This is a genomic window from Pseudomonas sp. GW-45 (genome assembly GCF_056896675.1).
This window is the reverse complement of sequence record NZ_CM167674.1, coordinates 1,894,923-2,125,608: the sequence shown is the minus strand read 5'-3', so window position 1 is coordinate 2,125,608 and position 230,686 is coordinate 1,894,923. Positions and strand designations below refer to the sequence as shown.

Genomic DNA, 230,686 nt, shown 5'->3' with positions numbered 1-230,686 from the left:
GCTCGACCTCATCTTCCCCCAGCGGCCGCTGGCGTTTGACGCTTAGGCTGTTGCGCCACTCTTGACGGAAATCGGGGTTCAACCAGAGGTTGAATAACAGCACTAGCAGTAGGGTGACCAGTGCGCCGAGACTGGCCAAAGCCATGTCTTTGTGTGCATCCCAGATGTCACCTTGGGTGCCCAGGTAGGCTACACCCAGGTCGCCGCCAAAGGTTGTGGCGGCGCCCCACTCAAACAGTTCATAAAGCATGGAAGCGGCCATCGCCAGTTCTAACGGGAAGAAATAACCCCAAAATCCTTTGGCGTTGGCTACCCGGCAGTAGAGTTCGCGGATGGGGTACACCAAAAAGGCGCCAAACAGAAAATGCACCACGCGATCAAAGTTGTTGCGTTCCCAGCCCAGTAACTCATTCAGGCTGACGCCAAACGCTTGTGTCATCCACGCGTCGTAAGGGACTTCAGAATAGGTGTAGTGCGCGCCCACTTCGTGCAGGCAGAGAAACAGAAAGATCAAGGTGTAGGACAGCCGCGACAGCGGGAACGCACGGTAACTCAGCCCTAGCGTTACCGCAAAGGCCAGTACCAGCAAGTTTTCTAACGCCCAATCGCTGCGGTCGTGTGGGTTGATTGCCAAGCCAGCAAACAACAGACAGAACAGCAGCGTCAGAATCAGTAGATAACGTAGATGTAGGTATTTGATGGTCGTGCTCTCAGGGTGTTTTCTTGTTGTTCAGTACCACCAATGCAATACCGCACAGGATGGTGACAGAGGCTACGACCAAGGCTGTGGTCAAAGGCTCATTGATCAGCACAATACCACCAATGGCGGTAATCACAGGAACCGTCAATTGCACACTAGCTGCTGCGCTGGTTGCCAGTAGCGGCAATGCGGCATACCAAAGCGCGTAGCCGACTCCTGACGCCAGCGCACCTGAGGCTAGCGCATAGATGATACCCATGCTGTCCAGTGTGGCACTCTGCCAACTGAACAGGCTGAGCAGCAGCGCAAAGGGCAGGGCGCGAATAAAATTGCCAGCGGTCACACGTGTCGCGTCACCAGTGCCGCGACCACGCAAGGAATACACCCCCCAAGCAACGCCGGCACCCAACATGGCTAGGGCAGCATCCAAGGGTGGCGCAGACAAGCCTGGCAGTAACAGAATAATCAGCCCACCTATAGCCAGTGCGAGCCCGAGCCATTGCATCGTGCTGAGCCGTTCGCCGCGTGCCACGCTGTAACCAATCATGCTGGTCTGTACTGCGCCGAATAACAGCAGAGCACCCGTGGCGGCGGACAGCTGCACATAGGCCAAAGAAAAGGCAGCGGCGTATGCAAAAAGTGCGAACGCCGAGATCCAGTTGCCTTTGCCCACGCTATCGCCTTTGGCTAATCGCACGATAAACCACAAGGTCAGTGCGCCCGATAGCAATCGCAAGCCAGTAAAGCTGGCGGGGTCGATAGCAGTCTCTTTCAAAGCCAGGCGACACAAAATGGAATTGCCGGCAAACGCCAACATGGCGAGCAAGGTGAGGACGGTAGCGCGCAGCGACAAAGGGGAGAGTCCTTATTGATTGGCGATAGTTTGTCTATCGGAGCGCACTTTTAGGTGGTTTGGCAATAACACTTTGTGACTGGCCTTATCGAGTGGCCAATTAAAGTGGCAGGGCGTAAGTGCCGGTGACATGGGCTACCAGCTCATCCTCGTTGCCGGCGCTGTAAAGCGCGACCTCGCACACAGCTTGTCTGCGGGTCATTCTTAGTAGCTTGGCTTTTGCCATTAAATCAACGGGTTGGGGCTTGGATAGAAAGTTGATGTTGAGGTTAGAAGTGACAGCCATTTCGGTCGGGCCGCGATCGGTCGGGCCTAGCTTGCCGAGAACCAGCGCATACATGGCGGCGTCGCCCAAAGCCATCAGTGTTGGTCCGGACAAGGTGCCGCCTGGGCGAATTAAGCGACTGTGGAAGGGGATCCGTGCAAGGCTGTGCTGATCACTGACCTCTTCGATGCGCAGATCGAGGTCTTCAGCCTGCGGCACGCCCTGACGGATAATCTCTTGGACCTGTTGCGCGCTGAGCATGGCTGGCTACCTTTGATGATGGTTAAGCCACCATCATCAGGGGCAGGCCGGTAGCGGACAAGCGGCATTCTGGTCATTCTCGGCGCTGATGTCGCTGCGCTGGTCGGAGCAATGCTGCGCAACCTCGGCGGCTTGCTGGCAACCCATTTCGGTGAGGCCGGTGATCAGGTTATTCCAGCCGGCGTCCAGTCCCGGGAACTGCCTCGTCAGCTCGCTGAAATGCGCGACAGCGATGCTTCTATCGCCTTGCTGCCACGCTACGTTCCCTAAACCCAGGCGTGCAGCCGCTTGCTCTGGCCAGCGGATCAGGGCCGTTTGGTATGCGTTTTTTGCACTGTCCAGCTGACCGGTCTGCTCAAGGTCACTGGCAGCGCGCAGGTAGGGTAGTGGCTCGGCGGTGGCAGGCAGCTGGTCGGCGGGCAAGATGACTCTGGCCCAGTTGTCGGTGCGCTGCCAAGTGCGCAAAAAGAGTTTAAATGGCTCGCGTTGCTCCTGCTGCAAGCCGCTGTGCAGAATCAGCTCCTGCTCGGCTAAGTCGTAGCCGATAGCCACTGCGTAGTGCCATTGTGGGTACCAATTAAATGCAAGATTCTGCATGACCAACACGGGGTTACCTGCGTCTATTTCGCGCAGAACGGCTTGTAGTTCAGGCTCTAGCGGGTACACGAGCATGCCCTTATCGCGGGCGGCGGCGACCATCTCAACCTGCAGGCTGCCTTTGCGCTCGGGAATGTAAACGCGCTCTTTCAGCGCTTCGGGCGTAGCTTCTATGCCGCGTTGGTTGAGCATCATGGCCAACGCCGCGGGCCCGCACTGATATTCGTCCTGAGCATAAAAGGGCACGTCAGCCAACAGGTGACGGGTGCTCAGGTCTTCTGGAAGTTGTGCTCGAGTAGGAGCGGTGGGCGTGCCAGCGCAGGCGGACAGCAATGCTGCCAGCCCGAGCGTGGCCAGGAGGCGAAAAGAAATCCGCATCCGTTTAGCGATTAATACAGTGAATGAAGCTGAAGATATCAGTAGCGCAAAGCATGTCAGTCACGATGAAAATGACCAGAAACAGCACAATGATGCCAACAACGCCGCCAGCACCAGCGGGAGCTTCGTCCAATTGCGTGTTGAAGTAGGCCAGCTCGTCTGCAGTCAGACTGTCGATGCGCTGATCTACCTGATCAGGAGAAACGCCCATGCTGGCAAGTTTGTCCTGTACGGCTTGGTCTTCCAGCATGCCTTTCAGTTCGGCCCGGTCGACGCTCAACTGCTGCTGCGCGATCACTTCATCGGTGCCGACCATGGCGGCTTGCGCCTGGATGCTGACCAATGAGGTGAGCATAAACAGAGCGGCGAATACGATGGATAGATAACGTCTGCTCGATTGCATGAAAGTCATTGGGGTTACTCCTCATTATTTTGATCTTGGCTTCCTTGCTTGGAAGCCTTCGGTTACAGGTAGCAAGCCTGTTGGTGCGCCTTGACGCGGCATGGGCACTGCGAAATCTGACTTGATAAATGCGGCCCAGTTCCGAAATGCCATTACGCTTGTGATCTGGTTCACTTTAATGAGTGCAGGTTCAGCGTTCTCGGCACGAGAGCGCTGAACCTGCCTATGGGATCAGAACCCCAGCTTGTCGCGCATCTGGTAGTACCACGCACCCATTGCCGTGAAGGGGACTTTGAACAGGCGTCCGCCGGGGAAGGGGTAGTGTGGCAGGCTGGCGAAGGCATCAAAACGCTCGGCTTGACCGCGTATGGCCTCGGCCAGGATCTTGCCGGCTAGATGCGTATAGGTCACGCCGTGGCCGCTGCAACCTTGCGAATAGTAGATGTTGTCGCCAATGCGCCCAACCTGCGGCAGGCGAGACAGGGTAAGCAGAAAGTTGCCAGTCCAGGCGTAATCGATCTTCACGTCCTTAAGCTGCGGAAAGGTTTTGATCAGATTCGGGCGTACCAATGCTTCCACGTCGGCAGGGTCGCGTGCGCCGTAGACCACGCCGCCGCCAAAAATCATCCGCTTGTCACCGGAAAGACGGTAATAGTCGAGCAGGTAGGCGCAGTCTTCAACGCAGTAATCCTGGGGTAACAGCGACTGTGCCAATTCATCGCTCAGCGGTTCAGTGGTAATCACCTGTGTGCCACAGGGCATCGATTTGGCGGCTAGCTGTGGCACCAGGTTACCAAGATAGGCATTGCCAGCCACCACCACAAAATTGGCTACGACCTGGCCTTGCTCGGTGTGCACCACGGGTTTGGAACCTTGCTCAATTCGGGTCACGGTGGAGTGCTCGTGAATCACACCACCAAGGGATTCAACCGCCGCCGCCTCACCTAGTACCAGGTTGAGCGGATGAATATGCCCGCCGCTCATGTCGAGCATGCCGCCAACATAACGATCGGTATTAACCACCTCGTTGATACGAGTTTGATCCAGCATCTCCAGCTGAGTGTGACCGTAACGCTCCCAGAGCTTTTTTTGCGTCTCCAGGTGGCCCATCTGCTTGTCGTTGAACGCGGCAAATACGCCGCCGTCTTTAAGGTCACATTGAATGTTGTACTTGGTCACACGTTCGCGAATGATACGGGCGCCTTCAAAGGCCATTTCGCCCATCAAACGGGCCTGCTGAGCACCGGCGCTGCGCTCGATCACATCTATGTCACGGCTGTAGCTATTGACGATTTGGCCGCCGTTGCGACCCGAGGCGCCAAAGCCCACTTTGACCGCTTCCAGTACCGTGACCTTGAAACCTTGTTCAAGCAGAAACAGGGCGGTGGAAATGCCGGTATACCCTGCGCCGATAACACATACATCGGTTTCATGGCGGCCCTGCAAAGGTGGCCGGGAAGGCGTTGGATTTGCCGAGGCGGCGTAATAGGAAGAGGTGTGCTGGGTTTCGGCCATGATGAACCTGCTGAAAGTCGGTTGTTGAAAATATTTTACACTTTCAGGCGATGCTACCCCCTGGCTAAGCGTGGCGCCAGAGGGTGATCAAAAAAAATGACAGCTAGGGGTGCGTAGGCTCAGCGCTGGTTTCGTCTGGGGCAGCAGGTTTGGCCGCCACGGGTTTTGGGATGGCTTTGGTCAACAATACAAAGACCATGGAGAAGCCCAGCATGATGGCAATCAGATGGAATGCGTCGTTGAAGGCCATGATACTGGCCTGTTGGTGTACCTGATTGCTGAGCATCTGGAAGGCGCTTTGCTCGTTGCCCAGTTGGGCCGTGAGAAGATCCATGCGTTCAGTAAACGCGGCGTTACCGGGTGTGATGTTCTCGCGCAGAATCTCGTAATAATGTTTGGCTCTGCTGTCGAGGATGGTCGCCAGCGCGGCGATACCGATAGCGCCGCCTAGATTGCGCAGGATGTTGTACAAGCTGGAGGCCGAACCCGCCTGGGAAGGCGGGATCATCGCGGTAGCAAGGATCGACATGGGCACCAGGACCATGGGCTGACCGAAAGCGCGGAAAATCTGGATGGCGATGAACTGGTCACCTGCAAAATCCAGATTCAGGCTGCCACTGAAGAAACTGGCGAAAGCGAACAAAAAAAAGCCGGTAGCGCAGATCAGGCGCGCATCGACGAACTTCATCAGGATCGGGACCATCGGGATGATCAGCAGCTGCGGAAAGCCCATCCACATGATCACCTGGCCAATCTGCAGGGCGTTGTAATCCTGTATTTGCGCCAGATAAACGGGTAGTACGAAAACCGTGCCGTACAAGCCCACGCCCAGGCCAATGTTGGCCAGACTGCCGAACAAGAAATTACGCTCTTTGAGCAGTCGCAAATTCACCAGCGGGTCGGGTTTTGACAGCTGCAAGATGACGAAACAGACCAGGCTGATAAATGAAATGACCGCTAAGGTCAGCATCGAACTGGATTCAAACCAATCTTCGCGGTGACCTTCCTCCAGGAATACCTGTAGGCAACCCAGACCGGCAGCCATGGTGGCGATGCCCCAATAGTCGCCCTTGCGTAAGAGGTCCCAGCGCGGGGGTGCCTTATCCAGACCATACATCAAGCCGCTGGCCATCAGGATGCCGGGCACAATGTTGATGTAGAAAATGTATTCCCAGCCATAATTCTCGGTTAGCCAGCCACCAATGGTCGGGCCAATAGAGGGCGCGAAGGTCGCGGTGATGGCAAACATCGCCATGCCCTTGGGCCGCGAGGCTGGCGGCAGTTTGGTGAGAATCAACGTAAAGGCGAAGGGGATCAATGCGCCGCCAGCCAAGCCTTGCATGGCACGGAAGATAATCATGCTTTGCAGGTTCCACGCCATGGAGCACAGCAATGACGCAATCACGAACAGGACCGATATGGTGACGGCAAATCGGCGTGGCGACATGATGGTGGTCAGCCAGGCCGCCAGCGGAATGATGATGATCTCGGCGACCAGATAGGAGGTCGAAATCCATGAACCTTCTTCAATGGTTGCCGACAGCGCGCCCTGAATATCCTTCAAAGAGGAGTTGATTATCTGGATATCCAGGATCGCCATAAAGGCGCCGAGAATGGCGCTCAGCAGCGCGATCCAATCGCGCCTGCTGGGTGGCGGTATTTCCTGCTCGGGTATGGCTGCCTCAGCCACGCAGGTCTACCTTTACATGTACTGACATGCCAGGGCGAATGCTATCCATCAGTGGTTGGTCGCTGTCGATCACCAGCTTGACCGGGAAGCGCTGGACCACTTTGGTGAAGTTGCCGGTGGCATTGTCTGGCGGCAGCAAACTGAATTGCGCACCAGAGGCCGGGAACAGGCTCTGGATCCGTGCCGTCACGATGTGATCAGGGAAGGCATCAAACACCAACTCAGCGCTCTGACCTTCGTGCATGGCCTGAATTTGGGTTTCTTTGAAGTTGGCTTTGATCCACAGCTCGCTAGCGGGGACGACCGCCAGTAAGTGGCTGCCTGGTTGCACGTTCTGGCCGACGCGCGCGGTGCGCTGGCCGATGCGCCCAGCGACGGGGGCACGGATTTCAGCGCGGCCCAGAGCGAGTTCAGCTTGACTGATATCCGCTTCGGCGGCCTGGATTTGCGCGGCAAGACGTTCGATATCGGCGTACTGAGTATCTTTGGTCAGTTTTTGCGTCTGCACGTCCGCATCGGCTTTTTTCACCTGCGCCTTGGCGACTTCCAGTTGGGTGCGAAAGTTGCTCAGCTGTTCTTCCGAGGCGTAACCGGATTGCTGCAGGGGAGTGATACGTTTGATATCCAGCTCAATGCGACGCTGCTCTGCTTGGGTGGCGAGCATGCCGGCTTGGGCGGCGAGAATCAGACTGTCCTGTTGAATCAACATGGAGCGCGCTTGTTGTTGCTCCGCGCGGCGGGTAGCGAGATTGGCGCGTGCATGGGCAAGGGCGACGTCGAAGTCTCGCGAGTCAAGTCGCACCAGCGGATCGCCGGCTTCAACCAATTGATTGTCATCGACCAGTACTTCGGTCACTTGCGCGGCCAGTTGGCTGGAAATCAGAGTGATGTCTCCCTGCACATAGGCGTTGTCGGTCTCTTCATAATAACGACCGACAAACCACCATTGGGCAAAGGCAGCGGTGCCGACCAAAGCGCAAATCAATAGAAAGCCGAACAGGCGGACGCGAACGCGGGCAGACATGAAATTCCCCAATTTTTATTATCTACCGCACTCTACACTGTTCCGCATGACGCCAGAGGCGCTAGAATCTGGAAACTTTGTTGCAATACGGGAACAGTAACCGATGGGATTGGACGATGCGCTGATTTTTACCCGCGTGGTGGAGTGCCATAGCTTCACCAGCGCGGCAGCAACCTTGAATATGCAAAAATCCACAGTGAGCCGGCGCATCGCTCAATTGGAGGAGCGTCTCGGCGTGCGCCTGCTCAACCGTACCACGCGAAAGTTGCGTTTGACTGAGGTCGGGCAGGCGTACTACGAGCGCTGCCGGCAGATCATGCAGGAGTTTGCGGAAGCCGAGCAGGCCATTATGCAGCTGCAAACAGAGCCCACAGGTCTATTGCGAGTTAGCTCGCCAATTGAATTTGGTCAGTTGTTTTTGGGAGGCGTGGTAGGCGAGTTCATGCGTCGTTACCCGGCAATCCAAGTGGAAGTGGAATTGACTACCCGGGTTGTTGATCCGGTAGAGGAGGGCATGGACGTTGTTGTGCACCTGGGCCGCCCGCAAGATTCCAGTCTGGTTGCCCGGCCACTTATGTCGAGCCCAAGGCAGCTGTATGCCAGCCCCGGTTATATCGCCAAGTACGGCATGCCGAAACTGGCGGAAGAGTTGAGTCAACACCGCTGCATTCATGCATTGGTAGATGGCGCCCGCAAGTGGCACTTTCTGCAGCCGCACATGAGTGTGCCGATCAATCCGGTACTGGTGGTCAACAACATCACTTTCGCTCGCGAAGCGGCGTTATCCAGCGCAGGCATCATCAACGTACCGGCGTTTATCGCTGAACCTCACGTAGCCGAAGGTACATTGGTGCGGGTACTTGAAGACGTTACGCTGCCATCCAGCGAGCTGTATGCGCTGTATCCTTCGCGACGTTTTCAAGCGATGAAGGTAAAAGCTTTCATCGATTTTGTTATCGAGAATCTGGAAAAACGTGAAGATGTACAAGTAGAGATGGAGGCCTGATAAAATCACCCCCTTTTCAACGATTACCACGCCGAACTTCAGTTCGGCAGCCTGACTGAGAGATTTCATGACTGTTCGTACTCGTATCGCGCCATCGCCGACCGGTGATCCGCATGTCGGCACCGCCTACATTGCTCTGTTTAACCAGTGCTTTGCTCGCCAGCATGGTGGTCAGTTTATCCTGCGAATTGAAGACACGGATCAGGTGCGCTCTAGCGCGGAATCAGAGCAACAGATACTCGACTCGCTGCGCTGGCTCGGACTGAACTGGGATGAGGGTCCAGATGTTGGCGGCCCACATGGCCCTTACCGCCAGAGTGAGCGCAGTGCCATCTACCATGCACACAGCGAACAACTGATTGGTAGCGGCCACGCTTTTCGCTGTTTTTGTAGTAGCGAGCGCCTGGACGTGTTGCGTGCCGAGCAGATGGCCAATAAACAGACGCCTGGTTACGATGGTCACTGTCTGCACCTTGCCGCTGATGAGGTAGCCAAGCGAGTCGCTGACGGTGAGTCCCATGTGGTGCGCATGAAGGTGCCTGAGCAGGGCATTTGTCAGGTGCAAGACATGTTGCGCGGTGAGATCGATATTCCCTGGGAACAGGTGGATATGCAGGTGCTTATGAAGGCCGATGGCCTGCCGACTTACCATCTCGCCAATGTGGTAGACGATCACCTGATGGGTATTACTCACGTGTTGCGCGGTGAAGAGTGGATCAACTCAGCGCCTAAGCACATTTTGCTTTACCAATATTTCGGTTGGGATATACCGCAGTTGTGCCATATGCCGCTGCTGCGTAACCCGGACAAGAGCAAGCTATCTAAGCGTAAGAATCCGACCAGCATTACTTTCTACGAACGCATGGGTTACTTACCAGAAGCGCTGATGAATTACCTTGGCCGCATGGGTTGGTCTATGCCGGATGAGCGTGAGAAATTCACCCTTGCGGAAATGGTCGAGCATTTTGATATTCAGCGCGTGTCATTGGGCGGCCCGATCTTTGATGTGGAGAAACTCTCTTGGTTGAACGGTCAATGGATTCGCGACCTGTCAGAGGATGATTTCGCAGCATCAGTACAAACTTGGGCGCTGAACTCAGATTACCTCAAGCCGATGATAGGTTTGGCGCAAAGCCGAGTTGAAACCTTCAGTGATCTGCCCAATCTGCTCGGCTTCTTTATGGCCGGCAAGGTTAATCCCGCGCCTGAGTTGTTTGAGCATAAAAAGCTCTCCGCTGATGAAGTGCGTAAAGCCATGCAATTGCTGCTGTGGAAGCTCGAGTCGCTGCGCGAGTGGAGCAAAGACAACATCACCGCAACGATCAATGCAGTAGCCGCAAGCCTTGAGCTCAAGATGCGTGACCTGATGCCGTTGTTGTTTCCGGCGATTACCGGACAGGCCAGTTCGGTTTCCGTATTGGACGCCATGGCGCACCTTGGCCCGGACCTAACACGCTTCCGCTTGCGTCAGGCACTGGAGCTGCTGGGTGGCACCTCCAAGAAAGAGAATAAAGCGTGGCAGAAGCTATTGGAGGACATCTAGCGCTTAGCTGCCAGCGGCTAGTTCTAGTTAGACGACAGCAAGGCTCCGCAACGGCTGGGCCTTGCTTGATGCTTGGAGCAGCTCTTAAGTCTCTGTTTTATGTAAAATTCTGTTGACAGGGCGGGGCGGCAATCATAATATGCGCCCCGTCATAGCGACGGGGCTATAGCTCAGCTGGGAGAGCACCTGCATGGCATGCAGGGGGTCAGCGGTTCGATCCCGCTTAGCTCCACCAAGTTTTTTGGTCGACGTTCGCGTCGGCCTGTTTTATCACTGCTAAACAAGTTCCAGCTTGTTTGGAGAAGGGTTTGCGTCCCCTTCGTCTAGTGGCCTAGGACACCGCCCTTTCACGGCGGTAACAGGGGTTCGAGTCCCCTAGGGGACGCCATCTTTACCGACACGGTCTTCCGTGTCAGGGTCGCAAGACCTGGGGCTATAGCTCAGCTGGGAGAGCGCCTGCATGGCATGCAGGAGGTCAGCGGTTCGATCCCGCTTAGCTCCACCATTTCACAAAAAAGCCGGCATTTATGCCGGCTTTTTTGTGTCTCCTATTCCCGCATGAACTGTCGTATGCCAGTCATGTGGTATCTGCTCTGCGTGCCGAGTGCGCATCGGTCTATTTGCCTCGCTAAAAATCAGCTCATGTCAGGCTTTGTCTCTCCTGGGATGACGCGCACGTCTGAGTATTGGGCCGAATTTTGATCAAAAAAAAGCGCGCAGTGGGTGATCCCGGCTGCGCGCTTTTGGGTTTTTTGCAATCAGACGCGGAAGCGTTTTAACAGCTCGTCTATCTGCCTGCCCAGACTTGCCAGATGCTGCCCAGCTTGTGCTGTCTCACGTGCGCCATCGGTGGTTTCACGCGCTAGCTCGGCCGCTTCGGTTACGTTGCGGTTGACGTCTTCCACCACCGTGGACTGCTGCGTTGTAGCGCTGGCAATCGAGGCGTTCAAGGCGACGAGTTGCTCCATTGAATGAGCGATCAGTTCCAGCGCTTTACCGGCCTCGTTGACCTGTTCGACGCTTTGCTGTGAGTGCCTGCTGCTGTCGTTGATCACGCCCACTACGACCTGCGTATTGGTCTGTAGCTTGCTGATCATGTTATGAATTTCTTCGGTGGATTTCTGCGTGCGCTGCGCCAGATTACGCACTTCATCCGCTACCACGGCGAAACCACGCCCCATCTCACCTGCGCGTGCCGCCTCAATCGCGGCGTTCAGTGCCAACAGGTTGGTTTGTTCGGCGATATTGCGGATCACATCGAGTACTGAGGTGATTTCCTGCGCATCGCTGGACAGGGTCTGCATGTGCTCTACAGCAGTCTGCACGCTGGCCGAAAGCAGATTGATTTCCTGAATGGTCTTGTCGACCTGATGGCGGCCGTTATTGGCGCCCTCGTTGGCGTTTTCTACTTCTTGCGCGGCCGCGTTGGCGTTCTGAGCAACGTCCTGCACGCCGTAGGTTATTTCGTTGATGGCAGTCGCCATCAGCTCCATGCGTTCGGATTGGGTGTTCATGTCACGCAGGCTGTTACCACTGATCTGGTCCAGCTGATGGCTGGAGCTGATCAGCTGCTGTGCACTGTCACCCAGCTGTTGAATGATGTCGGCCAGATTGCGGTTGAACTGATTGAAATAATGCGCAATCTGCGACACCTCATCGTGGGCGTTGTCGTCCAGGCGGCGGGTGAGGTCAGCTTCGCCACTGGCGACGTCGCGCATGGCAGCTACGACATTATTGAGCGGTTGGGTGATGCTGCGGCCGATCACGTAAAGCAGCACAATCATGATCAGGGTAACCAGGGTCATGATCACCACGGAGCTGGCCACGGCGCTATGGAACTTGGCCTGCATGTCATCTACGTATATGCCGGTACCGACCATGTAATCCCAAGGTGCAAAATGCTTGAAGGCAGCAATTTTGGGGGTGCCGTCCTCTTCGCCTGGCTTAGGCCAGCTGTACTCAAAGCTGGCGGTGCCTTCCTTGCGAGCAAGAGCGACCATCTCGCTGATGACGTTGATGCCTTCTGCGTTTTGCATGCTGGTTAGGTCGACGCCTACAGTCTGCGGCGCTAGTGGGTGCATGACCATGATGTTGTTCATGTCATTGACCCAGTAATACTCGTTGCCGTCATAACGCAGGCTACCCAATGCGCTCATGGCTTCTTTGCGGGCCTGCTCGCCAGTGAGTTCGCCGTTCAGCTCTTTCTGATGGTAGAAACTCATCAGATCATGAGCCACTTCCACCAGGTGAGTCGCTTTGGTGATCTCGCCTTCGCGGATTTCCTTATGTAGATGGGAGAGGGATACGCCCTCCATGATCAAAGTACTGGCCAGTGCAATTATCAGGATCAACCAAATTCGCTGACTGATTCGAATACGGCGCAACAGCTTCATCTACAACCTCCACGCACTGAATGGCATACAGCTTCGTTTTATTTTTGTCATCGGCATTAGTCTTGGCTCGCCAAGTGCTAGTACCGAGCATATCGGCAGAAATATGCATAACCTGAGCGATATTTTCTTGGCATGCATGATGTCAATTTGACGTCATGTTGCACACGCTTTCAAGTGCCAATCGGTTTCTGTGATTGGGGCATATAAGATTGGAAGGTGTTTTCTGTTCTTAACTGGTATAAAGGCGCCAAACTCGTTCGTCTTGCCGCTTTGCAGTTGGGCACTTTCCAGGCGCAGGCCAGTCTATCTTGGTAGTTTGCAATAAGGATTTCTCATGCAGTCAGTTTTTAAGGTTATGTCGTTATCTGCTTGTGTGTTGTTGGCGTCGGTCAGTGGCTATGCCCTGGCCGGTAGTGATGATTCGGTTGATGAGGCGGGAGAGCACCACGAAAAGCAGGTGGTGGGCTGGATTGAAAAGGGTTTGATCATGCCCGAGCACACGGCTGTCAAAATTAAGGTTGATTCAGGTGCGCTGACGTCGTCGATGCACGCGGTCAACCTCGAGACGTTCACCCACAAGGGTAAGCCTTGGGTGCGCTATGAAGTTCCGGTCAAGGACGCAGACACCGATGAACTGGTGAAAATGCAATTTGAACGCCCGGTTTTCCGCCGAATTCTGGTTCGCGGTGCGGGCGGCTCCGACCGTCGACCGGTAGTGAAAATGTCGATCTGTATGGGTGATCAGGTCTATGAAGAGCAGTTTTCCCTGCGTGATCGAGGCGATATGACGTATCCGGTGCTGATTGGGCGTCGCACCATTGAGCACATTGGGCTGATCGATGTGTCCGAAACCTTTCTGCTCAAACCAAGCTGCTCGCAGCAGGAGCATGAAGATGAACGTGATAAGCAGCAGCGCATGAAGGACGACGAGAATCTGGTTGATGACAGCAAAGTTGATCAGCCGGAAGAAACGGAAGAAGAGCTTGAGGCAGAAGAGTAATACGAGCGGCTGACGCCGCCCGGTAGCCTAGTGGTGGCTACCGGGCAGTCAGGCTTACCACATCAGGTCGTCAGGCACCTGGAAGGCAGCATAAGGGTCATCCTCAACCACCGCTTCAGCCTTGTTTTCAGCAACATAGACTGGCCAGTGGGGTGCTCGTTCGCGCACTTTCTCCGCGATTTCCACAGGGATCAATACAAAGTTACCGGATAGACGGGTAATCCCTAATCGGCCACGGCTGAGCAGGTCGAACTGCTCCTTGTTGACGTGGATTTTCTTGATCTTGTTCTTGCTGACAAACTGATAGGGCGTTTCACCACCGCTGCGGTCCAGTTTGCTGTTTTCCACCATCTGTTTGACCTGCGCCTCACGTTCCTTGCGCGCAGACTCTTCCTGACGTTGCTGGTTCAGCTGGCGATCACGCTCAGTCTTTTCCAGGCGTGCTTGCGCTATGGCTTTGCCAGTGTCTTGTGCGGGTTCGGTTTTGGCGGCTTTTTTCTTCGCGCGCTGGGCTTGTTTGAGTTTTTTCTCGTCGACCAGGCCGGTCTTGAGGAGTTGCGCTTGTAATGAGTTGACCATGATCTGTAACTATCTTGTCGGCGGCAGGCGCATTGGGCACCTGCACGCAAATGAATCCATGCCGAAGAGGCTGCGTTTGCGCCGCTAGTCTACCGCTTTTCTTCGCGGGCTTCCTCTGCTGCGAACTCAGCTTCACGTGCTTTCACGTGGTCAATGGTTTCCTTGCTGACCTTATTGCTGCCAGCGTTATCGCGCAGCATCAGCAAACTACCAACAATGCTGCCGAGCGCCAACACCATGAACAACCATCCATACCAAGGCATGGCTTTTTTCCTTATGTGGATTTTTATTCATCATGGTCGTTATGTGGGCGCATGGCAAACGAGAAGATTCTGGTTTATTTTGAATAAATCGTTATTTGTGACGAATAAACTAATTTAAGCGCTATAAATCGACAAAAAAGCGAATATGGAATTAGGCGAAAAGCTAACTGATGAACGCGTTCTATCTGAGCTAGAACAACGCGTGGCTCGGCAACGACTCGATGCGGGTTTGACTCAAGCCATGCTTGCGGAGCAGGAGGGTATCGCCAAGCGCACCTTGGAGCGTCTGGAGGCGGATTGAATGACGGGGTACGGCAAGTACGATTAATAAGGTCAAAAATTCGCTCAGTCGGTTGTTTTTTGATCAGGTACTAACCTCGGACTGAGAGCGTTGCAGTCAGCTGCCTATGTTTTAATAAATCTCTCGCAAGTGCTTGACTCCCTTGGCAGAATGTTTACAATGCGCGCCAGTTCAGACGCACTGCAAACTCCGGTTTGAGGCGCTTTTGGGCTGATGCGCAGCGGTAGTTCAGTTGGTTAGAATACCGGCCTGTCACGCCGGGGGTCGCGGGTTCGAGTCCCGTCCGCTGCGCCATTACAAATAAAACCCCAGTTGCTTACGCGACTGGGGTTTTTTGTTGCCTGCCAATACCTGTTTGAACAAGTAATTTACTTAAATTGATCAAGATCTATGGCTTCGCCGTGCCAGGCATTTAGCTGACTGCGGATGTCATCAAACATAGCGTCGTATTCATGGTGCGTGGAGAGCGACATAAACTCCGGTGAAAGCACACCGTAGCGCCGCAACAGGTGATCTATATCGCTGGCGAAATTGAACGCGGTTTCACGTGGCAGCTCGAAGCTCTCTTCGATTGGCTGATCATTTGCCTCTCCCTGTATGTCGAACGCCACTTTGCTGCCCTGTTCGGCGATGCGGTAAGTGATATCAATGCTGAAGCCAGTGTCGCCGGGTATTAAGCGCATACGCGCTAGATGAAGATGGCCGGGTTCAAACATGCTAAGCGTCTCCTATCCTTTGTGAGTGGCTGTGCGGGAATCTCGAAGCAGGGATGATTTCGGTAAAAAGGAAACGTACGGCGCAGGCTCATTGAGATAACAAACGAGCGGTATCTTTGATTGCAATCGCGGAATCAGGCCTTGCCTTGATGTATTGCTATGGACCTGGCCCCTTGCTACACCTTAAGCAAAGCGTAGCAGGTCCTGGCCTATTCAAAACAACACCTGATTTCCGTTATTGCTAGTCGCGTTTACTGAGTGGGCGTTACCCGCCATACGGTATTGGAAAGGTCATCCGCGATAATCAGTGCGCCGCGTGGATCGACCGTTACGCCGACAGGGCGACCACGGGTTTTTCCGTCTTCACCCCGAAAGCCAGAAACAAAGTCCACTGGCTCGCCGCTGGGGCGACCATTGCTGAAGGGTACGAAAACCACTTTGTAGCCAACGGGGTCCTTGCGGTTCCAACTGCCGTGCTCGCCGACGAATACGCCGTCAGCAAAATCTACGCCCATACTCTCGCTAGAAAAATCGACCCCGAGCGCGGCAACGTGAGCCCCCAGTGCATAGTCAGGAGCTATAGCTTCGGCCACCTTTGCAGGGTTTTGCGGCCGCACACGCGGGTCAACATTCTGGCCCCAGTAACTGTAGGGCCAGCCGTAGAAGCCGCCTTCGCGTACTGAGGTCAAGTAATCCGGAACCAGGTCCTGGCCGAGTTCATCGCGTTCGTTGGCGACAGCCCATAAGCGATTTGTGCCCGGCTGAATGGTCAATGCAGTTGGGTTGCGCACGCCGGTGGCGTAAGGCTTGTGTGCTCCTGTTTCGGCATCTATCTGCCAAATCATGGCGCGATCGACTTCGGCTTCCATACCGCGTTCGGTGATATTGCTGTTGGAGCCGATACCGACGTATAGATAACGGCCGTCCGTACTGGCAGCGAGCGGTTTGGTCCAGTGGTGGTTAATCTCTGAAGGTAGGTCAGTGACCTTGACCGGTGGACCGCTGGCTTGAGTTTGGCCTTCTTGATAATCAAATCGCACCAAAGCATCTTGGTTGGCTACGTACAGTTTATTACCCACCAGTGCGAGCCCATACGGCGCATTCAGGTCTTCGGCGAAAACGACTTGTTCTTCATAGGTGCCGTCATTGTCACTGTCACGCAGCAGTGTCAGCCGGTTACCTCCTTTGACGGACGTATTACCCTGAGCCTTTATGTAACCAGCAATCACATCTTTGGGTTTCAGCTTCGACGCGTTGCCGCCACGGCCCTCGGCAACCAAGATGTCGCCATTGGGCAGCAGCAGTGTCTGGCGCGGGATTTTCAAGTCGGTGGCAATAGCAGAGATGCGGTAGTTCTGCGGTACTGTTGGTAATTGATCGCCCCAGAGTGAGGGTTCGGCGATGGTCATGTTGGGCAGCAAGCCGCGTTGTTGCTCCGGGAGAGTAGGCTCAGGGCCATATTTCACGGAAGCTTGATCATTATCACCACACGCGCTCAGCATGACTGATACGGCAAGAATGGACACCAGGCTTGGACTATTCATTGTGCACCTCCCACGCGACGGCCGGAAAAACGAACGCCTGTTGCTGCGCAGGCAATCACAGTAACGATGACAGAAAGAATAAGCCCCATGGGCATCATGGCCCATGCATCCTTGGCGTGAACCAATGCATTGATGAAGCCCAGAACCCAGGTTGCCAGCAATAGGGCTAGATAAATGCCGCCACGTCGGCCACGGCCTTCAGCGTGCGTGAGGCCAAGGAGCGCGGCCACTATTGCCAGCCCAGCAAAGACCAATCCACCGGCGATCAACCAGGAAGAAAAATTGCTCCACTGTATTTGGTAACTGTATGCATAGGCGATATCGCTTAGTGCGGCGCCCAGAAACAGAGGGATGGTTCCAGCGAGAAAAACGGCGTGTATTGGATGCAGTGTTAATTGATATGGCCGGTCGACGGTGGCTGTCACGGCAATCTCCTTATTGTTGGTTTAGCGAGTTTTGTGTCGCCGCAGCGTGCGCGGCAGTCGAGCCTTTGCTGCAGCTTCTGCAGCTCAGAGCAAGCATCGTCGAATATGGCTTAGGTGCTTTCCCTGGTTACGCTCGATCCAAATGCCGTTGGCTCGTCGTCAGCAACGTCAACTTTGTCGAGCTTCTTCACGGAATTAGAATGGCTAGGGACCATTTAGTTCGTTTGATTTCACCGCGGGCAGATGTTTGATGCGCAAACGCAGTCTGTATTGTAGGCCGGAGTTTGGGTGCATTGGCGCGCATGCAGTGGCTGGCACAAGTATTGCTGTTACTACCCTGAGCCGGCGATCGAGATCGGTGAGGGGGGAACTATGTCGACAGCATTGGATTTCATGTTGGCGGCCCGGCGCAGTGAAATGCAGGGGCTGCAAGCGTTGGCGCTTACCTGTCAGCTAGTCGGTAAAATCAGTCGCTTGGTGCATGCGCTACAACGTGAGCGCGGTTTCTCAAATATGTATCTGGGTGGGCAGTCCGAGCGTTATTTGCAATCGTTGGACGAGCTCTCCGAGACAGCGATTCGCCATGAGAACGCGGTACGCAGCGCTTTTGATGGTATGGATCTGGAACGCAGTTGCGGCGCCGACAAGGCGCGCCTGCTTACCCGGGTTGCTTTTGTGTTGCACAGCTTTGACGGCTTGACGGCATTGCGCAGCCGCGTGCGTGCGCAGCAAGTAGGTGCTCAGGAGGCTACGCGCAGTTTTACTCGTTTGGTTGCGGGCCTGCTGGCAGTGGTATTCGAGGCTGCGGATACGGCAGTCGACCCGCATATCACCCGCACATTGGTCGCTATGTTTAATTTCATGCAAGGCAAGGAGTTGGCCGGTCAGGAGCGGGCCATTGGTGTGTCCGGCTTCGTAGCCGGTTACTTCGATCAGGAGCAGTGCGGCAAGCTGAGCTTTCTTGAAGACGCGCAACGGCGTTGTTTTGAGACCTTTCTGGAGTTTGCTGATCACGACAGCAAAAGCGCCTGGCTGACGCTGTGCAGCGAGGACTTAGTGGGCGAGATTGCACGTTTGCGGCTGGTGGCCGCGCGCACTACTGAGCGCAGTAGGGTGCATGCCGCCATGGGTGAGCTGTGGTTTGAACTAACTTCGCAGCACATCGACAGCATGAAGCGCGTTGAAGATGATTTGGCCGACAAGCTACAGGCGATGTGTGAGCACAAGACGCAGCAGGCCAAAGCCGATTTGGACAGTCAGCGCCGTTTGCTCAAACGGTTGAACAGTCTTGATGACGAGATCAATACGCCGTCAACCCGCTTGTATAACGTGCAGGCCACTGAGCTAGAACCCCTGCCGGGTGAGCGCCTTGGCAGCCACATGCAACGCTCGGTTTTGGAGGTGCTGCACGAGCAGACCGTGCGCTTGCAGCAACTACATGATGAATTGGAAAGCGCCCGCCGCAGCCTCAGCGAGCGCAAGGTGATTGAGCGCGCAAAAGGTGTGCTAATGACCCAGCAAGGTCTGAGTGAAGAAGAGGCCTTTCGCGCCTTGCAAAGCGCCGCGATGGAGCGCAGCCAAAAGATCGGCGATATTGCCCAGACAATCCTCAATTACAACGAATTGCTGCAGACCCCGCTACGTAAACCGCAGCGCTAATCTTCTGCACAGTGCTGGCGCGCACGCCCTAAAATTGCCCGTTTGTGGGCGCTAAAGCCTTCTGGTTGACGCTCTGCAGCAAAGTCTCTACTCTTCACGGCTGCTTCAGGTTCCCTCTATTTAAAGAGGGTGAAACTGGGAAGCCGGTGCGTCTGCTGTGCAGACAATTCCGGCGCTGCCCCCGCAACGGTAAGCGACGTTCGCCACACGGCGATGCGCCTGACATAACCACTGTGCTCAGCATGGGAAGGTTCAGGACGCAGGATCAAATGATCCAGTCGCAAGCCCGGAGACCGGCCTGTTGCGAATCACAACGGTGCGGTGGGCGCTGTAGGTGCGCGGCCCTCCTATGCTTGTTGCCGTTCTCCTGCCTCCGTCACTGTTATTCTCAGTCAGTGTCGTGCGGGTGGGTACGACGGAGCAATTAAGCAGTATGAAAACCTTTTTCCGTGCCCCTGTAGCATTCGGCCTTGTTGGCCTGTCTTCTCTTTCTTTTGCGCATACCCTTAACCTGGAAGATCAGGTTGTCACTGCTACTCGTACCGCGCAGAGCGGTGCTCAGAGCATTGCTGCGACCAGCGTATTTGATCGCAACGACATCGAACGTCTGCAGGTCACCAGCGTGGATCAACTGCTACGTCGGGTGCCAGGCGTTAATGTGGTCAATACCGGCGGGCCCGGTAAGAACACCACCATCAGCATTCGCGGGGCTAGCACCAATCAGGTATTGGTACTGATTGATGGCGTCCGTATTGGTTCGGCAACCACCGGTGACGCGGCGTTGCAGAATTTGCCGGTAGAGCAGATCGAACGTATTGAAGTGGTGCGTGGAGCGCGTTCCAGCCTTTATGGGTCCGAGGCGATTGGCGGGGTGATCCAGATTTTCACTCGCCGTGGCGGTGACGGCGGGGCGCAACCCTATTTCTCTACTACGGTTGGCAGTGCTCAGCACCTGGCTGGCAGTGCCGGCGTGTCGGGTGGTGACGACAAAGCCTGGTACAACCTGGGCGTTAGCAGTCTGAAAGACGAGGGCATTGATGCGCGGCCCTCGCGTGAAGTAGATCACGATGGCTATCGTGAAATGTCAGCCAACCTGAGTGGTGGCTATCGCTTTGCTAACGGCCTGACGCTCGACGGTAATCTGCTGCAGGTCGACTCCCACAACGATTATGACTCCGGTCTTGATGCCAATGCCGACAACGTGACCAAAGTTTACGGCGCGCGTGCCCGCTTTGCGCCATTGACCGCCTGGGATGTGACTCTGCAGGCTGGTCGCAGTGAAGATAAGACCGATACCTTCAACGGCAACGTCTTCAATACCCGCATCGATACCCGCCGCGATAGCTTCGGTTGGCAGAATGACCTGCATATCGCTGAAGGACAGTTGCTGACGCTGGGCTACGACTGGTTGTACGACGAGGTGAACGGCACTGGCAGCTTTGCCGAAGACAGCCGTGAGAATCAAGGCGTTTACGGACAGTACCTCGGGCAGTTCGGACGTCATGAGGTGCAGTTAAGTGTGCGCCATGACGATAACGAGCAGTTCGGTGCACATAACACCGGTAGCCTTGGTTACGGCCTACAGTTAAATGACCAGCTGCGCTTTACCACCAGTTATGGCACCGCCTTCAAAGCGCCTACTTTCAACCAGCTGTATTACCCCGGCTTTGGTAACGAGAACCTGGAGCCTGAAAGCTCCAAGAGTCTTGAAGCAGGCCTGCAGGGCTCGCATGAATGGGGCAACTGGTCAGCAACGGTGTTCAAGAACGAGATTGAAGACCTGATCGCGTACTTCAACAGTGGTGCGGGCCTACAGGCGCAGAATATTGATGAGGCTTCGATCAAAGGCCTTGAGCTCGAGGCTGCGACTCAGCTGTTGGGTTGGAGCTGGCAGGGCAACCTAACCCTACAAGACCCGCAGAACAAATCCAGCCGATCCGGTCAGGGTGATCTATTACCGCGTCGCGCGGAGCAGATATTCAATTTGGATGTTGATCGCCGCTTTGGGCGCATCGGGCTGGGCGCCAGCCTGCACGCCGAGGGCCGTCGCTGGGACAACGCATCAAATACCACCGACTTGCACGGTTACAGCACCCTCGACCTGCGCGCGACTTACTGGCTGAGCCATGCTTGGCGCGTGCAGGCGCAGGTAACCAATCTGTTTGATACTGAATATGAAACCGCAGCAACTTACCAGCAGCCGGGTCGTGCGGGGTATCTGACCCTGCGTTATCAGGCTATGTAGGTTCTGCTGGACTATCACGCGTGCCGGTTCAGGGGAGTCGGCAGCCTGAGGCGTCTGTAGTCAATTTGATTACAGGCGTTTCGCTGTTTCAATGAGGAGAATGAATGTGCTGAACCTGTCCAGAACGACCCAGCTTTACATCGGTATTGCGCTGATAGCCTTGATGGCCATGACGCGCGGCAGCCACTTCCCGCTGCAAAACCTACCCAGCGCCTCGTGGGCGGTATTCTTTCTTGCAGGTGTGCTGCTGCGACCCAAGTGGGTTTTTCCGTTGTTGTTTGCTGAAGCAACGCTGATCGACGTGGCTACCGTTGGCTGGATTAATGCGGGGCACCATTGCATGACTGTTGCTTACTGGATGCTGGTGCCGGCGTATGGCGCTCTTTGGTTTGGCGGGCGTTTGTATGCAGGTTGGCATCGTGAACAGGCAGGTTCACTTGCGATTCTTGTGCCGGTTATGGCCATCAGTGCGCTGGTTTGTCAGCTGTTTTCCAGCGGCGGCTTCTACTTTTTCTCCGGCCGTTACGAGTCACCTACGCTGCTAGGCATGTTTGAGCGGATTGGCCATTACTACCCCCAGTACCTAAGCACGCTGGCGCTTTATGTGGGCATTGCGGTAGTGCTCTATATCGGCGCCCGCAGCGCCCAGGTGCTGCTCAATAAGCAGAGCCGTCAGGCATGAGTGAGCAGGACCACACACGCGATGAGCGTCACCGTCTGCGCATGCAGCGTAAGAAAGCGGTGGTCGATGACAAGATTGCCGTGGCACAGCAAGAGCGCGGCGTGCTGCTGGTACTGACCGGTAACGGTAAGGGCAAGAGCAGCTCTGGTTTTGGCATGGCTGCGCGGGCGCTGGGCCACGGTATGCGCATTGGCATCGTGCAATTCATCAAGGGCGCGAAGAGCACCGGCGAGGAAAACTTCTTTCGGCGTTTTCCTGAAGAGGTGCGTTATCACGTGATGGGCGCGGGCTTTACCTGGGAAACCCAGGATCGTCAGGACGACATAGCCAAAGCCGCAGCCGCCTGGGCAGTAGCGGTTGAGCTGATGCGCGACCCCGATGTGACGCTGGTTTTGCTCGATGAGCTGAATATCGCGCTCAAGTACGGTTACCTGCAACTGGATCAGGTGATTGCCGATATCCAGGCGCGGCCAGCTCATCAACATGTGGTGGTCACCGGGCGCGGTGCACCGCCGGCACTGGTGGACGCCGCCGATACCGTGACCGAAATGGGTGTGGTTAAACATGCCTTCAAAGCAGGTATCAAGGCACAAAAGGGAGTTGAGTTTTGAGTATGCGACAGTGTCCGGCGGTATTAATAGCAGCGCCTGCCTCAGGTCAGGGCAAGACCACAGTGACGGCCGCATTGGCGCGCATGCATCGTCAGCTAGGCCGCAAGGTACGGGTGTTCAAGTGTGGTCCGGATTTTCTTGATCCCATGGTGCTTGAAGTCGCCAGCGGCGCGCCGGTACACCAGCTGGATTTGTGGATGGTCGGACTGGAGCAGTCGCAGCGCTTGCTCTGGGAAGCAGCAGGTGAGGCTGATCTGATCCTGATTGAAGGGGTCATGGGGTTGTTTGATGGCACGCCTTCAGCGGCTGACTTAGCGCGCCAGTTCGGTGTCCCGGTATTGGGCGTGATCGATGGTTCAGGCATGGCGCAAACCTTTGCCGCCATGGCATTTGGCTTGGCCAAGTTTCAGCCTGACCTGGCCTTTGCTGGCGTGTTAGCGAACAAATTGGGCAGCGCTCGCCACGGCGAGATTTTGCGTGACAGTCTGCCGGCAGATATTCGTTGGTTTGGCGCGTTGCCGCGTTCAGCCGATATCGCCTTACCAAGCCGGCATCTGGGACTGGTGCAGGCCGCCGAGTTGGCGGATCTCGATGCCAGGCTGGATGCTGCCGCAGCAGCGCTGGCGCAAAGTGTTGAGAACGCGCTACCTGAGCCGGTGAGTTTTGCGGCACCGCAGCCGCGACAAATTGAGCCCTTGCTGGCGGGCGTTAGTATTGGTGTGGCGCGCGATGGCGCCTTTGCTTTTGTCTATCAGGCCAACCTGCAGTTGCTGCAGGCAATGGGTGCGGAACTGGTGTATTTCTCGCCGTTGAATGACAGCAAGTTGCCAGAAGTAGACAGCTTATATCTCCCCGGCGGCTACCCGGAATTACATGCCGCGCAGCTCTCTGGCAATAAGGCGATGCAGGCAGAGATCGCCGAGCACCATCTGATGGGCAGACCCATGGTGGCTGAGTGCGGTGGCATGCTGTATTTGCTAGACAGCCTGACTGATCTGCATGGCGAGCGCTTTGAGATGGCGGGGCTGCTCAGTGGCGACGCGGTCATGCAGAAGCGTCTGAGCGCGTTGGCCTTACAGTCGGTCGAGCTGCCTGAAGGGACACTGCATGGGCACACCTTTCATCACTCGCAGTTGACGAGTGACATGCAGCCATTAGTGCGCGGTGATTGCCCCAATTATCACCGCACGGCTGAGGCGGTCTATCGCGTCGAACGTTTAACCGCGTCCTATGTGCATTTTTATCTGCCGGGTAATCCACAGGCTGCGGCGGCGTTGTTTCGCCCATGACCGCCAGCCACGCCTATTCAATCGCCGAGCGTGATGCTGTGTATCGCGTTATTCGCGAGCGGCGGGATATGCGTCACTTCGTTGCGGGTGAGGTGCCGGAAGAGTTGTTGCAGCGCTTGCTGCACGCCGCGCACGACGGTCCCAGTGTCGGCTTGATGCAGCCTTGGCGGTTTATCCAGATACGCAAACCGCAATTGCGCGAGCAGATTCATCAATTGGTAGAAGAAGAGCGCCAGGTCACGGCAGCGGCATTGGGTGAGCGGGCAGACGAGTTTATGCGTTTAAAAGTGCAGGGCGTGTTGGAGTGCGCCGAGCTGTTGGTTGCTGCGTTGCCGGATGGCCGCGAAGCGCACGTGTTTGGCCGCCGCACGCTGCCCGAGATGGATCTGGCCTCGCTTGCCTGCGCTATTCAGAATCTCTGGCTGGCTGCCAGGGCCGAGGGGCTGGGGATGGGCTGGGTTTCCTTGTTTGACCCACAGGCGTTGGCTGCCCTTTTGAAATTACCCGAAGGCGCTAAGCCGGTAGCGGTGCTTTGCCTCGGTCCGGTGGCGGAGTTCTATTCGCAGCCGATGCTGGTGCAAGAGCAGTGGGCCAAAGAGCGGCCCTTATCCGACCTGCTGTATGTCGATCACTGGGGAGCGCAAGAATGAGTCATGACACTGTTTTGAATGGCCCGCAGCGCATCGCCTGCCTGTCTACTGAAACCTGCGAAGTGCTCTATCTGCTTGGCGAGCAGCAGCGGATTGTCGGTATATCCGGTTTTACCTTCCGGCCGCCCCAGGCGCGCAAAGACAAGCCCAAGATTGCGGCTTTCACCAGCGCCAAAATAGACGAGATCCTCGATCTTAAACCGGATCTGGTGCTTGGCTATTGCGACCTGCAAGCCGGCATTGTGGCTGATCTGGCACGTGCTGGGCTGGAAGTGCACCTGTTCAATCAGCGCAGCATTGCCGGCATTCTGCGCATGATCTCGACGCTGGGCGCATTGGTGGGCGCTCCCGAGCGCGCAGCAGAACTGGTGGCCGAGTTGGAAGATGGCATGTTGCAAGTGCGCAATGCGGCTAGCGGCATCAAACAACGCCCACTCATCTATTTTGAAGAATGGAATGAGCCGCTGATATCCGGCATCGGCTGGGTCAGCGAGTTGATCGAACTGGCTGGCGGTAAAGACTGCTTCGCTGAGCTGGCTGCTATGCCCGGTGCCAAGCAGCGCATCATCGCTGATCCGCAGGAAGTCGTGCGCCGCGCACCGGACATCATCATTGGCTCATGGTGCGGCAAGCGTTTTCGACCTGAGCAGGTGCGTGAGCGTGCCGGTTGGCAGAGGATACCGGCCGTCAAATCCGGGCAGCTGCATGAAATCAAGTCCGCAGATATTTTGCAGCCGGGCGTAGGTGCGCTAACCGATGGCCTGCAGCACCTGTCGCGCATCATCTCCGATTGGCGTGCTGAATGAGCGGTTTGCTGCCAGCGGCCTTGTTGGCAGTGCTGCTGGATCGGCTGCTAGGTGAACCGGCGCGCTGGCATCCGCTGGTAGGTTTCGGTCGGCTGGCGCACTACCTTGAGCGACGGCTCAACCAGCAGCCCAGTATTAGTAAGGGGACTCTGGCGTGGCTATTAGCCGTAATGCCGTTGACGCTCATGACCTACTGGCTGGCAACATTGCCCTGGTTTGGTTGGGCGTTCTCCGTGCTTTGTTTGTATCTCTGTCTGGGTGGGCAGAGCCTGGTGGCGCACGCTAAACCGATTGCAGATGCGCTGCTCAGCGCTGACTTGCCGTTGGCGCGAGAGCGGGTCGGGCGGATTGTTAGCCGTGATACCGGGCAGTTAGACGAGGAAGGTGTCGCGCGTGCCACCGTCGAGTCAGTTCTTGAAAACGGTAGTGATGCGATTTTTGCAGCGCTGTTTTGGTTCCTGCTACTGGGTGCGCCGGGCGTTGTGCTGTACCGCTTGAGTAATACGCTTGACGCCATGTGGGGTTATCGCACACCGCGCTTTCTATTGTTCGGTCGGGCCGCTGCGAAAATTGATGATGCGCTTAACTACCTTCCCGCGCGCTTGGTCGCGCTTAGTTATAGCCTCTGTGGAAACGCAATCTCAGGCTGGCATAGCTGGCGCACTCAGGCCCCGAGCTGGGATAGTCCCAATGCCGGGCCGGTGATGGCTGCTGGCGCCGGTGCGCTTGAGTTGCAGTTGGGCGGTGCCGCTGTGTATCACGGCAAGCTTGAGGAGCGACCTGCGCTGGGCTGCGGCGTACCACCAAAAGCGCAGGATATTTCGCGTGCACTGCAACTGGTACAACGCAGTCTGCTGCTCTGGATGCTGATCCTGGTCCTCCTGTGGGCGCTCACTTATGTGTGAACCGACTGATGCTTGAGCATGGCGGACGGCTACGCAGCGCAGCCAGAGAGTTTGGCCTACCGCTGGAACAGTGGCTGGATTTATCGACTGGGCTGGCTCCCTATCACTGGCCGATACCGCCGCTCGCGCAGTCGGTTTGGAGCCGTTTGCCGGAAACGGACGACGGTCTCAGTGAACTGGCTGAACACTATTACCGCGTGCCGCGCGCTTTGGCGGTCGCCGGTTCACAGGCAGCCATTCAGGCATTGCCCCTGCTGCGTAAACCAAGCCGCGTGGGGATTCTTGAGCCGACGTACGCAGAGCATCGTCTGGCTTGGCAGCGTGCCGGACACGAGGTGCGCAGTGTGAGCGTTGCATCACTGTCAGATGCTCTGGATCAGCTGGACGTGCTGGTTGTGGTTAATCCCAATAACCCGACCGCGCAATCGCTCAGTAGTGAGTTGCTCCTGAGTTGGCACCAGCGGTTGGCGGAGCAGGGCGGCTGGTTGGTGGTGGACGAAGCTTTTATGGACCCGACACCCAACCTCAGTTTGGCACCGTCCAGCCAGCTGCCGGGGTTGATAGTCCTGCGCTCGCTCGGCAAGTTTTTTGGGCTCGCGGGTGTCCGGTTGGGTTTTGTTTTGGCGGCGCCAGAGTTGCTGCTGGCGCTGGAAGAGCATCTGGGGCCTTGGGCTGTAAGTGGTCCGGCCAGGGCAGTCGGCAAATTAGTGTTAGCGGACAGCCGCACTCAGGAGCTCTGGCGTAGACGTTTAATGATAGACACCGCGCGCCTGGATCAGTTGTTGAATGACGCCGGTCTGCAAAGCGGCGGGGGTTGCGGATTGTTTCAGTGGCGTGAACTGGAGCAAGCACAGGCAAAGAGGCTTTACGTCGCTCTAGCCCAGCGTGGCGTATTGGTTCGCCTGTTTAAGGATATTGCGGGGTTACGCTTTGGTTTGCCGCGCTCGGAAGGTGAGTGGCAGCGATTGGAACATAGCTTGCTGGAAAGTCTGAAGGAGTTGGCATGAGCAGTTTGATGGTGCAAGGCACCACCTCGGATGCGGGTAAAAGTACGCTGGTCAGCGCGCTGTGCCGTTGGTTGGTACGCGAGGGCGTGAGGGTCGCACCATTCAAACCGCAAAATATGGCGCTGAATGCGGCGGTGACCGAGAGCGGCGGCGAGATCGGCCGTGCTCAGGCGGTGCAGGCACACGCCGCACGCATCAGCCCACATACCGATATGAACCCCATTCTGCTCAAGCCCAACAGTGATGTGGGGGCTCAAGTGATCATTAACGGGCAGCCAATCGGCAATATGGACGCAGTGGCTTATCACGCTTACAAACCCACGGCCATGCAGGCAGTGCTGGCAGCGCATCGTCGCTTGAGTGAGCGTTACCCGGTGATTGTGGTGGAGGGTGCAGGCTCCCCCGCAGAAATCAATCTACGCGAGGGCGATATCGCCAATATGGGTTTTGCCGAGGCGGTGGACTGCCCGGTGATTATAATCGCCGATATTGATAAAGGCGGCGTATTTGCTCACCTGGTTGGCACACTTGAGCTGTTATCAGACAGCGAGCAAGCGCGAGTGCAAGGTTTCGTAATCAACCGCTTTCGCGGCGATATCGCGCTATTGGAGCCGGGTTTGCGCTGGCTGGAGGCACGCACCGGCAAGCCAGTGCTGGGCGTGTTGCCCTATCTGCATGACCTGCATTTGGAGGCTGAAGATGCGGTCGATACCCGACAAGTGGCCAAACGGGAAGAACGCATCAAAGTAGTGGTGCCGGTGTTGCCGCGCATCAGTAACCACACCGACTTTGATCCGTTGCGGCTGCACCCCCAAGTAGAACTCGAGTTTGTCGGGCCCGGCAAGCCGATACCTATGGCGGATTTAATCATCTTGCCGGGCTCCAAAAGCGTCGCAGCGGATCTGGCTTTTCTGCGTGAGCAGGGTTGGGATACAGCTCTGATCAGGCACCTGCGTTACGGCGGCAAGGTGCTGGGTATCTGTGGTGGTTTCCAGATGCTCGGCGAGCTACTGGCCGATCCGCTGGGTCTTGAAGGGCCGGCCGGCAGTGTGCCAGGGCTTGGGTTGCTAGATATGCAGACCGAACTGCGCGCAGCAAAACAGCTGAGCAATGTGACCGGCATACTGGCTTTCGATCAGGCCAGCGTGAGCGGCTATGAGATTCATGCTGGGGTCAGTCAGGGCCCTGCGCTCAGACGGCCGCTGGTTTATTTGCATAATGGGCTGGACGGCAGCACCTGCGACGGCGCTATCAGCGAGGACGGCCAAGTGGCTGGCACCTATCTGCATGGCTTCTTTGAGCAACCCGCGGCGCAACAGGCGATATTGCGCTGGGCTGGTCTGGTTGAAGCAGAGGGGCTGGACTATGCGGCGCTGCGTGAACGCGATCTTGAGCGTCTGGCTGATCTGGTCGAAGCCCACATGGATACCGAAAAACTGCGTCTACTCTGTGGTTTAAGCTATGCATGAATTGATTCTGGGTGGCGCCCGCTCGGGTAAGAGCCGGTTGGCTGAGCGGCTAGCGGTTGAGTCTGGCCTCCCGGTGACCTATATCGCCACGTGCCAGCCACGCGATCAGGAAATGGCCGAGCGGGTAGCGCGCCACAGTGAGCGGCGCCCGGCAGAGTGGGGGCTGGTGGAAGAGCCGTTGGCGTTGGCCCAAGTACTACGTGAACAGGCTGCACCAGGGCGTTGTTTACTGGTGGATTGCCTGACGTTATGGCTAAGCAATTTGCTGCTCAGCGCAGACAGCGAACATTGGCTACGCGAGCGACAGCAGCTATTCGATTGCCTGCCGTCTTTACCTGGGCGGTTGATTATGGTCAGTAATGAGACGGGCTTGGGCGTGGTTCCCATGGGAGAGCTGAGTCGCCGCTTCGTGGATGAGTCGGGTTGGTTACACCAGCAGTTGGCCGCGCACTGTGACCGGGTAGTGGTCTGTATTGCGGGCTTACCGCAGACCTTAAAAGGAGAGAAGGTGTGAGTGAAGCCTGGTGGCAAGCAGCAGCACGTGTTTCTGATGGAGGCCGGCGAGCACAAGCGCTGACGCGACAGACGCAACTCACCAAACCGCAAGGGGCGCTTGGCAGGCTAGAGCAGCTAGCCGTCAATCTGGCAGGTTTGCAGGGGCGTAGCCAGCCCTCAGTTGAGCGTATCTGGATATCCATCTTCGCGGCTGATCACGGCATCGCGCAGGAGGGCGTTTCGGCCTATCCGCAGGAAGTGACCGGCCAGATGCTGGCAAACTTTGTCCAGGGAGGCGCCGCCATCAGCGTATTGGCGCGGCATCTAGGGGCTGAACTCGAACTGTTGGACCTGGGCTTGGCGCACGAAGTGGCTGCATTACCCGGCGTGCGCCACCTGAAGATAGCTGCAGGCACCGCCAACTTTCGACATCAATCTGCTATGACTAACGTGCAGTGTGCGCATGCGCTGTTGGCCGGTCGTGATGCAGTGTTGCGCAGTGTCGAGAACCGCATGGATTTGTTTGTCGGTGGCGACATGGGCATTGGTAATACCAGCAGCGCCTGCGCGCTCGCCAGTTTGCTGCTCAATCAACCGGTGGAGCGCTTGGTTGGTGCCGGCACGGGCATGAAAAGTGGTGGATTACAGCACAAAATTCGGGTGATCGAGGATGCGTTGAAACTGCATCGCCCACACATCAAATCGCCACTGGATGCCTTGACGCGAGTCGGCGGGTTGGAGATAGCCGCGCTGGCTGGAGCCTATGTAGCGGCAGCGCAGGAGGGTGTGCCCGTATTAGTGGATGGCTATATTTGCTGTGCTGCCGCACTGTGCGCGACGCGCATGAACCCCGGTGTGGCTCCTTGGTTAATGTACAGCCACCGCAGCGCCGAACCCTGCCACCAGCAATTGTTGGATGCGCTGGACGCCGAACCTTTGGTGGCCTTGGAGATGCGCTTGGGCGAGGCCAGCGGTGCGGCCGTTGCGGTGCCCTTGTTACAAGCAGCTTGCCGCCTGCATAACGAAATGGCGACCTTTCAGGAAGCAGCAGTTTCAGGCAGCTTACAATGACGGTACAGCTGGATTTTTTGCGCCACGGTGAAACCGAACTGGGCGGCGGTTTACGCGGCAGTCTAGATGATCCGCTCACCGCGTCGGGCTGGCAGCAAATGGACCAAGCAGTGGCGGTCGCATCAGGGTGGCAAGGTATTGTCAGTTCGCCATTGCAGCGCTGTGCGCGTTTTGCCGAGCACTTAGCAGAGCAGCGCGGCTTGCCTATTGAGTACAACGCCGATCTTCGTGAGCTGCACTTTGGCGAGTGGGAGGGCAAGCACCCGCGCGATTTGATGCTTACCCAGGCTGATGAATTAGGGCGGTTCTGGGCTGACCCTTATGGCTACACACCACCCGGTGCTGAGCCGATGCGGGACTTTGCCGCGCGCATAGACGCAGGGCTGCGGGTCTTGCATGAAGCGCACGCTGGCCAACGTCTGTTGGTGGTGTCGCATGCTGGGGTTATGCGGCTGCTGTTGGCACGTGCACGCGGGATGAAGCCTGCAACCTTGCTGCAGGTGGTGGTCGGCTATGCGGAGCTGGCGCGGCTAAAATACGATCCGCAGCAAGGGTTGAGCGAGGTCATGGGATGATGCCGTTCGCGCTGGCTCTGCAGTTTCTCACCCGTTTGCCGGTGCGGTTGCGGCGTGCTCCTAGCCCGCAAGAGAGCGCTGAATCACTGCTTTGGTATCCCTTGGTTGGCGTAGTGCTGGGCGCACTGCTGCTATTGGTAAACGAGCTGCTAGCCGGTGTTGATGCCTCGCTGCGGGCCGCGTTGTTGCTCGCACTCTGGGTTTGGCTGAGCGGGGGGCTGCACTTGGATGGATTGGCAGATACCGTAGACGCATGGGTCGGTGGTTACGGCGATCGCGAACGCACCTTAGCAATAATGAAGGATCCGGCCTGCGGCCCCATGGGCGTACTTGCGCTCCTGTTCTGCCTGCTGCTGAAATACTGCGCACTGGTTCTGCTGTTGCAACAGCATTTCTGGAGCCTATTGTTGATTACGCCGTGGCTCGGGCGGTGCTTATTACCGCTACTGCTACTGATCACGCCTTATGTTCGCGCTGGCGGTCTAGGTGAGAGTCTGACTAATGACATACCAAGGTTGCGGCTGCAGCTGGTGTTATTGCTGAACGCAGCCTTGCTTTTGTGCTTTGGTATGGCAGGTCTATTGGCTTTGTTAGTTGCAGCTATATTGACCTGGTATTGGCGTCGGCTGTTGATTAAACGCCTTGGCGGTACCACCGGCGATACTGCGGGTGCTTTGCTTGAAATGGCAGAGTGCGCGGTGCTGGTGATTGCTGCCGTGCTGTTGCTTTAGTCCTCTTTGATGTATGACGTCTGGAACTTTATCGAACCAATTTCATCAGAATGTCATGTGGCGTGGCTAACGTGAATATTGCGGTAGCAGTACGTCATCAACATAAAGAAGAAAAGGGAGTTATCAGATGAGCGACTATCTTGAAGAGCTGATTGAGCTGCAATCTCAGCAACGCGAAGATGCAGTAGAAGACGCTGAAGAGATGTGATTCTCTTCATGCGTTTTCTCTAAAAGCGATTTATGCCATTAATTATATTGTACTTTCCTCCGAAATATTCCTTGAAGTAACCCCCGTCCCGAGCAACATGCGCCGATAGCTTCCGGGCGCTGAACCTGTCCAGCGTTTGAACGCCCGTTGAAATGCCTCCGGTGAAGAGAAGCCCAGCAGAAAGGTAATCTCGCCCAATGCCAGCTCCGTGTCCCTTATATAACTCACCGCAAGCTCGCGGCGCATGTCATCGACTATGTCCTGAAAGCGCGTGTGATCTTCATGTTGTAATCGACGACGCAGCGTCCAAGAAGGTAAGTCTAGTTCTCTGGCCACTTCCATCAGACTGGGCAGGCGTTGATGCAGTTGTGGCGCCACTATACTTTCAACCTTTTCGCGCAGGCCTCGGTGGCGAGTGAGTTCATGCAGTCGCTGCTCGCACAGCGTTAGTAAGTGTTGATAATGGCCGGGCGCGCTTTGCACTAATGGCAGTTGCAAACTGCGTGGCTCCCAAACCAGTTGGTTGTGTGCTTGTGAAAACAAAACTGGGCACTGAAATATCTGTTCGTAGCGTGCGGCGTAGGTGGGCGCCGGGAACTCGATATGTACCTCACGCAGCTGCGCCTGCCCGTTGGTAATTTGGCGTCCTGCCTGCGCGCGCGCGGCCAAAGCGGAATCGACTACGAACAAGTTGAACATGTTGTAGGGCGCTATTGAATAGAAGCGCAGTGCAGGCGATGAAAACTCGGAATGGCCGCGATAATTCTGGCTGGTCAGCCGCTCATACTTAACCATAACGCTAAAGGCGTCAGCCAAATTGGGTGCGCACTGGGCGGTCATCCCTGCCAAGCCTAAATGGCTGAGCTGGCTGTGGGTGCCCATCAATAAGCCAATCGCTGGATCCTGGGTGTAGCGTATCGCCGCGTTACCCAAGCGCATAAAGCGTGGAATGCTAATGCGTGCGTGGGGTTCCGCGAGCAGGGCATCGGTTATGCCAAAGCGTTCCAGTAGCGGTGCTGGGTCAAGCTGTTGCTGAATGAGCGCGGCGCGCAAACTAAGCAGGTAGCTGACGGAAATGTCGCCTAATTTCATGCGTGGCAGCCCTGTTAGCGTGGGGGTGCATTGTCTCTGTTCATAAAGTGAGTGTAATTCAAGGTTATAAATGTGTCACTTTGGGTGATTGAGCGGTGTCGGGTCTGAGCCTATTGTTTTGCCCATAACAGGCTCCGAGCATGCACTTGAGAGTCGATCCTGATGAGATGTTGATGAGGCACTGGAATAACCTATGACTACCCACACGCTCTACCCGAATTTGTTGGCCCCGCTTGATCTAGGCTTCACCACGCTGCGCAACCGCACTCTTATGGGCTCCATGCATACCGGGCTGGAAGAACGCCCTAATGGTTTTAATCGCATGGCTGAGTACTTCGCCGAGCGGGCCAGGGGTGGGGTTGGTTTGATCGTTACGGGTGGCATTGGCCCGAACGAAGAGGGTTGTGTGGCGCAAGGCGCCGCCAAAATGACCACTCCTGAAGAAGCCGAGCACCATAAGGTGGTCACCGCCGCAGTGCATGAGGCGGGTGGCAAAATCTGTATGCAAATCTTGCACGCGGGCCGTTATGCCTATAATCCCAAGCAGGTATCTGCCAGTGCAGTAAAGGCGCCCATCAACCCGTTCACTCCGAAAGAGTTGGACGAGGCGGGCATCGAGAAGCAGATTGCCGATTTTGCTAGCTGCGCGGCGCTAGCCAAGCAAGCGGGTTATGACGGCGTTGAAGTGATGGGGTCGGAAGGATATTTCATTAACCAGTTTTTGGTTACTCATGTTAACAAGCGCACCGATCGCTGGGGCGGCAACTACGAGAATCGTATGCGCCTGCCGGTCGAAATCGTGAAGCGAGTGCGCGAGGCCACGGGCGATGATTTCATCATCATCTATCGTCTGTCGATGCTTGATCTGGTCGAAGGCGGCAGCACCTGGGATGAGGTGGTGATGCTAGCCAAAGCCATTGAGAAAGCCGGTGCGACCATCATCAATACCGGCATCGGCTGGCACGAAGCGCGCATTCCGACCATCGCTACCAAGGTGCCGAGAGCTGCGTTTGCCAAAGTTACGGCCAAACTCAAGGGCGAAGTAAGCATTCCGTTGGTGACCACCAACCGAATTAACACGCCGGAAGTCGCTGAGCAGGTCTTGGCTGAAGGCGACGCTGACATGGTCTCCATGGCGCGTCCGTTCCTGGCTGATCCGGAATTCGTCAACAAGGCGGCTGCGGGTCTGGCGGATGAAATCAATACCTGTATCGGCTGTAATCAGGCCTGCCTGGATCATACTTTTGGCGGTAAGTTGACCAGTTGCTTGGTCAATCCACGCGCCTGCCATGAGACCGAACTGAATTACATTGCCACCAGCACAGTAAAAAATATCGCTGTGGTCGGCGCCGGTCCTGCTGGTTTGGCCGCGGCTACCGTAGCTGCTGAACGTGGCCATCAAGTAACGCTATTTGATTCTGCCGAGCAGATTGGCGGCCAGTTCAATATTGCCAAGCTGATTCCGGGTAAAGAAGAGTTTTACGAGACCCTGCGTTACTACGGCAAAATGATCGACAAGTTCGGCGTCAAACTACAGCTCGGACGCCGTGTTGCAGCGGCAGATCTGACCGAGTTTGATGAAGTGATTTTGGCCACCGGTATCAAGCCACGTACCCCAGATATTCCGGGCATCGACAACCCCAAGGTGATCAGCTATCTGGATGCGATTCAGCAGCGTAAGCCGGTCGGGAAGAAAGTGGCCGTTATTGGCGCCGGCGGCATCGGTTTTGATGTCTCCGAGTTTATTACCCACCAGGGTGTTAGCCCAAGCCAGGATGTTGATGTGTTCTGGAAAGAGTGGGGTATCGATCCTTTGTTGCAGGCACGCGGCGGCATTGCCGGTGTGCAAGCGCAGCCACACGCACCAGCGCGTGAAGTCTTTCTGCTGCAGCGCAAAGCCAGCAAAGTTGGCGATGGCTTGGGCAAAACCACGGGCTGGATTCACCGCGCGGGGCTGAAAACTAAGCAGGTGCAGATGCTTAACTCGGTGCAGTATCTGAAGGTAGATGATGCAGGTTTGCATATTCAGATTGGTGAAGCGGGTGAGCCGAAGCTACTGCCTGTTGATACCATCATCATCTGTGCCGGCCAGGATCCATTGCGCGAGCTGGAGGCCGGTCTGCAGGCGCAAGGTAAGCCAGTGCATTTGATCGGCGGCGCCGATGTGGCTTCTGAGCTGGATGCCAAGCGGGCTATCGATCAGGGTTCGCGTTTGGCTGCTGCGCTATAGCACCAGTCGCGTTTCTGTTCTGAGTCTTGGTATTAACCCGCAGTCTGGATAAAAACTGACTGCGGGTGTAAAAACGCCGCCAGGCCCCATGGCGAGCGCTGCTCAGCTATTCCCGTCTATACTGCTCAAGATGTTTGGCTGCTTGCCAATTCGGTCACATACGCGTTTGAACCTTTTCCCTACACTTGCTGCCTTACTCGGCAGGCGGGATGCAATTGCCGTAAAAAAAGCGCAAAGTATTGAGCAGGGCAAGGAGAGATAAGATGGGCACAGCAAGGCCAATGCTCACAGAGGCGGTGATGTTTTTCTCGGAGCGCGGCATCTGTAAAGAGATGTTGTTTCCCGAATTTGAAGCATTATTGGATGGCCTCGTGGCGTCACCCGAATTCGCTGACGAAACGGTCGAGGCCGTATTCGTACAAATCAACTCGCGGCTGCAAGTGCGGGCAGGGGTGTTTTTTACCCTCGATTTCGATCTCGACGGCTACGTTAACCGGTTGTGGAATATGCCCTTGCGCCAACTGGCAGAAAAGGCAGAACGCGGCCCAGACATGGGTGGCGGCCCGATCCGACTGGTCTGTCTTGGTTACAACAAACTACCCAATTATCGGCCACTTTTGTGGAAACCGGGTCAGCGTGCAGGCTCGAATGATTTGGCGCTGGTGAAGGATGCGGTAAAGCGCAATACGCTTGGCATTCTGGGAGACGACGAAGAGGCTATCGGCATCCTTTCGCCCGAACGCTTGCAGGTTGCGGCCGAAGATACCTGGTACGGCAGCGGCGTGATCATCGACCCTGACAACACCACACTCTTACCCATAGAATCCAGTGCGCCACACAGCGATGACCTTGACGAAGTGCTTGAGCAGCACGCGCTCGAAGTGCGTGAGTACCAGCGTCAAACCGAGTTATTGAATAACCGTTTGAAAGCGCTGACGTTGGAGAAAGATCAGGCGTTAGCCGAACTCAAGGGCACCCACGCCGATCATCTGGAAATCGTGCAGGGCGAGCTGCTGGATATTAAGCAAGAGCTCGCACAGCAGCAGAAAATCAACGTCGCGTTGAAGCGTGATCTGGTAAAACTGCAGAACCGCACCTCTACCGATATTGACTGACTACGCCGGCCAGTCATCCGCCACACAGATTAACCGGTCGGCGTGCAATGGTTGGTAGTTATCCGGCGCCGCCACACGGGCGAACATAACCGCTTGCTGGGCTCTGGCGTTGGCGAACACCTGCTGCATTTGCTCCGGCTTCAGGAGCTCGCTGGCCGCAGGCAACTTAGGCGGCATCAACCATTCCTTATGCGGTATAGCGATCCAACGGCTATTACTGGGCAGCAATGTCACGGCTTCTTTGCGGTGACACCATAACTGCGCTCCGCTCCGTGTAGTTTGCCCACACGCGGGTGGCATGTTTTGCGCTGCGGATTGAAACAGAAAGCCTTGCAGCCAGGTGGCGGAGCAAGTGGGTTTCGGCAGTTCTTGTGGGTACTGCGCAGGCTGTAACGCCTCCAGTTGTTTAACCAGTGGCAGTTGATGCTGAATTAGCCGCTGTACCTTCAATGACAACTGATCGCTTGGGTCTGGCCCCCACCACAGTGAAGTATTGCTGCATTCTCCGCTACAGCCAGGCTGCTGCAGCTCTGGACGGCCCATATAAAATTTAATGGCCAGCTCAAGATGCGCTATTTCCCCATTGGCCGCGCGAATGACCAGGTCAAGCTCGCCTAGCGTACGGCCTGCTTCGCGCAGTGCGATATTGTGGGCCACAATGGCAACGTCGGGTGAGAGCTTCAGTAGCGCATGCCAGAGGCGCTCATAGTAGTTACCCAGACGACGGTCGCGTGAGTTGGGGAAGAGTTCCGGTAATTGCTCTGGCTTGGCGTCTAACTGCTGTAACCTGTGCAGCAGTTGTTCAGGCTCCGTACGCCAGATGGAATCCTTTAATGGGTCGCGTGAAGGCAGCGTGCTGCCATCCAGTAGTGGCGGGGCAAAAGCGACCCAGGCGAGGTCGCGCACTATGTGGTGGGTAAAATCCGGTAGCATCAATAAGGTCCTGATTTGCCAGCGCGGGGTTGGCTGCGGAATAATCGTTAACCCAGAGCGTTGTTGTCCGGTCAGTCTCCGTTATGTCCGGGCATGACTCAAGCGAACCTAGCAGGCTGTTGAAGAACTACCTGCGTTGCCATCGCGGCGTTAAAATCAGGCTCGTGCGCGAGTCCGATCAAAATGCTCATTTACATGTATAAAGTAGAGCGCGACTCCGGTCGTTGTTCGACTGTTTTTGCCTTGCGTTGGCTGCCTCGCCTACGTTTTTTTTAACAGCCTGCACAAAGAGGTAGTATGGACCAGTTCCGCAATATCGGACTAATCGGCCGACTCGGCAGCGGGCGGGTAGTAGATACTCTCAAACGCTTGAAACGTTTTCTGCTCGATAACGGGCATACAGTGATTCTTGAAGATGCGGTAGCCGACCTATTTCCAGGCCATCAGCAACAGGTTTGCTCGCGCAAAATGATGGGCGAGATCTGCGATCTGGTCATAGTCGTGGGCGGCGACGGCAGCTTACTTGGAGCAGCCCGTGCCCTCTGTCGCTACAACATACCTGTGCTGGGCGTGAACAGGGGCGGGCTGGGATTTTTGACTGACATCCCGCCGGATGAGCTGGAGCAGCGGGTCGGCGATGTGCTGGCTGGCCAGTACCTGGTTGAAAATCGCTTCCTATTGGACGCTTTCGTGCGCCGCGGCGAGGAGCAACTCGGTACCAGTGAGGCGCTGAACGATGTAGTGCTGCATCCGGGCAAGTCGGCCCGAATGATTGAGTTTGAGCTCTACGTCGACGGCCAGTTCGTTTATAGCCAAAAATCCGATGGCCTGATCGTAGCCACACCCACTGGCTCTACCGCTTACTCTCTGTCAGCTGGCGGCCCGATCATGCATCCCAAACTGGATGCGGTGGTGTTGGTGCCGATGTTCCCGCATACGTTATCCAGCCGGCCGATCGTAGTGGATGGCAATAGTGAGCTAAAGATCATTATTTCCAAGCAAAATGGTATCTATCCGCAGGTCAGCTGCGATGGTCAGGTGCATATTTCCTGTGCGCCGGGTGACAGCATCACCATTCGCAAGAAGCCGCAGAAGCTCCGTCTGCTGCATCCGCTGGATCATAACTTTTACGCTATTTGTCGCAGCAAGCTGGGATGGTCTAGCCGTCTCACGGATCAGTAAGGTGAGCGTGCTGGAAAGCCAACGTGGCTACGACATTATCGGTGACGTGCACGGCTGCGCCTTAACGGTCGAGCGCTTGCTTGAGCAAATGGGTTACCAGAAAAAGGCCGGCGTTTGGCGACACGCTGAGCGCCAGGCACTGTTTCTCGGCGATATTATTGATCGCGGACCGCGTATTCGCGAATCGCTGCATTTGGTGCGCGATATGGTAGAGGCGGGCAGTGCGCGCTGCATCATGGGTAACCATGAGTTCAACGCCCTGTGCTGGGCTACGCCGGCGCCACCGGATAGCGGCAGAGCCTTCATGCGCGAGCACAATGAGCGCCACCATCGGCTGATAGGCGATACGCTGGATCAATTCGCTGCCTGGCCGGATGAGTGGCAAGGTTTTCTCGATTGGTTCTATGAGCTGCCGCTGTTTCTTGACTGCGATGAAATTCGATTAGTGCATGCTTGCTGGGATGACCGTTTAATTCAGCCTTTCCGTGCGCAACACCCGGACGGCTGCATAGATCGCGATTACCTGCTGGCGGCGGGCAACTGGGGTAGTGTTGAGTCGCGCACATTAGATCGGTTGTTGCGCGGTACTGACTTGCGCTTGCCCAATGGCGCTACCATGACCGGCACGGATGGCTTCACCCGCGCTTCGTTCCGCACCAAATTCTGGGAAGAGGCGCCGCAGCGCTATGGCGATGTGGTGTTTCAACCCGATGCATTGCCTGATGCGGTGGCATCGCTTGAACTGTCGAATGAACAAAAAGCGGCGTTACAGATCTACCAGCCGGAAGATCCTATTTTGTTTGTCGGTCACTACTGGCAACAGGGCCAGCCACAGCCGATTCGTCCAAACCTAGCGTGTCTGGATTACAGCGCGGTCAAGTACGGCAAGCTGGTAGCTTATCGCTGGGACGGCGAACGGCGCCTGAATTCAGATAATTTCGTCTGGGTAGATGTACCCCGATACGCCTGAGGAATACATGCAACGAGCATTGAGCTGTCCGCTGGAAGAAGATCTACGACCTCTTGTGCGTTTTTTACGCAGTCGAGGCGTGGTACACCGTGTAGCCGAAGAGAATGGCATGCAGGTCGTCTGGGTGGTGGATGAGGCTACCGCTGAAATTGTGCGAGCCTTGCACCAGAGAGATTTGAGTGAGTTACCGGCGGCGCCTGCTAGCAGCATTGCAGAAACTCCCGCAAGCGCTTATTGGCGCCAGTCTTATCGGTTGATACCCGTTACCTTGGCGGTCTTGCTCCTGACCTTATTGGTGGCAGCGATAACCGGGCTGGGCAGCAATCTGCAGAACGTGGTGTTGCTTACCTACACGCCGCTTGAGGCCAGTGGTTATCTCGCGGCGCAGCCGGACATGAGTCAGTGGTGGCGGTTGATTACGCCTATTTTTATTCACTTTGGCTTAATGCACCTGGCGTTTAACGCCCTTTGGTATTGGGAGTTGGGGAGGCGCATTGAGATGCGTTCCGGCGGCCTTTGGTTGTTGGGGTTAACGTTACTAATTGGGGTGATCTCCAATACCGCGCAATGGTGGTGGACCGGGACGAATGGCCTGTTCGGTGGCTTATCGGGTGTGCTGTACGGCTTGTTGGGCTACTGCTGGCTGTATCAGCTGATTGCACCGAATGTGCATTTCGCGCTGCCCAAGGGGGTCGTCATCATGATGCTGGTGTGGCTAGCGTTGTGTATGTCTGGCCTGGTCAGCATGTTGGGCTTTGGTGCCATCGCCAACGCTGCACATGTGAGCGGTCTGCTGGTCGGGTGTCTGTTCGGTAGTATCGCCGGAGCGCTGCAGCGGCGTCTGTGACGGGTTACAATGACGCCCATTTCCTCACTCTACTCTAAGCCGGAGTCCTGATGACCTCTTTCATCGACATGCTGCGTAATATCAACCCGGATGTGTACGCGGCTCTCAAGCTCGCCGTCGAGATCGGTAAATGGTCCGATGGTCGAAAATTGACCCAAGAGCAGAAAGAGCTTTGCCTGCAAGCCATGATTGCCTGGGAGCGGGACAATCTGCCGGAAGAGCAGCGTACGGGCTACATGGGGCCGCAGGCCTGTAAGTCGGCAGAGAAGGACGTCCCTAATATCCTGTTTTCCACCGGCTCGGAAACCTTACACTGATGTCATTGGTAGAAACGCAGGGCAGTGCGCGCAAAATGCTGGTTGATATCTCGGGCGCGGCCTCCACGGTTGCTTATCAGTTACCGCTGGGCGATCAGCGTATCGATTTAAATACGCTCATCGGCAAACAGATACGCTTGCAAGCGATGGGTTTGATCAACTGCGTACACTGCGGCCGCAAGACCAAAAAAAGCTTCAGCCAAGGTTATTGTTATCCTTGCTTCACCAAGTTGCCCCAGTGCGATCTCTGCATCATGAGTCCGGAGCGTTGCCATTATCATTTGGGTACGTGTCGAGATCCGGCCTGGGGCGAGCAGTTCTGCATGACCGATCATGTGGTCTACCTGGCGAATTCATCAGGTCTTAAAGTTGGCATCACCCGTGCCAGTCAAATCCCCACTCGCTGGATTGATCAGGGTGCAAGCCAGGCGCTGCCGATTTTACGTGTGGCGACCCGACAGCAATCGGGGTTGGTTGAAGATTTGCTGCGTCAGCATGTGGCGGACAAAACCAACTGGCGCGCTTTGCTGCGCGGCGAGCCAGAACCCTTGGATATGCTCGCGGAGCGCGAACGGTTGTTGGATCTGGCCCGCGATGGCATCGAAGCACTGCAGAAGCAATTCGGCCTCCAGGCGATTCAACCGATAACGGGCGTTGAGCCGCTGCAGATTCGTTATCCGGTTGAACAATATGTGGCTAAACCGCAATCTGCCAATCTGGATAAGGTGCCGCTGCTCGAAGGCACGCTTATGGGCATTAAAGGTCAATATCTTTTGCTCGACACGGCGGTTATCAATATTCGCAAATACACTGCTTATCAGCTGGCATTCAGCGCTAGCTGAAAGCGCTACTTCAAGGTCACCGCGTATCGCGCGGTGGGCGGGACTCTCACTTGCCGGCCAGTGCCGGAATGGGGCACTTCATGCGTACCGAACAACCCAAAACGATTTATCTGAAGGATTACCAGCAGCCTGACTACTGGATTGACGAGACCCAGCTGACCTTTGAACTGTTCGAAGATCACGCATTGGTGCATAGCCGTCTGAGTATGCGCCTGAATGCCGACAAGCCAGCAGCCAGCAGCCAGCCACCCTTGGTGCTGGATGGCCAGTTGCTTGAGCTGGTAAAAGTCGAACTCGACGATCAGCCGCTTGCCGCGGCGGACTATCAGGTCGATGACGATAGCCTGACGCTGCATCCGCAGGCCGCCAGTTTTGAACTCTCTATCACCACTCGCATCGAGCCGCAAAACAATACTGCGCTAGAGGGACTCTACAAATCCGGGGGGATGTTCTGTACCCAGTGCGAAGCCGAAGGCTTCCGCAAAATCACTTACTACCTCGACCGCCCGGACGTCATGAGCCGATTCACCACCACGGTGGTCGCTGATCGCGGCAACTACCCTGTGTTGCTGTCCAACGGCAACCCGATTGCCTCGGGTGAGCACGAGGGCGGTCGCCACTGGATCAGCTGGGAAGACCCTTTCCGTAAGCCGGCCTACTTGTTTGCTTTGGTCGCCGGTGATTTGTGCCTGCTGCAGGACAGTTTCGTGACCATGAGTGGCCGCGAGATCGATCTGCGTATTTACGTCGAGGCGGAAAACCGTGAACAGTGTGATCACGCCATGGACAGCCTGAAACGCTCTATGCGCTGGGATGAGGAAACCTACGGTCGTGAATATGACCTGGATATCTTTATGATCGTCGCTGTGAACGACTTCAACATGGGCGCGATGGAAAACAAAGGCCTGAACATCTTCAACTCCAGCTGTGTGTTGGCGCAGCAGGATACGGCGACTGACCTGGCTTTCCAGCGGGTTGAGGCGGTAGTGGCGCACGAATACTTTCACAACTGGTCAGGCAATCGGGTGACTTGCCGTGACTGGTTTCAGCTATCGCTGAAGGAAGGATTTACCGTGTTCCGTGACTCCGAGTTTTCGTCAGACATGAACTCACGTACGGTCAAACGCATCGAAGACGTGACCTTTTTGCGGGCTAACCAGTTTGCCGAAGACGCTGGCCCGATGGCACATCCGGTACGCCCTGATTCCTTTATTGAAATCGCTAACTTCTACACACTGACAGTGTATGAAAAGGGCTCAGAAGTAGTGCGCATGCTGCATACCTTGCTGGGTGAGGACGGCTTCCGTAAGGGGACCGACCTGTATTTTGAGCGTCATGATGGTCAGGCAGTGACCTGCGATGACTTTATACAAGCGCTGGAAGATGCCAACGGCGCAGACTTCAGCCAGTTCAAACGCTGGTACAGCCAAGCCGGCACGCCACGGTTGGACGTGGCTAGTCACTACGATGCGGCTAAGCGCGAATATCACCTTGGCTTCCGACAGTATTGCCCCGCAACACCGGGGCAGAGCGAAAAGCTGCCTCAGGTGATTCCGGTACGTATGGCGTTGCTAGATGGAGCGGGCAAAGAGTTGGCGCTACAGCTGAAAGGTGAGTCCGAGAGCTTGGGTAATGAGGCTGTGCTGTCGATAACTGAAGCTGAGCAGGAGTTCGTCTTTAGCAATATCGAACAGCAACCCATGCCGTCGTTGCTGCGCGGCTTCTCAGCACCGGTCAAACTCAATTACCCCTATAGCCGGGACGATCGAGTGTTTTTGGCCAAGCACGACCCAGACGGCTTCAATCGTTGGGAAGCGGCGCAGGGGCTGGCGGTGGATGTACTGCACGGCTTGGTAGAAATTCATCGCGCGGGTCGACCGCTGCATTTGGATCAGCGTTTGGCTGAGGTTTATCGGACTGTGCTGGCGGATACTGCGCTGGACGCAGCCATGGTCGCAGAGCTAATCCGCTTGCCGTCCGAGGCCTATTTGGTTGAGTTGGCCGATACCGCCCATGTGGAGGCGATTCACTTCGCCCGCGAGTGGTTGCGCGGCGAGTTGGCACGCACGCTCAAAAGCGAACTGCAGCAACGCTTTGATAGTTTGCCGGCGGCTGAGCACTACAGCGCGGATGCTGCGTCTATGGCGACGCGCAGCCTGAAGAATACGCTGCTGAGTTACTTGATGTTGACTGAAGACCAAGCGGTCATGCATCTCTGCGTACGGCAGTTTGTTGAGGCCAATAACATGACTGACCGGCAGGCCGCCTTGGTCGCCTTGGTTAACTCGCCTTTCGCGCAACAGCGCGAAGCGGCGTTGGAGCGTTTCGCCGAGCGTTGGGCAGCTTATCCGTTGGTAATGGATCAGTGGTTCAGCATTCAGGCCGGCAGCACCTTGCCCGGCGGGCTGGAGCGCGTAGAAGCGCTGATGCAACACCCATTATTCACCCTGCGTAATCCGAACAAGGTGCGTGCCCTAATTGGCGCCTTCGCTAACCAGAACCTGGTCAACTTCCACCGTGCTGACGGCGCGGGTTATCGTTTCCTTGCCGATCGCATCATTGAACTGAATAGCCTCAACCCGCAAATCGCCGCTCGGTTGGTTACCCCACTCAGCCGCTGGCGCAAGTTCGCCGAGGATCGTCAGCAGCTGATGCAACAAGAGCTGGCCCGCATAATGGCAACCGAAAAACTGTCTCCGGACGTTTACGAAGTGGTGAGTAAGTCGATGGTTTGATCGATAATGCTGGCAACATGCTCTCCGGATAGGCCCGGAGGGCTTGAGTTAAGACCTAATAAATGAGTTACTTCGTATGCGCAAGGCCGATATTTTAATAAAAAATTACCAAGAGGTATTTGTGCAGTGTGTAGTAGGCCTCTAATATGCCTTGTCCGCTGGAGCGATAGCTGATTTGACGCTTGTCTTTCAGTTCTCCAAGCATGGCGACATCTGTTCATCGTTCCCTTGCGGAGCAGGGCACCTTATAAAAACAAAGAGGGGTGGTGTATGCGTAAGCCTATTAATTGGCGCGCTCCATTCATGGTTCGTGCGAACGCGTTTCAAACGACCAGCAAGCAAAATTTTCCTATTCGTTCAGTACTCTCGACGTTAGCGCTTTCTGCTGCCGTTGCGGGCTTTGCTATGCCTGGCGTCAGCCTGGCCGAGGCGGCTGAGGATATTAAACCCGCAGTTGAATCTGAGCTTTCCGCTTCCGATCTGCTGCTCGATGCGGCCCAGGCCGGCGAGCGATTGGTCGCTGTGGGTAGTCGCGGCCATATCGTGTATTCCGACGACCAAGGCAGCAGCTGGAAACAAGCTGCTGTGCCGGTACGTCAGCTGCTGACCGCCGTTTACTTTGCGGACGACAAAAACGGCTGGGCGGTAGGACACGATTCACTAATCCTGCACACCACCGATGGCGGCGCCACCTGGGCGATGCAGTATCGTGATCCAGAATTGGACGAAGCCTTGGACCCAGAAGGCCCCAGCTTGCTTGAGCGGCCGCTGATGGATGTCTGGTTCCGTGACGCCAAAACCGGTTTTGCCGTCGGAGCCTATGGTATTTTCTTGCGTACCGATGATGGTGGCGAGAACTGGCAAGACGTCAGTGATGTGGTTGATAACCCGGATGGTTTTCACTACAACTCGATCGCAGAGATAAAGGGCGCTGGTCTGTTTCTAGTTGGCGAGATGGGCACGATGTACCGCTCTGTTGACTACGGCGACACTTGGGAGACTCTGACCGACATGCCCTATGACGGCTCTTGGTTCGGTGTCTCTGGCACCAATCAGGAGAATCTTGTTCTGGTCTGGGGCCTGCGTGGCAACATGTACCGTTCAACCGATTTTGGTGACAGCTGGCAGCAGGTAGCCCTGAAAACCCAGAGCAACAACAAACTCGGCGCAACACTGCTGGGTGGCAGCGTCTCCGAGGCTGGCGAGTTGGCTGTAGTGGGGGCCGGCGGCGTGGTGGTCATTAGCCATGATGGTGGCAAAACCTTCAACGTCTCCACTCGTCCTGATCGTGTTGCCCTCGCGTCTGCCAAGGTGCTGAAAAACGGTCAGATCTTGCTTGTAGGCCAGAACGGCGTTTCTATTGCTGCCGCCAGCGGCCTCAAAGTTAACTGATAATAATTACAAGCGAGGAGAGTCTGGATGTCCAGCGACCAGGAAAACGCAACTTTCATGGAACGGTTGGTCTTTAACAACCGCCTGATAGTTGTATTGTTGTTCTCTATTATTACTGTATTTCTCGGCTATCAGGCGCTGCAGGTTCGCCCTGATACCAGTTTCGGCAAGATGATTCCGCTGGAACACCCTTATATCGTCAACATGCTCGAGCACCAGAACGATCTGGCCAACCTCGGTAACTCCATCCGTATTGCGGTGGCGATTGAAGATGGCGACATTTTCTCTACCGAGTACATGGAAACCCTCAAGCAGATTAACGATGAGGTGTTCTTCCTGCCGGGTGTAGACCGCTCCAATCTTCGCTCCCTGTGGACGCCAAACGTCCGCTGGACCGAGGTGACCGAGTACGGTTTTGACGGTGGTCCGGTAACCAATCACCCGTCTTACACCAATGAAGAAGATCTGGACGAATTGCGCGGCAACGTGCTCAAGTCCGGCGAAATTGGTCGTTTGGTTGGCAACAACTTCAAGTCCAGCATCATCGAAGTGCCGCTGCAGGAGTTCTACCCGAACCCCGAGAATCAGAGCGAGCTGCTGCGATTGGATTACAAGGAGTTTTCGCATCAGCTGGAAGAGAAGATTCGTGATCGCTTCCAGGCTGACAACCCCAATATCAAGATCCATATCGTTGGTTTCGCCAAGAAAGTTGGTGACCTGATCGATGGTCTGATGGGGGTAGTGGCCTTCTTCGGTATCGCGTTCCTTATTACCTTCGTGTTGCTGTACCTCTTTACCTGGTGTATTCGCAGCACGGTATCGGTACTGGTTACCACGGTTATCGCGGTGATCTGGCAGTTGGGTCTGATCAATCTGGTCGGCTTCGGTCTGGATCCGTATTCGATGCTGGTGCCGTTCTTGATCTTTGCCATCGGTATTTCCCACGGGGTGCAAAAGATCAACGGTATTGCCTTGCAGTCAGGCGAAGCTGATAACGCCCTGACCGCGGCGCGTCGCACATTCCGCCAGCTATTCCTGCCCGGTATGATCGCGATTCTGGCGGATGCGGTGGGCTTCATCACGCTGCTGGTTATGGATATCGGCGTGATTCACGAACTGGCCATTGGTGCTTCCATCGGTGTGGCGGTTATCGTGTTCACCAACCTGATCATGCTGCCGGTAACCATCTCCTATCTGGGTATCAGCAAGAAGGCAATTGAGCGCAGCAAGCGTGATGCGGTACGCGAGCACTCATTCTGGCGTGCCCTCTCCAACGTGGCACATCCTAGCGTCGCGCCGTGGATTGTGATTGTTGCTCTGGTTGGTGGTGTGGCCTGCTTCTTCTATCAGGAGCACAACATCAAGGTCGGTGACCTGGATGCCGGCGCCCCCGAGTTGCGGCCTGATTCACGCTATAACCTGGACAATGACTTCATCATTCAGAACTATTCGACCAGCTCGGACATTCTGGTTGTTATGGTCAGCACGCCAGCAGAGAAGTGCTCTGCCTACGAAACCATGGAAGCCATCGACCAGCTGCAGTGGAAGATGAACAACCTTGAAGGCGTGCAGTCTGCCGTTTCGCTGGTAACCGTGGCGAAACAAGTGCTGATGGGTAACAACGAGGGCAATCTGAAATGGCAGGGTCTGTCGCGCAATCAGGATAACCTGAACAACGCGATCAGCCGTGCACCGTCCGGTATGTTCAACGCTGCTTGCTCACTGGCGCCGGTGATGATCTTCCTGGATGACCACAAGGCTGACACCCTGACCCGCGCTACCGATGCGGTTAAGGAATTCGCTGCCGAGTACAACACTGATGAGCTCGAATTCAAGCTGGCGGCAGGTAATGCCGGTATTGAAGCGGCGACCAACGATGTTATCTCCAGCTCCGAGCTGCTGATTCTGTCGATGGTGTACATCTGGGTTGGCGTCATGTGCATGATGACCTTTCGCTCATTCCCGGCGACCATCTGTATCTTACTGCCGCTGGTTCTGACCTCGGTGATGGGTAACGCGCTGATGGCCTTCCTGGGGATTGGTATGAAGGTGGCAACGCTGCCGGTAATTGCCCTTGGTGTAGGTGTGGGTGTCGACTACGGTATTTATATCTACAGTCGCCTTGAGAGTTTCTTGCGCGCGGGTATGCCGCTGCAGGAAGCCTACTATGAAACCCTGCGCTCTACCGGTAAGGCAGTACTCTTCACTGGTCTGTGTTTGGCCATCGGTGTGGCAACCTGGATATTCTCCGCCATCAAGTTCCAGGCGGATATGGGTCTGATGTTGACCTTCATGTTCCTGGTCAACATGTTGGGTGCCATGCTGTTGCTGCCGGCTCTGGCGCGCTTCCTGATCAATCCTGAAAAGGTTCGCAAGTCTAAAGGCAGCAAGATGAGTCACTGATAGTCTGCTTGCAGTAAAAAAACCCGCCGCGATTGGCGGGTTTTTTATGCGCGTAGAACTCGCTGTGAAATGAACTGTTACTTGATATTGCGGGTAAATTCGTCGAACTGTTATCAGTTTGCTGATTAACAAAAGATAACCGCGACCCGTTGGCGAGCGGGGTCTGTCCTCGTTAGTATGGTTGATTCCGTCTAGTTGGCGGCTTCTGACAATAATAAGGGGAATGGCGTATGCGTGAGCGCATCGAGGGGCGCACTCAATCTACAGTCCAGGCAGTTTGCCCGATTTCAGATCTGAAACTCCGCAAGCATTTTATTGGCCGGCCAGCGCTGCGTGCTTTTGGCTTGGCTGCTGTGCTATTGGCACCGGCAGGCGCCGTTATGGCTCAGGACGCACAACCAATCGCTGAGGCACCCAAGCCCGCAATCATGTCTGACCTCGCCAGCCAGGTATTGCTGCTTGATGTGGTCACTGCAGGTGAGCGTCTGGTAGCCGTAGGCAGCCATGGGCATATCGTGTATTCGGATGACCAGGGCGAGAACTGGACTCAGGCAGAGGTGCCGGTGCGGCAGGTGCTTACGGCGGTGTACTTCGTGGATGCTGAGAACGGCTGGGCAGTAGGTCACGATTCGATGATTCTGCACAGCAGCGATGCAGGTCAGAGTTGGGAGCTGCAATACCGCGATCCGGCACTTGATAAGCCGGTTGATCCCGAAGGGCCAGGCCTGTTGGAGCGTCCGTTGATGGATGTTTGGTTCCGCGATGCGCAGACCGGCTTTGCCGTGGGCGCATACGGTATTTTCCTGCGCACAGATGATGGCGGGGCCAACTGGGAGGATCGCAGCGACAGCGTCGATAACGAGTACGGTATGCACTACAACGCTATTGCCCCGATCCACAATGCTGGCCTGTTTATGGTCGGTGAGATGGGCAGTATGTATCGCTCTTCCGATTACGGTGACACCTGGGAAACCCTCGACAATTCCCCCTATGACGGAACCTGGTTCGGTATTTCAGGCACGGGGCAGACGGGTCAACTGTTGGTTTGGGGCTTGCGCGGCAATCTCTTTCGCTCAGAAAACTTTGGCTATACCTGGCAGCCAGTGGAGTTCAGCAATCGCGCCCCGAGAGCCACCTTGTTGGGCGGTAACCTCTCTGCCGATGGCAAGCTAGCAGTGGTAGGCGCTGGCGGCGTGGTGCTCACCAGCGATGATCACGGCAAGACCTTCGAGGCACATACCCGTGCAGATCGGGTAGCACTAGCAACCGCCAAACGTCTACCCGATGGCCAGCTGTTGCTGGTTGGACAGCACGGTGTAGTCAGGGCCTCGGCCAATGGCCTTAAAGACGAACAACAATAAATTTTCGCCGGAGAATCTGGATGTCAAAGCACCATCAGGAGACCGCACCCTTCGTGGAGCGGCTGATTTTCAATAATCGGATTGCAGTACTGCTGATCTTTGCGTTACTCACCGCGTTTTTCGGATATCAGGCAGCGCAGGTCAAGCCCGATACCAGCTTCGAGAAGATGATTCCTCTCAAGCATCCCTATGTCGTTAACATGATCGAGCATGAGAACGACCTGCCAAACCTCGGCAACTCTATCCGTATTGCGGTTGAGATCGAAGATGGTGACATCTTTTCTGCCGAGTATATGGATATGCTCAAGCGCATTAATGATGAAGTGTTTTTCCTGCCGGGCGTAGACCGTTCCAATCTGCGCTCGCTGTGGACCCCTAATGTGCGCTGGACCGAAGTGACCGAGTACGGTTTCGACGGTGGCCCGGTAGCCAATCGGCCGTCCTATTCCAGCGAAGAGGATTTGGACGAGCTGCGTGCCAACGTACTTAAATCCGGTGAAATTGGTCGCTTGGTAGGCAATAACTTCAAGTCAACCATCATTGATGTGCCGCTGCAGGAGGCTTATCCCAACCCGGATAACCAAAGCGAGCTGATTCAGCTCGACTACGGTGACTTCTCGCGGCAGTTGGAAGAGAAGATACGTCAGCACTTCGAGGCAGAAAATCCCAACATCAAGGTGCATATCGTTGGTTTCGCCAAAAAGGTCGGCGACTTGATTGAAGGCATCATCAAAGTTGTTATGTTCTTCGGCGCTGCGCTGTTGATCACCTTTGTGCTGTTGATGATGTTCACCCGTTGTATCAAGAGCTCGCTGACCACGTTGGCCTGCTCGGTTATCGCGGTGGTTTGGCAGTTGGGTTTGTTGCGCACCTTGGGTTTTGGGCTTGATCCTTACTCAATTCTGGTGCCGTTTCTGGTGTTCGCCATCGGTATTTCCCACGGTGTGCAAATCATCAATGGCATGGCTATTGAGTATCCGACCTCGCAGGGCAGTTACGATGCGGCGCGCCGCGCGTTCCGGTCTTTGTACATTCCAGGCATAGTTGCGCTGATTTCGGACGCGGTGGGCTTTGTAACGCTGCTGCTGATTGAAATTGAGGTGATTCGCGAACTGGGTATCGCTGCTTCCATCGGTGTCGGTGTGATTATTCTCACCAACCTGATGTTGCTGCCAATTCTGATGTCCTACATCGGTCTTAGCAAAAGCGCGGTTGAGCGCAATCGCGATCGTGCTTCACGGCCACAGAAACTCTGGTTGGCAGTCGCGAAGTTTGCGCATCCGTCAGTTGCTCCCATTTCGGTTTTACTGGCCATACTGGCGTTCGCTTTCGGTATCTACCACGGCAAAAACGTGGCCATCGGTGACCTTGATCCAGGTGCGCCGGAGTTGCGTGCTGACTCGCGCTATAACTTGGACAACAAGTTCATTATCGACAACTACTCGACCAGTTCGGACATTTTGGTGGTCATGGTCAAAACGCCGGATGAAATGTGTTCTGCGCATTCGACGATGGAAGCCATTGACGACCTGGAATGGAAGATGAACAACCTGGATGGCGTGCAGTCAGCGGTATCGCTGGTGACGGTAGCCAAGCAGGTGATCATGGGTAACAACGAGGGCAACCTGAAATGGCAGGGTCTGTCGCGTAACCAGGACAATCTGAACAACGCCATCAGCCGCGCACCTTCAGGTATGTTCAACGCCGCCTGCTCGTTGGCTCCGGTGATGATCTTCCTCGACGACCACAAGGCAGCCACGCTCACCCGCGCTACCTCTGCGGTGGAGGAGTTTGCTGCTGAGTACAACACCGATACGATGGAGTTCAAGCTGGCAGCAGGTAACGCTGGTATCGAAGCTGCTACCAACGTGGTAATCGAGGCTTCGCAAACCAAGATGCTGCTCACCGTGTACGCGGTAGTGATCTTCATGTGTCTGGTGACCTTCCGCTCGATCCGCGCGGTGCTGTGTATCATCATTCCGCTGGCTCTGACTTCGGTACTGGCCAACGCGTTGATGGCGTTCCTGGGTATTGGCGTGAAGGTGGCAACCCTGCCGGTGATTGCTTTGGGTGTTGGTATCGGGGTGGATTACGGTATCTATATCTATAGCCGACTGGAAAGCTATCTGCGTCAGGGTTTGCCGCTGCAGGAGGCCTACTACGAAACGCTGAAGACCACGGGTAAGGCGGTGACCTTCACCGGTTTCACTCTGGCCATTGGTGTGGCCACCTGGATCTTCTCGGCCATCAAGTTCCAGGCCGACATGGGTATCTTGCTGACCTTCATGTTCCTCTGGAATATGTTCGGCGCACTCTGGTTGCTGCCAGCACTGGCTCGCTTCCTGATTCGTCCGGATAAGTTGCGCAAGTAAGACTGCAACTGAACACCAAAAAGGCGCCTCCGGGCGCCTTTTTGGTGGATTGCTTATGCAGGCTGCTTAATATGCCGCTGCACGGACCATCAAATCCCATCTGAGCGGGCGAGTAGCGCAGGGCTTTCGGGAAAAAGGTGCTCGCGGTGCCTGAGCGAAGCGAGTTTGCGAGCATCCCCGGCAGATCGAGCAACGCAGCGAACCCGCAGGGCCGCGCAGCTGGGTGCCCCGGGGGATCGCTAAGGGGGCCGGGCAAGCGGCCCCTCTTGGCTCGCCTAAAGGCGAAAAGCAAAAATCAGCTAAACAGATAATCTGGCGATATAACTGGTCAGATGCATCCACTTGCGACATTTATGTAAACCAGTTCCGGCAAAGGAAAATATTCCATCAGCCGCGCGCTCAAACATCCGGATACAACGGCTGCATCCCTCCATCAGTCGCCTCAGCCGCTTCCCGCTGACGCGACTGGGTGACTTGCCGCACCGCACGCCACAGGGGCTTACCGCGCCAGGAGCTGTCGTTCTGGCCGAACAGGCAGGTATTCAAATCATCAAGGGCATCGGCTAGCACAGGGTATTGCTGGCTGAGTGCGATGAGGTCACTTTCTTGCTGCTTGGTCCAATGCTCTAGTGCTTTGCGCGCATCAGCTGGCTGGTTCTGGCGGCAGGCTACTTGGAGGTCGGCTAAGGGGTTGCCGGCGACATCGGCATCCAGGTGTTCGGTGTCTTCGTGCAGCTCATCCAGGCTACGCAATTGCTTGCGTAGTTGGCGTAGGCGATAGATACAAGCAGCTAGCGCGGCCAGCAGTAGGGCGCAGGCCAGCTGCCAGGGCCACAGCAGCGCCACGGGCTCTACGTTGCGGTTACGCTCGCTGGCCGGCGTGCTGGGGCCGACGTTCTGATTGTTGAGTATGTTCAGACTGACGGCCGGCAAGCTGGCTTTCTCGAGCTTGTCGGTACTTATATTCCACCAGGGCACGCTGACTTCTGGCACCGCAAGTTGGCCGGTGCTGCGCGCTACCAACGCAGCGCTTTCCTGACGCAAACCAAGAATACCGTTAGCCGATAGTTGGTTTTCCAGCTGTGGCTGGTCGTTGTACTGACGGAGGTCTTCGGACTGCTCATCGGAAAGCCGACCCAGTTCGGGCAGTTGGCTCGCGGTCAGGCCGTCAGCTTGAATGGATAGCGTGCGGGTCAAGGGCTCACCGCGCAATAGGTCCTGGTCAGGGTCTGGTTGCCAGTTCTGACTCAGCCGCACCTGTTTAGCGGGTAACCAGAGCGCATTTGCGGGGTAGCTTTCAGGGATGGGCTTAACATCAAGTTGCATGCTGGGTGAGCGCAGTTGGACCATGCGTGCGGTGTGTGGGCTATTTGGATCTGTTGGGTTGCGCGGCAACTGTACCGTGGCGCTGAACAGCTGTGAGGGGATATCCAGGGTTCCGCTCTTTTGCGGGAAGATGGCATAACGCACCTCAATCACCCCGTGCAGCACGCCGTTGATAGTACGTTCATAGTTGCGGGGGGCGCCTAGCCGCTCAATTTTGGCATTGGGTATGTCCAGTCCGCTGAGATCGGAGTCGTCATACAGGGAAACGGAGTGATAAACACGCAGGGTCAGTAACACCTGAGCCTGCACGTAAGGTGTCTCGGTATCCACTTCGCTGTCGATGAAAATGGGGGCTAGTTTGCCGGCTTCGTCATCGTCTGCTTGTGCCTCGGTGAGCACCCGCAGCGTAATTGGGTCGCTGCTGTCAGGGCCAAGAAAAAGTGGCGGTATGACGACGAAACCTGTGCGTTTTGGCTGCAACCCGATCACCCATCGGTTGACCCATTGCTTGCGGCCTTCCAATTCGCTCAGCAGGCTAAGCTGATGGCTCTGGGTGACGTTAAAGTGTTCATGCAAAGGTGTGAGATCGGGCGGACCATACTTGCTCCCGGCGTTGCTCTCTATCGTTAGTTCAAGGAGATCGCCTTCTACCAACTGGGTGCGGTCAACACTGGCCTGCATCGCCGCCTGGCAAAGGCCGGTTAGCATCAGCAGGCAAAGTGTCAACAGCAATCGCATCATCTGGGTCTTCCATCGGGTTGTTGCAGGTGTTGATAGAGGAACTTGCGGCGCAGCAGTTCGGACGGGTTATCGGGTATGTCGCGCAGCCATTGCTGCAGCGCTTGTTGTTGCTCGGCATTGTAGCCTTTGGTGAGCGAAGATGCGCTACCGCCGCCATCGCCAGGTGTGCTGTCTAGCAGGTTTTCTTCCTCTTCGGCAGCGCTGGGTATTTGCTCAATCAGGTTGCCGTCGAGCGTGACGTCCTCGGCACCGTCGGTAGCTGCGCTGCTGTCTTGATTGCCGTTGGCGCCAGGGCTGAGACTCACGGGTTGCTCGCCCGCAGGTTGGGCCGCCTCGCTGTCTGTCATGGTGCTTTGTTCATCGTTTTGCGCGCTGTCCTCAGCGCTCTGCTGGTCAGTACCGTTGCTGCCAGGGCCTTCGCCTGCCTGCGCCTGTGTATCTGGGTCAGCTTGCTGCTCCAGTTCGGCTAAATAGGCTTCTACGCGTTGCCGGTTGTGTCGTGCGGCGGTGTGTTCTGGGGCACGGATTAACGTCTGCTCAAAAGCATCCAGTGCATTCGGATAGTCACCATCCAGCGCCAGCGCAGTGCCTTGGGCGAAGTGATACTCCGCGTTCTCCGGCTCTGCGGTAGCCAGTACGCCGTAGGCGCTGCTGGCTGCGCTGTAGTCTCCGGCCTGCAACAGTGACCAGGCACGCCACTCTGGGTTTCTAAAGCGCTCAGCGGCGGCTGCAGGTTTGCCGTCGGTGATGAGTTTAGCAGCCTGCTGGTCGGGTCGCTGCCAGAGATCTTGCCAGCTCATTGCAGAGGCCGGCGGTGGCAACCAAAGTGCGACGAGTAGCAACGCGAGCCATCCGCGGCGCGCGCCAAATGCGGCAATGGGTACCAGCAGCAACAGCAGCCAATGTCCCTGGTCGAGCCACTGGCGCTGCTGCGTTAACGCGACCTGGCCCGCCGCCGGCGCATCGGCCAGAAGGTATTGGATGTCATTGTCGTCGATTGTCAGATGGGCGTACTCGCCGCCGTGGCGACGAGCAAAGTGGCTGAGGGCGCTTTCATCCAGCTGTGGTAGCAAAATACGACCCTGTGCGTCGCGCATGAAACCGCCTTCGGCGAGCGGCACCGGAGCGCCGTCGGCGGTGCCAATGCCGAGCACACGCAACCGCTCGCCGATCTGTTTTGCAGTGGCGTCTGCGATTTTTTCTTCGCTTTCATCCAGGCCGTTGGTTAACAGCAGCACCTGGGCGCTGTCTGGCGGTAGATCACTCAGCATCTGGTGGGCCAACGCGAGTGCCTGATCAGCCTGTTGGCCGCGTACCGGCATGATATCCGGATGCAGAGCGCCTAGCAGGTTGAGCAGGGTACTGTGATCGCGGGTGAGGGGGGCTACTACGTGCGCACTGCCAGCGTAGGCAATCAGCGCAACCCGCCGCTCTGGAAAGGCGCGCATGAGGTCTTGTACCTTGCGGCGAGCCTGCTCCAGTCGGTTAGGTGCCAAGTCCGTTGAAAGCATACTGCGCGACACTTGTAATACCACCACCAGAGCCGCTTGATCACTGCGCTCGATGCCGTCATCGGATTCCCATGCAGGCCCGGACAGCGCCAGCAAAGCCAAGGTCCAACATAGCGCTAACAGCAGGTAGCGACCGGAATAACGCCGCCCCGTCCGTTGTTGCAACGCCACCTTACGCAGGTTGGCCGGCAACAATGCTTCCCAGCCGGAATACTTCTTCATGTGGCGGTACAGATACCAGCACAGCAGTAGATTGGGCAACAACGCCAGCAACCACCAAGGGCGTATGAAGCTAAAAGGCAGTAGCTCAGGCAGCTCAGTTAACATTGCGCTGCCTCCTTACCTGTTGCAGCGCCATGCCGATGCTGATTAACCAAGCGGCAGCGAGTGGCCACGGGTACAGCGGGATGTTCTCATGGCTTGGACGACCTGCGCGTAAACTGGGCTCCAGTTCATCCAGTTGCGCGTAAATGGCCTCAAGGCTGGCACTGTCGTGGGCACGAAAATAGCTACCCCCGGTTATGTCGGCCACTTCGCGTAGGGTGGTTTCGTCGAGGTCTATGGAGGGATCGACGTCGCCGTTTAATAAGCCCTGCAATCCGCTCTGCTGCATGCTGTCGGCGCCAACGCCTATGGTGAAAATACGGATTCCCTGTTCGGCGGCAAGTTGCGCGGCCTGGATAGGTGCGATCTCACCGGCGGTATTGGCGCCGTCGGTGATCAGTAGCATGACGCGGCTGGAGTCGGGTTGCTGAATCAGGCGTTTAATGCCCAAGCCAATGGCATCGCCAATCGCGGTGTCTCGCCCTGTAAGACCTATGAAGGATTCATTCAACCACTGCGCAACGCTGCCTAAATCGTAAGTTAGCGGTGCCTGCACATACGCTTTGCTGCCGAACAGAATAAGCCCCAGGCGATCGCCGTGGCGGCGCTCAATAAAAGCACCAAGCCAATGCTTTACTAATGTCAGCCGATCGACCGCGTGCTCTTCAAGCTGCATATCGCGTATTTCCATACTGGCAGACAGGTCGACGGCGACTATCATGTCGCGCCCACTGACACTGGGTGCCAGCGGCGCTCCAATTAACTGCGGTCGAGCTACGGCGCAGATCAACAGGAGCCAGATCAGCAGTACCGGCCAGCGTGCGCCTGCGCTTGTAGGGCTGGAAGTGCTGGCGTCCAGCTGGCTTAGCCGGCGTAAAAAACTAACCTGCAGAGCGCTGGCGGGCCGCGCAGCGGAAGGGAGCAGCCAGCGCAACAGCCAAGGCAGCGGCAACAGTAAAAAGGCGGCAGGCCAATACAGTTCAAACATGGTTGTGCCTAACCCAACGCAATAGCTCTCGTTGCAGTGCCAGGCGCTCGATAGAACTCATGTCGCTACCCGGCTGATACAGCCCACCGCCCAATGGGTGCAGAATATCGGGCCGTGACTGCGGATAGCCCTGACAAAGGTAGCTGACCCAGGCCGGGCCGAACAGTCGGATCGCGTCGTGTTCGCCACGGCTTTTTAGCTGCCGCTTGAGCTGGGTATTCAGTGCTGCTAGCCACACCTGATCTGGCAGATGGTCCGGCACCTCCCAAATGATGCGTTGTGCTCTCAGGCGGCGCCGATGGCGACGGCGCAATGACAGCCAAAGCAGGGGTAGGGCGATCAACAACAGCATAAGCAGTACCGCCAACGCGATCCAACCAGGCGCCGGCGGCCACCAAGCAATCGGTGGCGGCGGTGCCGGTTGAATAAGGGCATCCAGCAGAGGACTGCTCACCGTGAGCCTCCTTTAGGGTGGCCAGTCAGGTTGTCGCGTAGTTGTTCATGGGCGGTGAAACGCGTATCTAGTGGAATCAAGCTACAGCGCAAGCGGCGGGCCAAGCGTAGCCAGTTCTGTTGCTGTTGCTGAAATTGCGCCGCGTAAGCCTCTCGCACGCCTGGTTGCAGGGTGTTGAGGGTTATCCGCTGATCGCCTTGAACAAAGTCCAGCGGGCCGAAAAGTGGCAGGCTGCTGTCCAGCGGGTCGAATATGGGGAGCAACACCAAATCGTTGTGCCCCGCCAGCGGCACCAGCAAACTCTGGTTCAGCCCATCGATCGCGCTGTGATCACAGATGATATAGAGAATGCTACCGGGACGGATGATCTCGCGGCTGTGGCGCAACGCCAGGTTCAGCGGCTCGCTCTCTTCTTCCGGCGCCGCTTGTTGGCCGGGTTGCAGTTCGTGGTTGGCTTTGAGCAGCAACTGCAGTAGCTGCAACAGGGCTTTACGGTCGCGTCTAGGTCTGACTTCATGGCAAACACCGGGGCTATACACCATGCCGCCCACACGGTCGTGATGCGATAGCGCGGTCCAGGCAATCAGCGCGCTGGTTTCTGCGGCCAACACTGACTTGAAGCGCTGGCTGCCAAAAAATAAGCGCGGGCTCTGCTCGCCGACCACAAAAACCGGCCGCTCGCGCTCTTCATTGAATACTTTGGTGTGCACCTTCTGGGTACGCGCGGTGACTCGCCAGTCGATATTGCGGATATCATCACCGGGCTGATAGGCGCGTACCTGATCAAAGTCAACACCGCGCCCACGCAGACGCGAACTCTGCTGGCCGCTTTGGCTACCACTGCGCACCGGACGACTGAATAACGGCAGCTCGTGACAATGGCGGCGGGTTGCGAGCAGCGCTTCCAGGCTGGTGTAGATAGCAGGATCCAGACCGGCGGCCATGGCTTAGACCACCGGAACTGAGTCGATCAACAGGTTGATGGCCTGATCGGTATCAATGCCAGCGGCTTCTGCCTCAAAACTGAGCATGATGCGGTGACGCAACACGTCATGGACTATTGCCTGCACGTCCTCGGGGCTGACGAAATCACGCCCGGCCAACCATGCGTGCGCGCGGGCGCAACGGTCCATAGCGATGGTGCCGCGTGGACTGGCACCCATGGTTAACCATTCGGCCAGCTGCGCGTTGTACTGCTCGGGCCGACGAGTCGCCATGATCAGTTGAATCAGGTACTCCTCTACGGCGTCGGCCATGAACATCTCCAGCACTTCCTGTCGCGCGCCGAGTATGCTGGCTTGACTGATCTTGCGCGAGTCAGTGGGCTCTTCGCCGCGTGCTTCACCGCGCGCCAGTTGAAGTATCTGGCGCTCCAGAGCAGCATCGGGAAAGCCGATGCGCACGTGCATCAGAAAGCGATCAAGTTGCGCCTCAGGCAGGGGATAAGTGCCTTCCTGCTCAATCGGGTTTTGCGTTGCCATCACCATGAACAGCTCGGGCAGTGGATAAGTCTCACGGCCAACACTGACTTGCCGCTCTGCCATGGCCTCCAAGAGCGCCGATTGCACTTTAGCAGGCGCACGGTTGATTTCGTCTGCCAGCACCAGATGATGGAAGATGGGGCCTTGCTGAAAACTAAAGGTGGCAGTTTCCGGTCGGTAGACCTCGGTGCCGGTGATGTCGGCGGGCAACAGATCAGGGGTGAACTGAATGCGATGAAAGTCTGCTTCAATGCCCTCAGACAGCGCTTTGATCGCCTTAGTCTTGGCTAGCCCCGGTGCACCTTCGACGAGCACATGGCCGCCAGCCAGCAGGCTGATCAGCATGCGATCGATCAAATGTTCCTGTCCGAAGATGTGTTGGCCGAGGAAGGCCTTGAGCTGCAGCAGTGAGTCCCGGTGAGTCATTGGCTTTTTTAGTGTCCTGTTGATTGGGGCCGGCGTCAGTGTACGTCACTTTACCGAAATGCCTTTGGTCTAGACTATGTCTGAGAGAAGAAAAGTTCGGGGTCTGAAAGAATAATAATTCAGGCCTGCCGGCTCATGCCCCACAAGGGCGAGCGGATCGACCGAATGCAGGTTCGCAGTCCACACCCACGACGCAACATCAGGAGGTAGGCAGCATGGCATTGATCATGGCCAGCACCAAGCAGGGCTTTATTGAGACACTGCAGGAGAGGCTTCAGCCCCTTGTGCAGACAAAAGATCAACAAGCTATCCGCTTATTCTGTCGCTACTTCTATGGTATTGCCTCGCTGGACGAGCTCAGTGCCCGCCAAGATAATGATTTGTTGGGTTGTACGTTATCAAGCTGGCGCTTTTTGCAGCAGTTCGAGGGTGGCGAGGTAAAGCTGCGGGTGTTCAACCCGGATACCCAGCAGCATGGCTGGCAGAGCACGCACACGGTAGTCGAAGTGTTGCACCGGGATCTGCCGTTTCTGGTTGATTCGGTGCGCATGGAGCTCACTCGCCAGGGTTATGCTATCCATACGCTGCAAAACAGCATTATGACCACTCAACGCGATCAGCAGGGCAATCTGCAGGCGTTGCTGAAAACCGGCAGCCAAGGTGACGAAGTGCGCGCCGAATCCCTTATGTATATTGAGGTAGACCGCTGCACCACCACTGCTGATCTACGCACTCTGCAAGACGGTTTGAAAGACGCTTTGAGCAACGTGCGCGTGACCGTGCGTGATTTTCCGGCAATGCAGAGTCAGGTCGAGACTCTGATCGGTGATCTAAAGAAGCGCAGCAAGCAGTTTTTCTCCAGTGATGAACGGGCTGAAACCGTCGCTTTTTTAGAATGGTTGCTCGACGACCATTTTACTTTTCTGGGTTACGAGTGCTTTGCCGTCAACGAGGGCTTGCCGAAGCAGCGTCTTGGCTTGATCGAAGGCAAAAGCTTAGGTGCTCTGTCGATGGAGCCGCGGGATGAGAGCCTGGCCGGATTGCCCGGTGAGGTAATCGAATATCTGCAGGCTCCCTTGTTACTTTCTTTTGCCAAGGCCTCGCAGTTGAGCCGTGTACACCGTCCGGCCTATCCAGATTACGTCTCCCTGCGCGAAGTAGATGCCGAAGGTAAGGTGTTACTTGAGCACCGTTTCATGGGGCTGTATACCTCGCGGGTTTACTCAGACTTGGTCGACAATATTCCGCATGTGCGTCGCAAGGTGGCGCACGTGCGTGAGGTCTCCGGCTTCATTCCGCGCAGCCATTTGGCCAAGGAGCTAGAGCAAGTGCTGCAGGTGTTGCCGCGTGATGATTTGTTCCAGACCTCGGTCGAGCAACTGGCGGATACCGCGCTCAGCATTGTGCAAATGCAGGAACGAAATCAGATCAGGGTATTCCTGCGTTCCGGCAACTACGGTCGTTTCTATTACTGCCTGGCTTTCGTGCCACGCGACGTTTATTCCACCGATATCCGGCTAACCATTCAATCCGTATTAATGGAGCGCTTGCAGGCGAGTGAAAGTGAATTCTGGACTTATTTCTCTGAGTCCATTCTGGCCCGTACCCAGTTCATCATGCGGGTTGACCCCACCAAAACGCTGGACATCGACCCCGTGAAAATAGAACAGGAAGTAGTACGCGCTTGCCGCAATTGGAAAGATGAATTTCGCGATCGTTTGCTGGAAAGTATGGGCGAGGCTCGTGCGACCGATGTATTAGCGCACTTGGGCGAAGGCTTCCCGGCGGGTTACAGCGATCGTTTCCCACCGGCCACCGGTGTAGTGGACCTGCAGACCATGCTGGGCTTGAGCGCGGAGCAGCCCTTGGCGATGAGCTTCTATCAACCGCTCGAACAAAAACCAGGCATATTGCACTGTAAGCTCTATCACCTAAGTGACCCGTTGCCGTTGTCGGATGTTATTCCGATTCTGGAGAATTTGGGGTTGCGTGTGCTCGGTGAGTTTCCCTTCCATATTGCCCAGGAAAATGGCCCCAGCTTCTGGATTCACGACTTCGAGTTTACCTTTGCAGCTAACGCCGGACTGGACATTCAAGAAGCCAATGATCTGTTCCGCGAAGCCTTCACCGCGATCTGGGCCGGGCATGCGGAAAATGATGCCTTCAATCGTTTAGTGCTACTGGCCAGCCTGCCGTGGCGTGATGTGTCGCTACTGCGCGCTTATGCGCGCTATCTCAAGCAGATTCGCCTTGGCTTCGAGCTGCCTTATATAGCCAACACTCTGGTCGCGCATGCCGACATCGCGCGCGAATTGGTCCGACTGTTCCGGACCCGTTTTTATCTGGCACGCAAGCTCTCACCCGCTGACCTGGAAGACATGCAACAAAAGCTGGAACAGGCGATTCTGAATGCGCTGGATAACGTAGCGGTACTCAATGAAGATCGCATCCTGCGCCGCTACCTGGATCTCATCAAGGCAACTCTGCGCACCAATTACTATCAACCAGATGCCGATGGTCAGACCAAGGATTATCTGAGCCTTAAGTTTGATCCTTCGCTCATTCCAGAGCTGCCGTTGCCACGGCCGATGTTCGAGATATTTGTCTATTCACCTCGGGTCGAGGGTGTGCACCTGCGCGGCGGTAAAGTCGCTCGCGGGGGCTTGCGCTGGTCTGATCGTGAGGAAGATTACCGCACTGAAGTGCTGGGCTTGGTAAAAGCCCAACAAGTGAAGAACGCGGTCATTGTGCCAGTGGGTGCCAAGGGTGGCTTCGTGCCGCGCCGGCTACCCGTTGGCGGCACGCGGGATGAAGTGCAGCAGGAGGCAATTGCCTGCTACAAAATGTTCATCCAGGGCTTGCTTGATCTAACCGACAACTTGGTTGATGGGCAGGTGGTGCCGCCAGTCAATGTGGTGCGCCATGATGCCGATGATACCTATCTGGTAGTCGCCGCCGACAAGGGCACCGCGACCTTTTCAGATATCGCCAATGGTATTGCTGCAGGTTACGGCTTCTGGCTGGGTGATGCTTTCGCTTCAGGCGGCTCAGCTGGTTACGACCACAAGAAAATGGGCATTACCGCCAAGGGTGCATGGGTTTCGGTACAGCGGCATTTCCGCGAGCTGGGGCTGAATGTGCAGACCGATCCGATCACAGTGATTGGTGTGGGAGATATGGCTGGCGACGTATTCGGCAACGGCATGTTGTTATCGCGTCAGCTCAAACTGGTGGCCGCATTTAACCATCAGCACATTTTTATCGACCCTAATCCGGACACCGAAAGCAGCTTCGTCGAGCGTCAGCGCCTATTTGATCTGCCCCGTTCCAGCTGGGCAGATTATGACGCCAGTCTGATCTCTGAAGGGGGCGGCCTGTTTGCCCGCAGTTTGAAGCAAGTATCACTTACGCCGCAGATGCGGGAACTCTTTGATATCAAAGAGGAGAAGCTTACGCCAACCGAACTGATTCATCAGTTGCTAAAAGCCCCGGTTGATCTGATCTGGAACGGCGGCATTGGTACTTATGTGAAGGGCAGCGTCGAGACCCATGCTGATGTCGGCGACAAGGCTAACGATACGTTGCGCGTTAATGGTCGTGATTTACGCTGCCGAGTAGTGGGTGAGGGCGGTAACCTCGGCATGACGCAGCTCGGACGGATCGAGTTCTGCCTGAATGGTGGTGCGGTTAACACTGATTTTATTGATAACGCCGGTGGTGTGGATTGTTCCGACCACGAGGTCAACATCAAGATCCTGCTCAACGAGGTGGTTGCCAGCCAAGACATGACCGCCAAACAGCGCAATAAGCTGCTGGCGAGCATGACCGATTCGGTCTCCGAGTTGGTGCTGGGTAATAACTACAAGCAGACGCAGGCGATCAGCTTGGCCCAGCGCCTTGCCAGTCAGACCATGGGTGAATACCAGCGTTTTATCAGCGCGATGGAAAACAGTGGCAAGCTCAATAGAGCGCTGGAATTTATCCCGGATGATGAGCAGATGGCCGAGCGCAAGGCGCGAGGTAAGGGACTGACGCGGGCGGAGCTGTCGGTGTTGATTTCCTACTCCAAGGCAGACTTGAAAGAAGCCTTGGTCGCCTCGGATGTACCCGAGGACAGCTACCTTGCCGCTGAATTGGAAACGGCCTTTCCTGCGGTGCTGCTGAAGAAGTATCAACAGGCGCTGTCCGATCACCGTTTGCGTCGTGAAATTGTCTCCACTCAGTTGGCTAATAACCTGGTCAACCACATGGGCATCACGTTCTTACGTCGTCTGGAGCAGTCTACTGGCGCCGCGCCAAGCGATATCGCCCGCGCCTACGTGGTTGCCCGCGATGTATTCCATCTGCAGGAGCACTTTGCTGGCATAGAGAAGCTCGATTATCAGATCCCCGCTGACGTGCAGCTCGAGCTGATGGAGGAGTTGATGCGGCTGGGCCGTCGCGCCACGCGCTGGTTTATCCGCAATCGTCGTACTGAGTTGGTCCCAGAGCGCGAAGTGGCGCATTTTGCACCTTGCGTGCAGGCGCTGTCTGAGCGCTTCGATCAGCTTTTGGGGGGCGAGATCAGGCGCCTTTGGGATGAGCGTTATCAGCACTATGCCGACAACGCCGTGCCTGAAGGCATAGCGCGCGTGGTTGCAGGTACTGGTCATGCCTATACGCTACTGGGTATCGTCGAAGCAGCAGACGCCACGGGCCAGAGTCCAGAGCGAGTAGCTCAGGTGTTCTTCGCGATGGGTAGTCAGTTGCAGCTGCCTTGGTTTAATCAGCAAGTATCCAACTTGGTGGTAGATAACCACTGGCAAGCGCTGGCCCGCGAAAGCTATCGTGATGATCTCGATTGGCAGGCGCGCACCATGACTATCTCGGCGCTGCAGAGTGCCGATGAATCGATGCCGGTAGATGAGTTAGTCGACAGTTGGATGGCGCAGAATCAGCAGATGGTGCAGCGTTGGCAGGCAATGTTGACCGAATTGAAAAACGCCGGTGCAGGAGATTATCCAATGGTAGCGGTAGCTATGCGCGAATTGCTGGATATGGCTCAGTCAGCGCGGTTGAATGCACAAGGAGAGCCATGCAGCAGCTGATCATCGATTTGGCATTACCCGCAGAGCGTTATTTGGCCTGGTATCAGGGCCGCGCGGAGCGGGTTTCGATGTATAGCCGTGATGGGCGCAGGGTGAGTCTCCCTGCGCACCATTTACGCCCGTTTTTGACCCATGGCGGTGTGCACGGCAGTTTTCTATTGAGCTTCACGGATGAGGGTAAGTTACTCAAGTTGGAACGCTTGACTGGCGGAACGCACGGATAGGGTGCCGGCGCTGCTGAATCCGGCGGCATAACCCTTTATACTCTGCAGCCTGATTTCACAGCCCAGGCCCTTCTCTCATGTACGACCTGCTCCGCTCTTTGATGTTCAAACTGCCCGCCGAGACGTCTCACGATCTGGCGTTGGACCTAATTGGCGCTGCTGGTCGTCTGCGCCTGACCGACAAGCTGGTGCGGCCGGTGCCGGCTCAGCCTGTTGAAGTGATGGGGCTGACCTTTGATAATCCGGTTGGCTTGGCTGCGGGTCTGGATAAGAACGCAGTCGCTGTCGACGGCTTGGCCGCTTTGGGCTTTGGCTCTATTGAAGTAGGCACGGTTACACCTCGGCCGCAGCCCGGCAATCCCAAGCCTAGGCTGTTTCGGTTGCCGGAACACGAGGCGATCATCAACCGTTTTGGTTTCAATAATGCCGGTGTGGACGCCATGCTTGAGCGCCTGGCTGCGGTTAAGTACCAAGGTATTCTGGGTATCAACATTGGTAAGAATGCGATCACTCCAGTAGAAAGCGCAGTGGACGACTACCTCTATTGCCTGCGCAAGGTCTACAGCAGGGCCAGCTATGTCACTGTAAACCTGTCATCACCGAATACACCTGGCCTGCGTACTTTGCAGTACGGGGATGCATTGAAACAGCTGCTGGCGCAGATCAAAGCTTGCCAGTTGGAGCTCAGTCAGCAACAAGGCCGTTACGTGCCGTTGGCTATCAAGATCGCGCCAGATATGGCGCCTGAAGAAGTACAGTTGGTAGCGGGAACGCTATTGGAGGAAGGCATGGATGCAGTGATTGCGACTAACACTACGCTGGATCGTAGTGCGGTTGCGGACTCACCTTATGCCGATGAAGCGGGCGGCCTTTCCGGTGCACCATTGACCGATGCTTCAACTGAGATCGTACGCCTGCTGGCAGAAGAGCTGAAAGGTCGTATGCCGATTATTGGCGTGGGCGGCATTTTCAGTGGTGCCGATGCGGCAGCCAAAATTGACGCAGGCGCGAGCCTGGTGCAGTTATACAGTGGATTTATTTATCGCGGGCCGGCACTGGTACGTGAGTGCGCAGAAGCGATAGCGACCCTGCCGCGCGGAGCGTGATATGTGTGCTTAGGTAAAAATGCAAAGGGGAAATAGGCGGCCCCCGCAAGCGGGGGCCGGGTGGGCCTTCGCGAGGCCCGACGCTCTGGGTGAGCGCCTTTGGAAAAATAGTAAAGCTAGTGTTTAACCTACTGCATGCATCTCGTTTAATCGGTGTACACCGGAGATACCGGTGTAACCAGCCCAATGGTCTGCACGACCTTCACGCCAACCATTGATCCAATTCTGTCTAACGCTGGCACTGGTACTATTGAAAGGGCAACTGTCTTGAGATTTGCCATGTACTCCATTCTGGTAACCGCGCAAAAATGCTCGTTCCATCGGATCACGCTTGAGTCTTCTCATAGGGTTGAGTCCTCGTTGGGTATGACATACCAGACGGCAAATGCCGTTCAGGAAAGTTGTGCGAACCAGTGACTGGTTGCACCGAAGGGAAGCCAGCTAACATGTAGTAGAGTGCTAGCTTCCGAATCCGTATAGCTGATCAAGTCATACCCTGTTGTACCTTATTGGAGGTGCCTCCTCCAAAGAACAAATTGGCATACCAAGGCAATTATTTAGCCTTGGTTGAAATATAACCGTCACCTTTTTTCGGAAATCAAAGACATGCGCGAGACCCTTGAATTTTTTGTTACCTGTCCGAAAGGCGTGGAGGGCTTGTTGCGTGACGAAGTGCTCGCGCTGGGGGCTGATTCTGCCCGCGAAACCGTCACTGGCATCGAGGTCCAGGGCGACATGGAGCTAGGCTACCGCATCTGCCTTTGGTCGCGTCTGGCCAACCGCGTGCTCATGGTGCTGAACCGTTTTCCGGCGGAAAGTGCACAGGATATGTATGACGGTATCCAAGAAACTGTATGGGCGCAGCACCTGCGCGCTGATGGTAGCCTGTCCATCGACTTTACTGGCAGCTTACCGGGAATCGACAACACGCACTTTGGTGCGCTCAAGGTCAAGGATGCGATTGTCGATCAGCTTCGACAGGCTGATGGCACCCGCCCTAGCGTGGAGAAGGTGCAACCTGATCTGCGCATCAACGTGCATTGTCGTCGCAGTGAAGTGCAGGTTGCACTGGATTTATCCGGCGTCAGCCTGCATCAACGTGGCTACCGTCTGCAGCAGGGTGCGGCGCCACTTAAAGAGAACCTGGCTGCCGCTATTCTTATTCGCAGCGGTTGGCCAAAGCTGGCTGAAGAAGGCGCGGCGCTGGCTGATCCTATGTGTGGTTCAGGCACCTTTCTGGTTGAAGCCGCGCTGATGGCAGCGGACGTTGCGCCCAACCTGCAGCGCGAGCGTTGGGGTTTCAGCCGTTGGCTGAAGCATGTGCCGGCCATCTGGGAGCGGCTGATGAGCGAAGCGCAGTACCGCGCCGAAAAGGGGTTGGCTAAGCCGCCTGTGTGGATTCGCGGCTACGAAGCAGATCCGCGGCTGCTGCAGCCGGTGCGCAATAACATTCAGCGTGCAGGGGTGACCGAGTGGGTCAAGGTGTATCAAGGGGAGCTGGCGACCTTTGCTCCGAGCCCGGATAGGGGGCAACAGGGCCTTATCGTCTGTAACCCTCCCTACGGCGAGCGGCTGGGCGATACGGCGAGTCTGGTCTATCTGTATCAGAAGTTGGGTGAAGTGCTACGTGAGCAATGTATGGGCTGGCAGGCGGCTATCTTTACCGGTAACCAGGACCTCGGCAAACGCATGGGCATCCGTAGCCACAAGCAGTACAACCTGTTCAACGGCGCTTTGCCTTGCAAACTCTTGCTGATGGATTTGGCGCCAGAGCGGTTTATTACTCGGGCACCTGTACCTGCACCGCAGGCGGACAAGATCGGCCAGCAGGACAACGCAGCCGCGCCTGTGGCTACAGCTCGGTTGAGTGAGTCAGCACAGATGTTTGCCAACCGATTGAAAAAGAATCTCAAGCTGCTTGGCAAGTGGGCTCGTCAGCAGGAAATCGAGTGCTATCGCGTGTACGACGCTGATATGCCCGAGTTTGCTGTAGCTGTCGATATTTATGCCGACTGGGTGCATGTGCAGGAATATGCGGCGCCCGCAACCATCAGTGAAGATAAAGCTCAAGCCAGGTTGCAGGATGTGTTATCTGCGATTCCGCAGGTACTGGGTATTCCAGAGAGCAAGGTGGTGTTTAAACAACGTCTACGCCAAGCCGGCAAGCAGCAGTATCAGCGGATGGCACAGCGTGGTGAGTTCCTTACCGTGCATGAGGGTCAGGTGCGTATGTTGGTCAATTTGACTGATTATCTCGACACTGGGCTATTTCTTGATCACCGGCCAATCCGACTGCGTATCGCGCAGGAGTCGCGCGGTAAGCGTTTTCTTAATCTGTTCTGTTATACCGCAACGGCTAGTGTGCATGCAGCCGCTGGGGGGGCTCGCACGACCACCAGCGTAGATCTATCCAAAACCTATTTGGACTGGGCGCGGCGCAACCTGTCACTGAATGGCCTGTCGGATCTGCACAAGCTGGAACGCGCCGACGTGATGGAATGGCTGGTAGAAGATCAGCAGAGCTACGACTTGATCTTCATTGACCCACCGACCTTCTCGAATTCAAAGCGGTTGGACGATATTTTTGACGTGCAACGTGACCACCCGCGCTTAATAGAGCTGGCAATGGCGCGGCTGGCTCCGGGCGGGGTGATTTACTTTTCAAACAACTTCCGCCGCTTCCGTATGGATAAAACGGTCGAAGAGACGTATCAGGTTGAGGATATTTCAGCGCAGACGCTGGACAAGGATTTTCAACGTAATACGCGGATTCATAAGACCTGGCGGATTAGTCGCCTCGGCTGATTAGGTGAGAGATGCACAAACAATAAAGGCGCCGATTAGGCGCCCTTATTGTTTGTGCCAAGCCCCTTACTGCGCGTGGCTTGCGATATCGGTTGGGCCGCGGCGGTAAACGTCTTGCAGCACTAAATCCAGTGCCTGACCACTGATCCCGGCAGAGGTGTGGTTGACGATAGCGGTGACCGCCCAGCTTTGACCATTGTTGTCGCGAGTGATCCCGGCAATCGCTTTGACGTTGCGCAGGGAGCCGGTTTTTACGTGCGCTTGCCCGGCAACAGGTGTGTTGCGCAAACGCCGACGCATGGTGCCATCCATCGCGGCCAATGGCATAGAGGCAATGAACTCGGCGCGATATGGGCTAGCCCACGCGGCCTGCAGCAGCTTGGCCATATCTCGCGCGGTGAGGCGCTCCATACGTGACAGCCCGGCACCATTTTCCAGCACCAGGCCGGTAGGGTAGATGCCTTTTTCAGACAACCATTGGTTGATCACCCGTACGGCGGATTTATGGTCGTCGCGGTCTGCGGGCGTGCGTTGGTCACGTCCTATGGTCAGGAATAACTGACGGGCCATGGTGTTGTTACTGTATTTGTTGATGTCGCGTACTACTTCCACCAAGTCTGGGGAGGCACTTTGCGAAACCAGTCTGGAGCTGGCTGGCGCCCGACCAATACGCGTACCGCCAGCGATGGTGCCGCCCATGTCTTTCCACAGTGTACGCAAAGTGCTTGCGGTGTATGTCGTGGCGGTAAGCGCAGAGAGGTAACGTTGAGCAATACATCCTTCATGCAAACTGCCCGTCAGGGTGATGGTCGCTTGGTAGCCGCTGTCCTGGATGTTATAGGCCACATTCGGACGGGGGCAGGAGCGGGTAGGCGGCAGCACGGTTAGCTGGTTGTCGATGGTGACTTCCGGCAGTTTGGGTTCAAGATTGATACGCACGCCGTTCTGCTCACCATAGCTGCTGAGCACAAACAGTTTAAGGTTGGTCAGCAGCGGGTCTGGCTCAACTAAAAACGGTTTATTGGGATCGCCACCATCATCCATAAAAGGCGGTATGTCGCTGGGGAAACGCATGTCGGCGGGCTGCAGCACCAGCTCGCCGGTAATGTCTCTTACACCCGCCGCCTTGAGGTCGCGCATCATCAGCCACATGCGCTCGATGGTCAGCTTGGGATCGCCGCCACTGCGGAAGATTAAATCCCCTTGCAAGGTGCCGTTCACAACGGGGCCATCGACAAATAGATCGCTGCGCCACTTGTAGGTCGGCCCCAGTATCTCAAGCGCCGCGTAGGTAGTGATCAGTTTCATGGTGGATGCGGGGTTGACCGGTACGTCAGCGTTGACGAACTGCGGCAAACCTTGGCCTTCCAACGGAATAACCGCCAGCGACAGTGCGCCATTAGGTATCTTCGCAGCGGCCAGCGCAGAGCTTACCTTGGTTGGTAAGGGGCCACTGTCAGCAGCGAATGCAACAGGATTGGCAAGTAAACCCAATACGGGTACGAGGCAGAGCAGGGTGCGTTTGAATCGGGTAGACATGAAGACCAGCTCCGTAGGGATCGAGGTGGCAGAAAGCTGTGGCGTTTCCGTTCATTCCCTTGACGGCGCATAATTACTCAAATAACAGCTTACGCCAAGTACTTAAAGTAAATTGTTATATTGGTTTTATTCTGATCTCGTCTTGCGACGAATACGCCCAGAGAACCATAAAATAGGCAGCAATACCAGACAGATCGTCAGGGATATCCAGATGCTTTCGCTGCGAATCCGGTAGGCATCGGCTAGCAGCTCATCTTCTGGTACCAGTACAGCCAGGTAGGTTTCAGGCGCACCGCGCAAGCTTATTCGGCGCTGCTGGATAATCCAGCGACGGCCTTCCATCTCGCGGGTTATGCGCCGCTCCTGGTGGTAGCCATCGATTGCCAGGGTGGCTAGCAGGGTGCTGCCTAACTGGTTGAAGCGTTTTAAACTGAGACTGCTACCTTGGGCGGTATGCAGTAGTCGCTGCACATCCTGGTAGGCAAGTACAGTGCCGTCTCCAGTGTAAATTAACAGTTGTGAGGAATCCGTGATCTTCTGTTGATGTAAGGTTTCCGATAGCTTGCCAAGAGTCAGGTCGGCACCGAGAACTGCGCCGTTGATTGCTCGCTTGGCTAACGTGCTACCGAATTCGTGGGTAGAGAAAAATACGTAGGGTAGGGTGACAATTTGCTCATTTACGCGGGTGGCTTCAACGTACCAAGGGCGTTGGCGAGGGTCAAAGCCGTCGTCGGCCATCAGGCGTGCTTCGATGATGTCGAGCTGTTGGTTGATGAATAGATAAGTTACATGCCGTTGTCCCGCCTCGCTTTGCACATGCCAAGCCATCCAGCGTGCTAGTTCTGGTGCATCAAAACGATTTTGGTTTTCAGTCACGTCAAGCGGGCGCAGCATCAGGTAGTCGCCATCGGGCCAGCCAATGTACACGGAGTTGAGTTGCGGATTGTCCCGTAGCACTTGAGCGAAAGATTGCAGGTGCGGTAAGCGCTGAGCGAGCGTGTCTGTGTGCGGGAGGTTGCCGAGACTCAGTAAGCTCAAGGCTTGGCTGGGTGGTTGGTACATATTTTCCAGCTGAGTTTCAACCTGCAGGCTCAGCCGCTCAAATAGCTCGTCGCCGGTCGACAGCATGATGCGTGACAGCTGTTGGTATTGAAACAGCGTCAGCAGCGTAACGGTAAGTAGCAGTGCGGTGAGGGTGAAAAGCGCTGACAATCGATAGGGTTTGTCTGCAGACTTCCTTCCTGGATCGTCCGGCATGAGGCTCCTGTTTTACTACCTGTCGGGATGAGGCCAATATAGACCATTACTCCGGTATTGGTAGGGCAAACAGACTTCGTGCGGTATTGGTCGTGTGGTCGGCCAATTGCTGCAAGGATTCGTCGCGGCATTGGGCAACGCATTGCGCTACTTCGACCAGGAACGCCGGTTCGTTGCGGCGACTTTTAGGCTTGCTTGCCATGCTGCGCGGCAAAAGCCAGGGTGCATCGGTCTCCAGCATCAGGCGGCCAGCCGGGATGTCGCGCATCAGCGGATGTAAATGGGTGCCGCGTCGCTCATCACAGATCCAGCCAGTAATGCCGATATGCAAGTCGAGATCCAGGTAGGCGTAAAGCGCTTTCTGGTCAGCGGTAAAACAATGCACGACGGCTCCGCTGAGTTGATCACGAAAGTCGCGCAGCAAAGCTAGCAGGGTTTCGCTGGCGTCCCGTTCATGCAGAAAAACCGGCAGACCGCTTTCAGCTGCTATAGCCAGTTGGTCTTCCAGTGCTTTGATTTGTGCAGGGCGGGGAGAGAAGTCGCGGTTAAAATCCAAGCCGCATTCACCAATCGCTTTTACCGCTGGTTGTTGGCTCAAATGTCGAAGTTGTTGAGTGCTTTCAGCATTCCAATGACGGGCTTCGTGCGGGTGCACGCCGGCAGTGGCAAACAGGCGCTGGGGAAATTCTGCGCAGTACTCGAGTACCTGGTCGGCATGATCGAGTGAGGTAGTGGTCAGCAGCATCTGACTGATGTCGGCCTGCCAGGCACGCTCCAATACAGCGGAGCGGTCCTCGGCAAAGGCCTTGTCAGTCAGGTTGACGCCAATATCGATCCAATCCATGGCGCGACAGCTCAGTCCTTGCGTGGGGGCTTGGCTGCGCGTGGCTTGCTAGCGAATTCGCGCTTGGGTTTGCGCGCCGGCGGTGATTCAACTTCACCGGGTGGCAGCGGCCATGCACGAATCTGCAGAGGCACACCATTGATCTCGGCACCAGCCAGTTTGTTGAGGATGTCCTGATCAAGCTGCGGCAGGTAAACACCAGTATGCTCAGGGAACATCTTGATGTGACCGATCTGCTGACGTTGCATCTTGCCAACCTTGACCAATACATCAACCAACGGCTTAGGCATCAGACCGCTCTTGCGACCGCCCTGTACTTTATAACGGGTCAGACCGCTGTCACGATCAAACTGGTTTTCCTGGCGAGCAGGTGCGCTTGGCAGCTCAGTAACTGGCTCCAGCAGCGTCTTGGCACTTGGCAGAATCGAGAGCAGCGCTGCGGCAAGTTCAGTCGCATCGAGGCTGGTTAGTTCCTGCAGATCGGTTACCAGTTGCTGGTGCAGCACGCTGGAATTTTCACGCGCTTTATTCAAGCGAGTGGCCAGTTTGCTCAAGCGACCGCTGCGTACCGCATCAGCGGATGGCAGAGCTTGTGGCTCGATCTTCTGTCCAGTGGCCTTTTCCAGTACGTGCAGCAAACGACGCTCGCGTGGCGTGGCGAACAGAATCGCGGTGCCTTGGCGACCGGCGCGGCCAGTACGACCGATGCGGTGCACGTAGCTTTCGCTGTCGTGTGGCAGGTCGTAGTTGAGTACGTGGGTAACGCGCTCCACGTCCAGACCGCGAGCGGCGACGTCAGTTGCCACAATAATGTCGATCAAGCCACGCTTGATGCGATCGACTACCTGCTCGCGCAGTTGTTGGCTCAGATCACCATTCAGCGCAGCGGCGGCAAAACCACGGGCTTCCAGGCGCTCTGCCAATTCAAGACTGGCTGTCTTGGTGCGCACGAAAACGATCATGGCCTCTACTGGCTCAACTTCGAGCAGGCGAGTCATGGCGTCTAATTTGTGGTGGTTGGATACTTCCCATACTTTCTGGGTAATAGTGTCCAAGCTGCTGCTGGAACCGCTGTGCAGGCGGATTTCCTTCGGGTCTTTCATGTGCTTTCGCGCAACAGTGCGCACGGCCGCTGGCATGGTTGCCGAGAACAGAGCTTTTTGCGTCTGCTCAGGTACTTCCTGGAACACCGCTTCCAGGTCGTCAGCAAAGCCCATCTTGAGCATTTCGTCGGCTTCGTCTAGCACCAAAAAGCGCAGGTCTTGCAGCTTGAGGCTGCGACGGCGCAAGTGGTCAGTCAAACGACCGGGCGTAGCAACGACGACATGCGCACCGCGCTCCAGAGCTTTGAACTGTGGGGCAAAAGGAGAGCCGCCATAGAGCGCCAGAACGGAAAAGCCGCGCATGTTCTGCGCGTAGCGCTGGAAAGCCTCAGCGACTTGCAGTGCCAGCTCACGCGTTGGCGTGAGGATCAATGCCTGGGTAGCGCGCAGGCTAACGTCGATGCCTGCGAGTACGGGCAGAGCAAAGGCAGCAGTCTTACCCGTGCCGGTTTGCGCCAGACCAAGCAGGTCTTCACCGTTGAGCAGGGTAGGGATGGCCTCAGCCTGAATAGGGGAGGGTGTTTCATATCCGAGGCTGTTTAGAGCCTCGAGAAGCGGAGCAGGCAAGCCGAGATCGGCAAACTGCTTGGCCGCCGGAGCGGTATCGGACATACGTGAAGTAAACCTTGGGGGATATGTAGATCGAGCATTATACGCGGTTTGTGGGGAAATTGCCGCAGCCTTTTTTGCCGCTCTGTTCATTGCTCGAATGAAATGGCAGGCTAAAGGCCGAACAGCTAAGAGAGGACGAGCTTATGGGGCGCTTGATAAAGGGTAATTGGCGCGACGAATGGTACGACACCGAGTCGACTGGCGGAGCGTTTAAGCGCGAGGATGCGGGCTTTAGAGAGCAGATAGGCGAAGGTTTGCGCTATCCGCCAGCCTCGAACCGTTATCACTTGTATGTATCTCTGGCCTGCCCTTGGGCCCACCGTACGCTGATCATGCGCACGCTGAAAGGCTTGGAACCGCATATCAGTGTCACCGTCACTCACCCGCACATGTTGAAGCAGGGTTGGCACTACGAGCCACCGGAGCCGCTGTACGGTTTTGAGTTTCATCATCAGCTCTACACTCGAGCCAAGTCCGATTATAGCGGTCGAGTGACGGTGCCCGTGCTTTGGGATAAGCAAAGCGAAAGCATCGTCAACAATGAATCAGCCGAGATACTGCGGTTGTTCAATAGTGCATTCAACTCGTTGACCGGCAACCATGATGATTACTATCCGCAACCCTTGCGTGATGAAATCGATAATATCAACGAGCGGGTTTATCACGATATCAACAACGGCGTGTACAAGGCAGGATTTGCCACTACACAACAGGCTTACGAAGAAGCGTGTTTGCCGCTGTTCGCCGCGCTTGATTGGGTTGATGAGCGGCTGGCAGCACGGCGTTATCTGACGGGAGAACGTATTACTGAAGCGGATTGGCGATTGTTCACCACCCTGGTGCGCTTTGATCCGGTGTATCACGGCCACTTCAAATGCAATATTCGCCGTATTCAGGATTACCCGCACCTGTCGGGATATCTGCGTGAGCTTTACCAGTGGCCGGGCGTGGCGCAAACGGTGAATTACGAACACATCAAGCAGCACTATTATTACAGCCACGACACCATCAATCCGACCCGCATAGTACCCTTGGGAATGGGGCAGGATTTAAGGCAACCGCACGACAGGGCGTATTTGCCAGGGCAAAACTAGCGCTGTTCTAAAGGTCCCGTGCTGCTAACATAGCGCGCCGCAGCGCTGGTGAAGCGCCGCAATAAATACAAGAAGTCTTCCGTTTGTGGTCTGCCTGTACCTTGGAGGTGCTGTGATTAATCCAGACAACCTGATTCCCCCAGCGCTAACGCTGGCGGGTATTGCGCTGGTTAGTTTGATCTGCCAATTGATGGCTTGGCGCCTGCGGTTGCCGGCCATTTTGTTTTTGCTGCTCAGCGGCATTCTTTTTGGTCCCGTGCTTGGGTTGATCTCACCGGATGAATTTCTGGGCGACTTGCTATTTCCCATTGTCTCGCTGTGTGTTGCGCTGATTTTGTTTGAAGGTAGCCTGACGCTTAAATTTGACCAGTTAAAAGAAACCGGCGGAATGGTTCGCCGTCTGGTCACCATAGGCGCGCTAATTACCTGGGGTGTAATCAGCGTGGCCTGCTATTGGCTGATTGGCCTGGATGTGGCGCTTTCAGCGCTTTTCGGTGCGCTGGTAGTAGTTACTGGTCCGACCGTGGTTGTACCCATGTTGCGTACGCTGCGCGCTACGCCGCGCATCTCCAAGGTGTTGCGCTGGGAAGGGATTCTGATTGACCCTATCGGCGCACTGCTGGCCGTACTTGTTTACGGCTGGATCATGTCGCAGGCCGCTGGCCACAATGCTTTCCTGGCCAGTTTGGCTATCTTTGTCCAGGTCATAGGTATTGGTACGATCGCGGGCATAGCCGGTGGTCATCTGATGGCCACGGCTATGCGCCGGCATTGGATTCCGGAGTACCTGGAGGTGCTCGCGGCACTCACGCTGGTATTGGTGATGTTCTCGTTATCCAACCATATAGTGCATGAGTCCGGCTTGTTGACGGTGACGATCATGGGTATTTGGCTGGCCAACGCCAAAGGCATCGATATCGAAGAAATTCTGGTGTTCAAGGAACATCTGTCGGTGTTGCTCATTTCCGGACTGTTTATCTTGCTGGCCGCGCGGTTGGATCTGGATGCCCTGCTGGCGTTGGGTTTGCCTGCGCTGGCGCTGTTGTTGGTGATCCAGTTTGTCGCACGCCCGCTGGCAGTGTGGATTAGTAGCATCGGCAGCGAGCTGACCTGGCAGGAGCGCACGATGGTTGCGTGGGTAGGCCCTCGGGGTATCGTTGCAGCAGCGGTCTCTGCGTTTTTTGCGCTGCGCCTTGAACAAGCCGGCTACGAAGATGCTGCCCTGATCAGTGCACTCACGTTTGCGGTCATTATCGGCACAGTGGTGTTCCAGAGTGCCACCGCGCGAACAGTGGCTGGCCTGCTGAAAGTTACAGAGCCCGAGCGCCGCGGCATCTTGCTGATCGGTGCCAATCAGGTGTCGCGCGCGCTGGGTGAAGTGCTGCAACGGCTTGAAGTGCCGCTGTTGGTGGTTGATACCCATTGGGATTCGATTCGTCAGGCGCGTATGAAAGGACTACGTACTATGCGCGGTAACCCGTTATCGGCGACGGTCGACAGCAATTTGGACCTGACAGGACTTGGGACCTTGCTGACACTCACGCCTGAACGTGAATGGAATGCGTTGTTGAATCAGCATTTTCGCCGGGATTTCCAGGCTCATCGCATTTTTACCGTGCGTAATGAACGCGCTGGCGCCAACCAACGAATGCAAATTTCCTCGAAACACGAGGGGCTGCCGCTCGGACAGGAAGGCCTCACCTTCAGCAAGCTGTCGAGCCTGATCAGCCAAGGTGCGCATTTCAAGGCAACCACCTTGAGTGAAGGCTTTAGCTACGAGAAGTGGCTAGAGGATGCCGGGAAAACTCGTTTTGCGTTGCTTGCACTCACGCCGGAGAAACGCTTGCGGGTATTGAGCCCCGGATTGGAACTAGTGCCGGAAGCCGGTTGGACGCTTATTTATCTGGCAACCGGGCAGGATGAAAAATCAGCTGAGGCGGCCGCGGTGGTCAAGCGTGAGCACGCGCAGACTGAGAAAGACGCCAAGCCTGAATTACCCGATGCCGTTTAAACCAACTGTTAAGGGCAATCGGCCTTAATAACGTATAGCGGTTACCCAGTACAAGCGCTCACCACCGGGCGCTTGTACGCATATTTCATCTTCCAGTGACTTGCCCAGAAGAGCGCGAGCCATAGGACTGTCGATGCTGATGTGTTGTTGTTTCGGGTCAATCTCGTCCGGGCCTACGATGCGCAGCTGCAGGCTTTTACAGTCTTCATCTTCCAGCTCAACCCAAGCGCTGAAATAGATCTTTGCCGGGTCGCTTGGCGGTAGCTCAACCACCTTCAAAGCTTCCAATCGTTTGCGCAGAAAACGCACGCGGCTGTCGATTTCGCGCAGCATTTTTTTGCCGTAAATGTACTCCGCGTTCTCCGAGCGATCACCGAGCGCAGCAGCTTCGCTGACCGCTTGGGTGACCGCCGGGCGTTTAACTCGCCAGAGTTGGTCAAGCTCTTCACGCAGGCGCTGAGCGCCGGCCGCGGTAATCAGCGCAGTGCCGGCACTGCGCGGCGGGCGATAGCGGCTCATCTCAATGGCTCCGGTTGATCAGTCGCATGGGGCTCTGGTTAACCACTGCGCGAGTACCCCAGGCTCCAGCCACGCCAATAAGTAGTGCTGCAGTCAGCGGCGTTAGCAACCAATAAATCAGGTGAGGCTGCCACGGGAGATCCAAGGCAAAGCGGTAGAGCGCCCATGTGGCGAGCTCACTGGCAACCACCGCCATGAGTCCAGCGAGTGCGCCGAGCAGGCTGAACTCCAGACGATTGGCGCGTCGCAGTAAGCTTTTTTGCGCGCCAAGGGTGCGCAGTAGCGCACCTTGATACAAGCGCTGGTCCAGCGTCGATTGCAGCGCAGCGAAAAGCACAGTCAGACCGGCTAGCAAAACAAATATCAGTACGTACTCTACGGCTAGAGTGACCTGCGCCAGAATACTGCGGATCTGTTCCAGTATCGGCTCGACTTCCAGCAACGTCATCGCAGGGAAAGCGCGTGACAACTGCCTCAGTGCGTCACGTTCACTGGTAGGGAGATAAAAGCTGGTCAGCAGGGTGGCCGGCAGATCATTAAGGCTGCCGGGCGAAAAAACCATGTAGAAGTTTGGCGTAAAGTTGTCCCATTCGACCTCGCGAATACTGCTGACGCGGGCCTCTAAGGATTGTCCGGCGATGACAAAGCCGAGTTGGTCATTCAGCTTGATACCCAAGCTATCGGCAAGTTCGCTTTCAATCGAGACCAGCGCGCCATCCGTTGTTTCTGTTGCCCACCACTGTCCTTCACGCAGCTGGTTATCGGCAGCCAGTTCAGCAGACCACGTCAGGCTCAGATCACGATTGATGGCGCGCTCGCCCTGGCTCTCCTTAGTGACTTGTTCGCGAACCGGTATTTCATTGATGCTCACCAAACGCCCGGGAGTGACAGGGTAGAGTGGTGCACTGACAGCGCCGATCGAATTTAACTGCGTAGTGAAAGCCTCAGCTTCGTCCGGCAGTATGTTGAGCGCAAAGTGATTGGGTGAGTCGGCTGGCAGTTGATCCTGCCAGGTACTGAGCAACTCAGTACGCAGAATAATGACTACCAACATGCTCATGAAAATCAAGCCGAAGGCCAGAATTTGCGTCGCTGCCGCGCTGGGCTGCTTGAGCAGTTCACCACTGCCCAGACGCCAGGCCAATCCTGTCCGCCCAAGGGGGCCGGCGAAGGCGCGTAACAGTTGCCACGCCAGTAACCCCATCACTACTGCTGCGGCGGCACCGCCAAAGACCATCGATAGGGTAAGTTTGAGGTCGCCGGTGAATTGCCACATGAGGAGGCAGAGTGCTAATAGCGCCAGCCCGTAGATAAACCAGCTGCTGCTAGGCATCGGCGCAAGATCCCGACGCAGCACGCGTAACGGTGCGACTCGGCCCAGTCGTAGCAGTGGTGGCAGGGCAAAGCCGATCAATGCGGTGAAGCCGGTCGCGGCACCAATCCACAGTGGTTTCAAGCCGGGCGCAGGAAGGTCGGGCGGTAGCAAGTCACTGAGCAGTACGATCAGCCCCCACTGCACCAGCCAGCCGAGCAATAATCCGGCGAGAGTTGCCAGTGCGCCAAGCAGCAATAGCTGACAAAGAAACAGCTTCAGCACCTGCCGCCGTGATAAGCCCATGCAGCGCAGCAGCGCGCTGGCGTCAAAGTGTCTTACCGCAAAACGTCCGGCGGACAGTGCGACGGCTACGCCGGCCAGCACCACAGCGGCGATGCTGGAAAGGCCAAGAAACTGGTTGGCACGGCTTAATGCGTTGCCAATCTGACGGTTGTCATCGGCTACCGTGGTCAGCTTCTGATTTACATCAAGCACAGGTTCAAGCCAGTCGCGGTAGGCGCTCAGGGCTTGCTCACTGCCGCTAATTAAAAGTTTGTAAGTCACCCTGCTGCCGGGTTGCACGATGCGGGTGGCGGGAAGATCACTTAAATTCATCAGCACGCTGGGCGACAGACTGTAAAAGTCGCCAGCGCGGTCCGGTTCGTGGGTCACCAGTGCGCCGATGCGCAGGCTAGTGTAGCCGACATCCAGGGTGTCGCCGACTTGCAGCTCTAACTGGTTCAACAACCGTGGTTCAATCCAGACCTCCCCAGGTGCGGGAATGCTCTGGGTGCTGCGCTCTTCGCCGAAAGGCTGGTCGGCTATACGTAGCTCTCCGCGTTGAGGGTAACCATCAGTAACGGCCTTGACGCTGCTCAGCTGCATCTGTGCATCGGTTGCCATTACGCTGGAAAAACCCAGCTGAGCGCTAGTCTGCAATCCTTGCTGAGCTGCTTCACTCGCGTACAGCTCAGGCAGCGGGCTGCGTGATGAGATGACCATGTCAGCGCCAAGAAACTCTGCCGCCCGACTGGTCATGCTGCGCTCGATGCGATTGGTGAAAAAGCTGATGGCAGTGCTGATAGTCACGGCAATCAGCAGCGCCAGTACCAGTACTCGCAACTCGCCGGAACGCCACTCACGACCGAGCAGTCGCAGCGCCAGCGTGGGTGTGCTGAAACTGCTCACGCGCCCGGCTCCAGCAACTTGCCAGCCTGCATTTGCAGGGTATTGCTGCAACGCTCGGCAAGGCGGGCGTCGTGGGTTACCAATACGAGGGTGGTCTGCTGCTGGTGGTTAAGCTCAAATAACAGATCGGTGATGCGCTCGCCGGTGGCGGCATCGAGGTTGCCGGTAGGTTCGTCAGCGAAGAGGATCGCTGGTTCGCTGGCGAAGGCGCGGGCGATAGCCACACGTTGCTGCTCGCCGCCCGACAATTGCTGCGGATAATGGCTGGTGCGCGCAGCCAAACCAACCCGCTCCAGCAACTCAGTTGCGCGTTTGCGAGCATCGCGTCGCCCAGCCAACTCCAACGGCAGCATGACGTTCTCTAGCGCAGTAAGGCTATCGAGCAACTGGAATGACTGGAACACGAAGCCAACGTGCTCGCCGCGCAATGCAGCGCGTTGATCTTCATCTAACTGGTTCAGCGCCTTGCCAGCCAGTTCCACTTCACCGCTGCTTGGCAAATCCAGCCCCGCCAGCAGGCTGAGCAAGGTAGACTTGCCAGACCCTGACGCGCCAAGAATGGCAACGCTACTGCCGCGCTCAATACTCAAGCTGACGTTGTCCAGAATGGTTAGCTCTGCTTCCGAGCTGGTCACGATTTTGCTAAGGTGGCGAGCGATTATCACACTGTCTGACATGGTATCTGGCCTGATGAAACCCTGGAAAAACTGCCTGTTGGCAATCCCGTTGTCACTAATGACATTGCTTACCTGTGCGCCTGCTGCCGCGCAGGGTATTTTGATAGTGGGTGATAGTATCAGCGCGGCTTTCGGTCTGGAACTCGAGCGCGGTTGGGTGAGTCTGTTAAAGGCACGTTTGCATGAACACTCGTATGAGTTGCCGGTGGTTAATGCTTCTGTCAGTGGAGACACGACCGCTGGGGGCCTGGCCCGCTTGCCACGCCTGCTTGAGGTGCATCAGCCTGACCTGGTGGTGATCGAACTGGGCGGTAATGATGGTCTGCGCGGCTTGGCTCCGGATAAAATGCAACAGAATCTTTCTGCGATGATTGATGCTGCTCTGGCCGCGGACGCCGATGTACTTCTGATGGGCATGCGTATTCCTCCGAATTATGGGGTACGTTATACCGAGGCGTTCGAGCAGGTTTATCGAGACCTTGGTAGCGAACCGGAGGTCACTCTGGTGCCCTTTGTCCTGGAAGGTGTAGCGGGTGTTCCTGAGCTGGTGCAGGCTGACGGGATTCATCCCAACGCCAAGGGTCAACCGGGGATTCTGGAAAATGCCTGGCCGCCTATTAGCGACTGGCTTGTTAAGCAGCCCTGAGCTGTCCATATTAGAGGGAGAGCGTTGTGGCTGGAAGTGTGCCCTGGATTGCCAGGCGCTGGTGTATCGTCGAACAGGATGAGCAACAGGACCTGTTCGTGCAGGATCCTTGGCATCTTCATCTCGTGGATATTAATTTGCGCCTTGATGTACCGCGCGAACGCACCTTGTGTGGCGACTTGCTACCGTCTAAACCCATTTATAGTGAAGTTAGTAGGAAGATAATGTCAGCGGTGTGTCCTGCTTGCTTGCAATTGACTACTGAGCTGCGGGTGCGGCAACCAACTGCCCGCACGAAGCAGCCGCGACAGGAGCAGGGCGAGAGTTCGCAGGTCGTCATGAATATGTTGTTTACCAGGAGTTGATGCATGAGTGTATTTCGTCCCACCTTGACAGCGTTGGCTCTTGCCGCAGGTTTGTTATGCCCGGCTGGGTTAGTACAGGCCAATGATTTTGTGCTGCAAAGCCCGCAGCAGGATGTGATTGGTCAAGTGGAAACGCGTAAAGCGCGTTATGAAGACACTTTCGCTGATCTGGGCAGCTCGCTCGGCTACGGCTATCTAGAGATGATTGCGGCCAATCCTGCAATTGATCCTTGGTTGCCAGGCGAGGGGACGGAAATTACCTTGCCGGGTGAGCATGTTCTGCCCATCGCTGAGCGCGAAGGCGTGGTCATCAACCTGCCCGAATTTCGCATGTACTACTTCCATAAAGGGGGCGAGGTTGTTTCCAGCTACCCTGTTGGCATCGGTCGTGAGGGCTGGTCATCGCCATTGGGGCAAACGAGTATTCTACGTAAGCAGGCAAAACCTTCTTGGTATCCGCCTAAATCGATTCTTGAAGAACACGCCGCTAATGGCGACCCCTTGCCCTCAGTCGTTCCGCCAGGCCCGGATAACCCAATGGGGCCCTTCAAGATGAATCTGGCCATGAGCGGCTATGTGATTCACGGCACCAACAAAAATTTCGGTATAGGTACACGCGTTAGCCACGGCTGTTTCCGTATGCGCAACGAGGACATTACCGAACTATTTCCGCAAGTTCCCGTGGGTTCAACGGTGACTATTGTGAATCAGCCTTACAAGTTGGGGGTGATCAATGGCGAACTCTACCTTGAGGTCCACACGCCTCTGGATGAACAGGGCATGCCATCCACGTTGGACAAGCAGGGCGCAATTCAGGCGCTGTTGGCTGAGCAAAGTGAGAAGGTAAGAGGGTTCAAGCTGAACTGGGAGGCGATACGTGATTTGGTGTATGCCGAAAGCGGTATTCCTGGAGTCATTGGACAACCTGTCCGGTCCATGTGAACCGGGCAGGTCGCAGGCCGGCTTGTTACTTCTGGCTGGCCTTGTCGAGCATACGCATAGCGCGCTCGTTTGCTTCATCAGCAGTTTGCTGCGCGCGCTGGGCGGCAGATAGTGCTTCTTCGGCTTTGCGGTAAGCGTCGTCAGCACGCGCTTGAGCGCTTGCAGTTGCGTTTTCGTTAGCGGCTACACGAGCGCTCATTTCTTTTTCCATGCTGTTGCTGCAACCTGCAGCTAGCAATGTGGCGAGAGCGACAGCAGATACTTTCAGTGCAGTTTTCATATACTTCCCCTTAGTGTAAAAGTCCTTGCTATAAGAACGCACTGCTAAAGACCAGCTGATAACTATTGAGTTCCGCAGGCCCTTGGCAGTGCGTTCTTATCTAGCGTTGTTAATAGTAGCAGCTGACTTGAGGTATGGAAGGCTGCCATCAATAAATCTCTCCTTATGGACCACAATCAACCTGTCTAATCTGCGGGTTATTTGCTTGTTTTGACCAGCCGCTGAGGTACTGTGTCGCAGGAAAATAACTATAAGGATTGACCATGCTCGGAAACTTCGGCTTGTTAGCTGGCCTTGCGCTATTAATTTTTATGGCCTTGCGCGGTATTAACATCTTCATTGCTTCTTTGATTTGCGCGCTAGTAGTCGCGGTGACCAATGGTTTGTTGGTGTCGCAAACACTGCTGGAGTTCTACCCATTCGGTGCTCTCGGCGCCTTTACCTTCGCGGGCAAGTTCTTCCTGCTATTTCTCTGTGGTGCGATTTTCGGCAAAGTCATGGCGACCAGTCAGGCCGCCAAGAGTATCGCTATGGCGATTACCCGTAGCCTTGGGGTGAAGCACACTTTGCTAGTGGGAATGGTAGTTTGCGCATTGCTAACCTACGGCGGTGTGGTGGTTTTTGTGGTGGTGTTCACCATGTATCCACTGGGCATCACGTTAATGCGTGAAGCTAATCTACCCAAACGTCTATGGGTAGCGGCGACGTCTATTGGTGCAGGCACCTTTACGATGACTGCCTTGCCGGGAACCCCATCTATTCACAACGTGATTGCGGCCAGTTCGCTGGGTACCGACTTATTCGCCGGTGGCTGGATTGGCATCTTTGCTGCTCTGGTGATGGGCGGCTTGGGTATGTGGTACGTCGAGCACGAGTGGAAGAAGGCCAGGTTGTCGGGCGAAGGTTTTGTTGAGAACGCTCAGGATCTGCGTATGGAACAATTGGCTGACAACAGCACCGAAGCGCCGCCTTGGATGATGGCAATGGTGCCCATGGTTGTGGTGTTGGGCGTGATCATGTTGCCACGCTTGTTGCTAGGCATGGCTGACTGGACTGTCGGCGATAGCCTGATGGGCAAGGTGTTGTTGTTCAGCGCCTCACAACCAATCATCTGGCCCAGCATGGCATTGATCCTGGGCTCACTGACCTGCGTGATGTTGTTTCCGAGCTTGCGCCGTAAAGCTGCGCAGGTATTTGGTCAGGGTGCAGATGATTCCATCATGCCGCTGTTGAACACTGCTGCGGTTATCGGTTTTGGTGGTGTGGTAACCCAGACTGCTGGATTTGCTCATTTCGCGCAGTGGATCCTTAACGTAGATATGCCGCCTCTGCTGTCCGTATTTGCGTCGGTTAGCGTGGTATCTGCGATTGTCGGTTCGTCCTCCGGTGGTCTGCAAATATTCATGCAGACCTTGGCTCCAAAATATCTGGAGATGGGGATTGAGCCGGAAATTCTGCACCGTATTGCAGCTATTGCTGCCGGCGGCCTGGATTCGTTACCGCACTGCGGCGCGGTGATCGCGACCCTGATGATCATGGGCCTTACCCACAAAGAAGCTTATAAGAATCTCTTTGTGGTTACGGTGGTTATTCCGGTTATCGCCTGTCTGCTATCCATCGCTGTGCTCATGTTGATGGGGGTAGGGGTTAATCCACCGGCTTGATGCCCGACTATTTTTTGTTCGGGTTGGAATCATTCCGCCCGAACAACGTCTATAGTGGATAACTCGTGTATTGCACATACAGCAGCCTGGGAGACTGACAATGAATACGAACGCCACCATCCAGCACGATCAGGAAGGCAAGCAGTTCTATGTTGTTGTTGAGGGCGCAAAGGCTTATTTGGCCTACATGGATTTGGGTAAGCAGACGCTCGATATCTATCGCACGTTCGTGCCTAATGAATTGCGGGGCAAGGGGTTAGCGGCGCAGTTGACCGAGCATGCCCTGCGTTATGCAGAAGACCACGGCTACACGGTAATACCGTCATGCTCTTACGTTGAATGGTATATGGATCGCCAGTCAGCTAACGCCGAATAAGCTTTCTCGCACAAATCTTGATGCATAAAAAAACCGCCAAATGGCGGTTTTTTATGGTTGCTGCAACCGCTATGAATCAAGCGATTGTTCGGTTACGTTTAGGCAGCACATCTTTTAGTTTCTCGTTCATGCTGCGCACGCTGGTAACGGTTGTGTCCCAATCGATACAGGCATCGGTAACCGACACGCCATACTGCAGCTGCGAGAGATCTTTGGGGATCGACTGGCTGCCCCAGCCGATGTGGCTCTCTACCATCAGGCCAATAATCGAATTGTTGCCTTCCAGAATCTGGTTTGCCACGTTATCCATAACCAGTGGCTGTAGGCCGGGGTCTTTGTTGGAGTTGGCGTGGCTGCAGTCGACCATGATGTTGGGTGCGATCGAGGCTTTTTCCAGGTCCTTTTCACACAGCGCAACGCTGACCGAATCGTAGTTAGGTTTGCCATTACCGCCGCGCAGCACCACGTGACCATAAGGGTTACCCTTAGTGGTGACGATAGAAACCTGGCCCTGTTGATTGATGCCCAGGAAGCGGTGCGGGCTGGACACTGATTGCAGCGCATTGATGGCAACCGAGAGGCCGCCGTCAGTACCGTTCTTGAAACCTACAGCAGAAGACAAACCAGACGACATCTCGCGATGCGTCTGCGACTCAGTAGTACGAGCGCCAATAGCTGACCAGGAAATCAGGTCCTGCAAATACTGTGGCGAGATCGGATCAAGTGCTTCGGTGGCAGTAGGCAAACCCATTTCAGCGAGGTCACGCAGCAGTTGACGACCGATATGCAGGCCGTCTTCAATTTTGAAAGAGTCGTCGAGGTAAGGATCGTTAATTAGACCTTTCCAGCCTACGGTGGTGCGCGGCTTTTCGAAGTACACGCGCATAACCAAATAGATGGTGTCTTTTACTTCCTCAGCCAGCACCTTGAGGCGCGCCGCGTAATCCTTGGCTGCTTCAATGTCGTGGATGGAGCAAGGGCCGATCACGATAAACAGGCGGTGGTCCTTACCATCAAGAATGTCGCGGATCACCTGGCGGCTTTCAACCACGGTTTTCTGCGCCGCTTCGCTCATCGGAATTTTGGCTTTCAGCTGTTCAGGGCTGATAAGAATTTCGTTGGAGGTGACGTTTAGATCATCAATTGGTAAATCGGCCATCGTTTATCCCGGAAGTCGTGCCGGCTGCAATTGGCTGCGGCCGTTTAAAAAGAGTTCCACAGCTTAATCAAGCTTGCTCGCTTAGGCTACCCCGCAACTGTCTATTACCCTGAAAAACAAAATTAATAAGCAGCTATGCTGACTATTTTCCGATTGGTGCTTGGCTTTGTCGTGTTGTTGACTGTCTTGCTGTTGCTTGGGCCATTACCATCAGCGCACACCAATAAAACATCGCTCAAATGAGGCTCGTATGGAAAACAATAAACCGCGCATCGGCATTATCGGCACCGGCGCTATCGGCGGCTTTTACGGCGCCATGTTGGCAAAGGGCGGCAACGATGTGCACTTTCTCCTGCGCAGCGAGTACGACGCGGTGGTCGAGAACGGCATTACCGTGAACAGCTTGGTCAATGAGCAGCTGCACCTGCACCCGGTTCAGGCCTATAAGAACGCGGCCGACATGCCCCCCTGCGATTGGATCCTGGTTGGCGCCAAGGCGACGAGTAACGATTTGGGCGAGCTGATCGCGAAGGCAGCCAAACCGGATGCCAAAGTAGTACTGCTGCAGAATGGTTTGAATAACGAAGACAAACTGCGCCCCTTCCTGCCTGACAGCGTTCATCTTATTGGCGGCCTTTGTTATGTATGCCTGTTTCGTGAAGGCCCTGGCCTGATCAAGCACCAATTCAACGGTATGATCGATCTTGGCTATCACTCTGGCCCAGCTGCGGGTGACGCGCGACAGGCGCTGCTTGAGGAAGGCGCAGAATTACTCAAATCCGGCAGCATTCCCACTCGCATTTTGCCGGGTGTGGATGCGGCGCGCTGGCAGAAACTGGTGTGGAACGCGCCGTTCAACGGCACCTCTGTGGTGTTGAATGCCGGTACCAAGGCGCTGCTAGCCAGCGATGCCAGCCGCAAAGTGATTGGCGACATGATGGAGGAGGTGATCAGCGCAGCTAAGGCGTGCGGAGTAGAGATGCCGGATGGCATCGGTCAGAAACTCCTCGCTGGCACGGCGATGATGCCGGACTACCACCCCAGCATGTACCATGACTGGTTACACAAACGGCCGATGGAACTCGACAGCCTGTACGGTGAGATGCTGAGCCAGGCCAAGGCCGCCGGTTGCAGCATGCCCAAAACCGAGGCATTGTTGGATCAATTAACGTTCATCCAGAACGGTTATCTCAACGCTGACCAAGCTAAATAAGGACGCCCATGCCCGCGCTACTCGGTGACAAACTGGTCATCGCCATTTCATCGAGAGCGCTGTTTGATCTGGATGAAAGCCATCAGGTCTATGAAAGTGAAGGGCTGGAAGCGTATCGCAAGTATCAGATAGCCCGAGAGGACTCGCCGCTAGAACCCGGCGAGGCTTTCGCGCTGGTACAAAAGCTATTGCACATCAATAGCTTGCTTGAGGGTGATAGCAGGGTAGAGGTGGTACTGCTATCGCGTAACAGCGCGGACACGGGCCTGCGGGTATTTAACTCGATCCAGCACTATCAATTGGGCATTACCCGCGCGGCGTTTGCCGGTGGTCGTAGCCCCTTCATCTATATTCCTGCTTTTGGCTGCCACCTGTTTCTGTCTACCCACGCTGAAGACGTGCGCGCAACGCTGGATGCCGGTTTTGCCGCCGCGACCATTCTTCCTTCAGGCCTTCGTCGTGAAACCCGCGATGAGCTGCGAATCGCTTTTGATGGCGATGCCGTGTTGTTTTCTGATGAGTCGGAACAGGTATTTCAGCGCGATGGTTTGGCGGCCTTTCAGGCCAGCGAGCAGGCTGCCGCGAGACAGCCAATGGGTGGCGGGCCTTTCAAGGCTTTTCTGGCTGCTCTCAACAAAATTCAGACCGAGTTTGCAGAGGAACGCTGCCCCATTCGCACGGCTTTGTTCACTGCCCGCAGCGCGCCAGCGCACGAGCGGGTGATACGCACCCTACGTGAATGGGATATTCGTCTGGACGAGTCACTGTTTCTTGGTGGTTTGGATAAATCGGAGTTTCTACAGGCCTTTGGTGCCGATCTGTTCTTTGATGATCAGGAGGGCCACTGCCAACGAGCGGTCGGTGTGGTACCGACTGGCCACGTACCCCACGGAATAAGCAATCTCCAGACTCGGGAGTCTAATTGAGGTTGTCTTTGTAACTGTCTGATTTATAGATAATCTTTCTTTTGTTCTGGCCTGAGCCAGGTTGTTTGTCAGCATTTTTAAACTTTTCTGTATTAGCCGGATTTTATCGTCTAACCTAAGACGAATAACAACTAATCTGGTTATAAGCGGTCTACCCCGGAGCGGCTGCTGAAATACCTCAGCAGCACCGCCTTACGGTGTCACGTCCAAGACCAAGCAGGCGTCTCTTACTCGAGTCGCTGGTTCATACAGAGGAATACCTACAATGAAGCTGCAGCAACTGCGCTATATCTGGGAAGTGGCCCACCACGATCTCAATGTATCCGCCACGGCGCAGAGCCTGTATACCTCACAACCCGGTATCAGCAAGCAGATTCGGTTGCTAGAAGACGAGCTTGGAGTAGAGGTGTTCTCGCGCAGCGGTAAGCACCTGACGCGCATCACTCCCGCAGGCGAAAGTATCATTGCGACCGCTGGCGAAATACTCCGCAAGGTCGATAGCATTAAGCAGATCGCCCAGGAGTTCAGCAACGAACGCAAGGGCACGCTAACGCTCTCCACCACCCACACTCAAGCGCGTTATGCCTTGCCGCCGATCATCAAGAAGTTCATCAGCAGTTACCCCGACGTTTCACTGCACATGCATCAGGGCACGCCGATGCAGATCTGTGAAATGGCAGTGGACGGCACCGCAGACTTTGCCATTGCCACCGAGGCGTTGGAACTATTTTCCGACTTGGTGATGATGCCCTGTTATAGGTGGAATCGCTGTGTGATTGTGCCCAAGGGGCATCCACTGGCAAATATTACTGAACTGACGCTGGAAGAGCTGGCGGAGCACCCGCTGGTGACTTACGTGTTTGGTTTTACTGGGCGTTCCAAGTTGGACGAGGCTTTCAGTAACCGGGGCCTATCACCCAAGGTGGTGTTTACTGCGGCTGATGCGGATGTAATCAAAACCTACGTGCGCTTGGGTCTCGGTGTCGGCATCGTAGCGCATATGGCGGTTGACCCCGTGGCTGACGCGGATTTAGTGGTGATCGATGCCAGCAAGCTGTTTGAAGCCAGCGTGACCAAGATTGGTTTCCGGCGTGGCACTTTCTTACGGGGCTTTATGTACGACTTTATCGAAACCTTCGCCCCCCATTTGAACCGCGAAATGATTGGCCGCGCGTTGCAATGCAGTAACCGGATGGAGCTAGAGGAGTTGTTCGCCGAGATAGAGCTGCCGGTGCTTTAAGCGCAGTGTTGCAGCATGAAAAACGCCGGAGTGTGATGCTCCGGCGTTTTTGTGTCTGGCGTTAGCGCTAAGACTTGGCGATCAGATTGCCAGCATGCAAGCCGCATTCTTTCTGCGTTGCCTCTTCCCACCACCAGCGTCCTTCACGTTCATGCTGATTGGGCAGCACGGGGCGGGTGCAGGGCTCACAACCGATGCTAACGAAGCCTCTTTCGTGCAGCGGGTTATAGGGGATCTCCAGCATGCGGATGTAATTCCACACGTCTTCGCTGCTGTAGCTGGCCAGAGGGTTGAACTTGATCAAGGTGTGTTCAGGCGTTGAGAACGCAGCGTCCTGTTCGATAACCGGCACGTCTGCGCGGGTTGGGCTCTGGTCTTTGCGCTGACCGGTAATCCAGGCGTCCACATTGCTTAGCTTGCGACGTAACGGGGCGATTTTACGGATGCCACAGCACTCGCCATGTCCGCTCTCGTAAAAGTCGAACAGGCCTTTTTCGCGCACGTAGCCTTCCAGCTGCTGGTAATCAGGTGACAGTGCTTCGATCTGAATACCGTAATGTTTACGTACCTGCTCCAGGAATCGGTAGGTCTCCGGGTGCAGGCGGCCGGTATCCAGAGTGAATACTTTGATATTGGGGTTAATCTTCCAGGCCATGTCGAGTACGACTATGTCATCGGCACCACTGAAGGACAGCCAGAGGTTGTCGAAGTGTTGCAAGGCCAGTTCAAGGATTTTTTGCGGCGATTCGTTAGCGTAATCGACAGCAAATTGTGCGGTATTAAATGTGGTCATGGGCATCAGGCTCTTTATCCCGCGGTGTCTGTATTGTTCACCGTTCTATGGACGGAAAGTTTAACAAAGGGGCTTTAGTCCATCCTCTTTTATTTAGTTATACTTTTATGCGCTTATGTTATGTGCAGCGCGGCTGAATGGGCTTTGTCGTTGCGCCCTGAAGCGCTTGCCGGTAAATTGTGCGGCATTGAAATTACCCTAATCAGGAGAGTTACGTGGAAATTGCTTGCCTTGACCTTGAGGGCGTATTGGTCCCCGAAATCTGGATTGCCTTTGCCGAGAAGACCGGCATCGAAGAACTCAAGGCGACCACCCGAGATATCCCTGATTACGATGTATTGATGAAGCAGCGCCTGTCGATTCTCGACAAGCATGGCCTCAAGCTATCCGATATTCAGGAAGTGATTGCCACGCTCAAGCCGCTGGACGGCGCCGTTGAATTTGTGAACTGGCTGCGCGAGCGTTTTCAAGTGGTGATCCTCTCTGACACCTTCTATGAGTTTTCACAGCCGTTAATGCGCCAGCTGGGCTTCCCCACGCTGCTGTGCCATCGCTTGATTACCGATGAGAATGACCGTGTGGTGGATTACCAACTGCGGCAGAAAGATCCTAAGCGTCAGTCAGTGGTTGCACTGAAGAGCATTTACTATCGCATCATCGCTGCCGGCGACTCCTATAACGACACCACCATGCTCTCGGAAGCTCACGCGGGTATCTTGTTCCACGCGCCTGACAATGTGATCGAGGAATTTCCGCAGTTCCCCGCAGTTCACACGTTTGAAGAGCTGAAAAAAGAATTCATTAAAGCGTCGAACCGCGAACTCGCGCTCTAATCATTTTTTTCCGGTGACACCAAGACGCCCCGCAAAAGCCGATTTGCGGGGCGTTTTTTGTTATGTATGAGTATCCTGTATTGCGCTAGCCGGCGTGGCCAAACAAGCGCTGCAACAGACTGGTTGGCTTAAAACTGAAGCAGGCTAGCAGCTGGGCCACCGTGGTATTTCGCTGTTCTTCGTCAAATGCCAGAGCGGCCTTTAACGCTGGCCAACAGTTGCTTGGCAGGTTCTCAGGCTTGTTTAGTGTGCCGCCTTGGTCCATGCATTTTGCTTGCTTGGCGGTCAACCGGCTGTAGGGATGATGGCCACTACTCAATTCGTACAAAATCACCGCGACGGCATACAGATCTGCAGCTTCGGTCAGCGGGCCACCTTCAAGCAGTTCCAGTGCGGCGTAACGGGGCGTCCAGGCCGCAATACGCTTACGACTCAGGCGCGGTAGCCCCGGCAACAGGCCCTGTACGGGTTGTCCTAGGCCGTAATCAAACAGCCGCAAACCGTCAGCGGTGAGTATGACGTTGCTGGGTTTGATGTCGCCGTGCAAAACGCCAACGCTGTGCGAGGCATGCAGAGCTTCGAGCAGTGGTACGGCGATTTGCTGCAACTCATGCCAATTCAAGCCCTCAGTGCGTTCGCTGATTAGCTGATCCAGCGTCGGGCCTTTGAGCATCTCCATGGTCATGAAGGCGCGTTGGCTGACCCTATCTACGTTGAACGCATAGAAGCGAATAACATTGCTGTGGCGCAAGCGGCTGGTAAGCGCAAACTCGCTGTAAAGCAGGGCGTTGGCGTCGGGGTACTCGGCAAACTCTTCGTTCAGGGTTTTCAACGCAACGTAAGGATCGGGATCACCGTATTGCTCGCGTAACAGGTCACGGGCACGGTAAACGGCGCCCATACCACCCACGCCGAGCAGACGCTCAATGCGGTAGCGGTTACTCAGCACCGTCGGTAGTTCGCCACCTTGCCTGACCGCGGGCAAGGTGGGTTTTGCGGGTTTGCCAGCGACCTGCGTACCAGCTGGGCTAGCAGGGGTATCCACTGCAGAATCCATTGATTGCTCCTTGTGCATCATCTACGCATAACCACCGCACTGATGTTGTCGCGTGCGGGGCCGGAAAGGGCGTGTGAAAATAAGTATTCGACTGCTGCTTCGGGCGAGATCAAACCCAGGGCATGGCTGAGAATACCGGTGGATACCGATTGGTAGAGGCCGTCGCTGCATAGCAGTAGGGTGTCGCCGGGTTGCACGCTGAATTCGAGGATATCCAGCACCAGGCGCTCATGCGCACCGACTGCGCGAGTCAGTGCGTTGGCAGCGGGATGGCGTGCAGCCTCCAGCGGATCAACCTGCTCTTCGTGAATCAGCTGCTGCATTAATGAGTGATCACGCGACAGCTGATATAACCGTTGGTTGCGCCACAGATAACAGCGGCTGTCCCCGGCCCACAGGCAAACAGCGCGCTCCTGGTTACCGAGCAGTGCGACCACGGTACTGCCCATGACGGCATCCGGTTGGTCAGCCGTCACCGTCACTTCATGGCCAAGCCGGCGATTCACCACATGCAGCGCTTGGCGCACCCTGCGTACCTGCTGGTCAAGGTTGCCGCCGAGCTCCAGCTCGGCAATTTCTTCCACGATCAGGCGGCTGGCCAGTGCACCGTTCTGGTGGCCGCCCATGCCATCGGCGACCAGCCATACGCCGCGTTCTGGTTGGTCCAGCACGGAGTCCTCATTGCGTTCACGTACTTTGCCTCTGTCGGTGCGCGCGGCGCTCCTCCAGCAGCTTTGCAGTACTTCCATTACAGCCTCGCTGGCAATTCAAAGCCTCGCAGTACCGAGACGTCGAAGGGATTGGGCGCACGTTGGCTGTGCAGCAAGTAGTTGGCGCGCAGACCGCCCAAGCTGGCTTTGAGCAGCAATACGTCACGGTCGGTGTGGTAATCGACCTCCATTTGATCCAGTAGCCGAAAAAGTGACCAGGTGCCTGAACGTTGTTCCATGCCCATGCGGCGACCACCCAGATCTTCTACTACCAGACTGATGCGCTCTTCCTCCGCGCGCGATGGCCAGCGGAATGAGCTTTGTACTATGGGCCCGTGGCGATATTCCATTTGTTGATTGCCATAGCGAAAGCTGGCGCGGCCTAGGCTGGAGTCGAGCGAGTAGGGCTCAAGCTTGAACAAAATGCTCGGCTCGTTCGGATCCTCTGCAAAGAAGCTGCGGCGTATGGTTTGCACGCGGGTCATCTGCCCGAGAAACTCGCGGGAGATCGGCAGCGCACGGCCATCTACCCGGCGCAGCTGATATTTGCCGGCGGAGCCACTCACGAAAGGTGACAGATAGCGTTCGAAGAAAGCGTCGGCAATGCCCTGTTCCTTGAAGAAGGCACGGAAGTCGGCGAGATCAACGTCGCTGTCGGTATTGGTAGCAAACGGATAGCGTTGACGCAGTGAAGTACGATAGGCGCTGTACAGTTCGCTGCGGTAGCGCTGATTGAGATACTGATGAGCGTCTGAAAGCACCAGCATCCAGCCATCTTCGGCGATCAAAGAAACCCAGTTACTGACCGGGCTGGGCAGGTTGCCGGCGCTACTGCGCACCTGGTTAATGGCGTCGCGTTGCCCTTGCATGCGCGACTTGGCCATGTCGAAGGCATCCTGCTGGGGTGTGCTGGAGTTGGCTAGTTGTGCCAGTTGCATCTGCAGCGCACCCATGGCCTGCAATGCGTTGGCCAGTTGCGGGCCGGGATTGCCGTCAGCGTCGAGCAACTGGTGCAGATTGCTGAAGCGCTGCTGCAAGGCCGCTTGACCAGCGGTTTGGGTGATTTGATCGGCCGCTGCTTCCACACCTAATTCGGCGACTTTCTGCAGCTGCCGGGCCCGGCGCGAATTACCAATATTGCCTACTTCATCCGGGATTTCAGGTATCTCTGGCGGAGTAAACAGGGTGTTCTCACGCACTTCCTGCAATAGCCGGGTAATCGGTGAATTGGCCGCGGCCAGCCCGGATAGCTTCTCGGCGCCAGCTCCAGTTGCGCCCAGTGGTTCGAGCTGCAGCTTGGCGATGGCGTTGATCCACTGGTCGGCGTAATCCTGGAAGTAAAGTGCTTCCATCTCCTTGCTCAGGCGGGCCAGGTCGCGTGGGCTAAGTGCCTCACTATTACCCAGTACCCAGTTGTCCTTGAGCATGTTGCGCACCAGATCCGCACCTTGCGCCAGGAACATTTGCTCATAACCGCTCTTGGTGTAAAAGCCGGGAATACTGTTGCTACGTGCAGTCAGCAACAGTGCCTGCGGCCCCATGTGCTGATCCATACGGTATTCGGGTAAGCGCCGTGCTTGTTCACGCAACATACGGTAGATGACGCTGGCCAACGATTCGCCCCGCAGCTGCTGACGTGCATCGGCTACCAAACGGGTATTCAGGGGGTATGCCGCAAAATTGGAGTCCAGCAGGCGCTCGAAATGATCACCCAGACTGCTTTGCACTGCGTTGTTATTGGCGTAGCGCAGCGACCACTCATCGGCCATCCAGTCTTGCAGATAGGCTGGGTCGCGGCGCTCCTCAATGTTCAACATCAAGTAAGCGCGCAGACTACCCAGTAGCAGTTCGCGGTCGTGCATGTCGTTTCGAATCTGCGCTTCCAGCTGCTTGGCTACCAAGGGCAACAAATATTGCTTCAACGCCTGCTGATAGGCTGCATCCAGATCAGGATTAACCTGCTCACCGGGATAGAGGCCTGCCTTCTCATGCCAGCGCACATCTTCGCGTGGTGGGAAGACCAAGGTCGCGGCGTAGCGGGTATCCAGTTGCTTGAGCAGCTGTGGCGCATTGCTGTGCGCGCTGATGCTGCCGGGTTTGCCGTTGAAGTATTCGCTGAGTTGGCGCAACTGTTCAAAGCGGTCATGGTTGGCCGAGAAGGCCAAGGCCCAGCTGGTGCCGAGGATCGTCAAACCAGCAAAAGCGGCAGCGTAGAGGATCCGTTGGCGGCGATGCAGGCGTTTAACTTCCCGTTCATCCAAGCCGGCTAGCGCCGATTCAGGGAAGATCACTTCATTGAGCAAGCGCTGAATAAAATAACCTTGCTGGCGATGGTAGGCCGGCAGCGGCGGGGCGGGCATACCCAGATTTCGGCTGAACTCACTCTGCATAGGATCGTGCGCACCCTGCAGCTGCGGTGCGCTGGTTAGATAAAAGCCGCGCAGCTGGGTAACACGCTGGTAACGGTTGCCGGCAAACGCCAGCTCGATGAACAAGCCGAGGTGCTCGCCAAGGCTGCCTAACTGATGCGGAAAGTCCAGAATGCGGCCACGCCGTTGATTGTCGCGCTCCAGATGCAGACGAGGGATGATCTGGCTATTCAGGCGCTGCAGCAGGGCGTCGAATTCGGCGCGGACTACGTTGGTGTCGGTGCCGTCTTGCTCCTTGTTGAAGCTGGCGCCCATGACCTGATGTCTTTCCTCTTGGCTTAGGTGATCAAAGAATTCATCAAATCCGAGGATTTGGTCTGCCTTGCTGAGTACCAGATAAACGGGCACATCGACGCCGAGCTGCTGGTTGACATCCAGCAGCCGCTGCCGGGTTTGCCGTGCCAGTGCTTCCAGTTCCATCTCATTGCCGCTGAGCAGCAAGTCGCTCGGCAGGGTCACCAGCACGCCATTGAGGTGCTTGCCCCGGCGACGGCGTAGCAGCTTAAGCAGGGTGTGCCAGCCTAGTGCGTTGAGTTCGCTGTCAGGCTGGGTCAGGTAGCGGCCGGCGGTATCGATGATCACCGCGTGCTCGGCAAAGTACCAGTCGGCATAATCGGTGCCGGTTAGGCTTCGAGTCATGCGTTGCTCGGCGCTCTTGTTGAGCGGAAATTCCAGGCCGGAGTAGTCAAGCAGGCTCGTCTTGCCACTGGATTCAGGCCCTAGCAACAAGTACCAAGGCAGGTCACGCCTCCAGCGCTCGCTGCGACCGCGGTACAAGCTAGAGGTGCGTAGGGTGCGCATGGCCTGACGGAAGCGTTCGTGCAGCGTTAGTTGCTGCTCAACGATCTGCTCTTCGCGGCGAATGCGCTCTTGCGCTTGCTGGTCATTCTCTTCGGCCTTTTTGCGCTTGTCGCGGCGCCAGTTGAAGAACACCATGCTTAGGCCCCAAGCCAGAAACAGCACGCTGATGCTTAGCAACCTGCTACCGGCAGATTGCCAGAAGCGGTAATCGCTGATCGCCAGCGCCGGACCTGCGGTCCAGATAATCAGTGCCAGCAGTAGCACGCAGAGCAGTGTCCATACCCAGGTTTTACGCAGCGCGGCTGCGACTTTTCGTCCAAATCCCTTCATTGTGCATTCTTCCCTGCTACCGGTGGCGCCGCTGTTGTCTGGGCGCTTTCACTAAGATAAGGCGGCATAACAGCGTCGCGCTGCTGATCAAGCACCCAGGCAAATCCCGCATAGGTAACGGCCAGACAGGTAAGTGTGAGTGCGGTTACCAGCCACCAGGGCGCGTAGCGCACTAGCCGTCGACCTTCCCCTTTGAGCCCTTCCCAGTGGGGCGATATCTCGCGTGGCACATCACCGCGAATCTGGCGGATCTGCCGGAACAAGCTGTCGCGGATATTTTCCAGTTCCAGCAAGCCGCGTGGCAGTACGCGATACTTGCCTTCAAAACCGAGCGACAGGCAGACATACATTAGCTCCAACATGTCGAGGTGCTTGACGGGGTTACGCGCCAGGCGGTCGAGCAGAATGAAGAACTTTTCGCCGCCAAAGGTTTCGTTGTGAAAGCTGCTCAGCAGGCTCATCTGCGACCATTCACTTTCGTTTCCCCAAGGCGTGGTGACTACGGCTTCGTCGAGTGCGGTGCAAAGCACGTAGCGCGCGCCCATGACCTGTCCACTGTCGGTGCTGTCTTGCATTGCGCGGTGCTCAAACAGCTTAATCTCGCTGGCTAAACGCTCTTTCAGTAGATAGAGGTCTTCGGATTGGTGGCTGTGTTTTAGTCGGACAATTTCGGAAAGCAGGCTGGTTGCCATGCCAACCAAGGGATTCAAACCTTGATGTGACTGCTCGGCGGGTTTTACCCGTGCGGCGTACACCATGCGCTCTTCGAGCTTTTCATAGCGCGGCGGGGCGGCAAAGTCGGTCAGCGTGCTATTGGCCGGGCTATGTCCCTGGCGGCTGAGGATGACCGTTTTGTCATCCTGACTGTATTCCATTTCCTTGATCATCTTGCTTAGCTCCTGATGGCCCAGAACGCGAGATCCAGCCCGCTGATTTCACCTGACACGTGGAAGGCGAAACCACCGGAACGCTCCAGTTGTGCCAACTCTTCCGAAGTGAACTCGAGGGCGAAATAGGTTTTGCTGGAGTGGAACGGAATCTGCCGTGGGGCGACGGGTAGCGGTTTGACCTTGATGCCCGGCAGATGCAGATTGACCAGCTGACGAATACGTTCCACTGCGCCGACCTTAAGGTGTGCGGGCAGGCGTTTACGCAGTTCTTCAGAATCGCACTGCGCGCTGGCGGCCAGTACAAAGGAGGCGCTGCCGAGTAGCTTGGGATCGTTGATCGGCGACACTTTTATGCCGTATTGACGTTCCTGCAGCGGCAACTCGACGGCGTGTTGTTCCAGCACCATCGACAGCACCTGCCTAATCGCGTCCATCAGTTTGCGAAAGCTCTGGCCCTGGTCACTGTGCTGGTAATAGCTATCGTGTTTGGGTCTTTTACTTTCGCTGGAATAGGTCGACAGCTCACCGAGTAGCGCCAACAGCTCGCGATAGATCTGCTCCGGGTGAACCTGCTCCAGTTTGAGTAGATGTCGCAGCACCGGTTCGCAGCGGTTAATCAACTGCAACATCATAAAGTCGCCGACCTCAGAGCTGCCCATCTTGCCGGTGGCGCGTATGCGCTCGGCCAGCATGTCGCCGCGATGGGCAAGCATGCTTACCACCTCTTTTAAACAAGACAATAAATAGCTGCTGGCGTGGGTGTGCAGGTAGGTTGGCACATACTCTGGATTCAGGCTGATCACCGCATCCGGCGTACTGTCCTGGACTTCACAAATTTGCAGTCGCACGAAGGCTTGCTCATTCGGATGCTGACCCAGCAACAAGCGAAAGTCTGGCTGAGCACAGCTGACTTGACTGGCGCTGCTGTCGCCGGCGTTAGAATCCGCCACTTCGGTTTCGTGGGCGGTGTAGCGCGCCAGTACATCCCGTTGGTTGGGGCGACGGGTTTCTACGTGATTGCTGGTAACCAGCGGCAGCGCCAAATACACCGGCGTGCTGCTGGTGTTGGGCGGTACATCGATCGCCAGGGGTTCTTTTTCATTGCCAATGTCGAACAGGCTACCGTCCGGTAGCACGCCGCTGGCGTGGCTGATCACCAGCTTACCCATATTGAGAAACTGCGCGTCTATTTCCAGACTGAAGAAGCCCCACGCATGGCTGATCAGCTTCTGTGTACGGCTTTTTAGCTGTTGATCGTAATACCGGTCATTTTGTTGAAAGTGCTGAGGGCGCAGCAACATGCCCTCCTGCCAGACCACTTTTGGCATGCTCATGCTTCAATCCTCATCCTTGCTGGAATCCAGCGCGCTGATACCGTGCTCATCAAGTAACAGGGCGACCGGATTGCGTTCCTCGCTGTGTAGCGGTACTACGATGCGCCACTGCGCTTTTGGCAGATCACGATAGGCGGCGAGCACTGCTAAATAGCGGCTTTCTGGTGAGGCGGACAACTTATAGCTGCGCTCTTCACCCGGACGCAGTTCCAGTTCTTCCATCGCCACCAGGTCGGGGGCCAGTACTTCACGCGGGCGCTGGTACAGAGAGAAGAAGTCGGCGTGCTCGAAGGCGACCGGATTCTTTAGCTCAATCAATTGCAGCACGATGGGCGAAGGACGGTCGTTGATGTCGGGGTTCAAACGCTCGCTGCCTTGCAGGGTCAGATCAACCTTGGTCATATCCGAGTAAGGCGAGAGGCTGGAGCAGCCGCTGATCACGAGGGCACAGAGTGAGCCGAGCAGGCAGCGGTTAATGAATGATAAAAACATAGCGATCATCCTTGATATGAACTGTTGAGAGAGGCAATCAGGCGCAACTGATCCTGATAGGCTTGGGTGAAGGCCGGCGAGTACAACTCTTTGTGCCATTGCTCATCACGCTGCAGGTTTTGATGCAAACGGCTATAGGCGCGCCAGCGGCCGCCAGCGCTATTTAACAAGGAGCCGCTGCCATCCTGTTCAAAACGTAGCTTGAGTTGTTCCGGCGCCAGTTGTTCGAGCAGACCTTTGGTCGCCGACCGGCTGGCGGCAACCAAAGCCACCTGATGCGATTGCAGCTCGCTAAAGGCAGAGGACAGCAATTGGTGAGCGGACTCGTCGCTGCGGGTGTTGCTTAGCAGCTGGCTTAGCGCTGCTGCACTGTCCGGCGCCTGGACCAGTGGGTGACTGGTCTGGTTTTCGGCGGACAACTGTAGATCGTGTTTAAGTTTGGCTTGGGTATGCAGGTTCTGGCGCAGCTGCCCCATGCTTTGCTTCAACAGGGTGGCGCTCTTGAGTGCGAGTTGCTCGCGCTCCGCTTCAGTTAGCCCCCCTAAATCCATCCCTAGCGCCTTGGCGAAGCTATCCCAGAAACCGGGTGCCAACGGTGTGGTGGTGGGTTTGACGGGTGCAGGAGGCTGCTCTGGCTGGCGTAGCTCGGGAATCGGCAGGCTCTCCATATCGACCCGGGCGTAGTCCGCGCGCTGATCGGCATAACCTGGCGGAGGCTGATTGAGCAGCGCGAAATCGTCGTTGCCGCGGTAGGCCTGCTCAGGTTGATCCATGGCGTTGAGCGGATCGAGGTCAAGAAAAGCGTCGTCAGGGATTAGGCTTTCCGGCTGTTCAAGCGGGTCGGTTGGCTCCGCGAATACGCTCGGGTCCTGCGCCAAGCGAGCTCGAATTTCGAACTCGCCAAAGCAGTAAACCTGTCCATGCTCGATGGCCTGCGGTTTATCCTTGGGCAGCGGGGTTTCGGTATCCTTGAACAGAATGCCGTTGCTGCTGGTGTCGGTAAGGTAAAACACACCGTTGTGGAAGCTCACCTCAGCATGTCGGCCTGACACAATGCGCTTGCGGTCGGGTATTACCCAATCACAATCATCCCCACGGCCGATAATGCCGCCAGCCTGACGGAAGGTTTTGCTGTTGGGCACACCCGGTTCAAATTGTTGCGCACTGACAACATCGAAGACCAGTTCCATTGCGTTAATGCTCCTTGCGACTAGGCGTCGCGGCTTACTGTCTTGGGATCACCCAGGGGGCGATACTCATCGTCGTCAAACTTGTGGTTGCCAGCGCAGCCGACCAGCAGGGCTGTTAATGCAAGAGCCAGCAGGCAGCGAGTAGCAGGTGCCGTCATATCCATAATTCCTTCGATCTTGAGCGTATTGGTTGGTTTTAAAGGGGCCCGGTTAGCGGGTCTGAGCATGGGCTCGCTCCTTGTGTCTAAGGTCGGCGGCATTGATGTTCAGTCGCTGCATGCGATAGAGCAGGGTGCGGCGCGGTAGACCGAGCTCGCTGGCGGCGCTGGTTTGATTGCCCTGATTTTTACGCAGGCAGTCGAGCAATAAGTTGCGTTCGACCTGCTCAAGCCGTTCGCGTAACGAGCGGCTGTTAATGGGTTGCGGGCTGTCTGGCAGGCTGAAGTGCTCGGGCATTAACACGTTGCCGTCGCAGAGCAACAGCGCGCGAGCAATCAGCCCCTTGAGTTCACGCACGTTGCCGGGAAAGTGGTAGCCGGCGAGATGTTCGAGCGCTTCGTCTGACCAACGGCAGGGCTCACGCTGCAAAAAGCGGCAGGCTTCTTCAGAAAACCGGGTGGCCAACAACTGAATGTCGCCACCGCGCTCACGCAGTGGCGGGACCTCTATCGGAAAATGGCCAAGACGGTAGAACAGGTCCTCACGAAACTGGCCTTTGTCTACCAAGGTGCGTAGGTCGTGGTGACTGGCTGCGATGATGCGTACATCAACTTTATGGGTGCGGTTGCTGCCCAGCGGGCGCAGCTCACCTTCCTGCAACACGCGCAATATTTTGGCTTGCAGACCGAATGGCATGTCACCGATTTCATCAAGAAACAGTGTGCCGCCGTTGGCCGCGTCAAACAGCCCAATGCGATCCTGCGTGGCACCAGTAAAAGCGCCTTTGACATAGCCAAAGAGTTCACTCTCCAGCAAGGCTTCAGGCAGCGCACTGCAATTTTGCGCGATAAAAGGTTGGCTGCGGCGTAACCCGTAATCGTGGACGGCGCGGGCAACCAGTTCCTTGCCGGTTCCGGTCTCGCCAGCCACCATGACGCTCACGGGGTTGTGCAATACCTTGCTGATCAGGCGGTGCACCCGCTGCATGACGGGGCTGTCACCAATTAGACCATAACCACGCTCATGGCTGACTGTTGTGTTATCTACACTGGCCGGAGCGCTTGGTGGGGTGTCGTCAAGGCGCTGCAGCAGTTGCAGCTGACCCATGGCGAAGTCGCCGAGCAGACGCAGTGAATCGGCAAAGGCGTCCAGCGTCTCAGTATCGCGCTGGGCGATCAGCAGTAGGCCGCCAAGATGTTGCTCGCGGTCATGTAGCGGCAGGCACAGCAGGCTGCGCCAACTGCGGTCGGTCTCTGGCAGGAAAGGGGTGGCGTATAAGCTGTTGTCCAGCGAATTAACGTGCAGCACCTGATTCTGGAATAGGCAGTACTGCAGCAGTTGCTGGTCTTTGTAGTCGCTCGGCAGGGTCGACTCTTCACGGGCCATTGGCGCGCCATCGAGCCATTCTGCGCAGAGCGTTAATTGGGTCTGGGTCTTGTCTAGCAGATAAAGCTGTGCGAGTGGGCAGTGGCTCAAATCAGCCGCAGCGGCGACCAGCTGTTGCTGCAGGGCACGGCTGTCGTTGCTGGCGGCCAGGATGCTAAAGCGCGCCAGCAACGACTCGGCATAGACCAGCGGCTGGGCCAATTGGTCAAACAGGCTGGGCAGCTTAAGCGAACTCACAGACAATCGCTCCTGCGCTACCCAGTGTCGCTTTGGCGCTGCTCAACCGTTGGCCGCTGGCCATGGCATCCAGCAGGCGATCAACTACCTGTGGCTGCAGATGCTCGTCGATCAACTGATCAATCAAGCGTGCACCGCTGTCTGCACGCAAACAGCGTTCGGCCAAATGGGTAACCAACTGTTGATCATGGCTGAAGGTGAGGTGGCGGCGCTGCAAGCGCTCGGAAAAGCGCTGCAGTTTCAGTTCAACCAGCTCTTCGAGTATCTCGCCGGCAATCGGGTAGTAAGGCACGATTCGCATGCGGGCGAGCAGGGCGGCTTTGAAGTGTCTGACCAGAGCCGGGCGAATGGCCTCTTCCAATTGTTCGCTATCGGGCTGAGCTCCATCGGCGCAGAGCGCTGCAATCTGCTCACTGCCCAGGTTTGAGGTCATCAGAATCAGGGTGTTACGGAAATTGATCTCACGGCCTTCACCGTCGTTGGCGATGCCTTTGTCGAAGATCTGGTAGAACAGGTTGAGCACATCCGGATCGGCTTTTTCCACCTCATCCAGCAGGATGACCGAATAGGGTTTTTGCCGTACGGCTTCGGTCAGCATGCCGCCTTCGCCATAGCCGACGTAGCCGGGCGGCGCGCCGATCAGGCGCGAAAGGCTGTGCTTCTCCTGAAATTCGGACATGTTGATGGTGGTCAGGAAGCGCTCGCCGCCGTACAGCAGGTCTGCCAAAGCGAGGGCGGTTTCGGTTTTGCCGACGCCGCTGGGGCCTACCAGCAGAAAGACGCCCACCGGTGCTTCAGGTCGATTCAGGCCAGCGGCGGTGGCGCGCATGGCGCGATCCAGTGCGGCGATGGCAGGTTCCTGACCGCGCAGACGCTGGCGCAGATCACCGGCGAATGCGGTGACCTTGGCATTGTGTTCGCGCGCCAGTTGCGACAGCGGTACGCCGGTCCAGTGGCTAATCACCTCGGCGACCAGGCGTGGGCACACCTCATGGCTGACCAGCCGTTCCTGGCTTTGCGCCTGGCTCAGCTCGCGCTGCACCTGTTGCAGGCTCTGCTCGTGTTCTTGCAACACCGCTGCATCGACCACTTCAGCTTCGCGACCTTCGGCGCACGCTTGGCGCAACGTCAATAGCCGTTCGGCCAGTTCACGTTGCACCTGCCAGCGGTGTGCTAGCGCGCTGGCTTCGTCGCGGGCCACATGCAGGCGGGTTTCCAGAGCGTCCAATGCTGCCTGGTCAATCTCCAATCCGGCGCCAAGGTCGCGTTGCACCGCCTGCAGTTGGCGTTCACCTTCGGCGATTTCTCCGCGTAGCGCTTCCAGCGCGCAAGGCTCGGCTGCCAGACTTATGCGCACACGGGCGCAAGCGGTATCCAGCACATCAACGGCTTTATCTGGCAGTTGCCGCCCAGCGAGATAGCGCGCCGACAGTTCGGCTGCCGCCACCACGGCATCGTCACGCAGATAAATCCCGTGACTGCGCTCATACACCGGTGCCAAACCGCGCAGTATGGTTACGGCTTCGGCTGGAGTGGGCTCGAGCAGTTTGACTGGCTGAAAACGCCGGGCTAGCGCCGGGTCTTTTTCAAAGTATTTCTTGTATTCGCTCCAGGTGGTGGCGGCGATGGTACGCAGTTCGCCACGCGCCAAGGCGGGTTTTAGCAGGTTGGCGGCGTCTCCGCTGCCAGCCTGACCACCTGCACCGATCAGCGTGTGTGCCTCATCGATAAACAGCACTATAGGTTTGCTCGACGCTTTGACCTCGTCGATCACGCCCTGCAGGCGGCGCTCAAATTCGCCTTTGATGCTGGCGCCGGCCTGTAGTAGGCCGAGATCCAGACACAGTAATTCAACATTGCGCAGCGATTCAGGAACGGTGTTGTTGGCGATGCGTAGCGCCAGCCCTTCTACCAGCGCGGTTTTTCCGACACCCGCTTCGCCTACCACGATGGGGTTGTTTTTGCGGCGGCGGGCGAGGATATCGATCATCCGGCGGATCGACTGATCACGGCAGAGCACGGGGTCCAGTTTGCCGTCGCGCGCTTGTTGGGTGAAGTTGTGGGTGAAGCGTTGCAGGGCCGATTCACCCGTAGCGGCGTGCTCGCTGCCTGCAGTGTTCTGCTGAGAGAGCGCGAAGTCGCGCAGGCGTTCGGCATTCAAACCGCTTAGCACTGTCTGGTAAGGCGTGCCGGCGTAGCGCATCGGATTGCGCAGTAGCGCCAGAATCAGTGCCGCCTGATCAATGCGGCTGCTGGCCAGTTCAAGGTTGGCGATCAGCAATGCGTCCTGCAGCCACTGCACCAGTTCGGCGGAAAAACTCGGATTACTGCTGCTCTCATTCTGGCCGCGCGGCACCAGGGTTTCGGCCAGACTGCCGGAGTCGATTTCTGCGTCCTGCAGGGCGCGGCTGAGCAGGCCATCGGAACGCTCCAACAGGCCGAGCAACAGGTCTTCGACCAGTACCTTGTTGCCGCCGCGCTGCATGCAGCGCTCGGCAGCGGCTTCGAGGTCTTGCCGGCTGGCTGCGTCCAGTGCCTGCACCAGTTGTTGTAGGTCGAGTTGCATCATGTCATCAGTCCTTAATGAGTTCCGTTGCCCAGGGTTACCGTGGGCAGTGCCTGCTCGTGACCAAGCCAGCTGGTCCAACCGAGGCGGCAGGGATTGCTTGCGCCAAGCCGCAGTTCGCGGATTTCGTCCTGACGCAAATGCAGTTGAATGTCGTAGTCGAGCGGGTCGCGCAAGGTGAAACGCACCAGTGAGCGCAATGGCTGAAAATGTTTGCCCGGTGGCAAAAAACTGTGGAAGCCATCCCAGTCCAGTTCGCGAATGTGCAGGCGGAATTTTCCGCTGCGATCAAATACTTCTTCGCCCAATACCAGGTCGCTACCCAGTGTGCTGTTGGCCTGACCGAGCTGGCAGCGCTGCGCGGGCTGGATGCTGACGCGGCGTTGCATGCACTGCTCAATGTGCATGGCCGGGTGTTTAAAGTAGTAGCGCAGTACCGATTCGATTAGTTCGGCCGACTGTGCGCGCATGCTCAGCAGACCCAGATAGGGCAGCAGCCGCTTCCAGTTGAGATCGGGCGCCTGAGCCATGCGGTCCGGGCGCAGGCCAACCAATGACAGTAGCTGCACAGAGAAGGGGTCCTGTGCGCCCTTGCTGAAACGTGCGCGGTAGCGATATTTCTGCCAGATCGGCAGCAGCAGCCGCTGCAGGCGGTCATTGAAGAGGTCAAGAAATTCGCGCGTGATGTTGCCGTCAGGCCCGTCGCCCAGGGCCTGTTCGCTATAGAAGGCCGGCAGCGGTGAGCTGGCGCCGCTAAGGCTGATCAGGTTCACCTGCATGCGCGCACGCAGGCCGTCGGTGTCCTGAATGAACTCGACTTCTTCAATGTCGCAACCGGGAAAGCCCATGCTCGGATTGGCAACAAATTGCAGGCGCTCGTAAAGCGCACTGTCGTCGAGATCCGGATGCGCCAGTTGCAGACGTTCGAGTACCAACAGCACACCCTGAAACAGGCTGTACTGACGGATATCGCGTTGTATCCTGGTCAGAACAGGGGCTGTTGGCCCATGCGCGGCGCCCATTGGTACACCTCCCCTTGAATGCTGTTGACGGAAAGTTCGTGATAAGAATTGAGGCTGGAGTACAACGACAAGAACTCGTTGAGTACCGAGGCAAACAGATACATGTCGCCTTCACCCAGATAGCTGTCCAGGTCCATGCTTAACTCGGTCTTGATGCCGCGCACCGGCAGTCCTCGGTGCAGACGATCCACGTGAACGTGGCGCACCGCCTTCAGCCCCTCCAGTCGGCGCTTGCTGACCTTGGCCGCATGTTGATCGTAATGGCGCGGTAGATCGTAGGTTTCCAGCACCAGCTTGAGTGCGTTGACGTCTTCCAGCGACAGGTAGTTGAGCGACATGTTGCTGATCAATTTCCAGAGAAAGTCTTGGTGTAGGGGCGGCGCGTAGCTGGGCGTGACGGTGCTGATGTTGCGGAAACTGAGAAACTCCGGTGTGCCTTCGGTGGGGCGGCAGATATCACCGAGCGCGAGCTGCCGGGGCAAGTCTTGGTTAGTGCAGGTCAGTTCGATCGATAGGGTTTCATGCTGATCAATATTGCGCAGGCCAAAGCTTAGGTAGGTGTCCTGGCCGTCACCCAGCAGCGATGGATACTGTCGCAGGCTGTAGTGCGGGCGGGACTCTCGGTTATCAAAGCTAGCGTCGTGCTCGAAAGATTCAAAGGGTACGTATTCTTCATAACCCATGCCGCCGGGCTTCCAACCAGTAACCCGGTCAACCGAAAAAATGCCGCAGTGATCGGCGTGAAACTCGGCGGGCCGCAGCAGGTACTGATCCTGTCTTCCATCCAGGCGGATCGGCATCGCGTCATGGCTGAACAAGTTAACGACCGGCGTGCAGTGCAGCCGCACATTGTCTTTGCTGGGGCTGATGCGCTGAGCGCCGATTTGGCGGATATCAAAGCGCAGGGCAAAGCCTCGGGCGCGCTTTAGCAGATCGGTCGGCATTGGCTGAAAACGGGCAATGCCGCTGACTTCGACAAACAGGAATTTTTCCTGGAAGGCGTAGTATTCCTGCAAGTAGCGATAACCGCGGAAAGTATTGTCCGGGTAGGGGATAAGCGCGTGCTCTTCATCAAATCCGGCTGGCCTGACCTGCGCCGACGTGAGCCTTTTCAAGCCCAGTGGTGAGCCATAATCATCCAGCAACGGTTTGCCGTTATGATCGAGCAATACCAGATCCACGCCATCCAGATGGCAGAGCAGATGCAAGTAGAGCATCTGGCTAATGTAGCCTTCGCCGGCCAGGTGCAGGCGCAAACGATCTAGCCGCAGATCGCCAAGGTTGCCCTCGGCGGTCATCATCAATTTCAACTCCAGTAGTGCACCGCTGCCCTTAACCGAGTAATCCAGGCTGCTGATGTCCAGCGGCAGTACTTCGGTATCAAAAGCGGTACGAAACTGACAGGTCACACCCTTGATTGGCTTGGATTCCACCGGCGTGTTGCGGGGTACCAACTGCATGGGTGAGGGACGCTTGAGCGGGTCAAACTGCAACATGCTGAACGCCGGCAGCGGGCGCATGTAATTGGGCCAAAGCAGGTGCATCAACGAGTGCGTCAGCTCAGGCAGCTCATCATCCAGCTTCTGACGCAAGCGGCCGGTCAAAAAAGCAAAGCCTTCCAGCAAGCGCTCAACGTCAGGATCGCGACCGCTTTGCCCCAAAAATGGCGCCAACGCCGGATTCCGTTCGGCAAAGCGCTTGCCTTGCTGGCGTAGCGCGGTGAGTTCGCTTTGGTAGTAGTGGTTGAAGCTCATAAACGACTGCTCGATAAGTCCACTGCAAAAGTCATCCCAATAAGCGTGCCGCTGGCGAAAGCCAGAGCGGGTGTCTTACCGCGCCCGGCGGGGCGTGTATTTGAGATGTGCGTAAAATGCTTCCTTGTGATCTGCCCAAAGCAGCGTCACTGATTTACTGCTCACGCTGGTAGCTGTCAGCCGCCGATCAACACAGTGCCAGAGGCTGCGATGACGACATTGCCATGATTTCCGGTACTGCCCAGTAGTGCAGCAGGCTTGCCGTTTATCAGCACCGTGCTGGCTACACCGCCCACCAGGCTGCTGCCACATGCAGTGGTATCGCCCATGCGTGCAGCGGGTACGCCGTCGATCAGTACATCGGCGGAACCGGTAACAACTGGGTTAGTACCGTGGCCTTTTTGCGGGCAGGCGGTTGGGTCGCCTAGGCGGGCTGCGGGTTTTCCTGACATGTAAATCTCCTTGTGGTTACTGCGCCTTTGATATCTTCATCAGCGTTACTTGACCGCCGCCTGACCTCGACCATCGAGGCGTACCGCAAAACTGATGGCTTGCCGCATACCATCCAGTGTTAGCGTGCCCTCAATGGCAAATGACAGGTTCAATGGGTCGTGGTCGCGTGGCATGGTCAGCACTTTTACCTGGCTGAGCCTGGGCTCGTAGACCTCGATGAAGCGCTCGATGGCTGCTCTGGCTTTCTGCAACGAGTCATGCAGTGATAAGCGCATGTCGTTGAGGTCTGGCAGTCCGTAATCCGGCAGCGCTTGCACGCTGCCGGCACGGGTACTGAGCATCTTGCTAAGGTGCGCAGCCACCGAGGCGCTGATGGCATCGTCGTTGGGGATGCCATCACGCAACTCGGCGCTACCATCAAGGCGCTCGAACAGGCTGCCGTAAGCCATAAGCCGCGCTTACTCCTTGTCCAGCTTGCCGACTAGCGACAGGGTGAAGTCGGCGCCCATGTACTTGAAGTGCGGCCGTACGCTAAGACCAACGCGATACCAACCGGGCTCGCCAGGTACATCGGTAACCACTACTTGTGCTGCACGCAGCGGACGACGGCCGCGAACTTCGGCGCTGGGGTTGTCCTGATCGGCAACGTACTGGCGAATCCACTTGTTCAATTCCAGTTCAAGGTCAGTACGTTCTTTCCAGGCACCAATCTGCTCGCGCTGTAGCACCTTCAGGTAGTGAGCAAGGCGGTTGACGATAAACAGGTAGGGCAGTTGTGTACCCAGACGGAAGTTCAGCTCCGCCATTTTGCCTTCTTCGCTATTGCCGAAGAACTTGCCCTTCTGCACCGAGTTGGCTGAGAAGAACGCGGCGTTGTCGCTGCCTTTACGCATGGTCAGAGCGATAAAGCCCTGGTCGGCCAGCTCGTATTCGCGGCGATCAGAAACCAGTACTTCGGTTGGAATCTTGGTTTCGATTTCGCCCATGCTTTCGAAATGATGCAACGGCAGATCTTCGACCGCGCCGCCGCTCTGCGGACCGATGATGTTTGGGCACCAGCGGAACTTGGCGAAGCTGTCGGCCAGGCGGGTAGCGAAGGCAAAAGCGGTGTTGCCCCACAGGTAGTGCTCGTGGCTCTCGGCAACGCCTTCCTTGTAAACGAAACTACGCACCGGGTTTTCGACTGGATCGTAGGGGTTGCGCAGCAGAAAGCGGGGCAGGGTGAGACCCACGTAGCGCGAATCTTCCTGCTCGCGGAAACTCTGCCATTTGGCGAACTGGGGGCCTTCGAAATGATCTTTTAGATCCTTGATGTCCGGTAGGCCGGTGAAGCTTTCCAGGCCAAAGAACTGCGGGCCGGCGGAGGCGATGAAAGGCGCGTGAGCCATACTCGCGACACTGGAAATATGCTGCAAAGTCTTGATGTCGGGCGAACTGGGGTTGAAGTAGTAGTTGGCAATCAGGGCGCCGACCGGCTGGCCCCCAAACTGGCCGTACTCTGCGGTGTAAACATGCTTGTAAAGGCCGGACTGAACCAGTTCAGGGCTGTCTTCAAAGTCTTCCAGCAGGTCTTCCTTGGAGGCGTTAATGATTTCCAGTTTGATGTTCTCGCGGAAATCGGTGCGGTCGACCAGCAACTGCAGGCCGCGCCAGGACGACTCCAGCGCTTGAAACTTTTCATGGTGCAGGATGGCGTCCATCTGCCGACTGAGCTTGGCATCGATCTCGGCGATCATGCGGTCGACCATCGCTTTTTTGACCGGCTCTTGCTCGTTCTGCGGCTTGAGAAGTTCAGCGATAAACGCAGAGACGCCGCGCTTGGCAATGTTGTAGGCCTCGTCGTCTGGGGTCAGGCGAGTTTCGGCGATGATGCGATCCAGAATACCGGTATCGGCGCTCTTCTGGGCTTGTTGTGCTGAGGATTGGGTGCTCATGGCGGCGTCCTTGTCGGTTGCGATCAGGTTTCAGGTTGGTTCTGGTCGGTTAGACCGAGCTCTGCGAGTACACGCCCGCGCGAATCGTCGTCGTTGAGCACACTTTCGATCGCCTTACGGAAAGCCGGCGCGTTGCCCAGCGGGCCCTTTAGGGCGACCAGCGCATCGCGCAACTCCATCAGTTTTTGTAGCTCAGGTACTTGCTGCACGAGACTGGTGGGGTTGAAGTCCTTCATCGAGTTGATCTGCAGGTTGACTGCCAGATCTTCGCTGGTGGGCTCATCTTGCAACTGGTTTGGCACCGCAAAAGTAAGGTTTAACTCTTGCTTGGCTAGCACCTCATCGAAGCTGCGCTTGTCGATGGCAATGGGTTTGCGCTCTTCGATGGTGCGGTCGTCTTCACGTTGAGTGAAGTCTCCCAGCACCATCAGCTTTAAAGGCAGCTCGACTTCTTCGCTGGCGTCGTTGCCATCGGGGGTGAAGGTGACGTTGACGCGTTCCTTGGGGGCTACTGAGCCTTCTTTGGCCATGATGTTTCTCCGTATCGGTGTTAGGCCCCGAGGGCCTGATCAAGCACCACGCCCAGATCGAGGTGGCACAGGCGGTGATAGATCTCGTCCTTGCGTTCGCGCGTGCTCTGGTTCTGCGGCAGCAGGTCACAGCAGCTATGTAAAAGACGCAATACGTCGAGGTTGAGATCCGGTTCCCATTTGTCCAGACCTGAGGTCTGAAGCTGTTGGTGTAGCGATTCGAGTTGGGCCTTGGCCAGTTCGTATTGGCGAGCCTGAAAGCACAGGCGGGCTTGCGCGAGACGCCAGTAAAAAGCTGCTCGATCGCCGCGTGCTTGCTGGATTTGTGCGCCCAGTTGGTGAACCGCAGCCTTGAGACCTTCTTTACGTAAGAGTGCAATGGCGCTTTCCAGACCCTCATCCCAAGCTGCTGTGGCTACCGTATTGTTGCTTCGCTGAAAGGTGATGGGCGCTGATTGAGCTGGCGCGGCATGTTGCTGAACGCGGCTATTGATCCAGTCAAGCGTTTGCGGCTGCGCGAAGGGTGCGCCATCAAAAAAACGTAGCTTCTCCAGTCCGGGCAAGCGCTTGAGTTGCAGTGCCAATTGGCGTTCGATTTCTTCGGCGGCTTCCTCCGCGCCGAGCGCCTCGCAGCATTGCCATGCGAGATGTTGGCCATCTAACCAGAAGGGCGCGCGGGCGATACTAGCCTCGATATCTTGCAGCAGTTGTGCGTGTTGGCCTTGGTTGTAACGCTCGCCGTAAGCTGCCAGGCGGTCAGCAGGCAAGTTGCGCAGTCCGGTTTTTTGCTCGGCATCGTGGCTGGGCAGGGCGTCAATCGGTAACCACAACAGCGTGCGTGAGAGACGCAGGGCACGCAGATCGCACTCATTGTTAGCTAGCCACCAATGGCACAGTGGTCTGGCATGATCTTGCAGCGTGCGCAGCGCTTTGTGAGCATCCTTGGCGGTCGCAATAGAGGCTGGTTGCTGCGAGCTTGCTTGTTTTTGGTCGCTATTACCAAGTAAGGGCGAGCTAGTAAGGGGCGCTGCTATTTCGGCTTGCGCCGGCTGTTTGCTCGCGGACTCCAGCCTACGGCATAAGGGTTGCAGGTCCGGCGCCTGATCCCCTAGCTGATTTGCCAACGTCTCGTGCAGGTTTTGCAGCGCGTTAACCAGGGGATGCTCATCGCTTAGTAACTGCTGGGGATTAGCGTTTTCCAGGCGTGATATCAGCCAGGCTAGGGCGGCGATGCGAGTGCGGACCTTGATCGGATGCAGCGTCGCCCAATGGTTTTCACATAGCTCATTAAGCATGCGTAGGCTGCTGCTGAGGCCCGCTGGGCCAGATGTTTCCAGCAAGCTCCAACTCAGCCAGGCGGCTACCCGCAGGTCTTTCGACTGGGTAGTCAGCAGCGCCAGGCTGCCGTCGCGCACAGCCTCCCAGTCGGGTTGTTCGTTGTCATGCAGCGATCCCGCCTTGGCCAGCTGCTGCTCGAGTGACTCGTACTCGCTGCAGTAACGCACATCTTCGCCTGCGAAACGGGTTTCGCTGATGGGTGTGCTGGCGATGGTCTCAATAATCTGCTGCATCTGTACGCTCATCACTCTTGATTATTACGAGCCGTTTATTTCTATTTGCTGGGAGTGCGCAACTTCTTGCGCAATTAAATGCGCAAGAAGTTGCACTATTTCGATATCTTGCATTTCACGATGGCAACTTTCTGCTCAACTATATGTGCAAAAAACTGCGCATTACTGTCTGGAAGGTGGCTATCCTATTCGTCGGAGTCGGTACCTTCAAGTGTATAAAGTGTGAACTGGTCGGGCTTGTTGGTAATTGGTTTTGCGATGGTTTTATTTGAATTAAATTATTATAAATATGTATTAAAACAGTGGTTTACGTATTTTTACGCGAAGCCGGAGATGAGTTGCAATTGACGTCAAAATATTGGTTTGTTCGTAATGTGCGCATGTTGGCATTTAGCTATTAAGAAGGTGTTGTTTTCGGGGTTGTTAGTTTCTTTTTGTTGGGGTAGCTAAATCACAATTTATTTGTTTTACGTTTCTCTGTTATCCAGTCCAACAGCATTCAAGAGCTTGAATGACAATAAATGTAGTACCCGGCTGTTACCCAGTGCATGTCGAAGCAGCGCATCATAGGCATTCATTCACTGCCGGGGCATATCATGAGTAGCAAAAAACTATTGTTGTTAGCAGGCGATTTTGTTGAGGACTATGAAATCATGGTGCCGTTTCAGGCGCTGAGCATGTTGGGTTACGAAGTGCATGCGGTGTGTCCTGATAAAAATGCGGGTGACACTGTCAAAACAGCCATCCACGATTTTGAAGGTGATCAGACCTACACTGAGAAGCCGGGCCACAACTTTGTATTGAGCTACAGCTTTGCGGACGTAAACGTTGAGGACTATGTAGGTTTGGTCGTGCCCGGTGGGCGTTCGCCGGAATATCTGCGTTTGAATCAGCGGGTGATCGATCTTGTGCGTAGCTTCGACGAGGCGCAAAAGCCTATCGCCGCCGTGTGTCATGGCGCACAATTGCTCGCTGCTGCGGGTATCCTCAAAGGGCGTGAATGCAGTGCTTATCCTGCATGTGGTCCGGACGTCACTATGGCGGGCGGTACCTTTATTGATATCGCGGCTGATCAGGTACACGTCGAAGGCAATCTTGTTACCGCGCCAGCTTGGCCTTCCCATCCGTTATGGTTGGCTGCTTTTGTTAAACTGCTGGGCGCACGTATCGAGTTGTGAGCTACACAGGGTCGTCATCCCGCGACGGCCCTGCCCAGGAGGTTTTATGTGTGAGCTGTATGTAAAAGCCGACCCCATTCTGTATGAGTCACGCTCGCGTTCTTTGCGTATTCGCGGCGTGGTGACTACGTTGCGGTTGGAGAACCAGTTTTGGCAAATACTGCAGGAGATTGCTGAAGTGGATGGCATGACCACCAATCAGCTGATCACCAAGCTGTACGACGAAATCATGGATTTGCGCGGTGAAGTGGTCAATTTTGCCTCTTTTCTGCGGGTCAGCTGCACACGTTACCTAGCGCAACGTGAGGCGCAGGTGGTGCCGTTGTCGCTCGTGGCCCGCGCAAGCGCGTAGTTGTGCTGGCGGCTGCATTGGCTGAAACGGTAATCTGTGACGGTAGGCATTCGCCAATTCTGGAGGTAGCACATGTCGATTGAAACCTGGTTGGCTTTTTTTGTTGCGTGCTGGGTCATCAGCTTGTCGCCTGGGGCGGGCGCCATCGCATCCATGTCTAGCGGTTTGAACTATGGTTTCGCTCGTGGCTACTGGACAGCGTTAGGATTACAAGTTGGCTTGCTGCTGCAAATTGCGGTGGTTGCGGCGGGGGTAGGAGCCTTGTTGGCGACCTCTGCGCTCGCGTTCAATCTGATTAAATGGTTTGGCGTGCTTTACCTGCTCTACCTTGGATGGCGTCAGTGGCATGCTCAGCCGGTAGCCATGGATCAGGAGGTGGCTGTGCGTCCTATAGGGCAGCCGCTGGCGTTAGTGTTTCGTGGTTTTTTGGTGAACGTCAGCAATCCCAAAGCGGTCATCTTCATATTGGCGGTGTTGCCGCAGTTCTTGGATTTGAACCAGCCATTGCTAAAACAGTACGGCGTCATGGCGTTGACGATGATCGCTGTCGACCTGGTGGTGATGGCGGGCTATACCGGACTCGCTGCAAAAGTTTTGCGCCTGTTGCGTTCGCCACAGCAGCAAAAGCTGATGAATCGGACTTTTGCTGGCTTGTTTGCAGGTGCGGCTGCCTTGCTCACGCTGGTTCGCCGCGCCAATGTCTGAGGTCATCGGCTGCCGCGCACGGCGGACGGGCTGACGCCATGTACTTGGCGAAAGCGGTTACTGAAATGACTCGGGGAGCTGAAACCACACTGCAGGGCAATACTGGTCAATGACAGAGTGCTGATTCGTAGTAGCTGCTCGGCCTGTTTTAGGCGCTGTTTCATTACGTATTGATGGGGCGCGACACCTTTGCTGTGTTTGAACATGCGGGCAAAGTGGTACTCGCTCAGGTTGGCTTCGCGTGCCAGGTCGCTCAGCAGTAGCGGCTGTGCAAGTTGACTGTCGATAAACTCCAACACTCGGTTCAGTTGATAGGGCGATAGCCCACCGCGCACCACTGGGTCTTGCCAGTTTAGGTGTACGTAATGTTTAAGTAGATGGTTGAGGATCAAGGTAGTAGCGCTACTGATCGCCAACTGGTCTGCCGGATCGTGCCAATCATTGTTGAGCAGAAAATGGCGATAGAGCAGGGCGATTTGTGGGTCGTTCGCAAATAGCCGCTCATCCAGCGTTAGCTGTGCCGGGCTGCGATCCCAGGTTTGTTCCGCCTGTCGCCGCAGATGCTGATCGGTGAAATACAGGTGCATGAAGCTCAACGGCCCGCGGATATGCCAAGTGGATGCATAGTTTTTGGGCATCAGGCACAACTTGTCCGGAGCGCCACCGTTCTGCCAGCCTTGTGGAGTTTGGAAGTAGGATTGGTAACCATCCGCCAGATACAGACTCAGCGTGTGGTGGTCGGCGTTATCCAACGCGATCAAATCGTCATCGTTATACCAGCTGGCCAAACCCAGGCCGTTACCCAGGCGTACGCTCCCCTGCAACTGCGCCTTGTGTTGCTGCAAGCTGTTGAGTACCTGATATGACTGAGACATTGCTGCTCCTAGCTACTAAGTGCCGTGCACACTAATGCGCCGGCTTTATGATGTTAGCGATGTACGCCTCCTGCGCCAAGCAGCAACACGTGCGCCAGTCTGTCATCCGGAAAAAAAGCGCAAGAATCTGCAAGTGCGCGGCGTGTGGCTGCAAGCCAAAACCTAATGGGCAATGGATAATGCCTCTTTCTATCAGTAGATGAGCGCGCGTCATGAACACGCTGTTGTATATCACCACAGTATTGATCTGGGGCACTACCTGGATTGCCATTTCGATGCAATCTGGCCCCGTGCCGGTGGTTGTGTCGGTGTTTTACCGGTTTTCGCTGGCAGCAGGCGTGCTGTTGCTGGCGTTGCTGGTGACCGGCAGATTGCGGCGTCTAGCCGCGCGTGATCACGGGTTCTGCTTGTTGCAGGGGATGTGCGTGTTTGGCCTCAACTTCTGTTGTTTCTATGCCGCCAACGCCTATATCAACAGTGGTTTGGAGTCTGTGCTGTTTTCACTGGCAACCGTATTCAACGCCATCAATGGGGTGATCTTCTTTCGTCAGCGTGTGACGCAGCGGCTGCTCTGGGCTAACTTGCTAGGGTTTATCGGTATCGTCAGTTTGTTTTGGCATGATTTGGCCGGCGCGGGCATGAACGCAGGGGTGCTTTTAGGAATAGGGCTTAGCCTGCTGGGAACATATGGTTTCTCGCTGGGCAACATGATCAGCGTGCGTCATCAGGCGCGCGGCCTTGATCTGCTCTCGACTAACGCTTACGCCATGGGGTATGGCGCATTGGTGATGCTGTTGATTGCGCTGATTACCGGTGCGCAGTTCAGCATGCAGTGGACAGCTACGTATCTCGGATCGCTATTGTATTTAGCTTTTTTTGGCTCGGTTATTGGTTTTGCTGCCTATTTCGCCTTGATCGGTCGTATCGGTGCTGGCCCGGCGGCCTACGCTACGGTGATGTTTCCGCTTATAGCGCTGGGGATGTCTACGCTGTTTGAGGGGTATCAATGGTCGACCAGCGCGATCCTTGGCTTGGTGTTGATTCTTTTAGGTAACGCGGTGATGTTCTATCGACGCAAGCGCCCGGTTGAAATGCCGCACGGAGCCGTTTAGCGTCAGAGTCCGGTTGGTTTTTTGAAATAACCGATGGGTAGGAGAATGGAGTCTATGGACTATTTCATCATTGCAGCGGCGGTTGCCGCTGGTCTGTATTTTCACTGGTGGCTTTTCCTGCGCATCCGGAGTTGGACTGACCGAGATCTGGCGTTGTCTATGGCGGGAGAAGACCAAGCCAAGCGGGCTTATATGCGCGATAAGTTGGCCGAAGCGCAACGCAAGGGCATTAAAAAACGCGAGCTGGAAGCTTGGCTTAAAAGTGCAGCGGATGCCTATGGCATGACGACACCCGAGCAAAAAGATTGAACTGATTGTGGCGTCTGCACTCTCTTTTAAGTAAGCGTAATCGTTTGTTTGACCGCCAAGGAGAGACATCATGGAACTGCCGAACAAAGACCTCGTTACTCTGTTTGATCAACTGGGTCTGGATTCTGATCCGGCCAGTATGGACGCCTTTTTTTCTAGCCACGCACTGGAACACGACACAGTGCTCAGTGAAGCCAAATTTTGGACGCCCTCGCAAGCGGCCTTCCTGCGAGAAGAAATCCGCGAAGACGCTGAGTGGGCGCCCGTAGTTGATGAATTGAACGCACGCTTACATGAGCGGTAATCAAATGCTTTTACGCTGTACTGGCTGGCTTACCCACAAGGTAGGCTGATCAGCGATTTCCAACCGTAGTTGAAGTCCACCGACTCACCAGCAGGGGAATGACCATGACCAGCACCACAGACAAGATTAAAGGCAAATACAACGAAACCGTAGGCGAAGCCAAAAGCGACATTGGTAAAGCCACTGACAATGAAGAACTGCAGGGGGAAGGTGAACTGCAGAAAATCAAGGGCAAGGGCGAAACCGCTAAGGGTAACGTGAAAGACAAGTTAAAAGACCTAGTCGACAAAGCGTAATTCTTGACCAAAAAAAGCCGCCAGCGTAAGTCTGGCGGCTTTTTTATTGCTCAAAGATCAGCACTACAAATCGCTCATCAGGTGTTTTACAAGCGTGCTTCAAGTAGCGCAATAGCGGCTTTGGCACCCATGGCATTGGCATAGTCGAGCGCGCCACGCTGGTCATCATCACGGGCATCGATTTGCGCGCCAGCATCTAGCAGCAACTCAAGCATATCGGTGCGGTCGAACATGGCAGCATACATTAGCGGTGTTTTACCGCCTTCCGGCCGGCCGTCAACGGCGGCGTTAAAACTCAGCAGTAGGCGCACTATAGCTGTGTCGCCCTTGAAAACGACCCCGGCCAAGGGGGTTTGAGAGCGCCCATTGGCTAGCTCAGGATCTGCGCCACGTTCTAACAGCAGGCGACTGGCTGCCTCGTGACCGTGATAGCTGGCGAGCATCAGCAGACTGTCACCGCTGCTAGTAAGAATATCGACCGGCAACCCCGCATCCAGTAGAGGGCGCAATGCATCGGTTTCGCCGTTGCGAGCCAAGTCAAAAATCTTTTGTGCGAAGGCCAGGGCATCGTCGTCCAGCGCGGGTTTATCAATAGAATGGGTGTGCTCAGTCATGCGGTCTCCAGTAGGACGGTAAGCGATAACACACTCTAGGCGATCACGCCTGAACTGTGCAGTCAAAATAATGTATGACGCCGATAGGCTCTGACCGATTCGGACAACAATCTGTTCCGCCTGCATGCAGGGCTTTTCTGGCATCATGCGCGATCGATATCTAAGCTAATATTGTTCTTTTCTCTTGCCTTTGGCGTCAAACGCCAAGCTGCTGCAGTACTCTGGCGAAGTGGCCAATACAGCAGTTCTGATGGAAATCTGAATGCCTTTTTATATTCTGCTCATCCTTGGTGGCTTGAGCGCCTTCGGGCCACTGGCCATCGATATGTACTTGCCGGCATTCCCCGCGATAGGGTTGGCGCTTGGCGCAGACGCTGAGCAAGTTCAGTTTAGTCTGTCGGTCTATTTCCTTGGTCTGGCCAGCGGTCAGTTGTTTTACGGACCGCTGGCGGACCGGTTCGGTCGTCGGCGTCCGCTATTGGTTGGCATAGTGTTGTTTTGTGCGGCTTCTGTCGCTTGCGCTATGGCGCCTACTATGGAATGGCTGTTGGCTGCACGCTTCGTGCAGGCCTTGGGCGGTTGTGCCGGCATGGTGGTAACGCGTGCGGTAGTACGCGATTTATGTGCGCCCATTGATGCAGCCAAAGCCTTCTCGCAGCTCATGTTGATCATGGGCGTGGCGCCGATTCTTGCTCCTCTGCTAGGGGGGGCTATGTTGAAAGTAGCGGGCTGGCCTTCAATATTCTGGTTTCTGGCGCTGTTCTCTGCGCTTTTTGCTATGGCGGTTTATTTCTTTCTGCCTGAAACATTACCGACGCATACGCCAGCGGCGCGCTTGAGCAGCGCTTTGGGGCGCTACCTAGGCTTGCTGCGTGAACCGGTGTTCATGTTCCATTCGCTGACTGGCGGCGTGGCCATGGCAGGTATGTTTGCCTATATCGCGGGCTCTCCTTACATTTTTATAGACATGTACGGCTTGAGCGTGGATCACTACGCGTGGCTATTTGGTGCCAATGCTGCGGGCTTTATTTTGTTCGCTCAGCTCAATAGCCGTTTATTGCGAAACAACACGCCGCTTGACTTGCTCAAAGGCACTACCGGCGTTTATTTGGCTGCGACTGCAACCTTGTTCTTGGTGGCGCTATCGGGTTTGCCGAACATCTGGTGGTTTCTGCCGCCGCTGTTCTGCAGCGTGGCGGTGATCTCACTGGTGATACCTAACGCTTCTGCGTGTGCGCTCGCCGGTCACGGTCACCAGGCTGGGGTAGCATCGGCTTTGATGGGCACCATGCAGTTTGCCATTGCGGGGCTTACATCGGCGCTGGTTGGCGTGCTGCACGACGATAGCAGCCTGCCCATGGCGTTGGTGATGGGCGGGTGTGGCTTAGTGACAGTTATTATGGCTTTACTGGCAAGGCGCGCCTCTGCGCGAGCACCGCAGCCAAATTGGGCTTCACGCTAAGGTAGATGAGCCTTAATTGGCCTGACAGGCAGAAAATCCAGACATAAAAAAACGCCGCATTTACTGCGGCGTTTTTTGCTGCCTTGGATCAAAAGATCAGGCAGCTTTCCAGCGCTTCATGATCAGCGTGGCGTTGGTGCCACCAAAGCCGAAGCTGTTAGACATAACCAGATCAACGGCCTTATCCAGACGCTCGCGCAGTATGGGCAGGGTACCGGCGTTCTCGTCCAGCTCTTCGATGTTGGCAGATGCCGCAAGGAAGTTATCACGCAGCATAAGCAGGCAGTAGATCGCCTCCTGCACGCCAGCAGCGCCAAGCGAATGGCCCGACAGGCTCTTGGTCGAACTAATCTTCGGCGCGTTATCGCCAAAGACTTCGCGGATAGCTTTGAGCTCAGCCACGTCGCCTACTGGAGTAGAAGTGCCGTGGGTGTTTAGATACTCAATGGCGCCATCAACAGTGGCCAGTGCCTGCTGCATGCAGCGTACAGCACCTTCGCCGCTAGGGGCGACCATGTCGTACCCGTCAGACGTCGCGCCGTAGCCAACCACTTCGGCGTAGATTTTGGCGCCACGTGCTAGTGCGTGCTCTAGCTCCTCAACCACGACCATGCCGCCGCCGCCCGCGATCACAAAGCCATCACGCTTGCTGTCGTATGCACGGGAGGCTTTTTCCGGAGTCTCGTTGTACTGAGTGGAAAGGGCGCCCATGGCATCGAACAGCATGGTCTGGGACCAATGCTCTTCTTCGCCGCCGCCGGCAAAGACGATATCTTGCTTGCCCAGCTGAATCAGCTCGGCCGCGTGGCCGATACAATGCGCACTGGTGGCACAAGCAGAGGAGATCGAGTAGTTAACGCCCTTGATCTTGAACGGCGTAGCCAGACAGGCAGAAACGGTGCTGCCCATGGTGCGCGGCACACGATATGGCCCAATTTTCTTGACGCCTTTCTCGCGCAGAATGTCGACGGCTTCCATCTGATTCAGCGTGGAAGCACCGCCGCTACCCGCAACCAGGCCGGTGCGAACACTGCTGACCAGCTCTTCGCCCAGGCCCGCATCAGCGATGGCTTGCTGCATGGACAGATAGGCGTATGCAGCAGCATCGCCCATGAAGCGCTTAACCTTACGGTCAATGGCTGCATCCAGGTCGATGTCAACTGAGCCGGAAACGTGGCTGCGTAGGCCCATCTCAGCATAGGAAGGGTTAAAACGAATGCCTGGCTTGCCGGCCTTTAGGCTGGCAGCCACACTTTCAAGATCTTGGCCAAGGCAGGAAATAATGCCCATACCGGTAATCACGACGCGACGCATAGTGATGATCCTCAGAAGCTGTCGGTAGATGAGAACAGACCTACGCGCAAACCTTCAGCGCTGTAGATCTCACGGCCATCAACGGCCATGGTGCCGTCGGCTATGCCGAGGGTCAACGCACGGTTGATGGTACGTTTGATGTTAATGGTGTAAGTGACTTTTTTGGCGGTGGGTAGAACCTGGCCGGTGAACTTGACTTCACCTGAACCCAAGGCGCGACCACGGCCTTCGTAACCCAGCCAACCAAGGTGGAAGCCTACGAGCTGCCACATGGCATCAAGGCCCAGGCAACCGGGCATGACAGGATCGCCTTCAAAGTGACAGGCAAAAAACCATAGATCAGGAGTGATATCCAGCTCGGCGATGATTTCGCCTTTGCCGTACTTGCCGCCGGTCTGGCTGATATGGACGATACGGTCCATCATCAACATATTGGGGGCGGGGAGTTGTGCATTACCGGGGCCGAACATCTCGCCACGGCTGCATTTGAGCAGCTCTTCCCGGGAATACGCATTCTGTTGTGTCATAGAGGCTCCTGCTCTTCCCCTGAATACGGGGCGCTGTTAATTCGGCTTGACCTGATTTTCAGGCAACATCTGAAAAAGCGCGCTGTGAGAAGCCAACGTTACTGGATCTGTATTAAGAAATTGCTCTATTTGCATGAAATAAAGGAATTTTTGATCAGAACTCTTGTTCTTCTGCTCTCATGTTGCAGCGTTTTCAGATGTCTCCTGGCGCAATCGGGCCAGCGTAAGGTCAGACTGTATGCCTGACGATAAAGTCACAACTGTCGCTATTTGCTGTGCAACGAGGCGTTGAGGATACCCGCGATAGCGGTCGAGGACAAAGGTTCTCTATCTTCGACCGCAGCTCAGGCGCACCGGATGCTCTACCGATGCAGAACGACTTATCAGCTCAGTACACCAAATTCGGCCTGAAATATGTCGCGCAGTTCGCGTTTGAGCACCTTGCCAATGGCGCTACGTGGCAGCTCATCGGTGATGATCACGCGGTTCAAACGCTGGGTTTTGCCGACGCGAGCGTTGAACCACTCGAGTACCGCTTCGGCGTTAACGTCGGCGCCAGATTTGGCTACCACGTAGCCCACCGGGGTCTCACCCCAACTGGTGGACTGGACACCGATCACGGTCACGTCTTGCAACTCAGGGTGCTGACGCAGCTCTGCTTCCAGGTCACTGGGGTAAATGTTGAAGCCGCCGCTGATGATCATGTCTTTCTTACGATCCATCAGGGTAAGAAAGCCTTCTTCGTCGAAACGACCTACGTCGCCGGTCCGGATAAAGCGCTTGCCGGTGCTGTCATACCATTCGGCTTCGGCAGTTTTTGTCGGCTTGTTCAGGTAGCCCGTCATCATGCCAGGGGAGTTGCCAACAACTTCACCTATTTCGCCGCGGGGTAATTCAACGCCTTCTTCGTCGATCACGCGCATATCGTGGCCTTCCGGAGGCATACCCACTGTGCTGAGCTTGTTGGGGTAAAGGTGAGCGGCCAGAATGCAGGAGCCGCCGCCTTCGGTCATACCGTAAAACTCAACCAGGCCGCCCGGCCAGCGGGCCAAAATGTCAGCTTTGAGCGCGGCATGGAAGGGCGCACTGGTGCTGAATTTCATGATGAAGCTGGACAGGTCGTAGTTATCGAAATCGTCGCGCGCCATGATGCGCTGATATTGCACTGGGACCAGCATGGTATGGGTGATTTTGTGCTGTTCGGCCAAGGCCAGGTAGCGTGCAGCGTCAAATTTGGCCATCAAGACGACAGTGCCGCCAAGACCCAGAGTTGGCAGGAAGGAAACCAGCGTGGTGTTGGAATACAGCGGCGTAGAAATTAGTGTGCGGCTGTCGGTGCCGTAGTCTAATACCAGCGCGCGCTGAATATGCGACCAACGCATACCGTGCGATTGCACAATGCCTTTGGGGTCACCGGTGGTGCCAGAAGAATAGATGATGTTGAAAACCATCTCGGGCGTCAGTTGGACCGCGCTGGGTTTAGCATCAGAGAGCCAGCTGCTGTAGGTGGGCTCGCCCACGCTGTTATCCAGGCTGTAAAGCGGAGCCTGGATACGTTCGCGTACGCTGATGATGGCATCACGCACGGCTGCGTCGACAAAGAACAGTTTGGCGGCTGAGTCAGTCAGCATGCCGAGCAGGCCTTCCGGAGTAGATGAGGGTGCCAGAGGCGCAACCACCACGCCGGCGCGCAGAGCACCGATGAAAATGACGGAATAGTTGATCGAGTTGGCAGCGCAGACTGCAATGGCTTCGCCCGGCATCACACCATCGCGCTGAAGCGCAGCAGCAACGCGATCCGCTTGTTGATCGAGCTCACGATAGCTAAGGCTATTGGCATCCTGCATCAACGCCGGATGATCGCCACGTTCTCGGGCATGTAAGGCGACCAGTTCGGGTAATGTGCTGTAGGGCGTTTCCAGAGTGATTGTTGACATTTTTATGCGCTCGTATGGCAGGATCGGGACGCGGCTCCTTGCGCTATAAATGCTGCTGAACAGCGAGTTTCACAAGGTTTTGCCGAAAAAATCGAGGCCTAGTGTCGCGATATTTGCCACACGAATCCAGCGCCAGCTGGCCTCACCGTCAGCCAGAATGGTGCTGGATCAGCGAAATCAATGATCTGCTGGTTCAGTCCAGCGATTTAGTGTCTGAAGCAATGCCTGGCGACTAACCGGTTTGCTTAAGAAATCCTGCATGCCCGCCTCCTCGCAGTGCTGACGATCAACGTCGAAAGCGCTGGCGGTAAGGGCAATGCAGGGTATGGGTTCCAGACCGGTACTGATGCAGTGCGCATGATAGCGTCGGCAGACGTCTAGCCCGTCGGTATCTGGCAGATGGATGTCCATTAGAATCACTGAGTATCTTTCCGGGTGGCTGGTGAGCGAGTGCAACGCTTGTTCGCCCGTGCCGGCAATGTCGGCCTGCATGTTGAAGCTGTGCAGCATGCCTTCGATGACCATTTGGTTGACCGGGTTGTCTTCCACCAGCAGCACAGGTTTGTCGTGTCGGCCACTGTCAGCCGGCTGTTCTGCGATGCTGTCCAGGTGCTCGCTGTTGTCGAGTTCGAGCGGAATCTGGAAGGTAAAATGCGAACCTTTGCCCTCAGTGCTCCGCGCGATCAGCTCACCGCCCATTTTCTGTACAAAAGTACGCGCAATCGAGAGCCCCAGCCCGGTGCCACCAAAACGGCGTGAGGTGCTGGAGTCAGCCTGCTGGAAGGCATCAAACATGCTTTCCAGGCGTTCTGGTGCGATACCTATTCCAGTGTCGGTAACCTCGCACTCCAGCAGCAGCCGGTTGGTGTCATACAAATGCCAGTGGGCGGTCACAGTGACGTTACCAGCCTCGGTGAACTTCAAAGCATTGCCGATCAAGTTGACCAGTATCTGGCGAATACGGGTTGGGTCACCCAGGACCTCAGACCATTCACGGTCGCCCTGTAGTTGAGTGATGAGGCGCAGGCCTTTTTGCCGAGCTGTGTGCTCGAATACGTTGACGGAAGAACCGATCAATTGCGGCAGATTAAACGGGATCTTCTCCAGTTCTAGCGCGCCGCGTTCGATACGCGAGAAGTCCAGAATATCGTTGATCACCTTAAGCAAGTGATCGGTGGATTCGCCAGCAATATGCACATACTCGCTTTGTTCGCCGCTGAGTTCGGTGGTTTCCAATAGCTGCAACATGCCTAGCACGCCGTTCATAGGGGTGCGTAGTTCGTGGCTCATCATCGCCAGAAACTCGGATTTCGCGCGGTTTGCGGCCTCTGCCTCTTCTCGCGCGCTGACCAGTTGCTGCATGGCCTGTTGTTGTTGCTGCCTGGACCGTTCCAGGGTGGCGGCCAAACTGTTGATGTTGCGCATCAGCTGGCCGATCTCGTGCTTGTCGTTTATTTCCAGGCGAATACTCAGTTGGCCTTCCTGCAACTTGTGTACGGCCAAGCCCATGCGTGCCATCGGGGTGGCCAGTGCTTTTGCCAGGCGAATGGCTAGAAAGAGAGTGGCGATCAGTGCCAAGGCCGCGAGGCCGAGGGTTTTCAACAAGATGCTGTTTTGGCGCGCTACAAAGGCCTCGTTGCTCAGCCCGACGTGTACCTGGCCTAGGTAGCGCATTTGATCATCGTTATCTGTTGCGGGGGAGTCGAGTAGGAATAGTTCGTTTTGCAACTGAATGCGTTGACGCATGATATCGGCCACAAATACTTGCAAGCCTGCGTCTGGGTTGGAGGCTTCTTTACTAAGCATCAATAGTGGCAGGCCAGCTTGGTCAAAAACTTGTACGTAGCGTACGTGCGGCATATTGAGCGCGCCCTGCACCAGGCTCTCCAGTGTGCGCAGGTTGCCGCTGATAACGCCGTATTCGGCGGCAGGTGCCAGTTGATCGGCAATCAGTTGGCCGGTTAGCTGCAGCTCGCGGTTAACGTCATCCAGTCGTTCGCTGGTAAGAAAGCTGAAACCGACTACGCCCATCAGTAATACCGGAAGCGTGGCAATAAGGATCAACCGGCTGAAAATGGTGCCGTGTTGTAGAAAGCTCATGGTGCTTGCTCCAGCTCGGTTAGCTCACGGCTAAGCTTTACGTCGTCAGGGATCGGCAGGCCGAGCGATCGGGCTACCTGCGCATTGCTTAATACAGAGAAAAAGGCGGGGTAGGATGTGCCGCTTTTCAGCTCACCCTGTTGTAATAACAGCGCTACGCTGCGGGCCATGTCTTCGGCGGTACTGTAGGTAGTGCTCAGGCTGCCAGCCTCGATAAAAGGAGCGCTGGGGCCAATCAACACTTTGTTGCGAGAGTAACTCGTGAGCAGGATGGCCTTTAGATTGTCAGCGTTGTAGATGGTGGGGGCATCAATACCTATCAGGGCATCGCTTTGCTCAAGCACGCGCAGCAGCTCTCTGGTCAGGGTGTCTGGCCTTTTCACTGTCGCACTCCGCTGCTGCAGACCGCTTGCAGCGAGTGCCTGTGCCCACTCGTCTTTCAGAGCGAGTTGATTGTCGGCGTAAAGCAGGCCTGCGGTTCGCAATCGGGGTAGCAAGTGCTTTGCCAGGCGCAATTGCCTTAACGGTTTGGGGTTTGCCAGAACCACGTGCAGGTAAGCGGGAAGTGGCTGCGGTGGCAAGGCATGGCTATTAACGTAGATGGCGATGCTTGGCGTTTGCAGTGGTGATTGCAAACGCCAGTTGAGCATGTCGCTACCGAGGGTGATGATGACTTCGGCGGTATCGGCATCAGGCGCCGTTGCGCTGGATACCGCAACCTCGTCTTGCGGCAGCGCTGTGCGCAGGGCAGAGATAAACTCATTAATTAAAGGACTGTTAGTGGCCGGTGCGGTAATTAATATCGCGCGCGCGCTCACGTTGGCAGAGATGAGCGCCAGTATCAGCAAGCAAAGTGCTTTACTGATAAGGCTCATTCGGCCATAAGCCTTTGCTGTTTAAAATTCATCATGTGGCACGTTCCCTGTCCGCACACTGTTCTGTCTGGCACCCCATGTTTAGTGGTCCCAGTTCGCCTAAAAGTTTAGTTCAGCACTTAAATAATAGTGGTTGCTACTGTCGTATACGTTTTCATCCCAGGTGAGAGGCTCATCGTCGAGCCGATGCTGCGCTACCAGCGCCAGACTGAATCGGCTGCGCTCGCCAATGGCGAACTGCTTAGCTAGTCGCGCGTCCAGGCGCTCAAAGCGATGCTCGTTGAGCTGGTCCGCACCATAATAAATGAGACTGGTTTCGATGTCGGCTGGCCAGTTTCTAATCCAGGCAGCACTGCCGGAATTACGCGCGGTAAGGCGTTGGTCAAGCTTGTTGGTGGCAGTGAAGTCCACATAGGCATAGGTTAGCCTGAAGCGGTCAGCGTAAGTTGCACGCCAATCGATTTGAGCTTCGGCTCCCTCGAACTCAGCGGAAGAATCGTTATTGGGGTAGAAATCGGTGATCTTCAGCGGCTCGCTATTCATGCCGGTTATGCGCTCCTGAAAAATCCGCAAATCAAGCGCAAGGCCGTATTCATGTACGGTGCCGTTGTAACCAATCTCCCGTGAGCGCATTTTCTCGGTATCCAGATTGCCTGGACCAGTAGCTGTAGCGTAATACGTTTGTTGCCCGGTCACCGGGCCGGACAGGTTTTTGACCTGATATGTCCAGTTTACGTTGTTCTCATACATATCAGGTGTGCGTACTGCTTCGGAATAAACAAGCCGCAAACTGTGTAGTGGGGCGAGGAAGTAATGCATCGCCACGCGCGGTGAAAAGGCGTCACCCACCAGCTCGGAATCTTCATACATGCCGCCTGCCTGGAACAGCCAGTTTTCATGGGGACGATATTCCGCATTGCCAAAAACTTGCGTGATGCCGTTGTCAATTGCGCCACCGAAAAAGGTCTCGGATTTCGCTCGATCCTGACGATAACTGGCGCCGCTGACGACACGTAGTTGATCATTCACTCTTAGAGTGTCTTGTACCTCGATCTGATAGCGACTTTCGCGCATGTGCTGATTGACATCGAAGCACGCGGGCTCGCTGTCGAGGTACTGCTGCCGTTCCTGAACGATGGCTTCGCCCAGATCGCCTAAGTAGTCGTAATACTCGCCATACATGAAATCATTCATATACTTGCGCAGGCCGCCGGCTACATCGTGGCTCATGTAACGACTCACGCGCCTGGCAGCCAATGGACTGAGGTCAGAAAGCTCCTGCAGCGCCGCAGAGAAAGCCAACGGGCTGTCGCACGCACGCCAATCGCTCAAGCGTTCCGTATGTTGCGCGTAAGCCATCACCTGAAAGCTGTGGTCTGCCGACAGGTCGCGCTTCCAGAGTGCCTGGAGTGCGTAATCGCGGCCGCGGATATCGGAATCCGGTTGCCACTCGTCAATCAGCTCGTCGAATTTCCCCAACGGCTGTTTAGCTGCGCCGAGAAACGGGCTGTAATCGTAATAACCCTGGCGGCTGGCTTCGCTGGCCGCTAACTGCCACTCCAGGGTATTGGCCGAATCTATCTGATAAGCACTGCTGAGATTAAAGCGAGTTAAACGCTTGCCGTCGCGATAATCCTCTCCGGGCTCTTCGAAACTATCAAAGCCGTCATCCTCCATGCCAGACAGGGTGAGACGAGTCTGACTATTCTCGGTACTAAAGCCCTGCCGCCCCAGCCAATCGCTGACCCCACGTGTGCCTTTAGTCACTTTTAGGGTGGTGCCCAACGTATCGCGTGGGTGGCGAGTAATGATGTTGATCACGCCCATCAGTGCGTTGGCGCCGTAGGCAGCGGTGTTGGGCCCACGAAATACCTCAATGCGGTCGATGTCTTCGATCGCAACCGGCATCTCCGCCCAGTCTACGGTGGCAAACCCGGGCCGATAAACTGAACGACCGTCGACCAACACCTGAAGACGTCTTGCCTCGGTAACGTTGGTGCCATGGTAATTAACGTTAACTTGGTTACCGCGTCGATAACCGATCATCATGCCGGGTACCAAGCGCAGTATCTCTGGAATGTCGCGCGCGCCGGTGGCGCGAATTAGCTGCCGATCGAGCACGGTCATACTGCCGGGCACCTCCGCAGGTGCTTGTTTCAGGCGGGTAGCACTGAGGACGGTGGGCAATTCGAGGTCGTCAAGCAACGGATCCGTTGTCGCCTGCAAGGTCAGCGGCAGGCCCAGTACTACGAGTCCTGCCAGAAAGGTGATGCGATTAGACATGTGATGGCACTTTGTATCTTTTTTTTGGTGCCCCATCTTAACTGCCGCAACAGGTTTTTCCAGTGCTCAATCGCTGTTATTGTCAGCCAAGCTTATACTTGGCCCGGAAAACCTGATTAAGGATGTTGCATGACCGATTCTAAAGCGGCTGTCTGTGTATTAGGTGGAGGCAGTTTCGGTACCACGCTAGCCAATTTGATGGCCTGTGAAGGTCAGCAGGTTACGCTCTGGCTGCGCGATCAGGATGTGGCCGACCATATTCGTAACGAACAGGAAAATCCGCGTTACCTGCCGGGATACAAGCTAGACCCCAGGTTGCAGGTTTCAACTGATATAGAGCAAACCATCGCCGCAGCGGATTTGGTATTTCTGGCTATTCCCAGTGGTGCCTTTCGTAATGTGCTGAAGCAGGTAGGCCCGAGCCTGGCTGGTAAACAGGTTGTGAGCACTACCAAAGGTATTGAGCAACCAGGCTTTCTGATGATGAGTCAGATTGTTGAAGCGGAAGCGCCGCAAGCTCACGTGGCCGTGCTCTCAGGGCCTAACCTAGCCAAAGAGATGGCGGCGGGTGAGCTAACTGCGACCGTGATTGCCAGTGAAGATAATGCCCTCTGTATGGCGGTGCAAGACGTGCTCGGCAGCAAGAACTTGCGCGTTTATGCCAGCGAGGACCGCTATGGCGTTGAGTTGGGCGGCGCATTGAAAAATGTGTACGCCATTATCTCGGGCATGGCCGTCGCACTGGGTATGGGCGAGAACACCAAGAGCATGCTGATTACCCGTGCGTTGGCGGAAATGACCCGCTTTGCGGTGCACATGGGGGCTAACCCGCTGACTTTTCTGGGGCTTGCCGGCGTCGGCGATTTGATCGTGACTTGCATGTCGCCGCAGTCGCGCAATTTTCGGGTGGGGCATGCGTTGGGCAAAGGTGAAACTCTGGAAGAGAGCGTGGCGCGGCTGGGTCAGGTAGCCGAAGGCGTGGGTACGTTAAAAACCTTGAAGCAGAAAGCGGATGAGGAGGGCGTTTACATGCCCTTGGTTGATGGGCTTTATGCCATCATTTTTGAGAAACAGCCGCTAGCGAAAGTGATTAGCAAGCTAATGTCGGCGGAGCAAAAGCATGATGTTGAATTTTCGGCTTTCATGAGTTGCACCCCGACCAAGGAGTAATAAGGTTATGCACGCGTTGAAAGAGTCTCTTTGTTCGGCTGATTTCTGGCTAAGGTTGTTGTACACAATATTGTTTATGTTGGCTTGGCAGGTGGTTGAGATTTTGCTGGCACTGTTGGTAGTGATACAGATCATGTCGCGATTGTTTACTGGCAGCGCCAATGAAGATGCAAAGGTATGGGGCGAAGGTTTCTCGCTCTACGCCTGCCAGATTGGCCGTTATATTACCCAGGTCTCTGACCAGAAACCTTGGCCCTTTATTGAATGGCCGCAACCAGCGACAGAGCCGGTCGTTACACCCGCGCCAACCGAGCCATCGGCAGAGCCAAAGTCATGAGGCTGTGGATTTTGCGTCACGGACAGGCCGCTGCGCGGGCAGCCAGTGATGCAGAGCGGCCTTTGACCACGGCAGGAGAGGCTGAAGTGAGAGCCATGAGCGCTTTGCTTGGCGGCCAGCCGCTCGACGCAATACTCGCTAGCCCTTATCTGCGAGCCCAACAGACGGCAGCGCTAATGCGTTCTGCGCTTAACTTTACTCAAGACGTGGGCACGGCACCCTGGCTAACGCCGGATGATGAGCCGGGTGACGTGCTGCGCTTTCTGTCGGAGCGCACGGAAAAGAATCTTTTGCTAGTGTCGCATCAACCGCTGGTTAGTCAGTTGATCAGTCTGCTGGTGGAGGGCAATCGCACCGCGCATTACCCGATGCCTACGGCCGCGTTGGCCTGTATCGATCTAGATTTTGTGGCGGCGGGTTTGGGTAATTTAGCCGCGCTTTCCGTGCCTGCTGATTTGTCGCGCTGATATAAGTCTATTTTCACTGAGTGACTTGGTCCGCACGCTGCGCGTTAGGGCCTTGTGGTGGATCGTTGGCATGGGATAGTGTTCACTCAAACGGGTGATCACCTCGCAGCATGTGATGGCATTCCAAAAATAATAATGATCTACAATCTCGAGGGCAGAGTATGGGCGCCTTGTCTACACCGCCGATCACGGCACTTGATGCGTTTTTGCGTCAGGAAAGCCTGCAGGCAGATAAAATCTATCTGATTCAGCCGATGCCGGACGGTCAGGTGATTGAGCTGAGCTGGCGTGAGGTCGGCGAGCAGGCGCGGCGTATGGCTAGCCACCTGCGCTCGTTAGGTTTTGCTGCCGGCAGCCAGATTGGTCTTTTATCGAAAAACTGCGCCCACTGGATCATCGCCGACTTGGCTATCTGGATGGCCGGTCATGTGTCTGTCCCGCTGTATCCCAACCAGACCGCGGATACCATCAGACAGGTGTTGGAGCATTCTGACACGTGCGCCGTATTTATCGGCAAACTGGATGATTGGCAAAATATGCGCTCTGGTGTGCCGCAAGACATGCCCTGGATTGGTCTTCCTCTGGCCCCCGAGGACGCTAATATTCAGCCCTGGCAAGCATTACAGGACAGTAATTCGGCGCTGGAGGCCTTGAGTGTGCCCGGCGCAGATCAGCTAGCAACCATTGTTTATACGTCTGGCACCACGGGTGTTCCCAAGGGCGTGATGCTGAGTTTCGGCAGCATGTATCTATCGGCAAACAACGGCTTACGACTGTTTAACATCAGCGCAAATGACCGCCTGTTGTCTTACCTGCCATTGAGTCACGTAGCGGAGCGTCAATTTGTTGAGATCGCTTCTTTGCTTTCCGGGCAGCAAGTGTATTTCGTGAATAGCGTTACGACCTTCTTCGAAGACGCCAGGCGAGCAAGGCCCACGGTGTTTTTTGCCGCACCGCGTATTTGGGAAAACTTTAAACTTTACGCTGAGCACCGGCATTCATCTGCCTGGTCTCGATTGCAAATGAAACTACCGCTGTTAGCCGCGCACAAGGCTCGCAGCATTCTCGCCGACCTGGGGTTAGATCAGGTGCGTTATGCCGTCTGCGGCGCGGCGCGCCTTAAGCCCACCTTGAGCAATTGGTTTGCCGAGCGCGGCTTGCTGATAGTGGAGGCCTACGGCATGACGGAGAATTGCGGCTACTCGCATCTCGGGCGGCCAAAGAAGATCAAGGCCGGCTATATAGGGTTGCCTAATCCTGGCGTAGAGTGCCGTTTGACTGCAGAGGGTGAGGTGCTGGTGCGCAGTCGTGCGGCTATGCTGGGGTATTACAAGGACCCAGCACGTACTTCGGAAGTATTGGATAAAGAGGGTTTCCTGCATACCGGTGATCTGGGCGAAATAGATCAAGAAGGCTTTTTGCGACTGACCGGGCGGGCCAAAGATATTTTCAAAACCTCGAAAGGGCGCTATGTCACGCCGGTTCCGATTGAAGCGCTGTTGCTGGATGATTCACTGGTAGAAGACGCCTGCGTAGTGGGTCACGATCTGCCGCAACCTTTGGCGTTAATCTGTTTGAGTGATGCCGCGGCCGATGAGTCTCGCGATCAGCTGAAGAAGCAGTTGCAGGCTTTGCTACAAAGCGTGAACGAGAAGCTGCAGCGCAGTGAGCAGCTTACTTGCCTGGTGGTCATCCGCGACCAATGGAATGTTGAGGGCGGTTTTCGAACGCCGAATCAAAAGTTGAAACGCAACGTGGTTGAAGCCACCTATCAAGGTGAACTTCACCTTTGGCTGGTTTCAGGCGACACCATCGTTTGGCAGCAGGACACAAAGGAGAAAGCATGAGTGCAATTTGGTTTGGCAAGGTGGATCTGGCGGCGATGAATGCGCCTTCTGACGATATCAACACGCTACTTGATGTGCGCATGGAAGAGTACGGAGATGACTGGATTACCGCCAGCATGCCGGTCGATAAGCGTACCCACCAACCCTATGGAATCCTGCACGGTGGCGCTTCCGTAGTGCTGGCTGAGTCTTTGGGGAGTATTGCTTCTTACTTGTGTATCGATAGCAGCCAGTTTTACTGTGTTGGTCTTGAGGTCAATGCAAACCATTTAAAGGCTGTCAAAAGCGGACGCGTTACGGCTATCGCCAGACCTTTTCATCTGGGCCGTACTACCCACGTGTGGGATATTCGCCTGAGCAATGAAGCGGGTGCGCTCACGTGTATCGCCCGTTTGACTATGGCGGTAGTGCCCTTGAAAAACGCTGGATAAACCGCTCTCTGCTGATCTATGCCGCTGTATTCACGGCTGGTGTGCTTGATTGCCCTGGATGCCTCAAAGGCTTTAGATTGGCACTCATAAGCACACGCTCAGGCCTGAACGGATAACAGATGACAGCTACCAGCCGCGAAGTACGTTTCTCTCTTTCCTCACTAGAAGTAGCCGGTAAAGTCTGGGGTGAACCCGGTGGGTTACCGGTAATCGGCCTGCATGGCTGGCTCGATAACGCCGCCACCTTCGATCACATTGCACCCTCTTTGGAAGGCATTCACCTGGTGGCGCTCGACCTTCCTGGACACGGATTGTCGGACCACCTGCCGATGGCGGGCTACAGTTTGTGGCAGCAGGCCTCCACCGTGCTGCAAGTAGCTGAGGATTTGGGTTGGGAACGCTTTGCGCTGCTTGGCCACTCTATGGGGGCGATCATAAGCGGTATTTTGACGGGCAGCTTGCCCGAGCGAATTATCGGTGCGGCGATGATTGATGGGTTGATGCCCTTTACCTCTGAAGCCGATGACGCACCTAAGCAGATGGCGCGTTTTTTCAAGTCGAGCTTAGCTGTCGGAAATAAACGCAAACCGGTCTACGACAGTGTTGAAAAAGCGATTTCGGCTCGGGTGCGCGGTGGCACCACCAGTATTACAAGTGATGCAGCGAGTTGTTTGGTGGAACGAGGGTTAATGCCAGACCATGGCGGTTGGACTTGGCGCACTGATCCGCAGCTTATGCTGCCGTCACCACTGCGGTTTACCAATCGTCACGCGGACTCCTTCATCGAGTCCATTACCTCTCCAACTATGTTGGTGTTGGCCAATCAGGGCGTGATGCACAAACACCCACAGGTATTGGATCGCATCGAGCGCTTCAAGAATATCCAGTTACATAAAATGGATGGTGGTCATCACTTGCACCTTGAGGCTGAAGCGCCTGCCGTCGCGGGGCTGCTCAATGATTTCTACGCCTCATTGTCGACTACTGATTCCAGCGCTTCCTGACTGCGGTAACGCAAACCGCGTATGCTGTTGGCTTGCCCGCCGCCGCCTCAAGGAATTCTATGTCTTTGCGTCATATCCCGTTGCTTGGGTGCTCTGTTGTTTTGCTATCGCTGAGTGGAGTCGCCGAGGCTGACGATGCTTTTCAGCAAGCCCTCAGCATTCAGCCCTTCAGCCACGCAGACTCTGTGCAGGAGCAGTTGCTGCCTGAGTCTGAGTATCAGGTCATTATCGGTAGCATCCGGCGAATTAATAATCAGCTGCGCGCTGGGCGCGAAGTGCGTGCTAGTGGAGAGTTACTGCGCGCTACTTGGCAGATGCGCGATGGTTATAGCCCGGATGAGGCCTTCAAAGACGCGCTGCAGCAATTGACCGAGCAGCCAAATACGTTGCTGTACACCTGTGAAGGCCGCGAATGCGGCAGTAGCAGCTTGTGGGCCAACCAGGTGTTTAATAACGCGAAGCTGTACGGCCCAGACGAAGATCAACGCTATTTAGCGCTGCGTCTGGATAGCGAGCCGCAGCGTTTTATCTCTTTGTATTCGATTACCCGCGGCAACAAGCGCAGTTATTTGCACCTTGATCAGTTTACCCCTAAACCCGCGGTAACCGAGGCGCTGTATCCCACGCCTACAACGCTACTTAAAGTACTCAAGCGCGAAGGTGAGTTGCAGCTCCCGTCCGTGGACATGACTCATGCTGAGGCGGAGCCCACCGTCGAATGGGTTAGATTGCTGGTGCGCATGTTGCGCTCCGACTCGTTGTTGCGAGTCAGCATTGACGGTGCAGGCGCGCCAGCCTTGGTAGAGGCTCTGAAAATCGGCGGCATCCCTGATCAGCGCTTGATCGTAGGGCAGCCGGCACCGGAGCAGGGCGTGCGTATTACGCGCATCCGCTGAGGATCTGCTTAGCGCGATTTCTTGTCGGGCCGAATCTGCAGTCGGTCTGGCAAGGCTTCAATCGAAAGCCAATCGAATAATTGGGTCCGATATCGTCCTTCGTTGTACATGTCGGCCTGATCGCTGGCATGCATATCCAGCGGATTACCAGATTGCCCTAGCGGGTTGATGCCCAAGGAGGCGTTAACGTCAGCCAGGTCAATAAGGCGTCTGGTAGAAGGTCCGGATTTGACATGGTAGCGCGCCTCCCCGGTATTGAACGCCATATTGTTCAGCGTCTCATTGCCGCCGTTTACTGGCACCGGCTTGGTATTCAGATAGCGGCCAAAAGGTATGCGGTCAGCCAATGCATGCTGATGTTGCAGGCTGGCCAACCGTGACCACTGCCATTGCTCTGGCTGCTCACCCAAATCTGCTACCAGGCCTTCTACTGCCTTGATCCAGGCATGGGTGATAGCTGCCTGGCGTCCGTCCAAGCTCGGCTGCTGACGATTGTCCCACCAGGGTGAGGTGGGTTTCCAATAAAGATGGGTCAGGGTCTTGCTGGCCATGAAGGTGTTACGGAAAAAGCTGAAACGCTCACCGAGTTCGTCAGCGAAGAGCGCAGCAGTCAACTCATCACGCCAGCGTTGGAAGATGCTGGCGCCCGCACTGTCCTGCTCATATCGCCCGTCCCACTGCTCCAGCAGGGTTGCAGCCTTGGCCGCAGGTGCGCGCAAGTCAGCGCTAAACAGGTTGTAGTCCAGCAGCGGCAGAGCGTCTTGCACCATCGCCAGTGCCTGCGGACGCTGATCATCGAGTTGCATCGCTTTGAAACGCGACAAATCGAATGTGTCTTCCTGTTCCAACAGCTCCTGCAACCTCTGCGCGCGTTCGGTAGGGGCGTAATAACCACGCAGGCGCCGGCGAACGTTTTTTTCCGGGTAAGGATTATTGGCGCTGAACAGATAGCCTTCGCGTGGATTTATAATTTTTGGATTGTTTTCGAATGGCATATAACCGAGAAACTCATCGTGCCCGGAGCCGCCATTGAGTAGCGCGAAGCCGTTACTGCTGGTGGGCCAGCGTTTGAGTTTGCCGATCGCCCACATAGCGATGTTGTCGTCGGTGTCGGCATACACGATGTTCAGCCCCGGCGCGCTGTGGTCGGCCGCAGCGGTCTGGAATTCGTCCATGCTGCGTGCGTTAGTGAAGCCGTAAAAGGCTTTGGCTGAATCGTTGTCCGGATCAAGGAAGGTCCAGAACAGGCTGACTGGCTGGCGCTCCAGACTGCCGGGCAAGTCATTGATGATCGGGCCATGGCGGGTGCTGCGCGTTTTAATCAGACGGTCTTCCTGGCCGCGAATTTTGATGACCTCTTCATGCACCTTGAAGTCTTCCCAGTGATCGGTAGCCCACACCTGATCCGGGTTGTCTGGGTTGACCCGTTCCCGGTAGAAGTCGATATCATCATTCATCAGCATGGTCAGACCCCAAGCGTGATGTCGTGTTTGACCCAGAAGTGGGAAGGGAATACCTGCCAAAAAGTGGCCATAGACTTCATTTTGCGGGGTACGCAGATGAGCTTCATACCACACAGCAGGGACCGAGAAACCGATATGCGGATCATTGGCCAGCAAAGGCGCTCCGCTGGCGCTGCGGGCACCCTTGACCGCCCAGGCGTTGCTGCCCATGAACTGGCCGGCAGGGAAATCCTTCTCAATGGCTGAAACCTGCTCCAGCAGGGGTTGCAGTAGCTCTATGTAAGGTTGCCCGGAAGAGCGGGCGGGCGGCAACTGGTCTGGCCAACCGGGTACCAGATCCTTATAGTGACGCTCGCTCAAGGTGCCGCGAATATTGTCGACCAGAACGTCAGTCTTAAAGGCTTCGGCAAAGGAATAAGCCATGTAGCCCATGATCTGGGCGATGTCTTCGGTGGTGAAGTAATCAGGTTTGGCCATCAGCAGCCGATATTCAAGCGGTCTGCCGCCGTGGTCAATATACTGGTTTATGCCATCCTGATAAGCATGCAGCAGCTTTACGTGGGGGCTGTCGGGTTCTGCTTCCAGGCGTTTGGCATAGGCGCGGGCAAAGCGGTTAATACCCAAAGTGCGAAAGAAGCGGTCGGTAGCAAAGGATTCAACACCAAACAGCTCAGACAGCCGACCCCCGCCGACGCGGCGCAACATATCCATTTGGAACAGACGATCCTGTGCGTGCACGTAACCCAGCGCGCGGTAGGCGTCTTCTTCATTCTGAGCGTCAATATGGGGCACGCCCCAAGCGTCGTAATACACCGAAACTTGGCTTTGCAGGTTGCCTAGTCGGAGATCGCCGCTGCGTTGAGCCTGCGCGGTATGCATATACCAAACACCCAGCAGCGCGATGAGTGTCAGCAGCAAAGCAATAAACAGCACTATTTTTATAGGAACGGACAGACGCTTGATCACGGGGTGCCTTGTGCTGCGGGAAACGATCCCGGCATCATGCGCAGAGTGATCAGGTACGTCAATCGGGATTAACCAAATAGCGTGGGAGCCATCATTTTATGGGGCAGCGAGTAGCATTGGTGCTGGGTAGCGGCGGTGCACGCGGTTACGCGCACATTGGTGTGATTGAGGAGATCGAGCGGCGTGGTTATGAAATCGCCTGCATTGCCGGATGCTCTATGGGTGCTGTGGTCGGTGGGATTCATGCCGCAGGCCACCTTAAGGATTATCGAGATTGGGTATCCGGGCTGGATTACCTTGATGTGATTCGTCTGCTGGATATCGGTTTCGGCAACCTCGGCGCGATCCGTGGCGAGCGCGTATTTGGGCGTATTCGCGAGATTCTTGGCGAGATAAATATTGAACAGCTGCCTATTCCCTTTACCGCAGTGGCGACAGACCTGACTAACCAGCAGGAAGTCTGGTTTCAGCAGGGCTGTCTGCACCAAGCCATGCGCGCGTCAGCAGCAATCCCCAGCCTGTTTTCGCCAGTACGTCAGGGCAGTCGGGTACTGGTTGATGGCGGCCTGCTGAACCCACTGCCCATTGTGCCAGTGGTGTCTTCGCACTGTGATCTGATTATGGCAGTCAACCTCAACTCGATTGAAATGGATGGCTACAGCATGCCGGTGGTGGAACGGCCAGCGCCGATTCGCCAGCAATGGGATCAGTGGATGACGGCCATCAAACCGAACTGGTTGGGGCGCAAAGGCGAGGATGAAGAGGAGGGCGATGCTATGGCTCTGCTCACCGCTGAGCCCGCGCCAGAAGAAGCACCGCACTCTCGTGACGAAGATCAGCTCGCCCCGGTCGAGGTAGAAGCACCACCTGGTCCGGCCAGCATGCTGGAACTGGTGAACCTGTCATTCGAGGCCATGCAATCTTCCCTGACCCAGTACAAAATTGCGGGTTATCCGCCAGATGTGCTGATCAACGTGCCGCGGCGCCTGTGCCGCTTTTTCGAGTTTTATCGTGCGCCGGAGCTGATAGAACTCGGGCGCATGGTCGCCAGCGACACCCTGGATCAATTTGAACAACGCCGACGCGGGCGCTGAGTCGTAGGCGTGGGCACTGTCGGCTGGTAGAATCGGCGGCTTGATCTTTCAGCCGGAGAGCCTGCATGACCCAGACAGTGCGATTGACCGAATACAGCCATGGTGCCGGTTGCGGCTGCAAGATAGCCCCCAAGGTGCTGGATGAAATGTTATCGGTCGGTCAGCCTGGCCCAGCCTTCGAGCGGCTTTGGGTCGGCAACGATAGCCGCGATGATGCGGCGGTGTTTGGTATCGATTCCGATCAGGGCATCGTCAGCACCACCGATTTCTTTATGCCCATCGTCGACGATCCCTTCGATTTTGGTCGTATCGCCGCCACCAATGCCATCAGTGATATCTACGCCATGGGCGGCACTCCGCTGATGGCGATCGCCATTCTCGGCTGGCCGGTTAATGTGCTACCAGCTTCTGTTGCCGGTGAAGTGCTCGCTGGTGCGCGTCAGGTCTGTACCGAGGCTGGCATGCCGCTGGCAGGCGGCCACTCAATCGATGCCCCTGAACCCATCTTCGGCCTTGCAGTGACCGGCCATGTGCTGCGTCAGCATCTCAAACGTAACGATCAGGCGCGCGTCGGCGCTCAGCTGTTTCTCACCAAGCCCTTGGGCATTGGCATTCTCACCACCGCTGAAAAACAGAAAAAACTGCGCCCGGAAGATGTTGGCGTGGCCCGTGACTTGATGTGCACCCTGAACAAAGTTGGCCAGCGCTTCGCTACTTTGGCAGGAGTGCAGGCCATGACGGACGTTACCGGCTTCGGCCTGCTTGGCCATTTGGCTGAGGTAGCCGAAGGCTCCAAGGTGAAAGCGCGTATCTACGCAGAGCGCATCCCACGGATCGCCAGTGTGGATTACTATCTTGAGCAAGGCTGCATTCCTGGCGGTACGCTGCGCAACTTCGACAGCTACGGCCATAAGATCGCCCCATTGCCGGAAGGCCAGCAGCATCTACTGTGCGACCCGCAAACCAGCGGTGGTCTGTTGGTTGCGGTTGCTCCGGAAGCCGTAGCCGAGTTCCTGTCAGTAGCGCAGCAAGAAGGCCTGGCGCTGGAGTCGATCGGTGAATGTGTTGCAGCAGACGGCGGCCCTTGGGTTGAGGTTGTTTGATGCGCGATAACACCGAGGATTTTCGCCAGCTGTTTTTGTCTGACGTGCCCTTGATGGATGTGCGTGCGCCAATCGAGTTTGCCAAGGGCGCATTTCCTGCGTCGTGCAACCTACCGTTGATGAATGACACCGAGCGGCAGCAGGTAGGCACTACCTACAAACACAATGGCCAGGACGCCGCCATAGCGCTGGGTCATAAACTGGTAAGTGGTGATATCAAAGCCGCGCGTATTGACGCTTGGGTCGAGCAGGTACGGGCTAACCCACAAGGGTATCTGTATTGCTTTCGTGGCGGGCTACGCTCGCAGCTAGTGCAGGAATGGCTGGCAGACGCGGGCGTGCAATATCCGCGCGTGGTGGGCGGCTATAAAGCGATGCGGCGGTTCTTGATTGATTCGCTGGATGAAGCGGTTGTGCAGTGTCCGCCGGTATTGGTGGCGGGTCTTACCGGTACCGGCAAAACCGAAGTTATTGCCGCGCTGAGCAATAGCCTCGATCTGGAAGGGCACGCGCACCACCGTGGTTCCAGCTTTGGCCGCCACGCCACGCCGCAACCCACGCAAATCGATTTTGAAAACCGCTTATCTATAGAAGCCCTGAAAGTACGCGCCGCAGGCGCGCAAAGGTTAGTGCTTGAAGACGAAGGCCGCATGGTCGGTAGCTGCACTGTGCCGCTGAACGTGTTTGCCGCCATGCAACAAGCATCGCTGGTGTGGCTGGAGGACAGCCAGGAGAACCGCATCACCCGCATCCTGGGCGATTACGTTACCGACATGCATGCTGAATACGCTCAAGTTCACAGCGAGCCTGAGCAGGCTTTCAGTGCCTTCGCAGAGCACCTGCTGGAAAGTCTGCTGCGTATCCGCAAGCGCTTGGGTGGTGAGCAGCATCAAACCTTGGATTCCATCATGCGCGACGCGCTGGCGCAGCAACAGCGTACCGGTGATGTATCCCTGCATCGCCAGTGGATCAAAGGCTTGCTGGAGAATTACTACGACCCCATGTATGCCTATCAACGTGAGAGCAAGCAGGTGCGCGTGGAGTTCTCGGGTAATCAACAAGAGATCATTGAGTACCTTGCCGAGCTGGGCGCGCGCTAGCGTCTCCGCCATCCTCGCCAGGTTTGCACACCTGTGCTTATCAGTGCTCGGCATAACGCGTGAACAACAGAGCTGATCCAGTCGAATTCTGACGCGATGCGTTGCTATTATCCGGCAACAACAATGGAGCGCACGCTATTGAGGCGCCCTTCGCTCAGGAGCATCGCGTTATGAGTTTGGCATTCGCAGGCAAGATCGTACTGGTTACTGGCGCCGCCGCAGGCATTGGCAAAGCCACCGCAGAGGCCTTTGCCGCTGCCGGCGCAAAACTGGTACTGGCCGATGTAGACGCAGTGGGCGGTGAAGCCGTAGCAGCAGGCATTCGCGCCACCGGTGGTGAGGCAGTGTTTTCGATCTGCAACGTCGCCTCTGCCACAGAGGTCAAAGCGTTGATGGATATGATCGAAGCCGATTTTGGCCGCTTGGATTGCGCCTTCAATAACGCCGGTATTGAAATCGAGCAAGATAAACTGGCCGACGGCAACGAAGACGTATTTGACCGCATCATGGACGTTAACGTTAAAGGCGTCTGGCAGTGCATGCGCTTCGAAATCCCGCTAATGCTCAAGAGCGGTGGTGGTGCTATCGTCAATACCGCTTCTATCGCCGCTCTAGGCGCTGCGCCCAAGATGAGTATCTACGCCGCCAGCAAACACGCGGTACTCGGCCTAACGCGCTCAGCAGCGGTTGAGTACGCTAAAAAAGGCGTGCGCGTAAACGCTGTGTGCCCCGCTGTAATCGATACCGACATGTTCCGCCGCGCTGCTGCCATTGAGCCGCGCAAAGCCGAATTCGCCGCGGCCCTGCACCCCGTTGGTCGTATCGGTAAAGCCGAAGAGATTGCCGCCGCCGTACTATATCTGTGCTCCGAAGGCGCAGGTTTTACCACGGGTATCGCATTGCCTGTTGATGGTGGCAGCACCTGCATCTGAAATAGTCTGGCCCGGCGATGACCGGGCCGTCCCGTATTCTTCTTTGTCACCCAATCGAACCCGTCTAATCACGCTACCCCACGCAACAGAACCCAGGAAAGCGTCTCGTCTGACATGACCGCAATGCTGCCTCCGCGCTTTGCTATGCTCTGGTAGAAACGCAGACTCGGATTGGATTTATGCTGCAAGTGCAAAAAGGGATGTTGCCTTGAACCGGTGCAAGGGGTTGCGCCCGTTTCTGCTGGTGGCGTTGCTCTGCGTCAGTCTGCATTCGCTCGCACAGGAAATTCTGGGAGACCAGGATCCGGAAGCCGCCGATGCCCAGTCGGTCGATGGCGCTGAAATGACTAGCCCCGAGGTGCCGTGGGTATACACCTATGTCAGACACGACGCCCCGATCATTGACGGCGACCTGTCTGACGGCTTTTGGCATAACCTCCACGAAATACCCATCGATTACGAGGTGTTCCCGGTCCGCTTACGTGCAGCAGGCGTGCCCACGCGGGTTCGGGTTGCATTTACTGATACGTATCTTTACGCCGCCTTTGACGCACCAGACCCCGATATCGACAACCTGCGCTCGGCGGTGCGCGAGCGCGATGGCCTTAAAGAAGATGATTACGTTTCTTTGGTGCTCGACCCTGCGGGGCAGGGCTTGCGCAAGTACGAGTTCAGGGTGAACCCGCACGGCAGCCAGTCCGATGTGCTGCAAGACACCATCAGCGATCGTTATCTTTACGATTGGGATACCGAGTGGCAGGCCTCAGCGAAAATTGACGCGACAGGCTTCAGCGTCGAAATGGCGATCCCCCGAGAAGCATTGCGCATAACGCCAGATGAACATGATCAGCCTCTCAAGTTGCTGATCATGTTCAAACGTCATTATCCCCGTCAGGTCGAGCGGACACTGGCTACAGCAGTCGAGCTGGTGCTCACCGAGGAACCGCCGAAGGCTAACGCTCCGGTTCCCAGCAACCGCCATCTGACTGTCACTCCCCACTATGTCTACGACCGTGATGAAGAAAGGGATATAGGCGCACGCTTTGATCAGGTGGAGGAGCAGCCTCGACATGCCGCTGGCGCTTATCTGAATTACCAAATCTCTGCCGACCGTAGTTTTTTGATGACCGTAAAGCCCAGCTACGCAGAAGTCGAATCGGATATCGCCCGAGACAGCATCAACAACCCTTTTGACCCCTACGAGCCAGAAAAGCGCGAGCTGTTTGTAGATGCCCGCGAGTACTTTCGTACTCTCAACGATGTGGTGTACACGCGCAACATCATCCAGCCTGATGTCGGTCTGGCGCACCTGTGGAGCAGCCCAACGGCCACCAGTGGGCTGCTTGCCGCTTTTGACCAGCAGACACAACTGTACATGCCGGATAACCTCGGCTCGGATGTCGTCAGCCTGGTGGATAACAGCCAATCGGTTGCGTTCAACTACGAGCACCAGTCTGATAAACGCAGCCTGGGCGTGCTGAGTACCCTGCGTACGGCCGACGATTACCACAACGCCGTGATGAGCTTTAATGGCACCGGTAATCTTGGGATCGACGACAAAGTGCGCGGTCAGTTTATGGTATCGGATACCCGCTATCCCCAGCGTTTTGCCGAGGACCTGTGCGACAGCGCCGGCTGTACCGACCTGGATCCCGACGCCGAGTGTGAGCTGGGGGAGTGCGATATCACCCCGTACGTCAGGCGCGCCGATTACGACGATCCTCTGCGTGGCTATAACCTGCAGCTACGCTATAACCATGACGGTCCGAAATCACTCTACTGGGCACGGTATTACGATGTATCGCCGGACTTTCGTGCAGACCTGGGCTTTTTACGCCGCGTAGACTACCGCGCAGTTAATCTGGCTTACGGCCGCAAATGGTACTTTCAGGCCAAAGCGGATGATGAAAGCCAGTCGCGCATCCGCGCGTACCTCATCGGCGGTCATATGCGCTCCCACTCGGATAACGAGCCGCTGGAGACGACTGTTGGCGCCTGGGGTGAATTTCGCGGCAGCTATCAAACTATCGCTCGCCTGGGGTGGCAACATCGCAACCGAGCGGTCAACCGCATAGACCAAAGCGACCTCTCGGCCGGTGACAACGCTCCTCGATTCGATGAACACTATTGGCAGTGGTTTTTTCAGACCGCTCCCTATGTGCCCTGGACACTACACCTGGACGGCCGCTGGGGCGCCGTAGCTGACCCCGAGAATCTAGTGCTTGGGCAAATGCGTGAGATCAAACCAAAACTGCACTACACCGCCGGCCGACTGGATTTAATAGCAGACCTCACCCTGCGCGACTTCAGTACCGACGGCGACCGACTCTACAAGGAACAGTTCTTCTCCCTGACAGCCCTATACCACGACCCCCGCGGTTTGACTCACCGGCTGCTGTGGCTCAACGACGTGACCGAGCGGGATATCGACCGTTGGCGGGGCGCCGAGCTGGCACGCGAAACCAGCCGAACCCTGGAGTACACCCAGATTTACTCACCGCACCCGGCGTGGCAGTTGATGTGGGGGTTACGGCTGGTAAAAGATTACGAGTCGGATATAAACAAGCAAGATCTGACCGCACGCGAGGTGTATTTCAAGGTCCAGCGTGAGTTCACGTTGTTTGACTAGACCTCACTGCAAATGGCGGCGGCTAGCTCTTCCGATCCGGTTTTACCCCAGCAGTGAACATCGCCGTGATTCAGCTATCTCGACACTTTACCAATCCCTCCGATAGCGCTACCTTCTGATAACAGCGACCGGCCCTGAATCAGACGCCTAGGGATGGCGTCCAAGCAGTTAGCTCTATGCATCCCCTCTTACGCACTGTCGAACCTATCAGCACCGCTAGCCGTATTTGTGCGTAGGCTCATTAGGGCTCTTTACAAGGCTTGCCGATCGACTTTCGACTGGGAGGAGCAATCCAGGCAGCAGCCTTTCATACACGTAAAAGCTTTCTAGCAAATCAGACGCTGTAGCACCAAGAGCGCAAGATACTAAAACAGGTGTAAGGGTTAGCCGCCTGGTTGTTTTTTGGGGTTACAGCGGTAGTATTTCGGCTAGTAACCTTCTGATGAGTTCCTCCTCACCAATACGCTCGAATCGCTCACTGGTAATAGCCCCCCCCATCTTCAGCCTCAAGATTAGAGGGCAGTCACATGAAAGAACTACCGCTAAATGTAAATGCATACAAGAAAACGCCGGAGTTCGACGAAGAATCAGTTCCAAGTGGTTTGCTCAATGAGCACAGGACCAAGGAGTCGGTTTGGGGGAAGATTGTGGTTCTTGAAGGCGAGTTGCAATACACAATCAATGAGCCAGAGATCGAAGTGATTACGCTCAACCCGACTAATTTTGGTGTTGTCGAGCCAGCTGTTCCCCATTCGGTAAAGCCTTTAGGGAAGGTCAGGTTTTATGTCGAGTTTCATAAATAAACGGCCTTTTAACATGCCGACGTAGTCGACCCCAAACCGGCTTGGCCAAAGTTAAACGTCGTTAGAAATACAAAACAGGATCCGGTCCTGGTTATCGCGGTTTATAGAGATTCAGAAGAGGGACTATGCACGAGATCATTTGTCCGCATTGCGGAAAAGCTTTCAAAATCGATGAAGCCGGTTATGCGGACATTCTGAAACAGGTTCGTGACAGCGACTTTGACAAACAATTGCATGAGCGGCTTGAGCTGGCTGAACAGGATAAACGTAACGCAGTGGAGCTCGCTCAAACCAGGGTCGCTAACGAATCGCAAAAGATGGCTGCCACTAAAGACGCCGAGATACAGGAGCTGAAAGCAAGGCTGGATGCGGGCGACGTTGCGCGGCAGATGGCCGTAGCTGAAGCGCTCAACGCCGTCGAGAAAGAGCGGGACGCGCTTGCCAACGAACTCGCGCAAGCGAAGCAGGATAAGCAGGCGGTTGCCCAGCTAGCTGAATCGCGGCTTGAGAACGAAAGACAAAAGGCTACTGCGACCTTGAACGCAGAGACTCAGAGCCTGAAGGCGAAGCTCGAGGCGACCGAGGTTGCGCAAAAGCTTGCGGTCAACGAAGCGGTAGGCGCGGTCGAGAAGGAGAGGGATCTACTCAAGAATGGGCTCCAGCGCGCTGAGCTGGAAAAGCAGCTTTCTGAGACCGCGTTAAAAGATAAGTACGAAACACAGATCAAAGACCGCGACGACGCGATCGAGCGCCTGCGGGACATGAAAGCGCGGCTGTCGACCAAAATGGTTGGCGAAACCCTGGAGCAGCACTGCGAGACCGAGTTCAATCGCATAAGAGCGACTGCGTTTCCGAAGGCCTATTTCGAAAAAGACAACGACGCGCGAACGGGCAGCAAGGGTGATTATATTTTTCGTGATATGGACGAGGCCGGTACAGAGATCGTCTCGATCATGTTTGAAATGAAAAACGAAAGTGATCGCACCGCGTCGAAGAACAAGAACGAAGACTTTCTGAAAGAACTCGACAAGGATCGCACGGAGAAAGGCTGCGAATATGCGGTGCTGGTGTCTCTGCTTGAGCCGGACAGTGAGCTTTACAACACGGGGATCGTGGACGTGTTCCATCGCTATCCGAAAATGTATGTCGTTCGTCCGCAGTTTTTTCTGCCCATGATCACTCTATTGCGCAACGCGGCGATGAACTCGCTTAAATACAAAACCGAGCTGGCACTGGTTAAAGCACAGAGCATTGATATTACCAACTTCGAGAACGAGCTCGACTCCTTCAAAACCGCCTTTGCCAAGAATTACGACTTGGCCTCAAGGCGCTTTCAAACGGCAATAGATGAAATCGACAAGTCCATCGACCATCTGCAGAAGACGAAAGAAGCGCTGCTCGGCACTGATCGGAACCTGCGGCTTGCCAATGACAAGGCGCAAGACGTGACCATCAAAAAGCTGAATCGGGGTAACCCGACGATGGCCGGAAAGTTTGCTGAACTAAAGAGCGAGGGGGCTGCGGATAAGGAGTGAGTAAAAGGACGTTTTTGTTTCGCTATGGACGCTAAGGTCACGCTTGGAGCCCGCCGATGGCGGTTGAGACTCACCCCTATGCGGATAGATCGCAAGGTCGAGCCGCGAAAGTTCGTGCAATAAGCACAGGATTTTGTGGCTAGTGGTGGTTACTTTATTCCGGAGTACTAGCCCTTAAGGAGCTGTTTTAAGTGGAGGGCCGGGTTCCATCCCGGCCAACGGCGTCGACGGTAGCTGCCTTTGGTCGAGGTGGAACTCGACCTTCCATTACCAAGGTTTTGACGTGTTGTTAGCCATAAAAAAGGTTCATCACGTATGTCCGGGGAACGCGGCCTTGATCTTCAGGAAGAAGTAATCGGTGTCGCGGTACCCATAGGCCATGCGCTTGATCACTTTGATCTTATTGTTGATCCCCTCAAGCTGGCCGGTATGCATCGGCCAACGCACCCTAGCCAGAATCCCTCTCCAGTAAGGCTTAAGCACTTCAGCGAAGTGCATCAAAGCCGGAATGCCGCTCTCAGCAGCATGGGCATGCCATTGCTGCCACCGTCTTCGCCATTCCCAAGCGTCAGGTGCTGTCCAGAGCGAGCGTAGACTTTCCTTCATCACGTGAACCGTCATGATGGGCTGGTTCGCTTGCAGCACTTCATCAAGCCGAACCTGCTCGCGCTCGTTGAGCGAGGCTGGATTACGAAGCAGCAGCCAGTGAGCCTGCTTCACCACCCGTCGTGCGGGGCGGTCGTGGCGTAGCTGATTGGCGGCGTCCACTCGCACGCGACTGATGACCTCCCGGCCATACTTGGCAATGACATGGAACAGATCGTAAACCACACGTGCGCGGGGGCATCGAGCTCGAACCTCGAGATCGAAAGCGGTATTCATATCCATGGCCACCGCTTCGATACGGGCGCAGCCTTCTGGTCCAAGCTGTTCAAAAAAGGGCCGAATGGCCCGGCGGCTGCGGTCCTGGGCCACGTATAGAACCCGACGTGTATCGGCATCGAGGATCACACTGGCGTAGCGATGCCCCTTAAATAGGGCGAACTCATCCATGATTAGGCGGCGCGGTTGGGCCGTCGGAAGTGATGCCACAAGGGACTGGAGACGCTGATGATCCAGGCGTCTGACCGTGCTCCAATGCAGACCAAACATGTCTGCCACGTGCGCCACCGGTAACCGAGCGCAGCATTCTGCAGCCGCCTGAGCCAGCCGCTTAGTCAGGCGCGCGTGTTTATCAAGCCAGCTCACCTGTTGCAGGCAGTGCCCGCAGTCAGGGCATTCCAGGCGATACAGAATCAGATCGAGAATAACGGGATGACCGAGCATGGGAAGGTCGCGTACGCGACGTCTAACTCGCTCATGTATCTGGCGGCAAGGCTTGGCGCAGCCACCGCAGGTAAGTGATGAGTCATCAGGAGTCAGCGAAACGCAGACGTGGCCGTCGAGAAGTTGTAAATCGAGGACGTAGAAGTCCTTCCAGAACGGCAGCCAATCGGTATGATCAAGCATGAGACGGTGCTCTCGGATTATGGTGTTGGTCGCACAACCATCATGACCGAGATGTCACCGCCTCACCTCATTCCAGAAACGAAAAGTCCGGGTTGCCCCGGACTTCCGTGAAGAACCATAAAAAAGCCCCGCGCTAGCTAGGCTAGGCGGGGCTTTTTTTCGTGCCTGCTATCAGAGCTGAGCGACCGGGATGGACGCTGCAGCTTTCTGGTAGGACTCGATTTCATTGAAGTTCATGTAGCGATACACGTCAGCCGCCATGCTGTCGATCTGCGCGGCGTAGCCCATGTACTCTTCAACGGTCGGTAGCTTGCCCAGGATGGACGCAACCGATGCCAGCTCAGCAGAAGCCAGGAAGACGTCAGCGCCATCACCCAAACGGTTCGGGAAGTTCCGTGTGGAGGTGGAGACAACAGTCGACTTGGCAGCTACACGTGCCTGGTTACCCATGCACAGTGAGCAACCGGGCATTTCCATGCGCGCGCCTGCTTTGCCGTAGATGCCGTAGTAGCCTTCTTCGGTCAGCTGATACTGATCCATCTTGGTTGGCGGAGCCAGCCATAGACGAGTCGGCAGAGCACCTTTGTTCTTCTCGAGCAGCTTACCAGCGGCGCGGAAGTGACCGATGTTGGTCATGCAAGAACCGATAAAGACTTCGTCGATTTTCTGGCCAGCAACGTCAGACAGTAGACGAGCGTCGTCTGGATCGTTAGGTGCGCACAGAACCGGCTCTTTAACGTCAGCCAGATCGATTTCGATCACGGTTGAGTACTCGGCGTCAGCATCGGCTTTCATCAGCTTGGGATCAGCCAACCATGCTTCCATGGCTTGAGCGCGACGCTCTAGGGTGCGTGGGTCCTGGTAGCCGTTGGCAATCATCCAGCGCAGCAGGACGATGTTGGACTTCAGGTACTCAGCAACCGACTCTTCGCTCAGGTTGATAGTACAACCGGCAGCAGAGCGCTCGGCAGAGGCGTCAGACAGCTCGAACGCTTGCTCGGCAGTCAGATGCTCCAGACCTTCGATCTCGAGGATACGGCCAGAGAAGATGTTCTTCTTGCCTTTCTTCTCGACGGTCAGGTGACCTTCCTGGATGGCAAAGTAAGGGATCGCATGCACCAGATCACGCAGGGTGATACCGGGCTGCATTTTGCCCTTGAAGCGAACCAGAACGGATTCAGGCATGTCCAGCGGCATAACGCCAGTGGCAGCTGCGAAGGCAACCAGGCCAGAACCGGCAGGGAAGGAGATACCCATCGGGAAGCGGGTGTGCGAGTCACCACCGGTGCCGACTGTGTCGGGCAGCAGCATGCGGTTCAACCAGCTGTGGATAATGCCGTCACCAGGACGCAGCGCAACGCCACCACGGTTGTGGATGAAGTCAGGCAGGGTGTGGTGAGTCGTCACGTCGATTGGCTTGGGGTAAGCCGCAGTGTGACAGAAAGACTGCATGACCAGATCGGCCGAGAAGCCCAGGCAAGCCAGGTCTTTCAGCTCGTCGCGGGTCATTGGGCCAGTGGTGTCCTGAGAACCCACGGTGGTCATTTTTGGTTCGCAATAGGTGCCGGGGCGGATGCCTTCGACGCCACACGCCTTGCCGACCATCTTCTGCGCCAGGGTGTAACCCTTGTTGCTTTCAGCAGGTGCTACTGGCATGCGGAACAGATCAGATGCAGGCATACCCATTTCGGTACGGGCTTTCTCGGTCAAACCACGACCGATGATCAGCGGGATACGGCCGCCAGCGCGTACTTCGTCCAGCAGGACCTGAGTTTTCAGTTCGAAGGTGGTGATGACGTCGTCAGTACCGTGCTTGCAAACTTTGCCTTCGTACGGATAGACGTCGATCACGTCGCCGGTGTTCATTTCGGAGACATCAAACTCGATCGGCAGTGCGCCGGCATCTTCCATGGTGTTGTAGAAGATAGGAGCAATCTTGTTACCGAAGCAGAAGCCGCCAGCGCGCTTGTTAGGTACATTCGGGATGTCGTCACCGAAGAACCACAACACGGAGTTGGTAGCAGACTTACGTGAAGAACCAGTACCCACAACGTCGCCAACATAGGCAACCGGGAAGCCATTGGCTTTCAGCTCTTCGATCTGCTTCAGCGGACCGGTTACGCCTTGTTCCATCGGCTCGATGCCTTCACGTGCCATTTTCAGCATGGCCAGTGCGTGCAGCGGGATGTCAGGGCGTGACCAGGCATCTGGTGCAGGAGAGAGATCGTCGGTGTTGGTTTCGCCAGTTACTTTGAACACGCTCAGGCTGATTTTGTCAGCCAGGGTTGGGCGATTGGTGAACCACTCGCCAGCAGCCCAAGACTGCATAACGGCTTCAGCGTTAGCGTTGCCTTTCTTTGCGCGGTCGGCAACGTCGTGGAACGCATCAAACATCAGCAGGGTGTGCTTCAGTTCTTTAGCTGCAGCTGTGGACAGGTCAGCATCATCCAGCAGCTCTACCAGCGTGGCGATGTTATAGCCGCCCTGCATGGTGCCAAGCAGCTCAACAGCGTGTAGCTTGGTGATCAGCGGCGAGTTAGCTTCGCCCTTGGCGACAGCGGAAAGAAAGCCGGCCTTGACGTAAGCGGCTTCGTCCACGCCTGGTGGGACGCGGTTGGTAAGTAGATCAAGCAGGAACTCTTCTTCGCCGGCTGGCGGGTTCTTCAGCAGATCTACCAGACCAGCAGTTTGTTCGGCGTTCAGCGGCTGGGGCACGATGCCCAGGGCGGCGCGCTCTTCAACGTGTTTGCGATAGGCTTCAAGCACAGTTATTACCCTCATCAGTCTGTTCCGCTCGTGGCGGAACTGTCATCCTCTCGGACCCCGGGAAGCACTGAATAAACATCTTGGATAAGGGAGCTATTCAGTGCTTCCCTGCGTGCCGATAATTAAGACTGGTACAAACGCTGGCCCGATTTTGTGGGGGAGCAACCTCGGTAACTGGTGTTGGCAGATACAAAAGGGGTTGCGGGCTAGCGCCTGAAACACAGCCTTTACGGCGGGCTGATTCTACAGGAAGCCGGGTGTAAAGTTAAGTTGCGGATGCACTGTCCAACAAATGAGGCAGTGAGGGCAGAGGCGCATTGGGAATGAGGTGTGGCTGGTTTAGTATGTGTGCTTGCTCAATTCACTTCGTTTGATCCAGAGAGCCCGGATGTCCGATTTGCCCGATTACCGCTGCACCACACCTTGTGTAGGCTTGTGTTCAACAGTCTATGGCGATCTGGTATGCCGAGGTTGCAAGCGTTTTAGTCACGAGGTTATTGATTGGAATCGTTACGATGCACCTGAAAAGGCAGCGGTCTGGCAGCGGCTCGAGCAATTGCTGGAGCAGGTGGTGATAGCGCGGGTTGAGGTGATTTCAGTTGTTGCATTGCGTGCGGCGCTGGAGCGTTTGCAGGTAAAAGTGCCTGCCGATGCATCGCTGGCCTTGCACGTACTGCGGTTGATTCCACGGGTAGAAGAGGGTGGTTTGCCAGCTTGCGGCCTGCGGTTACGTAGCCACTGCGCAACGCTCAGCTTAAAGCAGCTGCGTGACGAGCTCGACAGTGCCTATTTTGAGCTGTCCTGCGCTTACCATGAGCGCCGCATTGAAGCGGTGCGGTAAACGCAGGACCCCGCGCGCTATTTCTCCAGTAGTGATTCGAGGTGGCTTAGGGTGTCGTCGGGCTTCAGAACCAAAACGTCGCTATTGAGTTGATCAAGCACTACTTCGGCGGTGTTGCCGATCAATGCGCCGGCAATGCCTTTACGCCCAACCGTACCGATCACGGTAACGCTGGCCCCAATCTTATTGGCCACAAAGGGAATCAGCGTATCTGCCGGACCTTCGTCTATGTGCAGGCAGTCCTGTGCGACGCCGTACTTGTCGGTGTACTCGCCGGAGGCATCCTGATAGCTGGCAGCGATACTTTCGCGCAGCTGAAAGGTTGGATCGGCAGACGACAGCATGGGAGCGGGGTGGGCGCTGATCAGATGCAGTTGGCCGCTAATCATTTCGCAAATATCCGCTGCATGACTCACGATGGTGTCGTGTAGCACGTGATGCTGATCATCATGGCTGCCAAGATCAATGGCCGCTAGCACGCTGCCTTTGATCCAGCTGTCGCTGTTTTTCACCATCAACACTGGAGCGGGGCAATAGCGCAGTAGTTTCCAGTCTTCTGGTGTCAGTAGCGCTTTTCGCAACGCGCTATCTGGCGTGTGCTGCTTTATTACCAAGCCACAGCCTTCGCGGACGACCGCGCGGTTGATGGTCTCTGTCATGCCGCTGTGCCAGCTTTGGCTGGAGTCGCAGGTGATACCCTCGGCAGTTGCCTGCTCAGTCAGCTCTTGCAGAAGAGGGCCGTAATCCTGGCGATTCTCGCACACCAGCAAGTGCAACTCCGATTCAATGAAGCGGGCAATCAGGGATGCCCGTTTTAGGGCGACCTGTTCTTTGCGTGTGGGATCGATGACCACAAGAATGCGTTTAACTGCTTGCATGGCGTTTTCCTTATATAGCCTGCGGTAATAGCCGATATCTAACCCCAATGTAGCCGGTTTTTGCTGCGATGGCATTGATCCATGTCTATACAGCCCGCTGATAAGGCGGCCCAAAAAGGTATACTGTGCCGCTTTACCGCTGCCCTGAACCTATCGCCATGTTACCAGACGAACTTATTGCGTTTTTACCCTGTGCCACCCCGGATGCTTGGGTCGAGCAAGCGCTTGCGCATCCGCAAGAGCTGCTGATTGATCACGCTAACTGTGAGAAAAAAGCCGCATCCACTGCGTTGAATCTGATGTTCCGCTATATCGATAAGCCTGATTTGCTGCAAAAAATGTCTCGGTTGGCGCGCGAAGAGCTGCGCCACTTTGAACAGGTTCTCGCTCTGATGCGCAAGCGCGGCATCGTTTACCGTGGCTTGTCTGCCAGCCAGTATGCGCAGCGTTTACGTCAGCATGTGCGCACTGTAGAACCGGGCCGTCTGGTAGATACGTTGATTGTCGGCGCCTTTATTGAGGCACGCTCCTGCGAGCGTTTCGCCAAATTGGCGCCACACTTGGACGAAGAGCTGGGTGATTTCTACCGCTCGCTGCTTAAGTCCGAAGCGCGGCATTATCAAGACTATTTGAAGTTGGCGCGCAGTTATGCCGAGGGTTCTATTGGCGATCGGATTGCGCTCTTTGCTGAAATTGAAGGGCAGGCGGTGCTGACTGATGATCGCGAGTTTCGTTTTCACAGCGGTGTTGCAGCCTGATAGGCTGCAACCTCGACGCGGTAATGCTGTCTCTGACATAACCGCCTTCATTTCTCAGGGAGTGACTTGATGCACCAGCGCCATGCTCGAATCCACCGCTCAACCTCTGTTGCTCGCGTTATACGCAACTTGCTCGGTACCAGTTTGTTGCTCGGTGCTGCCGGTAGCCTGGCAGCCGGCAACGCTTGCGAGCGCATTGTGGTGACCGGCAACCCGGATTACCCGCCGATCACTTGGGCGCCGGAGCAGGGTGACCAAGCACTCACCGGTGTGGCGGTGGAGATGTTGCAGGCGGCGCTGGCCGACAGCGGCGTCACGGTTGAGGTGCTGAACATGGGATCGCGCGCCAAGGCGCTGGATGCAGTGGAAAGCGGCCAGATAGATGTGATGGCGGGTCTGTTCATGTCGCGTGATCGACTGGCAAGCATGGATTACGTCTATCCGCCCATCATGCAAGTGCCCAGCGTCTTCTTTGTACGCCGCGGCGCCGCTTTCCCGTATACCGGCTGGCAGGATCTGCGTGGCAAACAGGGCGCTGCGCAGGAAGGCAGCCGCTTTGGTTTGTCTTTCGATACTTATGCCAAGGATAACTTAAAGTTGCAGCGCGAGCCGAATGGCGAGGCGGCGCTGCGTAAGCTGCTCAATGGCAAGTTGGATTACGTGGTGTTAGAGCGCTATCAAGGTTTGGCACTGGCGCAACAAATGCGTGTGGATGAACAACTAGATACCCTGGAAGGCTCGTTCATTAATGCGCCTTTGTACTTCGCTATCTCACACAATTCAGTCTGTAACTCGCCGGCGCTGCGGTCGGCACTTGCGATAGGCATGCAAGAGCAGGCGCAACGAGGTGAAAGCCGCAGGCTGCTGGACAAGTATCGGGGTATCTGGGCGGCGCCTTTCACACCCGCCGTCGAGCCTGCGACTGAAATCCCGCTCGAGGAATAGGGATAAAAGTAGAACAGTCTGTTTGCTGCTAATCTGTACTGGTCAACTGTATTGTATCTGTCACTGTTGTGGTGCTGATTATCTAGGTTAGCCTGTAACGGCACCCACATGTTGTGGTGAGTATGAGTGCCGGGAGGGCAAGCGTCATGACCAGTCTGCTGTACCAGAAAATCGCCAGTCAATTGGCTGAAGACATCCAAAGCGGCGTGTATCAGCCGGGTGAGCGGGTGCCGTCAGTGCGTAAACTGAGTACACAGAAAGGCGTCAGCCATGCGACTGTTTTACAAGCGTATGCCACCTTGGAAGATCAGGGTTTAATTCATGCGCGGCCTCAATCCGGTTATTACGTACACCAAACCCCAGCACTCACTGCGGCGACGCCCGCTATAGCCCAGGTTGAGGCGCCTTACGCGGTTACTCGCAGCAGCATTATTACCGAGATTTTGCGCCAGGCGCGCCGTGATGGCGTGATGCCCTTGGGGGCGGCAGTGCCGTCTAGCGAGTTCTTGCCCCTGCGCGCACTGCATCAGCAGATGAGCAAAGTGACGCGTTTTCATGCGCAGAAAGCCTTCAGCTATACCTTTAGCCCAGGTTACGAGCCGTTACGCCGCCAGGTTGCTATTCGTATGCGTGACGCCGGCGCGGTTATTGATCCAGCTAATGTGGTGATCACCAACGGTTGCGTCGAGGCGTTACAGTTATCGCTGCGGGCAGTAACCAAACCCGGCGACCTGATTGCCACCGAGTCGCCAAGTTATTACGGCTTGGTGCAGTTGTGTGAATTGCTTGAGCTCAAGGTAGTAGAAATTCCATCCGACCCGGATACGGGGCTTAGCCTGGAAACTCTGCAGTCTGCTCTGGATCAGTGGCCTATCAAGGCGCTGGTGTTGACTGCGCGGGCTGGCAACCCGATGGGTGCGACCATGCCTGAGCATCGTCAGCGCAAGCTGGTAGCCATGATGGCGCAGCGCAACTTACCTATCGTCGAAGACGATATCTACGGTGAGTTGATGTTCGATCACGGTCAATCCAAAGCACTCAAAGCCTTTGATTGTTCTGATACGGTGATTTATTGCTCTAGCTTCTCCAAGACGATTTCTCCTGGTTTGCGCACAGGTTGGCTGATTACCAAGCGCTATCAAGAGCAAATTGAGAAGTTGCAGACGTTCACCACACTCTCAGCTTGCAGCGTCAGTCAGATGGCAGTATCGGCCTATCTAGAAAACGGCGGGTATGACCGCCACCTGCGGCATATTCGGCAGGAGTATTGTAAAAATCTCAGTCTATTCCAGCTCGCCGTTCAGCAATTTTTTCCGGAAGGTACGCAGATTACTCGGCCCAAGGGCGGGTTTATCTTGTGGATCAGTTTGCCCGGCGGGGTAAATACTCTGACCTTGTTTAATCGTGCTCTGGAACACAACATTAGTATTTGTCCGGGTGTGGTATTCAGTAACTCGGATCAGTTTAACCACTGCTTGCGGTTGAATTGTGGCATCCCCTGGAACCGAGCAACCGAGCAGGCTGTCATGACACTGGGCGTGTTGGCAAAGCAGTTGCTGCAGGAGTCAGGACTGACTGAGTGGCAGTTAGAAAATGATGATGTTAAAAAAGCTTCTTAATTAATATCATATAGTTACTGATTTAAGCTGAAGTGAAATACATAAAAAAGGCAGCCTCTTTTGGGCTGCCTTTTTTATTGTGCGCCGAGCTCAGAGCTGAGCAATTGCTGCTTCTTTGGCCTTGAGGTGCTGGCGTTTTAGCTGCTGCGACAGATCGATAATCTGCTCACGCATCCATCGGTTAGCGGGGTCCTGATCAGTACTTTCGTGCCAGAACAGGTGAGTCTCGATTGCCGGAACATCTTCAATCGGCAGGACTGTCCAGTGTAGATCGTGACGCTCTGCGAACCGCTCGTGCACTGTCATCACCATGTCGGTTGACTCCAATACCAACGGCGCCATCTGATAATGCTGCGAGCGCATCACGACGCGGCGTTGTATGCCCATCTTACCCAGTGCCAGATCCACATGCCCCAAGCCATTACGGCGACTGGAAATATGGATGTGCGACTGAGCCAGATAGTCGTCCAACGTGATTTTGTCTTTTTTAGCTAGCGGATGGCCCCTGCGCATGACGCACACGTGGCGATCTTCAAATAGCTTAACGTGACGCACCTGGGTATCGGTGTTGAGTGGGGCGTCAATGGCAAAGTCCAGACGGCCAGCTGCCAGTTCTTTGGTGGTTTCCCGGCGCTTAACCAGAAAGCTGTCTATATTGATATTCGGCGCCATACGGCGGATGCGGCCGGCCAAGTGCGGCAGAATGACGGCTTCTGTGAGGTCAGTCATGCTGATGCGATAGGTCTTGGTGGCTTGCTCTGGCAGAAAGCTACGGCTTTCCTGCACAGAGACGCGCAGCAGCTGTAGGGCGCTACGTACCTGGGTGATGATGTTCTGCGCCATAGGCGTAGGCACCATGCCCTGTGCCGTACGCACAAACAGCGGGTCATTGAAGGTTTCACGCAGGCGGGCGAGGGCGTTACTTACCGCGGGCTGAGTGATGCCAACGATTTGTCCTGCGCGTGTGAGGTTTGCTTCTGTATAGATTGCGTCAAACACAATGAACAGATTCAGATCGACCTTACTGAGGTTCATCGCAACTTCCTTACTTAAATGGCTCATGACGAGACAAACAGGTCTGCGGATCGGCCAAGTATATATTGCTTATGAATGTTAATACACGACAAAAATAGGTTAGATAAATCGAGCTATGTCATCTAGCATTTTCAACGTCGATCCCAACCACCAAAGGCAACCATTATGGATTTCGGATATTCCCCCAAAGTTAAAGACCTGCGTGAGCGTGTAGATGCATTCATGCAAGAGCACGTTTTTCCGGCTGAGGCCATCTTTCACGAGCAGGTTAACGAGGGCGATCGCTGGCAGCCTACTGCTATCGTGGAAGAGCTGAAGGTCAAAGCGCGCGCAGCGGGTCTGTGGAACTTGTTCCTGCCTGAGTCCGAGTTGGGTGCTGGTTTGACCAACCTCGAATACGCACCCCTGGCTGAGCTGATGGGCCGCTCTGGTCTGGCATCAGAAGCATTCAACTGCAGCGCTCCAGACACCGGTAACATGGAAACCATCGTTCGCTACGGCAACGATGAGCAGAAAGAACGTTGGGTCAAGCCGCTGCTGGCCGGCGAAATTCGCTCCTGCTTCGGCATGACCGAGCCAGGTGTTGCCTCTTCGGATGCAACCAATATGCAAGCCAATGCCCGTCGCGAAGGCGATGAGTGGGTAATCAACGGTCGTAAGTGGTGGACTTCCGGTGCTTGTGACCCACGTTGCAAGGTCATGATCTTCATGGGTCTGACCAATCCTGATGCCCCACGGCACCAGCAGCACTCGATGATTCTGGTGCCTATGGACGCTCCTGGCCTGAAAGTGATTCGTCCGCTGCCAGTATTTGGCTACGACGATGCGCCACATGGTCACGCTGAAGTCCTGCTGGAGAACGTGCGCGTTCCTTACGATAGCGTGCTACTGGGTGAAGGTCGTGGTTTTGAAATTGCTCAGGGTCGCCTTGGGCCAGGCCGTATTCACCACTGCATGCGCTCAATCGGCGCAGCAGAGCGCGCTCTGGAATTGATGTGCAAGCGTTCTGTAGAGCGTGAAGCGTTCGGTAAGCGCCTGGCGATGCTGGGTGGCAACATCGACCTGATCGCTGAGTCGCGCATTGAGATCAATCAGGCTCGCTTGTTGACCCTGCACGCGGCTTACATGATGGACACCGCAGGTAACAAGGTTGCCAAGAGCGAGATCGCGCAGATCAAGGTTGTCGCTCCTAATGTGGCCCTGCGCGTAATTGACCGTGCGATTCAAATGCATGGTGGTGCTGGCGTATCGGAAGATACTCCACTGGCGCACATGTATGCGATGCAGCGTACTTTGCGTTTGGCTGACGGCCCGGATGAAGTACACCGCGCGGCTATCGGCAAGCACGAGCTGGGCAAGTACATGGCCCGCTAAGCTAGATGCTTAAACGAAAAACCCGCTCCAGGTGAGCGGGTTTTTTGTGCCTGTAGTTTGGGTATTGTAAATACTTACATTACAGACGCAGCAACGCTCACCCGAAAATTTTCCGGATGAAGCGAAGAGGTAGACGTTGCTGTAGCCGAGCGGAGGAGGATGTCCGGCTGGGCGACCGTATTAGCGGGCGCGGTAGGTGATACGACCTTTGGTCAGGTCGTAGGGCGTCAGTTCAACGCGAACCTTGTCACCAGTGAGGATGCGGATGTAGTTTTTACGCATCTTGCCTGAAATGTGGGCAGTCACGACGTGGCCGTTTTCCAGTTCAACACGGAACATGGTGTTCGGCAGCGTGTCGATGATGGTGCCTTCCATTTCAATACTTTCTTCTTTCGCCATTAAGCAATGACCTCTTGGGTTTGTTCGCAGACGGGCGTTTAGAGATTAATACCCGCAAAAAAGGTGAGCAATTGTGCCTGAAAAACTGCCCAAGCGCCAAGTTTGCCGGACTTTTTTTAATAATTGCCGGGTGAAGGGCAGATAGGTGCGGTTTAGGTCAAGCGCACCCAGCGCTGATTGACCAGCATTTCTACGGGGCGGTACTCGGTCTTGTAATTCATCTTGCGGCAGTCTTTGATCCAATATCCCAGATAAACCGCATCCATATCCAGGCTGCGAGTGTGCTCGATCTGCCAAAGGATAGCGAAGCGGCCCAGGCTGCGCTTGTGTTCTTCCGGGTCGAAGAAGGTATAAACCGCCGAAATGCCGTTAGCCATTTTATCGGTCACCGCCACCGCCAGCAGCTTATTGGTAGCGTCGCGGAAAGTGAAGAAGCGACAGAAATGCCAGTCTTTCACTAAAAATGAAGCAAATTGATCGCGGTTGGGCGGGTACATGTCACCGTCGGCATGCCGTGCACAGATGTAACGCTGGTATAAGTCATAGATTTCATCACTGGGGAAGGGGCTGATTTCTTCTACCTGCAGGTCGCGATTTTTCTTCAGGATGCGCTTTTGCTGCGAGTTTGGCTCAAAGACCGCAACTGGCACGCGGGCAGGAATACAGGCATTACAGTCTCCGCAGTGCGGCCGATAAAGATGATTGCCGCTGCGGCGAAAGCCCATATCCGATAATTCGCTGTAGGTTTCTACGTCCAGCGGTTGTTGTGGATCTAGAAACAGGGTGGTGGCCTGTTTGCCAGGCAGATAGCTGCAGGGATGGGGCTGTGTGGCGTAAAACTTTAATTGAGACAGGTCTGTCATGGTCTGGCTCCCGGCGGAGTGCAATTCAGTATAGGGCCGCCGAGCAGTGCCTTCAAAGGCTGATTTTGTTTGTGCTTAACGCTGTGCTTGCCAGTTTGATGGTGAGTCTGCTGGGCAGGATTGTGCGAGTTGTTGCAGGAAGTCGGCCCGCGACATGCTGCGGGCGCCGAGGCTGAATAAGTGGTCGGTGGGCATTTGGCAGTCAATTAATACAAAGTCGCACTCGCTTAAATGCTCCGCCAAGGTGATAAATGCAATTTTGGATGCGTTAGTGCGGATGCTGAACATCGACTCGCCGAAGAACACCCTGCCCAGCGCCAGGCCATACAGACCGCCCACCAGCTCGCCTGCTTCCCAGACTTCAACCGAATGCGCGTGTCCCTGATGATGCATTCGGGTGTAGGCGGCTTGCATGGCGGGGGTTATCCAGGTCGCATCGGTGTCGCGTCTAGGGGCAGCGCAGGCGGCCATTACTGCAGGAAAATCCTGGTCCAGGGTCACGCTGAAACTAGTCTGGCGCATGACTTTTCGCATGCTGCGGGAGATATGCAGTTCTGATGGTGCGAGTATGGTCCGCGGGTCGGGGCACCACCATAGAATCGGCTGGCCAGCTTCGTACCACGGAAAGATGCCGTTCCGGTAAGCGGACAGCAAGCGCGCTGGCGACAGATCACCGCCCGCTGCGAGCAACCCATTGGGTGACTTCAGTGCACGCCGTGCGGGCGGGAAATGGGTGCTGCTTGCATCCAGCCAGGTTAGTTGACCCATGAGTTCCTCAGGTGCGTTTCGTCGTTCAAATGGTTTATCAATATTGCCTTATAAGTTATTGTCCTTGATCAAGAAAGACAACCCGTTAGCGGGAACCGATGAGCCTATAACGGGTCATGGTTAACGCTATTATGCTCTGCGGTTGTGAAAAGCATTGGTAGAGACCGTACAATAATCGCCTTAACCACGATGGAAGCGTCCGTTTTGAAGGATACCGTAGCCAAGAAGCACCCCATAGCATGGCAAGAACAGTTGTCGCTGCGACTGCGTGAAGGCGCACTGTTGGCGATGATCGCCCTATGCCTGTACCTGTGTATGGCGCTGTTCACCTATAACGCGGCCGACCCCGGCTGGACCCGCAGTGCGGGACCGGTAACCGTACAGAACGCGGGCGGGCGCATGGGTGCTTGGATCGCGGATGTTTTACTTTTGACGCTTGGCTATCTGGCTTTTCTGTTTCCGCTGATCGTTGGCGTGAAGGTATGGCAGATGTTTCAGCGGCGGCATTTGCCTTTCATCTGGAACGGCTGGTTGTTTACCTGGCGCGTGATTGGATTCTTCCTGACGCTGCTGGCGGGAACCGCGTTAGCTGCATTGCACGGCGCGCCACCTGAGTCTTTTCCGGAAGGGGCGGGTGCCGGTGGTGTTCTAGGTCAGTTACTGCGTGACCTGGCATTTCCTATTCTCAATATGCAGGGCAGCACCTTGCTGTTTCTGACGTTGTTCCTTTTCGGTATCACCGTATTCACCAACCTGTCCTGGTTCCGCGTGATGGACCTGACGGGGCGCATTACCCTGGATTTTCTCGATTTGCTCAAGCGTGCCTGGAACGGCTGGCGCTCGCGCCGAGCTGATGAGCGGGTGCAGGGCGATGCACCGGCGCATCGCCCTGCAAAGGCACCGTCTGCCCGTCAGGAGCCCGCTTTCAGCGCCGATGAGCAGCGCAAAGCAGATGCCTCGCGTGCACAACGCCAAGAAGCACAAGCTAAATACACCGCTGCGCGCGAAAGTCGAGTGCCGCCAGAGATTGTGCCGCTGGATACCAAACCAGCGGAATCCAGCGTGCGATTGCAGAAAGAGAAGCAGTCCAAGTTGTTTGCCGACAGCGTAGAGCCGGGCTCATTGCCGCCAATCTCGCTGCTTGATCCGGCGAGCAAGAAGACCAAGGGCTTTTCTGCCGAGTCGCTGGAAGGCATGTCGCGCCTGTTGGAAATCAAGCTGAAGGATTTTGGCGTCGATGCGGAAGTCGAGAAAGTACAGCCAGGCCCGGTGATTACCCGCTTTGAGATTCAGCCCGCGGCGGGGGTTAAGGTCAGCAAGATTTCTAACTTGGCTAAAGATTTGGCGCGCTCATTAGCGGTTATTAGTGTGCGCGTCGTTGAGGTAATTCCGGGCAAGACAACGGTAGGTATCGAGATTCCCAACGAAGATCGCGAGATCGTTCGGCTATCTGAGGTGCTGGAAACCCGCGAGTTCGATGATGCCCAATCCCCGGTCACCTTGGCACTAGGGCACGATATTGGCGGTCATCCGGTCATGGCTGATCTGGCCAAGATGCCGCACTTGCTGGTGGCCGGTACTACTGGCTCGGGTAAATCGGTAGGCGTGAACGCCATGTTGCTGAGCATTCTGTTCAAGTCCACGCCAGAAGAAGTGCGGCTGATCATGATCGACCCGAAGATGCTGGAGCTGTCGATTTACGAAGGCATTCCGCACTTGTTGGCACCCGTGGTGACAGACATGAAGGAGGCGGCCAATGCGCTGCGCTGGTGTGTCGCCGAGATGGAACGTCGCTACAAGATGATGGCCGCGCTGGGCGTGCGTAATCTGGCGGGCTATAACCGCAAGGTGAAAGATGCCGAGAAATCCGGCACACCGCTGCGTGATCCGCTGTACCGGCGTGAGAGCATGGAGGATGAGGCGCCGGAACTTGAAGCGCTGCCGGTGATCGTAGTGGTAATCGATGAATTTGCCGACATGATGATGATCGTCGGCAAGAAGGTCGAAGAACTGATCGCCCGGATTGCGCAGAAAGCACGTGCTGCCGGTATCCATTTGATTTTGGCCACCCAGCGTCCTTCGGTAGATGTGATCACGGGTCTGATCAAGGCCAATATCCCAACGCGTATGGCGTTCCAGGTATCCAGTAAAATCGATTCGCGCACCATTCTTGACCAAGGTGGCGCCGAGCAGTTGCTGGGCCACGGTGACATGCTCTATATGCCTCCGGGAACCAGTTTGCCGGTGCGTGTACATGGGGCCTTTGTATCGGATGAAGAAGTGCACCGCTTGGTTGAAGAATGGAAAAAGCGCGGCGCGCCAAACTACATCCAGGACATTCTCGACGGCGCCGATGATGGTGCCGGCAGCGCTGGAAGCTACGAAGGCGGCGGTGATGATAGTGAAGAAGATGCGTTGTACGACGAGGCAGTGCGTTACGTTACTGAGAGCCGCCGCGCTTCGATCTCTTCTGTACAGCGCAAATTGAAAATTGGTTATAACCGCGCCGCTCGCATGATTGAGTCTATGGAAATGGCCGGAGTGGTGACCTCAATGAGTACCAACGGTTCGCGTGAGGTGATAGCACCTCCGCCGGTCCGCGATTAACTGGAGATAGATCTTGCCAACTATTTTGAAATCACTGCTGCGTGGCCCGGTTTTGCTGCTGTGCGCTTGCGCGTTAGCGCTGCCGTCAATGGCCGCGGAGAACGACCAGAAGAACGCAGCCAAGCGCTTGAACGAGTTGCTGTCCGCCGCCAACACGATGTCGGCTACCTTTTCGCAAATGACGCTCAGCTCCAACGGGTCCAGTCTGCAGGAAACCACTGGCCAAGTAGCGCTGCAACGCCCTGGCATGTTCCGCTGGCACACCGATGCTCCGCTGGAGCAAGTTTTGGTTTCGAATGGCGAAAAGATCTGGCTGTATGATCCGGACCTGGAGCAGGTCACTATTCAGAAACTCGATCAACGTTTAACGCATACCCCTGCATTGCTGTTGTCGGGCGATGTCAGCGCCCTGGCGGAAAATTTCAGCATCAGCTGGAAAGAGGGCAGCGCGGTCGATGACTTCGTGCTTTCGCCCAAAGCCAGTGACAGCATGTTCGAGACGCTGCGGTTGTCTTTCCGTGGTGGAGTGATCAACGACATGCAGCTGAATGACCCCATCGGTCAGCGCACCAATATCCTGTTTCAAGGCGTAAAACTGAACCAGCCTGTAGATGCCAGTCAGTTTAATTTTACCGTTCCTGACGGGGTTGATGTTATCAGTGAGTAGCGGCAGCCTTTTCGCTGCACCGGCGCCGCAGCAGCCGCTGGCGGCGCGCATGCGACCCAAGAACCTCGACGAATACGCCGGTCAGGCCCACATACTGGGTGCTGGTCGTCCATTGCGTGTGGCGCTGGAACAAGGTGCACTGCATTCGATGATTTTTTGGGGGCCGCCGGGCGTGGGTAAGACTACGCTGGCTCGGCTGATCGCCACCCTGGTTGATGCTCATTTCGAGACTATCTCGGCGGTGTTAGCGGGCGTTAAGGATATCCGCAATGCGGTTGATCTGGCGCGTCAGCAGTTCAGTCTCAATGGCTGCCAAACTATTCTCTTTGTTGATGAAGTGCATCGTTTCAATAAAGCCCAGCAAGATGCTTTTTTGCCCTATGTAGAAGACGGCACACTCTTGTTTATTGGCGCCACGACAGAAAACCCCTCGTTCGAGTTGAACAACGCCTTGCTCTCCAGAGCGCGCGTTTATGTGCTTAAGTCGCTGGATGAAGAAGCGCTGGATGCCTTGCTGGACCGTGCGCTCAGTGACGTCGAGCGAGGGCTTGGGCAGCACCAGCTAAGCCTGGAGCCTCAGGCACGTCGCATCCTGCTCGACGCTGCCGACGGCGACGCCCGCCGTTTGCTGAACTTGCTGGAAATTGCCGCCGACCTGGTCGAAGAGGGTGGCACCATTGATATGGAGCTGGTCAGCGAGCTTTTGAATGACACGCGTCGTCGTTTCGATAAAGGCGGCGAGGCTTTTTACGATCAGATATCCGCTTTACACAAATCCGTACGCGGCTCCAATCCGGATGCGTCGATTTACTGGTTCGCACGGATGATCGACGGCGGCTGCGATCCGTTATATATCGCCCGCCGCGTCGTGCGTATGGCCAGTGAGGACATCGGCAACGCCGATCCGCGCGCCTTAACGTTGGCGCTGAATGCCTGGGATGTGCAGGAGCGGCTCGGCAGCCCTGAAGGTGAGTTGGCGGTGGCGCAAGCCATCAGTTATCTGGCCTGTGCGCCGAAAAGCAACGCTGTGTACAATGCCTACAATGCGGCTATGCGTGACGTGGCCAGCCAGCCGTCGCACGAGGTGCCGCTGCATTTGCGTAACGCGCCCACCAAATTGATGAAAGAGCTGGGCTACAGCGAAGGTTATCGCTACGCGCACACCGAGCCCGAAGCCTATGCGGCGGGTGAAGACTACTTCCCTGAGGCGCTGGAGCCACGGGAATATTATCAGCCGGTGCCACGCGGGCTTGAATTGAAAATCGGTCAAAAAATGCAGCACCTGCGGCATCTGGACCATGCCAGCGTAAAGAAAAGAAGGAAGCCGGCAGATGATTAAAATGATGTTAGCGGTAGCCTTTGGCGGTGCGCTCGGCGCTCTGAGCCGCTTTGGCGTGGCGCAGTGGAGCATGCAACATTGGCCCAAAGCCTTCCCGCTACCCACCCTGATCGTCAATCTGTTGGGTTGCTTGTTGATCGGTATACTTTACGGGCTTTGGTTGCAGCGCCCGGAGTTATCACCGTTGTTGCGGCAGACCTTGATGGTCGGCTTTTTAGGAGCTTTCACCACCTTTTCGACTTTTTCGTTGGATACCTTGCGGCTGTTGGAAAACGGCGAAGGGCTGCTGGCTATAACCTATATTTTGCTCAGTGTGTGCATTGGTCTGCTCGCCACCTGGGCCGGTTTGTCGCTGACGCGTTAAGCGTTCGTTCGGCACAAGCTGTTAACTGACTACTGTTGAAGATGATTACCCATGCTTGATTCAAAACTGGTTCGTACCCAATCCCAGCTGGTTGCCGAGCGTCTGGCAACCCGTGGCTATACCCTTGATCTGCAGCAGCTGGAATCGCTGGAGTCACGTCGCAAGGACGTGCAAACCCGCACGGAAACCCTGCAGGCTGAGCGCAATAGTCGCTCCAAGTCGATTGGCCAGGCCAAGGCACGCGGTGAAGATATTCAGCCGCTGCTGGCGGATGTCGATCGCATGGGTACCGAACTGAGCGAGGCCAAGCAGCAACTGGACGCGATCCAGCTGGAGCTGGACACCCTGATGATGGGTATTCCGAACCTGCCGGCCGATGATGTGCCTGTGGGTAAGGATGAAGACGATAACGTTGAAATCCGCCGCTGGGGTACGCCGCGCGAGTTCGACTTTAATGTACAAGATCACGTCGCCTTGGGCGAGCAACACGGTTATCTCGATTTTGAAACAGCGGCCAAGCTCTCCGGAGCACGTTTCGCCATCATGCGTGGGCCGATTGCTCGGCTGCATCGTGCGCTCGCGCAGTTCATGCTCGATCTGCATATCAACGAGCACGGCTATGAGGAGGTCTACACGCCTTATCTGGTGCATGCTGACGCATTGCAGGGCACCGGCCAGCTGCCCAAGTTCGAAGAGGATCTGTTCAAAATCGTGCGTGGTGAAGATCAGCGCGACTTGTATTTGATTCCCACTGCAGAAGTATCGCTGACCAACATCATCAGCCAGAGCATCATTGCAGCAGATCAGCTACCGATTAAGTTCACAGCGCACACGCCTTGCTTCCGCAGCGAAGCAGGCTCGGCCGGGCGGGATACCCGTGGCATGATTCGCCAGCATCAGTTCGACAAGGTCGAGATGGTTCAGGTGGTTCGCCCCGAGGAGTCTGATGCCGCACTTGAAGCCTTGACCGGCCACGCTGAAGACGTGCTGCAGCGTCTGGAATTACCTTACCGGACCTTGGCGTTGTGCACCGGTGATATGGGCTTCAGCGCCGTTAAAACCTACGATCTTGAAGTGTGGGTGCCAAGCCAGGGTAAGTATCGCGAAATTTCCTCTTGCTCCAACTGTGGCGACTTCCAGGCGCGTCGTATGCAGGCCCGCTGGCGCAACCCGGAAACCGGTAAGCCTGAGCTGGTACATACCTTGAATGGCTCTGGCCTGGCCGTGGGCCGCACTCTGGTAGCGATTCTGGAGAACTATCAGCAAGCCGACGGCAGTATCGCCATCCCGACTGCGCTGCGTGGCTACATGGGCGGCATCGAGCGCATTGCCTGATTGCTGTTCATAAGGCGCGCGTCGCTCGCGTGCCTTTGCATCAACAACGCTGAGGCTGCGTGTTTCTCGCTTATGAGGTCGTTGTATGGAATTTCTACCCCTGTTTCACAACCTGCGCGAACGCCGGGTACTGGTTATTGGCGGTGGCGAAATAGCACTGCGCAAGGCGCGGCTGTTGTCCGAAGCAGGCGCCAAACTTGCCGTAGTCGCGCCCGCTATTGAGCCGCAGCTACAGCAGTTGGTGGAGCAGGGTGGTGGCGCCTGTCAGCTGCGTGGTTACCACGTTGATGATCTGAACGGTGCGGTGCTGGTGATAGCCGCGACCGATGACGAAGCGCTGAATGCGCAAGTCTCTGCCGACGCGCAGGCGCGCAATATTCCGATCAATGCGGTTGATGCGCCGCATCTGTGTACCGTTATCTTTCCCGCCATTGTGGATCGCTCGCCGCTGGTGATTGCCGTGTCGAGCGGCAGCCATGCACCGGTTTTGGCGCGGCTTACACGTGCGCGCATTGAAACCCTATTCCCCAGCGCTTACGGTCGTTTGGCGCAGCTAGCCAAGCGCTTCCGCCAACAGGTAAAAGAGACATTTCCGTCGATCAATCAACGTCGGGTGTTCTGGGAGAATATCTTTCAGGGTGACGTGGCGGAACGGGTATTCTCCGGCCGTGATGAAGAGGCCGCAGAACTCCTACTGCAGCAGCTAGGCGATCAGAGCGGCAAGCGCTATCAGGGCGAAGTCTATCTGGTGGGTGCCGGCCCTGGCGATCCGGATTTACTGACCTTTCGTGCTTTGCGCTTGATGCAGCAGGCTGATGTGGTGCTGCACGATCGCTTGGTGGCGCCGGCGATCATTGATTTATGCCGGCGAGACGCAGACCGCATTTACGTTGGCAAGGCGCGGGCAAACCATGCTGTGCCGCAAGAAGAGATAAACCAGCTGCTGGTGCGTCTCGCGAAAGAAGGTAAGCGTGTACTGCGGTTGAAGGGCGGAGATCCCTTCATATTTGGACGTGGTGGCGAAGAAATCGAAGAGTTGGCGGCCAATGGCATACCCTTTCAGGTGGTGCCGGGCATTACCGCCGCCAATGGCTGCTCGGCCTATGCGGGGATTCCCCTCACACACCGTGATTATGCGCAATCAGTGCGTTTCGTCACCGGGCATCTGAAAGACGGCTCGACCAATCTAGCCTGGGCCGATCTCGTGGCGCCAGGCCAAACCCTGGTGTTTTACATGGGCCTGGTGGGCTTGACCGAGATCTGTAATGGCTTGATTCAACATGGCCGCGCAGCGGCTACGCCGGTTGCCTTGGTGCAACAGGGTACCACCAGCAATCAAAAAGTACTGATAGGCACGCTGGAAAGCATGCCGGAGTTGGTCGCGCGCACACCTATTACGCCGCCCACGCTGGTTATCGTCGGCGAAGTCGTCAGCCTGCACGATAAACTCAAGTGGTTCTCACCCCAGGCTGAGGTTGTCTCACGCGGAGTACTTTGACTCGGCGATAGGACTAAATGGCCAATTAGCGGACGGACGGCTTACCAAGCTGGCACTGCAAGCGTAATTGAGGCACGGTTTGGTCTTGTGTAACGTTTAAGAGATAAAAACAACATGGTCTCCCTTGCAACGCCCCAACCGACCTCCACGGAACTACCCGCTGAATTGACTCAGGCCGTAGAGGGCTTTTTCAATCGGATTCCTTTTAACCGTTTGCTGGGTATTGAGATAGATACCCTGCGTAGCGATTGTGTGGCTATGAGCTTGCCAATGCGCCCAGATCTGATCGGCAACTTTACCCAAGGCATCTTGCACGGCGGTGCGATTTCCTCGCTGCTGGATGTGTGCGGTGGCGCTATGGCGTTGATCGGCGCATTCGAGCGTCATGCGCACCTCAGCGTGCAAGAACGCATGATTCGTTTGGCCAAGTTGGGGACCATCGATCTGCGCGTCGACTATCTGCGTCCTGGACGGGGCGAGCACTTTATTTGTACCTCTTCGCTGTTGCGCTCGGGCAACAAAGTGGGCGTAGTGCGCTCCGAATTGCACTCCAACGACGGCACCCTGATTGCTGTGGGCACCGGCACCTACCTCTGCGGTTGATTTATACTGCTTTGCCCGTTACGGAGGCACGCTCGGACAGCTCGATCCAGGTGCCGTCCGGATCGCGAATAAAACAAATCCGCGCTGTGCTACCTAAGGTCACCGGTTCGCGACCTGAAGTGGCTCCCGCGCTGAGAGCGCTGGCATAGGTCGCGTCACAGTCAAACACCTGCAAGGTGATGTAACGCAAGCCAGTCGCCGCTAATGGCGCGTCGGCATCTACTGAGCTTGCGCCCGGTACCAGCAGCAAACGGGTATCACCGCAGCTCAACAAGCCTTCTTCCACTCGCTGCATACCCAGCACGCCGCAATAGAAAGCCTCCGTCCGCGCCACGTCGACTACTTTCAGTTGTACGGCTAAGCCCTGGATTCCGCGATAACCTTCAGGCACGAGCCGGATACGGTTGCCATCGGGATCGGTCAGCAGATCGGGCCCATTCTGCGTGGGGATGGCGACCAGCAATTCGTCTATGGAGTTGTGTTCAGCGTTAGGCAAAGGGTCGCGCGCATCGTTGAGTTTGAGCACTGCATCGCCTGCTTGATGACGGTGCTGCAAAACGCCGCCGCCCAGCTTCAAACTGTGATCAAACGGCAAGCCCACACGCTCCTGCCAGAACTGCTTTTGGGCGGCGGACTGGTTGCTGAAAAGACCCACGTCATAGAAGGCTTTTGCCAATTGCATGCTCGATGCTCCATTGTTTGATGGAGCACCTTAACCTGCGTGACCAACGCTCAATAGCGCCAATCATTGGCGGAATGGGGCTCTATGGGCGTTGCTGATTGCGTTACATCACATGTGGTTGGAAGTCACTTGTGGCTAATCATTCCTGACCTCTATGGTTTCACTGAGCGCCTTCCAGCGTGGCAAAACATCCTCTGGCGGCGGAGTGAACTCGGTCAGGTCGTCGATGCCTTTTTGGAAGGTAAATACCTGCACAGCAACCAGCGGGCTGAGTATGCCGCCGGTTTTTGCCAAGCCAAACCAGCCGCGCTCCTGTTCACCCGAATCGGGTTTAGGGTCGAGCCGCCAGCCGTCCATTCCGGCCAGGTGAGGACCGATATAGGTTGGTTCCACAAAGCGTTTAAAGGTCCACTTCTGGGCATCGTAGCCAGGGCGGTAGTCAGTATCGTAGGTGCCTGTTTTTGGATGTGTATCCCAGGGGTCGTTGGCGGAGGCGGTGACTATGCTGAATACCACGTTGGGGGTAGCGGTGAAGCGCAGGCTGTTTTTAACGGAATAGTCCGCTTTGCCGTCATCGGCAATAAAACCGTAGGGTATGCATACACCGCTTTCAGTCGGCACCTCGTAAAGCTCACGCGGCCGAAAACGCGACATCATATCCAGCATAGCTTCTTTGCCCTTGCCCTGAGCGTAGGCTGTACGCATAAAAAAGGCGTAAACGCGATTATTACGGTAAATGTAGGCTTCGGCGGGGGCTGAAGCGGAGCCCACAAAGTAGGCGTCGGGGATGCCGAGGTCGTGGACTGTGGGGAGGGCAAGAGAAATCTTTTCTCTGGTTTTCTCGATCTGCTTTCTCCATATGGCAGCACTTTCTGGATCGTTGTCCCTTTCAAACTGCTTTACTAATCGCTTTTCAGTCTCCAATTCTTCTTTCAGGTAGTCTTGGTGGAGGATGCTGGTTCCTCTTCTGTAACCATACACGTCATCCAGCATGGACCTATCCACTTCATCGCTGACGTAGATGGCCGCGCCGAACTCGCCGTAGGTAGCGTTATCACCGTCAGCCCCCACCTTTAAACCAAAACCATGCCCTCCTCCCTGTGATATGCGGAGGGTATAGTCCTTAGAGAAGGTGGCCCACTCGACGCTTTCTGGAACGTTAAAACTTAGCCGTCCAAGACATTCTTTGTGCGGGGCATCGGCTGCAGTAAATGTGGAGGTTAGCAGCAGACAGAAGGTAACGAGCTTTGCCAGCGTGTTCATACACAGTCCTTGTGAAAAATAGGCGCTCACTGCTGGTTTTCTGCAGCCTCGTAAAGCGCCTGCATTCCAGGCAGTGGTCGGAAGCTTTTCATAAAATTCAGCACATCAGCTTCGGCTTGCTCTACGGGCGGCGGTGGCTCGTCGTTGGCGTAGGTTTGTAGCTTATAGAGGAGGGTGGGCGTGTATTTGCCGGCTACCGCGCCAGCGTTGAGGTTGTACTGCGCATGCGCCGAGAGCCGGTCGCCATCGGGATCGATGGCTTGCAGACTGCGACCAGTCAGGGTGCCGCGGCTGTTGCCGATATCGATGCGGCGGGGGCCTATGTTGGTCGCAACCAGGGCGGCCGGGAAAGGGTTGCCCATCAGCCGTTTAGTGAGCATGGGTAGCAGCTCGATTGCATCTGTAGCTGAGTTGCTTAGAGTCAGACTATTCAGCACGTAGGGTGTGCTTTTTACATGCCAGGAAAATCCCGCGTAGTAGTTTTCAGTGCCGTCATCAGCAATAAAGCCAAACGGCACACAAACCCCGGGTTCTGTCGGTATCTCGAAGGCCTCGCGGGGGCGAAAACGTGCCAGCAGGTCGCGCGCCGCAGGCTCGATTGCCTCAATCGAGCTGTCGTATTTTCCGTTCTTGGGGCCAAACTCGAAATGAAAAATCCGGTTGTTACGCCATAACACTGCCACCATCCTGTCTGGGTGCCAAGCGCCGGCAGCATCGGGAATACCAAGTTCAAAAGCGCGCTCTTTCTCATAACGTTCATCTGTGGGCAAGGCCGCTATTTGCTTCTCGTAGCCGGCTAGCTCTTCTTCTAGCTCTTCGGTGGGGCGGCCCTCTTCTTCAAAGAAATCGATCACTGACTGAACTATTGTTATTTCAGCGATCATTTCCCGGTATTTTTTATATTCTGCCTCTAGCGCCGTTAGTTCTTCGACATGTTTTTTCATGTCATCATTCAAAGAGTCAAACCGATCCTCTTTTTCTTTAATACTATTTTCAAGCACCCGTATTTTCGCCTTTGTCTCGTTTGGTAGCTCAACGCGTGATGCATGCTCATAGGCCTCGCGAGTGGTTTCCGCGCTAACTCGAATGCGAACAAATTTGTAAATACCATTACCTGGGTCGGTGCCATAATCAAGACTGCGCTTAGCCCAAGGATCGGTCGCTGCATAATCGACGGTATCACCGTAAGGGATCTGAAGTTGCCAAACCGCTGTAGCCGGCATGTCAAATTGTGAGCGGCCCAAACATTCAGTACGCCAGCCTTCTGGCGTTTGATACCTGTCAGGCGCTGCAGTTTCAGCAAATACTACGGCGGGCAGTAGTAAAAAGGAGAAGGGTGCTAAACGCATCAGGTGGTCCCTATGTTGTTCTGGGCTCGGGGATTGTAAGCAACGGTGGCGACGCCTTGACCAGAGAAAAGCTGTGGTTCTATCAACGCTAGGATAGACAGGTTCGCAGTGGAGTCGTTGTACTCGCTTTGCGTCCAGTTAATAGGCAGAGCGGTAATAAAGCCTTTTATTTCGTTTGGCACAGCTGCCATCGTTGGATACTTCCAAAAACCTTCGTCAAATGGCATATAAGTATCCAGCTCTTCTTCGGGCGTATTTGGCGTTGTGCGCGCAGTAACCATTTTCTCCCAAGTAGGCCAGATAGACGCGCCATTGCGTGGTATGAAAGGAAACGCGGCTTGGTAGAATTTTGTATTTTCTGCCGCTTGGGCTTGAATTGAGTGCCAGCTTTCAGCGGCAGCGGGTTGTGTGAGGGTCGTTTCCAGTTGACTGGCCGGCTTGACCTTGACTTCCGGATGGCTGATTTCCAATCCGAACAGTTTGCGCCATAAATCCATACGCAGCTGCTGGACCGAATTACACACGGGGTAGTTGCAGTGGCCGTCAATGAATTCAGTGTTGGTGGCGCCACCGGAAACAACCACAGCCAGTTCCGAGTCACGGTCACCCAGTTGGCTCCGGTCATTTATATTGGCGCTACCAATAACCGCAACACGGTCATCAGCTATCAATAACTTGCTATGCACGTAAATCTGCTCCGTGACTGGATAGCCACCAAACATGTCCCAAGTACGCAGGTTGAGCAGAGTCAAATACTGTTGCCAGTTCTGTTGCTTATAGACGGGCACCTCATCAGAGCTCTCCAGAAGAGCCTGCTTTTTTGCTCCTTGCTCAGTCATCCCTCTGTCCATAAAACCCTTTATTGCCATGGCCCATTGAATTCGATCAATCAGACTATTCTCACCGAGCGAGAGCGTTTGCATGGTCAGGTGCACCTGAGTCATCAGGGTTAGCATGTTAAGGGGCCCTTCTGGATGAACGGGCAGTACCATATAGACATGAAAGCTCTCGCCCATATCGATGGCTTTCTCTATGCGTTCCGCTATGGCGCCGGCCAGGTCATTGAGTATCGCGGCCTGGGGCTCTTGTATAGCGCGCAGCGCTTCCATTGCGCTTTGGTTACTGAGCACCTGAATCAAGCCGCGCGTGAAGGGCTCTGCTTCACCACTGCGAATCATTTTTGCCAGTTCGAAATAGTTGATCTTGTGTAGATTGGCTGGATTCTCTTCCAGTTCATCCAAACGCAGTCTCTGAGCGTACTGCTCATAGCCAGGCAGCCCTTTAGCAATCATGAGGCTATCCATGGGGCCGGTTACCGCGTCAGGGGCCTCTTGGCTACTCGGACTACTTGCCCCAAAATCACTCTGGAAAAATTGATTCTCGATATAAATGAAATGCTGAGCGCCCGATATGGCCTGCAGCATGGCTTGCTGGCAATTGGCTTGACGGCTCTGTGGAACCGCGCCTAGGCCGCCCTTGCCCTGATGCTCTTCCTGAAGGAGGCGGAAAGGGGCACTGCGCAGAACCTGCGCAGTAATGCTGCCTTTGGCCTCTACTGGCGCTGGTTCGGGAAGGTAGTGGGGTTGGAACGGAACGGGCTCAAGATCATCACTCACGAGACTTAGTGCATGCGCCAGCACGGCCGGCATTTGCTGCTGCTTTCCATCGTAACGCGCCTGGATACTGTTCCAGCGGGCTACAAAGTTGCGAGATATATCGTATACGGCCGTTCCCTCCAGGCGCATGTGTACATCATGCCAGGGCATGCGCGGCTGCTTTTTTGGGTCTATTGTCATGCCGCTGACGGGCAACAGCCTTGTATTTCGGTCGGCTAGATAGCTGTAAGGTTCTGATTTCTGACTGTCGGCCATCCGGTCGAGTACGGAGTGCAGATACAGCAAAAAAGGCGTGGCTAGCCCGTCAAACTCTTTGAGCGCGTTTGCAGTAATGATGGGAGTAGGCGTGTTGTTCAGCCAGGCGTAAAAAGCCCCAAGCCCAGACTGCTGCGTCCACAGGTTGACCAGCTCGGTACCCCGGGTGAGCAGATCGTTGCTGATTGCTTGCCCGGATTCGATGGTTTGTTTCGCCCAGCGCGATAACTCGCTTTCAAGTGCATTCAGCTCCGGCGTGACTCGCGCTGTCCATTCATCAACTTGAGCCTTTAATGAGGCGATGTGGCCATTTAGTGTAGCGCTCTGGACTTGTGCGGTTGGAGTCAGCTCCAGGGCTTGGGTTATCCAGCTTTCAACCTTAGCTTGAATGGTCTCGGCCTGGTTCGTAAGATTTTGTAGCTGCGTTGGTGTTAATGCACCTGCCTGCTCTGCGCGGGCCAACCAATTAACTATTGAGCCATTGATCTCGCGTGCTTGCAGGCGCAGGTCGTTCAAACCTTGGCTGGTACCTGCAAAGGTGTCGGTTTCTTGATCCAGCTCTTGAAGCGCTGCATTGAGTGAATACTGCCACTGTTTCAAGGTGCTTTTCCAAAGCGCTATGTTGGCAGGTGTGAGTTGGTTGTTAACGAACTTTGCAATTTCGATAACGCCCCCAGTCGTATCTGCTGCGCCGGCGCCAAAGAAACGTAGCAGGTCTTTGCCTTGATCGCTCACCCATTCGCCAAGTTCTTTTCCTGTACCGCGCAAGGCATTGAACATTCGGTTATCGGACGCCCAGCCAATAGCGCGTTGCGCTTTGCTGATGCCGTCTCCACGCATTAGTGCTGCGCCGATCAGTTCTGCAGACGTTATATAGGGATACTGCTTGTGACTCTCAATTTCAGACAAGGGTGGTATGCAGGGGTTATAGAGCTCTCGTGCTTGGCGGTCACCAGCCGCCAAGCGGAAATTGTTGTCGTCACGGCGGCCATAAGCCAGATCGATACCACCAACGTAGGCGATCTCGTTATCGATCACGACGGCTTTCTGGTGGTGAGAGAAAAAGGTTCCAAGGTTACCCATATCGCTCTGCTGAATAGCAGGCATGCACCAGACTTTGCGCTGAGCTAATCCGGCGTTGAGGTTGAAGGCGGCCAGCATGGTTTCCATATCACCGGTATCTACCCCTGCTTTGGGAGAGAGCCAGGGCATGAGATAGATGTCTGGCGCATTCTCATTGCGAGTTGCTTCGTGCAGGCAGTCCCATAAACGCGTATCGCCGTCGAGGCGTACTTCGTAGTTAATCTGCCAACCGGTAATGAAAACGGACTTCTTGGCACTTTTTATCGCTTGAGCGACATCTTTAAAGTAATCGGAGCCGGTAGTGAAAAACTTGATGTCGTTGCCTGGCCGTGGTGGAGCGAAAGCTTCACCCAGACGACCTTTCTGTGCGATGAACCAGTCCGGAGCCGATGTTGCGCAGAGTGCTTCGCCGTCCTGAGTGTTGATCTGGTTGAGCTCTTTCGCCTTGATTCCATTCATATCGGTCATACTAAAAACTCCTTCAGCTTGCCGTAGAGCTGTGCGGCGTCGGCGAGCGACCAGCTGTCCATAGCGCTTTGTTTATCGTGGGCGGCATCTGGCAGTTGTAAGTTAGAGTGTGCAGTAGCGCTGAAATCCATGCTTGCAACCGCAAATGCCTGTTTTTGCTCCTCCGTCCAATCACCTTCCAAATGAAAGCGCAGTGAAACGCACTGGCCGGGGTAGGTCAGCCAGAGCTTGCCCGGGTACTTTGCATATTCAACCGATAACTTCTTCTGGTCGCTGTCACTGAGGGAAACTATTCCCTGATCATCTGCCTCGCCGCTGGCTAATGTATCTTCCTGAGATACTTGTCCAAGCTTCTTCCAGGTGGGTTGGCTCATTCGAACAATTCGCCATTTCGCACCAGAGAGAGCGAGGCCATCCTTACCAGGCCGGTCGGATAGTCGAATATTAAACCGGACATCGGGCGTAGTGAGTGGATCAAACGGCAGGCCTTCGCCTATAAGAGCCTGCGCTAACAAACTTCCTGCTGCATCGCTATCTGCAAGACCGGGAAGCCCTGGCAGCTTGATTGCCAGACCACTACCACCGCCCGGTGAACCGCCCGAATTAATCTTCAACATCGCTCCCCCCAGGCTAATGCCACTAGGGTCAAGCTTCAGGAAGGAGCCGCCGCCCTTGGCGGTCACCTCCATGCCGGCGTCGATCACAACTTTGTCACCGGCGTGATAGTGGATTTCGTTGCCGGCTTGGGTTAGCTGCGCAGTGCCGATTTTGACATGCTGGCCAGTGCCGACGGTCAGGTGGTCGTTAGCTTTGATTTCGGTTTTGCGATCGCTGTGGGTGGTGTGGTGTTCTTCGGCCTTGAACTCGCTGTAGCTGTTGGCCTCGACCGTGTCGTGGCGTTCGTTGCCCACGCGGATGGTTTGGTTGTTCTCTATGCTCTCGTCCCAGTCCTTTTGCGCGTGCAGGTAGATCTGTTCTTCGCCTTTCTTATCCTCAATGCGCAGTTCGTTGTAACCACCGCCGCCGGGGCTGCTGAGGGTTTTGAACACGCTGCGGGTTTTGTGGGCGGGCAGTGCGTACGGGACTTCGTGTTCCTTGTGGTACAGGCAACCGGTGACCAGCGGTTGGTCGGGGTCGCCTTCGAGGAAGGTGATGAGTACTTCCATGCCGACTCTTGGGATGGCGATGCCGCCGTAGCGGTCGCCGGCCCAGCTGGAGGCGACACGGAGCCAGCAACTGGTTTTGTCGTCGGCTTGGCCTTCGCGGTCCCAGTGGAATTGCACTTTGATACGGCCGTACCGGTCGCAGTGAATCTCTTCGCCCTGTGGGCCGGTAACCACGGCGCTTTGGCTGCCCAGTATTTTGGGCTTTTTGTCGTTGAGTTGCTGGCGCCAGATGATCTGCCAGGGCGTGGCCTTGAAGTGGTTGCGGTAGCCTTGGGTGAAGCCATCACTTTCTTTGGTATCGCTGGTAACGCCTTCTTCGAGCACTTGCGGCTGTTTGCCTTCGTGCTGAATCTCGGTGAGTAGCCAGAGGTCATTCCAGTCGCCGCGCGGGTGGCCGGTGAGCGGCATAAAGTGGCCCGTGCGCAGTTGCGGTTGGTCGCTGCTGCCATCGGCCAGTTGCTGTTCGGCGCGGTGGCGTTCGAGGTTGATCTGGCTGAGCTGCTTGCCGCGCTCGCGGTCGGTGAAACGGCCGGGGTAGTCGTAGTCTTCCAGATCGGGCTGGTGGTTTTGCTGTGCTTGTTGGTTTTGATTCTCTTGGTTTTGATCTGAACTGATTTCGGCTTTGTAAGCCGCTTCCATCAACAGCCGTGGCTTTTCAAAGTCGTAGTCACGGCGCGTGACGCGGCTGGGGCGGGTTTCGACTCTTAGGCCGAAGCGTTTGACCACCGGTTGATCGGCAACCAGACCGGTGCCCTGGCTGTAGCCGATTTTTTGTAGCTGCGGGAAGGTGGTTTGGTCGTCGCCGAAGACAATGATGTGACCTGTTTGGCTGTGTTCAAAGTGGTAGTGAATGCCTTCTTCTTCACACAGGCGCTGGATAAAGTGAAGGTCGGTCTCGTCGTATTGGGTGCAGTAGTCGCGTTCAGGGTAAGTGGCGTTGAGTTGAAAACGGTAGGCGTCGCCCTGAATGCCGTGTTCTTCCAGCAGGCGGCTGATGATGGCTTGAACCGTGATGTGCTGGAAGATGCGTTGATTGGTTCTGTGCGCCAAATAGCTAAGCTGGGGGCGCAGGCAGAGGTGGTAGCGGGTGAGGCGTTTGCCGGCTTCGCCTTGGGCGAGGCGGTCGATAAAGCCATGGATGCCGGCACCTGGGCCCATGTCGAGATAGGCTGTGTGGTGCAGCAGTGAGGCCAGGTCAATGTCCGGGCGTTCGCTGATCAGCTCCAGTTCGAAGGCGAACGGCTGATTGAGCGCCTCGGTTCCGGTGAAGGCCAGTACCTTGAAGTCGTGGTCGGCACCGTCGATGTGCAGGGTAAAGGCGGCTTCGTTGGCTGGGGAGAACATCCATTGTTCCTTTTATATTGATTCTTTTGGTGAGCAGTGCCCCCCCTTAGCTGCTGCAGGCTACGTGCTTAAAACACAGATGAGCGTCGGCTAAGGGGTCAGTCGATGGCGAAGCATTGTAAAGATCTCAAGCGGTGCGGGCTGTGAGCCAGTCATCAGAAGCGGGAACTATTGACACTTTTTGACTGTAGGGGGGAAGGTGAGAAATTATTGACGGCTTACGTGGCTCGCCATGCGAGGCGTGATGGACAGCTGCTGCCCCACGATCATCTGGAGTGACTTCAAAACCTGCATTGCATGCCGCTGCTGCTCAGAATGGCCTGTGATCCTGCAGGAGCGAGACCATTCTGCCGATAGGGTGCTTAGCTGTGACGCCGATTGAGCATCAAGCGAATCAACAGCCCAAGGATCACTAGTATGATCAGTGCAATGGCGAACAACGCGCTGCGGTGTTCGGCAATGAAGTTTTCGCGGCCATTGATCTTGACCTGCTCCCAAGCGCGGTAATCTTCCGGTACCTCAATCACGTTGTAGCGTTTGACGTAATCTTCATAGGCGGCATACAGCTCTGCGGCTTTTTCCGGCATTTGTTCTGCCAGGTTATGCCGCTCAAGCGGGTCATTTTGCGTGTTAAACAGCTGCATGCCTTTGCGTGCGGGAATGGCTTTGGTTTTGGAGGTGACTAGTTTGTAATCGCCTTGCCATACAGCGATACCACCGGCCAGTTCATACACGGTGATGTGCTCTGGGTCATGAATACGCTCGGTTTCACCGCGCAGCAGCGGCAACATGCTGGTGCCCATGATCTCGTGTACCTTGCGGCCACGGTATTCGCCCTGTGGCGCGGCAACATCGGCAGCTTCCAGCAATGTTGGTGTAATGTCTGTAACGAAACCAAAGCTATTGCTGCGTGAGCCTGGCTCGATCTTACCCGGTTGACTGACGATGAAGGGCACACGCATGCCGCCGCTGAAAGGCGAACCCTTATAGGAATAAAAGGGCGTATTAGAGGCGTATGCCCAGCCGGGACCGTACTCGCTGTAACTACCCTTGGCACCCAAGGCTTCTCTATCGGTGTTGTACCGTAGGCGATAAAACAGCGGCGCGACCTCGCGTAATACGGTGGACTCGCCGCCGTTGTCGCTCATGAATATGATCAACGTGTTGTCGTACTGGCCGCTGTCTTTCAGGTATTTAATGACCTTGCCGATGCTTTGGTCCATGGCCTCAGCCATGCCGGCGAACACAGCCATTTGCCGTGAACGATAGGCTTTTTCTTCTTCGCTGAGCGCGTCCCACTCGATATAGGGAGTTGTATAGAAGGTGCCCCAGTCATCAGTGACGGCTTGCTCGCCGGTGTCGGGCAGCAAGCCAGATTGCAGTTGACGTGTATAACGCTGCTGGCGGATCGCATCCCAGCCGGCGTCGTACTTGTCTCGATAGCGCTCAATGTATTCCTCTGGCACCTGATGCGGCGCATGCACCGCCTGAAATGCCAGGTAACCGAAGAACGGACGACCCTCGTCGTGACCCTCGTCTATATAGCTGATGAGTTTGTCGGCGTAGGTGAACGAGGAGTAAAAGTCGTCGGGGAGAGAAACCTGTTTGCCGTCTTCAATCCAGGTAGCGCTACCGCCCGGCAAGTAATGTTTTGCTTCCCAGTTATCTGCGCCGCTTTCCATCAGCGCGAATGAGTGTTTGAAGCCGCGGGCGATGGGCTGGCTTTCGGCGCGCATGCCTAAATGCCACTTGCCGGCCATGTAGGTGTTGTATCCCGCATCCTGTAGTAAGGAGGGCAAGGTGACCACGCTGTCGTTCAGCCAGGTCTCGTAGCCGGGTTTGCCCTTTTGGTTTTCGGCCATGATCTCTTTCATGTTGCCCATACCGACCAAATGGTTGGTTACGCCGGTCATCAACATGCCGCGCGTGGGAGAGCAGGTGGCAGATACGTGAAAGTTGGTGAACTGCATGCCGGCAGCGGCTAGAGCGTCAATGTGGGGAGTGTTGATCTCACCGCCATAAGCGCCGGCATCACTGAAGCCCATGTCGTCGGCGACGATTACCAGAATATTGGGGCGGGGTGCTGCGATAGCTGGCAGTGCCATCAATGCCAGACTGGCGATTATCGAGTAGTGGCAGAGGTTGCGCAGTGCGGGCGCGAGGACGGGCATGACTTTTCCTTGCTTCTTATTGGCCTGGGCCTGTTGTCTTGCAAGGAGTATAGGACGGGTATCTATCGGTTAGAGCGGCCAACCCCGCCAAGCCTTTGTCTTTGTAAGCCAAAATAACAAAGTTGTGACGGGGTTTTGGCGTTAAGCCGTGGATCATCAACCAATGCTATCGACAATCCCGCCCTCTACCCGCAACGCTGCACCTGTGGTCGCTGAGGCTTGGGGTGAACAGGCGTAGACCACCATGTTGGCGACCTCTTCGGTGTTGGCAATACGCTGGATGATGGAGGAGGGACGCTTGGCCTTGACGAACTCATCACCGGCTTGCTGGAGCGATATACCTTTTTGCTCGGCCATTGGTTTAAGCATCTCGGACACACCCTCAGATAACGTGGGGCCCGGCAGCACGGCGTTGACGGTGACGCCAGTACCGGCCAGTCGCTTGGCCAAGCCGCGAGCAACCGAGAGGTTGGCGGACTTGGTAAAGCCATAGTGGATCATGTTAGAGGGGATGTTCAGCCCAGACTCGGATGAGATGAACACAACCCGCCCCCAGCCTTGGTCAACCATGGCAGGCACGTAAGCGCGCGACACGCGCACGCCGGACAGCACATTGACATCAAAAAACTCCTGCCACATCTCGTCGGATGTCTCGAAGAAATCCTGCTGCCCATAGATGCCCAGATTGTTGACCAGGATATCTGCTTTGGGCTCTGCTGCTTGTAGTAGCGCCAATCCCTCTGCGGTGCTCAGGTCTGCCGCAACGCCGCGTACATTGGCCTTTGGTAGCGCTTTTTTCAGCTGCTTGAGTGCCGCATCTACGCTGGCCTGCTTGCGTCCATTGATGATGACGGTGGCCCCAGAGGCGGCCAAGCCCTGAGCAATGGCCAAACCAATGCCAGCGGTCGAGCCGGTGACGATTGCGGTCTTGTCTGTCAGGTCGATCAGCATACGAACTCCTCAATGTGTATAGGTCTGAGCTATCACCCTAGCACGCACCCACATTTGGTGAATCTGCGTGCAGCGTCTATGTTTCATAGACAGGTTTGGCAGGATGCCGTTCACAGCCAGTAGCCGTGATTCATGTCCGGACCTCCATTACTCGTGGAGATACAGATGCTGGTTATCATTCATGGCTGGAGTGACAGCTTTAGTTCCTTTCGCTCGCTGGCCAAGCGGTTGGCTTCGCCATTACCTGATGGTATCGGTGCGGATGTGCAGCAAATCTACCTTGGTGACTACATATCACTGGATGATCAGGTCACCTTTGCAGATCTCGTCGAAGCCATGGATAGGGCTTGGACTGATGCGGCACTGCCACGTGCACCGCGCAGCGTCGATGCCATAGTGCACAGCACCGGCGGCCTGGTAATTCGTGACTGGATGAGCCGCTTCGCTATAGACAGCGTGCCTATTCACCGCTTGTTAATGCTCGCACCCGCTAACTTCGGCTCACCTCTGGCGCATACCGGCCGCTCGGTAATAGGTCGCGCAGTGAAGGGCTGGAAGGGCACGCGGTTGTTTGAGACAGGCACGCAGATACTCAAGGGCCTGGAGTTAGCCAGTAGCTACAGTTGGCTGCTGGCGGAGCGCGATCTGTTTGTCGATAACAGTGTGTTCGCGCCAGGCCGCGTCCTCTGCACTGTGCTGGTCGGCAATACAGGTTACTCCGGCATCTCGGCAGTCGCTAATAAACCGGGTACTGATGGCACAGTGCGGGTGTCGACGGCCAACCTAAAGGCTGCGCGCATGCTAATCGATTTCAGCCATGAACCCGGTAAGGCCCCGTTGATCGATTATCAGGAGGTGGACGACAGCGGTCTGGCCTTCACCGTGGTTGTTGGCGAAGATCACGGCAGCATCACCGCGAAGGGGCGCGGGACTAACGAGTCGATTACCTGGAGCCTGATCTGTGGTGCGCTGATGTTGCCCGATAGCGGTTTCATCGCGTGGCAAAAGCGCCTGGCGAGCCATTGCCTACAGGTCAGCGAAGTCGCAAAAAAACGCTCGGGAGAGCACTTCAAGGGCTATCAGAATACGGTGGTTCGAGTGGTCGATAACCATGGCGCGGCGGTTAACGATTACATCATCGAGTTTTATATCAACGATGATAAAACCTCCCGCGAGCGGCGCCTGACCCAGGTGATTCAAGAGGAAGTCATCGAGGGTGTGCACGTATTTTCTGGTGAGAAAAATTATCGCAGCCTATTGATCAACTGTGATCGGCTATATGAATTGCTACCGCGTGAAGAAGACCGGCTGCGCATGAGTATCACCGCCTACCCTGAAGTCAGCTCCGGCAAAGTCGGATATCGTACTTATACCGATGATGATATCGGCGCCTTATCGTTGAGCCTGAAGCAAGTGCGCGATATGTTTCGCCCGCATCGTACCTTGCTGATAACGCTCTGCTTGAAACGCTATCAACAGGAGGATGTATTTCGCTTTAAGGCAGTGTAGTTGAGGGAACCTTAAGGCCTGTCGCCAACTCAGAGAAAAAAGCCCGGCCGGCACGCTGTCGCCGTCAATATAGGATCACCAGGACTAGCATCGAATGCGCGCTCATTATCTACAACACGCGCCCTTTGAGGGGTTGGGAAAGATCGAGGATTGGCTGATATCACGCAATTACGTGGTGTCGGCTACGCATTTATATCGCAATGAGCCGTTGCCGGATCTGCATGGCATAGACCTGCTTATCATCATGGGCGGCCCCATGAGTGTGAATGACGAGCAACAGCTGCCCTGGCTGGTAGCTGAGAAAGCCTTTATTCGCGAAGCCCTCACCGAAGATAAACAGATACTCGGGATTTGTCTTGGCGCGCAACTGATTGCCAGCGCTCTGGGGCAGAATGTTTACGCCAATGGCCAACAGGAGATTGGCTGGTTTCCGGTACAGGGCAACACCCATCACAACGGCGCGGCCTTTCACTTCCCTGAGCAAGTTACTGTGCTGCACTGGCATGGCGAAACCTTCGACCTACCTCACGGCGCAGTGCCGCTTGCCTCCAGTCTGGGCTGCCAGAATCAGGCTTTCCAATTTGGTCGTTCAGTTATTGGTCTGCAGTTTCACCTGGAGGCGACACGCGAACTGGTGGCTGGTTTTGTCGAGGCTGATGGTCAGGAGCTGGAGCTCGCGGAGTTTGTGCAGTCCGCGCAAGTCATTCAGAGCGTAGATCAACAGGTGCTGACAGGCACTACCGAGCTGCTGGATACTCTGCTTGATTACCTTACGATAAGGGAGCAAAAGGTATGAATTACTATCGCCAGACTGCATTGCTATTGAGCGCGGTAGCGCTGAGCGCCTGTGTAGAGTTACCGGAAGGCGTGCAACCGGTGAAGCCGTTTGAGGCCAAACGTTATCTGGGAACCTGGTACGAAGTGGCACGTCTTGACCACTCTTTTGAACGGGGTCTAAGCGGGGTGACCGCCAATTACAGTCTGCGTGAAGATGGCGGCATAAAGGTGATTAACCGTGGCTGCGATCAGGAGAAAGGCGAGTGGTCTGAAGCCGAGGGCAAAGCCTACTTTGTGGGTGAAAAGGACGAAGGATTTCTCAAGGTTTCATTCTTTGGTCCGTTTTACGGAACCTACGCCGTATTTGGTTTAGACAAACAGGATTATCAGTACTCTTTCGTGTCAGGCCCGGATACCGACTACCTTTGGCTGCTGTCGCGCGAGCCGCAGGTGACTGAAGCGGTAAAGGCTGACTTTTTGAAGCAAGCAGGCACCCTGGGTTTCGCAACCGATGAGTTGATTTGGGTAGATCATTCAAGAAATGGTTGCGAGACGTCCACCCAAGGGTGAATGTTTGGTCAAAATAAGGCTATTTGCCAGTATTAAAATGGTGTTTGGCTGTGCTTGCAGCTAGTCTGTAGGACTAACTAAAAGCTCGGAAAACGACTGCCTATGCTTGATATGACAACCCTGATGGCTGTGCTGGCGTTGACCACAATCACGTCGGTTCTGGGTTTGTTGGTCGCCAGCGCACTGAATAGGCAAGTCGTCGCAATTCGCTTTTGGGCGCTGGGGCTTACTATCATCGTTTGTGGTGCGGCTCTACAGACAGTCCGGGCTTATATACCGCTATGGATTAGTGCCATCGTTATTACCCAAGGTTATTTTGTACTGCTTTGGGGGGCGCGCTGTTATCGCTTAAACACGTCGGCCAGCGGATTTTCGCTGGCCATGGCGTTGACAACCCTGATCCAGGGTAGTGTTTTTTGGTTGCTGCAGGACTCACTGCGATTCAGCATCATGACGCACAGTGCGATTGTGGTGCTGGTCAGTGGTTTTATTATTTTCGAACTTTGGCGCATGCAAATACCCCAGCGCGCACTAGTCTGGGTCTGGGCTGGTATTTGGTCTATGCATGGCTTGCTCTATTTGCGACGCTTTCTGCTGTACCAATTTGATCCTGTCTATATCGCAGCGGCTAGTTTTGAAGCAGCTGAAACGGTAGAAGCACTCAATTATCTAGAGGGCATCGTCTTTCTGTACTGTTTCTCGTTGCTTTGTGTGATTTTGGCTACCCGCAGTCTGCAAGATGAACTCAAATTACAGGCCACCCGTGACCCGCTGACTAATCTGCTTAACCGCCGAGCTTTTGAGGAGTTAGCGCTACGCCAATTGGCTATCAGTCAGCGCCAAGGGGAGGGCGTGGCGCTGTTGCTACTGGATTTAGATAAGTTCAAAGCAATCAATGATGCCCACGGGCACAGCGCAGGGGATAGAGTCCTAACTGCCTTTGCCGAGCAATTATCCCAGCATGTGAGGGCGCAGGATTTGCTCTGCCGGTTTGGTGGCGAGGAGTTTGTATTGCTGATGCCAGGGGCTGACTTGCTGAGTGCCGAAGCCTTGGCTGAGCGTATCAGAACACAGTGGCAAGGTCAGACGTTCAGCAATGCGCAGGGGGTCTTGAGTGCTACGGTATCCATTGGTTACGTGTGCGTGAGCGACGGCGCATCGCAAGGGCTGTACCGTCTAATAGATCTAGCTGATCAAGCGCTGTATGACGCCAAACAGTGTGGGCGTAATTGTGTGCGCTGCTGGCAGCCCACAGAGGTATTGGTTGCTGTATCAAATTAGCGGTGTGGCAGGTTAGGCTTTGCTGACAGCTATACTGGACAAACAAAAGGTTGCATGCACATGATCGTTGTTCACCACCTGAATAATTCGCGCTCTCAGCGCATTCTCTGGCTGTTGGAAGAGCTTGGGTTGGAATATGAGGTCAAGCGTTACGAGCGTGACCCCAAAACCATGCTGGCACCGCCTGAACTCAAAGCTATTCATCCACTGGGTAAATCGCCGGTCATTACCGACGGTGAGCTGACGCTGGCCGAGTCTGGCGCGATTATCGAATACCTGGTCGACAAATACGGGCAGGGGAGGCTGGCGCCGGCAGCAGGCAGCGTTGAGCGTTTGCGCTTCACCTACTGGCTCCACTATGCCGAGGGTTCGGCTATGTCACCGCTGTTGCTCAAGTTGGTGTTCAATAAAGTTGAATCTTCCCCTATGCCGTTTTTTGTCAAACCCTTTGCCAAAGGCATCGCTCGCAAGGTCAAAGGCAGCTTCGTCGAACCTCAGATTGTCCAGCATTTGGATTACCTGAACGGCGAGCTGGCCGCCACCGGTTGGTTTGCCGGTGATGAGTTCAGCGCAGCGGACGTACAGATGAGTTTTCCGCTGGAAGCGGCCGCAGCGCGCGGTGGGCTGGATGGCAAGTGGCCGAATCTGATGGCATTTCTGCAGCGTATTCATGAGCGCCCGGCGTATAAAAAAGCGCTGGAACGTGGCGGCGAATACGACATTATTGGCTGAGGCAGCCCAAGCAGCAGTCGAGAGTAGGCGCTTTCTCGCTCTCTGAGAAAGCGCCTGTGGTTTTAATCTGTAGAACTTGTCTTACAGATTTGACGGCGGATTTAGAGCGCTCGTTTCTTTCTATCATTTCAACGAAATAAAATTTTCAAGACACATCTTGTTTTTGTCTACTCTGTCCAATAGAGTGCTTTGCACATAACAAAAACAGAGATATACATGTCTCCATCCCCAGAAGAAGCTGCGCAAGCGCTGCGCGCCATTAATAGCGTGCAAGCGCGTGCTGCCGGCTTCCAAGACTACCGTGCGGAATCACTTCAGCTGATGCTATGGGGTGTGGCTAATCTGCTCGGCTGCGTTTTTACTGCGCTCTTTCCCCAATTGCTGTTACTGATCTGGCTCGTGGTCGTCATCGTCGGCCTAGTGGTGGGCGTACGCCTGGCTCGTATCGCGCAGGAAGTCACGCCGGGTATCGTTTGGCGCTACTTACTGGTGGTGGGCTCTGTACTGCTGTTTGCCGCCTTGTTGCATGTTGTCATGTGGCCGCTCACGCCAAAGCAGGGCAGCATGATTGTCCCGCTGTTTGTCGCCACGCTCTATGCCATCCGGGGCGCACAATCCCGCCCGCGTTATCTGATTATTGGTACAACCCTAGCCACGCTCTGTTTCTGCTGTTTCCTCTTCGCGACTGAACATTATTGGTGGTGGTTGGCAGTGGCTTGGGGTGGCACCTTCATCTTGTCCAGCCTGTGGTTGAGACGCACTTGATGCAAACCCCAGACGATCTTATTCACCAGCCAGTACGGCTCAAAATTATGGCTGCGCTGAATACACTGGCGAGTAATCAGTGGCTCGAGTTCGTGTCCCTGCGCGGCATCGTGGATACCACCGATGGCAATCTGGGTGCCCACCTTGGCACTCTGGAAGGTGCTGAATACGTGCGTATAAAAAAAGATTTTGTCGGCAAAAAACCGCGTACCCGAGTGAGTCTTAGCGCCAAGGGGCGGGAAGCCTTTGCTCACTACGTGGCAACGCTACACGCCATTCTCACACCGCAAAATATTGATAACTGAAAAGCAGTACCTAAATAACCTCAACATAAAAATCAACAATCGGGGGCATTATGCAAAGTCGTTCGTTTTCAACCTTCGCCAATCGTTGGCACAGCCGTTTACGGGCAATTTCACTGATGCTCCTGCTGGGAGCGGGCGGCTTGTCTGCGTCGTGGGTGTGGGCTCAATCCCAGGAGGCTTCCGTTGCATCTGAAACGCCAACGGCAGTGCAGCAAAGCGAGCCAGCAAGGCAAACCATTGCGCAGGAAATTGCCGCCCAACAAGATGTGCAAGTGGTGTCTTTTGGTGTGCGTGAGATGTTCGAACAGGCTGATCCGTTGGTCAAAGGCGTCATGCTGCTGCTGGTCTTCTGTTCGCTGCTCACTTGGGCTGTGTTGTTCGAGAAGATCTTTGTCTTCACCCGAGCGCGGCGCGGTAATCAGCGTTTTCTGCAGGCTTTCCGTGCTGGCCAGTTGGATGTGCTTGCTGATACCGAAGACAAAAGCGCCATGGGTCGTATGTGGCAGGTCGGCCAGGCAGAGCTGAAGCACTACAAAAGCATGCCATCACAACCGGCCGAGACTGATCGCGTCAACCGACTGCTACAGCGCATGGCGCTGACCTCCGGCATAGTCCAGGAGCGTGACCTGGCTCGCATGGGCAGCATGATGGGTGTGCTAGCGACCATCGGCGCTACGGCTCCCTTTATCGGCTTGTTTGGTACCGTGTGGGGCATTCTCAATAGTTTCGCGAGCATCGCTACGCTCAAATCTGCGAGCCTTGCCGTGGTTGCGCCTGGTATCGCTGAAGCTCTGCTGGCAACTGCGTTGGGTCTGTTTGCCGCGATCCCGGCGGTGATGATCTTCAACAAGTTTGCCCGGGACATTAACGGCTTTGTCGGTGCGCTGGATAACTTCTCCGCGGAGATGATCGCCAGCACCTCTCGCCAGCTCGACGAAGGACGCTGATATGGGTATCCAACTCAGCTCTGGGCCGCTGGTCAAGCGGCATAGCTATCAGCAGAACGCCGAGATGAACATCACTCCCTTTGTTGATGTGATGCTGGTACTGCTGATTATTTTTATGGTGGCTGCCCCCTTGGCCACCGTGGATGTGCCGGTCGATCTGCCAAGTAACGCGGCAACGCCGAGCCCACCGCCGGAAGAGCCGATTTATGTGAGTGTGCAGGCCGATGGCAAATTGTTTGTGCAGGAGCAGGCTACCAGCCTGGCTGAGCTGCCGACGCTGATTACCGGCGTCACGGCCGGCGCCAAGGAGACGCGACTGTTCCTGCGCGGCGATCAGGCGGTGGATTACGGCACCCTTATGCGCGTGATGAACAGCCTGCAAAAAGCCGGCTACACCCGCATCAGTCTGGTCGCCTCGGAAGAGCTGGAGCCCTGATGAGCCGTACCTCAGATAGCAGCCAGTGGGCGGTGCGTCTGCTGGTGGTTGTGGTGTCGCTTGGCCTGCATGCGGCCTTGCTGGTATGGCTATTCGGTAGTCAGTTTCGGCATGCGGCGCCGCAGGAGCGGCAGGTGGTTGCAGTGGAGCTGGTAGAGATTCCGCCGCCGCCCCCTGAGCCCGAACCAGAGCCAGAACCAGAACCAGAACCAGAACCAGAACCAGAACCAGAACCAGAACCAGAACCAGAACCAGAACCAGAACCAGAACCAGAACCAGAGCCCGAACCGCAGCCTGAACCAGAACCAGAACCAGAACCGCCGCCAAAGCCACGGGTAGTAGAGCGGCCCACGCCGCCACCGGCGCAACCACCCAAGCCACGCGGGCCTCCGGTGCATAGTTTTGGCGCCAATCAGCAGTGGGCGGCGCCGCAGACGCCTGCGCCTAGCGCGCAGCCAAGCAGCCGCGGCCGCATGGCGCCCTCAGGTTATGCCGATACGGTGAAGAATCGCGTGATTGCCAACCTGAAACGTCCGGAAGGCTCGGTGTACAAGCCGCCACCAGGCTATAAAGGCGACCCGAACGATTTCAAGCGTCAGTGCTACATCCCGTATGAGATCACCGTAGATGGCTCTGGCCGCATGGTGTCCTTCGAGATAGATCGCTGTGGTGACGCGGTGCTGGACCAGGCTGCCGAGCAGGCCATTCGCAGCGCAGGGCCTTTCCCAGCACCTCCCGGTGATGGCGGTGGGCAATACATCATCTATGGCACCGCCATCTTTATTAAATAGGCAGGAGACAAGTATGTCGATCAATCAACGCCTGATGCTTGCAGCAACCCTGGCCACGCTCGGTGCCTGTGCCAGCGCGCCGGTACCTGGTCCGGCCAAGCCTGACCTTACGCCAAAGTTGACGCCCTTGAACGCTGATACTAAAGCCAGTTTTGAATGCGCCGGAGCACTGCCGTCGGTGCATCGACAGATATGTTCCAGCGATCCGTTGGCCCTGCAGGACAAGGAGCTGGCGGCGTACTTGCGTAAACGTATTGATCAGCTTGATCTGCCGGGTGCGCTGGTACTGGAAGCCAACCAGCGTCAATGGCTACTCAGCCGCGCCGGGCAATGTGGGCTGGGAGTCGATACCGCTACCGGGGTTAATCTCGACGCTAACGCCATCGCCTGTTTGCAGTCCATGTACCGGCAACGCACCGCGCAGCTCACGGCATGGCCGGTGCCGCATCCCGAGCCGCAGCGCGAACGTCACGCGTGGGCTAGCTATGCCGAATATCGGGTTGCCGAGGATCGTGGTAACGGTATGTGCGCCAGCGTGGCTAATGCGCTGAACCAGTCGTTAGCGCGAGACGGTCGACTGGGATTGTCTAGCTTGGCTGGCGCTCAGCTTAAGGCAGGGAGCCATGCGTCAGTGAGCAGCGCGGATATCGCGGGACAGCAGATCAGTGTTGAGTTGTACGACGCTGGCCTGTATGCCGGTTATCAGCAGCGAGCACGTGGTTTACGCATTAATGGCCAAGTTGTGATGGATGATCGCATGTTGCCGCGCTGGGTTGCCGAGCAGCCTAACTACGGCGGCCGCGCCCATGCTTCTTCGTCGCAAACCGGAGATTACGGCAGCATTGATGTTTTTACTTATCAAGGTAAAACATGGGCCTTGGTGAACGAAACCTGGGGGTTCTATTCACCGGCTGCTCGCGGTGAGTCTGCTTATGCGGGGCTTTATAGTGTGCAAGATGGCGTTACCCCGCAATGTCTGTTTCAGACCTACCTGACGCCACCACGCACCAATACTTTGCGTGGCCTGCCGGCCTACAGCGCACTGGATACCGAGTTAACCAAGCTTGCCGGCGATCCCTTGCTGGGCTACTCACAGCAGGATAGACGTGATCTGTTTCAGCGCTGGAAAGAGCGCCAGTGGACACTGCTCAACCTGCCGCTGCTGGGCGTGGATCAATTGCAGCGCAATGGCCGCGAAGCCGCCATACGCTCGCGTCAGGACGCCGCGATGGACCAATTGTTTGAGTGGTCAGAACGCAACATCGGCGCCAAGCAATTATATCGTCGGGTGATGCCGATGCTGCAGCCGGCACATCAAGAACTGGTCTCCATGTTTGCTGCCCAGGGTTTAAATGCTCAGGAAGCAAGTAGCGCCGCAGACCTGTTGTTCCATGAAACTTTTGCCCGTGCCATGGAGAACTTGGAAGCGCCTGCGCAAGTGCCGAATGCGCCTGCCGCCCCTTTTGCCAACTACAATCCGCGTTATGCCATTGCGCCGCAGGCAGGAGCGTTGGAAGAAGGGCGGCAGTTTGCCACTCTGCACAGTGTGTTGCTGAACGGCGCACCAGTACCTGTCATCAGCGACTTTGTTGATTACGAAACGGAAACCCTGGGTAAGCAGCGCGGCCTGGGAGCGGATGGCGACACCGCCTTGATGGCGGCTGTTGGCAATCCGGATGCAGTGGCTTTTTTGCTGCAACGCGGCTTTGCGGTGAATGACAGTAACCTTTGGGGCAAAACGGCCTTGATGTCTGCAGCCCAGGCCGATCAGCCGCAAAGTGCCAAACTACTGTTGGAAGCCGGTGCGAATATTCATGCGCAGACCGAGCGCAAACCTGGCGTGGGTGTGGGTGGGCCGGATCGTCGTGAGGCGGAATCATCGCGCCAGACTGCACTTTTGATTGCTGCCGGAGAAGCGAGCAGCCGAATGATTGATACCCTGGTAGACGCTGGTGCGGCGCGTCAGGCCTGGAGCGGTTACGATCAGCAGATATGTCAGCAGGTGGAGAAAAATACGCAGCTTGAGCAGAGCCAGCGTGAGCGTTACCGCAACTCTGATCTGTGTAAAGCAGCCTATGCACCTGTACCGCTAAGTGCGCAGAAAATAGTGGATATCCGCGGTGGAGACGAGCTGATAATTCGGGATGATGGTACTCAGTATTCGATCCACTTGGTTACCCGCGAGCCCATGACCTTATTTGGGCGCCCGGCAGAGTTGGCGCCTGAAGAAATGAAGGATGAAGTAGGTCGTATCGCCGTCAATGTGGCCATGACAGCACAGCGCAAAGCGGGTGCTCGCATCACGGGTCAGCTGAACCTGGTATTCGACAACCTGGCTGACAACACGCCAACGCTGTTGAAAACCCAGGTCAGCTTTCCGGTGGAAGGAAATATTGGCAGTATTGCGGGTTACCGGCTAAATCAGAAGCCCCGACAGCAGGTGCTGAGCCTGCATTATCAGGCGGAAACCCAGACGGTAGAAGGCGCCTGGCGAGCCCTGTACAGTGCAGCCTATACTCAAGGCTTAAAGCCAACGGGCTCTGGTTATGTGGTTATCGATAACCGGGGTGGTCGTCGTTTTGATTACCAGTTGGTTGTGACCGATACCTACGCAGAAGATTGATGCGCAGAACAACCTGACCTGCCCGGCTTACGTTTCAACAGCCGGGCAACTTGCAAAGGGAAACAATGGATGCGAATTCTAGGGCTGTTGGCAATCTCCGGAATGTTGTTGGGATGTGCTACTCAGGGAGTTAGTCATACCGAGCTGCCTTCGTATTATTTGCCCACAGACGCGCAGACTCGCCTTAGTAAGTATGTCGCCAAGGAACAACCAACAGACGCTTCACTGTCGGGCTTTACGCTATTGCATAAAGGCAATGATGCGCTAGCCGCTCGTTTGAAACTAATTGATATGGCCGACAAAAGCCTGGATATCCAGTACTACATCTTCAAAACGGATATTACCGGCGGGCTGATTACTGAGCATCTGCTTAAGGCAGCTGACCGGGGCGTTCGCGTCCGCTTACTGCTGGACGATCTGGGCAGTAGCCTGGAGGACCTCAAGGTATCGGTAGTTGATCACCATCCCAACATCGAAGTGCGGTTGTACAACCCGCTGAGCCTGCGCAGTGAGTGGTTAAAAGGGTTTAGCAAGTTGGGTGAATTTGGGCGTATCAATTACCGCATGCACAACAAGCTGATAGTCGCGGACAATCGGGCGATCATTACCGGCGGCCGCAATATTGGTGACGAGTACTTCACTTTGAGCGACGTCGATTTTCAGGACGTTGATGTAGTGGGCATAGGCCCAATCGCGGATCCTGCCTCAGATAGCTTCGACAATTTCTGGAATAGCGGCATTGCCATCCCCATTTCTACCTTGTCCGATAAGGCCGATACTCAGGCCTTGGCGGACATGCGCGCCACGCTAGGTTCGAAGAACCGTCAAGCGGAGCACGACCCCTATTTGAAAGCCGCTGCAAAATCGTCATTCATTACCGCCATGAACAACGACACCTTACAATGGCATTGGGGTCACGCCGAGTGGTTTTACGATGATCCCTCCAAATCGGACCCCCATGGCGACGGCAGTGAGGTTGCCTTTTTGAGCCGCAGTTTGATTAAGCCAATGCAGGCGGCGCAAAGTGAATTGCTCCTAACCTCGGCTTACTTTGTTCCCCTTGATGGTGGGGAGAACATGCTATTAGGCATACGTGAAAAAGGCGTAGAGGTCTCGATTCTGACCAACTCGCTAGCGACTACAGACGTGTTGGCAGTGCACAGTGGATACGCCGAATCGCGTGGGCCTTTGCTTCACGGTGGCGTAAAGATGTGGGAGCTGCGGCCTATCGCTGGACAGAAGGAGCGCGCGAGCCCGTTCTTGGGCGAGTCGCTGGCAAGCTTGCATGCCAAAACCTTTGTATTTGATCGCAAGGCGGTCTTCGTTGGTTCAATAAATCTGGATGCTCGTTCGGTCAAACTAAACACCGAAGCGGGGGTTTATATAGAACAAGAGGACATTGCTGCGGAAATGGTTGATTTGTTCAAGCGCTGGACTTCAGAGGACTTCGCCTACCACGTCAGCCTAAACGAAAACGACGATATTCAATGGCAAGCAGAAGGGCAGACGTGGACTACAGAGCCCGGCGCTAGCAGATTCCGGCGTTTCATGAGCTGGACGCTGGGTTGGCTACCCATTAAAGGCCAGCTCTGATTTTGCACGCGCAGCTCAAACGCGGGCCTGCCCCAACCAGAGCTGTGCAGCGCTCAGATAAGCGGTAGCGTGCAACAACACGGCCCGGCTGTCTTGATGCTCGACCGCTTGGTGTAGCGACTCCAGTTGCGCTGATACGGGTGCCAAAGGCGTTCTCAACATCAATAAGTCGCTTTCCAATTGATAGCTTAACTCGTCAATCAAGTTGAATGCGGCGCTGTCCAGCGGCGCGTTAAGCAGCTGTTGTAGCAATTCATTGTGCGCGCTGAGCTGCAGGACGACGGCGTGTGAGGAGTCGCCAGGCGCATTGCTGAGAGGGCTGGCCGTCGTCATGGCAGGGCTCATCATGGCAACGGTAAGGCTGACGGGTAACAGGTGTACTTTCATGCGCTCATCCATAATGATAATCAAACTCATTAAGGATTGTAATCGCCCTTGCCGGGAAAGCAAGCCGCATTTGTTAAATTATTTCAGCCTGCAAATTAGAGCACGGTGGGGCAGTAGTAACCCTGTTTAAAGCAGCGGGCTAAGGAAGAACACACCTCTCTCAAGCACCCTTGAAGCGCGCGAGCGCTTTTGCCAATCGGCTAACTGCAAGCGGTGGCTGGCGGCTTCGTAACCGTCCAGGAGTTGCCGGATACTTGCGCATCCCTCGGGCGAGAAGAGCGCAACAGTTAGCTCAAAATTTAGCTGGAGGCTACGAATATCCAGGTTAACGCTGCCCACGAGTGCTAGCTGGTCGTCCATCAACATAGCCTTGGTATGCAGCAGCCCGCCGCGGAATAAATGAATCTCACCGCCAGCCTCAAGAAAGCGTTCGTAGAAGGCACGGCTGGCCCAGCCTGCCAACTTTGAGTCGTTGCGCTCAGGGATCAGCACCTTAACGCGGACCCCCCGTTCGGCCGCTTGGCAGAGTGCGTTGAAGATCGCCTCAGAAGGCACAAAGTAGGGCGTGCTTATGGTGATGCTGTCGTTGGCGCGGTAGATGCTCGATAGCACAGCCTGGCCTATGAGATCGTCACCAACGCCAGGACCAGAAGGCAGGATGGAAAGCCACTTGCCGCAGGCTGGCGCGCTAGGTGGGGCTGGTTCGAGTCGACGTAACCCGGTTTCGACCTCCCAGTCCCAGGCAAATACTTTGTCTAGCCCGCGTGCGGCCGGTCCATCGAGGCGCAGCATGATATCCACCCAAGCGCCGACCTTGGCCTCCTTCTTGAAGTACAACGGATCTGCAATGTTCATTGAACCGCTGTAGGCCACTCGGCCATCGATGACGATGAGTTTGCGGTGCATTCGTAGGTCGATACGCTGTACTAAAGCGCGCAACAAACGCACTGGCAAAGCGGGCACCACCTCTATGCCAGCGTCGGTCAAACGTTTACGCCAGCTTGAGCGAAAGAACGGACGGCTGCCGGCGTGGTCAATCAACAGAGAGACTTTCACTCCCCGCGCGCTGGCGTTGATCAGCTCTTCTGTGAGCTCATCGACTCGTCCGCCCGGAAACCAGATATAGGTTTCGATATGAATGCTGTTTTGCGCGCCACGTACGTCGTCACACAACCGGGAGAAAATCAGTTCCGGGGTATCCAGCAACTCCATGTGCCGGTAACCCAGCGCGCCAATCCCCATTCGTGTCGCCAACAATTGGTAAATCCCCTGCGTAAGGGAGCCACCGTTAATGGGTGCTTTGCTAGCGGCAAAGTCTGTGGCGATACTTTTCAGAAAGGGTTGGACCATGGCCTCAGCGCGGCGCGCACGTTCCTTACCCAGGTTCAGTTCACCCAGCATGAGATAAAGTGCTGCACCGAATATCGGCAGAATATAGATCACCAGCAGCCAAGAAAGCGTGACGCTTACCGGATTACGTTTGGCGATTACACGCAGCGTGACGGCTGCGGTAAAAAGCCAGTAGAGTACGACCAGCGTCCAGCCAAGAATGCTTTCAACGTTTGCCATAGTGTCTTTGCAGGTTATGCGCCTGGGTTTGTGTGCGCTCAATCTAGCAGGATTTGCCTGCCCCGTTAAGAATCAGACCACGCCAGAGCAGAGAGGCTCCCTGAATGCTGCCATTTTCTTTTGTTGATCGTTTGCGTTACCTGATTGAGCGGCAATTTGTGAAGGGTGCGCACTATCAGCTTTTGGTTGTTGCTGCGTTTATCGCACTGATCTCCCTAATCGGCGGCTGGCTCGCCTGGCCCTCAGCGCCCGAGGGTGGCACCTTGGCTGATTCGGTGTGGTGGGCATTCCTGCGACTGACTGATCCCGGCTATTTGGGTGATGATGAGGGCACCTGGCGCCGCATCGTTTCTACAGCATTGACGGTCAGCGGCTACGTGGTTTTTCTCGGCGCGTTGGTCGCCATTATGACCCGCTGGTTGATCGATATGATGGTCAAGCTGGAACAAGGCCTAACGCCGGTTACTGTCAGCGATCACATTGTTATCCTTGGCTGGACCAATCGCACCATTCCTCTGATACAAGAGATTCTGGACACCAGTGGCGGTATTCAGCGGTTGTTACGTGCGCGTGAAACCAAGCGGCTGCGGTTGGTTATTCTGGCGGATGAAATTAACGCCGATCGTGTGCAGGAGCTGCGAGAGATTCCCCTTATTCGTCGCTCAATGAGCAATATCATTTTACGTTCAGGCACTGCGCTGCAACCCGAAGATCTGGATCGCGTGGCCTGTCTGCAGGCCGCAGTGGTGTTGATACCTGGCCGCAATCAGGTGGGCAACGAGTTATTGACCGGCGATGTAGAAACCATCAAAGCGTTGTTGACGCTACAGGCGCAAGCACATTTGCGTGGCACACCACCGCCTTATGTGGTGGCGGAGATTGCCGACATGCGTAAGCTCAACATATTGCAGCGCGCCTATTCCGGCCCGCTTGAGGTAGTAGCCAGTGATGCGATGGTCAGCCGGTTGTTTGCACAGTCGTTGATTCACCCCGGCATGCCCGAGTTGTTTGGCGAGGTAATGACGGTACACGATGGTAACGAGTTTTATATTCGCTCAACCGATAACTGCGTGGGGCAGACACTGGGCGAGATCGGCCGACATGCACCGCAGGCTATTCTCTGCGGCTTGATGCGGCCGCATGGCGATAGCTGGCGTACTTGGCTCAATGCGCCGACCGATGAATTAATTCGCCAGGGCGACAAGATCGTCATGCTAGCGCGTGACTACGCGCATGCAGAACCGCAAGCCAGTACTGAGCAGCCGCTGCGGCCGCTCCAGCGCAGTGTTCGGCAAGCCAAACCTGTAGTGGGTGGTTTGCGGCGGTTGCTTATTTTGGGTTGGAATCGGCGTGTTCCGGCGCTGATCCATGAGCTGGCCGGTTATGCCGATTACCGCTTTGAGGTGCATGTGGTTGCGGTGGTTGAACCTAGCCAAAGAACCACCGAAATCAATGCCTATAGCGAACTGACCGCGCGCGTTAGTTGCCAGCACACTCAGGCGGATTACATGGTAGAAGGCGCGTTGCGTGAGCTGCTCGGGCAGCGTTTTGACAGTGTATTGTTGCTCTCGTCAGACCGAATGGACTCGGGTGAAGAGGCTGATGCGCGCGCAATGGTCGGTTACTTGGTCGTGGATGAACTGTTGCGAGAGCGTAGCCACAAGCCGCAGATACTGCTTGAGCTGAGTGATCCTGCGAACGAATCGTTGGTGGTGCGCAAACGAGGCGAGAGCATCGTCAGCCCGATGATTCTCAGCCACTTGATGGCACAAATCGCTCAGCGGCGAGAGCTGGGGTTAATGTTTGAAGAGCTGTTCACCACCGGTGGCGCGGAGGTTACCTTCCGTAAAACCACGGACTACTCGATGCAGAGTGTCACCACCTTTGCAGACCTGGAGGCAGTCATTGCGTTGCAGGGGGAAACGGCGCTCGGGGTGTATCGCAGCAAAACCGATGAAGATGGGCGCAGGTTACACCTGAATCCGCCGCGTGATCAGCCGCTGCGACTGCAAGTTAACGATCAGTTAGTGGTGTTGACTACGTTGCCGGAAGCTCAAGACTAATGGGTTAAAGGCAGTTGTCGGGCTTGGGCAAGCCCGCGAGCTTGGCGCCAAACTTTGCCGGGCTGCCGGGAAATAAGCGGAGCAAATAAAGGCTAGTACCCTTTTCTTTGCCTAATTGCTGGCCGACGTATTTCACCAGCGGCCGCATGGCCGGTGATAGCTGGTAGGTTTGGTAGAAGTTGCGCAGCGCCTGAATTACTTCAAGGTGAGCGGGCGTCAGACTGATGCCTTCACGCTCGGCCAGGGCCGCTGCAACGGACTCTGACCAATCTTGCAAGTCCAGAAGGAAACCTTCCTTGTCGAGCGCAATGGCTTCGCCATCGACCAGAATGTCACTCACCAGCTGAGCACCTTGTCGTACTGTGTGCACAATTGTACGAAGGTTGGATAATCGACCAGAGTGACTCGCTTGGGTACGTCATCCATCGCCAATCCGCGCGCTATGACATCTGTCTCCAAGGCATACAGGCGAACACTGGCGGGCAGCAGCTGCAATGCGCTCAGGGCGGTGGTGCGGGGCAGCAGGGCATAGACGCCGTCTTCGATCAGCAACAGTCCTTGTTTCGGCCCCATGACCCGTAAGCTGCTGGCAAAGCGGCTCGTATCCTGCGGCGTGTGGCGAAGAATATGCAGCATGGTCAAACTCCTGTCCATCCGGCGATCATAGGGTGACCACCTGATCGTAGTGCTCAAGCAGACTGGCTATCTCAGAGCCTTCAACCGGCTTCGCAGGCAGTAGCAATTGATTAGGTGTTAAGCCGCGCTCACTCAATGAATGCTGGCAGACGAACAGGTCTTCCACGCCAAACATCGGTAGCGCTTGCAAGTTGGCCGTGAGCGACTTCTGCTTGATTAATGCAGCCTCTTGCCCCTTGAGCAGCTGTAGGACCCCGGCATCCAGGAACAGCATCCCAACGGGCACCCCGAAGGCCGCAGCCGCTAGGGCAAGATCCAGGGCTTCTCTCGCTGCGGGTGCCGCCGGAGGATGGCGGCTGATGACTAGCAGACTGCTCAAATCAGGTTCCAAAAGTCACCGCCCGGTCAGCCGTTTGCATGGCATCTACCCATTGCCCTAATCCCGATAGCTCCCATGGCTTGCCGCTGTTGGCGCCTGGCCGCTCCCATCGATAGGCTTCAGCCTCATTCAGCACGCCACGGCGCAGGGCGGCAGCGATGCAGACTACGGCGTCTAGTTTATTGGCGGTAATAAAATCACGCCAATCGTTAGCTACGTCGGATTCATCCTGTGGGTACACAGCCAGGTTTGAGGCAAGATGCACAGCATCGCGATAAAAGAATAAACGGTTTATCTGGTGGCCGCCGTCGAGCACCGCCTGGGCAAAGTTCAGGGCGCTACGAGCGGCCGGATCCTGTGGTCCGGCGAGTAGGGCGATGGCAAATTTCATGGCGTATGAGTTGCTCTAAAAAAAATGGCTCACCGTTGCAGGCGAGCCATTGAGTATAACCTACCGACTATTATCAGTCGTCGTTGAAGGCGCCGATCAAGCTCAGCAAGCTGAGGAACAAGTTGTAGATAGACACGAACAGCGTAATAGTTGCCATGATGTAGTTGTCTTCACCACCATGAATGATCGAGCTGGTTTGATACAGGATCACGGCGGAAGAGAAAAGTACAAAGCCCGCGGAGATAGCCAGTTGCAGGCCGCTGATCTCTACAAAGAAGCCAGCCACTACAGCGACCATCAGTACCACAAAGCCTGCCATGATAAAGCCAGACAGAAAGCTAAAGTCTTTACGCGAGATAATGGCGTAAGCCGACAGGCTGAAAAACACCAGTGCGGTCATACCCAGCGCTAGCGTCACCACAGAACCGCCGTTAGGCATGCTGAGGTAGGCATTCAGAATAGGGCCAAGTGTATAGCCGAGGAAGCCGGTAAAAGCGAAGGTGCTGACCAGCCCCCAACCAGAATTGCGCAGCTTGGTGGTCAGGAACAACAACCCGTAGAAACCGACCAGCGTAACAATGATGCCAGGGTAGGGCAGGTTAAGGCTCATGGAAACATAAGCGACCAGAGCAGAGAAAGCCAAGGTTATGGCCAGCAGAGTGTAGGTGTTGCGAAACAGCTTGCTGACTTCGACTTCACTTACACCACTGTGCTGCATTGTGGTCGCGGTATGGCGTTCTTGCATATTCATGCACGGCTCCTGTCGTGATAAATCAAATAATCTATTAGCTACTGCCAGATAATACGGGTAATCGAGGCCAAATCAAGGCGGGGTGTAATACAACGGGGCCTATTCATATGCAAAATGTGTCTGCTTCGTCAGAACGCGTACTTCCTTGCAGTAAAAAGTAGTTCACATTGCATCGTACCCCATTGACTAATCAGCATTTTCCGGTAGTATTGCCGGCCGTGGAGGGATGGCAGAGCGGTTGAATGCACCGGTCTTGAAAACCGGCGTAGGTTAATAGCCTACCCAGGGTTCGAATCCCTGTCCCTCCGCCACTATTTATACTCAAAGCCCCGTAAATCGGGGCTTTGTTGTTTCTGGGTTTTGGTGCTGGATATGCGGTCCTGTACTCAAGTGAACTTTGCGTCAGGTTTTGTCCGAGCATTTGGCAAACAAAAGCGGATTCAAATCGGGATCCAGCGTGCGGGGGAATGACCCAAGCGGGCAGGGTGGTGAGATCAGAAAGCCCTGAACCTCATGACAGTTTGAGGCACAAACTATCTGTAGCTGCTCCAGGGTTTCTACACCTTCACAGACGGTGCGTTTACCAAGCTCGTTGGCTAGATCGGTAATCATTTTAACGATGGCTCTGGCATCGGGCTTGGTCAGTAGTTCGGTAACGAAGGATCGATCTATTTTCAGTGTGTCGAACGGGAACCGGCGCAGGTAGGATAGAGACGAATAACCGGTGCCAAAGTCATCCAGCGCCAATCGCACGCCGGTGCTGCGGATAGCGTTGAGGATAGTGACTGCTTTGTCTGCATCCTCAATCAACACCGATTCGGTCAGCTCAAGTTCAAGTTTTTCGGGTGTCATGCCGGATGTACGCAACACATCTTTGAGGCCGTTTAGGTAGTCACCGAATTGCAGTTGGGAAGCTGATACGTTGACTGCGATAGTGAGCCCAGCCAGCTCATGGGTGCCTGCACGACAGGCCTCAGTCAGTGCCCATACGCCAAGCTTGTCTATTATTCCGCATTGCTCTGCAATGGGAATGAATTCCATGGGACTAATTTCGCCCAGATGGGGGTGCCTCCAGCGCATGAGTGCCTCAGCGCCAGTGACCTGCCAGGTCTGCAAGTCGACCTTGGGCTGCCAGTGCAGGCATATTTCATCATTGTCGATGGCGTTGCGTAATCCGTGCTCAATGCTCAATCGGCGGTGGCTGATTTCACCCAAGAGAGGTGAATACTCGACCCAGCGTCCGCGGCCCGCCTCTTTGGCTGCATACATGGCGATATCTGCTTGTACCAACAGGTCGTCCAGACCACAGAGTGTTTCATTGCGAACGGTGAAGCCCACGCTGGCGCCGACGCGGAACTGACGTTCGTCGATCGTGATGGGGTCTGACACGCTGTTGACTACCCTGCGGGCCGTGTCGGCGGCGGTCACAACTGCTTCTTTGGACCAGAGCACGATAGCAAACTCGTCGCCGCCCAGTCGGGCAATGAGGGATTTTGTGCCAGCACAGGAGCGCAACCGCGCTGCGACCACTCTAAGAATGGTATCGCCCACGCTGTGGCCGTAATTGTCGTTCACTGCCTTGAAACGATCGAGGTCGATAAACAGTAGAGCTAAAGGTTCATCCTGTTCGATAGCGCTACTTAAAGCGGCACGGAGATGGAAGCGATTGGCAAGGGAGGTGAGCGAGTCGGTATGGGCAAGTTCACGTAGCTTATGATCACTTTTTACTTTCTCGGTAACATCCGTGAGCACACCACGCCAGCCCAAAAAAATATTGGTTTCTGTGAACAGGCATTTACCTGTCATTGCCAAGTGCATGTCGCCTTTACGCGAGGTCATCGTCAGCCGGATATCTCTAAATGGATTACCTTCGCCGTTCAATACTTGCAATTGGGTAAGGTCATTGGGACACCGGGTGGTGAGCAATTGCTGGAATGTCTGGGTGTGGTGCTCGTTTTCTTGCAGCCTCAAGACTTCAGTTAACCTTGATGAAACATGGTTTAGGTGGCCTTCGCTGTCGGTCTCCCAGAGAGCATCGCCAGCATTGTGCTCAAAGTCCTGCAGCAGCACGGCCATAAGCTGCTCCTGTCGTTCCGACTGGGCCTTGGCCGCTATTAAATCGGTGGCCTGTCGCCAGCCGAACAAAGATCCGATTAACACCATGGGCGAGTACAACAGGACCAGAATCGCAACGGCTAGATAGACTGTTTGTCCAGACAACCAGAGCGCGCCTATTGCTGCGAAGGAATAAATCATGGCGTAACTGATACTGGCGTAGGGCAGTGGGCTGAGTACAAAGCTCCCAGCGCTGATCATGCCGGTAACAATGGTGGCGATGGCCATTTGTTGGCCGCGAGAAGCGTCAGGAAACCAGGTCAGTATCATCCAGGCCCAAATAATGGCCAAGATAGATGCGTGCAGAGTTGCCCTGTGAGCACTTTTGGATGAGGCATGCACAATCGGACGCTTGCGTGTTTTTTGCCAGCCAAGGCTGGAAAAAGCGCAGACCGCAGTCAGCAACGATAGCCAAACCCATAGGCTGGGGGGTATGTTCGGCGCAAATGCGATGAGAACACAGGCGCCGCTGCCGACATTGGCCAGCATCATGGGCAAGGATACGCGGGTAACCGAACTTACCTGGATGCCTCGAAGGCGAGCCATCTCTGTATCGTCGGATGAATACATCGTCGATATATCGGAGAACAGTTTACGAATATTGGTTATTCGGTCTTTCAACTACTGGCACCCGTCTGACAGGTAAAAGGCAGGTTTAATGGCCATGACTCTAGCAGAGGTATGCGCACCAACGCTTCAGAAATCAATGTTTTAAGAGTAAAAAGCAAATTCGAGCAGGGTGATAGATAATCGACGCCCCTCGGGGCGCCGATCTATTGCTGTTTAAACCTGAGAAGGAAAGTCGCTTGCGGCGTGACGTTCAGCCAGTTGCTCGGAGGCTTCGCCCCATACGCGGTTGACCATGCGCCCACGCTTGACCGCGGGACGGGCAGCAATTGCTGCAGCCCAGCGCTGTACGTGGGTATATTCCTGCACCGAGAGGAATTCACCGGCGCTATAAAGGCTGCCTTCGGCCATCAGGCCATACCAAGGGTAGATGGCAATGTCGGCGATGCTGTAGTCGTCGCCTGCCATGAACTCACGTTCTGCCAGGTTGCGGTTCAGCACGTCGAGCTGGCGTTTGACTTCCATGGCGAAGCGGTTGATCGGGTACTCAAACTTTTCCGGAGCGTACGCATAAAAGTGGCCGAAACCGCCGCCCAAATAGGGTGCTGAGCCCATTTGCCAGAATAACCAGTTCATCGCCTCGGTACGTTGTGCGTGATGGGTGGGTATCAGAGCGCCAAACTTTTCCGCCAGGTAAAGCAGGATGGAGCCTGATTCAAACACGCGGGTCGGCGTTTCAGTGCTGTGATCTACCAGCGCAGGAATCTTTGAGTTGGGATTGGCCGCGACGAAGCCGCTGGAGAATTGATCGCCTTCGCCGATTTTGATTAGCCAAGCGTCGTATTCAGCCTCGCTATAGCCAAGCTCAAGCAGCTCTTCAAACATGACAGTGGCTTTGACGCCATTGGGCGTGGCTAGCGAGTACAGTTGATGGGGATGTTTGCCGATCGGCAGATCCTTGTCATGCGTGGGGCCAGCGATAGGGCGGTTTATATTCGCAAACTTGCCGCCGCTTTCGGCGTCCCAGGTCCAGACTTTAGGTGGTTCATACTGTTTGTCGTTGCTCATATTGCGGTTTCCTGAACAGTGGATGACAGACGTGGCTGGGCACCACTGACTGATTTTTGTCGTGGTAAAGACTAGCACGCCGGCTCAACCATTTAGCGAGCTGATTCATACTTTAACGGTGTCGACCTGCCACCAGCCTGGCAGCAACGCCTGCACGGCGCGTTGTCCAAAACGGTCATCCAACAGATAGACCACGCCGCTATCATCGGTACTGCGGATCACCCTGCCGGCGGCCTGCACCACTTTCTGCAAGCCAGGATAGAGGTAGGCGTAGTCGTAACCATTGCCGCCGCTGTCGGCAAACATCGCCTGCATGCGCTCCTTCATTTCCTCGTTGACCGGATTAATCTGTGGCAGCCCAAGGGTCGCAATAAAGGCGCCTATCAGGCGTTTGCCCGGCAAGTCTATTCCCTCACCAAAGGCACCGCCTAGCACGGCAAAACCGACGCCGCTGCTGTGCTCAGCGAAGCGCGCAAGAAAACCGTGGCGTTCTGCTTCATTCATACTGCGTGATTGAGACCAGGTCGGGATGCCGGGGTAGTCGGCCTGGAATTGGTCCAGTGCTTGTTGCAGGTAGGCGTAACTACTGAAGAACGCCAGGTAATTGCCGGGTGCGCGTTCAAACTGCTCGGCGATCAGCTTACAAATAGGCCGCAGACTAGCGCTGCGATGCTGATAGCGCGTGGACAGATTACGCACCACGGATACGCTTAGCTGCTCGGCTTTGAAGGGAGACTCGACGTTGATCCATTCAGCCTCTTCCGGCAAGCCGAGCAAGTCGGAATAGTACTGCGCCGGGCTCAAGGTCGCCGAAAACAGCGTAGTGCTGTGCGCCGTGAGAAAGCGTTGTTTTAGAAAAGGAGCCGGCACTATGTTGCGTAAGCATAAGGTAGATAGCGTCTTGCGCCCGGCAAATTCCTCGTGGCGAGTAATATCGAACAAAGAGTGCGGGCCGTAAGCTTCGGCTAGGCGGCAGAACAGCATGGCGTCCAGATAAAATCGCAGTAGACCGGCATCATTGCCGGTGGGTTGATCGGTCAGGTGATCGGTGATGGCGCTGACCGCCTTCTGCAGGCTGGCAATGAACAGATCGGCGATGGTCGGGTAGATCTGATAGTCGTCGGTTTGATCCTGATGCAGGGTTTTCCAGTGACGCGCCACCCGATCCAACGGAGTTTTCAGCGCCTTGGGTGCGCTACGTCGCAGTACATTAAACACCTGCTGATCAAGCTCTGCGGTATACATGCCGCGCGCGCGGTCGATTAGGTTGTGCGCTTCATCCACCAGCAAGGTGACGCGCCAATCGTTGAGCACCGTGAGGCCGTGGAGTAGGGCGGTCATGTCGAAGTAATAGTTGTAATCGCCAACCACCACATCGCTCCAGCGGCATAATTCCTGACTCAGGTAATAGGGACAAATCTGATGGTCCAGCGCGATTGTGCGAACGCTGGACTGATCCAGCCATTTGGCTTGCACGGCAGCGGCGCGGGCAGCTGGCAGCCGGTCATAAAAACCTTGAGCGAGTGGGCAAGAGTCGCCGTGACAGGCTTTGTCCGGGTGCTCGCAGGCTTTGTCGCGAGCAGTATGTTCGAGCACGCGCAGGGGCATGTCGGTTTGTTGGCTGCGTAAGGTAGATAGGGCTTCGAGCGCCAGTTGTCGGCCCGGAGTCTTAGCAGTGAGAAAGAACAGCCGATCGAGTTGCTGCTCCGGGAATGCCTTTAATTGCGGAAACAAGGTGCCAAGTGTCTTGCCGATACCGGTGGTCGCCTGCGCCATGATGGTTTCGCCATCGCGGGCGGCGCGGTATACAGCTTTGGCCAATTGCCGCTGACCTGTGCGGAAACTGGCGTGCGGAAAGCGCAGCTCCTGCAGACACAGGTCACGTTCGCCGCGGTGCTGGGTTTCCTGTCGGGCCCAGGCAATGAAACGGTCGCATTGCAGTGCAAAAAAACGGCGCAGATCGTCTGCCTTGAACGTTTCGCGGTAGGGCGTCTCTTGCTGGGTGATGACGTTGAAGTACACCACCGCCAGATCCATCTCTTCAAGCTCCAGTTCGGCGCACAGCAGCCAGCCGTACACCTTGACCTGTGCCCAATGCAGGCTGCGATGGTTAGCGGGAATGCGGCTGACGTCGCCTCTGTGGGTCTTTATTTCCTCCAGCAGGTTTTGGCTGGGATCAAAACCATCCGCGCGACCGGCAACGAGCAGCCCTGGATAACTACCGGCTAATGCAAGCTCGCTGACATAGTCGGGGCCGCGCCGGCTAACCACGGTCTGATGCCCGGAGATGCCTTCCTGCGCGGTGGGCGCAGGGGTGAAGCGCAGGTCCAGGTCACCCTCCTTGGCGGTGAACTCACAGAGCGCCCGCACGGCAACGCGATAAGTCATGCGCCGCACACCTCGTCAGTCCATTGCACATAGCAAACCTCCACTGGCATGTCGTGCTCTGCGCAAAACGCTAACCAGCGTCGCTGGTTGTCCTGCAAGCGGTCACCGGGGCCTTTCACTTCGATCATGCGGTAGCGCTGCTCGGCGGGCCAGAACTGGATCAAATCAGGCATGCCGGCCCGATTGGCTTTGATGTCGCGCAGCAAACGTTGAAACCAGAGTTTCAGGTGCGCGGCGGGAATGCAGCGCAATGCATCCTCTAGCAAGGCGGCGTTGAGTAGCGGCCAGCACACGAAAGGAGATTGAATGCCCTGCTTTTGCTGGAACGTGTCGCGTATTTGGTGCGCGTAATTATCACCGTCCAGCTTTGCTAGACACATCTCAAATAGCTCACGACGACGCTGGAAAAAATCAGGGCTATGCAAGTCGGCCGGAGCACTGTGAAACGGATGAAAAAAGGCTCCCGGTAGCGGTGCGAAAACGGCGTCCCAGCAGAGTAGCCCGAACAGGCTGCAAACTAGGGTGTTCTCGACGTAATACACCGGAGCTTCATCCTGGCTTAGGTGCATAACAACGGCTTGCTCAACGCCCACGTCGAGTGAAGGCGGCAATAACAGGTGCTGTTCGGTGATCACTGCGACGGCTTGCTGCACAGGTAGCGGCCGTTTCAACTTTCGCGACAATCGCTTCAGCGCCCGCTCAACCAGTTGCCGTTCAGTTTCGCTTTCAGGATTAGCTGTGGCTTCTAACGCCAGCTGATAGGCCTCGGTGTGCCGTTGGGTTTGTTCCAAAATGCGCACACGTCTTTGGCGGGCGCCGATGTAATCGCATTGCTCATACAGCCGCAGTGCATGGGCCTGCTCACCGTCACGCTCCAGCTGTCTGCCTAATTGAAATAGCAGGCGCTGATGACGCTGTTCGATCCACGGGTTATCGCTGTGGAACCTACCCAGTTGGTGCAAGGTATCGGTTACGCTCGCGTGGTCGGAAAAGGTCTCGCGACAGCGACGCAAGTGCAGGTAATCGTCGATATCGCAGCGGTTGTTGAAACCGCGCGAGTCGAGCGAGAAAGCGACTGACTCATAGCGAAAGACGCCTAGGTCGGTGAGTACGAACTCAGACCAGCTTTGTGCCAAATTGCCAAAAAATAACAGCCGAAGTCGTTCACATAACGAGTGAATGGTCAGGCTATATATGTGCTCATCTGGTACGGCTGGCCATTCGTGGTAGGGCATTTCCCCAGGGTAGCGTTCGTACAAAAGCGCTAGCATTTCGGTCTTGCCCAAGCCTTTGGCGCAGACGTTATGCGGGAGTAGCGTCGCCAGTTCGCTTTTGAGTAATAGCCTGGAAAGGTCGTCGACCATTAGCGCTGCGTCACTTACTAGCCAGCCACGTTGTAGCAGCGGCGAGGCAGCTGAGGCGATATCGCCAATCTCTGCATAAGCGAGCTTGCTGCAACGAAAGTGCGGTCCTTTACGCATCACCAAGCGCACCAACAATGCTTGTGATAACTGAGGCAGTGCGCTGAAATCTTGAGCGAACGCCAGCTCCTCTGCGGTGAGCAAGTCAGCGTAACGCTCGCGCACCCAGTCGAGCACGGTCTGGAAGTTCGTCAGATAGTAAAAGTCGGCGGCGAGCGGTGTAGGCATAGAACAAGTATACTGGTTGAGTATCCAGTATTGTGCTTTTATATTTCGATCGATACAAGGCGCAAACTGTGCCGTTCATCGCTGCTACTCTCGCGGGCAAGGTGTAGACTGCGTAAAAGCGACTGCGGTATTGCCCGCACGTGACTGAGGCTGATTGATGCTGTTGGGTCTTTCCATATTCCTGTTATTTCTGGGTAGCGCTTGGGTGCTGCTGGCGATGTGGTTTCATCGCCCTGACTCCAAGCGGCTGCGTTATATGCCAATCGCCAGCTGGTCGCTCTGGCTGGTCGTTGTATTGTTTTTGGCGGCGATCGGACGTTATCCCCCAGCGTTAGGGCTAATCCTGTTTGCGGTGATATTGATAGTGCTTTGGTGGCGCGGCTTGCGTGCTCAAGGCATTAGCGATTGGGCAGATGATATGGCCATGACTACCACGGGTCGTATTGTGGGTGAGCGTCTGGAGCTGCAACAGGTACGCAACTTCAACTGGCGCAGCGAAACCGATTATGACGTTCGCTGGGATGAGCGAGTATACGATCTCGCAAAGCTGCAAACGGTTGATATGATCTCTTCTTACTGGGGCCCACGGGCCATCGCCCACATCCTGGTATCTTTTGGTTTTGAAGATGGTCGCTACTTGACTTTTTCGGTTGAAATACGCCGTGCGCGCACGGAAGAGTTTTCAGCGCTGGGCGGTTTTTTCAAGCATTTTGAGCTGAATATTGTCGCTAGTGACGAACATGACATAGTGCGTGTACGTACCAATATTCGCCATGAGGATGCTTATCTATACCGCACTCGTCTTAGTGCCGATGATGGGCGAGAGCTGCTGGAGGCCTATGTGGCGGCAGCCAATGAATTGGCTGCTAGGCCGCGTTATTACCATACGTTGACCGCCAATTGCACCACAGTCGTGTTTCGTCTTTTACGGCGCATACATCCTAATCTGCCGTTGGATTACCGACTTTGGCTGAGTGGCTATCTAGATGAATATGTCTATGCCCTTGATGGTTTGCAGCCGAACTATTCGATGACCGAATTGCGCCAGCGGGGACGAATTACACAACGCGCCAGACAGGTTTGCGATGGCGATGATTTTTCGCACTGTATTCGTGACGGTGTGCCCGGATACGATCATTTGCCAGGGCCCGTTGGGCAGTGAAAGACCCACAGAAACAGGTAAGGAAGACAACGATGAAAAAGCTGTTTTTGTTTGCCGCCATGGCATTTATGCCCATGCTGGTCAGTGCGCAAAATACGCCAGAGGTGTCCGTCAGCGTTGAGGCGATAGTCGGTGATGCCCGAATGGCGCCGGATGTACGTATCAAGCGCAGCTTGGCATTGCTGCAGGAGCGTTCGACAGTGGAACGTGAGCAGGGCAACGCCGTAGCAGCCGATCGCCTGCAGCAATCGCTGACCTATCTACTGCAAGCGCCCACCAATGCTGAGGCGGCTGAGCTGGCTGCGCAAGCCGCTGAAGCCGCTGGTGCGGGCGACAGTGAAACCGCGCTGGTATTGGCCGAAAGTGCCGCCGAGCTGGCCGGGGCTAATGAGGCGCTCGAACCGCCGGTCTTGGAGTAAATCTCAGGCGCGGGAGAGCTCCTGGTGATTCGCTGAGCCATCGCTTCTGTTAATTCATGAATGAGCGGGTATGCAATGAAAGTTGGGTTGTTGCAGTGTGATGATGTGCGAGAAAGCCTGCAGGTTCTGCATGGTAATTATCCCGAGATGTTTGAAACGCTTTTACGCCAACGGTTACCGGAAATGGACTATCGCGTTTACCGTGCCCTGGATGGAGAGCTGCCCGGGAGCGTTGATGAATGCGACGTTTATCTCACCACAGGCAGTAAATCGGGCGTTAACGATGGCCAGCTCTGGATCAACGAGTTGCAAGCGTTTGTTGCCAAGCTGTGGGAAGCAGGCATGCCACTGGTGGGGATATGTTTCGGACATCAGTTGATGGCCAAAGCTTTGGGCGGTGAGGTGCATAAATCACCCAAGGGCTGGGGCGTAGGCATGTCGTTTAATGACGTGCTGATTAACAAACCCTGGATGCAACCCACTCGCGAAAGCCTGGACTTGATTGTCAGCCATCAGGACCAGGTAGTGCGACTCCCGCCGCATGCAGAGATTCTCGCGCGGAGCGATTTTTGTCCTTACTATTTACTGCAATACGGCCAACACTTCATGAGCGTGCAGGGCCATCCGGAGTTTTGCAAAGCCTATTCGGCCGACTTGATGGATGCACGTCGTGACGTGATTCCAGCGACGCGATACCGGGCAGGGCAGGCGTCCTTGAGCGCTGTAGTGGACGACAGTCTGATGCTCGACTGGATTGTTAACTTCCTGCAGCAGGCGCGCTGACGTCACCTGTTTTTGCCCATATTTGAGCATCAGCGTATCCTTGGGCTAGGCCGGAGCGATTTCCGGCATTGTCTTTCTGCTCTGGAGTTAGCCGCATGATTGTTTTGTCCAACGAAGTACAGCTGGGGGATTGGGAGGTTGAGATTTCTGCCGTCCGCTCTCAGGGTGCGGGTGGTCAGAACGTGAATAAGGTGGCCAGTGCCATTCATCTACGCTTCGATATCCGCCGCTCCAGCTTGCCGCCGTTCTATAAAGAACGTTTGCTGCAGCTGTCTGATCAACGGATTACCAAGGATGGCGTGATTGTCATCAAGGCGCAGCAGTTCCGCACCCAAGACATGAACCGTGATGATGCCTTTGAACGCCTACGTGAGTTAATCAACGGTGCGGTGGTCGTGCAGAAGAAGCGGCGTGCGACACGACCCACGCGCGGGTCGCAGGTGCGCCGGGTAGATAGCAAGGTGAAACGCGGATATTCCAAGCAGTTGCGCGGCAAAGTTGATCTCTAAGCAGCAGTGCTCCTTGCCTGCAGTCATTGCTTAAATTTGCCTGATTTAGGCGAATAATACCTACTCAGTCGTCGCGGCCTTCCAGCATGGTGCGTTTGAGCAATACATAAACCGAGCCGGTACCGCCGTGGCGCGGGATGCAGGAAGCAAAGGCTAATACGCTGTTGTGTTGTCTCAGCCAGGTATTCACGTGGCTCTTCAGTATGGGCATACGGCCGTCTTTTCGCTGGGCTTTGCCATGGGTCACGCGTACACAACGGATTTCCTGCTTTACCGCTTCGGCAAGAAACGCCCAAAGGTCTTCGCGAGCGCGCTCAACCGTCATGCCATGCAGGTCAATTGAACCATCAAAGGGAATCTGCGCGCTTTTCAATTTGCGTAACTGGCTGAGCTGCACACCATTGGTGCCCCACATCAGCTCTTCTTCCGGCGCGACATCGATTACGAACTGGTCGGACAAGCCGTCAATGACGATGCTGGTAGCGCTGTTTGTTGCGCGTGCGCGACTGGCGGCAATACGCGCACGGTCAGCCTTGGGTTTGCCGGTGTCGGCTTGCTGTTGCTTGAGCGGTTTGACACCCTTGATGACCTGTTGGAACAGGTGTTCGTCATCGGGGCCAACGTTATCCTGAGACATTTTCCTGAATCTGCTGCTAAAAAACCGAAGTGTACCAGTAGTCGTCAGCACGCGGCAGCGTAGAATGGGCGGCTGATTGGACAAGGATTTACATCATGAGTGAATACGCCGCACTGAAAAGTGTGCAGGACTTGATACGTTGGGGCGTCAGCCGTTTTCATCAAACTGAGCTGTACTTCGGCCATGGGACTGACAACGCCTGGGATGAGTCGCGCTTGCTGGTGCTGCATGCACTGCACTTACCCTGGGAGACGCCGGAGAGCTACTTGCATTGCCGGGTGACAGAAGAGGAGCGCGAAGCGGCGGTTGGCTTGTTGCTGGAGCGCGTGCGCCTGCGTATTCCTGCAGCCTACCTGACGGGGTACGCGCGCTTTGCCGGTCTGCAGTTCATCGTCGACGACCGTGTACTGGTGCCGCGATCACCGATTGCCGAGCTGATCGACTCACGTTTTGAGCCTTGGCTGGAACGCGATCCAGTGCGTATTCTAGACCTATGCACCGGCAGCGGCTGCATAGGTATCGCCTGCGCTTTCGCGTTCGACGAGTCAGAAGTGGTGTTGGCCGATCTCTCCGCTGATGCCCTGGCCGTTGCAGAAGCCAATATTGAGCTACATGGCCTTGCTGAACGGGTCGAGGCGCGCTGGTCAGATGGGTTTGACGGCTTGGCGGGCGAGCGTTTTGATTTGATCGTCAGTAATCCGCCTTATGTCGATTCCGAAGATATGGATAGCCTGCCGGACGAATACCATCACGAGCCGGAGATGGGGTTGGCTGCGGGTGATGACGGCCTTGATTTGGTGCGCCGGATGCTGGCTGAGGCCGCAGACTACCTCAGCGAAGACGGCGTACTGGTCATTGAAGTAGGTAACAGCATGGTGCACGTGATGGCCGAGTGGCCCGAGGTGGATTTTGAGTGGGTCAAATTTGCTAACGGCGGGCACGGTGTTTTTGTGCTCAGTGCAGAACAGTGCCGTCACTTTCAGCCGTTGTTCGCCGAAAGTCTTTAACGCAGCACAACCCAGAGCAGCATCAACGCCTGGAATATTGAGAATACGATCAGGCAACCAATCGCAAAGCGGTTGCCGATATCGGTTCGTTTGTAGCTGGCTATCAAATTTTGTAGCTTGTTCATCTGAGCAGCCTGCTTCTGGTTAAGCGATTCATGCTCGCGTAGCTGATCTAACAGGCTGCCGATTTGTAGTGGCTGAATTTTTTCGGTATTCCAGCTGCCGATTAGGTCGTTGACGCGATTCGCCTGAGCAGCACCGTTGCCGCTGCCTTCTTCAAGCGTACTGATGGTGAAACCGGCACGGCTAAGAATATTTTCAAAGGCTGCGCGGGCGTCGGCGTTCTTGAAGTCGTCGGCGCGTAGGTTGATTGGAGTGATCGCATAGTCGCCGCAATAGCGTTGGCACCAATGAATCAGCTGCGCCAACATGAAGGTACCCAGTCCGCGCTGCGCTGGCTGGATACTCACGCCGCTGATGGGGCCGAAGCGCACGCGTTGTCGCTGGTGATCCACTAACACTTCCAGACGATTTCCTATGTCTGGTAGTGCCTCCCCTTCAAAGCGAAACTGCAGGCGTAATAGCTCAAGGCTACCGGCCTTTTCTTGAGTGACGGCAATTTGAGCGAGTTTTTCTGTATGCACCAGAACCCGAGCTTTGAAAACGGGTTTTAGCTGTACCCAATAAAAATCGGATGGTTTAGCGCGCACGAACGGATCGCGTATCACGGTGGGTTCCGGGCTTAGCTCCGGTACCAAAGTGTCTGTTTCGCTCATGGCTTGCCCTACGCGCTCTGGGGAATGTTGCTGCTGCTCCTTAGACGTTTATCGGCGTTGGCAGCAATTTCTGTAATTTATCTGCCTGATTGGCAAAAGTCATGCGTACCAGCTGGTCATTGCCTGCCAGGCCAGACGTATGGCGAGCAGGGTCAGAACTACATTGAATAGCCTGGTGAAATGCCGATCACTGATTCGCGAGAGAATATTAAGGCCTAACCAAGTGCCGGCGGCGCCTGCCAAGATCATGCAGGCGATCAGAGGTAGCCAGTCATGAAAGACAAAGCCTGCGGCACCGAATGCCAATGCTTTAGGCGCATGTTGCAGGGTCATGGCCGCGGCAAAGGTAGCAACCGTTTGCATGCGCTGGCTGCTTTGCTGCTGCTTGATAAATGCGGCCACCAGCGGGCCAGTGGCGCCAACAAACAGGCTGAGAAAACTGGTCAGCGTTGAAGCCAGTAACGTGCCGACTGGGCCGGTGGCGACCTTGGGTATGGCAGGCCCCCAGCAAAGTAACAGGATGAAAAAAGCGATACTGAGCTGAATGCTGGCCAGCGGCAGGTTCACCAGCAAGCGGCTAGCCAGCCAGGCGCCGACAATCACACCAGGCAGAAACCAGGCGATAACCCGTAAATTGATATACCGCCAGGTCATCAGCGCGCGGTTAGCGTTGGAGCCGAGCTGAACCATGCCATGCACCGGGATTATTGCCGCCGTCGGCATGCTTAGAGCCATGATTGCCAATAGCATCACTCCGCCACCGGCACCCAGCGCGGCAGTAATCATTGAGGTGATCGCCGAGCACAGGATCAATACTAGCGCTAATAGCGGAGAAAATTGCTCGGGCAGCAAATGCGCCAAAAAACTCGGCATACTGGAACCTGTCAGGTGAGTAGGCCTAGCCTAGCGGGTTGATTTCAAGCTGTCACGCATACGGGTCGGGCGGTATACTGCGGCACCGCCTTCGCTTATATCAGGTTGAGTTTATGTCTGGAAACACCCTTGGAACGCTGTTTACTGTCACCACCGCTGGCGAGAGTCATGGTCCTGCTTTGGTCGCCATTGTCGATGGTTGCCCGCCTGGCCTAGCGCTGTCGAGCGAGGATCTGCAGCGCGACCTGGATCGCCGCAAGCCGGGTACTAGCAGGCATACCACCCAGCGCCAGGAAGCGGATGAGGTGGAGATTCTGTCCGGCGTGTTTGAAGGTGTGACCACCGGCTGCCCGATTGGTTTGTTGATCCGTAATACCGATCAAAAATCCAAGGACTACTCGGCCATCAAGGACCTGTTCCGACCGGCGCATGCAGATTACACCTATCACCACAAATACGGCGTGCGTGATTACCGCGGCGGCGGACGCTCTTCCGCGCGGGAAACCGCTATGCGCGTTGCCGCAGGTGCGATTGCCAAAAAGTACCTGGCAGCGCAGGGTATTCAGGTACGCGGTTATATGAGTCAGCTGGGCCCCATCGAGATACCGTTCAAAAGTTGGGATGGCGTGAATGACAATGCCTTCTTCAGCGCTGATCCAGACAAGATCGCTGAGCTGGAAGCCTATATGGATCAGCTGCGTCGTGATCAAGACTCCGTGGGCGCCAAGATCACCGTGGTTGCCGAGGGCGTACCGCCGGGTTGGGGCGAACCGATTTTTGATCGTTTGGATGCCGAATTAGCCTATGCGCTCATGGGGATTAACGCGGTAAAAGGCGTGGAAGTGGGCGCTGGCTTTGCATCCGTCGCGCAACGCGGTACCGAGCACCGTGACGAGATGACTCCCGCAGGTTTTGTCAGCAATCACGCAGGCGGTGTGTTGGGCGGTATCTCTTCCGGCCAACCGATTGTTGCCAGTTTGGCGCTAAAGCCTACCTCCAGCATTACCACTCCTGGCCGCTCTATTGATGTGCACGGTAATGCGGTAGATGTAATAACCAAGGGCCGCCATGATCCTTGTGTCGGCATTCGCGCCACGCCCATCGCCGAGGCCATGATGGCGTTGGTGTTGATGGATCACCTGCTGCGTCATCGCGCGCAAAATGCAGATGTGAAAGTCGATACGCCGGTGCTGGGCCAGCTTTGAGCTTAGCGGGCGAAAGGGCAGAGGCAACGAATACGCCTTTGCCCTACTGGCGCCTATCTGGCTTCTACTTCAGTTACTTTGCTCTGCTTGGCGGGGTAGCACCCTTTCTCGCGTTGTATTTTGAATCACTGGGTTTTTCCGCTGCGCGTATTGGTGAGTTAGTCGCCATCCCCATGTTGATGCGCTGCCTGGCACCCAATCTATGGGGCTGGCTGGGCGACGCCACGGGTCAGCGTTTGCTGATCGTGCGGTTCGGCGCTCTCTGCACTGCGCTTAGTTTTGCCGCCATTTTCTATCGTCAGGACTACTGGTGGCTGGCAGGCGTCATGGCACTGCACAGTTTCTTTTGGCATGCAATCTTGCCGCAATTTGAGGCTATTACCCTGGCGCATTTGCGTGAGCAGGCCTCGCGGTACAGTCAGGTGCGGCTATGGGGTTCAGTCGGTTTTATCGCGACTGTGGTGCTGCTTGGCGAGGTGCTGGAAAGGTTCGGCATGATGGCTTATCCGCGTGTGCTGCTGGTGGTTATGTGCGCCATCGTCTGTTGCAGTCTGATTATCCCACCGCCACCGCGCATCACCATTCAACGTACGCCGGGCGATGGCGTCTGGCAGCAGTTGCGGCGTCCCGGCGTAATGGCTTTTTTCCTTTGCGTTGCCCTGATGCAGCTGTCGCACGGCCCTTACTACACCTTTCTGACTATTCACCTGGAAGACTTGGGCTACAGCCGCGGCTTTATCGGCTTACTTTGGGCGTTAGGCGTGCTAGCGGAGATAGTGCTGTTTTTACTGATGCGTCCGCTACTGGCGCGTTGCAGTCTGAAAACATTGCTAGTGGTCAGTTTTGCGCTGGCGTCGTTGCGCTGGGTGTTGCTGGGTAGCCTTGCGGACTCGTTACTGACCTTGCTATTTGCCCAGTGCTTGCACGCAGCGACCTTTGGCGCATTTCATGTGTCGGCCATCCATTTTGTGCAGCACAACTTCAGCGCGCGTCTGCAAGGGCAGGGGCAAGCCTTATATGCGACCTTGGCAGGCGTTGGAGGCGCTTTGGGTGCACTCTACTCTGGCTATGTATGGGATAGCCTTGGCGCAGCCTGGACCTTTGGCATAGCCGCGCTCGCGGCATTGGCCGGGGCAATCATCCTAGCGTTGCGTTTGCAGCGAGACTAAGGAGCAAAATATGAGCATTCTGGCTATGTATGAAGGCGGGCAATGGCATTGTCCTGCGCGGGTTCTGACCCATCTGGATGACATTACGACAGTGCTGGCTGAGCGAGGCGTTGAGCTGATGAAGCTTGCGCGCCCACTGTCTGAAGACTCTGCTGAACTGATGAGCCAGTGTGCGGCCTTAATCGCAGCCAAGGGCATGCCAGAGCCGCAGTTTGCCAAGTGGGATGAGCGCAAGGGTGAGCCTGGCTATGCGCAAGTGCCAACTCAGCTCAAAGCCGAAGAGGTGAAAGCCTCTGCCGGAAAGTGGCTGGCGCTCTGCATTGGCCAAGCCAGGCTTTGTATGGGTGGCAAGGATGATCTTAGCGCCTTGGTACTGGCTTTTCATGGCGGCGACCTGTTGTGGATTCCGGCAGGCATGCAGTGGGCGCTGTCAGCGGCGCCCAGCAGTCGCTGTCAGTGGTTGAGTATGGCGTGCGATGAACTCTCGCTGAACGACTCTCATATTGAACAGTCGAACTTGAGTGAGCTGCAGCTACTGGATATTTGATTGGGTAGCTAAGCTGTGGAGCTCGACTTATAGTGAAAACACCAAAAAGCATCAGGAGAGTGCGATGAATTTTAATACCGGTGGGGGAGTTTTGGGATTGTTGATTCTGATCGCAGATATCTGGGCGATCATCAACATCCTGCAAAGTGGTGCAAGCATGGGCAGTAAGCTACTGTGGATACTGCTGGTTGTGCTGTTGCCTGTACTGGGTCTGATTATCTGGTTCTTCGCAGGACCGCGTGGCGGCAGGGCTTAGTTAGCGATAGGCCAATATCAGTAGTACGGAAATAGAGAAGGCCCGATGCGTTAGACGCACCGGGCCTTTTTCATTGGCGCCGCTTCAATTACTTTTCGACGAAGGCGCGCTCAATGACATAGTGGCCTTGGTCACCATGGCGAGCCTCTTTGAAGCCCTCTGCATCGAGGATTTCACAGAAGTCTTTTAACATGCTTGGGCTTCCGCAAAGCATGAATCTATCTTGTTCCAGGTCAAACTTGGGCAGACCAATGTCTTCAAACAACTTGCCATTGGTCATCAAGTCGGTGAGACGGCCCTCATTGCGGAACGGCTCGCGCGTTACAGTGGGATAATAAATCAGCTTGTCACGCACCATATCACCCAGGTACTCGTGGTTAGGCAGGATGTCGGTGATCAAGTCCTGATAAGCCAACTCTTCCACGTGACGGCAACCGTGAGTCAGGATGACCTTGTCGTACTGCTCGTAGGTTTCCGGGTCTTGAATGATGCTGATGAACGGTGCCAGGCCGGTGCCGGTGCTCAACAGGTACAGGTTGCGCCCCGGCAGTAAGTGATCAAGCACCAAGGTACCTGTGGGCTTACGGCTAATCATGATCTGCGAGCCAGGCTGGATATTCTGTAGGCGAGAGGTCAATGGGCCATCCGGCACTTTGATGCTGAAGAACTCGAGGGTTTCTTCGTGGTTTGGACTGGCAATACTGTAAGCACGCATAAGCGGGCGACCTTCAACTTCCAGACCAATCATAATGAAATGACCGTTCTTGAAGCGGAAACCTGGATCGCGGGTGGTCTTGAAGCTGAACAGGTTGTCTGTCCAATGATGAACGCTGAGTACATTCTCGGTGTTGAAGCCTGCCATGTCGCCTCCCGGCACTAATGAGTTCTTGGCGTGAAGTCTACAGGCCGTTAACCTATCGGATAAGTGACTTATTGTTATTACTGTATTCGGGAAAACCGATTATGAAGTATACCCTGCGACAACTTGAAGTGTTTCTGGCAACGGCCTTTTACGAAAACCTTACCCGCGCGGCGGGCAGTTTGGCGATGTCTCAGTCTGCTGCGAGCAGCGCACTGAAAGATCTGGAGAGTCAGTTCGATGTGCAATTGTTTGATCGCGTCGGTAAGCGTCTGCAGCTTAACGGGCTGGGGCACAGCATCCGGCCGCGTGCGCAGGCTTTGTTAGAGCAGGCCAAGGGATTGGAGAGTGCGTTGGCGCGGCATCAAGATATAGGTAACCTTAAGGTGGGAGCCACCTTGAGTATCGGTAACTATTTGGCTGTTGAGATTATGGCGCGCTATATGGGCGAGCAGGATGGCGCGCGAGTGGAGCTGGAAGTTGCCAATACCGAAAGCATTGTGCGCAAGGTGGTTAATTTCGAACTCGATATTGGTTTGATTGAGGGAGAGACGAGGCACCCGGAACTGGATTTGTTGCATTGGCGCGACGACGAGCTGATGGTGTTTTGCGCACCGGACCATCCTTGGGCCGGGCGGCCTTGGCTAAGTGACGAAGAGTTACTGCAAGCGCAGTGGATAGTCCGTGAACAAGGCTCGGGAACGCGTCAGCACTTTGAATGGGCGATGCAGGGCCTGTTGCCGGGGCTGCAGATCAAGTTGGAGTTACAGCATACTGAAGCGATCAAGCGCGCGGTGGAGGCTGGTCTGGGTATCGGCTGCCTGTCGGAGATCACCTTGGTCGACGCGTTTAAGCGCGGCAGCCTGGTGCCATTGCCAGTACCGCAGCGGAACTTTCATCGCCGCTTCTACTTTGCCCTGCATCGGCAGAAGTTTCGTAGTGCCGGAATAGAGCGCTGGCTGGAGTTGTGCAAAAGCAGTTTGGAGGAGTGACCCCGGTAAGCTGCGATTAATAAAAAAGGGCATTCGCCGCAGCGGATGCCCTTTTTTCATTTGCGATATAGATTACTGGTTGCTGCCCAGCACCAATTCGCCGTCCTTAAGTGGGATGCTTCCACCTGGATCATGATCCATGCGCACTGAACCGGTCTTCTCGCCAATCTGGTACTCCACCTGATAACCCACCACTTCATCGTGCTTGTCGTAGGCGGTATCACAGCGACGTTCGGTAGTGGTGTAAGTATCGCCAGCTTGCATTCTTTCCTGCGTTTTGTTGCCAGCATAACCACCCGCTGCAGCACCCGCTACGGTGGCAATTTTCTTGCCGTTGCCGCCGCCAACTTGGTTGCCTAGCACGCCGCCGATTACTGCACCCGCTACGGAGCCAAGTACCTGATGTTGGTCTTGTACCGGTTTTTGTCGGGTTACTGCGACGTCGTTACAGACTTCACGTGGGGTACTTTTGGTTTCCTTGATCTCGCGTACATCAAGAACCTCAGCCTGGTTAGGTGTTTTGTCAGCAAAAGCGGTATAGCCCGCGATGGCACCACCTGCGGTAGCTACGGCTGCGCCAATCAGAACACCGGTCAACATAGACTTGTTCATGATGAATACTCCCTGGTCTATGACTTGTCTTCCACGACACATGCCGTGGTCCATACAGGGGTAGACACGTAAAGGATCAACTGGTTCCGTCTGCAGCCCTCGGGTGGTGGGTGTTTGGAGAAAACGTGACCTGGTTTGCGCTATGAGTGTGGATTTGAATATTGGCCATCAAGGTTTTAGCTCTGCTGTCGAGAGACCAGCAGTAGCCGAAATGCTTGTTCATCTACCGGTGGGCTGAACAGGTAGCCTTGGTATTGATCACACCCCAGCTCGTGCAGGAAATTTAGCTGCTCTATGGTTTCAACGCCTTCGGCTATCAATTCGAGATGCAAGTTGGAGGCGATAGCAATGATGGCGCGGATGATCTCAGCATCATTGGAGTTGTTGGTGCAGTCGCGGACGAAAGACTGATCGATTTTGAGCAGATCTACCGGTAGCTGCTTGAGATAGCTGAGTGAGGAATAGCCTGTACCAAAGTCGTCTATCGCAAAATGTACGCCGTGCTGGCGCAGAATATTCATCTTGTCGATGGTGTCTTCCACGTTCTGGATGACTATACCCTCGGTGATTTCGAGTTTGATGCACTGGGCCGGAATGCTGTAGGTGGTTATGGCATGTAAGACGTCGTCGACAAAGCTGTTTTGGTGAAACTGGCGCGGGCTTATATTGATGCTCAGGCTGAAGCTGTTGGCGTCAATAGCGCCATCGAGTAGCAGGCGCGAAAGGAAGCTGCATGCATCGAGCAGTACCCACTTTCCAGCCGGCAATATGAGGCCGCTTTCTTCCAGTACATCGATGAAGCCAGCGGGTCCTATGAGGCCCTTGTGGGGATGCTGCCAGCGCAATAATGCCTCCGCGCCCTCTATTGCCTGGGTGCGGTGATTGATCTGGGGCTGGTAATGCAGCACGAACTGCTTCTTCAATAGTGCGCGTCGCAATTCGGACTCTATGGCGAGCCGCTCGCTTGCGGCCACCTGCATGGACTGCTCAAAGAAGGCAATGCCATTGCGGCCGTGCGCTTTAACCCGGTACAGCGCAATATCTGCGCGTTTGAGCAGGTCATCGGGAGTGTTGCCGTGGTCGGGCAGTAGGGCGATGCCGATGCTGGTACTCAGCTGCAGTGCATGACCTTCTACTTGCATGGGCGCAGATACCGCCTCAAGCAGTTTTCGGGCGCTGTGTTCTACCTCTTTTTCCAGCTGTTTTCCGCTGGACTGGAGACCGCTGAGTAGCACCACAAACTCATCTCCACCAAGCCGCGCAACCGTATCTTCCTTGCGCACCAGTGCCAGTAGTCTTGAGGTGACTTCCTGCAATACAGCATCACCGCAAGAATGCCCGAGCGAGTCGTTAATGTGCTTGAAATGGTCCAGATCGAAGAACAACAAAGCACCCCGTAGGCCGTGGCGTTTATACAGCGCACTCAACTGGTTGAGGCGATCACTCAGCAGCAGTCGGTTGGGCAGGTCGGTAAGGGCGTCGTGGTAAGCAAGATGCTTGACTCGGGCTTCAATTTGCTTTTGCTCGGTGATGTCTCTTGAGGTCAGCAGAATGCATTCCAGACCATCAATATTCAGTGGTTGAATGGATACTGCGACCAATATCTGTGTGCCAAATCGAGTATTGACCGTCATTTCGTGGTGATGCACGCGGCCATGGCGGTCTAGCTCATCTATTAGCTTTTGTCGGTCGGCATAGTTGGCCCAGATGTTTAGCTCCAAGGATGTTTTGCCGTTCACTTCCTGCGCGCTGTAACCCGTCAGACGGGTAAATCCGTCGTTGACCTCCAAGTGTTTGCCGGTGCTCTTTTCGGTAATGCTGATGGCATCTGGGCTGCCTTTAAATGCACGGGCAAATTTGTCCTCGGAGGCACGTAATGCAGCCTCAGCCTGTTTTCGAGCGGTAATGTCGCGGAAACTAAAAAGCACGCAAGGTTGGCGGTTAATGCTCAAGTTAGAGGTGGATACTTCGCAGATCAACAACCTGCCTTGATAGGTGGAAAACGTTTCGATCAGACCGTTCAGTACGCGTTTTCCGCGTATCGCTTCTTCGAGCGGAGCATGCATTTCGGTGTTGCTCCACACGCCAACTTCGGTGGCGGTATGCCCAACAACGCTCTGCGGCGAGTGGCCGAAGGTGTTGGTGAAACTCAGATTAACCTCAACAATACGCTGGCTCTGGCTGTGGATCAGGCAATATGGATCGGGTGCACCTTGGAACAGCGCTGCGAACTTGGCCTCGCTATCGATCAGTGCCTTTTCATTTTTGCGCTGCTCAGTGATGTTGAGCAATGTGCCAACCAGCCGCATTGGCTTGCCCGTTGGATCGCGATGCAGCGTGGCCGTCGCTTCGAGCCAGCGTTCTTTGTTGTCGCTGTTGAGCACTCGATAAGTCAGCTTGTGGTGCTCTCCTTGGCTGCGGCAGATGGCGATAAAGGCACGCCGCAGACTGCGCAGGTCTGCGGGCAGTATGTGTTGTGTGAAATGACGAATACTGTTTTCTAACGCCTGCTCGGCCAGCCCGTTGAGCTGAGCGCTGCGGGGCGAGCTATGCAGCACGCCACTGTTAATTTGCCAGTCCCAAATACCCATCTCGCTGGCATCTAGCGCCCGGTTTAAGCGTTCCTGGCTTTCGGTTAATGCGCTCTCGCTCAGTTTTTGAGCGGTAACGTTGCGGGCGGTCACGACCAGGCAGGTGCGCCCGGCTAGTTGGATGGTTTCAGCGTGGACCAGCACATCGTAAATGGCGTTGCTATCTCCGAGCCGGACCTGGATCTGTTCGTCGTTAAGGCGGCCGCGCACTTTGAGTTCTGCCATCAGCCGAGCAGCCGTTTCGCTATCGAGTATCTTCAGGTCGCTTAATTTCTGATTAACGCATTGGCTATTGCTGAGACCGCTGATGCGCTCGAAACAGCTATTCACTTCCAGCACGCAGCCATTGCTGATATCAATCAGTAGCAGTGCTTCGCCTGTGGCGTTAAAGATTTTTAGGTGGCGTTCATCAATACCTGCTGTGGCAGGGGCAGAGGGCTGCTCGGGTTGCAGGGTAATCAATAAACAGGGTGAGCCCTGGTTGATGAGATCGACATTCAAGCTGCAGGTTTGCGTGCTGCCATTGCGGCTGCATATCTCATAGCGCAGGTCCCGCAATGTTTGCTGGGGCTCCAGTCTGCGCAGCAGCTGCTCCCAGCGCTCGCTGCCACACCACAACGGAAAGTGACTGGAGAGCTGCCCGACGATGCGATCTGCCTGCCAGCCAAACTGGTTTGAAAATGCTTGATTGACTTGAACAACCCGCTGACTACGGGCATCAATTAGCATGCCAGCGGCGGGCATGGTCAGAAATAGGGTGCCGAATGCAGTGCCCGCATTGGCCATTGAATCGGTCGGAAAGGCACCGGTAGTGCTTGGCATAGTTTCTCCGCGGGCTTTACTAGTCCTTTAGATCAAGACTGCTCGCATGGTCTGGCGTCTGCCTATCCATGCAAACGTTCCTGGCCTCTTTACTGCAGTGGCCTAGGTGCGCACTTTGCCCACGTCCTGCGATCTATGCATGACGACAACTGGCTTTTTATACGGTAGTCAAAGCGCCCCGTTAGCTTTCAAGATAGTCGCTGCATCAACGCGCAACAAGGTAGGAGGTCAGGCTTTTTTATTATTTATGTTGCCGGCTCGTTGCAGTAACTGGATGAGCGCTAGCGCTGCATTGGAGCGAGTGCGCCCGCTGTGCCAGATACAACCCAGGTCTCGTTGCATGTTGATGCCGGGGATTGCGAGTGCCTTAACCTGATCGTCCAGCATGCTGCGCGGCAACACGCTCCAGGCCAGCCCGATGGAAACCATCATCTTGATGGTTTCCATATAGTTAGTGCTCATGCTGATGTGCGGCGTAATCTGGTGCTGCTCAAACAGGGCGCTGACAATTTTGTGGGTGAAGGTGTTGGCGCCGGGAAATACGGCGGGGTAGGCAGCTAGCTGGGCAAGATCGACATGGCTTGAATGCGCTAGCGGGTGCTCGGGGGCAATCACCAGGTCCAGCGGATCGTGCCAGATCAGTTCAGACACCACCGGAGGTTCAACTTCAGGTGCCAGAGTAATGACCGCTAATTCGATTTCGCCGTGTAGAACTTTTTCGTAGGCCACCTCAGAGTCGAGGAACTGGATATCCAGCGCTACATCCGGATAGGCGCGCGTGAACTCGCGTAACACGGAAGGCAGGCGATGCAGGCCGATATGATGACTGGTTGCCATGCTTAGGCGGCCTTGTACGTTGTCGGATAGATTGCTCAACGCACGGCGCGTATCATTGAGTAATCCCAATACCTCCTGCGCCCTGGGTTTAAGCGCACGCCCGGCCTCGGTCAACGCCACTTTGCGGCCAATCCGATCAAACAGGCGCGTATTTAGTTGCTGTTCGAGCATGGCAATGCGCTTGCTGATCGCCGGTTGCGTTAAATGCAGCTGTTCAGCCGCGCGGGAAAACGAACCGGTGGTTGCTACGGCAAGAAAGGCTGCGAGGTTTGCGGTATCCACTTCGTATTCCTTTTGGTTATCTATTTAATAAATAATATTCCTTTGTTTTATCTTTGGCTAAATTTTATCCTTTGCTGGTCATAGAATCGCTGCGGTCCGGTTATCTCCGGCCTTATTTGACAGCGGTCATAGTCTGATTTCAGGAGTTCCGAATGTCTGCGAAAACGCTTTACGACAAGCTGTGGGACAACCATCTCGTAAAACAGCGCGATGATGGTTCAGCATTGATCTACATAGATCGCCAGTTGCTGCACGAAGTGACCTCACCGCAGGCATTTGAAGGTCTGCGTCTGGCCGGTCGTAAGCCGTGGCGGATTGACGCCAACCTGGCAACGCCGGATCACAACGTGCCCACGACCAATCGTGCTGCCGGCGTTTCCGGTATTGATGATGCGGTGTCCAAGCTGCAAGTGGTTACGCTCGACGACAACTGCAATGAGTTTGGTATTGTCGAATTCCAGATGACCGATCGCCGCCAAGGGATCGTTCACGTGGTTGGGCCGGAGCAGGGCGCAACGCTGCCGGGCATGACTATCGTCTGTGGCGATTCGCATACGGCTACCCACGGCGCTTTCGCTGCACTGGCGCACGGTATCGGTACGTCTGAAGTTGAGCACGTCTTGGCTACCCAGTGCCTGGTCGCCAAGAAGATGAAGAATATGCTGGTCAATGTTGAAGGCAAGCTCGGCTTCGGTGTGACCGCTAAAGACGTTGTACTAGCGGTCATCGGCAAGATCGGCACCGCAGGCGGTAACGAGCACGCCATCGAGTTCGCCGGTTCAGCCATTCGTGATCTTTCGGTTGAAGGCCGTATGACCATCTGCAACATGGCTATTGAAGCCGGCGCTCGGGTGGGTCTGGTTGCTTGCGACCAGAAGACCATTGATTACGTCAAGGGTCGCCCTTACTCGCCCAAAAGTGCTGATTGGGATGCGGCGGTCAGCACGTGGCAGGATTTGGTGTCTGACGCTAACGCGCATTTTGACACCGTGGTTGAACTCGACGCTGCCGCGATCAAGCCACAGGTATCCTGGGGCACGTCGCCGGAAATGGTTGTGGCCGTTGATGCCTTGGTTCCTGATCCTCAGCAGGAAGTCGACGCGGTCAAACGCAGCGGCTATCAGCGCGCGTTGCAGTACATGGGCCTGGAAGCCAATCAGCCGATTACTTCTATCAAGCTGGATCGCGTGTTCATTGGCTCCTGTACTAACTCGCGCATTGAAGACTTGCGCGCGGCCGCAGTGGTTGCCAAGGGTCGCAGTGTATCGCCAAGTATCAAACAGGCGATGGTGGTGCCGGGCTCGGGGCTGGTGAAAGAACAAGCAGAACAGGAAGGTCTGGATGTGATCTTCAAAGAAGCGGGCTTTGAGTGGCGTGACCCCGGTTGCTCCATGTGCTTGGCGATGAATCCCGACAAGCTGCTGTCAGGCGAGCATTGCGCCTCCACCTCAAACCGTAACTTTGAAGGGCGCCAGGGTAACGGCGGGCGGACCCATTTGGTCAGCCCGGCGATGGCCGCCGCTGCCGCTATTGCCGGCCATTTTGTTGATGTACGCGAGATGATGAATCAGGAGGTGAGCGCATGAAGGCCTTTACACAACACACCGGCTTGGTCGCGCCGTTGGATCGCGCCAACGTGGATACCGATCAGATCATTCCCAAGCAATTTCTCAAGTCGATTAAGCGCACTGGTTTTGGTCAGAACCTGTTTGACGAATGGCGTTATCTCGATGAGGGGCTGCCCGGCGTGGATTGTGCTGAGCGCCCGTTGAACACCGATTTTGTGCTGAATCAGCCGCGTTACCAAGGCGCAAGTGTGCTGCTGGCGCGCAAGAATTTTGGCTGCGGTTCAAGTCGAGAGCACGCACCTTGGGCGCTTGAAGAGTACGGTTTCCGTACCATTCTGGCGCCAAGCTATGCCGATATTTTCTATAACAACAGCTTTAAGAACGGGTTGTTACCCCTTGTTTTGGCTGAAGATGATATTGATGAGTTGTTCGCTCAGGCTGAAGCGGAAGAGGGCTATCAGTTGACTGTCGATCTGCAAGCTCAGCTCGTTACTCGCCCGGACGGCAAGACTTACAGCTTCGAGGTAGATGCCTTCCGCAAGCATTGCCTGTTGAACGGTTTGGATGACATCGGCCTGACGCTGGAAGATTCCGATTCGATCAAGGCGTTCGAGCAGAAGCACCAACAGAGTCAACCCTGGTTGTTTGGTGCCATTCAGTAAAAATCTGGATTGCACGGGAGAAAAGTCATGGCGACAGAGCACAACGCAGTAGTGGAGCGGCAGTTCGGCGAGCAGGCTAATGCTTACCTCACGAGTGCGGTACATAGCAGCGGCGAAGAGTTTGCAGCGCTAGATGAGGCTGTAGCCGGACAGCCGCACGCTAAGGCGCTGGATCTTGGCTGCGGCGCTGGCCACGTCAGCTTTCGTATCGCCGCGCAGCTTGCTGAGGTGGTCGCCTATGATTTGTCGCAGTCGATGCTCGCTACGGTGCAATCTGCAGCAGCCGACCGTGGACTGAGCAATATCCGCGTTCAGCAGGGCGTTGCCGAGTATCTGCCGTTCGACGACGCCAGCTTTGATTTTGTCTTCAGCCGCTACTCAGCGCATCACTGGCAGGACTTGGGTCGTGCGTTGCGCGAGGTATATCGGGTGTTGAAGCCGGGTGGCAAAGTAGTTTTTGTCGATGTGATGTCCCCTGGCGTGCCGCAGCTGGATACCTACTTGCAGGCGGCGGAATTACTGCGCGACACCAGTCATGTGCGTGATTACTCCGCGGCCGAGTGGCTGCAGGAGATGAGTCAGGCCGGACTGCAGGTCGAACGTCAGCGGCGGCAGCGCCTACGTCTGGAGTTCGCCTCCTGGGTGGAGCGCATGCGTACCCCAGCGCCGCTGCAACAAGCCATCCGTATGCTGCAGCAGGCGATGGGTGACGAAGTACGACATTATTTTGAAATTACGGCCGACGGTTCCTTCAGTACAGATGTCATCGTGCTCTGGGCCGGTCGCTGAACCAATATCAGCAGCGCCTCAAGGGCGCTCTATGGAGAGAAGTACATGAGTAAACAGATTCTGATTTTGCAGGGCGACGGTATTGGTCCTGAGATCATGGCTGAAGCGGTTAAAGTGCTGAACCTGGCCAATGAGAAGTATGAGCTGGGTTTCGAGCTCTCGTCTGGCGAACTGGGCGGTGCTTCTTACGATAAGTACGGCGTACCACTGGCTGATGAAACATTGGAGCGTGCGCGCAAAGCTGATGCCGTGCTGTTGGGTGCCGTGGGCGGCCCCAAGTGGGACACGATTGATCCGGCACTGCGCCCTGAGCGCGGCCTGCTGAAAATTCGCTCGGAGCTAGGTCTGTTCGGTAACCTGCGGCCGGCCATTCTGTATCCGCAGCTGGCCGAGTCATCCACGCTCAAGCCAGAAGTGGTCTCAGGTCTGGACATTCTGATCGTGCGCGAGCTGACCGGCGGTATCTACTTTGGTCAGCCACGAGAGAGGCGCGTACTGGCCAACGGCGAGCGCCAGGCCTACGACACCTTGCCCTACAGTGAGAGTGAGATTCGCCGCATCGCCAAGGTAGGTTTCGACATGGCCATGGTGCGCAATAAAAAGCTCTGTTCGGTCGACAAAGCCAACGTGCTGGCCTCCAGCCAGTTGTGGCGTGAGGTGGTTGAAGAGGTGGCCAAGGATTATCCCGAGGTTGAGCTGTCGCACATGTACGTCGATAACTGCGCTATGCAGCTAGTGCGTGCACCCAAGCAGTTTGACGTGATTGTGACCGACAATATGTTTGGCGACATTCTCTCAGACCAGGCCTCCATGCTGACGGGCTCGATTGGCATGCTGCCCTCGGCTTCGCTGGACGTAAATGGTAAGGGCATGTACGAGCCTTGCCACGGGAGTGCGCCAGATATCGCGGGTAAAGGCATTGCCAATCCGCTAGCGACCATCCTTTCGGTCTCGATGATGCTGCGTTACAGCTTTGGCCAGACGCAAGCCGCTGATGCGATCGAGCAAGCGGTCAGTCTTGTGCTGGATCAAGGGCTACGTACCGGCGACATTTATTCCGAGGGATGCCGCAAGGTTGGCACTGCTGAAATGGGTGATGCCGTGGCCGAGGCCCTGAAAAACCTGTAATCTGTCTGATTATTCGAAAACGCCCGGCTTAGCTCGGGCGTTATTGTCTTTGAATTTGTTACCCCACGGGGGTGTTGTTATGAAGCGAGTTGGTCTGGTTGGTTGGCGTGGCATGGTTGGTTCCGTGCTGATGCAGCGTATGCGTGATGAAAATGATTTCGCCGAGATCGATCCGGTGTTCTTCACTACCTCCAACGTGGGTGGCAAAGGGCCGGATATTGGCAAGGATGTTCCCGCGCTCAAGGATGCCTTCGACCTAGAAGCTCTCAAGCCCATGGACGTGATCATCACCTGTCAGGGTGGTGACTACACCAAGGAAGTTTACGCCAAGCTGCGCGCCGAGGGCTGGAACGGCTATTGGATTGATGCGGCCTCCACACTGCGCATGGAAGACGACGCGATCATTGTGCTTGACCCGGTCAACCGCCGTAACATTGATCAAGCGCTACGTGATGGTGTTAAAACCTACGTGGGCGGTAACTGCACTGTCAGCCTCATGCTGATGGGTCTGGGCGGCCTGTTTGAGCATGGGCTGGTCGAGTGGATGAGCGCCATGACTTATCAGGCGGCTAGTGGCTCGGGCGCACAGAACATGCGTGAGCTTATTAACCAAATGGGCGTTATTCATGGTTCGGTTGCTGAGCAGTTGGCTGATCCGGCCAGCGCGATTCTGGAAATCGACCGCAAAGTAGCTGCAACCCTGCGAGATGACGCTTTCCCGGCTGAGCACTTTGGCGTGCCGCTGGCGGGCAGCTTGATCCCATGGATCGATAAGCAGCTGCCTAATGGACAGAGCCGCGAAGAGTGGAAGGCACAGGCTGAGACCAATAAGATCATCGGTCGCAGTGCGCGCCCGATCCCGGTCGATGGTATCTGCGTGCGTGTCGGCGCCATGCGTTGCCACAGTCAGGCACTGACCATCAAGTTGAATAAAGATGTGCCGCTGGCAGATATCGAAGGCCTGCTCGCTGCGCATAACCCTTGGTCGCAAGTAATACCCAATACCAAGGAAGCTACCTTGGCGGGTCTGACTCCAACAGCAGTGACTGGCACTCTTAATGTGCCGGTGGGTCGTCTGCGTAAACTCAATATGGGTTCGCAGTACCTGTCTGCCTTTACCGTAGGTGATCAGTTGCTCTGGGGCGCGGCTGAACCGCTGCGTCGCATGTTGCGTATTCTGCAGGAAGGTTGAGGCGTTAACGCCGTTCGGTTCGATAAGAACTGATATGGGGCACCCCTGACTAGGTTGGGGGTGCCCTTTGTCTTTTTAGTGAATTCAAATACTGGTTGGTAATTATGAGTAAGAAAGTAGGCGTTGCGGTTGTTGGTGTGAGCGGATTAGCGGGAGATATGCTGGTCAGCGTACTGGAAGACGACACCTTCGCCTTCACTGACCTCTACCTTGTAGAGGCTGACGACGATGCTGGCGAGCGCCGCATGATCAAAGGCCAAAGCATGCGGGTGGAGCCCATCTCGCGTTTCGATTTTAGTAAGGTTGCTGTGGTGGTGATGGCTGGCGATGCAGCCTTTGCGCAGCAGTGGGCGCCTGCTATCCGCGCCACCGGCGCAGTTATAGTTGACGCCACTGGCGGTTTGGGCGGCAAGCCGATAGTGGCCGAAGTTAATCCACAAGCGTTGGCGTCTGCAAAGGAAGCGGGCGTTGTCAGTTCGCCAGATAGTCAGGTAGTGCAAAGTGCAATAGTGCTCAAAGCGCTCGCCGACCTGGCACCACTGCAGCGCGTAAGTATCTCCACTTACCAATCCATGTCTACCCACAGCCGTGGTGCGGTCGAAGCGTTGGCGATGCAAACAGGCAAGCTGCTCAATGGACAGCCTGCTGAAAAAAGCCTGCTCGATAAGCAAGTAGCCTTTAATCTTCTGCCTTGCGTCAGCGAGTTGGACGAGGCGGGCGCAAGTCGCGAAGAGCGTGCTCTGACGGCGGGTGTGCAAGCCTGCCTGTATGCACCAAGCCTTCCGGTATTGGTTAACGCTGTATTGGTGCCGGTTTTTTACGGGACTGCGCAGATGATGCAGGTGACCTTCGCTGCCGCTCCTGATGTAAAGCGGATTGGTAACATGCTGCGTCGTGTGAAGGGTATTAAAGTGCTGGATAAGCCAACTGCGGGAGGATTTCCTACACCGGTAACCGACGCAACGGGCAGCGATGTTGTTTGGGTTGGTCGTATTCGAGCGGACGCAGCCGAACCGAACACTATTCATTTATGGATTGTGTCTGATAATCTTCGGAAAGGTGTCGCAATTAACAGTCTTATGGTCGCCGAGTTATTGATAAAAGACTATTTGTAATCGATACTTGCTAGTGTTTTTGGATTAAGCGGTTTAGGTTTGTCCATGCAAACCCTGTTTGGATTCAGCGGTTGCTGGTTGCCTCAGACTGGATGGGGGATTTTTGTTGTAAGCCAGTCTGAGCACGGCAGGGTATGTTGAGGCGTGAAAAAACGATAAAAGCAAAGGATTTTCGCTATGGTTCGCAAACTGGTTATAGCTGTCGCCGCAGCAAGTGCCTTGATGTCCACAGGAATGGTGCAAGCATTGGGAGTAGGCGACATCAACCTGCGCTCATCGTTAAATCAGCCCCTGGATGCTGAAATAGATCTGCTCCAAGTTCGAGATCTATCCAGCCAAGAAATTCGCTCGATGCTGGCCTCGCCAGACGACTTTGGTCGTGCAGGTATAGAACGAAGCTTCTTCCTGACCGATCTCAAGTTTACGCCGGTAGTTAAGCCTAACGGTAAATCGGTCATACGAGTTACTTCAAGCCGACCAGTCAACGAACCCTATTTGAACTTCCTTATGGAAGTACGCTGGCCCTCTGGCAAAGTACTGCGTGAATTCACCGTGTTACTTGATCCGCCGTTGTACCAGCCTGCCACCGTTATCAGTAGCCCGGTGACGGCGCCTTCCAGTTCTTCAGCTCGAATTACCCCGCCTCAGCCGACCATCGCTCCAGCGCAGCCACGCGGTAGTAGCCCCTATCAGCAGCCAGCTGCACAGCAGGCCGCCGCACCTCAACGCAGTTCCACAGAATGGCGCACCAATCGCGCTGACACCCTGTGGGAAGTCGCGCTGAAATCACGACCCTCCGGTGCCAATGTGCACCAAACGATGTTGGCCATCCAGGATCTGAATCCAGACGCCTTCATCAATGGCAACATCAACCAGTTAAAGTCTGGTCAAACTCTTAAGTTACCGACCAGCGAGCAAGCGCTTAGCCGCAGTGGCAGTGCTGCCGTTGCAGAAGTTGCAGCGCAAAATCGTGCCTGGAAGGAAGGTCGGTCAGCTCCGGTCAGTGCGGCGGCTAGCGAGCCGAGCGCTCCTCAGCTTGACGCACGTCAGCGCGAAAGCGCGGGCAACGCTCCTGAGCAGGTAACGGGTGAAGACTCTTTGCGTCTAGTTTCCGGGGAAGATGAAAAGACTGGTGATGGCACAGGTGATGGCTCGGCCGACAGCGATAACTCTGCCCAGTTGCGCGACTCGCTGGATCGCACTAAAGAGCAGCTTGATGCTGCTGAGCGTGAAAAGACCGAAATGGGTGAGCGCTTAGGTGACGTGCAGGGCCAGCTGGAAACGTTGCAGCGTCTGCTTGAACTGAAAGATGCCCAGCTTGCAGCATTGCAGCAGGAAATCAGCACCAGTGGCCAAAACAGTGAGCTTACAGCTGAACCGCAAGCTGATCTTGAAGAAATCGCAGCATTGGAACAACAACAGGTCGATGCTGCTGGTGATATGGCGCCTCCGGAAGCAAACGCTCAACCTGATGACGGCGCGCCAATTGCTGATGGCGAAGC

General features: G+C 55.7%; 198 protein-coding genes, 5 tRNA genes, 2 pseudogenes and 1 riboswitch (2 of these 206 only partly in view). Of the genes and pseudogenes, 113 read left to right on the top strand and 92 right to left on the bottom strand.

The window, feature by feature from the left end; genetic code table 11:
* The 8 genes from AC1XYH_RS09650 to AC1XYH_RS09615 form a co-directional block, all read right to left on the bottom strand.
* Positions 1 to 634: the 5' portion of a DUF2238 domain-containing protein gene (locus tag AC1XYH_RS09650; RefSeq protein WP_483322995.1), read on the bottom strand. Its footprint begins 50 nt before the window's first position; only the first 634 of its 684 coding nucleotides appear in the window; its start codon is at positions 632 to 634; the stop codon falls past the left edge of the window.
* Positions 635 to 710: 76 nt separating this feature from the next.
* Positions 711 to 1,553: a DMT family transporter gene (locus AC1XYH_RS09645; protein ID WP_483322994.1), complete on the bottom strand. Its 843-nt coding sequence runs from the start codon at positions 1,551 to 1,553 to the stop codon at positions 711 to 713.
* 100 nt (positions 1,554 to 1,653) lie between these two features.
* Positions 1,654 to 2,079, bottom strand: coding sequence for a PaaI family thioesterase (locus AC1XYH_RS09640; protein WP_483322993.1), 426 nt, complete (start codon positions 2,077 to 2,079; stop codon positions 1,654 to 1,656).
* 36 nt (positions 2,080 to 2,115) lie between these two features.
* Positions 2,116 to 3,054: a PA2778 family cysteine peptidase gene (locus tag AC1XYH_RS09635; protein ID WP_483322992.1), complete on the bottom strand. Its 939-nt coding sequence runs from the start codon at positions 3,052 to 3,054 to the stop codon at positions 2,116 to 2,118.
* Positions 3,055 to 3,058: 4 nt separating this feature from the next.
* Entirely contained in the window at positions 3,059 to 3,457 is a 399-nt protein-coding gene (locus tag AC1XYH_RS09630; protein ID WP_483326344.1) for a PA2779 family protein, read from the bottom strand.
* A 231-nt stretch (positions 3,458 to 3,688) separates the two neighbouring features.
* The gene (locus AC1XYH_RS09625; protein WP_483322991.1) at positions 3,689 to 4,972 is read right to left on the bottom strand and encodes an NAD(P)/FAD-dependent oxidoreductase; all 1,284 of its coding nucleotides are present in this window, start codon (positions 4,970 to 4,972) and stop codon (positions 3,689 to 3,691) included.
* Positions 4,973 to 5,075: 103 nt separating this feature from the next.
* Positions 5,076 to 6,662 carry a DHA2 family efflux MFS transporter permease subunit gene (locus AC1XYH_RS09620; RefSeq protein ID WP_483322990.1) on the bottom strand — a complete coding sequence of 529 codons (1,587 nt, stop codon included), beginning with the start codon at positions 6,660 to 6,662 and terminating at the stop codon, positions 5,076 to 5,078.
* Positions 6,655 to 7,686 (bottom strand): HlyD family secretion protein, encoded by a 1,032-nt coding sequence (locus tag AC1XYH_RS09615; protein ID WP_483322989.1) that lies wholly within the window; start codon positions 7,684 to 7,686, stop codon positions 6,655 to 6,657. The genes AC1XYH_RS09620 and AC1XYH_RS09615 overlap by 8 nt, the downstream gene beginning before the upstream one ends.
* A gap of 103 nt (positions 7,687 to 7,789) precedes the next feature.
* On the opposite strand from AC1XYH_RS09615, the gene AC1XYH_RS09610 reads away from it, so the two are divergent.
* The 5 genes from AC1XYH_RS09610 (at position 7,790) to AC1XYH_RS09590 (ending at position 10,740) form a co-directional block, all read left to right on the top strand.
* Positions 7,790 to 8,692, top strand: coding sequence for a LysR family transcriptional regulator (locus AC1XYH_RS09610; RefSeq protein WP_483322988.1), 903 nt, complete (start codon positions 7,790 to 7,792; stop codon positions 8,690 to 8,692).
* A gap of 67 nt (positions 8,693 to 8,759) precedes the next feature.
* On the top strand, positions 8,760 to 10,235 hold the full coding sequence (gene gltX, locus AC1XYH_RS09605) for a glutamate--tRNA ligase (RefSeq protein ID WP_483322987.1): 1,476 nt from the start codon (positions 8,760 to 8,762) through the stop codon (positions 10,233 to 10,235).
* A 159-nt stretch (positions 10,236 to 10,394) separates the two neighbouring features.
* Positions 10,395 to 10,470 (top strand) — tRNA-Ala (locus AC1XYH_RS09600).
* Between the two features lie 77 nt (positions 10,471 to 10,547).
* Positions 10,548 to 10,623: transfer RNA gene (locus tag AC1XYH_RS09595), tRNA-Glu, on the top strand.
* 41 nt (positions 10,624 to 10,664) lie between these two features.
* Positions 10,665 to 10,740, top strand: a tRNA-Ala gene (locus tag AC1XYH_RS09590).
* 253 nt (positions 10,741 to 10,993) lie between these two features.
* Here AC1XYH_RS09590 and AC1XYH_RS09585 read toward each other — a convergent pair.
* Positions 10,994 to 11,581: pseudogene (locus tag AC1XYH_RS09585) on the bottom strand (methyl-accepting chemotaxis protein); the annotation flags it as partial.
* A 333-nt stretch (positions 11,582 to 11,914) separates the two neighbouring features.
* A pseudogene (locus AC1XYH_RS09580) lies at positions 11,915 to 12,457 on the bottom strand (cache domain-containing protein); the annotation flags it as partial.
* A gap of 505 nt (positions 12,458 to 12,962) precedes the next feature.
* On the opposite strand from AC1XYH_RS09580, the gene rloA3 reads away from it, so the two are divergent.
* Positions 12,963 to 13,628: a retropepsin-like aspartic peptidase RloA3 gene (rloA3, locus tag AC1XYH_RS09575; protein ID WP_483322986.1), complete on the top strand. Its 666-nt coding sequence runs from the start codon at positions 12,963 to 12,965 to the stop codon at positions 13,626 to 13,628.
* 54 nt (positions 13,629 to 13,682) lie between these two features.
* Here rloA3 and AC1XYH_RS09570 read toward each other — a convergent pair whose 3' ends face one another.
* Positions 13,683 to 14,207 carry a DUF2058 domain-containing protein gene (locus AC1XYH_RS09570; protein WP_483322985.1) on the bottom strand — a complete coding sequence of 175 codons (525 nt, stop codon included), beginning with the start codon at positions 14,205 to 14,207 and terminating at the stop codon, positions 13,683 to 13,685.
* 89 nt (positions 14,208 to 14,296) lie between these two features.
* A complete protein-coding gene (locus AC1XYH_RS09565) occupies positions 14,297 to 14,470 on the bottom strand; it encodes a DUF2897 family protein (RefSeq protein ID WP_483322984.1) in 174 nt (57 codons plus the stop codon).
* A 145-nt stretch (positions 14,471 to 14,615) separates the two neighbouring features.
* Here AC1XYH_RS09565 and AC1XYH_RS09560 point away from each other — a divergent pair, with 145 nt between their 5' ends.
* Both AC1XYH_RS09560 and AC1XYH_RS09555 read left to right on the top strand, forming a co-directional pair.
* On the top strand, positions 14,616 to 14,771 hold the full coding sequence (locus AC1XYH_RS09560) for a hypothetical protein (protein ID WP_483322983.1): 156 nt from the start codon (positions 14,616 to 14,618) through the stop codon (positions 14,769 to 14,771).
* A gap of 217 nt (positions 14,772 to 14,988) precedes the next feature.
* Positions 14,989 to 15,065: transfer RNA gene (locus AC1XYH_RS09555), tRNA-Asp, on the top strand.
* Positions 15,066 to 15,139: 74 nt separating this feature from the next.
* On the opposite strand, the gene AC1XYH_RS09550 is transcribed toward AC1XYH_RS09555, so the two are convergent.
* From AC1XYH_RS09550 to AC1XYH_RS09540, 3 genes are all read right to left on the bottom strand, one after another.
* Complete coding sequence (locus AC1XYH_RS09550; RefSeq protein ID WP_483322982.1) at positions 15,140 to 15,487, bottom strand: DUF5064 family protein; 348 nt, start codon at positions 15,485 to 15,487, stop codon at positions 15,140 to 15,142.
* 251 nt (positions 15,488 to 15,738) lie between these two features.
* Entirely contained in the window at positions 15,739 to 17,031 is a 1,293-nt protein-coding gene (locus AC1XYH_RS09545) for a PQQ-dependent sugar dehydrogenase (RefSeq protein WP_483322981.1), read from the bottom strand.
* Positions 17,028 to 17,456, bottom strand: coding sequence for a DUF2231 domain-containing protein (locus AC1XYH_RS09540; RefSeq protein WP_483322980.1), 429 nt, complete (start codon positions 17,454 to 17,456; stop codon positions 17,028 to 17,030). The genes AC1XYH_RS09545 and AC1XYH_RS09540 overlap by 4 nt, the downstream gene beginning before the upstream one ends.
* Positions 17,457 to 17,828: 372 nt before the next feature.
* On the opposite strand from AC1XYH_RS09540, the gene AC1XYH_RS09535 reads away from it, so the two are divergent.
* From AC1XYH_RS09535 to AC1XYH_RS09470, 14 genes are all read left to right on the top strand, one after another.
* Positions 17,829 to 19,115: a nitrate- and nitrite sensing domain-containing protein gene (locus AC1XYH_RS09535; protein WP_483322979.1), complete on the top strand. Its 1,287-nt coding sequence runs from the start codon at positions 17,829 to 17,831 to the stop codon at positions 19,113 to 19,115.
* A 90-nt stretch (positions 19,116 to 19,205) separates the two neighbouring features.
* A riboswitch (cobalamin riboswitch) is annotated at positions 19,206 to 19,431 on the top strand.
* Between the two features lie 117 nt (positions 19,432 to 19,548).
* A complete protein-coding gene (gene btuB / locus AC1XYH_RS09530; RefSeq protein ID WP_483322978.1) occupies positions 19,549 to 21,360 on the top strand; it encodes a TonB-dependent vitamin B12 receptor in 1,812 nt (603 codons plus the stop codon).
* 106 nt (positions 21,361 to 21,466) lie between these two features.
* Positions 21,467 to 22,042: a hypothetical protein gene (locus AC1XYH_RS09525; protein ID WP_483322977.1), complete on the top strand. Its 576-nt coding sequence runs from the start codon at positions 21,467 to 21,469 to the stop codon at positions 22,040 to 22,042.
* Positions 22,039 to 22,653 (top strand): cob(I)yrinic acid a,c-diamide adenosyltransferase, encoded by a 615-nt coding sequence (gene cobO / locus AC1XYH_RS09520; RefSeq protein WP_483322976.1) that lies wholly within the window; start codon positions 22,039 to 22,041, stop codon positions 22,651 to 22,653. The genes AC1XYH_RS09525 and cobO overlap by 4 nt, the downstream gene beginning before the upstream one ends.
* A gap of 2 nt (positions 22,654 to 22,655) precedes the next feature.
* A complete protein-coding gene (locus AC1XYH_RS09515) occupies positions 22,656 to 23,942 on the top strand; it encodes a cobyrinic acid a,c-diamide synthase CobB (protein WP_483326343.1) in 1,287 nt (428 codons plus the stop codon).
* Positions 23,939 to 24,592: a 5,6-dimethylbenzimidazole synthase gene (gene bluB / locus AC1XYH_RS09510; RefSeq protein WP_483322975.1), complete on the top strand. Its 654-nt coding sequence runs from the start codon at positions 23,939 to 23,941 to the stop codon at positions 24,590 to 24,592. The genes AC1XYH_RS09515 and bluB overlap by 4 nt, the downstream gene beginning before the upstream one ends.
* Positions 24,589 to 25,398, top strand: coding sequence for a cobalamin-binding protein (locus tag AC1XYH_RS09505; RefSeq protein ID WP_483322974.1), 810 nt, complete (start codon positions 24,589 to 24,591; stop codon positions 25,396 to 25,398). The genes bluB and AC1XYH_RS09505 overlap by 4 nt, the downstream gene beginning before the upstream one ends.
* 8 nt (positions 25,399 to 25,406) lie before the next feature.
* Positions 25,407 to 26,303: an adenosylcobinamide-phosphate synthase CbiB gene (cbiB, locus tag AC1XYH_RS09500; protein ID WP_483326342.1), complete on the top strand. Its 897-nt coding sequence runs from the start codon at positions 25,407 to 25,409 to the stop codon at positions 26,301 to 26,303.
* Positions 26,304 to 26,311: 8 nt separating this feature from the next.
* On the top strand, positions 26,312 to 27,310 hold the full coding sequence (gene cobD, locus AC1XYH_RS09495; RefSeq protein ID WP_483326341.1) for a threonine-phosphate decarboxylase CobD: 999 nt from the start codon (positions 26,312 to 26,314) through the stop codon (positions 27,308 to 27,310).
* A complete protein-coding gene (locus AC1XYH_RS09490) occupies positions 27,307 to 28,779 on the top strand; it encodes a cobyric acid synthase (RefSeq protein ID WP_483322973.1) in 1,473 nt (490 codons plus the stop codon). Before cobD ends, AC1XYH_RS09490 begins: the two co-directional genes overlap by 4 nt.
* Complete coding sequence (cobU, locus tag AC1XYH_RS09485; protein ID WP_483322972.1) at positions 28,772 to 29,293, top strand: bifunctional adenosylcobinamide kinase/adenosylcobinamide-phosphate guanylyltransferase; 522 nt, start codon at positions 28,772 to 28,774, stop codon at positions 29,291 to 29,293. Before AC1XYH_RS09490 ends, cobU begins: the two co-directional genes overlap by 8 nt.
* Positions 29,290 to 30,345, top strand: coding sequence for a nicotinate-nucleotide--dimethylbenzimidazole phosphoribosyltransferase (gene cobT / locus AC1XYH_RS09480; protein WP_483322971.1), 1,056 nt, complete (start codon positions 29,290 to 29,292; stop codon positions 30,343 to 30,345). Before cobU ends, cobT begins: the two co-directional genes overlap by 4 nt.
* On the top strand, positions 30,342 to 30,920 hold the full coding sequence (gene cobC / locus AC1XYH_RS09475; protein WP_483322970.1) for an alpha-ribazole phosphatase family protein: 579 nt from the start codon (positions 30,342 to 30,344) through the stop codon (positions 30,918 to 30,920). The genes cobT and cobC overlap by 4 nt, the downstream gene beginning before the upstream one ends.
* Positions 30,917 to 31,651 (top strand): adenosylcobinamide-GDP ribazoletransferase, encoded by a 735-nt coding sequence (locus tag AC1XYH_RS09470; RefSeq protein ID WP_483322969.1) that lies wholly within the window; start codon positions 30,917 to 30,919, stop codon positions 31,649 to 31,651. The genes cobC and AC1XYH_RS09470 overlap by 4 nt, the downstream gene beginning before the upstream one ends.
* Before the next feature lie 250 nt (positions 31,652 to 31,901).
* Here AC1XYH_RS09470 and AC1XYH_RS09465 read toward each other — a convergent pair whose 3' ends face one another.
* Complete coding sequence (locus AC1XYH_RS09465; protein WP_483322968.1) at positions 31,902 to 32,951, bottom strand: AraC family transcriptional regulator; 1,050 nt, start codon at positions 32,949 to 32,951, stop codon at positions 31,902 to 31,904.
* A gap of 193 nt (positions 32,952 to 33,144) precedes the next feature.
* On the opposite strand from AC1XYH_RS09465, the gene AC1XYH_RS09460 reads away from it, so the two are divergent.
* Together AC1XYH_RS09460 and AC1XYH_RS09455 are read left to right on the top strand one after the other, a co-directional pair.
* Complete coding sequence (locus tag AC1XYH_RS09460; protein ID WP_483322967.1) at positions 33,145 to 35,181, top strand: oxidoreductase; 2,037 nt, start codon at positions 33,145 to 33,147, stop codon at positions 35,179 to 35,181.
* A 263-nt stretch (positions 35,182 to 35,444) separates the two neighbouring features.
* Positions 35,445 to 36,296, top strand: a complete 852-nt coding sequence (locus AC1XYH_RS09455) for a hypothetical protein (RefSeq protein ID WP_483322966.1) — start codon at positions 35,445 to 35,447, stop codon at positions 36,294 to 36,296.
* Here the strand turns inward: AC1XYH_RS09455 and AC1XYH_RS09450 are convergent, their stop codons facing one another.
* Positions 36,297 to 37,229, bottom strand: coding sequence for a DUF1853 family protein (locus tag AC1XYH_RS09450; RefSeq protein WP_483322965.1), 933 nt, complete (start codon positions 37,227 to 37,229; stop codon positions 36,297 to 36,299).
* 297 nt (positions 37,230 to 37,526) lie between these two features.
* Between AC1XYH_RS09450 and AC1XYH_RS09445 the strand changes: the two genes are divergently transcribed.
* The 10 genes from AC1XYH_RS09445 to AC1XYH_RS09400 all read left to right on the top strand — a co-directional run bounded on the left by AC1XYH_RS09445 (position 37,527) and on the right by AC1XYH_RS09400 (position 51,650).
* Positions 37,527 to 38,411, top strand: coding sequence for an NAD(+) kinase (locus AC1XYH_RS09445; RefSeq protein ID WP_483322964.1), 885 nt, complete (start codon positions 37,527 to 37,529; stop codon positions 38,409 to 38,411).
* 7 nt (positions 38,412 to 38,418) lie between these two features.
* Positions 38,419 to 39,381, top strand: a complete 963-nt coding sequence (locus tag AC1XYH_RS09440; protein ID WP_483326340.1) for a metallophosphoesterase — start codon at positions 38,419 to 38,421, stop codon at positions 39,379 to 39,381.
* A gap of 7 nt (positions 39,382 to 39,388) precedes the next feature.
* Positions 39,389 to 40,228 carry a rhomboid family intramembrane serine protease gene (locus AC1XYH_RS09435; RefSeq protein WP_483322963.1) on the top strand — a complete coding sequence of 280 codons (840 nt, stop codon included), beginning with the start codon at positions 39,389 to 39,391 and terminating at the stop codon, positions 40,226 to 40,228.
* A gap of 50 nt (positions 40,229 to 40,278) precedes the next feature.
* Entirely contained in the window at positions 40,279 to 40,545 is a 267-nt protein-coding gene (locus AC1XYH_RS09430) for a YeaC family protein (protein ID WP_483322962.1), read from the top strand.
* Positions 40,545 to 41,387 carry a DUF2797 domain-containing protein gene (locus AC1XYH_RS09425; protein ID WP_483322961.1) on the top strand — a complete coding sequence of 281 codons (843 nt, stop codon included), beginning with the start codon at positions 40,545 to 40,547 and terminating at the stop codon, positions 41,385 to 41,387. Before AC1XYH_RS09430 ends, AC1XYH_RS09425 begins: the two co-directional genes overlap by 1 nt.
* 80 nt (positions 41,388 to 41,467) lie before the next feature.
* Positions 41,468 to 44,122: an aminopeptidase N gene (gene pepN / locus AC1XYH_RS09420; RefSeq protein ID WP_483322960.1), complete on the top strand. Its 2,655-nt coding sequence runs from the start codon at positions 41,468 to 41,470 to the stop codon at positions 44,120 to 44,122.
* Between the two features lie 270 nt (positions 44,123 to 44,392).
* Positions 44,393 to 45,514 (top strand): WD40/YVTN/BNR-like repeat-containing protein, encoded by a 1,122-nt coding sequence (locus tag AC1XYH_RS09415; RefSeq protein WP_483322959.1) that lies wholly within the window; start codon positions 44,393 to 44,395, stop codon positions 45,512 to 45,514.
* Positions 45,515 to 45,541: 27 nt separating this feature from the next.
* Complete coding sequence (locus tag AC1XYH_RS09410; RefSeq protein ID WP_483322958.1) at positions 45,542 to 47,917, top strand: efflux RND transporter permease subunit; 2,376 nt, start codon at positions 45,542 to 45,544, stop codon at positions 47,915 to 47,917.
* 230 nt (positions 47,918 to 48,147) lie between these two features.
* Positions 48,148 to 49,278, top strand: a complete 1,131-nt coding sequence (locus AC1XYH_RS09405; RefSeq protein ID WP_483322957.1) for a WD40/YVTN/BNR-like repeat-containing protein — start codon at positions 48,148 to 48,150, stop codon at positions 49,276 to 49,278.
* Positions 49,279 to 49,298: 20 nt separating this feature from the next.
* Positions 49,299 to 51,650: an efflux RND transporter permease subunit gene (locus AC1XYH_RS09400; RefSeq protein WP_483322956.1), complete on the top strand. Its 2,352-nt coding sequence runs from the start codon at positions 49,299 to 49,301 to the stop codon at positions 51,648 to 51,650.
* A gap of 399 nt (positions 51,651 to 52,049) precedes the next feature.
* On the opposite strand, the gene AC1XYH_RS09395 is transcribed toward AC1XYH_RS09400, so the two are convergent.
* The 6 genes from AC1XYH_RS09395 to AC1XYH_RS09370 are packed head-to-tail and all read right to left on the bottom strand — an operon-like array spanning position 52,050 to position 58,901.
* A complete protein-coding gene (locus tag AC1XYH_RS09395; RefSeq protein ID WP_483322955.1) occupies positions 52,050 to 53,717 on the bottom strand; it encodes a BatD family protein in 1,668 nt (555 codons plus the stop codon).
* Positions 53,714 to 55,555 carry a VWA domain-containing protein gene (locus AC1XYH_RS09390; protein WP_483322954.1) on the bottom strand — a complete coding sequence of 614 codons (1,842 nt, stop codon included), beginning with the start codon at positions 55,553 to 55,555 and terminating at the stop codon, positions 53,714 to 53,716. The genes AC1XYH_RS09395 and AC1XYH_RS09390 overlap by 4 nt, the downstream gene beginning before the upstream one ends.
* A complete protein-coding gene (locus tag AC1XYH_RS09385) occupies positions 55,545 to 56,540 on the bottom strand; it encodes a vWA domain-containing protein (RefSeq protein WP_483322953.1) in 996 nt (331 codons plus the stop codon). The genes AC1XYH_RS09390 and AC1XYH_RS09385 overlap by 11 nt, the downstream gene beginning before the upstream one ends.
* Positions 56,533 to 56,994 (bottom strand): DUF4381 family protein, encoded by a 462-nt coding sequence (locus AC1XYH_RS09380; protein ID WP_483322952.1) that lies wholly within the window; start codon positions 56,992 to 56,994, stop codon positions 56,533 to 56,535. The genes AC1XYH_RS09385 and AC1XYH_RS09380 overlap by 8 nt, the downstream gene beginning before the upstream one ends.
* A complete protein-coding gene (locus AC1XYH_RS09375) occupies positions 56,991 to 57,938 on the bottom strand; it encodes a DUF58 domain-containing protein (RefSeq protein ID WP_483322951.1) in 948 nt (315 codons plus the stop codon). Before AC1XYH_RS09375 ends, AC1XYH_RS09380 begins: the two co-directional genes overlap by 4 nt.
* Before the next feature lie 3 nt (positions 57,939 to 57,941).
* Positions 57,942 to 58,901: an AAA family ATPase gene (locus AC1XYH_RS09370; RefSeq protein ID WP_483322950.1), complete on the bottom strand. Its 960-nt coding sequence runs from the start codon at positions 58,899 to 58,901 to the stop codon at positions 57,942 to 57,944.
* A 215-nt stretch (positions 58,902 to 59,116) separates the two neighbouring features.
* On the opposite strand from AC1XYH_RS09370, the gene AC1XYH_RS09365 reads away from it, so the two are divergent.
* The 3 genes from AC1XYH_RS09365 (at position 59,117) to AC1XYH_RS09355 (ending at position 65,318) form a co-directional block, all read left to right on the top strand.
* Positions 59,117 to 63,988: an NAD-glutamate dehydrogenase gene (locus tag AC1XYH_RS09365; protein WP_483322949.1), complete on the top strand. Its 4,872-nt coding sequence runs from the start codon at positions 59,117 to 59,119 to the stop codon at positions 63,986 to 63,988.
* Positions 63,976 to 64,212 carry a DUF2835 domain-containing protein gene (locus AC1XYH_RS09360; protein WP_483322948.1) on the top strand — a complete coding sequence of 79 codons (237 nt, stop codon included), beginning with the start codon at positions 63,976 to 63,978 and terminating at the stop codon, positions 64,210 to 64,212. Before AC1XYH_RS09365 ends, AC1XYH_RS09360 begins: the two co-directional genes overlap by 13 nt.
* Before the next feature lie 77 nt (positions 64,213 to 64,289).
* A complete protein-coding gene (locus AC1XYH_RS09355) occupies positions 64,290 to 65,318 on the top strand; it encodes a quinone-dependent dihydroorotate dehydrogenase (RefSeq protein ID WP_483322947.1) in 1,029 nt (342 codons plus the stop codon).
* A 123-nt stretch (positions 65,319 to 65,441) separates the two neighbouring features.
* On the opposite strand, the gene rmf is transcribed toward AC1XYH_RS09355, so the two are convergent.
* The gene (rmf, locus tag AC1XYH_RS09350; protein ID WP_483322946.1) at positions 65,442 to 65,663 is read right to left on the bottom strand and encodes a ribosome modulation factor; all 222 of its coding nucleotides are present in this window, start codon (positions 65,661 to 65,663) and stop codon (positions 65,442 to 65,444) included.
* Positions 65,664 to 65,924: 261 nt separating this feature from the next.
* Between rmf and rlmKL the strand changes: the two genes are divergently transcribed.
* A complete protein-coding gene (gene rlmKL, locus AC1XYH_RS09345; protein WP_483322945.1) occupies positions 65,925 to 68,123 on the top strand; it encodes a bifunctional 23S rRNA (guanine(2069)-N(7))-methyltransferase RlmK/23S rRNA (guanine(2445)-N(2))-methyltransferase RlmL in 2,199 nt (732 codons plus the stop codon).
* Positions 68,124 to 68,189: 66 nt separating this feature from the next.
* Here rlmKL and dacB read toward each other — a convergent pair whose 3' ends face one another.
* The 4 genes from dacB to AC1XYH_RS09325 all read right to left on the bottom strand — a co-directional run bounded on the left by dacB (position 68,190) and on the right by AC1XYH_RS09325 (position 73,478).
* Positions 68,190 to 69,662: a D-alanyl-D-alanine carboxypeptidase/D-alanyl-D-alanine endopeptidase gene (gene dacB / locus AC1XYH_RS09340; RefSeq protein WP_483322944.1), complete on the bottom strand. Its 1,473-nt coding sequence runs from the start codon at positions 69,660 to 69,662 to the stop codon at positions 68,190 to 68,192.
* A gap of 126 nt (positions 69,663 to 69,788) precedes the next feature.
* Positions 69,789 to 70,919, bottom strand: a complete 1,131-nt coding sequence (locus AC1XYH_RS09335) for a cache domain-containing protein (protein WP_483322943.1) — start codon at positions 70,917 to 70,919, stop codon at positions 69,789 to 69,791.
* 46 nt (positions 70,920 to 70,965) lie between these two features.
* Positions 70,966 to 71,763: a TatD family hydrolase gene (locus AC1XYH_RS09330; protein ID WP_483322942.1), complete on the bottom strand. Its 798-nt coding sequence runs from the start codon at positions 71,761 to 71,763 to the stop codon at positions 70,966 to 70,968.
* An 11-nt stretch (positions 71,764 to 71,774) separates the two neighbouring features.
* A complete protein-coding gene (locus AC1XYH_RS09325; RefSeq protein ID WP_483322941.1) occupies positions 71,775 to 73,478 on the bottom strand; it encodes a DEAD/DEAH box helicase in 1,704 nt (567 codons plus the stop codon).
* Positions 73,479 to 73,621: 143 nt separating this feature from the next.
* Here AC1XYH_RS09325 and AC1XYH_RS09320 point away from each other — a divergent pair, with 143 nt between their 5' ends.
* Both AC1XYH_RS09320 and AC1XYH_RS09315 read left to right on the top strand, forming a co-directional pair.
* The gene (locus AC1XYH_RS09320; protein ID WP_483322940.1) at positions 73,622 to 74,572 is read left to right on the top strand and encodes a glutathione S-transferase family protein; all 951 of its coding nucleotides are present in this window, start codon (positions 73,622 to 73,624) and stop codon (positions 74,570 to 74,572) included.
* Positions 74,573 to 74,684: 112 nt separating this feature from the next.
* Entirely contained in the window at positions 74,685 to 76,583 is a 1,899-nt protein-coding gene (locus AC1XYH_RS09315; RefSeq protein ID WP_483322939.1) for a cation:proton antiporter, read from the top strand.
* A gap of 24 nt (positions 76,584 to 76,607) precedes the next feature.
* Here AC1XYH_RS09315 and greB read toward each other — a convergent pair whose 3' ends face one another.
* Genes greB through AC1XYH_RS09300 form a run of 3 tightly spaced genes read right to left on the bottom strand, consistent with a single transcriptional unit; the run spans position 76,608 to position 80,282 of the window.
* Positions 76,608 to 77,102 (bottom strand): transcription elongation factor GreB, encoded by a 495-nt coding sequence (gene greB, locus AC1XYH_RS09310; RefSeq protein WP_483322938.1) that lies wholly within the window; start codon positions 77,100 to 77,102, stop codon positions 76,608 to 76,610.
* Between the two features lies 1 nt (position 77,103).
* Positions 77,104 to 79,605: an ABC transporter permease gene (locus tag AC1XYH_RS09305; RefSeq protein WP_483322937.1), complete on the bottom strand. Its 2,502-nt coding sequence runs from the start codon at positions 79,603 to 79,605 to the stop codon at positions 77,104 to 77,106.
* On the bottom strand, positions 79,602 to 80,282 hold the full coding sequence (locus AC1XYH_RS09300; RefSeq protein WP_483322936.1) for an ABC transporter ATP-binding protein: 681 nt from the start codon (positions 80,280 to 80,282) through the stop codon (positions 79,602 to 79,604). Before AC1XYH_RS09300 ends, AC1XYH_RS09305 begins: the two co-directional genes overlap by 4 nt.
* A 13-nt stretch (positions 80,283 to 80,295) precedes the next feature.
* On the opposite strand from AC1XYH_RS09300, the gene AC1XYH_RS09295 reads away from it, so the two are divergent.
* Together AC1XYH_RS09295 and AC1XYH_RS09290 are read left to right on the top strand one after the other, a co-directional pair.
* A complete protein-coding gene (locus AC1XYH_RS09295) occupies positions 80,296 to 80,928 on the top strand; it encodes an arylesterase (protein ID WP_483322935.1) in 633 nt (210 codons plus the stop codon).
* A 368-nt stretch (positions 80,929 to 81,296) separates the two neighbouring features.
* On the top strand, positions 81,297 to 82,235 hold the full coding sequence (locus AC1XYH_RS09290) for a L,D-transpeptidase family protein (RefSeq protein WP_483322934.1): 939 nt from the start codon (positions 81,297 to 81,299) through the stop codon (positions 82,233 to 82,235).
* A gap of 25 nt (positions 82,236 to 82,260) precedes the next feature.
* Here the strand turns inward: AC1XYH_RS09290 and AC1XYH_RS09285 are convergent, their stop codons facing one another.
* Complete coding sequence (locus AC1XYH_RS09285; protein WP_483322933.1) at positions 82,261 to 82,515, bottom strand: Lpp/OprI family alanine-zipper lipoprotein; 255 nt, start codon at positions 82,513 to 82,515, stop codon at positions 82,261 to 82,263.
* A gap of 263 nt (positions 82,516 to 82,778) precedes the next feature.
* On the opposite strand from AC1XYH_RS09285, the gene AC1XYH_RS09280 reads away from it, so the two are divergent.
* Together AC1XYH_RS09280 and AC1XYH_RS09275 are read left to right on the top strand one after the other, a co-directional pair.
* Positions 82,779 to 84,179, top strand: coding sequence for a GntP family permease (locus AC1XYH_RS09280; protein WP_483322932.1), 1,401 nt, complete (start codon positions 82,779 to 82,781; stop codon positions 84,177 to 84,179).
* A 100-nt stretch (positions 84,180 to 84,279) separates the two neighbouring features.
* Positions 84,280 to 84,555, top strand: a complete 276-nt coding sequence (locus tag AC1XYH_RS09275; RefSeq protein ID WP_483322931.1) for a GNAT family N-acetyltransferase — start codon at positions 84,280 to 84,282, stop codon at positions 84,553 to 84,555.
* 76 nt (positions 84,556 to 84,631) lie between these two features.
* Here the strand turns inward: AC1XYH_RS09275 and AC1XYH_RS09270 are convergent, their stop codons facing one another.
* The gene (locus AC1XYH_RS09270; RefSeq protein ID WP_483322930.1) at positions 84,632 to 85,714 is read right to left on the bottom strand and encodes a 3-deoxy-7-phosphoheptulonate synthase; all 1,083 of its coding nucleotides are present in this window, start codon (positions 85,712 to 85,714) and stop codon (positions 84,632 to 84,634) included.
* A gap of 250 nt (positions 85,715 to 85,964) precedes the next feature.
* Between AC1XYH_RS09270 and AC1XYH_RS09265 the strand changes: the two genes are divergently transcribed.
* The 3 genes from AC1XYH_RS09265 to cysB all read left to right on the top strand — a co-directional run bounded on the left by AC1XYH_RS09265 (position 85,965) and on the right by cysB (position 89,093).
* Positions 85,965 to 86,927, top strand: coding sequence for a putative 2-dehydropantoate 2-reductase (locus AC1XYH_RS09265; RefSeq protein ID WP_483322929.1), 963 nt, complete (start codon positions 85,965 to 85,967; stop codon positions 86,925 to 86,927).
* A gap of 8 nt (positions 86,928 to 86,935) precedes the next feature.
* The gene (locus AC1XYH_RS09260; protein ID WP_483322928.1) at positions 86,936 to 87,853 is read left to right on the top strand and encodes a 5'-nucleotidase; all 918 of its coding nucleotides are present in this window, start codon (positions 86,936 to 86,938) and stop codon (positions 87,851 to 87,853) included.
* A gap of 265 nt (positions 87,854 to 88,118) precedes the next feature.
* Positions 88,119 to 89,093 (top strand): HTH-type transcriptional regulator CysB, encoded by a 975-nt coding sequence (gene cysB / locus AC1XYH_RS09255; RefSeq protein ID WP_483322927.1) that lies wholly within the window; start codon positions 88,119 to 88,121, stop codon positions 89,091 to 89,093.
* Positions 89,094 to 89,160: 67 nt separating this feature from the next.
* Here the strand turns inward: cysB and AC1XYH_RS09250 are convergent, their stop codons facing one another.
* Positions 89,161 to 89,886: a phosphoadenylyl-sulfate reductase gene (locus tag AC1XYH_RS09250; RefSeq protein ID WP_483322926.1), complete on the bottom strand. Its 726-nt coding sequence runs from the start codon at positions 89,884 to 89,886 to the stop codon at positions 89,161 to 89,163.
* Positions 89,887 to 90,101: 215 nt separating this feature from the next.
* On the opposite strand from AC1XYH_RS09250, the gene thrH reads away from it, so the two are divergent.
* Positions 90,102 to 90,719 carry a bifunctional phosphoserine phosphatase/homoserine phosphotransferase ThrH gene (gene thrH / locus AC1XYH_RS09245; protein ID WP_483322925.1) on the top strand — a complete coding sequence of 206 codons (618 nt, stop codon included), beginning with the start codon at positions 90,102 to 90,104 and terminating at the stop codon, positions 90,717 to 90,719.
* A gap of 85 nt (positions 90,720 to 90,804) precedes the next feature.
* On the opposite strand, the gene AC1XYH_RS09240 is transcribed toward thrH, so the two are convergent.
* The 17 genes from AC1XYH_RS09240 to tssA form a co-directional block, all read right to left on the bottom strand.
* On the bottom strand, positions 90,805 to 91,794 hold the full coding sequence (locus AC1XYH_RS09240; protein WP_483326339.1) for a serine/threonine-protein kinase: 990 nt from the start codon (positions 91,792 to 91,794) through the stop codon (positions 90,805 to 90,807).
* Entirely contained in the window at positions 91,794 to 92,525 is a 732-nt protein-coding gene (locus tag AC1XYH_RS09235) for a PP2C family protein-serine/threonine phosphatase (RefSeq protein WP_483322924.1), read from the bottom strand. The genes AC1XYH_RS09240 and AC1XYH_RS09235 overlap by 1 nt, the downstream gene beginning before the upstream one ends.
* Positions 92,525 to 96,046 carry a type VI secretion system membrane subunit TssM gene (gene tssM, locus AC1XYH_RS09230; protein ID WP_483322923.1) on the bottom strand — a complete coding sequence of 1,174 codons (3,522 nt, stop codon included), beginning with the start codon at positions 96,044 to 96,046 and terminating at the stop codon, positions 92,525 to 92,527. The genes AC1XYH_RS09235 and tssM overlap by 1 nt, the downstream gene beginning before the upstream one ends.
* A complete protein-coding gene (gene icmH / locus AC1XYH_RS09225) occupies positions 96,043 to 96,933 on the bottom strand; it encodes a type IVB secretion system protein IcmH/DotU (protein ID WP_483322922.1) in 891 nt (296 codons plus the stop codon). The genes tssM and icmH overlap by 4 nt, the downstream gene beginning before the upstream one ends.
* A gap of 5 nt (positions 96,934 to 96,938) precedes the next feature.
* Positions 96,939 to 98,270, bottom strand: a complete 1,332-nt coding sequence (gene tssK / locus AC1XYH_RS09220; RefSeq protein ID WP_483322921.1) for a type VI secretion system baseplate subunit TssK — start codon at positions 98,268 to 98,270, stop codon at positions 96,939 to 96,941.
* Positions 98,271 to 98,273: 3 nt separating this feature from the next.
* Positions 98,274 to 98,762: a type VI secretion system lipoprotein TssJ gene (tssJ, locus tag AC1XYH_RS09215; protein ID WP_483322920.1), complete on the bottom strand. Its 489-nt coding sequence runs from the start codon at positions 98,760 to 98,762 to the stop codon at positions 98,274 to 98,276.
* 5 nt (positions 98,763 to 98,767) lie between these two features.
* A complete protein-coding gene (tagH, locus tag AC1XYH_RS09210; protein WP_483322919.1) occupies positions 98,768 to 99,952 on the bottom strand; it encodes a type VI secretion system-associated FHA domain protein TagH in 1,185 nt (394 codons plus the stop codon).
* A gap of 20 nt (positions 99,953 to 99,972) precedes the next feature.
* Positions 99,973 to 100,110, bottom strand: a complete 138-nt coding sequence (locus AC1XYH_RS09205) for a type VI secretion protein (RefSeq protein ID WP_483326338.1) — start codon at positions 100,108 to 100,110, stop codon at positions 99,973 to 99,975.
* A 52-nt stretch (positions 100,111 to 100,162) separates the two neighbouring features.
* On the bottom strand, positions 100,163 to 101,710 hold the full coding sequence (locus tag AC1XYH_RS09200; protein ID WP_483326337.1) for a sigma-54 interaction domain-containing protein: 1,548 nt from the start codon (positions 101,708 to 101,710) through the stop codon (positions 100,163 to 100,165).
* Between the two features lie 10 nt (positions 101,711 to 101,720).
* Positions 101,721 to 104,303, bottom strand: coding sequence for a type VI secretion system ATPase TssH (gene tssH, locus AC1XYH_RS09195; RefSeq protein WP_483322918.1), 2,583 nt, complete (start codon positions 104,301 to 104,303; stop codon positions 101,721 to 101,723).
* 11 nt (positions 104,304 to 104,314) lie between these two features.
* Entirely contained in the window at positions 104,315 to 105,322 is a 1,008-nt protein-coding gene (gene tssG, locus AC1XYH_RS09190) for a type VI secretion system baseplate subunit TssG (RefSeq protein WP_483322917.1), read from the bottom strand.
* Positions 105,286 to 107,076 carry a type VI secretion system baseplate subunit TssF gene (gene tssF / locus AC1XYH_RS09185; protein ID WP_483322916.1) on the bottom strand — a complete coding sequence of 597 codons (1,791 nt, stop codon included), beginning with the start codon at positions 107,074 to 107,076 and terminating at the stop codon, positions 105,286 to 105,288. The genes tssG and tssF overlap by 37 nt, the downstream gene beginning before the upstream one ends.
* A gap of 176 nt (positions 107,077 to 107,252) precedes the next feature.
* On the bottom strand, positions 107,253 to 107,528 hold the full coding sequence (locus AC1XYH_RS09180; RefSeq protein ID WP_483322915.1) for a PAAR domain-containing protein: 276 nt from the start codon (positions 107,526 to 107,528) through the stop codon (positions 107,253 to 107,255).
* Between the two features lie 45 nt (positions 107,529 to 107,573).
* The gene (tssE, locus tag AC1XYH_RS09175; RefSeq protein ID WP_483322914.1) at positions 107,574 to 107,978 is read right to left on the bottom strand and encodes a type VI secretion system baseplate subunit TssE; all 405 of its coding nucleotides are present in this window, start codon (positions 107,976 to 107,978) and stop codon (positions 107,574 to 107,576) included.
* 9 nt (positions 107,979 to 107,987) lie between these two features.
* A complete protein-coding gene (gene tssC / locus AC1XYH_RS09170; RefSeq protein WP_483322913.1) occupies positions 107,988 to 109,463 on the bottom strand; it encodes a type VI secretion system contractile sheath large subunit in 1,476 nt (491 codons plus the stop codon).
* 23 nt (positions 109,464 to 109,486) lie between these two features.
* Positions 109,487 to 109,993: a type VI secretion system contractile sheath small subunit gene (tssB, locus tag AC1XYH_RS09165; protein ID WP_483322912.1), complete on the bottom strand. Its 507-nt coding sequence runs from the start codon at positions 109,991 to 109,993 to the stop codon at positions 109,487 to 109,489.
* A 20-nt stretch (positions 109,994 to 110,013) separates the two neighbouring features.
* Positions 110,014 to 111,564 carry a type VI secretion system protein TssA gene (tssA, locus tag AC1XYH_RS09160; protein WP_483322911.1) on the bottom strand — a complete coding sequence of 517 codons (1,551 nt, stop codon included), beginning with the start codon at positions 111,562 to 111,564 and terminating at the stop codon, positions 110,014 to 110,016.
* A 596-nt stretch (positions 111,565 to 112,160) separates the two neighbouring features.
* On the opposite strand from tssA, the gene AC1XYH_RS09155 reads away from it, so the two are divergent.
* From AC1XYH_RS09155 to AC1XYH_RS09145, 3 genes are all read left to right on the top strand, one after another.
* The gene (locus AC1XYH_RS09155; protein ID WP_483322910.1) at positions 112,161 to 112,742 is read left to right on the top strand and encodes a DJ-1/PfpI family protein; all 582 of its coding nucleotides are present in this window, start codon (positions 112,161 to 112,163) and stop codon (positions 112,740 to 112,742) included.
* A 46-nt stretch (positions 112,743 to 112,788) separates the two neighbouring features.
* Complete coding sequence (locus AC1XYH_RS09150) at positions 112,789 to 113,094, top strand: ribbon-helix-helix domain-containing protein (RefSeq protein ID WP_483326271.1); 306 nt, start codon at positions 112,789 to 112,791, stop codon at positions 113,092 to 113,094.
* Between the two features lie 72 nt (positions 113,095 to 113,166).
* Positions 113,167 to 113,799 carry a LysE family transporter gene (locus AC1XYH_RS09145; protein ID WP_483326270.1) on the top strand — a complete coding sequence of 211 codons (633 nt, stop codon included), beginning with the start codon at positions 113,167 to 113,169 and terminating at the stop codon, positions 113,797 to 113,799.
* Positions 113,800 to 113,801: 2 nt separating this feature from the next.
* Here the strand turns inward: AC1XYH_RS09145 and AC1XYH_RS09140 are convergent, their stop codons facing one another.
* Complete coding sequence (locus AC1XYH_RS09140) at positions 113,802 to 114,674, bottom strand: helix-turn-helix domain-containing protein (protein WP_483326269.1); 873 nt, start codon at positions 114,672 to 114,674, stop codon at positions 113,802 to 113,804.
* A 212-nt stretch (positions 114,675 to 114,886) separates the two neighbouring features.
* Between AC1XYH_RS09140 and AC1XYH_RS09135 the strand changes: the two genes are divergently transcribed.
* The 4 genes from AC1XYH_RS09135 (at position 114,887) to AC1XYH_RS09120 (ending at position 116,695) form a co-directional block, all read left to right on the top strand.
* A complete protein-coding gene (locus AC1XYH_RS09135) occupies positions 114,887 to 115,786 on the top strand; it encodes a DMT family transporter (protein ID WP_483326268.1) in 900 nt (299 codons plus the stop codon).
* 54 nt (positions 115,787 to 115,840) lie between these two features.
* Entirely contained in the window at positions 115,841 to 116,095 is a 255-nt protein-coding gene (locus tag AC1XYH_RS09130) for a hypothetical protein (protein ID WP_483326267.1), read from the top strand.
* 70 nt (positions 116,096 to 116,165) lie between these two features.
* A complete protein-coding gene (locus AC1XYH_RS09125) occupies positions 116,166 to 116,399 on the top strand; it encodes a DUF2789 domain-containing protein (RefSeq protein ID WP_483326266.1) in 234 nt (77 codons plus the stop codon).
* A 104-nt stretch (positions 116,400 to 116,503) separates the two neighbouring features.
* Entirely contained in the window at positions 116,504 to 116,695 is a 192-nt protein-coding gene (locus AC1XYH_RS09120; RefSeq protein WP_483326265.1) for a CsbD family protein, read from the top strand.
* A gap of 86 nt (positions 116,696 to 116,781) precedes the next feature.
* On the opposite strand, the gene AC1XYH_RS09115 is transcribed toward AC1XYH_RS09120, so the two are convergent.
* On the bottom strand, positions 116,782 to 117,309 hold the full coding sequence (locus tag AC1XYH_RS09115; RefSeq protein ID WP_483326264.1) for an ankyrin repeat domain-containing protein: 528 nt from the start codon (positions 117,307 to 117,309) through the stop codon (positions 116,782 to 116,784).
* 262 nt (positions 117,310 to 117,571) lie between these two features.
* On the opposite strand from AC1XYH_RS09115, the gene AC1XYH_RS09110 reads away from it, so the two are divergent.
* A complete protein-coding gene (locus tag AC1XYH_RS09110; RefSeq protein ID WP_483326263.1) occupies positions 117,572 to 118,771 on the top strand; it encodes a multidrug effflux MFS transporter in 1,200 nt (399 codons plus the stop codon).
* Positions 118,772 to 118,867: 96 nt separating this feature from the next.
* Here the strand turns inward: AC1XYH_RS09110 and fabB are convergent, their stop codons facing one another.
* The 6 genes from fabB to AC1XYH_RS09080 form a co-directional block, all read right to left on the bottom strand.
* On the bottom strand, positions 118,868 to 120,085 hold the full coding sequence (fabB, locus tag AC1XYH_RS09105; protein ID WP_483326262.1) for a beta-ketoacyl-ACP synthase I: 1,218 nt from the start codon (positions 120,083 to 120,085) through the stop codon (positions 118,868 to 118,870).
* An 11-nt stretch (positions 120,086 to 120,096) separates the two neighbouring features.
* Entirely contained in the window at positions 120,097 to 120,612 is a 516-nt protein-coding gene (gene fabA / locus AC1XYH_RS09100) for a 3-hydroxyacyl-[acyl-carrier-protein] dehydratase FabA (protein WP_483326261.1), read from the bottom strand.
* Between the two features lie 383 nt (positions 120,613 to 120,995).
* On the bottom strand, positions 120,996 to 122,549 hold the full coding sequence (locus AC1XYH_RS09095; protein WP_483326260.1) for a class I adenylate-forming enzyme family protein: 1,554 nt from the start codon (positions 122,547 to 122,549) through the stop codon (positions 120,996 to 120,998).
* Between the two features lie 177 nt (positions 122,550 to 122,726).
* Positions 122,727 to 124,649: an ATP-binding protein gene (locus tag AC1XYH_RS09090; protein WP_483326259.1), complete on the bottom strand. Its 1,923-nt coding sequence runs from the start codon at positions 124,647 to 124,649 to the stop codon at positions 122,727 to 122,729.
* Positions 124,646 to 125,524, bottom strand: a complete 879-nt coding sequence (locus tag AC1XYH_RS09085) for a hypothetical protein (RefSeq protein WP_483326258.1) — start codon at positions 125,522 to 125,524, stop codon at positions 124,646 to 124,648. The genes AC1XYH_RS09090 and AC1XYH_RS09085 overlap by 4 nt, the downstream gene beginning before the upstream one ends.
* Before the next feature lie 99 nt (positions 125,525 to 125,623).
* A complete protein-coding gene (locus AC1XYH_RS09080; protein WP_483326257.1) occupies positions 125,624 to 127,807 on the bottom strand; it encodes a TonB-dependent receptor plug domain-containing protein in 2,184 nt (727 codons plus the stop codon).
* Positions 127,808 to 127,936: 129 nt separating this feature from the next.
* Between AC1XYH_RS09080 and AC1XYH_RS09075 the strand changes: the two genes are divergently transcribed.
* The 7 genes from AC1XYH_RS09075 to AC1XYH_RS09045 all read left to right on the top strand — a co-directional run bounded on the left by AC1XYH_RS09075 (position 127,937) and on the right by AC1XYH_RS09045 (position 133,959).
* On the top strand, positions 127,937 to 128,977 hold the full coding sequence (locus tag AC1XYH_RS09075) for an NAD(P)H-dependent glycerol-3-phosphate dehydrogenase (protein ID WP_483326256.1): 1,041 nt from the start codon (positions 127,937 to 127,939) through the stop codon (positions 128,975 to 128,977).
* 7 nt (positions 128,978 to 128,984) lie between these two features.
* Positions 128,985 to 129,314 (top strand): DUF4389 domain-containing protein, encoded by a 330-nt coding sequence (locus AC1XYH_RS09070; RefSeq protein WP_483326255.1) that lies wholly within the window; start codon positions 128,985 to 128,987, stop codon positions 129,312 to 129,314.
* Positions 129,311 to 129,781 (top strand): phosphohistidine phosphatase SixA, encoded by a 471-nt coding sequence (sixA, locus tag AC1XYH_RS09065; protein ID WP_483326254.1) that lies wholly within the window; start codon positions 129,311 to 129,313, stop codon positions 129,779 to 129,781. The genes AC1XYH_RS09070 and sixA overlap by 4 nt, the downstream gene beginning before the upstream one ends.
* 161 nt (positions 129,782 to 129,942) lie before the next feature.
* On the top strand, positions 129,943 to 131,628 hold the full coding sequence (locus AC1XYH_RS09060) for an AMP-binding protein (protein WP_483326253.1): 1,686 nt from the start codon (positions 129,943 to 129,945) through the stop codon (positions 131,626 to 131,628).
* Positions 131,625 to 132,059 (top strand): hotdog fold thioesterase, encoded by a 435-nt coding sequence (locus AC1XYH_RS09055; protein WP_483326252.1) that lies wholly within the window; start codon positions 131,625 to 131,627, stop codon positions 132,057 to 132,059. The genes AC1XYH_RS09060 and AC1XYH_RS09055 overlap by 4 nt, the downstream gene beginning before the upstream one ends.
* 119 nt (positions 132,060 to 132,178) lie before the next feature.
* Entirely contained in the window at positions 132,179 to 133,063 is an 885-nt protein-coding gene (locus AC1XYH_RS09050) for an alpha/beta fold hydrolase (RefSeq protein ID WP_483326251.1), read from the top strand.
* A 59-nt stretch (positions 133,064 to 133,122) separates the two neighbouring features.
* Positions 133,123 to 133,959 (top strand): DUF4892 domain-containing protein, encoded by an 837-nt coding sequence (locus AC1XYH_RS09045; protein WP_483326250.1) that lies wholly within the window; start codon positions 133,123 to 133,125, stop codon positions 133,957 to 133,959.
* An 8-nt stretch (positions 133,960 to 133,967) separates the two neighbouring features.
* Here AC1XYH_RS09045 and AC1XYH_RS09040 read toward each other — a convergent pair whose 3' ends face one another.
* Positions 133,968 to 136,388 carry a penicillin acylase family protein gene (locus tag AC1XYH_RS09040; protein ID WP_483326249.1) on the bottom strand — a complete coding sequence of 807 codons (2,421 nt, stop codon included), beginning with the start codon at positions 136,386 to 136,388 and terminating at the stop codon, positions 133,968 to 133,970.
* Positions 136,389 to 136,486: 98 nt separating this feature from the next.
* Between AC1XYH_RS09040 and AC1XYH_RS09035 the strand changes: the two genes are divergently transcribed.
* The 7 genes from AC1XYH_RS09035 to AC1XYH_RS09005 all read left to right on the top strand — a co-directional run bounded on the left by AC1XYH_RS09035 (position 136,487) and on the right by AC1XYH_RS09005 (position 145,584).
* On the top strand, positions 136,487 to 137,482 hold the full coding sequence (locus AC1XYH_RS09035) for a patatin-like phospholipase family protein (RefSeq protein WP_483326248.1): 996 nt from the start codon (positions 136,487 to 136,489) through the stop codon (positions 137,480 to 137,482).
* Between the two features lie 65 nt (positions 137,483 to 137,547).
* The gene (gene selD, locus AC1XYH_RS09030; RefSeq protein ID WP_483326247.1) at positions 137,548 to 138,585 is read left to right on the top strand and encodes a selenide, water dikinase SelD; all 1,038 of its coding nucleotides are present in this window, start codon (positions 137,548 to 137,550) and stop codon (positions 138,583 to 138,585) included.
* Positions 138,585 to 139,685: a tRNA 2-selenouridine(34) synthase MnmH gene (gene mnmH / locus AC1XYH_RS09025; protein ID WP_483326246.1), complete on the top strand. Its 1,101-nt coding sequence runs from the start codon at positions 138,585 to 138,587 to the stop codon at positions 139,683 to 139,685. The genes selD and mnmH overlap by 1 nt, the downstream gene beginning before the upstream one ends.
* Before the next feature lie 170 nt (positions 139,686 to 139,855).
* Positions 139,856 to 140,617, top strand: a complete 762-nt coding sequence (locus tag AC1XYH_RS09020) for an SDR family oxidoreductase (RefSeq protein WP_483326245.1) — start codon at positions 139,856 to 139,858, stop codon at positions 140,615 to 140,617.
* A 208-nt stretch (positions 140,618 to 140,825) separates the two neighbouring features.
* Positions 140,826 to 143,246 carry a sugar-binding protein gene (locus tag AC1XYH_RS09015; protein ID WP_483326244.1) on the top strand — a complete coding sequence of 807 codons (2,421 nt, stop codon included), beginning with the start codon at positions 140,826 to 140,828 and terminating at the stop codon, positions 143,244 to 143,246.
* 527 nt (positions 143,247 to 143,773) lie between these two features.
* Positions 143,774 to 144,049 (top strand): TehB family protein, encoded by a 276-nt coding sequence (locus tag AC1XYH_RS09010; RefSeq protein ID WP_483326243.1) that lies wholly within the window; start codon positions 143,774 to 143,776, stop codon positions 144,047 to 144,049.
* 125 nt (positions 144,050 to 144,174) lie between these two features.
* Complete coding sequence (locus tag AC1XYH_RS09005; protein ID WP_483326242.1) at positions 144,175 to 145,584, top strand: DUF2130 domain-containing protein; 1,410 nt, start codon at positions 144,175 to 144,177, stop codon at positions 145,582 to 145,584.
* A gap of 309 nt (positions 145,585 to 145,893) precedes the next feature.
* On the opposite strand, the gene AC1XYH_RS09000 is transcribed toward AC1XYH_RS09005, so the two are convergent.
* Complete coding sequence (locus AC1XYH_RS09000) at positions 145,894 to 147,093, bottom strand: ISL3 family transposase (RefSeq protein WP_182250114.1); 1,200 nt, start codon at positions 147,091 to 147,093, stop codon at positions 145,894 to 145,896.
* A gap of 171 nt (positions 147,094 to 147,264) precedes the next feature.
* Positions 147,265 to 149,859 (bottom strand): bifunctional aconitate hydratase 2/2-methylisocitrate dehydratase, encoded by a 2,595-nt coding sequence (gene acnB / locus AC1XYH_RS08995; protein WP_483326336.1) that lies wholly within the window; start codon positions 149,857 to 149,859, stop codon positions 147,265 to 147,267.
* 388 nt (positions 149,860 to 150,247) lie between these two features.
* Here acnB and AC1XYH_RS08990 point away from each other — a divergent pair, with 388 nt between their 5' ends.
* Entirely contained in the window at positions 150,248 to 150,700 is a 453-nt protein-coding gene (locus AC1XYH_RS08990; protein ID WP_483326241.1) for a DUF1289 domain-containing protein, read from the top strand.
* Positions 150,701 to 150,717: 17 nt separating this feature from the next.
* Here the strand turns inward: AC1XYH_RS08990 and AC1XYH_RS08985 are convergent, their stop codons facing one another.
* Positions 150,718 to 151,578 (bottom strand): universal stress protein, encoded by an 861-nt coding sequence (locus tag AC1XYH_RS08985; protein ID WP_483326240.1) that lies wholly within the window; start codon positions 151,576 to 151,578, stop codon positions 150,718 to 150,720.
* 158 nt (positions 151,579 to 151,736) lie between these two features.
* Here AC1XYH_RS08985 and AC1XYH_RS08980 point away from each other — a divergent pair, with 158 nt between their 5' ends.
* The 3 genes from AC1XYH_RS08980 to AC1XYH_RS08970 all read left to right on the top strand — a co-directional run bounded on the left by AC1XYH_RS08980 (position 151,737) and on the right by AC1XYH_RS08970 (position 154,900).
* Entirely contained in the window at positions 151,737 to 152,336 is a 600-nt protein-coding gene (locus tag AC1XYH_RS08980) for a MiaE family protein (protein ID WP_483326239.1), read from the top strand.
* A 69-nt stretch (positions 152,337 to 152,405) separates the two neighbouring features.
* Positions 152,406 to 153,281, top strand: coding sequence for a substrate-binding periplasmic protein (locus AC1XYH_RS08975; RefSeq protein WP_483326238.1), 876 nt, complete (start codon positions 152,406 to 152,408; stop codon positions 153,279 to 153,281).
* Between the two features lie 146 nt (positions 153,282 to 153,427).
* Positions 153,428 to 154,900, top strand: a complete 1,473-nt coding sequence (locus AC1XYH_RS08970) for an aminotransferase-like domain-containing protein (protein WP_483326237.1) — start codon at positions 153,428 to 153,430, stop codon at positions 154,898 to 154,900.
* Between the two features lie 90 nt (positions 154,901 to 154,990).
* Here AC1XYH_RS08970 and AC1XYH_RS08965 read toward each other — a convergent pair whose 3' ends face one another.
* On the bottom strand, positions 154,991 to 155,935 hold the full coding sequence (locus AC1XYH_RS08965; protein WP_483326236.1) for a LysR family transcriptional regulator: 945 nt from the start codon (positions 155,933 to 155,935) through the stop codon (positions 154,991 to 154,993).
* 165 nt (positions 155,936 to 156,100) lie between these two features.
* On the opposite strand from AC1XYH_RS08965, the gene AC1XYH_RS08960 reads away from it, so the two are divergent.
* Positions 156,101 to 157,309, top strand: coding sequence for an acyl-CoA dehydrogenase family protein (locus AC1XYH_RS08960; protein WP_483326235.1), 1,209 nt, complete (start codon positions 156,101 to 156,103; stop codon positions 157,307 to 157,309).
* A 180-nt stretch (positions 157,310 to 157,489) separates the two neighbouring features.
* Here AC1XYH_RS08960 and infA read toward each other — a convergent pair whose 3' ends face one another.
* The 3 genes from infA to aat all read right to left on the bottom strand — a co-directional run bounded on the left by infA (position 157,490) and on the right by aat (position 159,339).
* Positions 157,490 to 157,708: a translation initiation factor IF-1 gene (gene infA, locus AC1XYH_RS08955; RefSeq protein ID WP_483326234.1), complete on the bottom strand. Its 219-nt coding sequence runs from the start codon at positions 157,706 to 157,708 to the stop codon at positions 157,490 to 157,492.
* 152 nt (positions 157,709 to 157,860) lie between these two features.
* Complete coding sequence (locus AC1XYH_RS08950) at positions 157,861 to 158,571, bottom strand: arginyltransferase (RefSeq protein WP_483326233.1); 711 nt, start codon at positions 158,569 to 158,571, stop codon at positions 157,861 to 157,863.
* 75 nt (positions 158,572 to 158,646) lie between these two features.
* The gene (gene aat / locus AC1XYH_RS08945) at positions 158,647 to 159,339 is read right to left on the bottom strand and encodes a leucyl/phenylalanyl-tRNA--protein transferase (RefSeq protein ID WP_483326232.1); all 693 of its coding nucleotides are present in this window, start codon (positions 159,337 to 159,339) and stop codon (positions 158,647 to 158,649) included.
* Positions 159,340 to 159,543: 204 nt separating this feature from the next.
* On the opposite strand from aat, the gene AC1XYH_RS08940 reads away from it, so the two are divergent.
* The 7 genes from AC1XYH_RS08940 (at position 159,544) to AC1XYH_RS08910 (ending at position 167,752) form a co-directional block, all read left to right on the top strand.
* Positions 159,544 to 161,946, top strand: a complete 2,403-nt coding sequence (locus AC1XYH_RS08940) for a DNA translocase FtsK (protein ID WP_483326231.1) — start codon at positions 159,544 to 159,546, stop codon at positions 161,944 to 161,946.
* A gap of 88 nt (positions 161,947 to 162,034) precedes the next feature.
* Positions 162,035 to 162,613 (top strand): outer membrane lipoprotein periplasmic chaperone LolA, encoded by a 579-nt coding sequence (gene lolA, locus AC1XYH_RS08935; protein ID WP_483326335.1) that lies wholly within the window; start codon positions 162,035 to 162,037, stop codon positions 162,611 to 162,613.
* The gene (locus AC1XYH_RS08930) at positions 162,597 to 163,952 is read left to right on the top strand and encodes a replication-associated recombination protein A (RefSeq protein ID WP_483326230.1); all 1,356 of its coding nucleotides are present in this window, start codon (positions 162,597 to 162,599) and stop codon (positions 163,950 to 163,952) included. Before lolA ends, AC1XYH_RS08930 begins: the two co-directional genes overlap by 17 nt.
* Entirely contained in the window at positions 163,945 to 164,316 is a 372-nt protein-coding gene (gene crcB, locus AC1XYH_RS08925; RefSeq protein ID WP_483326229.1) for a fluoride efflux transporter CrcB, read from the top strand. The genes AC1XYH_RS08930 and crcB overlap by 8 nt, the downstream gene beginning before the upstream one ends.
* A gap of 51 nt (positions 164,317 to 164,367) precedes the next feature.
* Entirely contained in the window at positions 164,368 to 165,651 is a 1,284-nt protein-coding gene (gene serS, locus AC1XYH_RS08920) for a serine--tRNA ligase (protein WP_483326228.1), read from the top strand.
* Positions 165,652 to 165,736: 85 nt separating this feature from the next.
* Positions 165,737 to 167,149: a siroheme synthase CysG gene (gene cysG / locus AC1XYH_RS08915; protein WP_483326227.1), complete on the top strand. Its 1,413-nt coding sequence runs from the start codon at positions 165,737 to 165,739 to the stop codon at positions 167,147 to 167,149.
* A 114-nt stretch (positions 167,150 to 167,263) separates the two neighbouring features.
* Positions 167,264 to 167,752 (top strand): thioesterase family protein, encoded by a 489-nt coding sequence (locus AC1XYH_RS08910; RefSeq protein WP_483326226.1) that lies wholly within the window; start codon positions 167,264 to 167,266, stop codon positions 167,750 to 167,752.
* A gap of 1 nt (position 167,753) precedes the next feature.
* Here AC1XYH_RS08910 and AC1XYH_RS08905 read toward each other — a convergent pair whose 3' ends face one another.
* From AC1XYH_RS08905 to AC1XYH_RS08875, 7 genes are all read right to left on the bottom strand, one after another.
* Positions 167,754 to 168,434 carry a VOC family protein gene (locus AC1XYH_RS08905; RefSeq protein WP_483326225.1) on the bottom strand — a complete coding sequence of 227 codons (681 nt, stop codon included), beginning with the start codon at positions 168,432 to 168,434 and terminating at the stop codon, positions 167,754 to 167,756.
* Positions 168,435 to 168,569: 135 nt separating this feature from the next.
* Complete coding sequence (locus AC1XYH_RS08900) at positions 168,570 to 169,697, bottom strand: T6SS immunity protein Tli4 family protein (RefSeq protein WP_483326224.1); 1,128 nt, start codon at positions 169,695 to 169,697, stop codon at positions 168,570 to 168,572.
* Positions 169,698 to 169,723: 26 nt separating this feature from the next.
* Positions 169,724 to 171,046 (bottom strand): T6SS immunity protein Tli4 family protein, encoded by a 1,323-nt coding sequence (locus AC1XYH_RS08895; protein ID WP_483326223.1) that lies wholly within the window; start codon positions 171,044 to 171,046, stop codon positions 169,724 to 169,726.
* Entirely contained in the window at positions 171,046 to 174,468 is a 3,423-nt protein-coding gene (locus tag AC1XYH_RS08890; protein WP_483326222.1) for a phospholipase D-like domain-containing protein, read from the bottom strand. Before AC1XYH_RS08890 ends, AC1XYH_RS08895 begins: the two co-directional genes overlap by 1 nt.
* Positions 174,465 to 176,978, bottom strand: a complete 2,514-nt coding sequence (locus AC1XYH_RS08885; protein WP_483326221.1) for a type VI secretion system Vgr family protein — start codon at positions 176,976 to 176,978, stop codon at positions 174,465 to 174,467. Before AC1XYH_RS08885 ends, AC1XYH_RS08890 begins: the two co-directional genes overlap by 4 nt.
* A 362-nt stretch (positions 176,979 to 177,340) precedes the next feature.
* Positions 177,341 to 179,149 carry an arylsulfatase gene (locus tag AC1XYH_RS08880; protein WP_483326220.1) on the bottom strand — a complete coding sequence of 603 codons (1,809 nt, stop codon included), beginning with the start codon at positions 179,147 to 179,149 and terminating at the stop codon, positions 177,341 to 177,343.
* 156 nt (positions 179,150 to 179,305) lie between these two features.
* Positions 179,306 to 180,100 (bottom strand): SDR family NAD(P)-dependent oxidoreductase, encoded by a 795-nt coding sequence (locus AC1XYH_RS08875; RefSeq protein WP_483326219.1) that lies wholly within the window; start codon positions 180,098 to 180,100, stop codon positions 179,306 to 179,308.
* Between the two features lie 165 nt (positions 180,101 to 180,265).
* Between AC1XYH_RS08875 and AC1XYH_RS08870 the strand changes: the two genes are divergently transcribed.
* The 12 genes from AC1XYH_RS08870 (at position 180,266) to AC1XYH_RS08815 (ending at position 192,429) form a co-directional block, all read left to right on the top strand.
* Complete coding sequence (locus tag AC1XYH_RS08870; protein WP_483326218.1) at positions 180,266 to 181,609, top strand: esterase/lipase family protein; 1,344 nt, start codon at positions 180,266 to 180,268, stop codon at positions 181,607 to 181,609.
* Positions 181,610 to 181,703: 94 nt separating this feature from the next.
* Positions 181,704 to 182,405, top strand: a complete 702-nt coding sequence (locus tag AC1XYH_RS08865; RefSeq protein WP_483326217.1) for a type 1 glutamine amidotransferase — start codon at positions 181,704 to 181,706, stop codon at positions 182,403 to 182,405.
* Positions 182,402 to 182,956, top strand: a complete 555-nt coding sequence (locus AC1XYH_RS08860; protein WP_483326216.1) for a lipocalin family protein — start codon at positions 182,402 to 182,404, stop codon at positions 182,954 to 182,956. Before AC1XYH_RS08865 ends, AC1XYH_RS08860 begins: the two co-directional genes overlap by 4 nt.
* A gap of 102 nt (positions 182,957 to 183,058) precedes the next feature.
* Positions 183,059 to 184,237, top strand: coding sequence for a GGDEF domain-containing protein (locus AC1XYH_RS08855; RefSeq protein ID WP_483326215.1), 1,179 nt, complete (start codon positions 183,059 to 183,061; stop codon positions 184,235 to 184,237).
* Positions 184,238 to 184,297: 60 nt separating this feature from the next.
* Positions 184,298 to 184,969, top strand: coding sequence for a glutathione S-transferase (locus AC1XYH_RS08850; RefSeq protein WP_483326214.1), 672 nt, complete (start codon positions 184,298 to 184,300; stop codon positions 184,967 to 184,969).
* Between the two features lie 216 nt (positions 184,970 to 185,185).
* Positions 185,186 to 185,734, top strand: coding sequence for a hypothetical protein (locus AC1XYH_RS08845; protein WP_483326213.1), 549 nt, complete (start codon positions 185,186 to 185,188; stop codon positions 185,732 to 185,734).
* Positions 185,734 to 186,039: a winged helix-turn-helix domain-containing protein gene (locus AC1XYH_RS08840; RefSeq protein WP_483326212.1), complete on the top strand. Its 306-nt coding sequence runs from the start codon at positions 185,734 to 185,736 to the stop codon at positions 186,037 to 186,039. Before AC1XYH_RS08845 ends, AC1XYH_RS08840 begins: the two co-directional genes overlap by 1 nt.
* A 50-nt stretch (positions 186,040 to 186,089) precedes the next feature.
* Entirely contained in the window at positions 186,090 to 186,986 is an 897-nt protein-coding gene (locus AC1XYH_RS08835; RefSeq protein ID WP_483326211.1) for a MotA/TolQ/ExbB proton channel family protein, read from the top strand.
* Between the two features lies 1 nt (position 186,987).
* Positions 186,988 to 187,422 carry a TonB system transport protein ExbD gene (gene exbD, locus AC1XYH_RS08830; protein WP_483326210.1) on the top strand — a complete coding sequence of 145 codons (435 nt, stop codon included), beginning with the start codon at positions 186,988 to 186,990 and terminating at the stop codon, positions 187,420 to 187,422.
* Positions 187,422 to 188,213 carry a TonB C-terminal domain-containing protein gene (locus AC1XYH_RS08825; protein WP_483326209.1) on the top strand — a complete coding sequence of 264 codons (792 nt, stop codon included), beginning with the start codon at positions 187,422 to 187,424 and terminating at the stop codon, positions 188,211 to 188,213. Before exbD ends, AC1XYH_RS08825 begins: the two co-directional genes overlap by 1 nt.
* Positions 188,214 to 188,226: 13 nt before the next feature.
* The gene (locus AC1XYH_RS08820; RefSeq protein ID WP_483326208.1) at positions 188,227 to 190,836 is read left to right on the top strand and encodes an ankyrin repeat domain-containing protein; all 2,610 of its coding nucleotides are present in this window, start codon (positions 188,227 to 188,229) and stop codon (positions 190,834 to 190,836) included.
* Between the two features lie 69 nt (positions 190,837 to 190,905).
* On the top strand, positions 190,906 to 192,429 hold the full coding sequence (locus AC1XYH_RS08815) for a phospholipase D-like domain-containing protein (protein ID WP_483326207.1): 1,524 nt from the start codon (positions 190,906 to 190,908) through the stop codon (positions 192,427 to 192,429).
* 15 nt (positions 192,430 to 192,444) lie between these two features.
* Here the strand turns inward: AC1XYH_RS08815 and AC1XYH_RS08810 are convergent, their stop codons facing one another.
* Both AC1XYH_RS08810 and cls read right to left on the bottom strand, forming a co-directional pair.
* Positions 192,445 to 192,816: a DUF6746 family protein gene (locus AC1XYH_RS08810; protein ID WP_483326206.1), complete on the bottom strand. Its 372-nt coding sequence runs from the start codon at positions 192,814 to 192,816 to the stop codon at positions 192,445 to 192,447.
* Positions 192,817 to 192,942: 126 nt separating this feature from the next.
* Positions 192,943 to 194,385, bottom strand: coding sequence for a cardiolipin synthase (gene cls / locus AC1XYH_RS08805; RefSeq protein ID WP_483326205.1), 1,443 nt, complete (start codon positions 194,383 to 194,385; stop codon positions 192,943 to 192,945).
* Between the two features lie 104 nt (positions 194,386 to 194,489).
* On the opposite strand from cls, the gene AC1XYH_RS08800 reads away from it, so the two are divergent.
* Positions 194,490 to 196,448 (top strand): CASTOR/POLLUX-related putative ion channel, encoded by a 1,959-nt coding sequence (locus AC1XYH_RS08800; RefSeq protein ID WP_483326204.1) that lies wholly within the window; start codon positions 194,490 to 194,492, stop codon positions 196,446 to 196,448.
* Between the two features lie 4 nt (positions 196,449 to 196,452).
* Here the strand turns inward: AC1XYH_RS08800 and AC1XYH_RS08795 are convergent, their stop codons facing one another.
* The 5 genes from AC1XYH_RS08795 to AC1XYH_RS08775 form a co-directional block, all read right to left on the bottom strand.
* Complete coding sequence (locus AC1XYH_RS08795; RefSeq protein WP_483326203.1) at positions 196,453 to 196,788, bottom strand: TusE/DsrC/DsvC family sulfur relay protein; 336 nt, start codon at positions 196,786 to 196,788, stop codon at positions 196,453 to 196,455.
* Complete coding sequence (tusB, locus tag AC1XYH_RS08790) at positions 196,785 to 197,084, bottom strand: sulfurtransferase complex subunit TusB (RefSeq protein ID WP_483326202.1); 300 nt, start codon at positions 197,082 to 197,084, stop codon at positions 196,785 to 196,787. Before tusB ends, AC1XYH_RS08795 begins: the two co-directional genes overlap by 4 nt.
* A gap of 25 nt (positions 197,085 to 197,109) precedes the next feature.
* Entirely contained in the window at positions 197,110 to 197,463 is a 354-nt protein-coding gene (tusC, locus tag AC1XYH_RS08785) for a sulfurtransferase complex subunit TusC (RefSeq protein ID WP_483326201.1), read from the bottom strand.
* 1 nt (position 197,464) lies between these two features.
* Positions 197,465 to 197,854, bottom strand: a complete 390-nt coding sequence (gene tusD, locus AC1XYH_RS08780; RefSeq protein ID WP_483326200.1) for a sulfurtransferase complex subunit TusD — start codon at positions 197,852 to 197,854, stop codon at positions 197,465 to 197,467.
* Between the two features lie 73 nt (positions 197,855 to 197,927).
* Complete coding sequence (locus tag AC1XYH_RS08775; protein ID WP_483326199.1) at positions 197,928 to 198,605, bottom strand: Bax inhibitor-1/YccA family protein; 678 nt, start codon at positions 198,603 to 198,605, stop codon at positions 197,928 to 197,930.
* Positions 198,606 to 198,825: 220 nt separating this feature from the next.
* Here AC1XYH_RS08775 and AC1XYH_RS08770 point away from each other — a divergent pair.
* Positions 198,826 to 198,916: transfer RNA gene (locus AC1XYH_RS08770), tRNA-Ser, on the top strand.
* A 91-nt stretch (positions 198,917 to 199,007) separates the two neighbouring features.
* Here AC1XYH_RS08770 and AC1XYH_RS08765 read toward each other — a convergent pair.
* The 4 genes from AC1XYH_RS08765 to AC1XYH_RS08750 form a co-directional block, all read right to left on the bottom strand.
* The gene (locus tag AC1XYH_RS08765) at positions 199,008 to 201,266 is read right to left on the bottom strand and encodes a putative bifunctional diguanylate cyclase/phosphodiesterase (RefSeq protein ID WP_483326198.1); all 2,259 of its coding nucleotides are present in this window, start codon (positions 201,264 to 201,266) and stop codon (positions 199,008 to 199,010) included.
* A 237-nt stretch (positions 201,267 to 201,503) separates the two neighbouring features.
* Positions 201,504 to 202,355, bottom strand: a complete 852-nt coding sequence (gene yghU, locus AC1XYH_RS08760; protein WP_483326197.1) for a glutathione-dependent disulfide-bond oxidoreductase — start codon at positions 202,353 to 202,355, stop codon at positions 201,504 to 201,506.
* 105 nt (positions 202,356 to 202,460) lie between these two features.
* Positions 202,461 to 204,743, bottom strand: a complete 2,283-nt coding sequence (locus AC1XYH_RS08755) for an ATP-dependent DNA helicase (RefSeq protein ID WP_483326196.1) — start codon at positions 204,741 to 204,743, stop codon at positions 202,461 to 202,463.
* Positions 204,740 to 206,392, bottom strand: coding sequence for a VRR-NUC domain-containing protein (locus AC1XYH_RS08750; protein ID WP_483326195.1), 1,653 nt, complete (start codon positions 206,390 to 206,392; stop codon positions 204,740 to 204,742). The genes AC1XYH_RS08755 and AC1XYH_RS08750 overlap by 4 nt, the downstream gene beginning before the upstream one ends.
* Positions 206,393 to 206,549: 157 nt before the next feature.
* Here AC1XYH_RS08750 and AC1XYH_RS08745 point away from each other — a divergent pair, with 157 nt between their 5' ends.
* From AC1XYH_RS08745 to arfB, 4 genes are all read left to right on the top strand, one after another.
* Positions 206,550 to 207,554, top strand: coding sequence for an Lnb N-terminal periplasmic domain-containing protein (locus AC1XYH_RS08745; RefSeq protein ID WP_483326194.1), 1,005 nt, complete (start codon positions 206,550 to 206,552; stop codon positions 207,552 to 207,554).
* A 32-nt stretch (positions 207,555 to 207,586) separates the two neighbouring features.
* Positions 207,587 to 207,973 (top strand): hypothetical protein, encoded by a 387-nt coding sequence (locus AC1XYH_RS08740; protein WP_483326193.1) that lies wholly within the window; start codon positions 207,587 to 207,589, stop codon positions 207,971 to 207,973.
* 75 nt (positions 207,974 to 208,048) lie between these two features.
* Positions 208,049 to 208,756, top strand: a complete 708-nt coding sequence (locus AC1XYH_RS08735; RefSeq protein WP_483326192.1) for a glutamine amidotransferase-related protein — start codon at positions 208,049 to 208,051, stop codon at positions 208,754 to 208,756.
* Between the two features lie 95 nt (positions 208,757 to 208,851).
* Positions 208,852 to 209,265, top strand: coding sequence for an alternative ribosome rescue aminoacyl-tRNA hydrolase ArfB (arfB, locus tag AC1XYH_RS08730; protein WP_483326191.1), 414 nt, complete (start codon positions 208,852 to 208,854; stop codon positions 209,263 to 209,265).
* A 64-nt stretch (positions 209,266 to 209,329) separates the two neighbouring features.
* Here arfB and AC1XYH_RS08725 read toward each other — a convergent pair whose 3' ends face one another.
* The gene (locus AC1XYH_RS08725; protein WP_483326190.1) at positions 209,330 to 209,902 is read right to left on the bottom strand and encodes a Smr/MutS family protein; all 573 of its coding nucleotides are present in this window, start codon (positions 209,900 to 209,902) and stop codon (positions 209,330 to 209,332) included.
* 95 nt (positions 209,903 to 209,997) lie between these two features.
* Between AC1XYH_RS08725 and prmB the strand changes: the two genes are divergently transcribed.
* Positions 209,998 to 210,909 (top strand): 50S ribosomal protein L3 N(5)-glutamine methyltransferase, encoded by a 912-nt coding sequence (gene prmB / locus AC1XYH_RS08720; protein WP_483326189.1) that lies wholly within the window; start codon positions 209,998 to 210,000, stop codon positions 210,907 to 210,909.
* Here the strand turns inward: prmB and AC1XYH_RS08715 are convergent.
* Positions 210,906 to 211,685: a hypothetical protein gene (locus AC1XYH_RS08715; RefSeq protein WP_483326188.1), complete on the bottom strand. Its 780-nt coding sequence runs from the start codon at positions 211,683 to 211,685 to the stop codon at positions 210,906 to 210,908. The two genes, prmB and AC1XYH_RS08715, sit on opposite strands and share 4 nt — an antisense overlap.
* A gap of 99 nt (positions 211,686 to 211,784) precedes the next feature.
* Complete coding sequence (locus AC1XYH_RS08710) at positions 211,785 to 212,558, bottom strand: sulfite exporter TauE/SafE family protein (RefSeq protein ID WP_483326187.1); 774 nt, start codon at positions 212,556 to 212,558, stop codon at positions 211,785 to 211,787.
* A 113-nt stretch (positions 212,559 to 212,671) separates the two neighbouring features.
* Here AC1XYH_RS08710 and aroC point away from each other — a divergent pair, with 113 nt between their 5' ends.
* The 4 genes from aroC to AC1XYH_RS08690 all read left to right on the top strand — a co-directional run bounded on the left by aroC (position 212,672) and on the right by AC1XYH_RS08690 (position 215,735).
* A complete protein-coding gene (aroC, locus tag AC1XYH_RS08705; protein ID WP_483326186.1) occupies positions 212,672 to 213,763 on the top strand; it encodes a chorismate synthase in 1,092 nt (363 codons plus the stop codon).
* A gap of 38 nt (positions 213,764 to 213,801) precedes the next feature.
* Positions 213,802 to 214,932: an MFS transporter gene (locus AC1XYH_RS08700; protein ID WP_483326185.1), complete on the top strand. Its 1,131-nt coding sequence runs from the start codon at positions 213,802 to 213,804 to the stop codon at positions 214,930 to 214,932.
* A gap of 10 nt (positions 214,933 to 214,942) precedes the next feature.
* Positions 214,943 to 215,479 (top strand): hypothetical protein, encoded by a 537-nt coding sequence (locus AC1XYH_RS08695; RefSeq protein ID WP_483326184.1) that lies wholly within the window; start codon positions 214,943 to 214,945, stop codon positions 215,477 to 215,479.
* A 64-nt stretch (positions 215,480 to 215,543) separates the two neighbouring features.
* On the top strand, positions 215,544 to 215,735 hold the full coding sequence (locus tag AC1XYH_RS08690) for a PLDc N-terminal domain-containing protein (RefSeq protein WP_483326183.1): 192 nt from the start codon (positions 215,544 to 215,546) through the stop codon (positions 215,733 to 215,735).
* An 88-nt stretch (positions 215,736 to 215,823) separates the two neighbouring features.
* On the opposite strand, the gene AC1XYH_RS08685 is transcribed toward AC1XYH_RS08690, so the two are convergent.
* Positions 215,824 to 216,597, bottom strand: coding sequence for a ferredoxin--NADP reductase (locus tag AC1XYH_RS08685; protein WP_483326182.1), 774 nt, complete (start codon positions 216,595 to 216,597; stop codon positions 215,824 to 215,826).
* 101 nt (positions 216,598 to 216,698) lie between these two features.
* On the opposite strand from AC1XYH_RS08685, the gene AC1XYH_RS08680 reads away from it, so the two are divergent.
* Positions 216,699 to 217,586 carry a LysR substrate-binding domain-containing protein gene (locus tag AC1XYH_RS08680; protein WP_483326181.1) on the top strand — a complete coding sequence of 296 codons (888 nt, stop codon included), beginning with the start codon at positions 216,699 to 216,701 and terminating at the stop codon, positions 217,584 to 217,586.
* Positions 217,587 to 217,658: 72 nt separating this feature from the next.
* Here the strand turns inward: AC1XYH_RS08680 and AC1XYH_RS08675 are convergent, their stop codons facing one another.
* From AC1XYH_RS08675 to AC1XYH_RS08665, 3 genes are all read right to left on the bottom strand, one after another.
* Positions 217,659 to 218,198 (bottom strand): glycine zipper 2TM domain-containing protein, encoded by a 540-nt coding sequence (locus AC1XYH_RS08675; RefSeq protein WP_483326180.1) that lies wholly within the window; start codon positions 218,196 to 218,198, stop codon positions 217,659 to 217,661.
* 176 nt (positions 218,199 to 218,374) lie between these two features.
* On the bottom strand, positions 218,375 to 221,611 hold the full coding sequence (locus AC1XYH_RS08670) for an EAL domain-containing protein (protein WP_483326179.1): 3,237 nt from the start codon (positions 221,609 to 221,611) through the stop codon (positions 218,375 to 218,377).
* 228 nt (positions 221,612 to 221,839) lie between these two features.
* On the bottom strand, positions 221,840 to 222,730 hold the full coding sequence (locus AC1XYH_RS08665) for a LysR family transcriptional regulator (protein ID WP_483326178.1): 891 nt from the start codon (positions 222,728 to 222,730) through the stop codon (positions 221,840 to 221,842).
* A gap of 152 nt (positions 222,731 to 222,882) precedes the next feature.
* Between AC1XYH_RS08665 and leuC the strand changes: the two genes are divergently transcribed.
* The 7 genes from leuC to AC1XYH_RS08630 form a co-directional block, all read left to right on the top strand.
* Positions 222,883 to 224,316, top strand: a complete 1,434-nt coding sequence (gene leuC / locus AC1XYH_RS08660) for a 3-isopropylmalate dehydratase large subunit (RefSeq protein WP_483326177.1) — start codon at positions 222,883 to 222,885, stop codon at positions 224,314 to 224,316.
* Complete coding sequence (gene leuD, locus AC1XYH_RS08655) at positions 224,313 to 224,960, top strand: 3-isopropylmalate dehydratase small subunit (RefSeq protein WP_483326176.1); 648 nt, start codon at positions 224,313 to 224,315, stop codon at positions 224,958 to 224,960. Before leuC ends, leuD begins: the two co-directional genes overlap by 4 nt.
* Before the next feature lie 27 nt (positions 224,961 to 224,987).
* Positions 224,988 to 225,749 carry a class I SAM-dependent methyltransferase gene (locus AC1XYH_RS08650; RefSeq protein WP_483326175.1) on the top strand — a complete coding sequence of 254 codons (762 nt, stop codon included), beginning with the start codon at positions 224,988 to 224,990 and terminating at the stop codon, positions 225,747 to 225,749.
* A 45-nt stretch (positions 225,750 to 225,794) separates the two neighbouring features.
* Positions 225,795 to 226,877: a 3-isopropylmalate dehydrogenase gene (leuB, locus tag AC1XYH_RS08645; protein WP_483326174.1), complete on the top strand. Its 1,083-nt coding sequence runs from the start codon at positions 225,795 to 225,797 to the stop codon at positions 226,875 to 226,877.
* Positions 226,878 to 226,956: 79 nt separating this feature from the next.
* Positions 226,957 to 228,069: an aspartate-semialdehyde dehydrogenase gene (gene asd, locus AC1XYH_RS08640; RefSeq protein ID WP_483326173.1), complete on the top strand. Its 1,113-nt coding sequence runs from the start codon at positions 226,957 to 226,959 to the stop codon at positions 228,067 to 228,069.
* Positions 228,070 to 228,173: 104 nt separating this feature from the next.
* The gene (locus tag AC1XYH_RS08635) at positions 228,174 to 229,184 is read left to right on the top strand and encodes an aspartate-semialdehyde dehydrogenase (RefSeq protein WP_483326172.1); all 1,011 of its coding nucleotides are present in this window, start codon (positions 228,174 to 228,176) and stop codon (positions 229,182 to 229,184) included.
* Positions 229,185 to 229,361: 177 nt separating this feature from the next.
* Positions 229,362 to 230,686 carry the 5' end (the start) of a motility hub landmark protein FimV gene (locus AC1XYH_RS08630; RefSeq protein ID WP_483326171.1) on the top strand. The gene runs 1,561 nt beyond the window's last position, so the window shows 1,325 of its 2,886 coding nt (coding positions 1–1,325); its start codon is at positions 229,362 to 229,364; its stop codon lies off the right edge, out of view.

Bases quoted from the DNA above. Each gene is read 5' to 3' on its own strand.
- AC1XYH_RS09285 (WP_483322933.1), bottom strand. From the start codon at position 82,515: ATGAAAACTGCACTGAAAGTATCTGCTGTCGCTCTCGCCACATTGCTA.
- AC1XYH_RS09300 (WP_483322936.1), bottom strand. From the start codon at position 80,282: ATGTCAGACAGTGTGATAATCGCTCGCCACCTTAGCAAAATCGTGACC.
- AC1XYH_RS09150 (WP_483326271.1), top strand. From the start codon at position 112,789: ATGTGTGAGCTGTATGTAAAAGCCGACCCCATTCTGTATGAGTCACGC.
- AC1XYH_RS08880 (WP_483326220.1), bottom strand. From the start codon at position 179,149: ATGCCCGTCCTCGCGCCCGCACTGCGCAACCTCTGCCACTACTCGATA.
- sixA (WP_483326254.1), top strand. From the start codon at position 129,311: ATGAGGCTGTGGATTTTGCGTCACGGACAGGCCGCTGCGCGGGCAGCC.
- AC1XYH_RS08765 (WP_483326198.1), bottom strand. From the start codon at position 201,266: ATGGCTCGCCTTCGAGGCATCCAGGTAAGTTCGGTTACCCGCGTATCC.
- AC1XYH_RS09115 (WP_483326264.1), bottom strand. From the start codon at position 117,309: ATGACTGAGCACACCCATTCTATTGATAAACCCGCGCTGGACGACGAT.
- AC1XYH_RS09055 (WP_483326252.1), top strand. From the start codon at position 131,625: ATGAGTGCAATTTGGTTTGGCAAGGTGGATCTGGCGGCGATGAATGCG.
- dacB (WP_483322944.1), bottom strand. From the start codon at position 69,662: ATGTCTACCCGATTCAAACGCACCCTGCTCTGCCTCGTACCCGTATTG.
- AC1XYH_RS08850 (WP_483326214.1), top strand. From the start codon at position 184,298: ATGATCGTTGTTCACCACCTGAATAATTCGCGCTCTCAGCGCATTCTC.
- AC1XYH_RS08715 (WP_483326188.1), bottom strand. From the start codon at position 211,685: ATGAGCGAAACAGACACTTTGGTACCGGAGCTAAGCCCGGAACCCACC.
- leuB (WP_483326174.1), top strand. From the start codon at position 225,795: ATGAGTAAACAGATTCTGATTTTGCAGGGCGACGGTATTGGTCCTGAG.
- AC1XYH_RS08855 (WP_483326215.1), top strand. From the start codon at position 183,059: ATGCTTGATATGACAACCCTGATGGCTGTGCTGGCGTTGACCACAATC.
- serS (WP_483326228.1), top strand. From the start codon at position 164,368: ATGCTTGATTCAAAACTGGTTCGTACCCAATCCCAGCTGGTTGCCGAG.
- AC1XYH_RS09240 (WP_483326339.1), bottom strand. From the start codon at position 91,794: ATGCACAAGGAGCAATCAATGGATTCTGCAGTGGATACCCCTGCTAGC.
- AC1XYH_RS08725 (WP_483326190.1), bottom strand. From the start codon at position 209,902: ATGTCTCAGGATAACGTTGGCCCCGATGACGAACACCTGTTCCAACAG.
- AC1XYH_RS08965 (WP_483326236.1), bottom strand. From the start codon at position 155,935: ATGAACCTCAGTAAGGTCGATCTGAATCTGTTCATTGTGTTTGACGCA.
- AC1XYH_RS09130 (WP_483326267.1), top strand. From the start codon at position 115,841: ATGGACTATTTCATCATTGCAGCGGCGGTTGCCGCTGGTCTGTATTTT.
- yghU (WP_483326197.1), bottom strand. From the start codon at position 202,355: ATGAGCAACGACAAACAGTATGAACCACCTAAAGTCTGGACCTGGGAC.
- AC1XYH_RS09425 (WP_483322961.1), top strand. From the start codon at position 40,545: ATGTCATTGGTAGAAACGCAGGGCAGTGCGCGCAAAATGCTGGTTGAT.
- AC1XYH_RS09450 (WP_483322965.1), bottom strand. From the start codon at position 37,229: ATGCTACCGGATTTTACCCACCACATAGTGCGCGACCTCGCCTGGGTC.
- AC1XYH_RS09565 (WP_483322984.1), bottom strand. From the start codon at position 14,470: ATGCCTTGGTATGGATGGTTGTTCATGGTGTTGGCGCTCGGCAGCATT.
- prmB (WP_483326189.1), top strand. From the start codon at position 209,998: ATGAGTGAATACGCCGCACTGAAAAGTGTGCAGGACTTGATACGTTGG.
- AC1XYH_RS08825 (WP_483326209.1), top strand. From the start codon at position 187,422: ATGAGCCGTACCTCAGATAGCAGCCAGTGGGCGGTGCGTCTGCTGGTG.
- btuB (WP_483322978.1), top strand. From the start codon at position 19,549: ATGAAAACCTTTTTCCGTGCCCCTGTAGCATTCGGCCTTGTTGGCCTG.
- AC1XYH_RS09330 (WP_483322942.1), bottom strand. From the start codon at position 71,763: ATGGATTGGATCGATATTGGCGTCAACCTGACTGACAAGGCCTTTGCC.
- AC1XYH_RS09005 (WP_483326242.1), top strand. From the start codon at position 144,175: ATGCACGAGATCATTTGTCCGCATTGCGGAAAAGCTTTCAAAATCGAT.
- AC1XYH_RS09630 (WP_483326344.1), bottom strand. From the start codon at position 3,457: ATGCAATCGAGCAGACGTTATCTATCCATCGTATTCGCCGCTCTGTTT.
- fabA (WP_483326261.1), bottom strand. From the start codon at position 120,612: ATGACACAACAGAATGCGTATTCCCGGGAAGAGCTGCTCAAATGCAGC.
- AC1XYH_RS09395 (WP_483322955.1), bottom strand. From the start codon at position 53,717: ATGATGCGATTGCTGTTGACACTTTGCCTGCTGATGCTAACCGGCCTT.
- AC1XYH_RS09145 (WP_483326270.1), top strand. From the start codon at position 113,167: ATGTCGATTGAAACCTGGTTGGCTTTTTTTGTTGCGTGCTGGGTCATC.
- AC1XYH_RS08865 (WP_483326217.1), top strand. From the start codon at position 181,704: ATGCGCGCTCATTATCTACAACACGCGCCCTTTGAGGGGTTGGGAAAG.
- AC1XYH_RS09365 (WP_483322949.1), top strand. From the start codon at position 59,117: ATGGCATTGATCATGGCCAGCACCAAGCAGGGCTTTATTGAGACACTG.
- AC1XYH_RS09265 (WP_483322929.1), top strand. From the start codon at position 85,965: ATGGAAAACAATAAACCGCGCATCGGCATTATCGGCACCGGCGCTATC.
- AC1XYH_RS09110 (WP_483326263.1), top strand. From the start codon at position 117,572: ATGCCTTTTTATATTCTGCTCATCCTTGGTGGCTTGAGCGCCTTCGGG.
- AC1XYH_RS08910 (WP_483326226.1), top strand. From the start codon at position 167,264: ATGGTCTCCCTTGCAACGCCCCAACCGACCTCCACGGAACTACCCGCT.
- AC1XYH_RS08970 (WP_483326237.1), top strand. From the start codon at position 153,428: ATGACCAGTCTGCTGTACCAGAAAATCGCCAGTCAATTGGCTGAAGAC.
- AC1XYH_RS08950 (WP_483326233.1), bottom strand. From the start codon at position 158,571: ATGACAGACCTGTCTCAATTAAAGTTTTACGCCACACAGCCCCATCCC.
- AC1XYH_RS08845 (WP_483326213.1), top strand. From the start codon at position 185,186: ATGTCTCCATCCCCAGAAGAAGCTGCGCAAGCGCTGCGCGCCATTAAT.
- leuD (WP_483326176.1), top strand. From the start codon at position 224,313: ATGAAGGCCTTTACACAACACACCGGCTTGGTCGCGCCGTTGGATCGC.
- cysB (WP_483322927.1), top strand. From the start codon at position 88,119: ATGAAGCTGCAGCAACTGCGCTATATCTGGGAAGTGGCCCACCACGAT.
- AC1XYH_RS08860 (WP_483326216.1), top strand. From the start codon at position 182,402: ATGAATTACTATCGCCAGACTGCATTGCTATTGAGCGCGGTAGCGCTG.
- tssK (WP_483322921.1), bottom strand. From the start codon at position 98,270: ATGAGCATGCCAAAAGTGGTCTGGCAGGAGGGCATGTTGCTGCGCCCT.
- AC1XYH_RS09135 (WP_483326268.1), top strand. From the start codon at position 114,887: ATGAACACGCTGTTGTATATCACCACAGTATTGATCTGGGGCACTACC.
- AC1XYH_RS09180 (WP_483322915.1), bottom strand. From the start codon at position 107,528: ATGTCAGGAAAACCCGCAGCCCGCCTAGGCGACCCAACCGCCTGCCCG.
- AC1XYH_RS09095 (WP_483326260.1), bottom strand. From the start codon at position 122,549: ATGTCAACAATCACTCTGGAAACGCCCTACAGCACATTACCCGAACTG.
- tssG (WP_483322917.1), bottom strand. From the start codon at position 105,322: ATGGGCGCCGCGCATGGGCCAACAGCCCCTGTTCTGACCAGGATACAA.
- cysG (WP_483326227.1), top strand. From the start codon at position 165,737: ATGGAATTTCTACCCCTGTTTCACAACCTGCGCGAACGCCGGGTACTG.
- selD (WP_483326247.1), top strand. From the start codon at position 137,548: ATGACCCAGACAGTGCGATTGACCGAATACAGCCATGGTGCCGGTTGC.
- AC1XYH_RS09370 (WP_483322950.1), bottom strand. From the start codon at position 58,901: ATGACTCACCGGGACTCACTGCTGCAGCTCAAGGCCTTCCTCGGCCAA.
- AC1XYH_RS09410 (WP_483322958.1), top strand. From the start codon at position 45,542: ATGTCCAGCGACCAGGAAAACGCAACTTTCATGGAACGGTTGGTCTTT.
- icmH (WP_483322922.1), bottom strand. From the start codon at position 96,933: ATGATCAAGGAAATGGAATACAGTCAGGATGACAAAACGGTCATCCTC.
- AC1XYH_RS09445 (WP_483322964.1), top strand. From the start codon at position 37,527: ATGGACCAGTTCCGCAATATCGGACTAATCGGCCGACTCGGCAGCGGG.
- AC1XYH_RS09435 (WP_483322963.1), top strand. From the start codon at position 39,389: ATGCAACGAGCATTGAGCTGTCCGCTGGAAGAAGATCTACGACCTCTT.
- AC1XYH_RS09515 (WP_483326343.1), top strand. From the start codon at position 22,656: ATGCGACAGTGTCCGGCGGTATTAATAGCAGCGCCTGCCTCAGGTCAG.
- rloA3 (WP_483322986.1), top strand. From the start codon at position 12,963: ATGCAGTCAGTTTTTAAGGTTATGTCGTTATCTGCTTGTGTGTTGTTG.
- AC1XYH_RS08840 (WP_483326212.1), top strand. From the start codon at position 185,734: ATGCAAACCCCAGACGATCTTATTCACCAGCCAGTACGGCTCAAAATT.
- AC1XYH_RS08745 (WP_483326194.1), top strand. From the start codon at position 206,550: ATGCTGTTGGGTCTTTCCATATTCCTGTTATTTCTGGGTAGCGCTTGG.
- AC1XYH_RS08930 (WP_483326230.1), top strand. From the start codon at position 162,597: ATGTTATCAGTGAGTAGCGGCAGCCTTTTCGCTGCACCGGCGCCGCAG.
- AC1XYH_RS09155 (WP_483322910.1), top strand. From the start codon at position 112,161: ATGAGTAGCAAAAAACTATTGTTGTTAGCAGGCGATTTTGTTGAGGAC.
- AC1XYH_RS09360 (WP_483322948.1), top strand. From the start codon at position 63,976: ATGCAGCAGCTGATCATCGATTTGGCATTACCCGCAGAGCGTTATTTG.
- AC1XYH_RS09270 (WP_483322930.1), bottom strand. From the start codon at position 85,714: ATGGCCGATTTACCAATTGATGATCTAAACGTCACCTCCAACGAAATT.
- AC1XYH_RS09615 (WP_483322989.1), bottom strand. From the start codon at position 7,686: ATGTCTGCCCGCGTTCGCGTCCGCCTGTTCGGCTTTCTATTGATTTGC.
- AC1XYH_RS08960 (WP_483326235.1), top strand. From the start codon at position 156,101: ATGGATTTCGGATATTCCCCCAAAGTTAAAGACCTGCGTGAGCGTGTA.
- AC1XYH_RS09295 (WP_483322935.1), top strand. From the start codon at position 80,296: ATGAAACCCTGGAAAAACTGCCTGTTGGCAATCCCGTTGTCACTAATG.
- AC1XYH_RS09045 (WP_483326250.1), top strand. From the start codon at position 133,123: ATGTCTTTGCGTCATATCCCGTTGCTTGGGTGCTCTGTTGTTTTGCTA.
- AC1XYH_RS09320 (WP_483322940.1), top strand. From the start codon at position 73,622: ATGGGGCGCTTGATAAAGGGTAATTGGCGCGACGAATGGTACGACACC.
- tusD (WP_483326200.1), bottom strand. From the start codon at position 197,854: ATGAAATTTGCCATCGCCCTACTCGCCGGACCACAGGATCCGGCCGCT.
- AC1XYH_RS08775 (WP_483326199.1), bottom strand. From the start codon at position 198,605: ATGAATATGCAAGAACGCCATACCGCGACCACAATGCAGCACAGTGGT.
- AC1XYH_RS08890 (WP_483326222.1), bottom strand. From the start codon at position 174,468: ATGACCGATATGAATGGAATCAAGGCGAAAGAGCTCAACCAGATCAAC.
- AC1XYH_RS08875 (WP_483326219.1), bottom strand. From the start codon at position 180,100: ATGCTGATCGACCTGACAGACAAGACCGCAATCGTCACCGGCTCGACC.
- AC1XYH_RS09430 (WP_483322962.1), top strand. From the start codon at position 40,279: ATGACCTCTTTCATCGACATGCTGCGTAATATCAACCCGGATGTGTAC.
- tagH (WP_483322919.1), bottom strand. From the start codon at position 99,952: ATGGAACTGGTCTTCGATGTTGTCAGTGCGCAACAATTTGAACCGGGT.
- cobU (WP_483322972.1), top strand. From the start codon at position 28,772: ATGCATGAATTGATTCTGGGTGGCGCCCGCTCGGGTAAGAGCCGGTTG.
- AC1XYH_RS08815 (WP_483326207.1), top strand. From the start codon at position 190,906: ATGCGAATTCTAGGGCTGTTGGCAATCTCCGGAATGTTGTTGGGATGT.
- infA (WP_483326234.1), bottom strand. From the start codon at position 157,708: ATGGCGAAAGAAGAAAGTATTGAAATGGAAGGCACCATCATCGACACG.
- rmf (WP_483322946.1), bottom strand. From the start codon at position 65,663: ATGAGAAGACTCAAGCGTGATCCGATGGAACGAGCATTTTTGCGCGGT.
- AC1XYH_RS09250 (WP_483322926.1), bottom strand. From the start codon at position 89,886: ATGACCACATTTAATACCGCACAATTTGCTGTCGATTACGCTAACGAA.
- AC1XYH_RS09470 (WP_483322969.1), top strand. From the start codon at position 30,917: ATGATGCCGTTCGCGCTGGCTCTGCAGTTTCTCACCCGTTTGCCGGTG.
- AC1XYH_RS08810 (WP_483326206.1), bottom strand. From the start codon at position 192,816: ATGAAAGTACACCTGTTACCCGTCAGCCTTACCGTTGCCATGATGAGC.
- leuC (WP_483326177.1), top strand. From the start codon at position 222,883: ATGTCTGCGAAAACGCTTTACGACAAGCTGTGGGACAACCATCTCGTA.
- AC1XYH_RS09385 (WP_483322953.1), bottom strand. From the start codon at position 56,540: ATGTTTGAACTGTATTGGCCTGCCGCCTTTTTACTGTTGCCGCTGCCT.
- AC1XYH_RS08695 (WP_483326184.1), top strand. From the start codon at position 214,943: ATGAGCATTCTGGCTATGTATGAAGGCGGGCAATGGCATTGTCCTGCG.
- AC1XYH_RS09010 (WP_483326243.1), top strand. From the start codon at position 143,774: ATGAAAGAACTACCGCTAAATGTAAATGCATACAAGAAAACGCCGGAG.
- AC1XYH_RS09640 (WP_483322993.1), bottom strand. From the start codon at position 2,079: ATGCTCAGCGCGCAACAGGTCCAAGAGATTATCCGTCAGGGCGTGCCG.
- AC1XYH_RS08750 (WP_483326195.1), bottom strand. From the start codon at position 206,392: ATGCCTACACCGCTCGCCGCCGACTTTTACTATCTGACGAACTTCCAG.
- cls (WP_483326205.1), bottom strand. From the start codon at position 194,385: ATGGCAAACGTTGAAAGCATTCTTGGCTGGACGCTGGTCGTACTCTAC.
- AC1XYH_RS09375 (WP_483322951.1), bottom strand. From the start codon at position 57,938: ATGGCCGCCGGTCTGGATCCTGCTATCTACACCAGCCTGGAAGCGCTG.
- AC1XYH_RS09125 (WP_483326266.1), top strand. From the start codon at position 116,166: ATGGAACTGCCGAACAAAGACCTCGTTACTCTGTTTGATCAACTGGGT.
- aat (WP_483326232.1), bottom strand. From the start codon at position 159,339: ATGGGTCAACTAACCTGGCTGGATGCAAGCAGCACCCATTTCCCGCCC.
- greB (WP_483322938.1), bottom strand. From the start codon at position 77,102: ATGAGCCGCTATCGCCCGCCGCGCAGTGCCGGCACTGCGCTGATTACC.
- AC1XYH_RS09560 (WP_483322983.1), top strand. From the start codon at position 14,616: ATGGAATTAGGCGAAAAGCTAACTGATGAACGCGTTCTATCTGAGCTA.
- AC1XYH_RS09090 (WP_483326259.1), bottom strand. From the start codon at position 124,649: ATGAGCTTTCTACAACACGGCACCATTTTCAGCCGGTTGATCCTTATT.
- AC1XYH_RS09610 (WP_483322988.1), top strand. From the start codon at position 7,790: ATGGGATTGGACGATGCGCTGATTTTTACCCGCGTGGTGGAGTGCCAT.
- AC1XYH_RS09275 (WP_483322931.1), top strand. From the start codon at position 84,280: ATGAATACGAACGCCACCATCCAGCACGATCAGGAAGGCAAGCAGTTC.
- AC1XYH_RS09415 (WP_483322959.1), top strand. From the start codon at position 44,393: ATGCGTAAGCCTATTAATTGGCGCGCTCCATTCATGGTTCGTGCGAAC.
- AC1XYH_RS09400 (WP_483322956.1), top strand. From the start codon at position 49,299: ATGTCAAAGCACCATCAGGAGACCGCACCCTTCGTGGAGCGGCTGATT.
- AC1XYH_RS09335 (WP_483322943.1), bottom strand. From the start codon at position 70,919: ATGCCGGACGATCCAGGAAGGAAGTCTGCAGACAAACCCTATCGATTG.
- AC1XYH_RS09000 (WP_182250114.1), bottom strand. From the start codon at position 147,093: ATGCTTGATCATACCGATTGGCTGCCGTTCTGGAAGGACTTCTACGTC.
- AC1XYH_RS08975 (WP_483326238.1), top strand. From the start codon at position 152,406: ATGCACCAGCGCCATGCTCGAATCCACCGCTCAACCTCTGTTGCTCGC.
- AC1XYH_RS09405 (WP_483322957.1), top strand. From the start codon at position 48,148: ATGCGTGAGCGCATCGAGGGGCGCACTCAATCTACAGTCCAGGCAGTT.
- AC1XYH_RS09355 (WP_483322947.1), top strand. From the start codon at position 64,290: ATGTACGACCTGCTCCGCTCTTTGATGTTCAAACTGCCCGCCGAGACG.
- exbD (WP_483326210.1), top strand. From the start codon at position 186,988: ATGGGTATCCAACTCAGCTCTGGGCCGCTGGTCAAGCGGCATAGCTAT.
- asd (WP_483326173.1), top strand. From the start codon at position 226,957: ATGAAGCGAGTTGGTCTGGTTGGTTGGCGTGGCATGGTTGGTTCCGTG.
- AC1XYH_RS09625 (WP_483322991.1), bottom strand. From the start codon at position 4,972: ATGGCCGAAACCCAGCACACCTCTTCCTATTACGCCGCCTCGGCAAAT.
- AC1XYH_RS09570 (WP_483322985.1), bottom strand. From the start codon at position 14,207: ATGGTCAACTCATTACAAGCGCAACTCCTCAAGACCGGCCTGGTCGAC.
- AC1XYH_RS08800 (WP_483326204.1), top strand. From the start codon at position 194,490: ATGCTGCCATTTTCTTTTGTTGATCGTTTGCGTTACCTGATTGAGCGG.
- AC1XYH_RS08735 (WP_483326192.1), top strand. From the start codon at position 208,049: ATGAAAGTTGGGTTGTTGCAGTGTGATGATGTGCGAGAAAGCCTGCAG.
- crcB (WP_483326229.1), top strand. From the start codon at position 163,945: ATGATTAAAATGATGTTAGCGGTAGCCTTTGGCGGTGCGCTCGGCGCT.
- tssC (WP_483322913.1), bottom strand. From the start codon at position 109,463: ATGAGCACCCAATCCTCAGCACAACAAGCCCAGAAGAGCGCCGATACC.
- AC1XYH_RS09120 (WP_483326265.1), top strand. From the start codon at position 116,504: ATGACCAGCACCACAGACAAGATTAAAGGCAAATACAACGAAACCGTA.
- AC1XYH_RS08740 (WP_483326193.1), top strand. From the start codon at position 207,587: ATGAAAAAGCTGTTTTTGTTTGCCGCCATGGCATTTATGCCCATGCTG.
- tusB (WP_483326202.1), bottom strand. From the start codon at position 197,084: ATGCTGCATATTCTTCGCCACACGCCGCAGGATACGAGCCGCTTTGCC.
- AC1XYH_RS08690 (WP_483326183.1), top strand. From the start codon at position 215,544: ATGAATTTTAATACCGGTGGGGGAGTTTTGGGATTGTTGATTCTGATC.
- AC1XYH_RS08820 (WP_483326208.1), top strand. From the start codon at position 188,227: ATGTCGATCAATCAACGCCTGATGCTTGCAGCAACCCTGGCCACGCTC.
- AC1XYH_RS09505 (WP_483322974.1), top strand. From the start codon at position 24,589: ATGAGTCATGACACTGTTTTGAATGGCCCGCAGCGCATCGCCTGCCTG.
- AC1XYH_RS09260 (WP_483322928.1), top strand. From the start codon at position 86,936: ATGCCCGCGCTACTCGGTGACAAACTGGTCATCGCCATTTCATCGAGA.
- tssJ (WP_483322920.1), bottom strand. From the start codon at position 98,762: ATGTTTTTATCATTCATTAACCGCTGCCTGCTCGGCTCACTCTGTGCC.
- AC1XYH_RS08650 (WP_483326175.1), top strand. From the start codon at position 224,988: ATGGCGACAGAGCACAACGCAGTAGTGGAGCGGCAGTTCGGCGAGCAG.
- AC1XYH_RS08900 (WP_483326224.1), bottom strand. From the start codon at position 169,697: ATGAACACGCTGGCAAAGCTCGTTACCTTCTGTCTGCTGCTAACCTCC.
- AC1XYH_RS08635 (WP_483326172.1), top strand. From the start codon at position 228,174: ATGAGTAAGAAAGTAGGCGTTGCGGTTGTTGGTGTGAGCGGATTAGCG.
- tssE (WP_483322914.1), bottom strand. From the start codon at position 107,978: ATGGCTTACGGCAGCCTGTTCGAGCGCCTTGATGGTAGCGCCGAGTTG.
- tssH (WP_483322918.1), bottom strand. From the start codon at position 104,303: ATGATGCAACTCGACCTACAACAACTGGTGCAGGCACTGGACGCAGCC.
- AC1XYH_RS08885 (WP_483326221.1), bottom strand. From the start codon at position 176,978: ATGTTCTCCCCAGCCAACGAAGCCGCCTTTACCCTGCACATCGACGGT.
- AC1XYH_RS09545 (WP_483322981.1), bottom strand. From the start codon at position 17,031: ATGAATAGTCCAAGCCTGGTGTCCATTCTTGCCGTATCAGTCATGCTG.
- AC1XYH_RS09635 (WP_483322992.1), bottom strand. From the start codon at position 3,054: ATGCGGATTTCTTTTCGCCTCCTGGCCACGCTCGGGCTGGCAGCATTG.
- AC1XYH_RS08680 (WP_483326181.1), top strand. From the start codon at position 216,699: ATGAAGTATACCCTGCGACAACTTGAAGTGTTTCTGGCAACGGCCTTT.
- AC1XYH_RS08835 (WP_483326211.1), top strand. From the start codon at position 186,090: ATGCAAAGTCGTTCGTTTTCAACCTTCGCCAATCGTTGGCACAGCCGT.
- AC1XYH_RS08980 (WP_483326239.1), top strand. From the start codon at position 151,737: ATGTTACCAGACGAACTTATTGCGTTTTTACCCTGTGCCACCCCGGAT.
- AC1XYH_RS09535 (WP_483322979.1), top strand. From the start codon at position 17,829: ATGTCGACAGCATTGGATTTCATGTTGGCGGCCCGGCGCAGTGAAATG.
- gltX (WP_483322987.1), top strand. From the start codon at position 8,760: ATGACTGTTCGTACTCGTATCGCGCCATCGCCGACCGGTGATCCGCAT.
- AC1XYH_RS08985 (WP_483326240.1), bottom strand. From the start codon at position 151,578: ATGCAAGCAGTTAAACGCATTCTTGTGGTCATCGATCCCACACGCAAA.
- AC1XYH_RS09205 (WP_483326338.1), bottom strand. From the start codon at position 100,110: ATGACGGCACCTGCTACTCGCTGCCTGCTGGCTCTTGCATTAACAGCC.
- AC1XYH_RS09550 (WP_483322982.1), bottom strand. From the start codon at position 15,487: ATGTTTGAACCCGGCCATCTTCATCTAGCGCGTATGCGCTTAATACCC.
- AC1XYH_RS08895 (WP_483326223.1), bottom strand. From the start codon at position 171,046: ATGCGTTTAGCACCCTTCTCCTTTTTACTACTGCCCGCCGTAGTATTT.
- AC1XYH_RS09070 (WP_483326255.1), top strand. From the start codon at position 128,985: ATGCACGCGTTGAAAGAGTCTCTTTGTTCGGCTGATTTCTGGCTAAGG.
- cobD (WP_483326341.1), top strand. From the start codon at position 26,312: ATGCTTGAGCATGGCGGACGGCTACGCAGCGCAGCCAGAGAGTTTGGC.
- AC1XYH_RS09290 (WP_483322934.1), top strand. From the start codon at position 81,297: ATGAGTGTATTTCGTCCCACCTTGACAGCGTTGGCTCTTGCCGCAGGT.
- AC1XYH_RS09085 (WP_483326258.1), bottom strand. From the start codon at position 125,524: ATGAGCCTTATCAGTAAAGCACTTTGCTTGCTGATACTGGCGCTCATC.
- aroC (WP_483326186.1), top strand. From the start codon at position 212,672: ATGTCTGGAAACACCCTTGGAACGCTGTTTACTGTCACCACCGCTGGC.
- rlmKL (WP_483322945.1), top strand. From the start codon at position 65,925: ATGCGCGAGACCCTTGAATTTTTTGTTACCTGTCCGAAAGGCGTGGAG.
- AC1XYH_RS08710 (WP_483326187.1), bottom strand. From the start codon at position 212,558: ATGCCGAGTTTTTTGGCGCATTTGCTGCCCGAGCAATTTTCTCCGCTA.
- arfB (WP_483326191.1), top strand. From the start codon at position 208,852: ATGATTGTTTTGTCCAACGAAGTACAGCTGGGGGATTGGGAGGTTGAG.
- bluB (WP_483322975.1), top strand. From the start codon at position 23,939: ATGACCGCCAGCCACGCCTATTCAATCGCCGAGCGTGATGCTGTGTAT.
- tssM (WP_483322923.1), bottom strand. From the start codon at position 96,046: ATGAAGGGATTTGGACGAAAAGTCGCAGCCGCGCTGCGTAAAACCTGG.
- AC1XYH_RS09280 (WP_483322932.1), top strand. From the start codon at position 82,779: ATGCTCGGAAACTTCGGCTTGTTAGCTGGCCTTGCGCTATTAATTTTT.
- AC1XYH_RS09455 (WP_483322966.1), top strand. From the start codon at position 35,445: ATGGGCACAGCAAGGCCAATGCTCACAGAGGCGGTGATGTTTTTCTCG.
- AC1XYH_RS08990 (WP_483326241.1), top strand. From the start codon at position 150,248: ATGTCCGATTTGCCCGATTACCGCTGCACCACACCTTGTGTAGGCTTG.
- pepN (WP_483322960.1), top strand. From the start codon at position 41,468: ATGCGTACCGAACAACCCAAAACGATTTATCTGAAGGATTACCAGCAG.
- AC1XYH_RS09080 (WP_483326257.1), bottom strand. From the start codon at position 127,807: ATGTCTAATCGCATCACCTTTCTGGCAGGACTCGTAGTACTGGGCCTG.
- AC1XYH_RS09465 (WP_483322968.1), bottom strand. From the start codon at position 32,951: ATGAAATTAGGCGACATTTCCGTCAGCTACCTGCTTAGTTTGCGCGCC.
- AC1XYH_RS08870 (WP_483326218.1), top strand. From the start codon at position 180,266: ATGCTGGTTATCATTCATGGCTGGAGTGACAGCTTTAGTTCCTTTCGC.
- fabB (WP_483326262.1), bottom strand. From the start codon at position 120,085: ATGCGTCGCGTCGTGATTACCGGTATGGGCATTATTTCCTGCCTTGGC.
- AC1XYH_RS09035 (WP_483326248.1), top strand. From the start codon at position 136,487: ATGGGGCAGCGAGTAGCATTGGTGCTGGGTAGCGGCGGTGCACGCGGT.
- AC1XYH_RS09050 (WP_483326251.1), top strand. From the start codon at position 132,179: ATGACAGCTACCAGCCGCGAAGTACGTTTCTCTCTTTCCTCACTAGAA.
- AC1XYH_RS09325 (WP_483322941.1), bottom strand. From the start codon at position 73,478: ATGTCCGATACCGCTCCGGCGGCCAAGCAGTTTGCCGATCTCGGCTTG.
- lolA (WP_483326335.1), top strand. From the start codon at position 162,035: ATGGCCGCGGAGAACGACCAGAAGAACGCAGCCAAGCGCTTGAACGAG.
- tssB (WP_483322912.1), bottom strand. From the start codon at position 109,993: ATGGCCAAAGAAGGCTCAGTAGCCCCCAAGGAACGCGTCAACGTCACC.
- tssA (WP_483322911.1), bottom strand. From the start codon at position 111,564: ATGCAGCAGATTATTGAGACCATCGCCAGCACACCCATCAGCGAAACC.
- AC1XYH_RS09490 (WP_483322973.1), top strand. From the start codon at position 27,307: ATGAGCAGTTTGATGGTGCAAGGCACCACCTCGGATGCGGGTAAAAGT.
- AC1XYH_RS09390 (WP_483322954.1), bottom strand. From the start codon at position 55,555: ATGTTAACTGAGCTGCCTGAGCTACTGCCTTTTAGCTTCATACGCCCT.
- AC1XYH_RS09075 (WP_483326256.1), top strand. From the start codon at position 127,937: ATGACCGATTCTAAAGCGGCTGTCTGTGTATTAGGTGGAGGCAGTTTC.
- AC1XYH_RS08755 (WP_483326196.1), bottom strand. From the start codon at position 204,743: ATGACTTATCGCGTTGCCGTGCGGGCGCTCTGTGAGTTCACCGCCAAG.
- AC1XYH_RS08685 (WP_483326182.1), bottom strand. From the start codon at position 216,597: ATGGCAGGCTTCAACACCGAGAATGTACTCAGCGTTCATCATTGGACA.
- mnmH (WP_483326246.1), top strand. From the start codon at position 138,585: ATGCGCGATAACACCGAGGATTTTCGCCAGCTGTTTTTGTCTGACGTG.
- cobO (WP_483322976.1), top strand. From the start codon at position 22,039: ATGAGTGAGCAGGACCACACACGCGATGAGCGTCACCGTCTGCGCATG.
- AC1XYH_RS09140 (WP_483326269.1), bottom strand. From the start codon at position 114,674: ATGTCTCAGTCATATCAGGTACTCAACAGCTTGCAGCAACACAAGGCG.
- AC1XYH_RS09235 (WP_483322924.1), bottom strand. From the start codon at position 92,525: ATGGAAGTACTGCAAAGCTGCTGGAGGAGCGCCGCGCGCACCGACAGA.
- AC1XYH_RS09460 (WP_483322967.1), top strand. From the start codon at position 33,145: ATGACTACCCACACGCTCTACCCGAATTTGTTGGCCCCGCTTGATCTA.
- AC1XYH_RS09020 (WP_483326245.1), top strand. From the start codon at position 139,856: ATGAGTTTGGCATTCGCAGGCAAGATCGTACTGGTTACTGGCGCCGCC.
- AC1XYH_RS08905 (WP_483326225.1), bottom strand. From the start codon at position 168,434: ATGCAATTGGCAAAAGCCTTCTATGACGTGGGTCTTTTCAGCAACCAG.
- tssF (WP_483322916.1), bottom strand. From the start codon at position 107,076: ATGAGCTTCAACCACTACTACCAAAGCGAACTCACCGCGCTACGCCAG.
- AC1XYH_RS08675 (WP_483326180.1), bottom strand. From the start codon at position 218,198: ATGAACAAGTCTATGTTGACCGGTGTTCTGATTGGCGCAGCCGTAGCT.
- AC1XYH_RS09060 (WP_483326253.1), top strand. From the start codon at position 129,943: ATGGGCGCCTTGTCTACACCGCCGATCACGGCACTTGATGCGTTTTTG.
- cobC (WP_483322970.1), top strand. From the start codon at position 30,342: ATGACGGTACAGCTGGATTTTTTGCGCCACGGTGAAACCGAACTGGGC.
- AC1XYH_RS08670 (WP_483326179.1), bottom strand. From the start codon at position 221,611: ATGCCAAGCACTACCGGTGCCTTTCCGACCGATTCAATGGCCAATGCG.